General features: G+C 63.8%; 179 protein-coding genes, 1 tRNA gene and 1 pseudogene (1 of these 181 running past the window's edge). 91 read left to right on the top strand and 90 right to left on the bottom strand.

All coding sequences use genetic code 11. The features are described from left to right. Window positions 1–458, top strand: a 458-nt coding sequence (locus O7A70_RS21640) for an exodeoxyribonuclease III (protein WP_337142273.1), incomplete at its 5' end; no start/stop codon positions are given. Between the two features lie 44 nt (window positions 459–502). Here the strand turns inward: O7A70_RS21640 and O7A70_RS21635 are convergent. Both O7A70_RS21635 and O7A70_RS21630 read right to left on the bottom strand, forming a co-directional pair. After that, complete coding sequence (locus O7A70_RS21635) at window positions 503–1,426, bottom strand: DUF1003 domain-containing protein (protein WP_337142272.1); 924 nt, start codon at window positions 1,424–1,426, stop codon at window positions 503–505. A 170-nt stretch (window positions 1,427–1,596) separates the two neighbouring features. Beyond that, complete coding sequence (locus tag O7A70_RS21630; protein WP_337142271.1) at window positions 1,597–2,490, bottom strand: D-alanyl-D-alanine carboxypeptidase family protein; 894 nt, start codon at window positions 2,488–2,490, stop codon at window positions 1,597–1,599. Between the two features lie 254 nt (window positions 2,491–2,744). Between O7A70_RS21630 and O7A70_RS21625 the strand changes: the two genes are divergently transcribed. The 4 genes from O7A70_RS21625 (at window position 2,745) to O7A70_RS21610 (ending at window position 6,989) form a co-directional block, all read left to right on the top strand. Then, window positions 2,745–4,556 carry a methyl-accepting chemotaxis protein gene (locus O7A70_RS21625; RefSeq protein WP_337142270.1) on the top strand — a complete coding sequence of 604 codons (1,812 nt, stop codon included), beginning with the start codon at window positions 2,745–2,747 and terminating at the stop codon, window positions 4,554–4,556. 122 nt (window positions 4,557–4,678) lie between these two features. Then, window positions 4,679–5,776: a hypothetical protein gene (locus tag O7A70_RS21620; RefSeq protein WP_337142269.1), complete on the top strand. Its 1,098-nt coding sequence runs from the start codon at window positions 4,679–4,681 to the stop codon at window positions 5,774–5,776. Between the two features lie 141 nt (window positions 5,777–5,917). Continuing rightward, a complete protein-coding gene (locus tag O7A70_RS21615) occupies window positions 5,918–6,529 on the top strand; it encodes a nucleoside triphosphate hydrolase (protein WP_337133160.1) in 612 nt (203 codons plus the stop codon). Window positions 6,530–6,662: 133 nt separating this feature from the next. Further along, window positions 6,663–6,989 carry a hypothetical protein gene (locus O7A70_RS21610; RefSeq protein ID WP_337142268.1) on the top strand — a complete coding sequence of 109 codons (327 nt, stop codon included), beginning with the start codon at window positions 6,663–6,665 and terminating at the stop codon, window positions 6,987–6,989. Between the two features lie 27 nt (window positions 6,990–7,016). Here O7A70_RS21610 and O7A70_RS21605 read toward each other — a convergent pair whose 3' ends face one another. The 3 genes from O7A70_RS21605 to O7A70_RS21595 form a co-directional block, all read right to left on the bottom strand. Then, a complete protein-coding gene (locus O7A70_RS21605) occupies window positions 7,017–7,721 on the bottom strand; it encodes a glutathione S-transferase family protein (protein WP_337142267.1) in 705 nt (234 codons plus the stop codon). 200 nt (window positions 7,722–7,921) lie between these two features. Then, the gene (locus tag O7A70_RS21600) at window positions 7,922–9,130 is read right to left on the bottom strand and encodes a beta-ketoacyl-[acyl-carrier-protein] synthase family protein (protein ID WP_337142266.1); all 1,209 of its coding nucleotides are present in this window, start codon (window positions 9,128–9,130) and stop codon (window positions 7,922–7,924) included. Between the two features lie 4 nt (window positions 9,131–9,134). Further along, window positions 9,135–9,389 (bottom strand): acyl carrier protein, encoded by a 255-nt coding sequence (locus tag O7A70_RS21595; RefSeq protein ID WP_027145432.1) that lies wholly within the window; start codon window positions 9,387–9,389, stop codon window positions 9,135–9,137. A 196-nt stretch (window positions 9,390–9,585) separates the two neighbouring features. On the opposite strand from O7A70_RS21595, the gene O7A70_RS21590 reads away from it, so the two are divergent. From O7A70_RS21590 to O7A70_RS21570, 5 genes are read left to right on the top strand one after another with little or no spacing between them, the layout of a single operon-like run. After that, window positions 9,586–10,428, top strand: coding sequence for an urease accessory protein UreD (locus tag O7A70_RS21590; protein WP_337142265.1), 843 nt, complete (start codon window positions 9,586–9,588; stop codon window positions 10,426–10,428). Between the two features lie 28 nt (window positions 10,429–10,456). Continuing rightward, window positions 10,457–10,759, top strand: coding sequence for an urease subunit gamma (locus O7A70_RS21585; RefSeq protein WP_337142264.1), 303 nt, complete (start codon window positions 10,457–10,459; stop codon window positions 10,757–10,759). 12 nt (window positions 10,760–10,771) lie between these two features. Then, on the top strand, window positions 10,772–11,026 hold the full coding sequence (locus tag O7A70_RS21580) for a DUF1272 domain-containing protein (protein WP_337142263.1): 255 nt from the start codon (window positions 10,772–10,774) through the stop codon (window positions 11,024–11,026). Between the two features lie 26 nt (window positions 11,027–11,052). After that, a complete protein-coding gene (locus tag O7A70_RS21575) occupies window positions 11,053–11,640 on the top strand; it encodes a HupE/UreJ family protein (protein ID WP_337142261.1) in 588 nt (195 codons plus the stop codon). A 6-nt stretch (window positions 11,641–11,646) separates the two neighbouring features. Then, complete coding sequence (locus O7A70_RS21570) at window positions 11,647–11,952, top strand: urease subunit beta (protein WP_337142259.1); 306 nt, start codon at window positions 11,647–11,649, stop codon at window positions 11,950–11,952. 50 nt (window positions 11,953–12,002) lie between these two features. On the opposite strand, the gene O7A70_RS21565 is transcribed toward O7A70_RS21570, so the two are convergent. Together O7A70_RS21565 and O7A70_RS21560 are read right to left on the bottom strand one after the other, a co-directional pair. Beyond that, on the bottom strand, window positions 12,003–12,497 hold the full coding sequence (locus tag O7A70_RS21565) for a hypothetical protein (protein ID WP_337142257.1): 495 nt from the start codon (window positions 12,495–12,497) through the stop codon (window positions 12,003–12,005). A 114-nt stretch (window positions 12,498–12,611) separates the two neighbouring features. Next, on the bottom strand, window positions 12,612–12,989 hold the full coding sequence (locus tag O7A70_RS21560; RefSeq protein ID WP_337142256.1) for a hypothetical protein: 378 nt from the start codon (window positions 12,987–12,989) through the stop codon (window positions 12,612–12,614). Between the two features lie 167 nt (window positions 12,990–13,156). Here O7A70_RS21560 and ureC point away from each other — a divergent pair, with 167 nt between their 5' ends. The 9 genes from ureC to O7A70_RS21515 all read left to right on the top strand — a co-directional run bounded on the left by ureC (window position 13,157) and on the right by O7A70_RS21515 (window position 19,851). Next, window positions 13,157–14,869 (top strand): urease subunit alpha, encoded by a 1,713-nt coding sequence (gene ureC, locus O7A70_RS21555; RefSeq protein WP_442921198.1) that lies wholly within the window; start codon window positions 13,157–13,159, stop codon window positions 14,867–14,869. A 64-nt stretch (window positions 14,870–14,933) separates the two neighbouring features. Further along, the gene (locus O7A70_RS21550; RefSeq protein WP_337142254.1) at window positions 14,934–15,422 is read left to right on the top strand and encodes a DUF29 domain-containing protein; all 489 of its coding nucleotides are present in this window, start codon (window positions 14,934–14,936) and stop codon (window positions 15,420–15,422) included. 38 nt (window positions 15,423–15,460) lie between these two features. Beyond that, the gene (locus O7A70_RS21545) at window positions 15,461–16,054 is read left to right on the top strand and encodes a hypothetical protein (RefSeq protein ID WP_337142252.1); all 594 of its coding nucleotides are present in this window, start codon (window positions 15,461–15,463) and stop codon (window positions 16,052–16,054) included. A gap of 44 nt (window positions 16,055–16,098) precedes the next feature. Then, window positions 16,099–16,704: a glutathione S-transferase family protein gene (locus O7A70_RS21540; protein ID WP_337142249.1), complete on the top strand. Its 606-nt coding sequence runs from the start codon at window positions 16,099–16,101 to the stop codon at window positions 16,702–16,704. Next, window positions 16,701–17,264, top strand: a complete 564-nt coding sequence (locus tag O7A70_RS21535; protein WP_337142246.1) for an urease accessory protein UreE — start codon at window positions 16,701–16,703, stop codon at window positions 17,262–17,264. The genes O7A70_RS21540 and O7A70_RS21535 overlap by 4 nt, the downstream gene beginning before the upstream one ends. Continuing rightward, entirely contained in the window at window positions 17,257–17,928 is a 672-nt protein-coding gene (locus O7A70_RS21530) for an urease accessory protein UreF (RefSeq protein WP_337142243.1), read from the top strand. The genes O7A70_RS21535 and O7A70_RS21530 overlap by 8 nt, the downstream gene beginning before the upstream one ends. Next, complete coding sequence (locus O7A70_RS21525) at window positions 17,925–18,365, top strand: DUF3995 domain-containing protein (RefSeq protein WP_027145419.1); 441 nt, start codon at window positions 17,925–17,927, stop codon at window positions 18,363–18,365. Before O7A70_RS21530 ends, O7A70_RS21525 begins: the two co-directional genes overlap by 4 nt. Further along, a complete protein-coding gene (gene ureG, locus O7A70_RS21520) occupies window positions 18,362–19,003 on the top strand; it encodes an urease accessory protein UreG (RefSeq protein ID WP_140768391.1) in 642 nt (213 codons plus the stop codon). The genes O7A70_RS21525 and ureG overlap by 4 nt, the downstream gene beginning before the upstream one ends. 80 nt (window positions 19,004–19,083) lie before the next feature. Next, window positions 19,084–19,851 carry a class II aldolase and adducin N-terminal domain-containing protein gene (locus tag O7A70_RS21515; protein WP_337142240.1) on the top strand — a complete coding sequence of 256 codons (768 nt, stop codon included), beginning with the start codon at window positions 19,084–19,086 and terminating at the stop codon, window positions 19,849–19,851. 3 nt (window positions 19,852–19,854) lie between these two features. Here the strand turns inward: O7A70_RS21515 and O7A70_RS21510 are convergent, their stop codons facing one another. Further along, the gene (locus O7A70_RS21510; RefSeq protein ID WP_337142237.1) at window positions 19,855–20,487 is read right to left on the bottom strand and encodes an HAD family hydrolase; all 633 of its coding nucleotides are present in this window, start codon (window positions 20,485–20,487) and stop codon (window positions 19,855–19,857) included. 241 nt (window positions 20,488–20,728) lie between these two features. Between O7A70_RS21510 and O7A70_RS21505 the strand changes: the two genes are divergently transcribed. Beyond that, complete coding sequence (locus tag O7A70_RS21505) at window positions 20,729–21,688, top strand: sugar-binding transcriptional regulator (protein WP_337142234.1); 960 nt, start codon at window positions 20,729–20,731, stop codon at window positions 21,686–21,688. Window positions 21,689–21,711: 23 nt separating this feature from the next. Here O7A70_RS21505 and O7A70_RS21500 read toward each other — a convergent pair whose 3' ends face one another. Continuing rightward, on the bottom strand, window positions 21,712–21,897 hold the full coding sequence (locus O7A70_RS21500) for a hypothetical protein (protein WP_337142284.1): 186 nt from the start codon (window positions 21,895–21,897) through the stop codon (window positions 21,712–21,714). Between the two features lie 110 nt (window positions 21,898–22,007). On the opposite strand from O7A70_RS21500, the gene gcvA (O7A70_RS21495) reads away from it, so the two are divergent. The 9 genes from gcvA (O7A70_RS21495) to O7A70_RS21455 all read left to right on the top strand — a co-directional run bounded on the left by gcvA (O7A70_RS21495) (window position 22,008) and on the right by O7A70_RS21455 (window position 32,237). Beyond that, entirely contained in the window at window positions 22,008–22,913 is a 906-nt protein-coding gene (gene gcvA, locus O7A70_RS21495; protein ID WP_337142232.1) for a transcriptional regulator GcvA, read from the top strand. A gap of 222 nt (window positions 22,914–23,135) precedes the next feature. Further along, the gene (locus O7A70_RS21490; RefSeq protein ID WP_027145412.1) at window positions 23,136–24,446 is read left to right on the top strand and encodes an ABC transporter substrate-binding protein; all 1,311 of its coding nucleotides are present in this window, start codon (window positions 23,136–23,138) and stop codon (window positions 24,444–24,446) included. Between the two features lie 123 nt (window positions 24,447–24,569). Beyond that, entirely contained in the window at window positions 24,570–25,442 is an 873-nt protein-coding gene (locus tag O7A70_RS21485; protein WP_027145411.1) for a carbohydrate ABC transporter permease, read from the top strand. 208 nt (window positions 25,443–25,650) lie between these two features. Beyond that, window positions 25,651–26,475 carry a carbohydrate ABC transporter permease gene (locus O7A70_RS21480; RefSeq protein ID WP_337142229.1) on the top strand — a complete coding sequence of 275 codons (825 nt, stop codon included), beginning with the start codon at window positions 25,651–25,653 and terminating at the stop codon, window positions 26,473–26,475. Window positions 26,476–26,525: 50 nt separating this feature from the next. Beyond that, a complete protein-coding gene (locus tag O7A70_RS21475; protein ID WP_027145409.1) occupies window positions 26,526–27,530 on the top strand; it encodes an ABC transporter ATP-binding protein in 1,005 nt (334 codons plus the stop codon). Window positions 27,531–27,540: 10 nt separating this feature from the next. Then, window positions 27,541–28,311 (top strand): L-iditol 2-dehydrogenase, encoded by a 771-nt coding sequence (locus O7A70_RS21470; protein ID WP_337142227.1) that lies wholly within the window; start codon window positions 27,541–27,543, stop codon window positions 28,309–28,311. 165 nt (window positions 28,312–28,476) lie between these two features. Then, the gene (locus O7A70_RS21465; RefSeq protein WP_337142224.1) at window positions 28,477–29,955 is read left to right on the top strand and encodes a mannitol dehydrogenase family protein; all 1,479 of its coding nucleotides are present in this window, start codon (window positions 28,477–28,479) and stop codon (window positions 29,953–29,955) included. Window positions 29,956–29,970: 15 nt separating this feature from the next. Then, window positions 29,971–30,654: an HAD-IA family hydrolase gene (locus O7A70_RS21460; RefSeq protein ID WP_337142222.1), complete on the top strand. Its 684-nt coding sequence runs from the start codon at window positions 29,971–29,973 to the stop codon at window positions 30,652–30,654. Continuing rightward, a complete protein-coding gene (locus O7A70_RS21455; protein WP_337142220.1) occupies window positions 30,651–32,237 on the top strand; it encodes an FGGY-family carbohydrate kinase in 1,587 nt (528 codons plus the stop codon). Before O7A70_RS21460 ends, O7A70_RS21455 begins: the two co-directional genes overlap by 4 nt. 9 nt (window positions 32,238–32,246) lie before the next feature. On the opposite strand, the gene O7A70_RS21450 is transcribed toward O7A70_RS21455, so the two are convergent. The 6 genes from O7A70_RS21450 to O7A70_RS21425 all read right to left on the bottom strand — a co-directional run bounded on the left by O7A70_RS21450 (window position 32,247) and on the right by O7A70_RS21425 (window position 38,640). Continuing rightward, window positions 32,247–33,332, bottom strand: coding sequence for an ABC transporter ATP-binding protein (locus O7A70_RS21450; RefSeq protein WP_337142217.1), 1,086 nt, complete (start codon window positions 33,330–33,332; stop codon window positions 32,247–32,249). Between the two features lie 2 nt (window positions 33,333–33,334). Then, the gene (locus O7A70_RS21445; protein WP_337142215.1) at window positions 33,335–34,381 is read right to left on the bottom strand and encodes an NAD(P)-dependent alcohol dehydrogenase; all 1,047 of its coding nucleotides are present in this window, start codon (window positions 34,379–34,381) and stop codon (window positions 33,335–33,337) included. Between the two features lie 15 nt (window positions 34,382–34,396). Beyond that, complete coding sequence (locus tag O7A70_RS21440) at window positions 34,397–35,209, bottom strand: carbohydrate ABC transporter permease (RefSeq protein WP_337142212.1); 813 nt, start codon at window positions 35,207–35,209, stop codon at window positions 34,397–34,399. After that, the gene (locus tag O7A70_RS21435; protein ID WP_337142210.1) at window positions 35,206–36,072 is read right to left on the bottom strand and encodes a carbohydrate ABC transporter permease; all 867 of its coding nucleotides are present in this window, start codon (window positions 36,070–36,072) and stop codon (window positions 35,206–35,208) included. The genes O7A70_RS21440 and O7A70_RS21435 overlap by 4 nt, the downstream gene beginning before the upstream one ends. A gap of 137 nt (window positions 36,073–36,209) precedes the next feature. After that, window positions 36,210–37,481, bottom strand: coding sequence for an ABC transporter substrate-binding protein (locus tag O7A70_RS21430; protein ID WP_337142208.1), 1,272 nt, complete (start codon window positions 37,479–37,481; stop codon window positions 36,210–36,212). A gap of 241 nt (window positions 37,482–37,722) precedes the next feature. Next, window positions 37,723–38,640 carry an AraC family transcriptional regulator gene (locus O7A70_RS21425; RefSeq protein ID WP_337142206.1) on the bottom strand — a complete coding sequence of 306 codons (918 nt, stop codon included), beginning with the start codon at window positions 38,638–38,640 and terminating at the stop codon, window positions 37,723–37,725. Window positions 38,641–38,874: 234 nt separating this feature from the next. Here O7A70_RS21425 and O7A70_RS21420 point away from each other — a divergent pair, with 234 nt between their 5' ends. The 3 genes from O7A70_RS21420 to O7A70_RS21410 all read left to right on the top strand — a co-directional run bounded on the left by O7A70_RS21420 (window position 38,875) and on the right by O7A70_RS21410 (window position 40,967). Then, window positions 38,875–40,278, top strand: a complete 1,404-nt coding sequence (locus tag O7A70_RS21420; RefSeq protein WP_337142204.1) for an MATE family efflux transporter — start codon at window positions 38,875–38,877, stop codon at window positions 40,276–40,278. 116 nt (window positions 40,279–40,394) lie between these two features. Continuing rightward, complete coding sequence (locus tag O7A70_RS21415; protein ID WP_027145397.1) at window positions 40,395–40,682, top strand: hypothetical protein; 288 nt, start codon at window positions 40,395–40,397, stop codon at window positions 40,680–40,682. Window positions 40,683–40,781: 99 nt separating this feature from the next. Continuing rightward, on the top strand, window positions 40,782–40,967 hold the full coding sequence (locus tag O7A70_RS21410; protein ID WP_337142202.1) for a hypothetical protein: 186 nt from the start codon (window positions 40,782–40,784) through the stop codon (window positions 40,965–40,967). Window positions 40,968–41,048: 81 nt separating this feature from the next. Here the strand turns inward: O7A70_RS21410 and O7A70_RS21405 are convergent, their stop codons facing one another. The 4 genes from O7A70_RS21405 to speB all read right to left on the bottom strand — a co-directional run bounded on the left by O7A70_RS21405 (window position 41,049) and on the right by speB (window position 44,307). After that, on the bottom strand, window positions 41,049–41,696 hold the full coding sequence (locus O7A70_RS21405; protein ID WP_337142200.1) for an amino acid ABC transporter permease: 648 nt from the start codon (window positions 41,694–41,696) through the stop codon (window positions 41,049–41,051). After that, entirely contained in the window at window positions 41,693–42,349 is a 657-nt protein-coding gene (locus O7A70_RS21400) for an amino acid ABC transporter permease (RefSeq protein ID WP_337142198.1), read from the bottom strand. The genes O7A70_RS21405 and O7A70_RS21400 overlap by 4 nt, the downstream gene beginning before the upstream one ends. A 6-nt stretch (window positions 42,350–42,355) precedes the next feature. Further along, window positions 42,356–43,165 carry a transporter substrate-binding domain-containing protein gene (locus O7A70_RS21395; RefSeq protein ID WP_337142196.1) on the bottom strand — a complete coding sequence of 270 codons (810 nt, stop codon included), beginning with the start codon at window positions 43,163–43,165 and terminating at the stop codon, window positions 42,356–42,358. An 80-nt stretch (window positions 43,166–43,245) separates the two neighbouring features. Further along, window positions 43,246–44,307 (bottom strand): agmatinase, encoded by a 1,062-nt coding sequence (gene speB / locus O7A70_RS21390; RefSeq protein ID WP_337142195.1) that lies wholly within the window; start codon window positions 44,305–44,307, stop codon window positions 43,246–43,248. Window positions 44,308–44,518: 211 nt separating this feature from the next. Between speB and gcvA (O7A70_RS21385) the strand changes: the two genes are divergently transcribed. The 8 genes from gcvA (O7A70_RS21385) to O7A70_RS21350 all read left to right on the top strand — a co-directional run bounded on the left by gcvA (O7A70_RS21385) (window position 44,519) and on the right by O7A70_RS21350 (window position 53,462). After that, window positions 44,519–45,490 carry a transcriptional regulator GcvA gene (gcvA, locus tag O7A70_RS21385; protein WP_337142193.1) on the top strand — a complete coding sequence of 324 codons (972 nt, stop codon included), beginning with the start codon at window positions 44,519–44,521 and terminating at the stop codon, window positions 45,488–45,490. Window positions 45,491–45,609: 119 nt separating this feature from the next. Continuing rightward, window positions 45,610–46,914, top strand: a complete 1,305-nt coding sequence (gene pncB, locus O7A70_RS21380; protein WP_027145391.1) for a nicotinate phosphoribosyltransferase — start codon at window positions 45,610–45,612, stop codon at window positions 46,912–46,914. Window positions 46,915–47,178: 264 nt separating this feature from the next. Next, the gene (locus tag O7A70_RS21375) at window positions 47,179–48,612 is read left to right on the top strand and encodes a hypothetical protein (RefSeq protein WP_337142190.1); all 1,434 of its coding nucleotides are present in this window, start codon (window positions 47,179–47,181) and stop codon (window positions 48,610–48,612) included. A 158-nt stretch (window positions 48,613–48,770) separates the two neighbouring features. Further along, a complete protein-coding gene (locus O7A70_RS21370) occupies window positions 48,771–50,075 on the top strand; it encodes an ABC transporter substrate-binding protein (RefSeq protein WP_337142188.1) in 1,305 nt (434 codons plus the stop codon). A 105-nt stretch (window positions 50,076–50,180) separates the two neighbouring features. Beyond that, complete coding sequence (locus O7A70_RS21365) at window positions 50,181–51,062, top strand: branched-chain amino acid ABC transporter permease (RefSeq protein WP_337142186.1); 882 nt, start codon at window positions 50,181–50,183, stop codon at window positions 51,060–51,062. Continuing rightward, window positions 51,059–52,021, top strand: coding sequence for a branched-chain amino acid ABC transporter permease (locus O7A70_RS21360; RefSeq protein ID WP_337142184.1), 963 nt, complete (start codon window positions 51,059–51,061; stop codon window positions 52,019–52,021). The genes O7A70_RS21365 and O7A70_RS21360 overlap by 4 nt, the downstream gene beginning before the upstream one ends. Further along, window positions 52,018–52,743: an ABC transporter ATP-binding protein gene (locus O7A70_RS21355; protein ID WP_337142182.1), complete on the top strand. Its 726-nt coding sequence runs from the start codon at window positions 52,018–52,020 to the stop codon at window positions 52,741–52,743. The genes O7A70_RS21360 and O7A70_RS21355 overlap by 4 nt, the downstream gene beginning before the upstream one ends. Continuing rightward, complete coding sequence (locus O7A70_RS21350; protein WP_337142179.1) at window positions 52,740–53,462, top strand: ABC transporter ATP-binding protein; 723 nt, start codon at window positions 52,740–52,742, stop codon at window positions 53,460–53,462. Before O7A70_RS21355 ends, O7A70_RS21350 begins: the two co-directional genes overlap by 4 nt. 82 nt (window positions 53,463–53,544) lie before the next feature. On the opposite strand, the gene O7A70_RS21345 is transcribed toward O7A70_RS21350, so the two are convergent. Both O7A70_RS21345 and pncA read right to left on the bottom strand, forming a co-directional pair. Continuing rightward, entirely contained in the window at window positions 53,545–54,963 is a 1,419-nt protein-coding gene (locus O7A70_RS21345; protein ID WP_337142176.1) for a sodium:proton antiporter, read from the bottom strand. 34 nt (window positions 54,964–54,997) lie between these two features. Next, on the bottom strand, window positions 54,998–55,612 hold the full coding sequence (gene pncA, locus O7A70_RS21340) for a bifunctional nicotinamidase/pyrazinamidase (RefSeq protein WP_337142174.1): 615 nt from the start codon (window positions 55,610–55,612) through the stop codon (window positions 54,998–55,000). Between the two features lie 348 nt (window positions 55,613–55,960). On the opposite strand from pncA, the gene O7A70_RS21335 reads away from it, so the two are divergent. From O7A70_RS21335 to O7A70_RS21310, 6 genes are read left to right on the top strand one after another with little or no spacing between them, the layout of a single operon-like run. Beyond that, window positions 55,961–56,815: an FAD binding domain-containing protein gene (locus tag O7A70_RS21335; protein WP_337142172.1), complete on the top strand. Its 855-nt coding sequence runs from the start codon at window positions 55,961–55,963 to the stop codon at window positions 56,813–56,815. Further along, complete coding sequence (locus tag O7A70_RS21330; protein ID WP_337142169.1) at window positions 56,812–59,565, top strand: molybdopterin-dependent oxidoreductase; 2,754 nt, start codon at window positions 56,812–56,814, stop codon at window positions 59,563–59,565. The genes O7A70_RS21335 and O7A70_RS21330 overlap by 4 nt, the downstream gene beginning before the upstream one ends. Continuing rightward, complete coding sequence (locus tag O7A70_RS21325; RefSeq protein WP_337142166.1) at window positions 59,562–61,097, top strand: 6-hydroxynicotinate reductase; 1,536 nt, start codon at window positions 59,562–59,564, stop codon at window positions 61,095–61,097. Before O7A70_RS21330 ends, O7A70_RS21325 begins: the two co-directional genes overlap by 4 nt. Further along, the gene (locus O7A70_RS21320) at window positions 61,097–61,981 is read left to right on the top strand and encodes a UPF0280 family protein (RefSeq protein ID WP_337142164.1); all 885 of its coding nucleotides are present in this window, start codon (window positions 61,097–61,099) and stop codon (window positions 61,979–61,981) included. The genes O7A70_RS21325 and O7A70_RS21320 overlap by 1 nt, the downstream gene beginning before the upstream one ends. Then, window positions 61,974–62,558 (top strand): amino acid synthesis family protein, encoded by a 585-nt coding sequence (locus tag O7A70_RS21315; protein ID WP_337142163.1) that lies wholly within the window; start codon window positions 61,974–61,976, stop codon window positions 62,556–62,558. Before O7A70_RS21320 ends, O7A70_RS21315 begins: the two co-directional genes overlap by 8 nt. Further along, window positions 62,555–63,016 carry a MarR family winged helix-turn-helix transcriptional regulator gene (locus O7A70_RS21310; protein ID WP_337142161.1) on the top strand — a complete coding sequence of 154 codons (462 nt, stop codon included), beginning with the start codon at window positions 62,555–62,557 and terminating at the stop codon, window positions 63,014–63,016. Before O7A70_RS21315 ends, O7A70_RS21310 begins: the two co-directional genes overlap by 4 nt. A gap of 46 nt (window positions 63,017–63,062) precedes the next feature. Here O7A70_RS21310 and O7A70_RS21305 read toward each other — a convergent pair whose 3' ends face one another. From O7A70_RS21305 to O7A70_RS21295, 3 genes are read right to left on the bottom strand one after another with little or no spacing between them, the layout of a single operon-like run. Then, window positions 63,063–64,031: a substrate-binding domain-containing protein gene (locus tag O7A70_RS21305; protein WP_027143800.1), complete on the bottom strand. Its 969-nt coding sequence runs from the start codon at window positions 64,029–64,031 to the stop codon at window positions 63,063–63,065. Continuing rightward, window positions 64,028–65,341, bottom strand: a complete 1,314-nt coding sequence (locus O7A70_RS21300; protein WP_337142159.1) for an ABC transporter permease — start codon at window positions 65,339–65,341, stop codon at window positions 64,028–64,030. The genes O7A70_RS21305 and O7A70_RS21300 overlap by 4 nt, the downstream gene beginning before the upstream one ends. Beyond that, complete coding sequence (locus tag O7A70_RS21295) at window positions 65,338–66,924, bottom strand: sugar ABC transporter ATP-binding protein (protein ID WP_337142157.1); 1,587 nt, start codon at window positions 66,922–66,924, stop codon at window positions 65,338–65,340. The genes O7A70_RS21300 and O7A70_RS21295 overlap by 4 nt, the downstream gene beginning before the upstream one ends. Before the next feature lie 219 nt (window positions 66,925–67,143). Here O7A70_RS21295 and O7A70_RS21290 point away from each other — a divergent pair, with 219 nt between their 5' ends. After that, window positions 67,144–68,163: a LacI family DNA-binding transcriptional regulator gene (locus O7A70_RS21290; protein WP_337142155.1), complete on the top strand. Its 1,020-nt coding sequence runs from the start codon at window positions 67,144–67,146 to the stop codon at window positions 68,161–68,163. Between the two features lie 48 nt (window positions 68,164–68,211). On the opposite strand, the gene O7A70_RS21285 is transcribed toward O7A70_RS21290, so the two are convergent. From O7A70_RS21285 to O7A70_RS21270, 4 genes are all read right to left on the bottom strand, one after another. Further along, window positions 68,212–69,006, bottom strand: a complete 795-nt coding sequence (locus O7A70_RS21285; RefSeq protein ID WP_140715474.1) for an inositol monophosphatase family protein — start codon at window positions 69,004–69,006, stop codon at window positions 68,212–68,214. A gap of 80 nt (window positions 69,007–69,086) precedes the next feature. Then, the gene (locus O7A70_RS21280; protein ID WP_337142154.1) at window positions 69,087–70,088 is read right to left on the bottom strand and encodes an LLM class flavin-dependent oxidoreductase; all 1,002 of its coding nucleotides are present in this window, start codon (window positions 70,086–70,088) and stop codon (window positions 69,087–69,089) included. Beyond that, window positions 70,085–70,918: an arylamine N-acetyltransferase family protein gene (locus O7A70_RS21275; RefSeq protein WP_337142152.1), complete on the bottom strand. Its 834-nt coding sequence runs from the start codon at window positions 70,916–70,918 to the stop codon at window positions 70,085–70,087. Before O7A70_RS21275 ends, O7A70_RS21280 begins: the two co-directional genes overlap by 4 nt. A 69-nt stretch (window positions 70,919–70,987) precedes the next feature. Next, window positions 70,988–72,169 (bottom strand): AI-2E family transporter, encoded by a 1,182-nt coding sequence (locus O7A70_RS21270; RefSeq protein WP_337142150.1) that lies wholly within the window; start codon window positions 72,167–72,169, stop codon window positions 70,988–70,990. 297 nt (window positions 72,170–72,466) lie between these two features. Here O7A70_RS21270 and O7A70_RS21265 point away from each other — a divergent pair, with 297 nt between their 5' ends. Both O7A70_RS21265 and O7A70_RS21260 read left to right on the top strand, forming a co-directional pair. After that, window positions 72,467–73,033: a carboxymuconolactone decarboxylase family protein gene (locus tag O7A70_RS21265; protein ID WP_027143807.1), complete on the top strand. Its 567-nt coding sequence runs from the start codon at window positions 72,467–72,469 to the stop codon at window positions 73,031–73,033. Window positions 73,034–73,157: 124 nt separating this feature from the next. Beyond that, window positions 73,158–73,970: a helix-turn-helix domain-containing protein gene (locus O7A70_RS21260; protein WP_337142149.1), complete on the top strand. Its 813-nt coding sequence runs from the start codon at window positions 73,158–73,160 to the stop codon at window positions 73,968–73,970. A 58-nt stretch (window positions 73,971–74,028) separates the two neighbouring features. Here the strand turns inward: O7A70_RS21260 and O7A70_RS21255 are convergent, their stop codons facing one another. Continuing rightward, entirely contained in the window at window positions 74,029–75,090 is a 1,062-nt protein-coding gene (locus O7A70_RS21255) for an LLM class flavin-dependent oxidoreductase (RefSeq protein WP_337142147.1), read from the bottom strand. A 221-nt stretch (window positions 75,091–75,311) separates the two neighbouring features. Here O7A70_RS21255 and O7A70_RS21250 point away from each other — a divergent pair, with 221 nt between their 5' ends. Beyond that, the gene (locus tag O7A70_RS21250) at window positions 75,312–75,740 is read left to right on the top strand and encodes a DUF6481 family protein (protein WP_027143810.1); all 429 of its coding nucleotides are present in this window, start codon (window positions 75,312–75,314) and stop codon (window positions 75,738–75,740) included. Between the two features lie 142 nt (window positions 75,741–75,882). Here O7A70_RS21250 and sugE read toward each other — a convergent pair whose 3' ends face one another. Next, on the bottom strand, window positions 75,883–76,197 hold the full coding sequence (gene sugE, locus O7A70_RS21245) for a quaternary ammonium compound efflux SMR transporter SugE (protein ID WP_337142145.1): 315 nt from the start codon (window positions 76,195–76,197) through the stop codon (window positions 75,883–75,885). A gap of 201 nt (window positions 76,198–76,398) precedes the next feature. Next, complete coding sequence (locus O7A70_RS21240; RefSeq protein WP_023772267.1) at window positions 76,399–76,524, bottom strand: hypothetical protein; 126 nt, start codon at window positions 76,522–76,524, stop codon at window positions 76,399–76,401. A 211-nt stretch (window positions 76,525–76,735) separates the two neighbouring features. Between O7A70_RS21240 and O7A70_RS21235 the strand changes: the two genes are divergently transcribed. From O7A70_RS21235 to O7A70_RS21225, 3 genes are all read left to right on the top strand, one after another. Beyond that, the gene (locus O7A70_RS21235) at window positions 76,736–77,545 is read left to right on the top strand and encodes a transglutaminase-like domain-containing protein (protein ID WP_337142142.1); all 810 of its coding nucleotides are present in this window, start codon (window positions 76,736–76,738) and stop codon (window positions 77,543–77,545) included. A 119-nt stretch (window positions 77,546–77,664) separates the two neighbouring features. Further along, window positions 77,665–78,618: a cation diffusion facilitator family transporter gene (locus tag O7A70_RS21230; protein ID WP_337142140.1), complete on the top strand. Its 954-nt coding sequence runs from the start codon at window positions 77,665–77,667 to the stop codon at window positions 78,616–78,618. Between the two features lie 123 nt (window positions 78,619–78,741). Continuing rightward, window positions 78,742–79,146: a GFA family protein gene (locus O7A70_RS21225; protein WP_337142139.1), complete on the top strand. Its 405-nt coding sequence runs from the start codon at window positions 78,742–78,744 to the stop codon at window positions 79,144–79,146. A gap of 3 nt (window positions 79,147–79,149) precedes the next feature. On the opposite strand, the gene O7A70_RS21220 is transcribed toward O7A70_RS21225, so the two are convergent. After that, a complete protein-coding gene (locus O7A70_RS21220; RefSeq protein ID WP_337142138.1) occupies window positions 79,150–80,403 on the bottom strand; it encodes a DNA recombination protein RmuC in 1,254 nt (417 codons plus the stop codon). A 103-nt stretch (window positions 80,404–80,506) separates the two neighbouring features. On the opposite strand from O7A70_RS21220, the gene def reads away from it, so the two are divergent. From def to truA, 6 genes are all read left to right on the top strand, one after another. Continuing rightward, window positions 80,507–81,037 carry a peptide deformylase gene (def, locus tag O7A70_RS21215; RefSeq protein WP_027143816.1) on the top strand — a complete coding sequence of 177 codons (531 nt, stop codon included), beginning with the start codon at window positions 80,507–80,509 and terminating at the stop codon, window positions 81,035–81,037. A 74-nt stretch (window positions 81,038–81,111) separates the two neighbouring features. Continuing rightward, window positions 81,112–81,399, top strand: coding sequence for a plasmid stabilization protein (locus O7A70_RS21210; protein ID WP_337142136.1), 288 nt, complete (start codon window positions 81,112–81,114; stop codon window positions 81,397–81,399). Continuing rightward, on the top strand, window positions 81,396–81,821 hold the full coding sequence (locus O7A70_RS21205; protein WP_337142135.1) for a type II toxin-antitoxin system VapC family toxin: 426 nt from the start codon (window positions 81,396–81,398) through the stop codon (window positions 81,819–81,821). Before O7A70_RS21210 ends, O7A70_RS21205 begins: the two co-directional genes overlap by 4 nt. Window positions 81,822–81,861: 40 nt before the next feature. Beyond that, window positions 81,862–82,815 carry a methionyl-tRNA formyltransferase gene (gene fmt, locus O7A70_RS21200; protein ID WP_337142134.1) on the top strand — a complete coding sequence of 318 codons (954 nt, stop codon included), beginning with the start codon at window positions 81,862–81,864 and terminating at the stop codon, window positions 82,813–82,815. Further along, complete coding sequence (locus O7A70_RS21195) at window positions 82,812–83,318, top strand: GNAT family N-acetyltransferase (RefSeq protein WP_337142133.1); 507 nt, start codon at window positions 82,812–82,814, stop codon at window positions 83,316–83,318. Before fmt ends, O7A70_RS21195 begins: the two co-directional genes overlap by 4 nt. A gap of 23 nt (window positions 83,319–83,341) precedes the next feature. Continuing rightward, window positions 83,342–84,091: a tRNA pseudouridine(38-40) synthase TruA gene (gene truA / locus O7A70_RS21190; protein ID WP_337142132.1), complete on the top strand. Its 750-nt coding sequence runs from the start codon at window positions 83,342–83,344 to the stop codon at window positions 84,089–84,091. A 9-nt stretch (window positions 84,092–84,100) separates the two neighbouring features. On the opposite strand, the gene O7A70_RS21185 is transcribed toward truA, so the two are convergent. After that, window positions 84,101–84,733, bottom strand: a complete 633-nt coding sequence (locus O7A70_RS21185) for a transporter (protein WP_337142131.1) — start codon at window positions 84,731–84,733, stop codon at window positions 84,101–84,103. Between the two features lies 1 nt (window position 84,734). Then, window positions 84,735–85,928: a succinyl-diaminopimelate desuccinylase gene (dapE, locus tag O7A70_RS21180; protein WP_337142130.1), complete on the bottom strand. Its 1,194-nt coding sequence runs from the start codon at window positions 85,926–85,928 to the stop codon at window positions 84,735–84,737. 125 nt (window positions 85,929–86,053) lie between these two features. Here dapE and O7A70_RS21175 point away from each other — a divergent pair, with 125 nt between their 5' ends. Then, window positions 86,054–87,091, top strand: a complete 1,038-nt coding sequence (locus O7A70_RS21175) for a 2-dehydropantoate 2-reductase (protein ID WP_337142128.1) — start codon at window positions 86,054–86,056, stop codon at window positions 87,089–87,091. Here the strand turns inward: O7A70_RS21175 and O7A70_RS21170 are convergent. The 4 genes from O7A70_RS21170 to dapD form a co-directional block, all read right to left on the bottom strand. Then, window positions 86,991–87,767: a hypothetical protein gene (locus O7A70_RS21170; protein WP_337142127.1), complete on the bottom strand. Its 777-nt coding sequence runs from the start codon at window positions 87,765–87,767 to the stop codon at window positions 86,991–86,993. The two genes, O7A70_RS21175 and O7A70_RS21170, sit on opposite strands and share 101 nt — an antisense overlap. Window positions 87,768–87,841: 74 nt before the next feature. Next, window positions 87,842–88,225 (bottom strand): DUF805 domain-containing protein, encoded by a 384-nt coding sequence (locus O7A70_RS21165; protein ID WP_027143826.1) that lies wholly within the window; start codon window positions 88,223–88,225, stop codon window positions 87,842–87,844. After that, on the bottom strand, window positions 88,218–88,580 hold the full coding sequence (locus tag O7A70_RS21160) for a DUF805 domain-containing protein (protein WP_027143827.1): 363 nt from the start codon (window positions 88,578–88,580) through the stop codon (window positions 88,218–88,220). Before O7A70_RS21160 ends, O7A70_RS21165 begins: the two co-directional genes overlap by 8 nt. A 72-nt stretch (window positions 88,581–88,652) precedes the next feature. Then, complete coding sequence (gene dapD, locus O7A70_RS21155) at window positions 88,653–89,507, bottom strand: 2,3,4,5-tetrahydropyridine-2,6-dicarboxylate N-succinyltransferase (RefSeq protein WP_337142126.1); 855 nt, start codon at window positions 89,505–89,507, stop codon at window positions 88,653–88,655. A 143-nt stretch (window positions 89,508–89,650) separates the two neighbouring features. On the opposite strand from dapD, the gene O7A70_RS21150 reads away from it, so the two are divergent. Beyond that, entirely contained in the window at window positions 89,651–90,496 is an 846-nt protein-coding gene (locus O7A70_RS21150; RefSeq protein ID WP_027143829.1) for an LOG family protein, read from the top strand. 192 nt (window positions 90,497–90,688) lie between these two features. Here O7A70_RS21150 and O7A70_RS21145 read toward each other — a convergent pair whose 3' ends face one another. Further along, window positions 90,689–91,393: a pyrimidine 5'-nucleotidase gene (locus tag O7A70_RS21145; RefSeq protein WP_027143830.1), complete on the bottom strand. Its 705-nt coding sequence runs from the start codon at window positions 91,391–91,393 to the stop codon at window positions 90,689–90,691. A 161-nt stretch (window positions 91,394–91,554) separates the two neighbouring features. On the opposite strand from O7A70_RS21145, the gene O7A70_RS21140 reads away from it, so the two are divergent. After that, the gene (locus O7A70_RS21140; RefSeq protein ID WP_027143831.1) at window positions 91,555–92,316 is read left to right on the top strand and encodes a GGDEF domain-containing protein; all 762 of its coding nucleotides are present in this window, start codon (window positions 91,555–91,557) and stop codon (window positions 92,314–92,316) included. 225 nt (window positions 92,317–92,541) lie between these two features. Here O7A70_RS21140 and O7A70_RS21135 read toward each other — a convergent pair whose 3' ends face one another. Continuing rightward, window positions 92,542–92,709 (bottom strand): hypothetical protein, encoded by a 168-nt coding sequence (locus O7A70_RS21135; RefSeq protein ID WP_337142123.1) that lies wholly within the window; start codon window positions 92,707–92,709, stop codon window positions 92,542–92,544. A 93-nt stretch (window positions 92,710–92,802) separates the two neighbouring features. Here O7A70_RS21135 and O7A70_RS21130 point away from each other — a divergent pair, with 93 nt between their 5' ends. After that, window positions 92,803–93,315: a MarR family winged helix-turn-helix transcriptional regulator gene (locus tag O7A70_RS21130; protein ID WP_337142121.1), complete on the top strand. Its 513-nt coding sequence runs from the start codon at window positions 92,803–92,805 to the stop codon at window positions 93,313–93,315. Here the strand turns inward: O7A70_RS21130 and O7A70_RS21125 are convergent. From O7A70_RS21125 to O7A70_RS21115, 3 genes are all read right to left on the bottom strand, one after another. Next, window positions 93,312–94,280: an amino acid ABC transporter permease gene (locus O7A70_RS21125; protein WP_337142120.1), complete on the bottom strand. Its 969-nt coding sequence runs from the start codon at window positions 94,278–94,280 to the stop codon at window positions 93,312–93,314. The genes O7A70_RS21130 and O7A70_RS21125 overlap by 4 nt on opposite strands. Then, entirely contained in the window at window positions 94,277–95,581 is a 1,305-nt protein-coding gene (locus O7A70_RS21120; RefSeq protein ID WP_337142283.1) for an NAD(P)/FAD-dependent oxidoreductase, read from the bottom strand. Before O7A70_RS21120 ends, O7A70_RS21125 begins: the two co-directional genes overlap by 4 nt. Window positions 95,582–95,653: 72 nt before the next feature. Continuing rightward, a complete protein-coding gene (locus O7A70_RS21115) occupies window positions 95,654–96,418 on the bottom strand; it encodes a transporter substrate-binding domain-containing protein (protein WP_337142282.1) in 765 nt (254 codons plus the stop codon). Window positions 96,419–96,847: 429 nt separating this feature from the next. On the opposite strand from O7A70_RS21115, the gene O7A70_RS21110 reads away from it, so the two are divergent. Beyond that, a complete protein-coding gene (locus tag O7A70_RS21110) occupies window positions 96,848–97,294 on the top strand; it encodes an Lrp/AsnC family transcriptional regulator (RefSeq protein WP_198028776.1) in 447 nt (148 codons plus the stop codon). Here O7A70_RS21110 and O7A70_RS34210 read toward each other — a convergent pair. Together O7A70_RS34210 and O7A70_RS21105 are read right to left on the bottom strand one after the other, a co-directional pair. Continuing rightward, a pseudogene (locus O7A70_RS34210) lies at window positions 97,282–97,519 on the bottom strand (hypothetical protein); the annotation flags it as partial. The gene O7A70_RS21110 and the pseudogene O7A70_RS34210 sit on opposite strands and share 13 nt — an antisense overlap. Before the next feature lie 24 nt (window positions 97,520–97,543). After that, window positions 97,544–98,176: a TetR/AcrR family transcriptional regulator gene (locus tag O7A70_RS21105; RefSeq protein WP_337142118.1), complete on the bottom strand. Its 633-nt coding sequence runs from the start codon at window positions 98,174–98,176 to the stop codon at window positions 97,544–97,546. 103 nt (window positions 98,177–98,279) lie between these two features. Between O7A70_RS21105 and O7A70_RS21100 the strand changes: the two genes are divergently transcribed. Then, window positions 98,280–98,684, top strand: coding sequence for a VOC family protein (locus O7A70_RS21100; protein ID WP_337142116.1), 405 nt, complete (start codon window positions 98,280–98,282; stop codon window positions 98,682–98,684). A gap of 108 nt (window positions 98,685–98,792) precedes the next feature. Here the strand turns inward: O7A70_RS21100 and phhA are convergent, their stop codons facing one another. Continuing rightward, complete coding sequence (phhA, locus tag O7A70_RS21095) at window positions 98,793–99,629, bottom strand: phenylalanine 4-monooxygenase (RefSeq protein ID WP_337142115.1); 837 nt, start codon at window positions 99,627–99,629, stop codon at window positions 98,793–98,795. Window positions 99,630–99,768: 139 nt separating this feature from the next. Here phhA and O7A70_RS21090 point away from each other — a divergent pair, with 139 nt between their 5' ends. The 3 genes from O7A70_RS21090 to O7A70_RS21080 all read left to right on the top strand — a co-directional run bounded on the left by O7A70_RS21090 (window position 99,769) and on the right by O7A70_RS21080 (window position 102,482). Then, window positions 99,769–100,245 (top strand): Lrp/AsnC family transcriptional regulator, encoded by a 477-nt coding sequence (locus O7A70_RS21090; RefSeq protein WP_027143838.1) that lies wholly within the window; start codon window positions 99,769–99,771, stop codon window positions 100,243–100,245. A gap of 114 nt (window positions 100,246–100,359) precedes the next feature. After that, on the top strand, window positions 100,360–101,946 hold the full coding sequence (gene bchE / locus O7A70_RS21085; protein WP_337142113.1) for a magnesium-protoporphyrin IX monomethyl ester anaerobic oxidative cyclase: 1,587 nt from the start codon (window positions 100,360–100,362) through the stop codon (window positions 101,944–101,946). A 77-nt stretch (window positions 101,947–102,023) separates the two neighbouring features. Beyond that, the gene (locus O7A70_RS21080; protein WP_337142110.1) at window positions 102,024–102,482 is read left to right on the top strand and encodes a RidA family protein; all 459 of its coding nucleotides are present in this window, start codon (window positions 102,024–102,026) and stop codon (window positions 102,480–102,482) included. A 26-nt stretch (window positions 102,483–102,508) separates the two neighbouring features. Here the strand turns inward: O7A70_RS21080 and argB are convergent, their stop codons facing one another. The 3 genes from argB to O7A70_RS21065 all read right to left on the bottom strand — a co-directional run bounded on the left by argB (window position 102,509) and on the right by O7A70_RS21065 (window position 105,598). Further along, window positions 102,509–103,402 carry an acetylglutamate kinase gene (gene argB, locus O7A70_RS21075; RefSeq protein ID WP_027143840.1) on the bottom strand — a complete coding sequence of 298 codons (894 nt, stop codon included), beginning with the start codon at window positions 103,400–103,402 and terminating at the stop codon, window positions 102,509–102,511. A 162-nt stretch (window positions 103,403–103,564) separates the two neighbouring features. Next, window positions 103,565–105,061 carry an amidase gene (locus tag O7A70_RS21070; protein ID WP_337142109.1) on the bottom strand — a complete coding sequence of 499 codons (1,497 nt, stop codon included), beginning with the start codon at window positions 105,059–105,061 and terminating at the stop codon, window positions 103,565–103,567. 105 nt (window positions 105,062–105,166) lie between these two features. Next, window positions 105,167–105,598: an SgcJ/EcaC family oxidoreductase gene (locus O7A70_RS21065; RefSeq protein WP_337142107.1), complete on the bottom strand. Its 432-nt coding sequence runs from the start codon at window positions 105,596–105,598 to the stop codon at window positions 105,167–105,169. Window positions 105,599–105,781: 183 nt separating this feature from the next. Between O7A70_RS21065 and O7A70_RS21060 the strand changes: the two genes are divergently transcribed. The 3 genes from O7A70_RS21060 to msrB all read left to right on the top strand — a co-directional run bounded on the left by O7A70_RS21060 (window position 105,782) and on the right by msrB (window position 107,805). After that, the gene (locus O7A70_RS21060; RefSeq protein ID WP_027143843.1) at window positions 105,782–106,321 is read left to right on the top strand and encodes a sigma-70 family RNA polymerase sigma factor; all 540 of its coding nucleotides are present in this window, start codon (window positions 105,782–105,784) and stop codon (window positions 106,319–106,321) included. Next, on the top strand, window positions 106,318–107,037 hold the full coding sequence (locus O7A70_RS21055; RefSeq protein WP_337142281.1) for an anti-sigma factor: 720 nt from the start codon (window positions 106,318–106,320) through the stop codon (window positions 107,035–107,037). The genes O7A70_RS21060 and O7A70_RS21055 overlap by 4 nt, the downstream gene beginning before the upstream one ends. 264 nt (window positions 107,038–107,301) lie before the next feature. Further along, on the top strand, window positions 107,302–107,805 hold the full coding sequence (msrB, locus tag O7A70_RS21050) for a peptide-methionine (R)-S-oxide reductase MsrB (protein ID WP_337142105.1): 504 nt from the start codon (window positions 107,302–107,304) through the stop codon (window positions 107,803–107,805). A gap of 119 nt (window positions 107,806–107,924) precedes the next feature. On the opposite strand, the gene O7A70_RS21045 is transcribed toward msrB, so the two are convergent. Both O7A70_RS21045 and O7A70_RS21040 read right to left on the bottom strand, forming a co-directional pair. Beyond that, entirely contained in the window at window positions 107,925–109,517 is a 1,593-nt protein-coding gene (locus O7A70_RS21045; protein ID WP_337142103.1) for a DHA2 family efflux MFS transporter permease subunit, read from the bottom strand. A 74-nt stretch (window positions 109,518–109,591) separates the two neighbouring features. Next, window positions 109,592–110,782 (bottom strand): HlyD family secretion protein, encoded by a 1,191-nt coding sequence (locus O7A70_RS21040; protein WP_337142101.1) that lies wholly within the window; start codon window positions 110,780–110,782, stop codon window positions 109,592–109,594. A 127-nt stretch (window positions 110,783–110,909) separates the two neighbouring features. Between O7A70_RS21040 and O7A70_RS21035 the strand changes: the two genes are divergently transcribed. Next, a complete protein-coding gene (locus O7A70_RS21035) occupies window positions 110,910–111,629 on the top strand; it encodes a TetR/AcrR family transcriptional regulator (RefSeq protein WP_337142099.1) in 720 nt (239 codons plus the stop codon). 134 nt (window positions 111,630–111,763) lie between these two features. After that, window positions 111,764–112,576: a tetratricopeptide repeat protein gene (locus O7A70_RS21030; protein ID WP_337142098.1), complete on the top strand. Its 813-nt coding sequence runs from the start codon at window positions 111,764–111,766 to the stop codon at window positions 112,574–112,576. Here the strand turns inward: O7A70_RS21030 and O7A70_RS21025 are convergent. The 9 genes from O7A70_RS21025 to rpmH form a co-directional block, all read right to left on the bottom strand. Next, window positions 112,573–113,274, bottom strand: coding sequence for a hypothetical protein (locus tag O7A70_RS21025; protein ID WP_337142096.1), 702 nt, complete (start codon window positions 113,272–113,274; stop codon window positions 112,573–112,575). The two genes, O7A70_RS21030 and O7A70_RS21025, sit on opposite strands and share 4 nt — an antisense overlap. A 71-nt stretch (window positions 113,275–113,345) precedes the next feature. Then, window positions 113,346–114,005, bottom strand: a complete 660-nt coding sequence (gene yihA / locus O7A70_RS21020) for a ribosome biogenesis GTP-binding protein YihA/YsxC (protein WP_027143852.1) — start codon at window positions 114,003–114,005, stop codon at window positions 113,346–113,348. After that, on the bottom strand, window positions 114,002–114,640 hold the full coding sequence (locus O7A70_RS21015) for a CatB-related O-acetyltransferase (protein WP_337142095.1): 639 nt from the start codon (window positions 114,638–114,640) through the stop codon (window positions 114,002–114,004). Before O7A70_RS21015 ends, yihA begins: the two co-directional genes overlap by 4 nt. Before the next feature lie 352 nt (window positions 114,641–114,992). Beyond that, a complete protein-coding gene (locus tag O7A70_RS21010; RefSeq protein ID WP_337142094.1) occupies window positions 114,993–115,553 on the bottom strand; it encodes a fasciclin domain-containing protein in 561 nt (186 codons plus the stop codon). Window positions 115,554–115,768: 215 nt separating this feature from the next. Beyond that, window positions 115,769–117,739 (bottom strand): protein-L-isoaspartate(D-aspartate) O-methyltransferase, encoded by a 1,971-nt coding sequence (locus O7A70_RS21005; protein ID WP_337142092.1) that lies wholly within the window; start codon window positions 117,737–117,739, stop codon window positions 115,769–115,771. A 56-nt stretch (window positions 117,740–117,795) separates the two neighbouring features. Continuing rightward, entirely contained in the window at window positions 117,796–118,014 is a 219-nt protein-coding gene (locus tag O7A70_RS21000; RefSeq protein ID WP_337142090.1) for a hypothetical protein, read from the bottom strand. A 374-nt stretch (window positions 118,015–118,388) separates the two neighbouring features. Further along, a complete protein-coding gene (yidC, locus tag O7A70_RS20995; RefSeq protein ID WP_337142089.1) occupies window positions 118,389–120,209 on the bottom strand; it encodes a membrane protein insertase YidC in 1,821 nt (606 codons plus the stop codon). Between the two features lie 14 nt (window positions 120,210–120,223). Then, a complete protein-coding gene (rnpA, locus tag O7A70_RS20990; protein WP_027143858.1) occupies window positions 120,224–120,577 on the bottom strand; it encodes a ribonuclease P protein component in 354 nt (117 codons plus the stop codon). Between the two features lie 14 nt (window positions 120,578–120,591). Beyond that, window positions 120,592–120,726, bottom strand: a complete 135-nt coding sequence (rpmH, locus tag O7A70_RS20985; RefSeq protein WP_008833937.1) for a 50S ribosomal protein L34 — start codon at window positions 120,724–120,726, stop codon at window positions 120,592–120,594. Window positions 120,727–121,003: 277 nt separating this feature from the next. Between rpmH and O7A70_RS20980 the strand changes: the two genes are divergently transcribed. Both O7A70_RS20980 and O7A70_RS20975 read left to right on the top strand, forming a co-directional pair. Continuing rightward, entirely contained in the window at window positions 121,004–122,491 is a 1,488-nt protein-coding gene (locus O7A70_RS20980; RefSeq protein WP_337142088.1) for a HAMP domain-containing sensor histidine kinase, read from the top strand. Between the two features lie 251 nt (window positions 122,492–122,742). After that, window positions 122,743–122,819, top strand: a tRNA-Arg gene (locus tag O7A70_RS20975). A 65-nt stretch (window positions 122,820–122,884) separates the two neighbouring features. Here O7A70_RS20975 and O7A70_RS20970 read toward each other — a convergent pair. From O7A70_RS20970 to O7A70_RS20950, 5 genes are all read right to left on the bottom strand, one after another. Beyond that, window positions 122,885–124,543, bottom strand: a complete 1,659-nt coding sequence (locus tag O7A70_RS20970; protein WP_337142087.1) for an FAD-binding dehydrogenase — start codon at window positions 124,541–124,543, stop codon at window positions 122,885–122,887. Between the two features lie 108 nt (window positions 124,544–124,651). Continuing rightward, on the bottom strand, window positions 124,652–125,638 hold the full coding sequence (locus O7A70_RS20965; RefSeq protein ID WP_140508428.1) for a Gfo/Idh/MocA family protein: 987 nt from the start codon (window positions 125,636–125,638) through the stop codon (window positions 124,652–124,654). A gap of 124 nt (window positions 125,639–125,762) precedes the next feature. Further along, window positions 125,763–126,338 carry a YceI family protein gene (locus O7A70_RS20960; protein ID WP_337142084.1) on the bottom strand — a complete coding sequence of 192 codons (576 nt, stop codon included), beginning with the start codon at window positions 126,336–126,338 and terminating at the stop codon, window positions 125,763–125,765. A 69-nt stretch (window positions 126,339–126,407) separates the two neighbouring features. Next, complete coding sequence (locus O7A70_RS20955; RefSeq protein WP_337142081.1) at window positions 126,408–126,977, bottom strand: cytochrome b; 570 nt, start codon at window positions 126,975–126,977, stop codon at window positions 126,408–126,410. 52 nt (window positions 126,978–127,029) lie between these two features. Continuing rightward, complete coding sequence (locus O7A70_RS20950) at window positions 127,030–127,920, bottom strand: LysR family transcriptional regulator (RefSeq protein WP_337104627.1); 891 nt, start codon at window positions 127,918–127,920, stop codon at window positions 127,030–127,032. A 96-nt stretch (window positions 127,921–128,016) separates the two neighbouring features. On the opposite strand from O7A70_RS20950, the gene O7A70_RS20945 reads away from it, so the two are divergent. Beyond that, window positions 128,017–129,012: an aldo/keto reductase gene (locus tag O7A70_RS20945; RefSeq protein ID WP_337142080.1), complete on the top strand. Its 996-nt coding sequence runs from the start codon at window positions 128,017–128,019 to the stop codon at window positions 129,010–129,012. Window positions 129,013–129,244: 232 nt separating this feature from the next. On the opposite strand, the gene O7A70_RS20940 is transcribed toward O7A70_RS20945, so the two are convergent. The 7 genes from O7A70_RS20940 to infC form a co-directional block, all read right to left on the bottom strand. Then, the gene (locus tag O7A70_RS20940) at window positions 129,245–129,847 is read right to left on the bottom strand and encodes a nucleotidyltransferase family protein (RefSeq protein ID WP_337142078.1); all 603 of its coding nucleotides are present in this window, start codon (window positions 129,845–129,847) and stop codon (window positions 129,245–129,247) included. Window positions 129,848–129,893: 46 nt separating this feature from the next. After that, a complete protein-coding gene (gene pheT / locus O7A70_RS20935) occupies window positions 129,894–132,302 on the bottom strand; it encodes a phenylalanine--tRNA ligase subunit beta (protein WP_337142076.1) in 2,409 nt (802 codons plus the stop codon). Window positions 132,303–132,345: 43 nt separating this feature from the next. After that, a complete protein-coding gene (pheS, locus tag O7A70_RS20930) occupies window positions 132,346–133,398 on the bottom strand; it encodes a phenylalanine--tRNA ligase subunit alpha (protein ID WP_337142280.1) in 1,053 nt (350 codons plus the stop codon). 300 nt (window positions 133,399–133,698) lie between these two features. Then, window positions 133,699–134,100, bottom strand: coding sequence for a 50S ribosomal protein L20 (rplT, locus tag O7A70_RS20925; RefSeq protein WP_006201247.1), 402 nt, complete (start codon window positions 134,098–134,100; stop codon window positions 133,699–133,701). A gap of 94 nt (window positions 134,101–134,194) precedes the next feature. Then, entirely contained in the window at window positions 134,195–134,398 is a 204-nt protein-coding gene (gene rpmI / locus O7A70_RS20920) for a 50S ribosomal protein L35 (RefSeq protein ID WP_006201248.1), read from the bottom strand. Between the two features lie 183 nt (window positions 134,399–134,581). Then, on the bottom strand, window positions 134,582–135,208 hold the full coding sequence (locus O7A70_RS20915; RefSeq protein WP_140506875.1) for a methyltransferase family protein: 627 nt from the start codon (window positions 135,206–135,208) through the stop codon (window positions 134,582–134,584). 239 nt (window positions 135,209–135,447) lie between these two features. After that, window positions 135,448–135,984: a translation initiation factor IF-3 gene (gene infC / locus O7A70_RS20910; protein ID WP_010912915.1), complete on the bottom strand. Its 537-nt coding sequence runs from the start codon at window positions 135,982–135,984 to the stop codon at window positions 135,448–135,450. A gap of 217 nt (window positions 135,985–136,201) precedes the next feature. Here infC and O7A70_RS20905 point away from each other — a divergent pair, with 217 nt between their 5' ends. The 4 genes from O7A70_RS20905 (at window position 136,202) to O7A70_RS20890 (ending at window position 139,572) form a co-directional block, all read left to right on the top strand. After that, the gene (locus O7A70_RS20905) at window positions 136,202–136,969 is read left to right on the top strand and encodes an alpha/beta hydrolase (RefSeq protein WP_337142074.1); all 768 of its coding nucleotides are present in this window, start codon (window positions 136,202–136,204) and stop codon (window positions 136,967–136,969) included. Between the two features lie 2 nt (window positions 136,970–136,971). Then, complete coding sequence (locus tag O7A70_RS20900; protein WP_337142279.1) at window positions 136,972–138,156, top strand: benzoate/H(+) symporter BenE family transporter; 1,185 nt, start codon at window positions 136,972–136,974, stop codon at window positions 138,154–138,156. Window positions 138,157–138,231: 75 nt separating this feature from the next. Then, window positions 138,232–138,714 (top strand): DUF2852 domain-containing protein, encoded by a 483-nt coding sequence (locus O7A70_RS20895; RefSeq protein ID WP_027143871.1) that lies wholly within the window; start codon window positions 138,232–138,234, stop codon window positions 138,712–138,714. Window positions 138,715–138,813: 99 nt separating this feature from the next. Further along, window positions 138,814–139,572 carry a M48 family metallopeptidase gene (locus O7A70_RS20890; protein WP_337142073.1) on the top strand — a complete coding sequence of 253 codons (759 nt, stop codon included), beginning with the start codon at window positions 138,814–138,816 and terminating at the stop codon, window positions 139,570–139,572. 32 nt (window positions 139,573–139,604) lie between these two features. Here the strand turns inward: O7A70_RS20890 and O7A70_RS20885 are convergent, their stop codons facing one another. Then, window positions 139,605–139,823: a hypothetical protein gene (locus O7A70_RS20885; protein WP_140506871.1), complete on the bottom strand. Its 219-nt coding sequence runs from the start codon at window positions 139,821–139,823 to the stop codon at window positions 139,605–139,607. A gap of 112 nt (window positions 139,824–139,935) precedes the next feature. Here O7A70_RS20885 and O7A70_RS20880 point away from each other — a divergent pair, with 112 nt between their 5' ends. From O7A70_RS20880 to O7A70_RS20860, 5 genes are all read left to right on the top strand, one after another. Then, window positions 139,936–140,595: a phosphoribosylanthranilate isomerase gene (locus O7A70_RS20880; protein ID WP_337142072.1), complete on the top strand. Its 660-nt coding sequence runs from the start codon at window positions 139,936–139,938 to the stop codon at window positions 140,593–140,595. Window positions 140,596–140,686: 91 nt separating this feature from the next. Further along, window positions 140,687–141,907, top strand: coding sequence for a tryptophan synthase subunit beta (trpB, locus tag O7A70_RS20875; RefSeq protein WP_027143875.1), 1,221 nt, complete (start codon window positions 140,687–140,689; stop codon window positions 141,905–141,907). A gap of 2 nt (window positions 141,908–141,909) precedes the next feature. Beyond that, entirely contained in the window at window positions 141,910–142,749 is an 840-nt protein-coding gene (gene trpA / locus O7A70_RS20870) for a tryptophan synthase subunit alpha (RefSeq protein ID WP_027143876.1), read from the top strand. A gap of 47 nt (window positions 142,750–142,796) precedes the next feature. Continuing rightward, on the top strand, window positions 142,797–143,723 hold the full coding sequence (accD, locus tag O7A70_RS20865) for an acetyl-CoA carboxylase, carboxyltransferase subunit beta (RefSeq protein WP_442921197.1): 927 nt from the start codon (window positions 142,797–142,799) through the stop codon (window positions 143,721–143,723). A 168-nt stretch (window positions 143,724–143,891) separates the two neighbouring features. Further along, the gene (locus tag O7A70_RS20860) at window positions 143,892–145,217 is read left to right on the top strand and encodes a bifunctional folylpolyglutamate synthase/dihydrofolate synthase (RefSeq protein WP_337142071.1); all 1,326 of its coding nucleotides are present in this window, start codon (window positions 143,892–143,894) and stop codon (window positions 145,215–145,217) included. A gap of 87 nt (window positions 145,218–145,304) precedes the next feature. Here the strand turns inward: O7A70_RS20860 and O7A70_RS20855 are convergent, their stop codons facing one another. The 14 genes from O7A70_RS20855 to O7A70_RS20790 form a co-directional block, all read right to left on the bottom strand. After that, the gene (locus tag O7A70_RS20855) at window positions 145,305–145,553 is read right to left on the bottom strand and encodes a plasmid stabilization protein (protein ID WP_337142069.1); all 249 of its coding nucleotides are present in this window, start codon (window positions 145,551–145,553) and stop codon (window positions 145,305–145,307) included. 126 nt (window positions 145,554–145,679) lie between these two features. Beyond that, entirely contained in the window at window positions 145,680–145,961 is a 282-nt protein-coding gene (locus tag O7A70_RS20850; RefSeq protein ID WP_140506860.1) for a cupin domain-containing protein, read from the bottom strand. Window positions 145,962–146,092: 131 nt separating this feature from the next. Further along, a complete protein-coding gene (gene trxA, locus O7A70_RS20845; protein WP_337142067.1) occupies window positions 146,093–146,416 on the bottom strand; it encodes a thioredoxin in 324 nt (107 codons plus the stop codon). Window positions 146,417–146,490: 74 nt separating this feature from the next. After that, on the bottom strand, window positions 146,491–149,997 hold the full coding sequence (addA, locus tag O7A70_RS20840) for a double-strand break repair helicase AddA (protein WP_337142066.1): 3,507 nt from the start codon (window positions 149,995–149,997) through the stop codon (window positions 146,491–146,493). Then, on the bottom strand, window positions 149,994–153,128 hold the full coding sequence (gene addB / locus O7A70_RS20835) for a double-strand break repair protein AddB (RefSeq protein ID WP_337142065.1): 3,135 nt from the start codon (window positions 153,126–153,128) through the stop codon (window positions 149,994–149,996). The genes addA and addB overlap by 4 nt, the downstream gene beginning before the upstream one ends. After that, window positions 153,125–153,853, bottom strand: coding sequence for a nucleotidyltransferase family protein (locus tag O7A70_RS20830; RefSeq protein WP_337142063.1), 729 nt, complete (start codon window positions 153,851–153,853; stop codon window positions 153,125–153,127). The genes addB and O7A70_RS20830 overlap by 4 nt, the downstream gene beginning before the upstream one ends. After that, window positions 153,850–155,361: a tRNA (adenosine(37)-N6)-threonylcarbamoyltransferase complex ATPase subunit type 1 TsaE gene (tsaE, locus tag O7A70_RS20825; RefSeq protein WP_337142062.1), complete on the bottom strand. Its 1,512-nt coding sequence runs from the start codon at window positions 155,359–155,361 to the stop codon at window positions 153,850–153,852. Before tsaE ends, O7A70_RS20830 begins: the two co-directional genes overlap by 4 nt. 8 nt (window positions 155,362–155,369) lie before the next feature. Then, the gene (locus O7A70_RS20820) at window positions 155,370–157,925 is read right to left on the bottom strand and encodes a sensor histidine kinase (protein ID WP_337142061.1); all 2,556 of its coding nucleotides are present in this window, start codon (window positions 157,923–157,925) and stop codon (window positions 155,370–155,372) included. Between the two features lie 188 nt (window positions 157,926–158,113). Continuing rightward, window positions 158,114–159,514: an adenosylhomocysteinase gene (gene ahcY / locus O7A70_RS20815; RefSeq protein WP_337142060.1), complete on the bottom strand. Its 1,401-nt coding sequence runs from the start codon at window positions 159,512–159,514 to the stop codon at window positions 158,114–158,116. Between the two features lie 173 nt (window positions 159,515–159,687). Next, entirely contained in the window at window positions 159,688–159,984 is a 297-nt protein-coding gene (locus O7A70_RS20810; RefSeq protein WP_337142059.1) for an HPr family phosphocarrier protein, read from the bottom strand. Next, window positions 159,981–160,382: a PTS sugar transporter subunit IIA gene (locus tag O7A70_RS20805; protein WP_010912939.1), complete on the bottom strand. Its 402-nt coding sequence runs from the start codon at window positions 160,380–160,382 to the stop codon at window positions 159,981–159,983. The genes O7A70_RS20810 and O7A70_RS20805 overlap by 4 nt, the downstream gene beginning before the upstream one ends. Before the next feature lie 164 nt (window positions 160,383–160,546). Next, a complete protein-coding gene (locus tag O7A70_RS20800) occupies window positions 160,547–161,005 on the bottom strand; it encodes an HPr kinase/phosphorylase (RefSeq protein WP_337142058.1) in 459 nt (152 codons plus the stop codon). A gap of 12 nt (window positions 161,006–161,017) precedes the next feature. After that, a complete protein-coding gene (locus O7A70_RS20795; RefSeq protein WP_140506841.1) occupies window positions 161,018–162,802 on the bottom strand; it encodes a sensor histidine kinase in 1,785 nt (594 codons plus the stop codon). Window positions 162,803–162,885: 83 nt separating this feature from the next. Further along, window positions 162,886–163,587, bottom strand: a complete 702-nt coding sequence (locus O7A70_RS20790; protein WP_010912942.1) for a response regulator transcription factor — start codon at window positions 163,585–163,587, stop codon at window positions 162,886–162,888. Between the two features lie 345 nt (window positions 163,588–163,932). Here O7A70_RS20790 and O7A70_RS20785 point away from each other — a divergent pair, with 345 nt between their 5' ends. After that, on the top strand, window positions 163,933–165,543 hold the full coding sequence (locus tag O7A70_RS20785; protein ID WP_337142057.1) for a phosphoenolpyruvate carboxykinase: 1,611 nt from the start codon (window positions 163,933–163,935) through the stop codon (window positions 165,541–165,543). A gap of 36 nt (window positions 165,544–165,579) precedes the next feature. Here the strand turns inward: O7A70_RS20785 and O7A70_RS20780 are convergent, their stop codons facing one another. Continuing rightward, window positions 165,580–166,407 carry an oxidoreductase gene (locus O7A70_RS20780; RefSeq protein ID WP_337142056.1) on the bottom strand — a complete coding sequence of 276 codons (828 nt, stop codon included), beginning with the start codon at window positions 166,405–166,407 and terminating at the stop codon, window positions 165,580–165,582. 81 nt (window positions 166,408–166,488) lie between these two features. On the opposite strand from O7A70_RS20780, the gene O7A70_RS20775 reads away from it, so the two are divergent. The 5 genes from O7A70_RS20775 (at window position 166,489) to O7A70_RS20755 (ending at window position 170,627) form a co-directional block, all read left to right on the top strand. After that, the gene (locus O7A70_RS20775; RefSeq protein WP_337142055.1) at window positions 166,489–167,424 is read left to right on the top strand and encodes an AraC family transcriptional regulator; all 936 of its coding nucleotides are present in this window, start codon (window positions 166,489–166,491) and stop codon (window positions 167,422–167,424) included. 81 nt (window positions 167,425–167,505) lie between these two features. Next, on the top strand, window positions 167,506–167,943 hold the full coding sequence (gene arfB / locus O7A70_RS20770; protein WP_140506833.1) for an alternative ribosome rescue aminoacyl-tRNA hydrolase ArfB: 438 nt from the start codon (window positions 167,506–167,508) through the stop codon (window positions 167,941–167,943). A gap of 90 nt (window positions 167,944–168,033) precedes the next feature. Further along, window positions 168,034–168,504, top strand: a complete 471-nt coding sequence (gene lysM, locus O7A70_RS20765; RefSeq protein ID WP_224542405.1) for a peptidoglycan-binding protein LysM — start codon at window positions 168,034–168,036, stop codon at window positions 168,502–168,504. 213 nt (window positions 168,505–168,717) lie between these two features. Further along, complete coding sequence (locus O7A70_RS20760) at window positions 168,718–169,347, top strand: alpha-ketoglutarate-dependent dioxygenase AlkB family protein (RefSeq protein ID WP_337142054.1); 630 nt, start codon at window positions 168,718–168,720, stop codon at window positions 169,345–169,347. Window positions 169,348–169,403: 56 nt separating this feature from the next. Then, a complete protein-coding gene (locus O7A70_RS20755) occupies window positions 169,404–170,627 on the top strand; it encodes a glycosyltransferase family 87 protein (protein ID WP_337142052.1) in 1,224 nt (407 codons plus the stop codon). Between the two features lie 18 nt (window positions 170,628–170,645). Here the strand turns inward: O7A70_RS20755 and O7A70_RS20750 are convergent, their stop codons facing one another. Together O7A70_RS20750 and O7A70_RS20745 are read right to left on the bottom strand one after the other, a co-directional pair. Then, entirely contained in the window at window positions 170,646–172,208 is a 1,563-nt protein-coding gene (locus tag O7A70_RS20750; RefSeq protein ID WP_337142049.1) for a hypothetical protein, read from the bottom strand. A 221-nt stretch (window positions 172,209–172,429) separates the two neighbouring features. Then, window positions 172,430–173,499, bottom strand: partial view of a nucleotidyltransferase family protein gene (locus O7A70_RS20745; protein ID WP_337142047.1) — the 3' portion only. Its footprint extends 397 nt past the window's final position; only the last 1,070 of its 1,467 coding nucleotides appear in the window; the start codon falls outside the window, past its right edge — the gene reads right to left on this strand; its stop codon occupies window positions 172,430–172,432.

Below are 173,499 nucleotides of genomic sequence, written 5' to 3'. Positions count from 1 at the left end.
TCTACCTGCCCAACGGCAACCCGGCGCCAGGTCCAAAATTCGACTACAAGCTCCGCTGGTTCGATCGCCTGATCAGCTACGGCCGGCTGCTGGTCACGGACGGCGCTAGCATTCTCTGCGGCGACTATAACGTCGTTCCAACCGCAATCGACGCCGTCGTGCCCCAACGATGGCTAGGGGACGCCGTGTACTTTCCGGAGAGCCGGCAAGCCTACGCCGAAATGCTCGGGAATGGTTGGATCGATGCCGTCCGGCGCATCCACCCCGAGAAGGGCATCTACACCTACTGGAACGTCTCATATCGGGGCGGCTACGATCGAAGCTCCGGCCTCCGAATGGACCATCTGCTCGTGAGCCCTTCCCTTTCGGACAAACTCCGGGATGCCGGCGTGGACGTCGAGTTGCGCGGCTGGGAGAAGCCAAGCGACCATGCGCCAGCTTGGATCGAGCTCGATTGAGTACTAAGGCAATTCCAGGAAAAGTGCGCTGCGCGCCACCACCCTCACTCTCCCGCCGGGCTCTTCACCGGCCGCCGTGCGCGCGTCGCCCGCTTTGCTTTCTTCGCACTCGCCAGCTCATGCATCGCATCGAGCTGCATCTGCTGCATCTCGGCCAGCCGCGTCCATTGGCGTGAGATGAGGTAGTCGAGTTTTTCGTGCAGGTGGCGCACTTCGAGCTCGGCCTTGAGGTTGACGCGGTAGTCGTTGAAGGAGCGCAGGCGGTCCTTCACCTCCTGGCGCTTCTGGCTCATCATGATGATCGGCGCCTGGATGGCGGCGATGCAGGAGAGCAGCAGGTTGAGCAGGATGAAGGGGTAGGGGTCGAAGGCGCCGGTCGTGCCTTCGAACAGGTTGATGCCGATCCACACCAGCAGCACGCTGCCGAACGAGATCAGGAACCACCAGCTGCCGCCAAAGGCGGCCATGCCGTCGGAGACGCGGTCGGCGAACGTCCGGTGCTCCTCGAATTCTTCTTCACTGTTTTCCGAAATCGTGTCTTGCCGGGCGATCGATTCCACCACCTGGCGGTCGAGCTCGGAGAACTCGCCGTGCTCCTGCTGCAGCAGCTCCTCCATGTAGCGCATGCGATAGCGGCCGAGCTCCTCGCGGCTGATGCGTGCGCCCTTGGGCAGGTCCGGGTGGTCTGAATGAATGCGGTCGGCGAGGCTCGGGCGCAGCGTGTCGATGCGCACAAGGTCGCGCTTGCGGAACTTGCGGCCTGAGATCGCCGACGGCTTTTTCTTCGGCTTTAGCCGCGATGCGCCGGGGCCTGATGGTTCGGAGTCCGGCACTTCGGGCGTGTCGAAATGCTCGTCGGAAACCTCGTGCAAATCCTCCTGCGTGGTCGGCGACTCGAAATACTCGCCGCCGCTGTCGTTCTCATTGTCGGCCGACTTCTGCTCGGATGCCTTGGGAACGGTGCTCATGATGGGCTCCTGCTGTCGTGCTTGGTTTAGAATACGCCATGGCGGCGGGGCATATCCACTGTCGGATTTCGCAGCCTATGCCACGTCTTCCGCACGATTGCGTGACAGTCGCAAGACGATAGCCGGCTGCGGGTCTTTTGAATGACGAAGAGATGGGAAGGCCCCTCACCTCACTGCTGTTCGGCGAACATCAGCCTGGTCTTGGTGTCGGCCATGGCGGGCGAGAGGCTGCGCTGGATCAGCGCTTCGACATGGTCGTTGCGCTGGCGGGCGCTGTCGGCGCCCATCACCACCACGATCAGCTGGCGGCCGTCGGCATCGTAGGAGGTGACGATGTTGAAGCCGGAAGCCCTGATGTAGCCGGTCTTGATGCCATTGATGCCGCGCACGCGGCCAAGCATGTCGTTGTGGCCGCGCACCAGCCTGCCGCGGAACATGAAGTCGCTTTCGGAGAAATAGTGGAAATGCTGCGGGAAGCGCCGCTGCAACGACATGCCGAGCACCGCCATGTCGTGCGCGGTCGTCATCTGGCCGTCGTCGGGCAGGCCGGATGCGTTGCGGAAGGTGGTGCTGCTCATGCCGAGTTGGCGCGCCTTGGATGTCATCATGGCGGCGAACTGGTCTTCGGAGCCGCCGAGATATTCGCCCACCGCCACCGCCACGTCATTGGCCGATTTGACGACGATGGCGCGGATGGCGGAATCGACGTCGATCGTCTCGCCGCGCCGGAAACGCATCTTGGTCGGCGGCTGCGAGGCTGCGTGGTCGGAAACCGGGATCTGCGTCTCCTTGGTGACGCGGCCGGTCTCCATTGCCTCGAACAGCAGATAGAGCGTCATCATCTTGGTCAGCGAGGCCGGATAGCGCTGCGCCGTCGAGTTGACCTCGAACAGCTGCTTGCCGCTCCGTCCATCGACGACGATGGCCGCGTATTTCTGCGGCGGCGCCGGCACGGCCAGCACGGAGTCCGGCGGGGTTATGGTCGAGCAGCCGGCAGCCATGGCCGCCAGGGTGAGGACAGCCAGGATTTTCTGGAGGAGCGGAAAGAGACGCGGCAAGGACAAGGGCTGAACTGTTCTGGCGATGCTGTTGCTGAGATAAGGCGAAGCTAACGTAACGCAGCGGATGCGTCCATTTGGTTAATGGCGGTCGGCGCTGGGAATGTCGAGTGCCGGCGGGGCCTGATTTCCTCGCCCCTGCCGAAGGCGAGGAACTCGAGCTCTTCGCCGCCCCGAAATCGCCTGTTTCCTGTCTTTCCTTGCCAAAGCGGCGTTTCCCGTGGGAAGGAGCGTGGCATCTGGGCTTGGGGGCTTGCAAAATGGCTGACATTGGGGCTGGCGCCGCGCCGTCATTAATCAGGGCATCGCTCAGCCGCACCGGCAAATGGGCCGGCAGCATCGCCTTCATCGGCGGCGCCGTTTCCGACATCCTCAATCCGCTGGCGCCGTTCGCCGCCTATATCGCGCTGGTTGCCTCGATCGCGGCCGTCATCATCGCCATTGCCATCGTGCTCAGGTTCGTGCTGGCGGCCAAGGCTCTGCCGGCGCTGGTATTCGCCACAAGTGCGGCGGCGGTTGCCGGCGGCGTCTACGCCGTGCAGAAGGAGACCAATTCGCAGAACGGCGTCATCGCCGGCCTGGTGCCGGCGATCGCGCAACTGCAGCAGTCGGTGGGCATCGTCGCCGAAAAGGTGACGAAGATCGAGCAGACGGTCACGCAAACGCAGAAGATCGTCGAGGAGGTCAAGAAATCGACCGACACGGTTGTCCAGAAAACCGATCAGATCGCGTCCGCCGAGCAGCAGCAAACCGCGCAAGGGGTCGAGACGCAACAGACCGTTGAAGCCGTCAAGCAGACCACGGAAACGATCGCAGCCGGCCAAAAACAGCAAGTGGCCCAGGCCGAAAAGCTGCAGGCGACGACCGAGCAGATCGCCGCCTCGATCGACACAATAGCCAAGGGATTTGCCGCCTTGGCCGCGCAAGGCGGCGCCATCGCCGAGCCGAAGCGGCCGGACGAGTTCTACCACAATGCCCGCGTCTATGAGCTGTCGGGCGACATGCTCAACGCGCGGCGCTCCTACCTCGCTTTTGCCGGCTTCGATGTCGATGCCATCGATCCCTACACGCGCTTTGCCACGCTGCTCAGGGTCCAGGACGGCAAGGCCGGCGCCCGCGAAGTGTTCGGCCAACTGGCCGACAAGGGCAAGGCGTTGTCGATCAAGCTGGTGCATATCATGCAGTTCGACGATGCGCAGCGGCTCGACAAGCTCAGCGCCTTCATATCGGCCAATCCGGACTTCGCGCCGGCCTATTATCTCCAGGCGCAGGAGTTTTCGGAGGATCGGCTGGGCAGCCAGACGCTGGCCGACAAGCGCAGCGAAGCCCAGGCGCTAACCAAATTCGTCGCTCGCGAAAAAGAAGGCGGGCTGCTCAAATATTTCGTCGACCAGACCCAGCTTGCCGACTGGCTGGAGCGCAGCCGCAGCCGGCTGGCGGCCCTTGGCGACGTGCTCGACCCCGCCCGCTTCGCGCCTTCGCTGACGCCGATGCGCTCCAACCAGGGCTGGTCGATGACGATTTCGCTGCCCGAGCCGGCGACCGCGATATCCTGGCGTCTTGGCGGCACCGGCCCCTTCACCGACACCGGCCCGCTGGCGCTCAACGACCAACGCACCGGCAAGCCGATGCCCAATCCGAGCTTTGAATTGCCCGACAGCACGGCGGCAACCACCATCGGGATCAAATATCTCGACATCAGGGGCCGCGAGACCGGCCCGTTCGACATCCGCTTCGATCCGGATGCCGCCCTGCAACAGGGCAACAAGCAGATCCTCGACCAGTTCTGGACGTCGTGGATCGCCTTCGACGCCAGCGGCAATCATGGGCTGGTCTATTTCACGCAGATGCTGTCCTACCGCTGCGCCATCAAGGAGGTGCATTACAGCCTGAACGGCGCCACGCTCGACAAGGCGCTTCCCATGCCGCCCTGCAATGCCAAGGACCCCTACGCCATCCCCAGTGATTTCCAGCCCTATTTCAAGGTTGCCGACAGCGTGAAGTCGATGTCGGTGCAGGTGACCTATACCGACGGGACAAAATCGCCGGTACGGGACTACAAGCGACAATAGGGCTGGCACCTTCGGCGTGTAGGAAGGTAGACGCAAATCTGATGCAAAATGCGCGCCCGCGCGCTTGCGCGGTGCGCCGAACGGGTTCTTCTTGGCACCCGTCAGATTCGGGTGAGAGCGCCATGGATACAGTCACGATCAACGCCAAGGGCATTTCGGTTTCGCTCGACCTCATGGTCGGCCACATCGCCGACATGACAATCGAGAGCGGCGGGCGCCAATTGCGGCCACTGCACCGCGCACCCTGGGTCGACGCAAGCGAGACGCTGCCTCCAGACCTGCCGCAGGGCACCGTCCGGCTCTCTGGCGACTTTCTCTGCGCGCCGTTTTCGCGCAGCGATGTCGAGGAGGCGCCGCTGCATGGCTGGCCGGCCAACAGCGCCTGGGATGTGGTGGACAGCGGCGCCACGGATGGCGGCTGGCGCGCCATCTTCCGCCTGCGGCACAAGGTGATGGGCGCCAGCGTCGACAAGATTCTCACGCTGCGCGACGACCATCCTTTCCTCTATCAGGAACATGTATTTTCCGGCGGATCCGGCGCGATCTCGGTCGCCCATCACCCGATGACGGCGATGAAAGGCGGCGGCAGGCTGGCTTTCTCGCCGAAGCGGTTTGCCGCCACGCCAGCCGATCCGCTGGAGCCGGACCCCGCGCGCGGCCGCTTCATGCTCGCGTATCCGGCGCGGTCGTCCGATCTCGACCATTTTCCTGCTGCCGGCGGCGGTACGCTCGATCTCACGGACTACCGCATGGAGGATCGGCGCGAGGATTTCCTCACCTTGGTCGAGGCCGACCATGGCGGCCCGGGCTGGACAGCACTTGCGCGCCAGGCCGAGGACGATCTGGTGCTGGTGCTCAAGAACCCGGCCGAACTGCCGGTCACCATGCTGTGGTTCAGCAATGGCGGGCGCGACTACGCGCCGTGGAGCGGCCGCCATCTCGGCGTGCTCGGCATCGAGGATGGGCGCACCGCGATAGGCCACGCCGCCTCGCTCGGTGACAACTGGCTGAAGCGCGAGGGCGTGGCGACGGCATTCGCGCTCGGCGAGGGCCGCGGCGTCTCGTTCCGCCATGTCATCGGTGCGTTGGCGCTGTCGGGCGGCGAGCCCCCGCGGGAGATCACCACGGCGGACGGCCGCCTGCGGCTGGCTGGCGCCGCGGCATCGGAGGTCCCGTTCGACAGCGAATTCCTGCGTATCGGCCTGCCAGCGGCAAGCTGAAGGGCAAAGCCGTAAGGGATCAATCGCACTCGCCAGCGCAGACTTCCACGATTGTTCGCTCTAAATCGCGCAAATGGCGATTTGAAATCTCCTGCGACTGCCGACAAGATGCGTCCAAAATCCTGCGGAAGGAGCCAAAAAATGTCCGAAATCGCCCACCTCGCCGCCACCATCTTCAAGCGCGCCGGCAAGGCGAAGCGCTTCATCGTCGCCATTGCCGGACCGCCGGGCGCCGGCAAGTCGACACTATCGGCAAGCCTGCACGACCTTTTGCCGGAAGGCGCGGTGGAAGTCGTGCCCATGGACGGCTTCCACTATGACGACATCGTGCTCAACGCGCGCGGCCTGCGCGCGCGAAAGGGCGCGCCCGAGACGTTCGACTTCGGCGGCTTCGAGACGCTTTTGAAGCGCATCCGCGCCGGCGAGGCCGAGATCGCCATTCCGGTCTTCGACCGCGGCATGGAATTGTCGCGCGCCGCCGCGGCGATCGTCGGTGCCGAGACCAAGTTCATCCTGGTCGAAGGCAATTACCTGCTGCTCGACGAGGAGCCGTGGTCGCGCCTGGCGCCGCTGTTCGATTTCTCGATCTTCGTCGACGTTCCGCGCAATGAGCTCGAACGCCGCCTGATGGAACGCTGGCACGAGCATGGCCGTTCCGAGGCGGATGCACGCGCCTGGATCGCCTCCAACGACATGCCCAACATCGAACGCGTGCTGGCACGGCGCCGGGCGGCCGACCTGGTCATTGGTTAACCCGGGTAATCTCGATTAACCCGGGTTAATCTCGATTAACCTGTTTAATTTTCAGTATTTTTCGGCGGGAACCTTAAGACTTACAAGACGTTATCCCGATCAGGCAATCATGCCAGAAGAGGGATTCCGTCCGATGGCAACCAAGGCAAAAAAGCCCAGGGGCAAGTCAGCCCAACCGAAGGCGCCGCAATCTACGGCCGGAGCCGGCCCGGCGGTCGCCCAACGCTCCAAGGATACAAAGGCCTTCGGCAAGGCGTCGCCGAAAAAAGTCGTGCCAGGTAGCGCGTCGAAAGCGGCCGCCAAGCCAGCCCACGCTAAGAAGCCGGCCGCCAGCGGCGGCTCGAAGGTTCGCGCCGCAGCCAATGTCGCAGCCGGAGCGGTGGTGGCCACGGCGCGGGGTGTGGCGTCTCTTGCCGCCTCCGTGGTCGGCAGGGGCGGACCCAAGGCGAAAGCAAAGTAGGGACGCGCTTCCCCACGGGCCGGAGGTTCAGCTCCGCGCCGGAATGGTCAGGCCCTTCTGCACCGCTGGCCGCGCCAGGCCGCGCTCGAGCCACGCTGCCAGATTGGCGAAATCATCGAAGCCGACCAGATCGCGCGCCTCGTAAAAGCCGATCAGGTTGCGCACCCAGCCGAGCAGCGAGATGTCTGCGATGGTGTAGTCACTGTCCATGATCCATTTGCGGCCCTTCAGCCTGACGTCGAGAACGCCGAGCAGGCGGCGCGATTCGTCGCGGTAACGCTCCAGCGGCCGCTTGTCGGAGATTTCTCGGCCGGCGAATTTGTGGAAGAAACCGACCTGGCCGAACATCGGCCCGATGGCCGCCATCTGGAAGAAGACCCACTGGATGGTCTCGTAGCGCCGCGCTGCATCCGCTGGGATGAGCAGGCCGGTCTTTTCAGCGAGGTAGAGCAGGATCGCACCGGATTCGAATAGGCCGATCGGCTTGCCGTCCGGGCCATTGGGATCGATGATCGCCGGAATCTTGCCGTTGGGATTGAGCGACAGGAATTCAGGCGTCCAGCTCTCGTTCTTGCCGATGTTGATCAGGTGCGGCTCGTAGGGCAGGCCGAGTTCCTCCAGCGCGATCGACACCTTCACTCCGTTCGGCGTCGTTGCCGAATAGAGCTGGATCTGGTCCGGATGCTTGGCCGGCCAACGGGTTGCGATCGGAAAGGCGGACAGGTCGGCCATCGAGAACTCCTGAGGGGGATTTGCGCCAAGCGGCGCGGTGTCGGCGGGTTGGCCAGAATTAGGGCTGCGGCGCGGCCGGATCAATATGCGGCGACGCTTCAGCATGCACGGACGGTCAATCGATCCGAACCGCCCGGGGCAGGTAGTGACCGCCCGGGGCAGGTAGTGAACCGCCCGGGGCACGTAGTAACGGCCCGGGATTAGATGGCCTTGAAGGCCAGCACCGCATTGGTGCCGCCGAAGGCAAAGCCGTTGCTGATGGCGGCGCGCACCTTGCGCTCGCGCGCGACATTCGGCGTCACGTCGAGATCGCAGTCGGGATCGGCCTCGCGGTAATTCGCCGTCGGCGGCACGACGCCTTCGCGGATCGCCATGACGCAGGCGATCATCTCCAGCCCGCCCGAGGCGCCGAGGCAATGCGCGTGCATCGACTTGGTCGAGGACACGGAGAGCGCCCGCGCATGATCGCCGAAGACGCGCTTGATCGCGAGGGTTTCGATCTGGTCGTTGGCCTTGGTGCCTGTGCCGTGCGCGTTGAGGTAATCGACATCCTCGGGATTGAGCCCGGCATCGGCCAGGCAGAAGCGCATAGCGGCTTCCGGCCCCTCGACGGTCGGCGCGACGATATCGGAGGCATCGGCCGAAAGGCCCGCGCCGGCGATCTCGGCCAAAATGGTGGCGCCGCGCGCCATCGCGTGTTCGTAGCTTTCCAGAACCGCCATGCCGGCGCCTTCGCCCAGCACCAGCCCCTGGCGGTCGGCCGAGAACGGCCTGCACGTGTCGGGCGAAAGCACGCGCAGCGCCTCCCAGCCCTTCAGCACGCCCCACACCAGCGGCGCATCGGTGCCGCCGGCCACCATGACGTCGGCGCGGCCGAGCCTGATCTGGTCGACCGCCGAGGCGATGGCATGATTGGCCGACGAACAGGCCGAAGTGACGCCGAACACCGGTCCGCGCAAACCCAGATGCATGCTGACCTGGCCGGCGGCTGCGCCCGGCATGACCCTGGGAACGGTGAAGATGCCGGCGCGATTCTTGCCCTCGATCAGGATGGCGCGATAGTTCTCCTCGACCGTCTCGAACCCGCAGACGCCAACACCGACAATGGTGCCCATCCGATAGGTATTGGCCGCATGCGGGATCAATCCGGACTGTCGCATGGCTTCTTTCGCCGCGATCACCGCCAAGAGGCTGAAGCGATCCATCGACACCAGTTGCTTGCGCTCGATGCCGTGATCCGGCAGCGCTTTGATCTCGCAGCCGGTCTTGACCTTCAGGTCGTGCAGGAAGGGATTGTCGATCGGGCCGATCGCCGACCGGCCGGCCCGCATCTCGGCCCAGATTGCCTGCGCATCGGTGCCCAATCCGCACAGCCCGCCGATGCCGGTAATGACGACGCGCTTCAGCATTCGGTCAGGCTTTTTTCGCGATCAGCGCGCGAACGGCCTCGACCATGTCGCCGACATTCTTCAGATTGCTCCAGGCATCGACCGTGTTCATCTCAATTTCGATGCCATATTGCTCCTCGAGGTCGAAGATGATCTCGGTCAGCTCCAGCGAATGGATGCCGAGCGCCGTCAATTCGGTCGTGGTGGTGATTTCCTCGCCGCCCGGCTCGGCATGGGCCTTGATCTTCTCGATGATGTCCGTTGCCAGCTGGTCAGCCATTCGGTTTCTTCCCCACTTGTCGTTTCCGACGCTGAACAGCGCCTTCTTGTCCTCGATATCAGGTCGCGATCTTCGCCTTCTACCCCCGCCAAGCGTTGCCTGACCGTACCAAGGTGGTTCCCTCTATAGAAACGGAAACGTCATCAAGCAACAAGCTATATGTCGACAAAAGCGCCACAGTGCTTAACCTGACGGCGTGGATACGATCGAAAATACGAAGTTCTCAGGTCAACCGGCCCAGCGCGCGGCGGGCAAGGCGCAGCTTGGTTGCGCCAGCATCGAGGGACGCACGCGGCTGCGGCGCCTCTATCAGGACGGCTCCGCCAAGATAAGGCTGCCGGCCGTTCCAGCCGGCCCGCTGGAGGCCGTCCTGATCAACACCGCCGGCGGGCTGACCGGCGGCGACCGCCTCGGTTGGGATGTCGATGTCGGCGTCGATGCCAGCGCCGCGATAACGACCCAGGCCTGCGAAAAAGTCTATCGCGCCGCATCCGATCATGCCGAAGTGCGGGTCAAGCTGACCGTGGGTGCCAACGGCAGCATCGCCTGGCTGCCGCAGGAAACCATCGTCTTCGACCGCGCCGCCTTTGCCCGTACGTTAGACGTCGAACTTGCCGCAGGGGCCGAGGCGCTGGTGCTGGAAGCGGCCGTCTTCGGCCGCCTGGCCATGGGCGAACGTGCCGCACAGGGCACTTTTCGCGACCGCTGGCGTGTTCGCAGGGAAGGAACCCTCATCCATGCCGAGGATTTCCGCATCGGACCCGATATCGCCGACACCCTGGCCCGTCCGGCGATATCAGGTGGCGCGATCGCCGTGGCTACGCTGCTGCTGGTGTCGCCGCGCGCGGAAGCCTTGCTCGACCCGGTTCGGGAGATCATAGGCGACCGGGGTGGCGCCAGCGTCTGGACCGTGAAGACATCTGGCAAGCTTCTTGCGAGGCTTTACGCCGGGGACGGCTACCACCTGCGCCAGCGGCTGGTCCCGCTCGTCGAATTGCTCAACGGAAGGGCGGGGTTGCCCAAATTATGGTCACTGTGACTGTGTCCGCATCATTTCAGGAAGACGCATGAACCTGACGCCAAGGGAAAAGGACAAGCTGCTGATCGCCATGGCGGCGATCGTGGCGCGCAAGCGGCTCAAGCGCGGCGTCAAGCTCAACCATCCGGAAGCCATCGCGCTGATCACCGATTTCGTCGTCGAAGGCGCCCGCGATGGCCGGCCGGTCGCCGAGCTGATGGAGGCCGGCGCCCATGTCGTCAGCCGCGCGCAGGTGATGGAAGGCATCGCCGAAATGATCCATGACGTGCAGGTGGAAGCGACCTTTCCCGATGGCACCAAGCTGGTGACCGTGCACGAACCGATCCGGTGAGGAGAGAGAAAAATGCTGGAGCTGCGCCCGAACTGCGAATGCTGCGACAAGGATCTGCCGCCGGAAGCGAAGGATGCGTTGATCTGCACCTTCGAGTGCACCTTCTGCGCGGGCTGTGTCGAAAACGTGCTTGGCCGCGTCTGCCCGAACTGCGGCGGCGATTTTACCGCCCGGCCGATCCGTCCCGCCGCGATGCTGAAGAAATATCCGGCTTCGACCAAGCGCGTGCTCAAGGCCGAGGGCTGCGGCTCCCGCAAGGCCGCCTGACACCGCATAACGAAAGGCAAAATAAAATGGTCCCTGTCAAACGCCTGTGCCTCTCGGCGATCCTGCTCGTCGCGGCAGCCATGCCTGCCTACGCCCATGTCGGCATCGGCACGACATCTTCATTCATGGCCGGCTTCACGCATCCACTGTCGGGCCTCGACCACATGACGGTGATGCTCGCTGTTGGCCTTTGGGCGGCCCTCAAGGGCGGCAAGGCGATCTGGGTTTGGCCGGCGGCGTTCGTCGGCGTCATGCTGGCCGGCGGCGCATTTGGCATGCTGCACGTGCCGCTGCCCTTCGTTGAGCCGGGCATACTGGCCTCCGTCGTGGCGCTTGGGCTGCTGGTGGCGCTGGCGGTCGATCTCCCCGTTTCGGCCGGTGTCGCCATCATCGGCCTGTTCGCGCTGTTTCACGGCCATGCCCATGGCACGGAAGTGCCGGAAAATGCCGGCGGCCTCGAATATATGGCCGGCTTTGCCGTTGCCACCGTGCTGCTTCATGCAATCGGCATCGCCGCTGGTCTCGGCGTTGGCATGAGATTCCGTGGTGTGGCTCGCATCGCGGGTGCCGCCTGCGCGGCGATCGGCGTCGGCCTCGCCTTCGGCGTTGTGTGAGGTCCCATGATCCCCGGCGAAATCATTCCCGCCCAAGGCGACATCGAACTCAACAAGGGTCTGCCGACCGTCATCCTGAAAGTGGCCAACGGCGGCGACCGGCCGGTCCAGGTCGGCAGCCACTACCATTTCTACGAAACCAATGAGGCGCTGAAATTCGACCGCGAGCGCGCGCGCGGCATGCGCCTCGACATCGCCGCCGGCACCGCCACGCGCTTCGAACCGGGGCAGGAACGCGACGTCACGCTGGTACCGCTCGGCGGCAAGCGCGAGGTCTATGGATTCCAGCAGAAGGTGATGGGCAAGCTGTGAGGGTGTCGAGCGGCTTCAGGGCAGGCATGAACGCAAGCACTGCGCGCCGCTCAGCCCGACGGCTTGGCGGCCGCATAGATGACGATCTTTCCGGGATCATCGAACTCCACGGCGAGCACATCATCGGCAAGCACGCGCCGCGACTCGATGGCATTGTAGAGCAGGGCGTTGGCCTCGATCTCCTTGCGCAGTTCCGCGACATCGTCCTGATGCTGCCTAACCTTGTTCTCGATGGCCGGCGGCGGGCCGCCCTCGCTGCGCGCCGCGTCGGTCAGGAACACGATATCGACCTTGTCGAGCTTGGACGTCTTGCGCACCGTGCTGATGTTTTCGCGCGTGCGGTCGATCGCCGAATTGACCTTTCCGATCTCAGCGGTCGTCTTGGCCTCTTCCTGGTTGACTTGCGAGCCGACAATCCGGTCGACAGTCTCCGGGCTTTGAAGGCCCTGCGCGTTCAGCGCGGCCTGGGGAACGCTCGCCGCGAGAAACGCTGCCGCGGCAACGGCGTGCAGCCAACGGGCATCGGGCAAGGTGGTGTCGGTCATCGTCCACTTTCGCGGTTTGTTTCGACGCTCAGGAAACGAAACGACTCCGGCCCTGCCACGGTTCCCGTCATGATTCGGCGGACGGACCGGATACCGGCCCGCCACGCCGGGTCCTTAACTCGCTTTCTTGGTGATCAGGGTCAGCGCGCCATTCGGCTCCATGCTGGCCGCGACCACCTGAGCCGAGGTCATTCCCTTGGCCTGGAGAGCGGATTTCACCTTGGGGGTGGCGTCGATCGAACTGCGCAGTTTCTGCAGGCCGGCGTCGCCACGCTGCGCGATCACCTGGTTGACCTGCGTCTGCGTGTCCTTCGGCAACTCGCTGATGTCGACAACGTTGACGCTCTGGATCGCTGGCGCGGCCTGCTGACCGCCAGGGGCGGCTGGAGCCGGCGTGGTCGGAGCGGGCTGTTGCGCGGGCTGCTGCTGGGCACTGGCGGCACCAGCCAGTATCAGGGTGGCGGCGGTTGCAAGAACTATCGTTTTGCGCATGGATTTTCCTTCCATCGATTTGGCAAACGGTCGCTTTGGGGTGGCGTCCCAACCTCAACCGCCAAATGGGATCAGAAGGTGTCGCCCAGCGGGTCATTACGTGACCATTGGATGGCGACAATGTGCAGACGGGCTTCGATCATACCGCATTTCGGGAGCAATCGCTGATGGCCAGACTAACCCGTGCCGCCTACGCCCAGATGTACGGTCCGACCGTTGGCGACAGAGTGCGGCTTGCCGACACCGAGCTGATCATCGAGGTCGAGAAGGATTTCACCATTCATGGCGAGGAGGTGAAATTCGGCGGCGGCAAGGTCATTCGCGACGGCATGGGCCAGAGCCAGGTTTCCCGTGCCCAGGGCGCGGTCGACACCGTCATCACCAACGCGCTGGTGATCGACGCCAGTGCCGGCATCTTCAAGGCCGATGTCGGCCTCAGGGATGGCCGTATCGCCGCAATAGGCAAGGCCGGCAATCCTGATACGCAGGATGGCGTCACTATCGTCATCGGTCCCGGCACCGAAATCATCGCCGGCGAGGGCAAGATACTCACCGCCGGCGGCTTCGACGCGCATATCCACTTCATCTGCCCACAGCAGATCGAGGAAGCGCTGATGTCGGGCATCACCACCATGCTCGGCGGCGGCACCGGCCCGGCGCATGGCACGCTGGCGACCACCTGCACGCCGGGGCCATGGCACATGGCGCGCATGATCCAGTCCTTCGACGCTTTCCCGATGAATATCGGCCTGTCGGGTAAAGGCAACGCCTCGCTGCCCGCCGCACTCGAGGAAATGGTGCTGGGCGGCGCTTGCTCGCTCAAACTGCACGAGGACTGGGGCACGACGCCGGCCGCGATCGACTGCTGCCTGTCGGTCGCCGACGACTACGACGTGCAGGTGATGATCCACACCGACACGCTCAACGAGAGCGGCTTTGTCGAGAACACGGTGGCGGCGATCAAGGGCCGCACCATCCATGCCTTCCACACCGAAGGTGCCGGTGGTGGCCATGCGCCTGACATCATCAAGGTCTGCGGCCTTCCCAACGTCATCCCGTCCTCGACCAACCCGACGCGGCCCTACACCGTCAACACGCTGGCCGAGCATCTCGACATGCTGATGGTCTGCCATCATCTGTCGCCGTCGATCCCCGAGGACATCGCTTTCGCCGAAAGCCGCATCCGCAAGGAGACCATCGCGGCGGAGGACATCCTGCACGACATCGGCGCCTTCTCGATCATCTCCTCCGACAGCCAGGCCATGGGCCGCGTCGGCGAGGTGGCGATCCGGACCTGGCAGACCGCCGACAAGATGAAGCGCCAGCGCGGGTCACTGCCGCAGGAGACCGGCGACAACGACAATTTCCGCGTCCGCCGCTATATCGCCAAATACACGATCAATCCGGCCATCGCCCACGGCCTCTCGAAGGAGATCGGCTCGATCGCGGTCGGCAAACGCGCCGACCTGGTGCTGTGGAACCCGGCCTTCTTCGGCGTCAAGCCGGACATGGTGCTGATCGGCGGCATGATCGCCGCCGCCCCGATGGGCGACCCCAACGCCTCGATCCCGACGCCGCAGCCTATGCACTACCGGCCGATGTTCGGCGCCTATGGCAAAGCCCGGACCAATTCGTCGGTGACCTTCGTTTCGAAGGCCGCGCTCGAATCAGGTTTGCACGGCAGGCTTGGCGTCGACAAGCAGTTCGTCGCCGTCGAGAACACGCGCGGCGGCATCGGCAAGCACTCGATGGTGCTCAACGACGCCACGCCCCATATCGAGGTCGATCCGGAAACCTACGAAGTTCGCGCCGACGGCGAGTTGCTGACCTGCGAACCGGCGACGGTGCTGCCGATGGCACAACGGTATTTTCTGTTTTGAGCGTCACCGGTGCCCGCGCCAAGAAGCCGTTTAAACGCGGCGCGCTTTAGGGCATTATGCGCATATGAACAGGATTGACCGTCTCAGGGCCATGACACCCTATGAAACAGACTACGCCCAGTGGTGCGCCGAGCAGGGTGCGTTGCTGCGCGAGGGTCGTCTCTCCGATCTCGACCGCGAGAACCTTGCCGAGGAGATAGAAAGCTTGGGGAGAAGTGACCGGAGAGAAATTCGCAGCCGGATGCGGGTGTTGATTGCACACCTCCTGAAATGGGAATTCCAGCCGGGCCACAGATGCCACAGCTGGCAATCGTCGATTTCCGAGCAGCGTGTCTGGGTCGAAGGTATCCTCAAGGATAGTCAGAGTCTTCGTCGCTATCCCGCTCAAATCTTCGATCAGTCCTACAAAGACGCGTTGCCCATTGCCATTCAGGAATCCGGCCTGCGGAAATCGCAATTTCCAAGTGAGCCACCGTTCAGTGCCAAGCAGGCGCTCGATGGGAGATTTTGGCCTGGCGGCCCTCTTTCAATGGATGATTTCCTGCGAGACTAGCTGCCTCTTTTTCCCCACCAGCGTTTCTTCCAAGATCCATGGCCACCGAAATAGCCTCCGCCCACGACATCTTCCCGCATATCCGCATCGTCATGGGCATGGTGATCGGGCTAGGCGTCGCCCGCCTGCTGTCGGGGGTGGCGCGCATCGTCCAGCATCCCGGCCAATATCGGCTCTATCCCGTGCATCTGGCCTGGGTCGCCTCGGTGCTGTTGATGCTGGTGCATTTCTGGTGGTGGGAGTTCGACCTCTACGCCATCGAAACGTGGACCTTTGGCAAATACCTTTTTATCATTTTCTACGCCATCACGCTATTCCTGCTGTGCGCGCTGCTGTTTCCGGATTCGATGCTGGACTACACCAGTTACGAGGATTTCTTCTATTCGCGCCGCGCCTGGTTCTTTGGCCTGCTGGCGGGGACCTACCTGCTCGACGTCATCGACACCCTGTTGAAAGGTCCGGAGCATTTCGCCCGCTTCGGCAACGAATATCTGTTCCGCACGCCGGTCTTCGTCGCGCTCTGCATCGCCGCGATCCTGGTGCGCGACCGCCGCTTCCACATCGCCTTCGTCGCGGCCGCGCTCATCTACCAGATATCGTTCATCCTGCGGCTCTTCGACACGATCGTATGACACCTCCCGATGATCTAGTGTTCCGGGGAAAGGCAGGTTCAACGATGTACAAGGCCGTCGGATCGCGCGGATCCCGGGTCAGCCGCGTCCTCTGGATGCTGGAGGAGCTCGGGGAGCCCTATGAATTCATCGAGGTCAAGCTCCGCTCGCCGGAAGCCTATGCGCTCAACCCGTCGGGCAAGGTGCCGATCCTCATCGATGGCGAGCTGACGGTGACGGATTCGGCGGCGATCTGCGTCTATCTCGGCGACAAGCATGCCGACAAAGGCATGGGCGCCAATCTCGGCCTCGCCGGCCGTGCCGAGATGGATTCCTGGATGCATTTTGCCCAGTCGGAGTTCGAAGCGCCGCTGTGGAACAAGCTGCGCCATCGTTTCCTCTTGCCGAAAGAGATTCGGGTCGATGTCGGTCCTGCCGCGGCCTATGACTTCGCCACGGAGGTCAAGGCGCTGGACCGCCGGCTCGGCGACAGGCTGTTCGCGCTGGGCGACCGGTTCTCGGCTGTCGACGTGCTGCTCGGCGACATGGGCGGCTGGGCGCGTGCCGGCCGGTTCCCGATCGACTCCGACCGCGTCAACGCCTATTTCGACCGCGTGTTGTCGCGGCCTGCCCGTGCGCGGGCGCAAGCTAACGGAGGCTCCATGAAATGAAGCTCAACCTCAACACCGACTTCACCAAATTTCCGCGCGCCGTCTCGGTGCTGCCTGCTGGCAGTGTTGGAGCCACGGCACCGTCCGGCCGTGCGATTCTCGCCCATGACGAGCGGCATCTGCGCCGCCGCGCCATCGAACTTGCCGATGGCAGCAAGGTGCTGGTCGACCTGCGCGAACCTGTCGCCCTCAACGATGGCGACCGGCTGGTGCTGGAGGATGGCGGCCATATCGAGATCGTCGCGGCGCCCGAAGAGGTCTATGACATCCGCGCCCGCGACGCCGTGCATCTGACCGAACTCGCCTGGCATATCGGCAACCGCCATCTCGCCGCCGGCATCGAGGCGCACCGCATCCTCATCCTGCGCGACCACGTCATCAAGGCGATGCTGGAGGGGCTCGGCGCCACGGTGCGCGACGTCTCGGAACCGTTCAAGCCGGTCCGCGGCGCCTATTCCGGCGGGCATGGCCACGCCCACGCCGAGGCGCACAGCCATGGCCACGGCGAATCCCATTCGCACAGCCACGCGCATTCGCATCACGATCATCATCATGACTGACCAGCCCTCCGGCATCGCCCTGCTGCGGCTGATGGCATGGCTGTCGCCGGCCTTTCCGGTCGGCGGCTTTGCCTATAGCCATGGCCTTGAGCGCGCGGTGCATGATGGGTTGGTGACCGATGCCGCTGGCCTTGCCGGCTGGCTGGAGACGCTGGTCGAGATGGGCTCGGGCTGGAACGATGCCGTGCTGTTCGCCGAGAGCTGGCGCCGCGCCCGCGAAGGCGGCGATCTGGCCGAAGTCGCAGCACTGGCCGAGGCATTGGCAGGCTCGCGCGAACGTCACACCGAGACCATGCTGCAAGGTGCGGCCTTTCTTAAGGCCGCCGCCGCCTGGCCCAATCCAGTGCTGGAGCGCTTGCCGGCCGAATGCGCCTATTGCGTCGCTGTCGGCACTGTCGCCGGCGGCAACGGCATTGCGCTGCAGGACGCGCTGTCCGCCTTCCTGCAAGCCTTCTTCTCCAACCTCGTCCAGGCCGCGATCCGGCTCGGCGTCATCGGCCAGAACGAGGCCACGACGCTGCTGGCGGGGTTCGAGCCGCTGGCGCTCTCGACCGCCGCCCGCGCGTCCCGCTCGACACCGGACGATCTCGGCGGCTGCGCCTTCGTTTCCGACATCATGGCGATGAAGCACGAAACCCAGTACTCGCGATTGTTCCGCTCATGATCCTCCTCGCCTTCGTCCTCTCATTCGTCCTGCTGCTGATCACGGCACTGCATGTCTATTGGGGCATCGGCGGCATCTGGCCGGGCAGGGATGCGGCGTCCTGCGCCCACGCCGTCGTCGGTTTTCGCGGCGTCGACGAAATGCCGACGCCATTCGCCAGTTTCGCCGTTGCCGCTTGCCTTGGCCTGGCAACGCTGTGGCCGCTGGCGCTCATCGGGTTCTTTGCCTCGCCGTTTCCAAGGGAGGGGCTTGCCGCTACGTCGATGCTGATCGGTCTGGTGTTCCTGGGGCGCGGTATCGCCGGTTTCACGCCCTGGTGGCGCCGGCTGGCACCCGAACAGCCTTTTGCGCGGCTCGATACCAGTCTCTATTCGCCGCTGTGCCTGCTGATCGGGCTCGGCTTCGCGGTTCTTGCCATTATGGAGTTTCCGACATGACACAAGCGAACGGTCCTCTTCGTATCGGCATTGGCGGCCCCGTCGGTTCCGGCAAGACGACGCTCACCGAAAAACTCTGCAAGGCGCTGCGCGACGAGTTTTCCATCGCCGTCGTCACCAATGACATCTACACCCGGGAAGACGCCATGATGTTGGCCCGGCTGCAGGCGCTGCCGGAGGACCGCATCGTCGGCGTCGAGACCGGCGGCTGCCCGCACACCGCCATCCGCGAAGACGCCTCGATCAATTTGCAGGCTATCGCCGAGCTGAACCGCAAATTTCCCGATCTCGACATCATCTTCATCGAATCCGGCGGCGACAACCTTGCCGCCACCTTCTCGCCGGACCTTGCCGACCTGACGCTCTATGTCATCTCGGTCTGTCAGGGCGAAGAGATTCCGAGAAAGGGCGGCCCGGCGATCACGCGTTCCGATTTCCTCATCATCAACAAGAGCGACCTGGCGCCCTATGTGAACGTCAATCTCGACGTCATGGAGAGCGACGCCGGCCGCATGCGCGGCAAGCGGCCGTTCGGCTTCACCGATCTTTCGCGCGGCAAGGGCCTGCAGGAGGTGATCGATTTCATCGTCGAGCACGGCGGACTGCGGACTGTTGGCGCCGCAAGCACGGCGGCATAGCTGGCGGTCTGCACCAAGCGAAAGCGGTTGCGGGCACCAGCGGAGCGCGGCATTCTTGCCGAAACCGGAGGAATTCCAGGATGAGCATTGCCCGCCTGCAGAAGGAAACGCTGACCAACCTGCCCTTCTACGAAGAGCGCGTCGATCTCGCCTGCGCCTTCCGTTGGACGGCGCGGCTCAACATGCATGAGGCGGTGGCCAACCATTTCTCGCTGGCCGTCAACGACGACGGCACCAGATTCCTGATGAACCCGAACCAGGTGCATTTCTCGCGCGTCAAGGCGAGCGACCTGATCGAAATCGACGCCAACGACCCCGGCACGCTTTCAGGGCCGAATGCACCCGACCCGACGGCATGGGGGCTGCACGGAGCCGTCCATCGCAACGTGCCGCACGCGCGCTGCGTCATGCATGTCCATTCGATCCACGCCACCGTGCTGGCTTCGCTTGCAGACTCGACGCTGCCGCCGATCGACCAGAATTCGGCGATGTTCTTCAACCGTCACGTCGTCGACGCGCATTATGGCGGGCTGGCCTTCGAGGAAGAGGGTGAACGCTGCTCGCAGCTTCTCGCCGATCCCAAGGTCAAGGTGATGGTGATGGGCAACCATGGCGTGCTGGTCATTGGCGACACCGTCGCCGATGCTTTCAACCGCATGTTCTATTTCGAGCGTGCCGCCGAGACCTACATCAAGGCGCTGTGGACCGGCCGGCCGCTGCGCACGCTCTCGGATGCGATCGCCGAGAAGGCGGCGAGCGAGATGGACGATTATCCCGGCCAGGCCGAACGCCATCTCGCCGAGTTGAAGGCGATCCTCGACGAGCAGGAGCCGGCGTACCGGAACTGAGGGCTACAGTCCGAGCTGAGCCCTCAGTTCCTCGGCGCTGTTGATGACGACCGCGCCGGGCGGTCCTTCCATCGGCCTTTCAGGCCAGAAGATGGTCTTCATTCCCGCCGCCAGCCCCGCCATGGCGCCCGGCCAGCTGTCGTCGACCGCGACGGCGTGCGCGGGATCGACGTCCGCCAGATAGGCGGCGCGCAGGAAAGGCTCGGCGTGCGGCTTGCCTTCGCGCACGTCGTTGCGGCTGATCGTCTTCATGCCGGGATAAGTCAGCCCCACCATGTGCAGGTTGGCGTCGACGATCATCCGGTCCGAATTGGAGACCACCGCCTGCTGCACACCGAGCGCGCGCAGTTCGTTGAAGACCTCGATCGCGCCTGGGCGCGGCTTCAGCCCCTCGACCAGCGGCAGGTAATGCTCATATTTGTGAACGATCCATTCGTCGAAGGGCAGTTGCAGCCCGAACTCGTCGCGCATCATTTCGTAGACCGGCCAGGCGGCGACGCCCAGCACGCGCTCATGCAGATCGTCAGGCGGCGTGAGGCCGGCATTGCGCATCGCTGCAATGAGGGCTGCCTCGTGCAGCGGTTCGCTGTCGACCAGCGTGCCGTCCATGTCCCAGAAAACCGCCTTCGGTGTCATGCAGCGCTCCTTTTTGCGATCCCTTAAAGGGTTTGCGACGGGAGATAAACCTTTAGCGGCCACAGGACATGCCTTCTGATGAAAACGGAACCCGCCGCGCTTTCTCCAGCCGGATGATAGTGCAGAAAACTCCGCTATATCGGTGTAAGCATTTGCTCTTGAGATTGACAATTGCGCAGGCGGCCATTCCCTGCGAAACTGATATGACCGCCTGATGATCGGCGGTTTCGGGAGGCAGGACGTGAATACCCGGCAGGATGGCGGCACCAACAGGCTGGACGACGCGGCGCGCGCCGGCTGGCTCTACTATGTTGCCGGCAACACACAGGACCAGATCGCCGCCACGCTCGGCATATCGAGGCAGACGGCGCAGCGGCTGGTGTCGCTGGCGGTGTCAGAAGGCCTGATCAAGGTCCGCGTCGATCATCCGATCGCCAACTGCCTGGACCTTGCCGCGCGGCTGAAATCGCGCTTCGCGCTCGACCTTGTCGAGGTGGTGCCGAGTGACCCCAGTTCATCCTCCACGACCATCGGCATCGCCGAAGCGGCTGCCGCCGAGATCGAGCGGCGGCTTCGGTCACCGACACCGATCGTCATGGGCATCGGTACCGGACGCACGCTGAAGGCGGCGATCGAACAATTGCCGCCGATGGAATGCCCGCAGCACAAGGTGGTGTCCTTGACCGGCAACATCTCGCCGGATGGTTCGGCCGCCTTCTACAACGTCATCTTCACCATGGCCGACAGGGTCAAGGCGCGGTCCTTCCCGATGCCGCTGCCGGTCATCGCCTCCTCGCCGCAGGAGCGCGAGATGCTGCTCAACCAGCCAATGATCCAGCCGACGCTGGCGCTAGCCGCCGAGGCCGATGTCACCTTCATCGGCATTGGCGACCTTGGGCCGAAGGCGCCGCTCTACGAGGATGGCTTCATTTCCGAAAGCGAACTGAAAGCCCTGCAGAAGGCCGGCGGCGTCGCCGAAATCGTCGGCTGGGTGTTCGATCGCGAGGGTCGCATGATCGAGGGCATCACCAATGACCGGGTGTCGTCGGCGGCGCTGCCGTCGCGTGAGAAGTCGCTGGTCATTGCGCTTGCCATGGGCGAGCGCAAGCTGCCGGGTATCATGGCGGCCGTGAATCGCCGACTGGTCAATGGCCTCATCACCGACGAGCGGACGGCGGTCGCCCTGCTGGCCGGCATCTGACTCCTGCGATAAAGCCAGCAAGGCTATTTGTGCCGGCCGAAAGGGTCGTTGCCGTCGAGAAAACCGAGGTCGCGCAGCAGATGCGGCGACAGGTCCCTGATATCTAGATGTGCCTTTTTGCTGGTCGCGAACCAGCCGAACCCGTCCACAAGCCACGAAATCCAGCGATGATCGGGAGCGGGAGTGCATTTTTGCTGCGCCATGGTCATGATCGTCAACCTTCGTTATCCTGAACCCGAATGACGGGTTGAGCATCAATGTCGGCCTTGCCGGCCGCCTTTGCCAATCGAACGTCGATAACGACCCATAAGGACGCCTTATGCCTGACCTCAGCGCGCCACAGGTTTCGCAACTCCCGCCGCTGCAGGCGATCCGGGTGTTCGAGGCGGTGGCGCGGCACCTTTCCTTCACCAAGGCCGCTGGTGAACTCGCCATGACGCAAGCGGCGGTCAGCTATCAGATCAAGGTGCTGGAAGAGCGCGTCGGCGCGCCGCTGTTCCTGCGCCGGCCGCGACAGATCGAACTCACGGAAGCCGGCCAACGCCTGGCGCCGGCCGTCAGCGAGGCCTTTGCCATTCTTAGCCAGGCCTATGCCGCCGCGCGCGGCGGCGCGGACGGGCTGTTGTGCGTCACCACGGTGTTGACCTTTGCCTCCAACTGGCTGGCGCACCACCTCGGCGCGTTCCAGATCGCGCACCCGTCGCTTGCCGTGCGGCTCGAGACGTCGAGCCGGCTGACGGATTTCGCCCGCGAGGATGTCGACCTTGCCATCCGTTCGGGCGGTGGCAAATGGCCGGGGCTGGAAGCCCACAAGCTGCTCGATGCCGACTTCACGCCAATGCTGAGCCCGAAGCTCGCGGCGAGCATCGGCGGCATCAACGAACCGGCCGATCTGCTCAAGCTGCCGATCCTCGATCCCAGCGATATCTGGTGGACACAATGGTTCGAGGCCGCCGGCGTGCGCAGCCATGACCTTGCCAAGCGTCCCGGCAGCAGCATGGGCGCGCAGGCCTATGAAGCCAACGCGGCCATATCGGGCCACGGGGTGGCGATCCTGACCAGGGCGCTGTTCAAGGCCGAACTCGCCGATGGCCGGCTGATCCAGCCTTTCGACCTGGTCGGCGACGACGGGCACGCCTACTGGCTGGTCTACCCCGAGGCGCGCCGCAACGTGCCCAAGATCCGCGCCTTCCGCGACTGGCTGCTGGCCGAGATCGCCTGCTGACGGCAGACCGGACAAGAAAACCACATCTCGTTCGAGAGGCTTTTGGCCCGTCGCCCGCATTCCAGGCGGCGGCAATTCGAGCCCTGTCGCCAACCCTCCGTCGCCATTCGCCGGGTCGCGTGCTGCGCTGCAGCATCGAATCCGGCTTGACATAATTCACACCAAGTGAATAATTGCTCACAGCCAAGGCAAATGCTCATCTTGGTTTATGGGAGGAATTTGATGAAACTTCGCACGCTCACCCTGGGCTTGTTGTCCGCCAGCGCGCTTGCGTTCGCCGCACACGCCGAATCCATCACCATCGCCACTGTCAACAATGGCGATATGGTCCGCATGCAGAAGCTGACCGACGACTTCACCAAGGCCAACCCCGACATTCAGCTCAACTGGGTCACGCTCGAAGAGAACGTGCTGCGCGAGCGCGTCACCACCGACATTGCCACCAAGGGCGGCCAGTATGACGTGATGACCATCGGCACATACGAGGTTCCGATCTGGGCCAAGCAGAGCTGGCTCTTGCCGCTCGACAAGCTCGGCGACGACTACGACGCCAAGGACATCATCCCGGCCATCGCCGGCGGCCTCTCGGTCGATGGCAAGCTCTATGCCGCGCCCTTCTACGGCGAAAGCTCCTTCGTCATGTACCGCAAGGACCTGATGGAGAAGGCCGGCCTCAAGATGCCCGACGCGCCGACCTGGGACTTCATCAAGCAGGCCGCCGACAAGATGACCGACCGCGCCAGTGGCGTGAACGGCGTCTGCCTGCGCGGCAAGGCCGGCTGGGGCGAGAACATGGCTTTCCTGACCGCCATGTCGAACTCATTCGGCGCCCGCTGGTTCGACGAGAACTGGAAGCCGCAGTTCGATCAGCCCGAATGGAAGAAGACGCTGCAGTTCTATGTCGACCTGATGAAGGCCGACGGTCCCGAGGGCGCCTCCTCCAACGGCTTCAACGAGAACCTGGCGCTCTTCCAGCAGGGCAAGTGCGGCATGTGGATCGACGCCACCGTGGCGGCGTCCTTCGTCTCCGATCCGAAGAACTCGACCGTCGCCGACAAGGTCGGCTACGCCCTGGCACCCGATAACGGCCTGGGCAAGCGCGGCAACTGGCTATGGGCGTGGTCGCTCGCGATCCCGGCCGGCACGCAGAAGGCCGACGCCGCCGAGAAGTTCGTCTCCTGGGCCACCAGCAAGCACTATGCGGAGCTCGTCGCGTCGAAGGAAGGCTGGGCCAACGTACCTCCGGGCACGCGCTCCTCGCTCTATGCCAATCCCGAGTACCAGAAGGCGGCTCCGTTCGCCAAGATGACGCTGGACTCCATCAACGCCGCCGACCCGACGCATCCGACCGTCAAGCCGGTGCCCTATGTCGGCGTGCAGTTCGTCGCCATCCCCGAGTTCCAGGGCCTTGGCACCACTGTCGGCCAGCTCTTCTCGGCGGCTCTTGCCGGTCAGTCGAGTGTCGACGATGCGCTGAAGCAGGCCCAGGACGCCGCGACCGCGGCGATGACCGAGGGCGGTTATATCAAGTAAGGCTCCTCCCGGTGCCGAATGCCGGCCGACGATCATGACCGGCAACGGCCGCCCGAAACCCAGTTCGGGCGGCCGCCTTCAACGCCTCTGATAATTCAGTTTGATCCTTGAAGGGTGACCGTCATGGCTACTCAGCAGACCCGTTCGCTTGCCCGATTCATGATGGCGCCATCCGTGGTGCTGCTGCTGGTCTGGATGGTTGTTCCGCTCGCTCTCACGCTGTGGTTCTCCTTCCAGCAGTACAATCCGCTTAATCCGATGCGCGATGGCTTCGTCGGCCTCTCGAATTACGCGCTGTTCTATTCCAACCCGGCTTTCCTGCAGTCGATCCTCAACACGCTTGTCCTGGTGGTCAGCGTGCTGCTGATCACGGTGATCGGCGGCATCCTGCTGGCGCTGCTCATCGATCAGCCGATGTGGGGCCAGGGGATCGTGCGCATTCTCGTCATTTCGCCGTTCTTCGTCATGCCGCCGGTGGCAGCGCTGGTTTGGAAGAACATGATCATGCACCCGCAATATGGCGTCTTCGCCGACATAGCCCGCTTCTTCGGGGCGCAACCGATCGACTGGTTCGGGCAGCATCCGATGACGGCGATCATCATCATCGTGGCCTGGCAGTGGCTGCCTTTCGCGACATTGATCCTCCTGACCTCGCTGCAGTCGCTCGACGGCGAGCAGAAGGAGGCCGCCGAGATGGATGGCGCCGGCTTTATCAGCCGCTTCATCTATCTGACGCTGCCGCACATGTCGCGGGCGATTACCGTGGTCATCCTGATCCAGACGATCTTCCTGCTCTCCGTCTATGCCGAGATCCTGGTCACCACCAATGGCGGCCCGGGCTATGCCTCCACCAACCTGCCCTTCCTCGTCTACCAGAAGGCGTTGCTGGAGTTCAAAATCGGACAGGCATCAGCGGGCGGTGTGATCGCCGTCATTCTCGCCAACATCGTCGCCTTCTTCGCCATGCGCGCCGTCGGCAAGAACCTGGACAAGTAAGGGAGGTCAAGATGGCACGTGCGCTGAACCACCCCCACTCCGTCCCGCTGCGCGGGACACCTCTCCCCCTGCCCGGGGGAGAGGAAATGCCTGCATCGAAGCTGCGCCCTTCCTCTACCCCGTCGATCCGGGGAGAGGTGATTTGCGCAGCAAACCGGAGTGGGGGTCGACCCTGCCGCCACCATCGCCGATACGGGAGAACCTGATCATGGCACGCGCAGTCACCACCCAGCACAAGACAATCGCGACCGTCGCCGCCTGGATCGTCGCCCTGCTGATCTTCTTCCCGATCCTTTACACGATCATCACCTCGTTCAAGTCGGAGCAGGAGGCGATCCAGGGCTTCAACCTGGTCCCATCGGGGACCTTCGAAAGCTATGCCGAGGTCCAGGCGCAGAGCGGCTATTTCAAGTTCTTCCTGAACTCGGTGCTGCTCTCCGTCGGCTCGACCATCCTGGCGCTGCTGGTCGCCATTCCGGCGGCTTGGTCGATGGCGTTTTCGCCGACCAAGCGGACCAAGGACATCCTGATGTGGATGCTGTCCACCAAGATGATGCCGGCGGTCGCCGTGCTGTTTCCGATCTACCTGATCTTCCGCAATCTCGGCCTGCTGGACTCGCGCATCGGCCTGATGGTCATGCTGATGCTGATCAACCTGCCGATCGTGGTGTGGATGCTCTACACCTACTTCCGCGAGATCCCCGGCGAGATCCTGGAAGCGGCCCGCATGGACGGCGCGTCGCTGTGGAACGAGATCATCTACGTGCTGACGCCGATGGCGGTGCCGGGCATCGCCTCGACCATGCTGCTCAACATCATCCTGGCCTGGAACGAGGCGTTCTGGACCATCCGGCTGACCACCACGGACGCCGCTCCGCTCACCGCCTTCATCAGCTCTTTCTCCAGCCCGCAAGGCTTGTTCTGGGCCAAGCTTTCGGCGGCCTCGACGCTGGCCATCGCGCCGATCCTGATCATGGGCTGGTTCAGCCAGAAGCAGCTGGTGCGCGGCCTGACCTTTGGTGCGGTGAAGTAACGGAAATTGCCTGAAGCAATCGGCGAAAAATAGCTCTCGGGGAGGAAACCATGGGAAACATCACGCTCAAGAACGTCTCCAAATCCTTTGGATCGACGTCCATCATCCCCGGTCTCGACCTGGTGATCGAGAATGGCGAGTTCGTCGTCTTCGTCGGCCCGTCGGGCTGCGGCAAGTCGACATTGCTGCGGCTGATCGCCGGCCTCGAGGACACCAGCGGCGGCACCATCAACATCGACGGCCGTGACGTCACTGGCGAGGCGCCGGCCAAGCGCAAGCTTGCCATGGTGTTCCAGTCCTATGCGCTTTATCCGCACATGACGGTTGCCAAGAACATCGCCTTTCCGCTGAAGATGGCGGGCGAGGACCAGGCGACCATCGACAGGAAGGTGAAGGACGCGGCGCGCGTGCTGAACCTCACCAACTATCTCGAACGCCGTCCCGGCCAGCTCTCCGGCGGCCAGCGCCAGCGCGTCGCCATCGGCCGCGCCATCGTGCGCCAGCCCTCGGCCTTCTTGTTCGACGAACCGCTGTCCAACCTCGACGCGGCACTGCGCGGCACCATGCGGCTCGAAATCAGCGAACTGCATCATCAGCTCAAGACGACAATGATCTACGTTACTCACGACCAGGTCGAGGCCATGACCATGGCCGACAAGATCGTCGTCTTAAACGCGGGCAACATCGAGCAGGTCGGCTCGCCGATGGAGCTCTACAAGACGCCGCGCAACCTGTTCGTCGCCGGCTTCATCGGCTCGCCGAAGATGAACCTGATCGAGGGTGCGCCGGCTGACAAATACCGCGCCAAGACGATCGGCATCCGGCCCGAACATATGCAGATCTCGACCACGGCGGGCGACTGGAAGGCGACCGTCGGCGTTGCCGAGCATCTGGGCTCCGACACGTTCCTGCATGTCCAGGCCGATGGCGTCGGACCGCTGACGGTGCGCGCCGACGGCGAACTGGCCGTGCATCATGGCGACACGATCTACCTTACACCCGACAAGGCCAAGCTGCATCGCTTCGGCGCTGACGGCAAGGCGATGGCCCAGTGAGGGTGGGGCAGTGAGGCTGAAAGGCAAATCGGCGCTGATCACCGGGTCGGCGCGCGGCATCGGCAGAGCCTTCGCCGAAGCCTATGTGCGCGAAGGCGCCACGGTGGCGATTGCCGATATCAACCTGGAGGCGGCGCGCAAGACCGCGGCTGAAATCGGCGACCACGCCTATGCCGTCAAGCTCGACGTCACCGACCAGGCATCCATCGATGCCGCGGTCAAAGCGGTGGAGGGCAAGACCGGCGGCCTCGACATCCTGATCAACAACGCCGCTCTGTTCGATCTGGCGCCGATCGTGGAGATCTCTCGGGCGAGCTACGATAAGCTTTTCTCCGTCAATGCCGCCGGCACGCTGTTCATGCTGCAGGCAGCCGCCCGCTCGATGATCGCGCGCGGCAAGGGCGGCAGGATCATCAACATGGCGAGCCAGGCCGGGCGTCGCGGCGAGCCGCTGGTCGCGGTCTACTGCGCCACCAAGGCCGCGGTCATCTCGCTGACCCAGTCGGCCGGGCTCGACCTGATCAAGCACCGCATCAACGTCAACGGCATCGCGCCCGGCGTCGTCGACAGCGACATGTGGGACGAGGTCGATGCCCTGTTCGCCAAATACGAGAACCGACCGAAAGGCGAAAAGAAGCGGCTGGTCGGCGAAGGCGTGCCGTATGGCCGCATGGGCAAGCCGGAAGACCTCGCAGGCATGGCCGTGTTTCTCGCCAGTGACGAGGCCGAATACATCGTCGCCCAGACCTACAACGTCGATGGCGGCCAATGGATGAGTTGAAAAGGACGAGTTGAGGGGGAAGGCGCTTCTCTCTTTTCCTCCGGAGAAGGCGCCTCGGGGGCGGATGAGGGGCAGCATACTGGAAAACCAGGTGCGGCCCCTCATCCTCGCCCTCCCGAAGGAGGCGAAACAGTCGGGCTGCAAATCGGCCAAAGGGTAAAGCAGATGACCGTGAAACTCTCTTCCTCGAGCCTAGGCACGCTTCCGTCCAAGGTCGCAGGTCCGAACTATGACCGGTCGGCGTTGAAAGCCGGCATCGTGCATTTCGGTGTCGGCAATTTTCACCGGTCACATCAGGCCGTCTATCTCGACGACCTGTTCGGCCAAGGTATCGGTCATGATTGGGCGCTGGTCGGCGCTGGCGTGTTCGACGGCGAGAAAATCGGCCGCGGTAAGCTCGAAGAGCAGGACTGGCTGACCACCGTGGTCGAGCAGGACGAAGGCCACATGAGTGCCCGCGTCACCGGCGCGATGATCGATTTCCTGATGCCGGGCGACGCCGCCGGCATAATTGACCGGCTTGCCGACCCGGCAATCAAAATCGTATCGCTGACCATCACCGAAGGCGGCTATTTCATCGATCCGGCGTCCGGCGTCTTCAACCCGACCCATCCCGATATCGTCGCCGACGCACAGCCGGGCGCCACACCGAAAACGGTGTTTGGCATCATCCTGGCCGGCCTCGTGCGACGCCGCCAGGATGGCATCGTGCCGTTCACGGTCATGTCCTGCGACAACATTCCCCACAACGGCCATGTCACGTCGGATGGGGTGATCGGTCTCGCCCGCCTGATCGACGAGGACCTGGCGAGCTGGGTCAGCGACCACGTCGCCTTCCCGAACGCCATGGTCGACCGCATCACACCGGCAACCAGCGACCGTGAGCGCAAGATCCTTGCCGATGATTTCGGCCTCGAGGACAATTGGCCGGTGTTCTGCGAGCCGTTCCGGCAATGGGTGCTGGAAGACCATTTCACCGATGGCCGCCCGCCACTGGAAAAGGTCGGCGTGCAGTTCGTCAGGGACGTCGCCCCTTACGAGCTGATGAAGATCCGTATCCTCAATGGCGGCCACGCCACCATCGCCTATCCGGCCGGGCTGATGGACATCCACTTCGTCCATGAGGCGATGCAGGAGCCGCTGGTGCGCGGTTTCCTCGACAAGCTCGAGCATGACGAGATCATCCCGACTGTGCCGCCGGTGCCGGACACGGTTCTGGAAGACTATTACCAGCTCATCGAGAAGCGCTTCTCCAATCCCAAGATCGGCGACACGGTGCGCCGCCTCTGCCTCGACGGCTCCAACCGCCAGCCGAAATTCATCATCCCGACCATCGCCGACCGGCTGAAGGCGGGCAAAGGCGTTGCCGGTCTGGCGCTGGAATCGGCGCTGTGGTGCCGCTACTGCTTCGGCACCACGGACAGCGGGGCGGTCATCGAGCCCAACGACCCGAGCTGGGACCGGCTGCAGGCAACGGCAAAGGCGGCAAAGGACGCGCCCGCCGCCTGGCTTGCGATGGACGATATCTATGGCGATGTCGGCCGCGCCACGGCCTTCGTCGAGGCCTTCGCCCACGCGCTCAACGTGCTCTGGGCCAATGGCGCGCGCGCCACGCTGACGCGCTATCTCGCCGGCAAGCTCTGAGAGCCAGCCGGCATCATGGCGCCTGAACTGGTCATCTTCGACTGCGACGGCGTGCTGGTCGACAGCGAGGCGCTCTCCGTCTCGGCGCTGCTCGGCATGATCGAACTTGCCGGCGGCAGCATCGGCGAGGACGCCGCCTACGAGCATTTCCTCGGCAAGAGCATGAAGAGCGTGCGCGAAATCCTTGGCCGCGACTTCGGCCTGGAGATCACCGATCAGCATCTCACCGCCATGCGCGTCGACCTCATGCGAAAGTTCCGTGAGGAGCTGAAGCCGATCGCCGGCGTCAAGGCGATGCTGCCGAAGCTCGGCCTGCCGTACTGCGTCGCTTCTTCCGGCACGCTGGAACGCATTCGTTACGCGCTCGACGTCACCGGCCTGCTGACGCTGATGGAGCCGCATCTGTTCAGCGCCGCAATGGTTGCCAGGGGCAAGCCGGCACCGGACCTTTTCCTACACGCGGCCGCCGCCATGCGGGCGCAACCGCGAAATTGCCTGGTCATCGAGGACAGCCCGGCCGGCGTCGCGGCCGCGCTCGCGGCGGATATGCGCGTCTTCGCCTTCACCGGTGGCGCACACGCCGGCAATCCGGGATTGAAAGCGCGGCTTGCGTCGACCGAACCGGACTTTATATTCGCTGACATGCTGCAATTGCCCGATTTGATTGCAGGCCTGGGAGCGAGAGTTAGAGCATCTTGACGAAACAGTTTGTCTGCGCGGTCGATGTCGGCACCGGGAGCGCTCGCGCGGGCATTCTCGACGCCAGTGGTACCTTGCTTGGCCGCGCCGAGCGGCCGATAGCCATGAACCAGCCAAAGCCAGATCATGCCGAGCATGATTCACGCGATATCTGGGCCGCCGTCTGCACCGCCGTGCGTGCCGCGCGGGAAAAGGCCGGCGTCGCCGCCGAGCATATTGCCGGTATCTCCTTCGATGCCACCTGTTCGCTGGTCGTGCGTGACAGGCAGGGCGGCCAGCTCAGTGTGTCGACCAGCGGCGACAAGCGCTGGGACACCATTGTCTGGCTCGATCACCGCGCCATCGCCGAAGCCGACGAATGCACCGCGAGCGGCCACGAGGTGCTGAACTACATCGGCGGCGTTATGTCGCCCGAGATGGCGACGCCGAAGCTGATGTGGTTGAAGCGCAATCTGCCGAAGACGTGGAACGAAGCCGGCTATTTATTCGACCTGACCGATTTCCTGACCTGGCAGGCGACGGGCTCGCTGGCCCGCTCGCAATGCACGCTGACAGCGAAGTGGACTTATCTGGCGCACCAGGACACCGCGTGGCAGCGCGATTTCTTCGAACTCGTCGGCCTCGACGATCTTTTTGAACACGGCAATCTGCCGGAACGGGCCAGTCCGGTCGGCGCCGATATCGGTCCGTTGACGGCGCAGGCAGCGGCAGAACTCGGCCTGACCGAGAACTGCCGCGTCGGCGCGGGCGTCATCGATGCCTATGCCGGGGCGCTTGGCGTGCTCGGCGGCTTTGCCGGCGACGACCAGAATATCGGTCGCCATCTGGCGCTGATCGCCGGCACCTCATCCTGCGTCATGGCAATGTCGCCCGACCCGCAGCCTTTCGCCGGTGTCTGGGGCCCTTACTATGGAGCCGCACTGCCGAAGCTGTGGCTGTCGGAGGGTGGCCAGTCGGCGACCGGCGCGCTGCTCGACCACATCATCCGCTGGCACGGCGCCGGCGGCGAGCCGAACGCGGCCATGCATGCCAGGATCGCCGCGCGCGTCGCCGAACTGCGCGCCGCCGAGGGCGAGAGCCTTGCCGACCGGCTGCACGTGCTGCCGGATTTCCACGGCAACCGCTCGCCGCTTGCCGACCCACATGCCGTTGGCGTCGTCAGCGGGCTGACGCTGGATTCGTCCTTCGACAGCCTGTGCAAGCTTTACTGGCGCACCGCCGTCGGCATCGCCCTCGGTGTGCGCCATGTGCTGGAGGCGCTGAACGAGAACGGCTATCTGATCGACACGCTGCATGTCACCGGCGGCCATACCAAGAACCCGCTCTTGATGGAGCTCTACGCCGACGCCACCGGCTGCACGGTGGTCGAGCCGCTGGCCGACGAGGCGGTGCTGCTCGGCACCGGCATGGTGGCGGCGACCGCCGCCGGGCTTTTCCCCGATCTCAACGCCGCCTGCCTTGCCATGCAGCAGGGCGGCAGGACACGCGCCGCCAACCCGGCGGCCGGCGCCCGCTTCGATCGCGACTACCGGATTTTCCTGGAAATGCACCGGCAGCGGCAGATGCTTGACGCGATCCGGTAGGCTTTTGCGCTATTGCCTGCGCAGGGACGCGCCCAATGTCGCGTCGAACAGGTGAATGTCATTCTCCTCGAACGCATAGCGGACGGGGGCATGCAGTACCGGGCAGTCGCGTGCCGGAACCAGCGCGCTGATCTCCTTGCCGCCGGAGCCGAATGTCACCAGCGCGTCATTGCCGTGGAATTCGATGAGATCGGCAGTGCCCTGCAATAGGCCGGGGGCGCCGGCACCGGTCGTCTTCAGGTCCGGAGGCCGAATGCCCAGCACGGCGCGATCGCCCGGCTGGAGATGAAAGCCCGCCCCGTCTATCGAAAACACGGTTCCGGCGCCGGTCAGCGTCCAGCCGTTCCCGGCCCGGCCGACCGTCACATCGACAAAATTCATGTTCGGCGTGCCGATGAAGCCGGCCACGAACATATTGACCGGCCGCCCGTAGATTTCCGCCGGCGAGCCGATCTGCTCGATGATGCCGTCCTTGAGCAGCACGATACGGTCGGCGAGCGTCATCGCCTCCAGCTGGTCGTGCGTGACATAGACGGTGGTGGTCTTCAGCGACTGGTGCAGCCGCGCGATCTCGACGCGCATATGGTTGCGCAATTTGGCGTCGAGATTGGACAACGGCTCATCGAACAGGAACACCTTGGGCGTCTTGATCATGGCCCGCGCGATCGCCACGCGCTGCTGCTGGCCGCCGGAGAGTTCGGCTGGCTTGCGGCCGAGATAGGGTTCGAGCCCTAGCGTCCTCGACACCGCTTCGACCCGCTTGCGGATCTCGGGCGCCGGGACCTTCTGGCGCCGCAGCCCGAAGGCGATGTTGTCGAAAATGCTCATGTGCGGATAGAGCGCGTAGTTCTGGAACACCATGGCGATGCCGCGATCGCCCGGATCGAGGTCGTTGACCACCTTGCCGCCGATCGAGACCTCGCCGCCGCTGATGTCCTCCAGCCCCGCCAGCATCCTCAGCAAGGTGGACTTGCCGCAGCCGGACGGGCCGAGGAACACGACGAATTCGTGCTCCTCGATCGAGAGATTGAGATCGCGGATCACCGTGGTGGCGCCATAGGCCTTGTCGACATGGGAGCAAACGATCGCGGACATCGTCAGCCCTTTTCGCCGGTAAGCAGGATCTGCAGCTTGACGTCCTGCGGGTTGCCTTCGGCCGCTCGTTCGAACGCCTCGATGCTGTCGGCGAAATCATAGGTCCCGGTGATCAGCGGCTTGAGGTCGACCTTGCCGGAGGCGATGAGCTGCAGGGCACGGTCGAAGATGTTGGCATAGCGGAACACCGTCTCGATGCGCACTTCCTTCGAGATCGCCGCCGGCACGTTGAGGGCCACCGGTTCCACCGGCAGCCCGACCAGCACCACCGCGCCGCCTGGCCGCACGACGTCGAACAGATCGGCGAAAGCCTTGGGGCTGCCGCTCGCCTCGAAGACGATGTCGGCACCCCAATTGTCGGTCGCGGCCGCGACGGCATCGACAAGCGACTGCTCGCCGACATTGACCGGCACGATGCCGGCATATTGCGCGGCGATCTTGAGCTTGGGCGCGGAAAAATCGGAAATCAGCACTTTCGAACAACCGCCGGCAAGGGCGGCAAGGGCGATCATGATGCCGATCGGGCCGCAGCCGACGACGACGGCGACATCGCCCGGGACGATGCGGGCGCGGCTAGCCGCCTGCATCCCGATGGCGAAGGGCTCGACCATGGCGCCCTCGGCGAAGGAGACGTTGTCCGGTAGCCTGTAGGTGAAAGCGGCCGGGTGCACGGCATAGGGAGCAAGGATGCCATGCACCGGCGGGGTCGCCCAAAAAGTGACGTCGGGGTCGACATTGTAGATGCCGAGCTTTGTCGCGCGCGACGACAGGTTCGGCACGCCCGGTTCCATGCAGACGCGGTCGCCGACCTTGAGACTCCTGACATTGGCGCCGACCTCGACGATTGTGCCCGCAGCCTCGTGGCCGAGCACCATCGGCGCCCGCACGACATAGCTGCCGATGGCGCCATGCGTGTAATAATGCACGTCGCTGCCGCAGACGCCGACCGTGTGGATGGCTATCCTGACATCGTCGGCTCCGACATCGAGCGGCAACGCGATCTCGCGCAGCGACAATTCACCTTTTTTCTCAAGCACCAAAGCCCGCATCGGGTAGTCCTCACTTCAAGTCTTTTTTTGCCGGAAAACAGAATTCAGGAAGCCGCTGAGCACACCGAGGAACAGCAATGGCGGCAACGACAGGAGCACGACCGAGGCGTTGAGAATGCCCCACGGCACGTTCATGCCTTGCTGGGAGAGTTCGGAGGCGACGATAGGCAAGGTCTTGGCGTTGGAACTCGACAGCATCAGTGCGATCAGGAACTCGTTCCAGACCAGCACGAAGCTGAAGGCGACCGCGCCGATCAGCGAGCGCGCAGCCACCGGCAGCGCGATCCGCCAGAACACCGAATAGGCGCCGTAGCCGTCGACGAAGGCGGCTTCCTCGATCTCCTTCGGCACGCCTTGGAAGGCTGGAATGGCGAGCCACATGATCACCGAGATGGTGAGCAGCGAATAGGTGACGATCAGCGCCGGCAGCGTGTCGTAAAGACCGAGCTGCAGCCAGATCACCATAAGCGGGATCGCCACGGCCACCGGCGGCAGGAAGCGCAACGACAGCACGAAGAACTGGATGTCGCCGGCCCAGCGGTTGGGATAACGCGCCACCGCGTAAGCCCCGGGCAAACCGAGCACGACGCCGATCAGCACGGCTGTGCCACAAGCGACGACCGAATTGTAGAGGCCGGTGATGACGCTGTCGCGGCCAAGGATGTAGCTGATGTTGGCAAGCGTCGGCGTGAACACCAGGCGGGGAACGCGGGTGATGATGTCGACGCTGTTCTTCAGCGAATTGAGCGCTGTCCACAGCAGCGGAAACACCGCTACGAAGCCGGCGAAGGCCAGGACGGCCTTGGCGATGATGCGGCCGGGCCTCATGCCTGCACCCGCTTCCACAGCATGGTGAAGGTGATGACGGTGGCGATCATCATCAGCACGGCCATGGCCGAGGCATAGGAAACCTTGCCGGATTCGATGAAGCCTTGCGAGAAGGCGTACATGTCGAGCGTTTCGGTCGCCACCCCTGGGCCGCCGCGGGTCATCACATAGATCAGGTCGAAGGAGCGCAGCGACTCGATCATCTTGACGAACATCAGGCTGATCAGCGGCGCCTTCAGCATCGGCAAGGTGACATAGGCGTGGATCTGCCAGCGCTTGGCGTGGTCGAGCCGGGCGGCCTCGATCGGCTGCGGCGGCAAGGTCTCCAGCAGCTTCAGCACGATGACGGCGAAGAACAGGCCCCACTGCCAGACATCGACTGAAGCGACGGCGAACAAAGCCGTCGACGGCTTGGACAGCGGGTCGAAGATCAGCCCGCCGGTCAGCAGCCGGTAGGGGTAGGTGGCGATGCCGTAGAGCGGATGATAGGCGAACTTCCATACGAACGCCGCCGACACGCGCGGCAGCAGCACCGGAATGATGAACAGCAGACAGTAGAGGTTGCGCAGGCGCGGCGAGGCCACCTCGAACATCAGCACGCCGAGCCCGATCGCGACGACCATCGTTGCGACGACGGTTACCACCTCCCACTTCACCGACACCCAGACGGCGTTGAGGAAGCGGCGGTCGGAGAACAGGTCGACAAAATTCGAGAACCAGACCCAGGAATAGGCCGTCGAACTCAGCTCGCGGTTCTGCAGGGCGATGATGATCGCGAAGAGCGTCGGCACCATCGACAGGATCAGCAGAATGACCAGTGTCGGCACGGCAAAGGTGACCGGCAGGGATGAACGTCGAGGCATTGGTCTCAGGCCTTGCTGTGTCTCTGATATCTGGACATGGCGGAACCCGCGCGCGGGACAGGGCAGGCCCTCCTGCGACGCACAGGTCCCGGCATTCGCAGGAATGCCGCGAACCGCGCGCCGCAAGAGGGAGGGGCCTATTTCTTCACCAGCTCATTGGCGTAGGCCTCGAGTTCGTTGAGGCTGCCCTTGACGTCGGTGCGTGTGCCGGCAATCAATTCCTCGAGGATGATGCCCCAGCGGTCGCCGAGATCCGGCCAGCGCGGATCCTGCCAGAAGTTCACCGCCGTGACCTTGCCGGTTTCGGCAAGCGCCTGGCCGAGATCGGCGCCGTAGATATCGGCGAACTCCTTGCTGGACAGGATGCTGGTGCGGTTCAGCTCACCGAACTGATGGGCGTCGAGCCGGCGCTTCTCGTTTTCCTTCGAGGTTGCCCAGGCGATGAACAGGCCGGCGCATTTCTTCGAAGCGTCGTCCGCATTGGCCTTCGCCGCGATGGCGAGGCCGTGGCCGTAACCGCCGCCGGGAAGCGGCGAGGGCGGCGGCAGGAAGCCGATCTTGCCGACCACTTGCGAGGTCTTCGGGTCGACCGCCATGCCCGAAAGCGGCGTCGATTCGACGAGGATCGCGACCTGGCCCGACAGGAAGGCGCCGGTCGATTCGTCCCAGCTGCCGGTCTGGGTCCCCGGTGCCGAATCCTTGAACAGCTTCAGATAGGCCTCGGTCGCCTTGACGGCCGCGTCCGAGTTGAAGGCCGGCTTGTCGCCGTCGAACCACTTGCCGCCATAGGCCTTGAAGAACGGCATCCAGCGCCAGACATTGGCGCCCGAGCCGCGCGCGCCGCGCAGCGCGATGCCATACATGCCCTTGTCGGCATTGGTCAGCTTCGGCACGTCGGCGATCAGCTCGTCCAGCGTCTTGGGCGGCTGGATGCCGGCGGCTTCCAGCACGTCCTTGCGATAGACCATCAGGTCGCCGCCGCCGGTCAGCGGTGCGAACCAGACCTTGCCGTCATAGGTGGCAACCTTCTGGCGGCCCGGATCGAAATCGGCATAGTCGTAGTCAGCCGGATAATAATCGGTCAGCGGCACGATCCACTTCGACGAGGCGAAAAGCGCCACATTGGCTTCATCGACATAGTAGACGTTGTAATTGCCGACGGTGGACGCGTCCGCGCGCGACTTGGCGCGGCGGTCGTTTTCGTTCAGATAATCGATCTTGAAGCTCGCGCCGGAGAGCTTCTCGAACTCGGCCTTGGAGTCCTCCAGAAGCGTCAGGCCATCGCGGGGCTGCGCCAGCACCTTGACCGGTGCCGAGCAGACCGGCGCCTGCGCCAGGGCTAGGGTTGAAACGGTAGCGGAAAGCACGAAAGCTGCGCCAAGGCTGGCAGCGAGCCGAACTGGTTTCATGATCTTTTCTCCTCCAGGAATACGTCGCAGGAAACGCAGGTCCTCGGGTTACGCGATCCTCACCATCGCCCGAACGACATGCCACCCATCGCCAAAATGCGCAGTTGCGTTGGGCAGCGCTAGAAGCCCCGTTGCAGCTGACCTGTACTTTTATGCATTGTGCAGCGCAAAAACCGGCGCACCCGTACGAGGCGCGTCACACGAGTATCGATCCGGTCCAAAAGGATGATTCAGGATGCGCTTATGCGCGCATCGCCAGACGCTGCCGCGACAGCTTGCGGTAGGATGACGGCGTCATCTTGTGCTTGCGCAGGAAGGCGCGGTTGAAATTGGAGATGTTCATGTAGCCGACCTGGAAACAGATGTCGGTGATCGGGATATCGGTGTCGGCCAGGAGCTTGCACGCCTGCCACAGCCTGAGCTTGGCAAGATGGTCGCTGAAGGAATTGCCGGTGTTCTTCTGGAAGAAGCGCGAGAACGTGCTTTCGCTCATGCCGGCCAGTTCGGCCACCTCAGGCAGCTTCAGATCTTCGGCGAAATGCTGGAACAAATAGGTCAGCGTGCGCTGGATGATGTCGAGCGAGGCGGCGTCGAGAACCGGCTGGAAGTCTGGCGACGACAACAGCTCATACTCGTCGGTCCTGGCCAGCAGATCGACCAGTTCGAGGAATAGGCAGAACCGGGTCAGCCCATGCACCGTGCCCATCCGCTCCATGAGCGCGGCGCCTTCAAGCGCGGTCCCGCCGTGGAAGACGATGCCGCGCAGCGACCGTTCCAGGAACGGCTCCAGTTCGCGCAGTTCGGGCAGCATGTCAGCCGACCCGCGCAGCCGCTCGGGATCGAATTGCAGCACGATGTCGCGGCCCTCGATCAGCTCATCGGGCCGTACCGCGGTGACCCAGTCATGCGGCAGGCCGCCGCCGACGATGGTGAGGTAGCCCGGCCCGAACTCACCGATATGGTCACCGACGAGGACCACGCCGGAGGATTTCCGCAGCAGATGGATCTCGTACTCCGGGTGGAAGTTCCAGACATTGCGCTCCCAGGGATAGTCGTCCAGCCGCCACAGGAAACTGTCGCTCGCCTCGGTGACGATATGCTCGAAGGAAGGCGCCGTGCGCGGGATTGCTGCCGTGTTCTTTCTGCGTCTGAACGCCATCCTGCCTCCCACAATTCGCCGGTCGCCGATGTCTGATCCGTAGCAGTCCCTGGCCGGCAAGGGAACGAGGCGGCGGTTCCCGCGCAATGCGCTGGCTCAATCTGTTCTGGCGCCTCCTCCCTTGCCTTCATGTCGCGTTTCGTTCAATAGACGGCGCAAACGGCGCCATTTCGTGCCGTTGCTGTGCGGCTTCCGGGCGTGGCCCGACGCGCCGTGTTCTGAAAGAGCAGGACAATGTCTGCGATCGAAGCCGGCGCTCGCGCGCCGGAAAATCTTTGGCGTCGGGAAATCAGGGCGACGCTGGCGCTGGCCTGGCCGATGGTGCTGACCAATCTCGGCCAGACGGCGATGACCGCCACCGACGTCATGATGATGGGGCGCCTCGGCGCGGACACGCTGGCCAGCGGCGCGCTTGGCGCCAACCTCTATTTCATGCCGCTGATCTTCGGCCTCGGCCTGATGCTGGCGACCTCGCCGATGATCGCCACCGAGCTTGGCCGCCGCCGCCATTCCGTGCGCGATCTGCGTCGCACCGTACGTCAGGGCCTGTGGCTGGCGATCCTGATCGCGATCCCGATCTGGCTCGTGCTTTGGCACGGCGAGGCAATTCTGCTGGCCATGGGGCAGGAGCCCGCGCTGGCGCGTCAGGCTGGCATCTATCTGCGCTGGCTGGAGTGGGCGGTGCTGCCTTTCTACGGCTATATCGTGCTGCGTTCGTTCATCTCGGCGCTGGAGCGGCCGGGTTGGGCGCTGATCATCGTTTTCGTCGCCGTCGCCTGCAACGCCTTCTTCAACTGGCTGTTCATGTTCGGCAATCTCGGTGTGCCGGCCATGGGCATCGCCGGCTCCGGTCTTGCCACCTCGCTGTCCAGCACGCTGATGTTCGTCGGCATGGCTGTCGTGGTGATGCTGGAGAAGAAATTCCGGCGCTACCATCTGTTCGGCCGTTTCTGGCGGTCCGACTGGCCGCGCTTCAAGGGCCTGCTGCGGCTCGGATTGCCGATCGCCGGCATCCTTGCCTTCGAGGTGACGATCTTCAACGCGGCAGCCCTGCTGATGGGCCTGATCGACGCGGATTCTCTGGCCGCGCACGCGATCGCCATCCAGATCGCCTCGATCTCCTTCATGGTGCCGCTCGGCCTCAACCAGGCGGTGACGGTGCGGGTCGGGCTCGCGCATGGCGCCGGCAATCCCGAGGGCGTCTCGCGCGCCGGCTGGACCGCCTTCGTCATCGGCGTCTCGTTCATGGCGCTGATGGGACTGGTGATGGTGCTTTGGCCGCATCTCCTGATCAGCGCCTTCATCGACCTCGGCAATCCGGCCAATGCCAGGGTGATCGCGCTTGCCGTTTCGTTCCTGGTCTTTGCCGCCTTGTTCCAGGTCTTCGACGGCGCGCAGGCGGTTGCCGCCGGCATGCTGCGCGGCCTGCACGACACCAAGGTGCCGATGATCTATGCCGCGATCGGCTACTGGGGCGTCGGCCTGCCGCTTGGCGTGCTGCTGGCCTTCCATTTCGGCTTCCACGGCGTCGGCATCTGGATCGGCCTGTCGTCGGGACTGGCCGTGGTGGCGGCCCTGCTTCTGGCCCGCTGGCTACGGCGCGACCGCATCGCGCCGTCGCTGGCGCTCGGGCACTGAACGCATTCCCGGAATAGAATTCCGCCTTTCGACGCAGGCGGGCAACCTTTCCTGCACGATGACGTTTCGAGGGATGATCGTTGCATACGATCGACGTAAATCGTGAGGAGATGAAAGTGACCTTCAAAATGCTCACTATGGGCGCGATGGCGCTCGCAATGATGACTGGCTCGGCGCTGGCTGGATCTGCTGGCGGAACCTCCGCGCTCGACGATCCGGCAAAGATGTCGCCGTTCTTCACGGACGCCGGCATGAAAACACTCAGGTCGGAAGCGGATTTCAAGACCGCATGGATGTCCATGAAGCCAGATGAACAGAAGGCGGTGTTGAAAGACTGCGGCGACACCACGATCAACAAGTCGCATGCGGATTTCTGCGCGATGGCCAAGAAGATGGGTGGCTGAATTTGCGGAAAGGCGGCCGTTTCGCGCCGCCTTTTGGCCACAGACGCCGTTTGAAGGTACCGGTAAGAGCGCCTATGGTGCCTCGAATGGAGGCGGCGAATGGCGTTCACCGTTATTTGGTATGGAAGACAGGGCATCATCGACAAGGTGATCTTTGACGCCGAAAAGGTAGCAAAAGATCACGCAATCTCCGTGTTTCAGACCCGAAGGGGTGACGAGGGGATCATTTGCGTTGAAGTTCGCAAGGACAATGGAACTGTCGTCTTCAGCCATGCTGAAAATTAGGATGGCTACTTACGCTCTAACAGCACACAGCTTCCCAGCTTGCGGTCGCGTCGAGGTTGGTCAAAACAAGATGCTTTCGGTTCAGCGCGTCAATGTCTGCTTCTCCAGCGACCGCGCATATTGCGTCAGCGGAAAGCACATGACGAAGAAGATCAGCGCCACCAGCCCATAGACCTTGAATGGCTCGAAGGTGGCGTTGTTGATGGCATTCGAAGTCCGCACCAATTCCTCGAAGCCGATGATCGAGGTCAGCGCGGTCGATTTGATCAGCTGCACCAGGAAGCCGACCGTCGGCGCGCGGGTGATCGCGAACGCCTGGGGCAGGATGATCAGCCTGAGTTCCTGCAGATAGTGCAGGCCGAGGCTGGCTCCGGCGTCCCATTGACCAAGCGGCAGCGCGTCGACACCGCTGCGCCAGATTTCGGCGAGATAGGCGCTGGCGAAGAAGGTCAGGCCGAGCACCGCCGCGGTCCAGGGTTCGATGCGCAGGCCGAGCATCGGCAGGCCGAAGAACATCAGGAAGAGCTGCATCAGGAGCGGCGTTCCCTGGAACAGGGCGATATAACCGGAGGCAAGGCGCCGGCTCCATTTATTCTTGGCGATCCTCAGGAACAGCACCGCCATTCCGACCAGCGCGCCACCGACGAAGGCGGCCAGCGACAAAAGTACCGTCCAGCGGGCCGCAAGCAGAAGGTTGCGTACGATGTCCCACAGCGTGAACTCGATCATGACACGCCCGCTCCGAGCGCGCGGCGTCCGCCTGACACCAGCAGCCGCCGCAAGCCCATCGACATCAAGAGATAGACCAGCGTCACGACGAAATAGGTCTCGAACGAGCGAAAAGTGCGCGCCTGCAGCATGTCCGCCTCATACGTCAGTTCGCGCACCGCGATCTGCGACACCACGGCGGATTCCAGCATCATGATGACGATCTGGCTGGTCAGCGCGGGATAGATGATCTTGAGCGCCTGCGGCAGCACGATCTTGATGAACACCTGTCGCGGCCTCAGCCCGAGCGCCAGGGCCGCTTCCGTCTGCCCGTTCGGCACCGCGTCGAGCCCGGCGCCGACGATCTCGATCGTGTAGGCCGCCATGTTGAGCGTCATCGCCAGCATGGCGGCCAGGATCGGGTCGAGCCTGATGCCGAGGCTCGGCAGGCCGAAGAAGATGAAGAACAGCTGCACCAGGAACGGCGTGTTGCGCATCACCTCGACATACCAGGCGATGGCCCGGCGCAGCAGCGCGGGGCCGTTTCGCCGTCCCGCGGCACCGAGGATGCTGAGCAGCGTTCCCGCCAGCGTGGTGACGGCGATCAAAAGGATCGTCGTCGCGGCGCCATGCGCTATGTCGCCCACGGCACCTGGAAGCCAGCCGAAGGCCACGGCAACTCAATCCTTGAGGTTGTCGGGGTTGAGCGGCGTCTTCAGCCAGGCCTTCGAGCTTTCGTCCAGCTTGCCGTCCGCCAGCATCTTGGCGACGGCGTCGTTGACCGCCTTCTTGAGGCCGTCCTCATTCTTGTTGAGGCCGATATGCGAGGGCGAGGTCAGAAGCTGGAACTTCTGCTCGGGCTTGAGCACGTCCTGCTTGGCCAGCACCTGCGCGCCGACGTCGTTGCCGACGACCATCAGCTGGGTCTGGCCGGAGATGAAGGCCTGGATCACCGAATTGTAGTTGTCGAAGCGCTTGATGTCGGCCGATGTAGGTGCTGCCTCGGTGAGCGAGGTATCTTCCAGCGTGCCGCGATTGACGGCGATCGACTTGCCGGCGAGGTCTTCCTTGCCTTTGACCGACATCGCCGCCGGGCCGATGACCGCGATGTAGTAGGGCGCGTAGGCGGCGGCGAAGTCGATGACCTGCTCGCGCTCCTTCGAGTAGCCGACGCTCATCAGGATGTCGACGCGACGATCGTTCAAATAGGGGATGCGGTTCTGGCCGGTGACGGCGATCGGATTGAGCTTCACCTTGAGCGTGTCGGCGATGTACTGCGCGACGTCCATGTCATAGCCCTTGAGGCTCATGTCCGCGCTGGCCGAGGAGAAGGGCGGGAAATCTGCGAAGACGCCGACATTGATGGTGCCGGCTTTGGTGATATCGGCCAGCGCGTCAGCCTTGGCCGCCTGTGTGCCAAGGCTGAAACCTGCCGCGCCCAGGATCAGGACGGCGGCGATGGATGATTTGAATGTCGAGCGGATTGTCATTGTCATTCCCCTTCTGGAAGCTTTTTGATTGTTTGGGTCGGCCGCCGGCTCCAGCGCGGCGGCCGCCTTGGCTTTGATCGTCAGGCGCCCTTGCTTGTGACGGCCGGGCTGAACACCATCAGGCTCAGGATCTCGAACAGCACCTGGGCGCCGGCATGCGCGGTGTTGGTGGTCGCGTCATATTGCGGCGCCACCTCGACGACGTCGCCGCCGACGATGTTCAGGCCCTTGAGGCCGCGCAGCAGTTCAAGCACTTCGCGGGTCGTCAGCCCGCCGACTTCCGGCGTGCCCGTGCCCGGCGCGAAGGCCGGGTCGACGCTGTCGATGTCGAAAGACACATAGGTCGGGCCATCGCCGACTATTCTGCGCGCCTTCTCGATGATGGCGGGAATGCCGAGCCCGGTCACCTCCTCGGCATGGACCACTGTCATGCCGGATTCGTAGGTGAACTCCCACAAATATTCAGCCGAGCCGCGGATGCCGATCTGGATGGTGCGCGTCGGATCGAGCACGCCATCGAGCACAGCGTTGCGGAACGGGCCGCCATGGTGGAATTTGGTCAGGTCGAACAGGCCGCTGGTGTCGCAGTGGGCGTCGATGTGGATCAGGCCGACCGGCGCCTTCTTGCCGACCGCCTTCAGGATCGGGTGCGTGATCGAGTGGTCGCCGCCGACCGACAGCGGAATGACACCGGCGTCGACGATCTGGTTGATGCGCCGCTCGATATCCTCATGGCTGGTCTCCAGCCTGTAGCGGCTCTGGAACGGAACGTCGCCGATGTCGGCCACCCTGAGCTCATGCGTCGGCGCGCATTCCAGTACATGGTTGTAGGGGCCGATGCGCTCGATGGCCCGCAATGCGCGCGGCCCGAAGCGCGAGCCCGGCCGGTTGGTGACGCCAAGATCCATCGGCACGCCAATGATTGCCACCTGCAGGTCGCCGAAGTCCGGATTTTCGGCGGCGATTTCACGATAGGGCGCGGTGAGGAAAGTCGGGATGCCGGAATAGGGCGCCAGCCGCGTGCCGCTCTTGGAAAAGATCTTGTCCGCGACCTTGCGGAATTTCGGGTCGAACATCTCGCCGCCATGGCTCTCGCCATATTTGCGACGCAGCGCGTCGAGCTTGCCGCGATCGTATCCCATATCCGCTTCTCCTCAGCCGATGCGGTGTTGCCGGTCGGTGACCCCGCGCGAACCGACCGTCATCCGGCCGGGCCGCTGTCCCGCTGGCTGTCCGCAGATTTCACGTCTTGATGTTGTCTTGGGGCAAAGTGTCCGGCAGCCGCTTTGAAAAAGCAATTGATATTGTTAGGGTGTTTTCTGTGAGAAAATCTCACAATGAAGCCGAGCATCCATGGCCAAGCGCTTGCCACCTCTCAACCCGCTGCGCGCCTTCGAGGCAACGGCGCGCCATGCCTCGTTGACCAAGGCGGCGAGCGAACTGAATGTCACCCATGGCGCCGTCAGCCACCAGATCAAGGCGCTGGAGCAATCGCTTGGCGTCAAGCTTTTCGAACGCGTCGGCCAGCGGGTCAAATTGACCCCGCACGGCGCCGAGCTCTTGCCTGCGGTATCGGTCGCGTTCGACGGCATCGCCGCCGCCACGCAACGGCTGACCCGGCCGGCAAGCAGCGGCGCGCTGTCGGTGTCCTGCGTGCCGGCGCTGCTGCTTTTGTGGATGACGCCGAGGCTGGGCAGCTTCACCGCGCAATATCCCGACATCCAGCTGACGCTCATTCCCTCCAACGATCCCAGGGATATCCGGGCGCCGCATATCGATGTCTGCGTGCACTATGGCGATGGCAGCTGGGCCGATTGCTGGATGCGCAAATGGTCGGGCCTCGAACTGTTTCCCGTGGTCAGCCCGACGCTGATCAACAACCGGCCGATCCGTAGCGTTCGCGACCTCGCCGACCACGTCTTGCTGCATGGTGACGACGGCCGCGAGTGGCACACCTGGCTGGCCGCCGCCGACGCGCTGGACCTCGAGCGCGGCCGGCGCCATCATCTCGGCGATGCGCGCATGACGGCGGAAGCCGCCGTGCACGGCCATGGCGTGGCGTTGGGCGACTCGGTGACGGCAAGCGCGCTGCTCGCCAGGGGCATGCTGGTCGCGCCGTTCAGCCTGTCGGTGCCGGCGGTCGACGACTTCTATGTCGTTTGCCGCAACGAGATGCGGGCGACGCCGATCGTGCAGGTGTTCATGGACTGGCTGTTCGCCGAGAAGGCTGGGGATGACGGCCGCGCCGACGCCCCGGTGGCGGGCCGCCTCGTCACCCGCCGCAAACGTCCCGCGCTCAAGGTGATGGGCGGCAAACCCTCGTAGCCGCACGCAGGACTTTCTTTTTGTCGGGCCAGCCTGAAAGCGGGCAGCGTTTTGGCCAATTCGATGCTATGAGGCCTGTCGCTATTGTGGTGGCAGGGCAGCGAAGGCGGTAACGAGACATGGCCAAGACCGATATTGCGCGGCGCGTCTACAACCACACCTGGAAGCTCGACCCGATCGTGCGCAGCCTGCTCGACACCGACTTCTACAAGCTTTTGATGCTGCAGATGATCTGGGGCATGTATCCCAAGGTCGACGCCACCTTCTCCCTGATCAACCGCACCACCTCGGTGCGGCTCGCCGACGAGATCGACGAGGGCGAATTGCGCGAACAGCTCGACCATGCCCGCACGCTGCGCTTCTCCAAGAAGGAGATGATCTGGCTGGGTGGCAATAATTTCTATGGCCGCAAGCAGATTTTCGATCCGGAATTCCTCGCCTGGCTGGAAGGTTTTCGGCTGCCCGACTATGAGCTTTCCAAGCACGACGGACAATACGAACTAACTTTCTCCGGCCCCTGGATGTACACGACGCTGTGGGAAATCCCGGCGCTCGCCATCATCAACGAACTCCGATCTCGCGCGGCCATGCGGGCCTATGGGCCCTTCGCGCTCGACGTGCTCTACGCCCGCGCCAAGGCCAAGATGTGGGCCAAGACCGAACGGCTGAAGGCGCTGCCCGGCATCCGCATTTCCGACTTCGGAACGCGCCGGCGCCATTCCTTCCTGTGGCAACGCTGGTGCGTGGAGGCGCTGAAGGAAGGCATCGGCGAAGCGTTCACCGGCACCTCAAACGTGCTGCTGGCCATGGACAACGACCTCGAAGCGCTCGGCACCAACGCGCATGAACTGCCGATGGTGTTCGCGGCACTCGCCAATTCGGAAAAAGAGCTGAAGCAGTCGCCCTACAAGGTGCTGCAGGACTGGCAGCGCTACTATGGCGGCAACCTGCTTATCGTGCTGCCCGACGCCTTCGGCACCGCTTCCTTCCTGCGCGACGCGCCGGACTGGGTGGCCGACTGGACGGGCTTTCGCCCCGACAGCGCGCCGCCGATCGAGGGCGGTGAAAAGATCCTGTCCTGGTGGCGCGAGAAGGGCAAGGACCCCAGGCAGAAGCTGCTGATCTTCTCCGATGGGCTCGAGGTGGAAACCATCGAGGAGACCTACCGTCACTTCAAGGGCAAGGTACGCATGTCCTTCGGCTGGGGCACCAATTTGACCAATGATTTCGAAGGCTGCGCGCCGACAGAGACCAAGAGCCTCGACGCCATATCGCTGGTCTGCAAGGTCACCGAGGCCAATGGCCGGCTGGCGGTGAAGCTTTCCGACAATCCAGCCAAGGCGACCGGCGATCTCAAGGAGATCGAGCGGTATTTGAGGATTTTTGGACAGAAGGATCGCGTGGAGCAACTGGTCAAGGTTTGAGGTTGAGGCTCGCGGGGGATGGGAAACCCGGATAGGTCGAGTTCCGTCGCGCCCCCCTCTGTCCTGCCGGACCCGGCCCTCCGCTGTCGCTCCGGGCGTTCGTTGTTCGGAAAGCCAAGCAGTTGGCTTCCCGTCCGCTGCGCGGACCACTCCTTACCCCCCTCTTGGGAGGAGATTGGACTTTATCTCCGCTTTCGCCAATCGCCGACGTTGCACGAAAAGCGCCGACGGCACGGCCAGCCAATTTCCCCCCTCGTGGGGGAGATGTCCGGCAGGACAGAGGGGGGCGCCGTAGAGTGCTTCCGTCTGTCGCTAGCCCTCTTGCTTGCCGCCTTGTGGCTCGTCTCCCCCACTCCCGCCTTCGCCCACGCCTCCGACCGCGGCCACGTCCTGCTTCTCCCCACCGGCTACTACCTCATCGGCGGCGCCTTCGCCGTGGCTGTCAGCTTCCTCGTGCTAGCCCTGCTGCCGGCAAATTGGCTCGGCCTCCTTTGGCGCCGGCGCCTGCCGCTATTCGCCTTCAGCGACAGCGCCCGCGCCATCATCAGCCTGATCTCCTTTGCCGGCTTTGCAATTCTCGTCGCCGCCGGCTTGCTCGGCAGCCGCGATCCCCTCTCCAACCCGCTGCCATTGGTGATCTGGACGCTGCTATGGGCCGGCCTGACCCTGCTGCAAGGCCTGCTCGGCGATCTGTGGTCGTGGCTCAACCCCTGGTGCGGCCCGTGGCGGCTGCTGTCGCGCGGCAGAAGCAATGAAGCGGCCTGGCAACTTCCGCAGTGGCTTGGCTGCTGGCCGGCCGTCGTCCTGTTCTTCGCCTTTGCCTGGTTCGAACTCGTCGACCCGGCGCCCGACGATCCGGCGCGGCTAGCCTTTGCCGCCGGCCTCTATTGGCTGCTCACCTTTATCGCCATGCGGGTGTTCGGCTACGACAAGTGGAGCCGCAGCGGTGAATTCCTCGGCATCTTCTTCTCGATGGTTGCCCGCTTCGCGCCGGTCGAGCGCGGCGACAAAGGCCGTCTTGCGCTGTGCTGGCCGGGCGCCAAGCTGCTCACGGCCGAGCCATTGCCCGCCAGCGGCATCGCCTTCCTGCTGCTTGCTTTGTCCTCGGTCTCCTTCGACGGCCTGTCGAAGACCTTTTTCTGGCTCGGCTTGTTCGGCATCAATCCGCTCGAATTTCCCGGCCGTACGGCGGTGATTGGCAGCGGCAGCCTTGGCCTTGTCCTGGCATTCGTGCTGCTCGCGGGGGTGTTCCTGGTTGCGGTAATCCTCGGTCAGCGCCTTGCCGGCAGCGATAAACCGCTCGCCCAGGCGGCGGGCTTGCTGGTGTGGTCGATCGTGCCGATCGCGCTCGCCTACCATGTCGCGCACTATCTGACGGTGCTGCTGGTCGACGGCCAGTATGCATTGGCCTCCCTGTCCGATCCTTTCGCGCTGGGCTGGAATCTGTTCGGCACCGCCGACATGCAGGTCGAAGCCGGCGTCGTTGCCGGCGCGGGTTCCGCGTGGTGGCTGTGGAATGTCCAGGCCGGCGCCATCATCCTTGGCCACGTGCTCGCGGTACTCGTCGCCCACGGCCTTGCCTGGCGCCTGCATCCGCAGCCTGCCCGCGCCGCGCTCAGCCAGTTTCCGCTCACCGTCTTGATGATCGCCTACACCATTTTCGGTCTCTGGCTGCTTGCCACGCCGACGGTCGGGTGAGACAAGCCATTTCCCATGGGTCATGCCTTGACGGAAAGCTCGCTTGCCAGGCCAAGCCTTTGGTGATTTAGTTTGTACACATGCAATTTTGCATCCTCTTGCCGAGGATGTTCGAGCCGCCCTATCGTTGGTCAAAACGCAAAAACAGGGGAACGAACGTGACTGACAAGAACGGATTTTTCGACCTCTCCAAAACCACACTCACCCGCCGCACCGCGCTGAAGGGGCTCGCCGCCGGTGCCGGCCTCGCCATGGCGCCCGGTTTCGTCCGTTATTCCCAGGCGCAAAGCTCCGCGCCGATCAAGATCGGCTTCCAGTCGCACCGCACCGGTATCGGCGCCGCCTATGGCCGCTGGTACGAGAAGACCACCGCCGCCGCCATCAAGGCGATCAATGCCGCTGGCGGCATCAACGGCCGCCAGGTCGAGGTGATCATCGAGGATGACGGCACGGATCCCGGTCGCGGCGCCGAGGTGGTCGGCAAGTTCGCCACGCAGCACAAGACCGACATCGTCTTCGGCACGCTGTTCTCGCACGTCGTCATCGGCTCGGCTCCGGCCGCCGGCGAAGCCAAGATGCCCTATTTCGTCGTCAGCGAAGGGCATCACGTCGCCTCGACCAAGCTCAACCGCTACGTCTTCCAGCCCGGCATCACCGACGTGAAGAGCCAGATCCAGTCGATGGCGCCGTGGATCGCGGCCAATGCCGGCAAGAAGGTGACGCAGATATTCCCCGATTTCGCCTTCGGCTACGACCATCGCGATTACCTGCCGCCGGCGCTGAAGGCGCAAGGCGCCGAGGTGATCGCGCAGATCGCCATTCCGCCGACGGAGAGTTCCTTCACCAAATACTTCCCGCAGATACCGGCCGAAACCGAGGTGATTTACCACGTCATGGTCGGTCCGGCGGTGCTCACCTTCGTCAAGGAGCTCGGCGAGTTCTACGGTTCGAACCGGCCGCAGCTGTTCGGCTTCATCGATTCGCTCGAAGCCGTCGACATCAACAGCCCCGGCCTCGAATTCCTCGACGGCAGCCATTTCTGGGAAGGCTCGCCGCGCTACGCCCAGCCCGATGACAGCGAAGCGCAGAAAGCCTATCGCGCCGCCGTCGGCATCGACGACAATGGCGCCGCCGTCGGCGACCCCAAGGACGTCTCCACCGCCGCGCACATGTTCGGTTGCTGGGAAACGCTCTACGTCGTCAAGAAGGCGATGGAAGACGCCGGCTACAAGGGACCGGAAGACCGCGCCAAGCTGGTCGAGGCGACCGAAGCGCTGAAGGAATTCGCCGAAGGGCCGGAGCATCCGCAAGGACCAAAAACCTTCAACGGCAAGATCCACCAGTGCTTTGGCATCCAGAACATCTCCAAGGTCGAAGGCGGCAAGCTGAAGGTCGTCCACAAGACCAAGATCGAGGACGGGCTTTACGAAGCCGAAGGGGATTACACGACCCAGGCGCTGTGAGCTTGGTTCTTTAAGCCCAGTGCCCTTCGGCCTACCCCCCTCTGTCCTGCCGGGTCCGGCAGGACAGAGGGGGCGCTTCGCGCCACCCTATCGAGCGTGTAATCAATGCACTTCGGCCCTCACCTCCTCCTCGCCGCCCTCGAAGGCCTCGTCACCTCGGCCGTGCTGGCGCTGACCGCGCTTGGCTTGTCGCTGGTGTTCGGCGTCATGCGTGTCGTCAACGTCGCCCATGGCGAGTTCTTCATGCTGGGCGCCGTGCTTGCCTGGGCGATCACCACGGCAATCGGCGGCCACCCGGCCCTCGGCTTCCTGGCGGCGCTGGTGATTGCGCCGCTGATCGTCGGTGGCATCGCGCTGGTCGCCGAGCGGCTGGTGCTGCGCCGGCTCAATTACAATCCGGAAGCCACCATCGTCGCCACCATCGGCATGCTCTACATCATCCAGCAGCTGGCGCTGACTTTCTATGGTCCCGAGGCGCGACCCGTCGAGCCGCCTTTCAGCTACCGCATCCTTTTGCCGTGGTTCGGCTATTCCGGCTACAAGCTGTCTATTATCGCCGCATCCGCTCTCTTGTTGATCGCGACATGGCTGGTGCTGACGCGCACGAAAATTGGTCTCATCATGCGTGCCACGCAATATGACAGCGAGACGGCGCAGGCCTTCGGCATCCCTGTCGGCCGTGTCTATGGCGGCGTCTTCGCGCTCGGCGCCATGCTGGCGGCGATCGCCGCGGTGCTGATCGTGCCGATCAGCCAGGCGCACTACCTGATGGGGCAGGACCCGCTGCTGCTGTCCTTCATCGTGGTCATCATCGGTGGTCTCGGCTCGCTGCGCGGCACGGTCGTCGCCGCCGTGCTGATCGGCCTGTCCGACGGCATCATCTCGATGTTCTTCTCGCCGACGCTGGCCAAGATCATCGCCACGCTGCTGGTCGCCATGGTGCTGGTGTTCCGGCCGCAAGGCCTGTTCGGGACGGCATCGCGATGAGCGAAGCTTCGCCGGCAAAGGCCTACGCGCTGCACCTCGGCGCGATTGCCCTGCTCTTCGTGCTGAGTTTCCTGCTGCCGGAGTACTATCACGGCCTGCTCGCCCGCATCATGGTGTTGGCGGTCTTCGCCATGGGCTACAACATGCTGTTCGGCTATGTCGGCCTGCTCAGCCTCGGCCATGCCATGTTCTTTGGCGCCGGGCTTTATGGTGCCGGCCTTGCCATCATCCAGCTCGGGTGGAGCGTGCCGGCGGCATTCGCCGCGGGTCTTGGCTGTGGGGCGGTTCTTTCGCTGATCATCGGTCTCCTGGCGCTGCGCACCACGGGCGTCGCCTTCATGATCGTCACCATGATGTTCGCCCAGGTGTTTTATCTCGCCATCCTTTATTTCGCGGCCTGGACCGGGGGCGACCAGGGCATGGTCGTGCCGCAGCCGGCGCGTGTCCTCACTTTCGGCGGAACCTCGCTCGACCTCACCAATCCGACCGTGCGCTACATGAGCGCGCTGGCGCTGTTCTCGCTCGTGCTTCTGATGATGCTCGCCATCGTCCGCTCCCGCTTTGGCCGCGTGCTGGTCGCCATCCGTGAAAACGAAGAGCGCACGAAGATGCTGGGCTACGACACCTTCTCCAACAAGCTCGCAGCCGTCGTCGTCTCCGGCACGATCTGCGCGGCGTCCGGCGCCGCCTACGCGCTGCTGTTCGGCTATGTCGGCTCGAGCTTCGCCTCGGTGCAGTATTCGATCCTGCCGCTGCTGTGGGTCCTGCTCGGAGGTGCTGCCACAACGCTTGGACCGCTGATCGGCACGCTGTTCATGTACTATGTCATCGATGTCACCAGCGGCTACACATCGGCTTATCTGCTGATCGTCGGCATTGCGTTGATCCTGCTGGTGCTGTTCTTCCCGAAGGGCATTCTCGGCAGCATCCGCCAGCGCTGGCTCGGGTGGTTGCCATGACGCCGCTTTTGACCACCAAGGGTCTGTCGCGCAATTTTGGCGGCCTGCGCGCCGTCGACAGCGTCGACTTCACCCTGATGCCCGGAGAAATCCGCGCCGTCATCGGCCCCAACGGCGCGGGCAAGACCACCTTCGTCAGCCTTGTCAGCGGCCGCATCCAGCCCTCTTCGGGGGCGATCCTCTTCGGCGGCGCCGACATCACCGGCCTGCCGGCCTATGTCAGGGTCCGCCAGGGCATCGCCTACACATTCCAGATCACCAGCGTCTTCGCCAACCTCAGCGCCTATGACAATGTCGCGCTGCCGGTGCAGCGCACGCTGAGCGACGGCCGCTCGAAGGGTGCGGTACGCGCCGGCGTCATGTCGGCGCTCGAACGCACCGGGCTGGCCGGCCGCGCCCATATGCCGGCCGGGCAATTGTCCTACGGACATCAGCGATTGCTGGAAGTGGCGATGGGCCTGGCGCTGAAGCCGCGCCTGCTGATCCTCGACGAGCCGACGCAAGGCCTGTCCGACAGCGAGATCGATAATTTCATCGAGCTGGTTCGCGACATCGCCAAGAACGCCACCGTGCTGCTGATCGAGCACAACATGCCGGTCGTCATGCAGCTTGCCGACCGCATCACCGTCTTCAACGCCGGCAGGATCCTGGCCGAGGGCACGCCGGAAGCGATCCGCGACAACGCCGCGGTGCAGGAAGCCTATCTGGGGACCGCCCCATGAGGGAGACGAGCAAGACCGATGCACTGGTGATCTCGGGGCTGGACTGCTTCTATGGCGAGGTCCAGGTGCTCTACGGGCTCGATCTCGTGCTGAACAAGGGCGAGGTGCTGTGCCTGTTCGGCCGCAACGGCGCCGGCAAGACGACGACGCTGAAGGCGATCATGGGCCTGGTTCCAGCGCGTGCCGGCTCGATCAGGCTCGCCGGGCAAGAATTGACCGGCCTGCCGGCGCATGAAGTGCCCAAGGCCGGCGTCGCCTACGTGCCGCAGGGAAGGCGGCTGTTCGCCGAAATGACGGTGGCGGAGAACATCGAGATCGGCCTGATGGCGCGCGGCAAGGGCAAAGCGACGCGCGAGAACGTCCTCGATCTCTTCCCGCTGCTGCGCCAGCGGCTGCGGCAGCGCTCGGGCACCTTGTCCGGCGGCGAGCAGCAGATGCTGGCCATGGCGCGTGCGCTCTGCCTCGGGCCGCAGGTGCTTTTGCTCGACGAGCCGACCGAAGGGTTGATGCCGTCGATGATCGCCAAGATCCGCGAGACGGTGTCGAAGCTGCGCGAGATGGATGTCTCCACCATCCTGGTCGAGCAGCGGGTCGATGCCGTGCTGTCGGTCGCCGATCGGGTTTGCTTCATCGAAAACGGCCGCAACCGCGAGACGGTCGATGTCGAGACCCTGCGCGCCGACCCGTCGGCGGTCAGGCGTTATGTCGGTGTCGGCTGACGGGAGCAATTCCAGGAAAGGTGCGCAGCAGTTTCCGGGAAAAGCGTGTAGCGCTTTCCCTTGGGAATTGCGTCGAATGGATCTAGCCAAAGAACAGAAAACCCGCGATCAAAAAGGTCGGGATCAGCACCAGCCCGGACCACAGCATATACCCGAAGAAGCCCGGCATCTTGACGCCGCGATGCCTGGCAATGGCATAGACCATGAAATTGGGTGCGTTGCCGATATAGGTGTTGGCCCCCATGAACACGGCACCCGCCGAGATCGCGGCAAGCGTCGAGGCGAACTCGGTCATCAGATGCTGAGGGTCGCCGCCCGCCAACTCGAAGAATACCAGATAGGTCGGCGCATTGTCGAGGAAGGACGACAGCGCCCCGGTCAGCCAGAAATAGGCGAGATCGTTTGGCGTGCCTTGCGCCGAGGTGACGAGCGCGACAAGCGGCGCCAGCGCGCCGTCATGGCCGGCCCTCAAAATGGCGATGACCGGAACGATGCAGGTGAAGATGCCGGCGAACAATTTGGCCACTTCCGCGATCGGACCCCAGTTGAAGCCGTTCGCTTCGCGGTGGCTCTTATACGAGAGGGGAAGCGATAGCAGGGCCAGCACGAGGATGATCGCGTCGCGTATCAGGTTCTGCAGCTCGAGGCTGACGCCGAACACGGAAAAGCTCACGCCCGGTTTCCAGGCCGCCGACAGCAGGATGGCGCCGATCACACCGGCCAGCAGCGGAAGGTTGGCCAGGCCGCGCAGGCGCACCTTCGTATCCGGGGTTGGATCCTTGATCTTCGGCGCGCCGGCCTCGCGCCGGTGCAGGATGAGGTCGATCGCCAGGAACGCCGCCAGCACGACGACGCCGACGAACAGCGTCTCCCGGTAGAGATTGTTGGTCGTCCAGAAGAAATCGACGCCGCGCAGGAAGCCGACGAACAGCGGCGGGTCGCCGAGCGGCGTCAGCGAGCCGCCGATGTTGGACACCAGGAAAATGAAGAAGATGACGACATGGGCATTGAAACGCCTGTTGTCGTTGGCGCGCAGGATCGGCCGGATCAGGATCATCGAGGCGCCCGTCGTGCCGATCACCGAGGCAAGCAGCGCCCCGACGATCAGCAGTCCGGCATTGACCAGCGGTGTGCCGTGAATATTGCCGGCAAGCAGGATGCCGCCCGAAATCGTGTAGAGCGCAAACAGCAGGACGATGAACGACATGTATTCGGTGAGCAGCGCGTGCAGCACCGCCTCGGTTGCCGCCGGGGCACCGAAGGCGACCGCGAGCGGCACGATCACCAGCGCCGCCCACAAGGCGGTGATCTTGCCGTAGTGGTGTTCCCAGACATGGTGGAACAGCAGGGGCCCGGTGGCGATCGACAGGAGCAGCCCGGCAAAAGGCAGCGCCCACCAGAGCGACATCGTGGCGCCAGGTAGGCCGTGTTCTTCAGCCGCGAATGCCGATACCGGAAACAGCATCGCGACGGCGATCGCACCGGCCGTCCCGATCGCCATCGGCAAAGATCCCCTTCTGCCCCCCACGGTGCGGTCAGCCGGACGTGTGATCTTCGAGCGTCACGCCGGCATCGCGCATTTTCGCCAGCATTGTCTCGAGCGACCCGTTAAGATCGATGCCACGGCAGGCATCGAGCCTGACCATGGTTCTAAAACCCTGTTTGACCGCATCCAGCGCCGAGAAGGCGACACAGAAATCGGTCGCCAGGCCGACCAGGGTCAGCGTGTCGATGCCGCGCTCCTGGAGATAGCCGGCGAGCCCGGTCGGCGTCGTGTGATCGTTCTCGAAAAAGGCCGAGTAGCTGTCGATGGCAGGGCGATAACCTTTGCGGATGACGAGCTCGGCCTTTGTCCACGCAAGGCCGGAATGGAAATCCGAGCCGAGACTGCCCTGAATGCAATGGTCCGGCCACAGCGTCTGCGGACCATAGGGCATGTCGATGGTCGAAAAAGGCTGCGAACCCGGGTGGCTGGAGGCAAAGCTGGAATGGCCGGCGGGGTGCCAGTCCTGCGTCAGCACGACATGGTCGGTTCGCCGGATCATGTCATTGATCAGCGGCACGATCTCGTCGCCGCCGGCCACCGCCAGCGCGCCGCCCGGGCAAAAATCGTTCTGCAGGTCGATGACAACGAGCGCTTCGTCGGCCATGGGTTTCCTTCCTGTCAGGCTAGGGCTCGGGCTCCGAACGAGGGACCGGGCGAAAGAAAAAGCCGCTGGCGCGACCGGAGGGAGAAACTTGACCAGATGGCGGGCCGCGTCAACCTCCCGCGGCATAACAAATGCGTGGCGACGCCAGCCGGGTGGGCGCCGGCGTAAACTCTGGCTTTGACAATTTCCGCCGTCTTGATATCATTTGCATACGAATGAATTTGCCGGATTGAAACCGGCAAGATATCCCCGAGGGTAAGCGCCTTGGGAGGGCCGGTTTCGGGGAAGGCCCATCTTGTTGGGAAGGCCAATCTTGTTGGGAAGGCCCACCTTATTGAGAAGGAAAGCGTGATCCGTTACGCGAAACCCACCACGGTCGACGAGGCGCTCGCGCTGCTTGGCGAGGGCGCCTGGCGTATCCTTGCGGGCGGCACGGATTTCTATCCGGTGCAAGGCAGCAAGCCGTTTCGCGACAATGTGCTCGATATCAACGGCCTGACGGCGCTGCGCGGCATCGCCGAGACCGGCAGTCACTGGATCATCGGCGCGCGCGCGACCTGGACCGACATCATCCGGCATCCCTTGCCCCCGGCCTTTGACGCGCTGAAACAGGCGGCTCGCGAGGTCGGCTCGGCGCAAATCCAGAACGTTGCCTCGGTCGCCGGCAATCTCTGCAACGCTTCGCCGGCCGCCGACGGCGTGCCGGGGCTGCTCGTGCTCGACGCCGAGGTCGAGCTGGGCTCGGCGACGGCGACGCGCCATCTGCCCTTGTCGGAGTTCATCCTGGGCAACCGCCGTACGGCCTTGCGGCCTGGCGAGATGGTGACGGCCATCCGCGTGCCGAAACCCACCGGCACATCGGCCTTCGTCAAGCTTGGCGCCCGGCGTTATCTCGTCATCTCCATCGCCATGGTGGCGGTGCGTCTGGTTGTCGAGAACGCCACTGTCGCGGATGCGGCCGTCGCCGTCGGCTCCTGTTCCGCCGTTGCCAGGCGGCTTGCCGGTATCGAGGCGGCGTTGCGCGGGCTTCCACTGGACGCCGGGCTTGTTGCCGCGGTCCGGTCGGCGCCGATGGCTGAGCTGTCGCCGATCGCCGATGTGCGCGGCAGCGCCGAATACAGGCTGGACGCGGTGCGCGAGATCATTGCTCGCGCCGTGCTCGAGGCCGCGGGAAAGCCGACAGGCGACGAGGTGGCCGCATGAGCATGGATCGCGCCGATATCGCCTTTGCGGTCAATGGCGCCGCCGTCTCGGTCAACGTGCCGCCGCTGCGCCGGCTGTCCTCGGTGCTGCGCGACGAATTGCGGCTGACGGGAACAAAGGTCGGCTGCGACGCCGGCGACTGCGGCGCCTGCACGGTGCTGGTCGACGGCGATCCTGTCTGCGCCTGCCTGATGCCGGCGGCCTCCGCTGCCGGCACCGCGGTGACGACGGTCGAGGGCCTCGCCAATGGCCGGCTGTCGGTTCTGCAAGCCTCGTTCCTGGCGCATGGCGCCGCACAATGCGGCGTCTGCACGCCGGCACTGCTGGTCGCGGCAACCGCGCTGCTGGACACGAAATCCAGGCCGACCGAGACCGAGGTGCAGGATGCGCTGGGCGGGATCCTCTGCCGCTGCACCGGCTACCGGAAGATCATCGCGGCGGTGATGGAGGCTTCCCTCCAGGCCGCGAGCCTGGATTTCCGTCTGCCTCTGTCCGGCCACGCCATCGGCGCGTCACCGGTCAGGCTCGACGGTGTACCAAAAGTGACCGGGGCCGAGAAATTCGGTGGCGATTCTTTCCCGGCCGATGCGCTTGCCGTGCTGGTGATCCGCTCGCCGCATTATCATGCCGGCTTCGCCTTCGGCGACATCGATGGCTGGGCAAGCCGCCATCCCGGTATTGCGGGCGTCTTCACGGCCGCCGATATCCCGGGCAAGAACTGCTTTGGCGTTATCGGCCCGTTCGCCGACCAGCCGGCGCTGGCCGAGGGCGTTGCTCGGCTTCGCGGCGAGGCGGTCGCCCTGGTCGCCGGCGAGCGCGAGGCGATGCTCGATCTCGATCTGTCGGATTTCCCTGTCCGCTGGACCGAGCTGCCACATGTTCTCCAGCCCTGCGACGCGCAGGCCGCAGGTGCGGCGCTGATCCACGAAAGCCGCCCGGCCAATTTGTTGACCAAGGGCTTCGTCGAACGCGGCGATCCCGAGTCAGCACTTGCCAGTGCGGCCTTCACCGCGAGCGGCACGATCGACACCTCCTATGTCGAGCACGCCTATATCGAACCGGAAGCCGGCTATGCATATCTCGACGGCGACACGCTGGTCGTCGTCGCCTGCACACAGGCGCCCTATATGGACCGCGACGAGACGGCGAAGGTGCTTGGCCTTGCCGTCGACAAAGTGCGCATCGTGCCGACCGCGACCGGCGGCGGCTTTGGCTCCAAGCTCGACGTTTCCCTGCAACCTCTCATCGGCCTCGTGGCGCTGAAGACCGGGCGGGCGGCGGCGCTCGCCTACACCCGCAACGAATCCATGATGTCGACCACCAAGCGCCATCCGGCGCGGATCAAGGCCACCATCGGCGCCGACGCCGACGGCTACGTCACCGGCATGGTCTTCGAAGGCGATTTCAACACCGGTGCCTATGCCAGCTGGGGGCCAACGGTCGCCAACCGCGTGCCGGTGCACGCCTCCGGCCCCTATGCGACGCCGAACTACCGCGCCGAGGGCCGCGCAATCCACACCCATGGCCCGATTGCCGGGGCCTTCCGTGGCTTCGGCGTGCCGCAGGCGACGATCATGCAAGAGACGCTGTATGACGAACTCGCCGGCAAGCTCGGCATGGACCGGCTCGACTTTCGCCTGAAGAACTGTCTTCAGAACGGCTCCGAAACGGTTACCGGGCAGCTTCTGGAGTCTGGTGTCGGCATTGCCGAATGCCTTCAAGCCCTGCGGCCGCATTGGGCGCGGACGACGGCCGATGCGGATGCTTTCAACGGTGCCAGTATCGATAGAAAGCGTGGCGTCGGCATCGCTTCGTGCTGGTATGGCTGCGGCAACACATCGCTGCCCAATCCGTCGACCATCCGGGTCGGCATCGCGGCCGATGGCGCGGTCATCCTGCACCAGGGCGCGGTCGATATCGGCCAGGGCTCCAACACCGTCATCACGCAGATTTGCGCCGACGCGCTCGGCCTGCCTCTGGAAAAATTCCAGTTGAAGAGCGCCGATACGGCGATCAGCCCCGACGCCGGCAAGACTTCGGCCTCGCGACAGACTTTCGTGACCGGCAAGGCGGCCGAGAAGGCAGGCCGCGCCCTGCGCGAAACCATCCTGCGCTTTGCCAATGTCTCGGACAAGGCTTCCCTTCAACTGGATGGCCCGGCGATCGTCATCCGAGAAGGCGAGGCGACGCGCCGTATCGATCTTGCCTCGCTCGAAATGGATGCCGACGGCTTCGTCTTCCGCGCCGAGGAGACCTATGACCCGCCAACGCTGCCGCTCGATGCCAAGGGGCAGGGCAAGCCCTATGCGGTCTATGGCTATGGCTCGCAGATCGCCGAACTCGAGGTCGACCTCAAGCTCGGCACGGTCAGGTTGATCAGGATCATCGCCGCGCATGACGTCGGCAAGGCGATCAATCCGCTGCTGGTCGAGGGCCAGATCGAAGGCGGCATCGCGCAAGGCATAGGCATGGCATTAATGGAGGAATACATACCCGGCCGCACCGAGAACCTGCACGATTATCTCATCCCGACCATTGGCGACGTGCCGCCGATAGAGAGCATCCTTATCGAGGTCCCCGATCCTGAAGGGCCATTCGGCGCCAAGGGCCTGGGCGAGCACGTGCTGATCCCGACGGCGCCGGCGATCCTCAACGCCATCCGTCACGCCACCGGCGTGCTGGTCACCAAGGTGCCGGCAACGCCAAGCCGCATCCTTGCGGCCATCCGCGAGAAGGGGGCACGCGCATGAGTGAGCTTGCCGAGCGCTTCGAAACCCATGATCCCGGCGAGAAGCTGGTGGCGGAGAAGATCCGCTGCGATGCCTGTCCCGTCATGTGCTACATCGCTGACGGCCGCACCGGCGCCTGCGATCGCTATGGCAATGTCGCGGGCCGGATCGTGCGCATGGACCCGCTGACCATCCTGGACCATGCGGCCGAGACCGGCGCTGCCATGGTGCCCTTTGTCGCCGAGGGCGAGCAGTGGGACGGCGAACTGGTCAACACCGGCCGCCGCTTTGTCACGGCAATCGGCGCCGGCACCACCTATCCCGACTACAAGCCCGCTCCCTTCATCGTCAGCCAGGAAGTCGAGGGCGTCGATCTCGTTACCGTGGTCACCGAGGGCATCTTCTCCTATTGCGGCGTCAAGGTGAAGATCGACACCGACCGCCATATCGGACCCGAAACGGCTACTGTGCGGGCCGAGGGTGAGGCGATCGGCCATGTCACAACGGGAGAATACGGCTCGCAGATGCTGTCGCTGGGCGGCGTGCATCATCTGACCGGCGGCTCCAAGGCGGAAGGCCGCGCTACCTGCGACGCGCTGCTCAATCTGTGCAACCGCAAACCGGTGGAACTCAGCATAGACGGCGGCGCCACGGTCGTTGTCGAAGCCGGCAAACCGCCCGTCATCGACGGCAAGCAGGAACATCGCATGCGCGTCGGCTGCGGCTCGGCGACCATCGGCATGTTCGCCACGCAGTGGCGCGGGCTGGTCGACGAGGTGGTGGTGGTCGACGACCACATCACCGGCGTCGTCTCCGAACACCAGGCCGGAAAGGTGCTGGGCTGGCAGGATACCGGCATCAAGATCATCGGCCGCCGCTCGACACCGGGCCGCTATTTCAAGGTCTCCGAGCCAGGATTGGGCTGGGGCGGCACCAGCATTTCCGATCCGCTGTCGATCCTTGGCGAATGGAACGCCAAGAAGGGCGCGCGCCCGGGCCTGTCGCTGCTGATGGTTTCGACCACCGGCGAACAATTCGCCTATTACGAGCTCGACGACGAGCTGAAGCCGGTCGAAAAATCGTTTCCGGAGCGGCTGCGGAAATCGGTCGGCCTGATCGAGGACAATTGCGAGCCGGCCTTGTGCACCGTGCTGTTCATTGGCGGCGCCGGCGGCTCGCTGCGTGCCGGCGTCACCGAAAACCCGGTCAATCTCACCCGCTCCGTGCAAGGCCTGACCACCTACGTCACCGTGGGCGGCGCGCCGGTCTATGTCTGGCCGGGCGGCGGCATCACATTGATGGTCGATGTCACCAGGGTTCCCGAAGGCGCCTTCGGCTATGTGCCGACGCCGGCGCTGGTGGCGCCGATCGAGTTCACCCTGCGTCGCGACGATTACGTCAGGCTCGGCGGCTACGAGGCGGAGATACGCAGCGTCGCGGACATCGTCGCCAAGGGCGGCGAGTATCTCAATCCCCGGCGCGGCACGGGTGCTGCACACCAAAATCCATGGCCGCCACTGGCGCAGTTGCGCCGTGCGGGTGGAGCCGGCTGATGGAAGGCCCGCAAGCGCACTGGCTGCAGGACGGCAAGCGGCTGCATCTCAACCATGGGCCGATCGACCTGATCGTCGAGGCCTTCGGTGAGACTGATGAGTGTCGCGCCGCCTATGCCCAGGCCGTCGCGCGTTTCCAGACGATCCTGATCGAGTTGGTCGAGGAGCTTCCCGAACTGCGCCTTCCTGCATTCTTCTTGGCGCCGCGCGCCTTCGCCGGCCCGACGGCGCGCCGCATGGAAGCAGCCGTCATGCCCCTGGCGGAATGCTTCATCACACCGATGGCCGCCGTTGCCGGATCGGTAGCCGACGAAATGATCGCCGCGCTGCTTGCAGGCCGCAAGCTCGATCGCGCCTATGTCAACAATGGCGGCGACAGTGCCATCCACATCGACAAGGGCCGGTCGATGGGATTGGCGGTCGCCGGCACCGGCAACGGCATGGCCGACCGGATCACGATCCGCGCGGAAGATGGCGTGCGTGGTGTCGCGACAAGCGGCTGGCGTGGCCGCTCCTTCTCGCTTGGCATTGCCGATGCCGTCACCGTGCTCGCGCGAACCAGCGCCGAGGCCGACGCGGCGGCGACGCTCGTCGCCAACGCGGTGGACCTGCCCGGCAATCCCGCCATCAGGCGCATTCCCGCGCGCGACCTGTCGCCCGACAGCGATCTTGGCGCGCGGCTGGTGACACAAGGCGTCGGCACGCTTGCACCTGATGAGGTGGCGCGGGCGCTGGACAATGGCCTTGCCGTCGCCGAAGATTTTCGCCGGCGCGGCCTGATTGCCGCATCGGCGCTGTTTCTTGGCGGGGAAGCCCGTATCAGCGGCTCCGTTGCACTGGCCGCGTCCAACAAGCATGAACCGGAGGAAGTTGCCCATGCCTGAATTTCCGATCCGCAAGATCGCGGTGCTGAGCGAAGAGATCTTTCACGAAGGCGGCCCGGTCGCGGAAGTGCCGCGCCGGCGTGCCGCCGCCATGGCCGTGGTCAGGAATCCGTTCGCGGGGCGCTATGTCGAGGATCTGCAAAGCGCCATGGACGATCTGAAGCCGCTCGGCCTGCTGCTCGCCGACCGGCTGGTCGCAGCACTCGGCGGCGACGTGAAGCAGATCGATGGTTACGGCAAGGGCGCCATCGTCGGCAGCGCGGGCGAACTGGAACATGGTGCGCTGTGGCACGTGCCGGGCGGCTACGCGATGCGCGAGCGGCTGGGTGATGCCAAGGCGATCGTGCCCTCGGCCAAGAAGGTCGGCGCCTTCGGCTCAAAGCTCGACGTGCCGCTCGGCCATATCAACGCCGCCTATGTGCGGAGCCATTTCGACGCCATGGAAGTCGGCATCAGCGATGGCCCGCGTCCTGACGAGATCCTGTTCTGCCTCGCCATGACCTGCGGCCCTCGCGTCCATAACCGCATGGGTGGCCTCGCGGCGGACGACATAAAAGCCTGGGACGGGTTGCGGTGAGCGGCGGGGACAACCTGCTCAAGCTGGTCGAGGCCGAAGAGGCCGACGACCACGACTACCTGCTGCAGGAACAGGTCGGCTTCATCCTGCGCAAGGCGCACCAGCGCCATGTCTCGATCTTCGCCGCCCGTATCGCCGATCTGACGCCGCCGCAATTCGCGGCCCTGGCCAAGCTGCGCGATGTCGGCGAGACCTCGCAGAACCAGCTCGGCACGCTGATCGCCATGGACGCGGCGACGGTGAAGGGCGTCATCGACCGGCTGAAGGCGCGTGGCCTTGTCGAGCTTTCCAGGCATGAAGTCGACAAAAGGCGGCTGCTGGTCAACCTGACGGCCGAGGGCCGCGACGCGATCGAGCGCCTGATCCCGCTTGCAAGGGAGATCACGCAGGAAACGCTGGCGCCGCTCACGGCCAAGGAGGCCGCCACTTTCATGAAGCTGCTGGCGAAGCTGGCGTAGCTTGATTCTGCCGGGCGCCATCAGCGCCCGGCAGAAGAGCTTCGCCTCAGAGGCCGTTGTCCTTCAGCACCTGGGCGGCGTTTTCCTTGGTGATCTTCTCCGTCGGCAAGGTGATGGTCTTTTCCACCTTCTCGCCCTTGAGGAACTTGATCGCCTGGCGCAAGCCTTCGGCACCTGGGGTGACATAGGTGAACGTCGCCGTCAGCTCACCCTTGTTCACCATTTGCACGCCTTCGTTGGGCAGGCCGTCGATGCCGATGAACTTGATGTCCTTCTCGCGGCCGACATCCTTGGCGGCGAGATAGGCGCCGTAGGCCATTGGGTCGTTATGGCCGTAGACGAGATCGATCTTCTCGTTGGTCTTCAGCGCGTTGGCCATCAAATTGTAGGCCTGGTCCTGCTTCCAGTCGCCCGACTGCTGGTCGAGCAGATATTTGATGCCCGGCTCCTTGTCGGTGAATTCATGGAAGCCGTCATGACGGTCATGCGCCGGCTGGGTGCCCATGCCGCCCCAGATCTCGACGACATTGCCTGCTGCCTTGCCCTTGCCGCCGAGCAGTTCGACGGCATATTCACCGGCCGCACGGCCGATCAGCTTGTTGTCACCGCCGACGAACTGCGTGTAGTCCTTGGTGTCGACATTGCGGTCGAGCACGAAGACCGGGATCTTGGCGTCGATCGCCTGCTGCACTACGCCGGTCAGGCCAGCCGATTCCTTCGGCGATACCAGCAGCGCGTCGACCTCCTGGCGGATCAGGTTCTCGACGTCGGCGACCTGCTTCTCGGTCTTGTCCTCGCCATCGGTGATGATCAGCTCGACCTCCGGATGCTTGGCGGCCTCGGCAATGATGTCCTTGTTGAACTGGGCGCGCCAGGGCTCGATGGTGGTCACCTGCGAGAAGCCGATCTTCCATTTCTTGTCCTGGGCGAAGGCATGGCCGGTGGAGAGCAGTGCCGTGGTGGTCAGCAATGCCGCGCCGAGTGCGGCAAGCTTCAGCATGTCACGTCGTTTCATTTCTTGTTTCCTCCGAGATTGAGAGACGGTGTCTCTTGCGACGGCCGTTTTGCGGCGGCCGTTTCCTTGTGCGCCGCTCCAGGCAGGCGCAGATAGGCCAGCAGATCACCGGCATTGCGCTCCTGTACGAGCACGGTGCCGATGATGATCATCCCCTTCAGCACCAGCTGAAGGTTCGAATTGATGTTGTGGAGCTGCAATATGTTGGAGAGCAGCCCGAAGATCAGCACGCCGCAGAAGGTGCCTATCAGGCTGCCGCGTCCACCCATCAGGCTGGTGCCGCCAATGACCACGGCGGCGATTGCGTCGAGCTCCAGCCCGGCGCCGGCGTCGGGCTTGCCTTGTCGGTACTGTGCCACGTAGAGCACCGCGGCAATGCCGGCGAGCAGGCCTGATATGGCGTAGGTGGCGATCTTGACGCGCCCGGCGGCGATGCCGGAAAGCCGGGCTGCCTCCTCATTGCCGCCGATGGCATAGACATAGCGGCCGAACGGCGTGAAGCGCAGCACCGCGCCATAGATGACGATGGCGCCGAGGAAGAACAGGCCGGGCATGGGGATAACGCCGAACACCAGCGAGCGCAGCAGCTCAAAGTCGGCGGTGGCGTTGGAACCGGTATAGACCGGCAGCACGGCATTGTTCTGGCCGGCGGTGAGCCGGGCGATGCCGAGAGCCGTCACCATCATCGCCAGCGTGACGATGAAGGGTTGCAGCCGTCCGCCGACGATGATGAAACCGTTGATGGCGCCGAACAGCAGGCCGACGCAGGGCGCCACCAGCAGCACGCCGAGAACGCCGAATTTGGGTTCGATCTGCGGCAGCAGGTACCAGAGCGAAAGGCAGCACAGGACGACGCCGACGATTGCCGGCGTGACCAGGCCACGAGCGGTGTCCAGCCTGACATCGCGCGCGGCGGCATCCGCGCCGGCGCGGGATTTCTCCAAATTGAGGAAGATGAAGCGCGTGACGACGATGCCGAGGCACAGCGCGACCAGCGCAACGGTCGGCACGCCCAGCACGACGCCGGGCGTCACGCCCGGAACCGTCAGCAGCATGGCGCACACCACCGAGCAGATGGCCATCAGCGAGCCGACGGAAAGGTCGATGCCGCCGGTGATGATCACCGCCGTCATGCCGGTCGCGATCAGCCCGGTGGTCGACACCTGGCGCAGCACGTCGAGCAGATTGCCGTAGGACAGGAAGATGTTGTTGCCCTTGGAACTCACCGGCGAGCCGAGAACGCCAATCAGGAAGATAGCGATCAGGCCCCAATAGAGCTTGGTGCGGGACAGGAGTTTCAGTGCGGTCATGCGGCGGGTCTCGATAGGGTCCGGCGCGGCGCCGCGAGGCGCATGATGGCCTCCTCGCTCGCCGCGTCGCGGGAAAGGATGCCTGTCTGGCGGCCGTCGGCCATCACCAGGATGCGGTCGGAAAGATGCAGCAATTCCGGCAGCTCGGAGCTGATGACGGCGATGGCGAGGCCATCGCGCGCCAGCCGGAAGATGAGGTCGTAGATCTCGCGCTTGGCGCCGACATCGATGCCGCGCGTCGGCTCGTCGAGCAACAGCACCCTTGGCCTCGTCGCCAGCCATTTGCCGATGACGACCTTCTGCTGGTTGCCGCCCGACAGCGTGCCGGCGGGCTGGTCGATATCCCGGCAGCGGATGCCGAGCGCCTTGACCGCCTGCCGCGCCAGCCCCTGTTCGCCGGCCAGCGAACGGATGCCGAAGCGGGCCAGCGCGCCGACCAGCGGCAGCGCCACATTGTCCGATATCGAGGCCTGCAGATGCAGGCCTTGCGTCTTGCGGTCCTCGGTGACCAGCGCGATGCCCAGCCGCCGCGCATCGCGTGGTGAGCGGATATCCACCGGCTGGCCGTCGAGCCTGATCTCGCCGCCGGCACGGCCATCGCTCGCGCCGAAGATCGCTTCCATGATCTCGGTGCGGCCGGAGCCCAGCAGGCCGCCAATGCCCAGAATCTCTCCGGCGGCCAGATCGAAGCTGACGCCGCCGATCACCTGCCGCCAGCCCTGGCGGTCGGGCTTCGACAGCGACAGGTCGCTGACCGAAAGCACGGTCCTGCCGCCGGGATCCCGCTCGTCGTGAGAGGATGCGAGCAGGTCCCGACCGACCATCGCCGAAATGATGGCATTCTCGTCAAGCTCGGCCATCGGCCGTGTCAGCACATGGCGTCCGTCGCGGAAGACGGTGACGCGGCCGGCCAGATGCATGACCTCGTCGATGCGGTGCGAGATGTAGACGATGGCGACACCGCTATCGGCAAGCTGGCCGATGATGCGGAACAGCCGCTGGCATTCGGCCGGCGACAGCGCCGAGGTCGGCTCGTCCATGATCAGCATGCGCGCCGACATCGACAGCGCCTTGGCGATCTCGACCAGCTGCTGTTCGCCGACACGCAAGGCACCGACGCGTGCGTCCGAATCGAGTTCGATGCCGAGCCGCTGCAGGAGGGCGCTTGCCGCGCGGCTGCTCGCCTTGCGGTCGACGATCAGTCCCGCGATCAGCTTCTCGCGGCCGAGAAAGATGTTGTCGGCGACGCTGAGCTCCGGCACCAGGTTGAGTTCCTGGTGGATGATGGCGATGCCCGCGTCCTCGGCATCGCGCACGCCGGCGAAGCTGACCGGCCGGCCGTCGATACTGACCGTGCCTTCGTAGCCGGTATAGACGCCGGACAGGATCTTCATCAGCGTCGACTTGCCGGCGCCGTTCTCGCCCATCAAGGCATGGACTTCGCCGCGCCGCAATTCGAAGCCGACGTCGACCAGGGCGGCGATGCCGCCAAAACTCTTGGAAATATGCTCGGCACTCAGAACGATGTCCGAGCGATCCGACGCCGCACTGCGCGTCGAGGAAAGGGAATTGTTCTGTTCCATGACAATAGCGGCCTCCCTTCCGTCCTCGTCAGCTACGCGAACGCTAATCTAAACGTTTCGATCATGTCAAGCCGATATGGGGGTATCGCAACTTTGATGCATTTCGATTCTTGCCTAAAACGACAAGATTCCGTAGGTATTGGCGGCAAGGGGCGGCGAAACGTTTCGAAAATGACAGCGTCAGGGCGAAAAAAACAGCGCAAATCCACCGCACCCACCATGCTTCACGTGGCTGAAGCGGCGCGTGTCTCGGTCGCCACCGTGTCGGCGCTGATCAACGGCACGGCGACCGTCAGCCCGGAGCTCAGCCAGCGCATCGAGCAGGCGATCCGCGATATCGGCTACAAGCGCAACGCCATCGCCCGCAGCCTGAAGATGGGCACGACGCGCACCATCGGCCTGACCGTTCCGCACATCACCAACCCCTTCTTCACCGATGTCGTCTCGGTCATCCAGCAGGCCTTCGACCGCGCCGGCTACGCCGTCATGCTGTGCTGCACCGACGAGGATTTGAACACTCAGGACGACCAGATCAGGCTGCTGCTCGACCGCATGGTCGACGGGCTGATCGTGGCGCGCGTCGGTGACGGCGCGATCCTCAAGCGGATCGTCGCCGACGCCAATGTGCCGGTCGTGCTGATGGATCGTCTGTGCGAGGGCGTCGACACCGACGCCGTGGTACTCGACAACCAGCGCGCGGTGTTCGACGCCATGAGCTATTTGATCAATCTCGGCCACCGCCGCATTGGTTACATTACCGGCACCTCGGACATTTCACCCATGCATGACCGCATGACCGGATATCGCGAGGCGCTCCAGGCCGCCGGCTTGCCGGTGGCCGAAGAGCTGGTTCGCTCCGGCAATTTCCACGAGATCGACGGCTACAACGCAACCATGCAGCTGCTGTCGCTGCATGACCGGCCAAGCGCGATCTTCTCGGCCAACAACCCGATGGTGATCGGAACCATGAAGGCGATCCGCGACATCGGGCTGTCCTGTCCGGAGGATATTTCGGTAGCCTGCTTCGACGATTTTCCTTGGTCCGACGTGTTCCAGCCTCAACTGACCACGGTGGCGCAGCCGGTGCAGGCGATCGGCGAACAGGCGGCCAATCTGCTGCTCGACCGTCTCGCCGGCAACCGGGATGCGCCACCGCGCAAGCTCGTCCTCAAGGGCCGGCTGATGATCCGCAACTCATGCCGGCCGCTGGGCGCGGTGGTGCACAGCGTGAGTGCCTAAATGCCGAAAGTGTGAAGCGGTTTTCGGATAAGGTCGTGCTGAGATTGATCAGGACGTGAAAACACCAGAACATAGTTCTTGCAGTTTCGAAAAGACGCCCTTGCCGCCCGTGATGACCTGTGTCCCGCTCTGCAGCACCGTCTTCGGATCCGCCTTCAGGATCGTGCCGCCGGCTTCCTCGATCAGCAGCATGCCGGCCACGCAGTCCCACGGGTTCATGTGTTCTTCCACATAGCCGAGCAGCCGCCCCGAGGCGACATAGGCAAGCATCAGCGCGCCGGACGCATTGCGGAAGAAGACGCCGCCCTCGGCCAGGATTTTCTTGATCAGCACGGCGATGTTTTCGGCCTCGGCCCGGTTTGAGAAGCCGGTGCCCACCGAGCCCTCTTCCAGGCTGGCCGCCGCACTTGTCTTGACCGGCCTGCCGTTGACGAAGGCGCCGCCGCCCAGCCTTCCGTGGAAGGTCTCGCCGGTCGACGGCTCGTGGATGACGCCGACGATCGTCTCTCCATCACGGGCGCAGGCGATCACCACGCACCAGGCCGGAATGCCGCGGACGAAATTGGCGGTTCCGTCGATGGGGTCGATCACCCAGACATGGCCTGTCGAGCCGGCGACCGAGGCGTGCTCCTCGCCGACGATGCCGTCTTGCGGATAGTCGGCGGCGATTGCCGCGCGGATGAACAGCTCGACCTCGCGGTCGGCCTGCGAGACCAGGTCCTGATGGCCCTTGCTCTCGATGGTCAGGCTGTCGAGATCGCGGAAATATTTCAGGCCGAGTTCGCCGGCGCGCCGCGCCAGATCAATCGCAAACTGCTCGCGTCTATCGAGATCATGGGGCAAGGCAAGGCTCGCTGTTGCGAAGGATACCCGCATTTAGCAGAGCATCGACGTCGGCAAAAGCGGCTGGCGGCCTATTCGTTTCAGGCGGCCTGTGACAGAGGTTTGTGAGCCTCGGCCAAAATCTCGAAGGAGCGCACGCGGGCGGCGTGATCGAAGATCTGGGCGGTGACCATCAGCTCGTCGGCTCCGGTGCGGCGCACGAAGGCATCGATGCCCTGGCGGACCGTTTCCGGCGAGCCGACGACGGCGCAGGACAGCGCCTGGCCGAGCATGGTTTTGGCCATCGGGTCGAGATCGCGATCATAATTCTCGACGGGCGGCGGCAATCGTCCGGGCCTGCCGGTTCGCAGATTGACGAAGGCCTGCTGCAGCGAGGTGAACAGCAGCCGTGCCTCGGCGTCGGTGGGTGCTGCAAAGACGTTGAGGCCGAGCATGACATGTGGCTTGTCGAGTTGCTCGGACGGCTGGAAGCGCGAGCGGTAGATGTCCAGCGCGTGGTCCAGTTCCGCCGGCGCGAAATGCGAGGCGAAGGCGTAGGGCAGGCCGAGCATGGCGGCGAGCTGCGCGCCGTAGAGGCTCGACCCAAGAATCCAGATCGGCACCGTCTGGCCTTCGCCGGGCACGGCGCGCAGGCGCTGGCCCTCCTCGGCGGGCAGGAAATAGCCCATCAGCTCGACGACATCCTGCGGGAAATTGTCGACGCCGGCCTCGAGGTTGCGGCGCAGCGCCCGCGCCGTGTTCATGTCGGTGCCGGGCGCCCGGCCGAGGCCGAGATCGATCCGGCCGGGAAACAAGGCGGCCAGCGTGCCGAACTGCTCGGCGATCACCAGCGGCGCATGATTGGGCAGCATGATGCCGCCGGCGCCGACGCGAATGGTCTTGGTGCCGCCGGCGACATGGGCGATGACGACAGCCGTTGCGGCACTGGCGATGCCTGGCATGTTGTGGTGCTCGGCCAGCCAGTAGCGCTTGTAGCCGAGCCGCTCGGCGTGGCGAGCGAGATCGAGCGAATTGGCAAGCGAGTGTGAGGCATCGCTGCCTTCGACGATCGGCGACAGGTCGAGAACGGAAAGTTCGGTCATATGCTGGTCTCCACGATCTTCTTCTCGCGCACCCGGACCTCGAAGGCCGTGCGGTCGGGAATGGTGACGCCGAGCTGGCCTTCCAGCGTGTCGGCAAGCTCGGCGGCAGTGGCGATATGCTTCTGCTCGGTGCGGCCATCGATGTGATGGATGGACAGGCGATCGCCGCGCAGCCCGTAGCGCCGGTCGGGCGCGGCGCGCGCCGCCGAAACCGAGGTCAGGAAATGCGATGCCGGATTGGTCGACAGGAAATAATTGGCGATGGAATAGTCGACCTCATATTGCGGCTGCAGGTCGAAGCGATACAGCGAGCGCCAGTCGCCGCCGATGGCGGCCTGCAGGCGGAAGTGATCGCCGGTTTCGGCGATGCGGAACGTTTCGTGCGGGGTCGTCTGTTCGAGGCCAGGCTCGAACAGCAGCGGGGCGGTCAGGGTCAGGCCGCCGAAGCCGACATCGGCTATATAGGTCCGGCCATCGAGCTCGACGCGCAAAAGCATGTGGCTGCGCGCAGTGATCGCGTCCTCGCTCTGACCCCAGAGCACACGCGCGGCAAGGCCGCCGACCTCGAAGCCAAGCGCCTTCAGCGCATGCATGAAGAGGAGATTGTGCTCGAAGCAATAGCCGCCACGCCCGGCAAGGACGATCTTGTCCTGCAGCGATGCGGCGTCCAATCGGACCGGGCGCCCCAGAAACGGATCCATGTTCTCGAAGGGGATTGCCTGCGGATGCAGGAAATGGAGCGTCTTCAGCGTGTCGAGCGAAACATCCCTGGACCCGGCATGGCCGATCCGGGCGAAATAGGCGTCGAGGTTAACGGGAGCGTCGTTCATCGGAAGGGCACCGGGCACTGATCGGGCGGATATAGGCATTCGAACCCGCCGCCGCAAACCGTACGCCGGTTAGCCGGCGGCCGTCCCGTCCTGCTCCTCGGCGTCCTCGTCCATGACCGCCGTATGTTGGGCGGCGAGAAAATTGCCGACATGGCTAAGGCTCTTGAAATGGTCGCAGAACACCTTGACGACGACCAGCAGCGGCACCGCCATCAGCGCGCCGACGAAGCCCCACAGCCATGACCAGAATGCGATGGCTATGAAGATCGCCACGGCGTTGATCTCGAGCCGCCGCCCGACCACCATCGGCGTCACGAACTGACCTTCGATGATGTCACACAACACCAGGAAGGCAGGCGCCAGCAACGCGTAGGCGATCGTGTCGAAGCTGATCAGTGCGATGACCGTAACCAGGACGAACGTGATCATGGCCCCGACATAGGGCAGGAAATTGAGCAGGGCGGCAGCCGCGCCCCAGACCAGCGGATTGGGCATGCCGAGCGCCCACAGGCCGAGGCCGATGACCGTGCCGAGGCCGATGTTGATGGTGGTGACAGTGAGCAGATAGTGCGAAATTTCCCGCTCGACGTCGTAGACGACGCGCAGCGCCCGCTTCTTTTCGGTGAGGCTGGCGAAGGACTGGATGATCTTTTCGTAGAACATCGTGCCCGAGGCGAGCAGGAACAGCGACAACACGAAGATGATGGTCAGGCTTGTCCCGGCCGACAGAATGTTGCTCGCCGCCGATGAGAGGAAGCCCGACTGCGCTACCGCGACCTTTTGCACGCCCGGTTCCTGCGATGTCTCGGTCAGCCCTTCGATCTGGTGCGCAATATCCATGATCCTCTCGACCGGCCGCCGCAGCTGCGCCAAGCGTTCGGTCAGTTGCTGGCCGATGGACGAGGTGTTGTTGATGAGATCGATGACCGGGCCACTGAGCACATAGCCGGCGCTCGCGAAGACGAAGATGGACACAAGCACCAGAAGCGTCGCCGAAATCACTTCGGGAATGCCGCGCTTGCGCAGCAGCCGCACGATCGGCGTCAGTGTCAGCGTCAGCAGGAAGGCCAGCATGACCGGCATGAAGAAGGCACGCGCGAAATAGAGCGCATAGACGGTCATGAACAGGAAGATGCCGATGAGCAGCGAGCGCATCAGGCGCGTATCGGCGCGCGCATCGGCGCGCGTCGCCACACGCGACTCGTCAGCTTCGGCAACGCCTGCGCCCAAAGCGGCGGATTCAGCTTTCATCGTGGTCCCTCGGCGGCACACCACAACTGATGCAATCCGCACACGGAAAACGTCGGCACGGCTTCAAGGTTCCGTTAGCCGGGCAGCGATGGCACGGCCGTCGTTGCGGGGTCCTGCCGCCGATAGCTCAACGGACGGCTCGGCAGCGAGTGTTCCGTATTACATGCCGTGTAATTGAGGCCGGGCACGTGGCGGGCCTAGTACGAGAGCGGGCCTTCGCAATCTTGGGACCGCAAGGCTGGCGCTGCGAGGATATCGCCGCGCGATTACGCCCTACCCTGAAAGAGGACATTCACGATGCAGAGATTTACCCTTCAAACAACCGAGTCGGCGCCGGAGAAATCCAGGCCCGCATTGAAGGCGCTTGAGGAGAGGTTTGGCTTTCTTCCGAACGTCATGGCGACGATGGCCAACAATCCGGTTCTCCTCAACGGTTTCGTCAGCAGCTTCGGCAGTTTTCACGGCGGAAGCTTCGACGAGATCGAGAAGCAGGTGCTGCTGCTGACCAATGCGGTCACCATCAAATGCCCCTGGACCGTCGCCGCGCATTCGACATTCGCCATCGAGGACGGGATTGCCGAAAGCGAAGTCAAGGCGATCCGGGATGGCAGGTTGCCGTCGGACCCGAAATATGCGGCACTCTCGGCGCTGACGAGGGCGCTGATCGAAAACAAGGGAAACGTGAGCGATGCGGACATCGATGCGTTTACTTCGGCGGGCTATTCGAAGGCCCAGATCCTGGAAGTGGTAACCGGTGTCGGCGTCTCCACCATGGCGGCGACCACCACCAACATGGCTGGCACGCCGATCGAGGAACGCTTCCAGCCGCAGGCATGGTCTCCCGCCGCCGCGATGGCGGCCTGACCCGATCGACGGCGCATGGACCGGCCGGTGCCGTGCGCCGTCGAGCAATACTTGATCGCATCGGCGTGTATCGTTCGAGGGACTGCGAGGACAGCGGGTTATGAAGACAAATCCCGGAACGGCCATGACACCCGACCTGGGCACGCTCTTGCGTTACTGGCGCGATGTGCGTGGCAGAAGTCAGCTTGATCTGTCTCTCGATACCGGCATTTCGCAAAGGCAGATCAGTTTCATCGAAAGCGGACGCAGCGTTCCCGGCCGTGAGACCTTGATGGCGATCGCCCGGGCGCTCGAAGTCCCCTTGCGCGAGCGCAACGCCTTGCTTCTGGCGGCAGGCTACGCGCCGATGTTTTCCGAAGGCGCCTGGGATTCCGTGGAAATGAAGAGCGTGACCGATGCCTTGACGCGCATCTTGCGGCAGCATGAACCCTATCCGGCGCTGGTCATGGACCGGTACTGGAATGTGCTGATGACCAACGAAGCCGCGCCGCTCTTCTTCGGCTGTTTTCTCGACATGGCCGCTCGTGAAGGGCCGCGCAACATGCTCCACCTCATGTTCGATCCCGAAGGCATGCGCCCGTTCGTCGCCAATTGGCCTGACGTGGCGCGGAGCCTGTTCGAGCGGGTCTATCGCGAATCCATCGGCCGCGTCGTCGACGAAAAGACCAAGGAGTTGCTGGCGGCGCTGCTCGCCTATCCGGATGTGAACAGTGATTGGAAAAATCCGGTGGCGATCGGCTTCATGCCGGTCATTCCGCTCGGCTTCATCAAGGACGGTCGCCGCCTGAACTATTTTTCGATGGTCACCACGGTGGGTACCCCCCAAACCGTCGCCGCCCAGGAACTGCGCATCGAGTGCATGTTCCCGGCCGACGAAGCGACCGAAATCCATCATGCCGCGATGATGGATACGGCCTCGCACCGGGCAATGCGATAAGCAGGCCTATTCGAGGGCCCATGGAACAAGGCCCTGTCCTTGCGAGGCCCCATTAAGTTCACGCGACAGGCGCCGCCACGGCCGGCGCGGGTTTCGCCGTTTCCTTGCGCACGACCGGCGCCACCTTGGTGCCGTAAAGCTCGATCGCCTTCATGATCTTGGCGTGTGGCATGGTGCCGATCGCCATTTGCAAGAGGAAGCGGTCGTTGCCGAATATCCTGTGCTGGGCGACGATCTTTTCCGCCACCTGCTCCGGATTGCCGACGAACAGGGCACCATTGGGACCACGCGACTGGTCGAAATGCGCGCGCGATGTCGGGCCCCAGCCGCGCTCTCGACCGATGCGGTTCATCACTTCCGCCTGCGGGCCGTAGAAGTCGTCCGCCGCCTGCTCGGTCGTCTCGGCGATGAAGCCATGCACGTTGATGCTGGTGGCCAACCCTGCCGGATCGCTGCCGGCCCGCTTGGCTGCCTCACGGTAGATGTCGAACAGCGGCGCGAAGCGCGCTGGCTCGCCGCCGATGATGGCAAGCGCCAGCGGCAGGCCGAGCGCGCCGGCGCGGGCGGCCGATTGTGGCGTTCCTCCAATGGCGATCCAGACCGGCAGCCTGTCCTGGAAGGGCCTGGGATAGATGCCGCGATCGTTGATCGGCGCGCGCAGATTGCCTGACCAGGTCACCTTCACCTGATCGCGGATGGCGAGCAGCAAGTCGAGCTTTTCGGCGAACAGCTCGTCATAGTCTTCGAGATTGTAGCCGAACAGCGGGAAGGATTCGATGAACGATCCGCGCCCGGCCATGATCTCGGCGCGGCCGCCCGACAACAGGTCTAGCGTGGAAAACTGCTGAAAAACGCGCACCGGATCATCGGAGGACAGGACGGTGACCGCGCTGGTCAGTCTGATGCGCTTCGAACGCTCCGCCGCCGCTGCCAAAGCCACGACCGGCGCCGAGGCGGCATAGTCCGGCCGATGGTGTTCGCCGAGGCCAAAGACATCGAGCCCGACCTGGTCGGCCAGTTCGATCTCCTCGATCAGGTTGCGCAGCCGCTCATGCGGGCCGATGGCGCCGGGACCCGGCACAGGGCTCACATCGGCAAAAGTGTAGAGGCCGAGTTCCATTTGGATGTCATCCCAGTGTGTTGATTGTCGCGCTAGAGGTAGCGACACGCCCGCCACGTCGCCAGAGGGCGGCTGGTGAACAGTGCATGTCGATTTCGGCGGGAAATGCGTCTCCCCGGTGCAACATCCCGGAATTTCATGGCTGGCATGCCGTTTTGGCGCTTGAACTCCCGGTTTTCGCGCGTATGTAAGCGTCGCGAATAGACTTCAAGGAAGTGGACTTGGCTATCTACAGGGAAAAAGACATTTTCGAGCGGCGCAATGCCGCGACCGAGGCAAAGAAGGCGCTTCTGGAGCGCTTCAAGTCAAAGCCGGCAGCAGACGATCCTGCGGTGCTGGCACGACAGGCCGAACGCAAGGCGATCCTTGCGGCCCGGGAGATCCGCGAGGCCGAGAAGGCCAAGCTGAAGCAGGAAAAGCTGGCGCGCGAAGCGGTTGAGAAGGCCGAGCGTGAGGCCGCAGCCGAAGCGGCGCGCATTGCCGCCGAAGAGGCAGCGCAAGCGGATGCCAAGCTTCGGGAAGCTGAAGAGAACGAGCGTATTGCTCGTTTGCTTGCCGATGAAGCCGAGCGCAAGGCAAAGCGCGACGCGCGCTATGCGGCACGCAAGCAGCGCACCGGCAGGACACCTCCCGGCTTTACGGGTCGCTAAGAGCGCACTCGCCGCGACGGATGATGAACAAGGGACGCGCCAAGGCGCGGCCCTTTTCGCGTTTGTCCATGCCGCCCACCGGAAGCCCCTGCATCCCTGGATGTCGGCGCGGACGATACCGTCTGCCGGCGGACAGGGTCGTTCAAGCCGCGAATTTCAGCCCCATGATACCACAGACGATCAACGCGATGCAGCCGAGCCTGACCGCCGTGGTGGGCTCGCCCAGCAGCCAGACGCCGAGCAGCGCCGTGCCGACGGTGCCGATACCGGTCCACACCGCATAGGCGGTGCCGACAGGCAGCGCCTTCAGCGCCAGGCCGAGCAAGGTGAGGCTGACGATCATCGAAGCGACCGTGAGCACGGTCGGGACAAGCCTGGTGAAGCCGTCGGTATATTTGAGGCCGATCGCCCACCCGATTTCGAACAGGCCGGCGAAAAACAGAAAAGTCCAGGACATCGCAACGCTCCATCGGAACATCCAGCCTCTCCGGCCTCGGATGCTCAGTCGACATGGCGGGTCGTCCCGACCGAATTTTTCGGAAAGTGCGAGGTCGTCCCCGCGTCGTCGACATAGGGCTGTCCGAACGCCCGATCAACACGTGCCGGCGGCATTGTCGAATGCCGCCGGTGAAGTCCCGCCCCGTCGGGTTGCGGAGACTTACTTTTCCTTGATCCTCATTGCCTTGACCGGCGGCGCCTTCAGGGCCGGAGCGGCTACAGGCTTCTTGGCGTCTTTCTTTGGTTTGCGGGCTTCCTTGCCTGCCTTCATCGCACCTTTGGCCATGATTCGTTCCTCCTGTTGCGGGAGACGGAGTGAAACAAGACAAACGCCGGACTGCAAGAGGCTAGTGCTTGCTGCCAACGCCGGCAGGCCGCTTTCAACCGGTTTCTAATTTGCTCGTAAACCCCGGCGGTCCATGCCATGGTTGTCTTCGCACTGCAGCATCGACCCGTGCAACGCCGGGTGATCGTCAGGCAGGCCGGTCAGGACGACAATGCGGATCCACATCGGCTGCGAGATGAGCTTCGACTTCCCGCAGGAGACGCCGCTCATCGCAATGCTCAATGTCCATTATTCCCGCGCTTCCGATCTTGAGCGTCCGGATTTCCTGACCTCCAGCCCGCCGGTCCCGATTGAAAGTTATCGCGACAGTTTCGGAAACTGGTGCAACCGGTTCGTCGCCCCGCCCGGGCGTTTCACTTTCGGCACCGATGCGGTGATCCGCGACCCCGGCACATTCGAGATGGGCGAGCCGATGGCGTGGCAGCACGAGGTGCGCGACCTGCCGGCGGAAACGCTCCTGTTCCTGCTGCCCAGCCGGTTTTGCGAAAGCGACCTCTTGGCAAGCGAGGCATGGCGGCTGTTCGGCCATACGCCGCCCGGCATCCTGCGCGTGCAGGCGGTGTGCGATTTCGTCCACAATCACATCGCCTTCGACTACGGCAACGCACGGGTGACGCGCACCGCCGCGGAAGCCTGGCGCGAACGGAGTGGCGTGTGCCGCGATTTCGCGCATCTCGCCGTCACATTCTGCCGGGCACTCAATATCCCGACGCGCTACTGCACAGGCTACATCAGCGACATCGGCATGCCGAAGCCCTGGGCGAGCATGGATTTCTGCGCCTGGATGGAGGTCTACCTCGGCGGCCGCTGGCACGCTTTCGATCCGCGCAACAACGCGCCACGTATCGGCCGCATCCTGATCGCCTCGGGCCGTGACGCGGCGGACGTGCCGCTGACCCATATTTTCGGGCCAGGCATGCTTGCGGGCTTCAAGGTATGGACGGACGAAATCCAGGAATAGCTGGCGTTGTTGCCAGCAGGTTTCGAAGACGTTGAACGACCCGACGATTGGCGCGTTGTGATGGCTGTGCAACTCCGCGGCAGGGCCGCTACATCGTATCTCAAAGAGGATAGACCTGCATGGCAGGGCATGGCGGCTCCAGAACAGTCATCTATGCGGCGCTCGCCGGCAACCTCGCCATAGCGCTGACCAAGTTCGCCGCGGCCTTTTTCACCGGCAGTTCGGCCATGCTGTCGGAAGGCGTGCATTCGCTGGTCGATACCGGTAATGGCGGCCTGCTGCTTTACGGCATGCACCGGGCCGCACGCCCGGCCAGCCCCACGCATCCGCTCGGCCACGGCCGTGAACTCTATTTCTGGAGCTTCATCGTCGCCCTTCTGGTCTTCGCGCTGGGCGCCGGCGTGTCCTTCTACGAGGGCATCATCCACATCATGGCGCCGGAACCGGTCGCCAACGTCAAGGTGAACTACGTCGTTCTCGGCCTGTCCTTCCTGTTCGAAGGCAGTTCCTGGCTGGTGGCGCTGAAGGAATTCCGCAAGCAAAAAGGCAAGCAAGGCTGGCTGGAAGCCGTGCAATCGAGCAAGGACCCGAGCGTCTATACAGTGCTGTTCGAAGACAGCGCGGCCCTTCTCGGCCTGACCGTCGCCTTTGCCGGCATATCGGCGGCGGAGATTTTCGAGATGCCCGAACTCGACGGCGCCGCCTCGATCGGCATCGCGCTCATCCTCGGCGCGACAGCGATCTTCCTGGCGCGTGAAAGCAAGGGCCTGCTCATCGGTGAACCGGCCTCACCCGAGGTGCAGAGGAAGGTGCTGGCGATCGTCCAGCAGGATCCGGCGGTGCAGCGGGCGAACGGTGTGCTGACCGTGCATATGGGACCGGAAGAGATCGTTGCCGCCCTGAGCATCGAATTCGAGGACCATCTGGCGGCGCCGGACATCGAGGCCTGCGTCGAGCGTCTCGAGGCCCGGCTAAGGAAGGAAATGCCTGAGATCACGCGGCTATTCGTCAAGCCGCAGACGTCAGGCACCTGGGAAAAGCGGCGCAAGCTGATCGAATCCGCGTCTGGATAGAGTTTGGCCATGATCCGAAAATCCCCTCTTCCTGATCATGCCTTGGCCTCTGGACCAGCGCCGCGCCGTTGCTTCGCGTCGCCGCGCCGCTAAGATTACCTGATCGATGTTGGAGGAATGACGATGAAGATCGACGGCGGCTGTCATTGTGGTGCCATCACCTATGAGGCGGAGGTCGACCCGGAAAAGACCTCGATCTGCCACTGTACCGATTGCCAACAGCTGACCGGTACGGCCTTTCGCGTCACTGTTCCCGCGCCGGAAGATCACTACCGGATCACCAGGGGCGCGCCGAAAATCTATATCAAGACCGTGGCGAGCGGCGCCAAGCGTGCCCAGGCTTTTTGTGCCGACTGCGGCTCGCATCTTTATGCGACCTCGGTCGGCGACGGTCCGAAGGTCTATGGGATCAGGGTCGGGACCTCGCGGCAGCGCCAGGACCTAGTTCCGAGACACCAGAAATGGCACCGCTCGGCGCTGCACTGGCTTCCGGAATTCGAGGGCATGACGACGGTGGAGGAGCAGTAGCGTTCAGTCGTCGCCTTCGACGACCCTCAGCCTCAGCTGTCCCGTCTTGGAATCGGCCACGCGCGGTGCGGCCTCCACCTTGGCAGCGCCGCCGTGTGGGGCGTCGGGCTCGCCTTCCCCGAATTCCAGCGCCTCGATCTTCTGGCCGCGCTTGGTCACTTTCGAGGTCGAGACGAGGATGTCTTCGATGTCCTTGGCCGACTGGCCGAAATGGCCCTGCAATTTGCGCACCCGCTCGTCGACACGCTGGACGTCTTCCATCAGCCTGATGACTTCGCCCTGGATCAGATGCGCCTGTTCGCGCATGCGGGCATCCTTGAGGATCGCCTGGATGACCTGGATCGACAGCATCAGCAGCGAAGGCGAGACGATGATGACCCGGGCGCGGTGCGCCTTCTGGACAACCGCTTCGAAATTCTCATGGATTTCGGCGAACACCGATTCCGACGGCACGAACATGAAGGCCGTATCCTGCGTCTCGCCCTGGAGCAGGTATTTTTCCGAAATGTCGCGGACATGGACCTCGATGTCGCGGCGAAAGGCCTGGGCCGCGACCTTCTGCAGGTCGGCCCCGTCGGCGGCGCGGATGGCGTTCCAGGCTTCCAGCGGAAATTTGGCATCGATGGCGAGCGACGGCGCGCCGTTCGGCATTTTCACCAGGCAGTCCGGCCGGCTGCCGTTCGACAGCGTCGCCTGGAATTCATAGGCGCCATGCGGCAGGCCGTCGGCGACGATCGCCTCCATGCGTGACTGGCCGAAGGCGCCGCGCGTCTGCTTGTTGGAGAGGATCGCCTGCAACTGCACGACCTGGCCGGCCAAGGACTGGATGTTGCCTTGCGCGGTGTCGATGACTGCCAGCCGCTCCTGCAGCTTCGCCAGGCTCTCATGCGTTGATTTGGTCTGCTCGGTCATGGTCTGGCCGATGCGGCCGGTCATGGCGTCGAGCCGCTGGCCGATCGATTGCGTCAATTCGGCCTGCCGGGCGCCGAACACTTCGGCAATAGCCCCCATGCGGCCCTGCATTTCCGCCTGCGCCTGCAAAATACCAGCCATGCGTGTCTCGGCGTCGCGGGCATGGTCGGCGGCTTCCGCGGCCGCGACCGCGCGCGCCTTGGCCGACCGCCACAGCGCAGCGACGAGCGCCACGAACAAGCCGAGAAACAGCAAGACGCCAAAGGCCAGCGCGTGGCCGAGCGTGATTGTCGAGGCGCCGAGCCGTACGACAGGCTCTGAAAGGATGGTGCTTAGATCATTCATGTGGACAGCATAGCCGATTCGGCAGGCTGGCACAGATCAAAACGTGAACGAGGCTCAGGCCCACCGGTTGACGCCTTTCTTTAGAGGTCTTAGGTGAAACGCCATGCCGATCAAGCCGCTCATCATCCTTCCCGACCCCATCCTGCGCCAGGTTTCCAAGCCGGTGGAGCGCGTCGACGCGCCCTTGCGCAAACTGGCCGACGACATGCTGGCGACCATGTATGACGCACCCGGCATCGGGCTGGCGGCTATCCAGATCGGCGAACCGCTGCGCATGCTGGTGATCGACCTCGCCAAGGAAGACGAAACGCCGGCGCCGCACGTCTTCATCAACCCGGAGATTCTCGAAAGCGCCGACGCGCGGTCCGTCTACGAGGAAGGCTGCCTGTCGATCCCCGATTACTATGCCGAGGTCGAGCGCCCGGCCTCGGTGCGGGTCAAATATCTCGACCGCGACGGCACGCTGCAGGAGATGGAGGCCGAAGGGCTGATGGCGACCTGCCTGCAGCACGAGATCGACCATCTCAACGGCGTGCTGTTCATCGACCACATCTCGAAGCTGAAGCGCGACATGGTGGTGAAGAAGTTCAAGAAGCTCGCCAGGGACAAGGCGCCAGGCAAGCTGGCGGGATAGGCGCACCCGAGCGCAGAATCCATTGAGCAGCGATCCTCGCCGTGATATCATTGATATCAACGTTGGAGAATTGCATGGGCGATATGCTGATCAGGAACGTCCCCGAACCGTTGAAACGCGAAATCGAACAGGCTGCACGAAGCGGCGGTCAGAGCCTATCTGGAAAAGCAATCGATCTGTTACGGAAAGGCATGGTCGCCGAAAAGGAGGCCAAGCCAGAGCCCGGTCTGTCGGCATGGGACAATATACGCTCCGCGTTCGCGACGGAGAACGCGATCGACGACGAATTCGCCGAGATCATGGACAAGATCGAAGCGGATAGAAAACGCGACTTTGGGCGCCCGGCCGAGGATTTCGAGTGATCGTCCTCGACACCAACGTCATTTCCGAAACGAGCAGGACGGCACCCGATGCGAACGTGGTCGAATGGTTTCGCAAACAGAAGTTGCTTGACCTGTACCTGTGCGGCCCTGTCGTCATCGAGCAATCCTTCGGTGCCGAACGATTTCTGAACAAGACCGGCTCCGATCGCCATGTCCGTGCTCTCGATCACCTGATCTCGAAGCAGTTCTCCGGTCGCGTCGTGGAATTTGCTGGTTCTATCCCTCGCCTTGCCGGCAAGCTCCGAGCGACGCGGGAACGGCTCGGGCGCCCAATCAGCCTTGCTGATGCCATGATCGCCGCGATCTGTCTCGCGCATGACGCCACGTTGGCAACCCGCAACGGTCGCGACTTCGACGGGCTTGACCTTAAGCTCGTAAACCCGTTTGAACCGAATGCCTGAGCCGGGTCACGGCAAGGCAGGAACAAGGCCGCAAAAGAAAATGCCCCTTCGCGTCATCTTCATGGGCACGCCGGAGTTTTCGGTGCCGACGCTGCGTGCCATCGCCGAAGCCGGACATGAGATAGCAGCTGTTTATACGCAGCCGCCGCGCGCCGCGGGCCGGCGCGGGCTGGAGTTGACGCCGTCCCCCGTGCAGCGCGAGGCCGATCGGCTGGGTATCGAGGTGCGCACGCCGACATCGTTGAAGGGCGAGGCCGAACAGGGCGCTTTTGCCGCCCTTGGCGCCGATATCGCCGTGGTCGTCGCCTATGGCTTGCTCCTGCCCAAGGCGGTTCTGGAGGCGCCCCGGCTTGGCTGCGTCAACGGCCACGCTTCGCTTTTGCCGCGCTGGCGCGGCGCCGCGCCCATCCAGCGCGCCATCATGTCCGGCGACGCCGAGACCGGCATGATGGTGATGCGCATGGAGGAGGGCCTCGACACCGGTCCGGTGGGATTGGTTGAAAAATGCGCCATCGACCCCGATATGACAGCCGGCGATCTGCATGATCGGTTGATGAGTGTTGGCGCTGCCCTGATGGTGGAAGCGCTGGCACGGCTGGAACAGAACATCCTGGCATTTACCGCGCAAGCGGCCGAAGGGGTGACTTACGCCAGGAAAATCGATAAATCCGAGACGCGCGTGGAGTGGACACGGCCCGCGGCCGAGGTCCACAACCACATTCGTGGCCTGTCGCCCTTTCCTGGCGCCTGGTCCGAGATTGACATTGGCGGCCGCATCGAACGGCTGAAACTGCTTCGCTCGACGCTGTCCGAAGGCCTGTCGGTTTCGGAAGTTTTGGGCGAGTCGGGAGGAATTCTCGATGACCGGCTGACGGTCGCCTGCGGAAAAGGCGCGATCAGGCTGGTCGAAGTTCAACGCGCGGGCGGAAGGCCCGCTGCCGCGTCGGAGTTCCTGCGCGGAGCCAAGATCGAAAAAGGACTGAAATTCTCATGAGCATGATGTCGATACGCGCGGCGACGCCGCGGGACCGCGAGGCCATTCGCCTCGTCGAGGAACACGCTTTCGGCCAGCAGACGGAGGCCGGGCTGGTCGACGCGTTGGTAACCGGCGGTGACGCTGTCGTCGAACTGGTGGCGGAAGAGGACGGCCAGGCCATTGGCCACATCCTGTTTTCGCGGCTGTTCGTGCAGAACGGCGGCAAGAGTTTTGCCGCCGTGGCGCTTGCCCCGCTGGCGGTGGAGCCGTCTTTTCACGGCTCCGGCATCGGCGGCGCGCTGATCCGCGAGGCCCATATCCGGCTCAGGGATGCCGGCGAGACGCTGGCTGTCGTGCTGGGCGATCCGGCCTATTACGGCCGTTTCGGCTATAGCCACGCCCGGGCTGAAAAGTTCGAAAGCGAATATCAAGGCGAAGCGCTGCAGGCGCTGGCCTGGGGCGACGCACCCGAAGCCGGCAGACTGGTCTACGCCTCGGCCTTTACCGCTCTCGCCGCCTAGGCGAGGGCGTATAACCGACCGGCATGCCGCGTTTTCGCCTCGATATCGAATATGACGGCAGCCTGTTTGCCGGCTGGCAGCATCAGGCCGACCAGCCTTCGGTGCAGCAGGCGATCGAGCAGGCGATCGAGAAATTCTGCGGCGAGGCGGTCCGGCTGCGCGCCGCCGGCCGCACCGATGCCGGCGTGCACGCGACCGCGCAGGTGGCGCATGTCGACCTTGCCAAGGCGTGGCCCGACGACAAGGTGCGCGATGCCATCAATGCACACCTGCAGGTGGCCGGCGCGCGCATCGTCATTCTGAAGGCCACGATCGTCACCGACGATTTCGATGCCCGTTTCTCCGCCATCGGCCGGCACTATCTCTACCGCATCCTCAACCGGCGGGCGCCCTCGGCGCTGGAGAAGGGTAAGATATGGTGGGTGCCGAAGCGGCTCGATGCCGCCGCCATGCACGAGGCGGCGAAGCTCCTGCTCGGCCGGCACGACTTCACCACCTTCCGCTCCACCCAGTGCCAGGCCAACAGCCCGGTCAGGACGTTGGAGCGGCTCGATGTGAACCGGACGGGCGACGTGATCGAGGTGAGAGCCTCCGCGCGGTCCTTCCTGCACAACCAGGTGCGCTCCATGGTCGGCTCGCTCAAGCGGGTCGGCGACGGCGGCTGGACATCAGGCGACCTCAAGACCGCGCTCGATGCGCGAGACCGCGCCGCCTGCGGGCAGGTGGCGCCGCCCGATGGACTTTTCCTGATAGGCGTCGATTATCCCGGATAGAACCCGGTTCTATCCCGGATAGAGCCCGGAAAGGCTTTGGGCCCCGACATCGTCCGGCACGCTGATCCCAAGCAGCATCTGCAGCCCGAACAGCGCCAGCAGCGAAGCGATGAACATGCCGACGAAAACGGCGGTGCCGACCGCCGCGCCCCTGCCGATCGTGGCGGTGGTCATGCGCCAGGTCAGCACCATCGACAGGGAAAACAACAGCAGCGACACTAAGCTCGCGACCTGGCTTGTCGACGACAGGAAAAGCCTGATCAGCGCCGATGGCAGCATCAGCCAGGCGGTGATGGCCGAGGCCCAGTTGCTGGCGACGACATAGTGGACGAAGCGCCCGCCGATGCCGGCGCGCGGCGCCACCAAGGCGAGCGCGACCAGCGGCAGCACCCAGGAGCCGATATCGACCGTCGCCAGCCGCACCAGCATGCTGAAGCGGCCGGCGAAGGCATCGGGATCGCTGATCTCGTTGGCGATGCCGACCCAGCCGACGATCAGCGCCGGTGTCGCGACGATGATGGCGAAGAACGAATTCCAGAAGCCGTCGGCCGACAGGTCGAGCAGGCGCAGCCCGTCGACCTTGCCGAGCATCAGCCGCCAGGCGCCGGTCAGCGAAGCTTGGGTTTCGTCCGCGGTAAGCATCTCAGCCCTGTCCGAACCAGTCGTCGATGAAGCGCTGGTAGATCCGCGTCAGCGTTTCCAGATCGGCGATGGCGACGCGCTCGTCGACCATGTGCATGGTCTTGCCGACCAGGCCGAATTCCACCACCGGGCAATAATCCTTGATGAAGCGCGCATCCGATGTGCCGCCGGAGGTGGACAGCGCCGGCGTTTTGCCGACCACCGCCTTGACCGAGCCGCTCAGCGTCTCGACCAGCCTGTCGTCGCGGGTCAGGAAGACATGGCTCGGCCGGTCGCGCCAGACGAGGTCATAGTCGACCGGCGTCTTCTTGCCTGGCCGGTATTTCTTGCGCCCCGCTGCCTGATCGAGGCGGTTGTGGATTTCCGCCTGGACCGTCTCTGCCGTCCAGCTGTCGTTGAAGCGGATGTTGAAGGTGGCGGTGGCCTTGGCAGGAATGACGTTGGTCGCCGGGTTGCCGACATCGATGGAGGTTACCTCCAGATTGGTCGGCTGGAAATCCTGGGTTCCCTTGTCGAAGACGGGATGCAGCAAGGCGTCCACCAGACTCATCAGGCCGCGCACCGGATTGTCGGCAAGCTGCGGATAAGCGGCATGGCCCTGGCGGCCATTGACGGTGATGCTGCCCGACATCGAGCCGCGCCGGCCGATCTTGATCATGTCGCCGAGCGTGTCCGGATTGGTCGGCTCGCCGACGATCGAGGCGTCCCACTTTTCGCCTTTGGACGCGGCCCATTCGAGCAGCTTGACCGTGCCGTTGATGGCCGGACCTTCCTCGTCGCCGGTGATCAGCAGCGACACCGAACCCTTCGGGCCGCCATTTGCCTCGACATGGCGCGCCACAGCGGCGATGAAACAGGCTATGCCGCCCTTCATGTCGACGGCGCCGCGGCCATACATCTCGCCATTGGCGATCTCGGCGGCGAAAGGCGGATGCGTCCAGGCGGCTTCGTCGCCGATGGGCACGACGTCGGTATGGCCCGCGAACATCAGATGCGGGCCGTTGCCGGAGCGCCGTGCATAGAGGTTCTCGATATCAGGCGTGCCGTCCTCGGAGAACACCGGCCGATCGACCAGGAAGCCGAGCGGTTTCAGCATAGCCTCCAGCGCGCTCAGGGCGCCGCCTTCGGCTGGCGTCACCGAGGCACAGCGGATGAGAGAGACGAGGTTTGCGGCGGGGTCAGTCGGCAGCGTCATGGCAAAAGCGATAGTCGAAAGCGAAAGGCCTGTCACTGCCAGACATAGGGCCAAGCCAATGGCCGACGATACCGCCGACATTATGGTTTTCATGTCGTATAGTTCTGGCCGACGCGGAGTAAGAGATGGCAAACGGCGAAAAGAGGATCGTCATTGCCGGCGCCGGCAGCATTGGCTGTTATGCCGGCGGCTGCCTGGCGCTCGCCGGGCGGCGGGTTGTCCTGCTCGCCAGGCCGCGCGTCGAGGCAGCGCTGCGGCAGGGCGGATTGCGCGTCAGCGACCTCGACGGCCGCGATCGCCTGATCGAGCCCGAAGCGCTTGCCGTCACCACCGATCCTGCCGTCGCCTTGCCGGAGGCCGAGGTGATCCTGGTCACCGTCAAGAGCGGCGCGACACAGGATATGGCAGCACTCATCAAGGCCCATGCCCGTCCGGATGCCGTGGTCGTGAGTCTGCAGAACGGCGTCGACAATGCCGACAGGCTGCGCGCGGCGCTTGGCCGGCAAACGGTGCTGGCCGGCATGGTGCCGTTCAATGTCGTGCAATCAGCCGATGGAGAGCTGCCGCTGCACGTCCACCGCGCCAGCGACGGCAAGGTGATGGTCGAAGATGCCGGCCTTGCCGGCCTTCTCGACATCGAAGGCCTCGTGGTCGAAACGCATGGCGACATGAAGGCCGTGCTGTGGGGCAAGCTTCTGATGAACCTGAACAATGCGTTGGTGGCGCTGTCAGGCCTTCCGCTGGCAACCGAACTCGCCGACAGGCGCTGGCGGCTGATCCTCGCCGACCAGATCGACGAGGCGCTGCGGGCCATGAAGGCCTCCGGCGTCGAGCCGGCGCGCATCGCCGGCGTGCGCCCGGCGCTGCTGCCGAGGGTGCTCAGGCTGCCCGACTGGCTGTTCAAATTGCTGGCGCGGCGCATGCTGGCGATCGACCCCGAGGCGCGCTCGTCGATGTGGGACGATCTGCGGCGCGGCCGGCCGACCGAGATCGACGACCTGCAGGGTGCTGTTTTGCGGCTCGCTGAAAAAGCCGGCACGCCGGCGCCGACGGTCCAGCGGATCAGCGCCCTGGTGCGCGCGGCGGAAGCCGAGCGGCTCGGCTCGCCGGACCTGATGCCGGAGAAGGTTGTGGCGCCGCCGGCCGGCCGTCGATCAACGTGATCTTCTGCCAGATTTTGCGCGACAGGTTGGATGCCAGGTTCTCGACGTCGTTGACGCCGTCGATGACGACGGCGTCATTGACGGACTGGGCGAACAGCGCCGCGATCTTGCCGGTGATCGACAGCATTTCGGAGCAATAGTCGAGATAGCGAGCGAGATCCGCGGCATTGGTGATGCGGGCCGGCGAATGCGAGGTCGGTTTGAAACTGGCCGACAGCGCCGCCGGATCCTTGGTCAGCTGATGCATGTCGATGACGTGGATCAGCGAACGCAGGCCGTGCAACTGGCGAAACACCTGCTTGCGCTTGATCCGCTCCTCGGTGCGGATCAGGGCGAGGAAGCCGAGCACGGCGAGGATGATCATGTTGATCGTGGCTTCGATGCCTTGCACCGACTGCACCGCGTCGTCGGCCTGGGAGATGTGAATGAGCGGCAGGATGGTGCCGACGAACAGGAAGATCAGCCCACCGGCGATCACGGCGGCGACAATGATGCCACGCAGCCACCAGATCGGCGCTTCCAGCGCCTTGGCGGCCTTGGCCAGATCGCGCGACAACGACACCAGTTCGGCGGCGACGCCGCGCAACCCGGCGTCCGGGAAACGGTCGGCCACGCGGCCTTCAAGCCGCTCGGCGGTTTCGATGATCAGTTTCGGATCAAGCGTGCGGTAGCGCATGGCGAGATATCCGATCGGCCCCCTTAGAGCGTGATGCCGAAAAGTGTGAAGCGGTTTTCGGACGACGTCATGCTCTATTTCTTTGATTCAGCCGGCTCGTTGGTGCGCCGGCCGTAGCGATTGGGCCCAGGCTGCCCTGGAAACAGGCACAACACAAGGAAGGCGACGATCGAGACGACCGGCACGAACAGGATCAGCGCGGCGATGCCCGGCTTGTCGAGGTCGTGCAGCCGCTTCACCGCCAGCGCGATGTTCGACCACAGCGAGGCGATGAAGGCGATGAAGAAGATGAACGACCACATGTTGCTCTCGGCCGAGCCCTCCGGCACCAGCGTGAAGCGGTACAGCGGGAACGCCTGGATGATGGCGACGAGCAATCCGCCGAGAAAATAGGCCGCGCGGCTGACGCGGCCCGAGGTCTTGAAGAAAAGCCAGTTGAGATCCGATCTTTCAGGCAAGCGGGTCCGATCCATATTGATTGGCACCCCTGGTGCCTTCGAGGATGCCGAGTTCGACCAGCAGCCAGATGCCGCCGATGACGGGTACGAAGCCGATCAGCGTCCACCAGCCCGACTTGTTGCGGTCGTGCCAGCGTTTGGCATAGAGGGCAATCGCGAAATAGATCGATGCCAGCGCGAAGAGGATGCCGATGATGCCGATCTGGGCACCGCTGGCCGTGGTGAAACGCGTGCCGAGGATCGCATCGAGAATGAAAGCAATAACGCCGATAACGATGAATACGCCGATGCCAGCCCAGAACTTGCCCCGGTTGATGCGACCGTCGAAGCTTGTGAGCAGATATTTCCAGTCCATGTCACCCCTCCATGTTGAACCAGCGCGACCGATCGTCGCGCCGGCGGAAGGTGCACCTGCCCGGCTGAAAGATCAATCGCGCAGCAATTCGTTGATCGAGGTCTTGGACCGGGTCCTGGCGTCGACCCGCTTGACGATGACGGCGCAATAGAGGCCTGGGCCCGGTTCGTTGTTTGGAAACGGCTTGCCCGGCATCGATCCGGCGACGACGACGGAATTCGGCGGCACCTCGCCGTAGAAGACCTCACCGGTGGCGCGGTCGACGATCTTGGTCGACTGGCCGATGAAGACGCCCATGCCGAGCACCGAGCCTTCGCGCACGATGCAGCCCTCGACCACTTCGGAACGCGCGCCGATGAAGCAATTGTCCTCGATGATGGTGGGGCCGGCCTGCATCGGCTCCAGCACGCCGCCGATGCCGACGCCGCCCGAAAGGTGGACATTCTTGCCTATCTGGGCACAGGAGCCGACCGAAGCCCAGGTATCGACCATGGTGCCGCTATCGACATAGGCGCCGACATTGACGAAGGACGGCATCAAGACGGCGCCGGGCGCGACATAGGCTGAACGGCGCACGATCGATGACGGCACGGCGCGGAAGCCCGCCTTCTCGAAATCGACGGCGCTCCAGCCGTCGAACTTGGACGCCACCTTGTCCCACCACACGGCCTCGCCGGGGCCGCCCTTGATGATCTCCATCGGATTGAGCCGGAAGGAGAGCAGCACGGCCTTCTTCAGCCACTGGTTGACGAGCCATTTGCCGTCGGCCTGCCGCTCGGCGACGCGGGCGGTGCCGCGGTCGAGCAGGTCGAGTGCCGATTGGATGGCGTCGCGCACCTCGCCGCGGGTCGCGGTCGAAATGGCATCGCGTTCCTCGAAGGCCCTGTCGATGGTCTTTTCGAGGCTCGCCAGATCGGGCTTCGACATGAATTTGCTCCATTACCAAGCTGTTAAGGGGCTGCGCCTTAACCTGTTTAAAAGTCGCGCGGACCCTATGTTAAGGCTCAATGGGGGTCAATCGCGGCTGCGTCACGGGACGACGCAAGTAAAGGAATGGACGGGTGGATTCGATGACTCCCATGGAAAAGGCGGGATGGACGCCGCTGCCGCATTCGGACGAGGATCTGGAGCGGTCGAAAAGCGTGCCGGACACGCCGCAGACGCGGGCCGAAACCTACCGCCTGGCCTGGAACGATCCCGACTTCATGACGCGGCGCGAATTGCGAGCGGTCAGGCTGCAACTGGAACTGCTGAAGCCGGAAATGATCCTGGCCGAGCGCGGCATCCGTTCGACGGTGATCCTGTTCGGCGGCGCGCGCCTGCCCGAACCGGGCGGCGAGGCCTGGGCCGCCAAGAACGAGACGCAGAAGAAGAACCTCGAGGAAAACAGCAAATATTACGAAGAGGCGCGCAAATTCGCCCGCCTCTGCTCGCAGCAGTCGGCCACGTCATATTATCGCGAATATGTCGTGGTGACCGGCGGCGGGCCCGGCGTGATGGAGGCGGGAAACCGCGGCGCCGCCGATGTCGGCGCGCCGTCGATCGGGCTCAACATCGTGCTGCCGCACGAGCAGGCACCGAACCCCTATGTTACGCCGGAGCTCTGCTTCAACTTCCACTATTTTGCCATCCGCAAGATGCACTTCGTCATGCGCGCCAAGGCCGTGGCGGTGTTTCCCGGCGGCTTCGGCACGATGGACGAGTTCTTCGAGACGCTGACGCTGATCCAGACCGGGCGCATGGAGCGCGTGCCGGTGATCCTGTTCGGCAAATCCTTCTGGAAGCGGGCGATCGACCTCGACTTCCTCGCCGAGCAAGGCACCATCAGCCCGGGCGACCAGGACATCATCGATTTCGTCGACACAGCCGACGAAGCCTGGAGCATCATCAGCCGCTTCTACAAGCTAGGGGAATAGGAATTGCGGGAACGGGGAAATGAGGAACTGGGGAAATGAAGAGGAACTGGGGAAATGAGGAATTGACGAAATGAGGGGCATGGTCTTGCGTCCCGACCAATTCCTCAATTCCTCAATTCCTCAATTCCTCAATTCCTCAATTCCTCAATTCCTCAATTCCTCAATTCCTCAATTCCTCAATTCCCCAGTTCCTCACTCCATTACGACTATGGTCGTGAGGAACGTGGCGAGATCGTCGGTGACGAAATCGACGTCATCCTCGTTGGCCGGGTCGCGTTCCCAGATTTCCGAGAAGGTCGGCTCGAAATTGCGCGGCACCACGAGAACCGTGGTCATGCCCAGCGACTTCGGCACGGAAAGGTTGCGGGCGAGATCCTCGAACATCACCGCATTGTGGCCGGTGACGGCGTGCAGTTCTGCGAACTTCTCGTAGGTCTGGCGCGCCGGCTTGGGGTTGAGGCCGGCGGCGACGATATCGAAGATGTCATCGAAATGCTCGAGGATGCCGAGCTGGCGCGCGGTGCGCTCGGCGTGTCTGCGGTCGCCATTGGTGAAGATGAACTTGCGGCCGGGAAGCTGGCGGATGGCGGTGCCGAGAACGGGATCGGGCACCAGCCACGAATAATCGATGTCATGGACCTTCTCGAGGAAGTCGTCGGGATCGATGCCGTGGCGCGTCATCAGCCCGTTCAGCGTCGTGCCGTATTCGCGATACAGCTCCTTTTGCAGCTTGCGCGCCTCCTCGCGCGGCAGCGCCAGCAGTTCCCCGACATAGGCGGTCATCTTGACGTCGATCTGCGAGAACAGATTCGAGTGGTGCGGATAGAGCGTGTTGTCGAGGTCGAATACCCAGTCGGTGACATGGGCGAAGCGGGCGGGGTCGGGAAGCGTGGTCATGCGCTCCTTATGGCATGAAACAGGGATTCTGAAAGGGACTTTATCCACAACTTCTGCGCGTTGAAGTTGCAGAAATAGCCTCACGATTCAAATTTTATGCATCCCGGAAAGATAGCCTTCAGGGCTTGCTGGCACAGAGACAGTCCTGTGGGGAGCCCGCGATGAACAGCATCATTCTCAAAGCCGCCGCCATCGCCTTCGCCTCCGTCGCGGCCTCTCTCCTGCTGACGTTGATCATCGTGCCGGCCATGGGGTTCCCGGTCACCCGCACGATCTGGCTGACATCGACGCTCTGTCCGTTGGTCCTTGCCTGGACGGCATGCGCCGGCACGTTCTGGCAGAGCGACAGGCTGAAGAACGCCCATCGCGAACTTGCCCGTGCCCATGCCCAACTCGCCGCCGCGCACCGCCGCCTGGCGGAAAAGGCGAGCCGCGACGACATGACCGGCATGCTCAACCGGGAGAGCTTCTTTGCCGCGCTGGACGGCTCCCGGCGCAAGTCCGACCGCGGCGCGCTGCTGATCATCGACGCCGATCATTTCAAGACGATCAATGACAATTTTGGCCACCTGACGGGCGACGACGCGCTGCTGTTGATCGCCAGCGCCATCGAGCGCGGCGTGCGCGGCGGCGACGTGCTCGGCCGCATCGGCGGCGAGGAGTTCGGCGCGTTTCTGACCGGAGCCACGGAAGAGGAGGCCAAGCGCGTTGCCGAACGGATCCGCCGCGAGGTCGAACTGATCCGCTTCCGGCCTGTCGATGAACGGACCATCCCGTTGACGGTCAGCATAGGCGGCACCGTCTGCGGCGAGGATGTCAACGTATCGGAGCTGATGCGCGCCGCGGACCGGCGCCTCTACCAGGCCAAGCATGCGGGCCGCAACCTGACGATCCTGGGCACGGATATCTCGGCCGCCGCGTGACTTGATCACGAATGACTGCCGGCCGTCGCAACGAGGCAGGCGGCCAGCAACCTCAATGGTGGGCGCCAGGGTGAGGAACGCACCTTCGCTCGGGCGTCGCGCGATCTTGCCTCGATCAGGCAGGCGCCAACTGTTTGCCGACGAAGGGTGGCGCAAGAGCCTGACCGGCGACGCCGGCGCCAATGATGGCGACCGGCAATGCCTCGGTGGCGGCGACAGCCATCATTACAGGCCGTAGACGGCGATGCGCACCAGTACGGCGGCGGCGGCCAGCGACACCAGCAGGATGCCGACGCCGATGGGCGAGCCCCAGCCATACCATTCCATCGCCAGCTTGGCGTATTTGAACTCTTCCTCATGCGAGAGAGGCGTATGCTGTTGGATCGGGGTCATTTCCACTCCTCGTTGGCGGCCGACCCTTGCCTATCGCAACCCGCGGCCGCATATTGCTATAACAGTCTAAATGTTAGACAGATTGATAGTTAGATGATCGAAACAACTTCGTCAAGCGGAGATCGCACCGAACTGGCCGCCGCGATCGGACTTGCCATCATGCAGTGGCAGGACGCGACGCAGGCCTATGACGAGGCGGTGGGGGCGAGACTCGGCCTCAACATGGCTGAGCGCCATTGCGTTGGTTTGCTCCATGGCGGCCCGCAATCGGCCGGTGCGATCGCGGCCGCGACCGGGCTGACGCCGGCCGCGGTGACGGCGCTGATCGATCGGCTGGAGGCGCGCGGCCTGTTGACGCGCAAGCGCAGCCTCGAGGACAGGCGCAAGGTGGTCATTGAGGCAACGGAGGCAACACGGGAGCTGTCGGCGCGATATTACGGCGCCATCGCGCGGGAAGGCGAGAAGGTCATTGCCACGTTCAGCGACGCCGAGCTTGCCACCATTCGGCGCTTCATCACCGCCGCGCTCGACCTGCAATGCGACCAGCTAGAGAGGTTGAAGGCCGAGGCGCCGCAAGCGCGCCGATTTGAATCGTCAATCGCCTAGCGTTCCGATCGGCCGAAGCGCCGTTCGAGATAGGCCTGGCCGAATTCCAGCGCGATCGACAGGATCCAGTAAATCATCGAGGCGGTGATCAGCATCTCGATGTGGCGGAACTCCGTCTGACCCATCGTGCGGGCGAGATACATGATCTCCCAGACGCCGACGACCGATACCAGCGAGGAATCCTTCAGCATGGCGATGAACTGGTTGCCGGTGGGCGGAATGATGACGCGCATGGCCTGCGGGAGGATGACCAGCGCCATGGTCTGGCCGGGACTCAGGCCGAGCGCCGTTGCGCCTTCGCTTTGGCCGCGCGGAATGCTTTCGATGCCGGCGCGGAATATCTCGGTCATGTAGGCGCCATAACACAGCGACAGCGCCACGATGCCGGCCGGCACCGCGCCGATCACGTAGCCGACCTGCGGCAGGCCGAGATAGATGATGTAGATTTGCATCAGCAACGGCAGGCCGCGAAACAGCGACGTGTAGAAGGTGGCCAGTCCGTAAACGATGCCGTTGCCGGTCAGTTTGGCGATGGCGCCGACAAGCGCGATCAAGGTCGCGATCAGGATCGAGATCGCCGAGATGTAAAGCGTCGTGGTGACGCCCTGGGTGATCAGGAAGCCGACCTTCCTGGCGATGAAGGCAAAGGAGAGGTCGAAGGAATAGAAGAACAGCATCAGCAGCGCGAACAGCTCGATCCAGACGCCGGCGATCTGCTGGCGTCGGGGCAGGAGCAGCAGCAGCTTGCAGTTCACCAGCACCAGGAGCGCGATCAACACGGCCGAGAGCGCGCGCGACAGGGCTGGGTTGGCCTGCAACCAGTCGGATGCAAGCGGCATGAACGAGCCGATCCAGCTCGACTTGATACCCATGGCGTAGAGGGCCGCGGCCAGCAGCGCGGGAAAAAGCGCCGCCGCGGCGTGGCGAACGAGCCCTGGATAGGAGAGCATCAGCCTGCCGATCATGCCGTCACCTTGTCCTTGGCGGTGGCGCGGCGTTCCCGCCACCAGTCCTGCGCCTGCAGTTTCCAGTAGGTGAGCTGCGCGGCGGCCAGGCCGGCGGCTCCGCCGGCCCAGCTCAGTCCGAACGGCGCGAACTGCCGGTACCGGTCCGAAACGCCCAGAATGCCCTCCGCGACAATTTTTCCGGCAATCGCCGTGGTGTTGAGGCCATGGCCACCGAAAGCGGTGCAGTACCAGACGCCTGATCGCAGCTCTCCGATCTGGGGCATCAGGTGCCGGGCGTAGGACATCAGCCCGGACCAGGCCAGCTCGGTCCTGAGGCCGGCAAGCTGCGGGTAGGTGCCGACCATCTCGCGGCGCAACTCGTGCGCCAGCGCGTCGGCGGAAGCGGCGCGCGTGGTGATGCGCCCGCCCCACAAAAGGCGATTGCCGCCCTCGACCAGGCGATAATAGTCGCCGGCCCGCCTGTTGTCGCCGACCGCATCTGTCGTGGCGACGGCTTGCACAATGAGGCGGGGAGCCGCCTCGGAAACCATCACATAGGTCGCGATGGGCAGAAAGGCGCGGTAGAGCTGGCCGAATACCGGGCCGGTATAGCCGCCGGTCGCGAGCACGATCTGGGGTGCCCGAAGCGTGCCCTGTCTGGTGCGAAGCATCTTTTGCGATCCCGAGAGATCGCATTCTACGACCTCCGAGCTTTCATGGATTTTGCCCCCCAGGCGCTCGATCTCGTCGGCCAGGCAACGCAGATAGTTCAGCGGATGGATGTGAAAGGCGTTCGGGTCGCGCAGGCCCTGGTGGTAACGGACGGACTTCAGCACCGCACGGACGTCTTCTCTATCGAGATACTGAAGTTCATAGCCATGGTCGCGGGCGATCTGGTCGGCATAGGCCTTCAGCGCATCGCCGTTGTCATAGCGCAAGACGCTGAGCAGGCCGGCACGCGGCAGGGCGGCCGATATTCCGAGCGTCTCGATGGTGTCGCGCACGAATTCCACGCCTTCGATCGACAGCCGATGCAGGTCGCGCGCCGCCTCTCCGCCGACCCGTGCGGCGATATTGTCGCCGCCGGTGGCGAAGCCGGGCGTGACGAAACCGCCATTGCGGCCCGAAGCGCCGAAACCGACGACATGGGCTTCCAGCACGGCGACGTGCCGTCCGGCGCGCGCCAGCTGCAGCGCTGTCGTCAGCCCGGCCAGTCCGGCGCCGACGACGGCCACGTCACATTGCGCCTCGCCTTGCAGCGGAGGCCTCGTCCTCCGGTCGGTCAGAGTGCGGGCATAATAGGTGTCCGGATAGGCCATCGATGACTTTGCGGTGAGGGGCATGCGTTTGGTGACGCCGCCGGCTGCCGAGGGACAGCCGGCGGAATGACTTTACTTGGCGCTGTAGTCCTTGCCGTACCACTTCGTGGTCAGCGCGGCGAGCGTGCCGTCCGTCTTCATCCCGGTGATGATGCCCGCGACCTTTGCGGCCCAGTCGGGATCCTTCTTCTCGGCGATGACGACGAGCGGCTCGCGGAAAGCGTACTCGCCTTCCAGGATCTTCACGGGATAGCCGTTCTTGATGGCATTCTGCGCCGTCTGCTCCGGGGCGATCACGGCGTTCAGGCGCACGCCGTCGCCAAGCCGCAGGTCATCGAAGGGAAGCATGGAATCCGCATAGGTGCGGATCTCGCCCGGCTCGAGCTTGTATTCGATGGGAGCCAGGCCGGGCGCGTCGATTTCGAGCTTGCGGCGGATGAAATCCTCCGAGGTGGTGGCCGTCTCGACGCCGATGATCTTGCCGTTGAGATCGGCGACCGATTTCGCGCCGCTGTCCTTGTGCAGGACGTAGACATAGGGGCTGTAATAATAGATGCCGACAAAGTCGATCACCTTGGAACGGGCTTTCGTCGGCGTGACAGATCCGACGCCGAGGTCGTAGCGTCCCTGCCAGCGCCCGCCGGTCAGCGTCGCCCAATCGGGCGTTTCGAACGAGACCTCGACGCCAAGCCGCTTGCCGATCTCGCGCGAGACATCGATGTCGAATCCGGCGAGTTCGTTGCTATCGTTGAGAAAGCTCTGTGGTGGCCAGGCCGCGTTGGTGGCGATGACCATCGCCTTTTTCGACGTGACGCGGTCCAGGGTTTCCCCGGCCATGGCCGCCGTTGTGATCGCGAATGTCGCGACGGCAAGAACGGCTAAATCGAATAGCTTTTTCAAAGTTATCCCTCCCTTATGGTTGAAACTGATAGGATGCTTGACGTCGGATCTCAGCGCTTTCAGCCACAGCTTCAACGCGGACCGGTTTCGGTTTGTGCCCACCACAGCCGAAGCTGGTTCCCCTGATGGACCGGCGTTTGTGACCCAGACAGTCAGGTCGCAAAAAGAAGGGTTCTACCCGGCGAAATGCGGGATAATGGCGATCGCGCAGTCATTGCGTGCCTTGAGACGGCAAAGTGCCGGATATGTTCGCTTTGTTCCGTCCACGCCGGCCCGTCTTCCGGATTGTCGCGGGGGCTGTTCAGCCGATAGGATCGCGCGGCGGGTGTGATGGTTGCAGCGCGGATCGAGCGAGAGGATTTGTTTGTGGAATTGACCGAGAAGGATCGTCAGCTGCTCGCGCTGATGCAGAAGAATGCGCGTGAGCCGGTCGCGTCACTGGCGCGTCAGCTCGGCGTATCGCGGACAGCGTTGCAGGAGCGGATCCAGAAGCTGGAGGCCGGCGGCATCATCGAAGGCTATACCGTGCGGCTGACCAAGGCGGCGGCCCAGAACGCCGTCCACTGTTTCACGCTCGCCGCCCTGAACAACAAGAGCTATCCGGACGTCTCCAGAAAGATCAAGGCGATGCCTTCGATCCAGGCGGTCTACGCCATAACCGGCGAATGGGACCTGATCATCCACCTTGCCGCCGAGACGCTCGAGAAGCTGAACCGGGAGGTGAATGCCCTGAATGAAATCGGCGGCGTCATCAAAACCGCTTCCCATGTGGTGATGGAGACGAAGTTCAACCGGACCATCTACGCATTGTAGAAGATGGCGGGATGTCCGGCGGCGGCGACCATTGCCGGTTCGAGCGCCGTCTGGCCCTTTGCGGGGGGCGACGATCGCCTTCGAAATCGCACTCTGGAAGGCATCGCGCAAGGCGTCGAAAGACGGCAGCACGTGATAGGCGCTGGAACTTGTAGATCTCGTAGCGGTGCCAATCACCGTCTCCAGGTCGAACGGCTCATAGTGGGCGTCCTTGCCCTCGACCGCTGCAAACGTCGGCAGGGGACGGGACTATTTCGGCTGGACCCCATAGGCGACAAGAAACGCCTCCACCGAGGCATCCGCGTGCCGTTCAAGTTCGGCCTTGGAGCGCGCATTGCTTCCAGTGAACATAGCTTCATTCATGGGGATCCAAAGAAGCATTCCAAAAAAATGGCTGGCTGCCAGATGGGGGTCACTGGTTTGCATCAGTCCCCGATCGGTGAGCTTTTGAAAGCAGGACGCCATCGAGGCAAGCATGCGCTCAAAACCTTTATCGTACCAGCTGCGGCCAAGCTGCGGCATTCGATCCGCGTTGGCGATGATCAGGCGTCGCAGCTTTAACAACTCTTCATCCATGAGCATCGTTATCAAACGTCGAGCAAGCTGCTGCAGGCCACCCTCCATGAATTTCGCCTCTGAGAGCAGTGTCGTCACGGACTCGATGATATCGTTGACTTGGGTCGCGGTTGATAGAACAACTTCGCCGAAAAGCGTCTCCTTGTCTGTGAAATGCTTGTACACGGTCTGCTTGGAAGCTCCCGCCCTGGTGGCGATTTCCTCCATGCTGGTTCCATCATAGCCCTTGCTGATGAACGCCGCCGTGGCCGCCTGGATGATTTCACGATCCTTGCGTGCCGATCTGGTCTCACCCTTGATTTCCATTGGTGCTCTTCAACCAGTACTAGACGGTACCGTTCCCTCATGATAGTCATCAAACGGTACTGGACTGACTAGTACCTGTCAACGAAGGCAAGGCTTTAGACCGATGACCAAGATGATCTTCATAAACCTGCCGGTGCGCGATCTGCAGGCCGCGACCAACTTCTATCTCGCGATCGGGGGCACGCTGAATCCGCAGTTCTCGAACGACCAGGCCAGCTCGATCATGTTCTCGGACTCCATTGGAGTCATGTTGCTTACGCATCGGCATTACAGCCAGTTCACGGCGCGGCAGATCGGCAACCCCAGGCGTGATAGCCAGATGCTGATAGCGCTCACCACGGACAGCAAGGACGCCGTCAACGCCGTGATCGAGAAGGGCGTGACGGCAGGCGGCCGCGCTGATCCCAATCCAGCGCAGGATCTCGGCTTCATGTTCAACCGCCACATCGAAGACCCCGACGGCAACGTCTGGGAGTTCCTGTGGATGAACCCCGCCACCCTGCAATAGCCTGTCGGGCTCAAAGCGTCTAAAGCGCGTCGCGTCGAAACGGATTCATGCGACGCGCTTTAGGTCTTTGTTTTTTAAGCCATGTCGTATTCCCAAAACCGAAACGGACTAGACCGTCGCCGGGTCGAGCGCCGGCTGGCCCTTGCGGCGCGCGACGATCGCTTCGAAATCCGCGGTCTGGAAGGCATCGCGCAAGGCGTCGAAGGACGGCAGCACGAAATAGGCGCGCTGGAATTTGTCGATCTCGTAGCCGGTGCGCATCACCGTCTCCAGGTCGAACGGCACATGGTGGGCGTCTTTGCTCTCGACCGCGAACTGCAACTCGGTAAACGATGACATCAGCCCGGCGCCAAACGCCTTCAGCGGCTGGCCAGCCTCCTGCATCAGGCCGTATTCGGCTGTGTACCAGTAGAGCCGGGTGATCATCTCGTCGCCGCCGAGCGCGATGATGTCGCCGGCCTTCTTGCCATACATCTGCATGAAGTCGGCGAACACCGGCTGCGACAGCACCGGCACATGGCCGAAGAAGTCATGGAACATGTCCGGCTCGACGATGTAATCGAGTTCCTGCCTGGTGCGCAGCCAGTTGGTGACCGGGAAGCGGCGGTTGGCGAGGTGATCGAAGAAGGGGGCGGCCGGAATGAGGCCGGGCACGGCGACTATTTCCCAGCCGGTCAGCTTGCGCAGCTTGGTGCTGACGTCCTCGAAATCGGGGATGCGATCGAGAAGGCCGAGCTTCTCGACGCCATCTAGATAGGAGTGGTGGGCGAGCTTGCGCGTCAGCTTCGTCTGACGGTCGCACAGCGTGCGCCACACCGCCTGCTCCTCGGCCGAATAGTCATAACCCTGCGCCACGGTAAAATCGGCGCGGCAGACCGAGTAGTCACCACGCAACCCTTGCGCCGCGCAGTCGCGGGCATATTCGGCAACGCTCATCGTCGTCATGGTTTTTCTCCTCGCAAAGCATCAATGGCTAACGTGCTCAGAGGCTAACCGCATTTGCCGAGGCAATTCGGTTTTGATGATGGACCACTCGCCATATTCGGGATAACATTCACTCACAATCCGCATGGGAGGAGTAAAAATGCCTCAATTCGACGATTTCGAGATCAGGATGCTCGATGTCCTGCAACGCGACGGGCGCAAGCCCGTCTCCGAGCTGGCGCAGGAGATCGGCCTCTCCACCACGCCCTGCGCGCGGCGCTTCGAAGCGCTGCAGGAAGCCGGCATCATCAAGGGATTTGCCGCAATGATCAGCCGCCGCGCCGTCGGCCTGATGGTCGAGGTGTTCATCCAGGTGCGCCTCGTCAGCCATAGCGACGGCTCGCCCGAAAGCTTCATCGCCGCGGTGCAGCGCATGGACGAGGTGTCGTCGTGCTGGACGATGACCGGCGACCATGACTTCCTGCTGCATGTCATGGTGCCGTCGGTCGACGAGCTCAACGCCTTCGTCATGCACCGGCTGATGCGGCTCGACGGCGTGCGCGATGTCCACACGCAACTGGTGCTGCAGAACATCAAGGGACCCGGCCACGTGCCGCTCGCGCATCTCAGGCGCTGATGGTGCCGGCCTTCCGCATTTTGCGGAAAAGCTGCACGCAAACTGCTGAAACGGGCCCATCGGGCGGCGCTATCGCCGGCCAGCATGCGCGGACCAACTCCCTGGAGGTCCGCCATGAACATCGTCCTGATCAATCCGCCGCACACAGCCATCGGCAGCCGCGTGCCCGACGATCATTTGCCGCCGCTTGGTCTTCTGGCGATCGGCGGCCCGCTGATCGACGCCGGCCACGAGGTGCGGCTCGTCGATGCCGAGTTCGGGCCGATGCCGCTCGCCTCGGTCGTCGCGGAAGCCCTGAAGGACTGCCCCGACTTCGTCCTGATCGGCCATTCCGGATCGACCTCGGCGCATCCGACCGCCTTGTTGATCGCCGGGATGATCAAGACGCGCGAGCCGGCGACGATCATCCTCTACGGCGGCGTGTTCCCGACCTATCACTGGTGCGACATCCTTGCCGAAACCAGCGTTTTCGACTTCATCGTGCGCGGCGAGGGCGAGGCGACCGTGGTGGCGCTGGTCGAGGCGGTTGAAATGCGCCAGCCGCCGGCAAGCGTTGCCGGCATCGCCTATCGCGACGATCTCAATCGTCCTTTCGCCACGCAAGCGGCGATGACCATCGCCGACCTCGACGCCTACCGCGTCGGCTGGGAACTGATCGACCACCGCAGATACGGTTACTGGGGTGGCAAGCGCGCCGTGGTCATGCAGTTTTCGCGCGGCTGCCCGCATCTGTGCAGCTATTGCGGCCAGCGCGGTTTCTGGACCCGCTGGCGGCATCGCGACCCCGTCAAGTTCGCCAAGGAGATCGCCTGGCTGCACCGCCAGCACGGCGTCGAGCTGATCAACCTCGCCGACGAGAACCCGACCGTCTCGAAGAAGGCCTGGCGCGCTTTCCTGGAGGCCATGATCGCCGAGGACGTGCCGGTGCTGATCGTCGGTTCGACCCGCGCCGACGACATCGTGCGCGACGCCGACATGCTGCACCTTTACCGCAAGGCTGGCGTCATCCGCTGGTTGCTCGGCATGGAGAACACCGACGAGCAGACCTTGCAATTGATCCGCAAAGGCGGCAGCACCTCGTCCGATCGCGAGGCGATACGGCTGCTGCGAAGGCACGGCATCCTGTCGATGGCGACCTGGGTGGCCGGCTTCGAGGATGAGGGGTTCCGCGATCTCTGGCGCGGCTTTCGCCAACTCATCGCTTATGACCCAGATCAGATCCAGGCGCTCTATGTGACGCCGCATCGGTGGACGCCGTTCTTCCGCATCGCGCGCGACCGCAGGGTCATCCAAAGGGACGCCCGCCTGTGGGACTACAAGCACCAGGTGCTGCACATGAGCCGGCTCAAGCCGTGGATGCTGTTCTTTTCGGTCAAGCTGATCGAACTGGCGGTGCAGTCGCGGCCGAAGGCGCTGGCGCGCATCCTGTTCCATCCCGACCCCGAGCAGCGGCATTCGATGCGCTGGTACACAAAAATGGGCCGCCGCGTCTGGTTCCGCGAGGTCTGGGGTTTTCTGGTGACTGACCGCCGGGTGAAAAGCGGCCCGACGCTCGCCGAATTCTGGGGCGCGCCCCAGGACGCCGAGGAGGAATCGATGGTCTTCCAGCGTCCGGCGAAGAGACCTGCAACGGTGCCTGCCGCCGTGCTGCATGTGGCGCCGGAGCAGCGTGCCTTTCGCATCTCGCCGCCGCCGGCCTGACCCGTCCCGCCCTGGCCGTCAGCGGTGCACGCGCTAATTTCTGGCGATCGGACGATGGTGACTGGCAGGAGGAAGCGATGGACCTTGTCACGCATAAGAAGATGAAGGGCGGCCGGCTTATGCCTTGGGGCAAAGGCACCGTCGTGACCGGCGCCAAGGGATATATCTTCCTTGCCGGCAATACGGGCACGGCAGAGAACTATGACCCGTCGAGCGGCGAGGGCGGCGCCGTTGGCGACGCGGCGACGCAATGGCGCTCCATATTGGAGAACATCAAATCGGACCTGGAAGAACTCGGCAGTTCGCTCGAATATCTCCTCAAGATCACACAGTACGTCAAAGGGCCGTTTCCAGACGGCGGCGCGCTGAGCTCGCCCAACTTCCGGCTGGACGTCATGGACGAATTCTTCGCCGAGCACTGCCCGAAGCACTGCAGCTACAACAATCCGCCGCCATCGGAAGTGATCGGGGTTGCAGCACTTGCGCATCCCGATCTCGTCATCGAGATCGTGGCCGTCGCCGCTCTGCCGGACTGAGGACGCCAGGCGCCGAAGGCAAAATATCAGGGCACGATCAGTGTGCCGGCGCCGTGTTCGGTGAAAAGTTCGAGCAGCACCGAATGCGGCGTCTTGCCGTTGAGGATGACGACGCCTTCGACGCCGCGCTCGATGGCCTCGATGCAGGTCTCGACCTTGGGGATCATGCCGCCCGAGACCGTACCATCCTTGATCAGCGCCCTGGCCTCGGCGACCGTCAGCTCGTCGATCAGCTTCTTGTCCTTGTCGAGCACGCCCGGCACGTCGGTGAGGAACAGGAGGCGCGAGGCCTTGCAGGCACCGGCAATGGCGCCGGCGAAAGTGTCGGCGTTGATGTTGTAGGTGTGACCGTCGCGGCCGGGCGCCACCGGCGCCAGCACCGGGATCATTTCGGAGCGTGCCAGAAGGTCGAGCAACGTGCGGTCGACCTCGACCGGTTCGCCGACGAAGCCGAGATCGAGCACACGCTCGATGTTGGAATCGGGGTCGATCATGGTCTTGCGCGCCTTTTCGGCGAACACCATGTTGCCGTCCTTGCCGCACAGGCCAATCGCCCATTCGCCCTCGGCATTGATCAGCGCGACGATCTCCTTGTTGATTGACCCGGCCAGCACCATCTCGACGATCTCGACCGTCTTCTGGTCGGTGACGCGCAGGCCGCCCTCGAATTTGGATTCGATCCCCATCTTGGCCAGCATGGCGCCGATCTGCGGGCCGCCGCCATGGACGACGATCGGGTTGACGCCGGACTGCTTCAACAGCGCGATGTCGCGCGCGAAAGCCTTGCCCAGTTCGAGATCGCCCATGGCATGGCCGCCATATTTCACCACGACCGTCTTGTGCTCATAGCGCTGCATGTAGGGCAGCGCCCGCGACAAGAGGGCGGCCTGCATTTCGGCGGTGGCGGCGACGTCCGTCATCGGCGTGGTTCCCTGGCTTCTGGTTCTATGCATGTCGTTGTCCCAAACCGCTGGGCACTTTTGGGCGACATGCATCAGGTGGAGACGGCGGCGTCTTAGCGGCAATTGACGCGAGCCGCAAATGGCATTGCTGTCATATTCGAGCGGTTCACGATGTCGTCATTATGACGGCACCATCAGCGGCGCCCGCCGCGTCAGCCAGCCCGAGATTTTCTCCATCTGCGCGGCGAGCGACAAAAGCGTTTCCTCGTCACCCGGACGGCCGGCGGCCTGGATGCCGAGCGGCAGGCCGGCGTCCGTGACATGGACGGGGAGCGCGATCGACGGCTGGCCGCTGACATTGTGGATCGCTGGCCAATGCGTGAACCAAAGGCTCTTGTCCATCAGCTGGCCGAACAATGGTTTGATCTTGAGCAAGGAGGTGAGGTGAAGCTTGTCGAGCAGGTTTTCGATCAGTTCATCGGCGCTTTTGGGATCCATGGCACCGCAGGCGAGCGGCGGGTGCGCGATGACAGGCATCAGCACCGCATCGTAGCGCGCGGTCTCCTCGATCAGTTGCCGCGAGGTGGCGTGCAGCCGCTGCAGGCCGGCATAGGTCTGGCCGGCCGAGACCATTTCGCCCAACCGGCCGAGCACCCGCGTGGCGCGCTCGATGTCGCCCGTCACGGAACGGCCGACGCGCAGCGCTTCGGCCCGCAACGAGCCGGCGACGGCGGAGGCGACCGTCGTGCAGAAATCGGCGAAGAAATCACGGCCGATGAAAGGGAGTTCGATATCCTCGACCGAATGGCCGCCTTCACGGGCGAGCGCCACGGCAATGTCGAGCGCCTTGAGCGTCTCGGCCGAAATCGGCAGGCCAAGCGGCGACTTGCGGTACACCGCCAGCCTGAGCTTGCCGGGATCGCGCGCCGCGGCAGCGGCGAATGTGCCCTTTGGCGGCAGCGCGGCATAAGGCGCCAGCGTATCTGGACCATGGGTGAGGTCGAGCAGCAGCGCGCAGTCACGCACCGAACGGGTAACGGCGTGATCGACGACCATGCCGTACCAGCTTTCGCTCACCAGCGGCGACAGCGGAACGCGGCCTCGCGAGGTCTTGAGGCCGACAAGCCCGCTGCAGGCCGACGGCACGCGGATCGAGCCGCCGCCATCCGAGGCGTGCGCCACCGGCACGACGCCGGCGGCGACCAGCGCTGCCGAACCGCCCGACGAGCCGCCGGTGGTGTGGCCGGTATTCCAGGGATTGCGGGTGATGCCGAAGGCTTTGGATTCGGTCATCAGCCGCAGCCCGTGCTCGGGCGACGTCGAGGTGACGATCGGGATCAGCCCGGCCGCGAGATAGCGCTCGGTCATCACCGAGTTGAAATCGGGCACCCAGGCCGGAATGCGGCTGCCGCCATGCGACGGCACCCCTTTGATGGCGATGCCGAGATCCTTGATGGCAAAGGGCACGCCGGCCAGCGGCAATGAACGGTCGATGCTCTTCGCGCGGGTCCGCGCGGACTCATAGAGCGGCTCTGCCGTTGCATTGATTTCGGGGCGGGTGGCCTCGGCACGGGCGATCGCCGCCTCGGTCAACTCGATCGCCGACAGTTCACCCTTGCGCACCAGACCGGCAAGACCGGTTGCGTCTTCTTCCCACAGGATCCGTTCGACCGACATGCGCGCTCCCCCACCTCCGCCAAGCTAGCCAGCGGCGATTCCCTTGGCAATCCAGGCCGATAGTGTCTCAGTTTGGAATTTGAGCGGTGACTCTTTGTAAGACGGCTATCTTCCAGCGTAGGGAGGGGGAGCAATCGCCCCCGGAACGATGTCGGTGTTCTGGGCAACCTTTATCCGCCAACCCGATTGTTCTTCCTTCACAACCAGAAGCAGAATGCCTTCTCGTATGCCGGCGGATGAGCCGTCCGGAGTGGATGCGCCGGTCAGGATCCATGTATAGTGCACTGATGCAAGGCCCGAGGATAATTCAACAACCGACGAGACAACACCCTCCAATCGGCTGTTACGAAACATGGTTTCATGAGTTGCGCGGTGCGCCTGTTCGATCTCGGTGCGGTTCTTCCACCACATGCCCACGACATTGACGAAATTTGCGTCGTCGGCGAACAACGCTGCGAAGTCGTCCATATCATGTCTGTTCCAAGCATCGGCAAAGGCAGTGGCGGCATCCTCAGGTTTGGCGACCACCAATCCCATGACAAATCTCCGTTGCGTCCGCTAAAGCGTAGCATGTCGGGGTCATCGCCTCAAATGCGATCGCCGCCTTTTGAATTTCAAACTGGGACACTGCCCCGAGGCACGTGTGCGGACGCCCAAACTTTAGGGGCGCGGAATATTTCCGTCGTTGCAAATACAACGCTTTTGCCTAATTTGGCGCGCATGACGCCGCAGGACATCACCAAGCTGATCGTCCGGACTTCGATGAAGGATCGGGCCGCATTCGACCTGCTCTACCGGCAGACCAGTGCGAAACTTTTCGGCGTTTGCCTTCGTGTATTGAACGACCGGGGAGATGCGGAAGAAGCGCTGCAGGAAGTCTTCGTCAAGATTTGGACGAAGGCGGACCGTTTTGCTGTCTCCGATCTGAGCCCGATCTCCTGGCTGGTGGCAATCGCGCGCAATCATGCGATCGATCGCATCAGGGCGCGGCGCAAGCCTGCCGTCGATATAGATGCCGCGCTCGAGGTGGCCGATCCGGCGCCGGGACCTGAAGCGATGGCGGTGGCGGGCGATGAATTCGGACGCATCCACCACTGTCTCGATGAATTGGAAACGGACCGGGCGGCGGCCGTCCGCGGTGCTTACCTCAAGGGCGAAAGCTATGCCGAACTGGCGGAACGTCACGGCGTGCCGTTGAATACGATGCGTACCTGGCTGCGCCGCAGCCTGATGAAACTCAGGGAATGTCTGGAAAGATGACGCTGGCAGAGGACAACGGACCGGAACGTGGGGGCGACGACCTGTTCGCCGCCGAATACGTTCTTGGCGTTCTGTCGGCGGAAGAGCGGCAGATAGCATCCAGGCGCATCGATTCCGAAGCCGATTTCGCGCGGCTCGTCGACGGCTGGGAAGTTCGCCTGTCGCTGCTGGCATCAGCCTATCCGGAAATCGAGCCGCCGGCTTCGGCAAAGTCGGCGATCGATCGCCGGCTGTTTTCAGCCACCGACGCCGCGCCCGCCGCGACACCCGCCGGCCTGTGGTCCAGCCTCGCCTTCTGGCGCGGCCTTGCGGCGGCCGCTCTCGCTGCTCTGGCGCTCTACATCGCCGTCCCCTACCTCAACCCACCGGCCGCACCGCAGACGCGCCTTGCCGCCTCGCTTGCGGCCGAGGGCAGCGACGTCAAATATCTGGCCGTCTACGACGCTGCCCGCCACGATGTCGGTCTCTCTCTCGTCTCCGGCGAACGCGCCGCCGGCAAGGACTTCGAACTGTGGATGATCGAGGGCAAGAATGCTCCGGTCTCGATGGGCGTCATCCCGGCCGGCCAGACCGCGCATGTGACCGTTGCCCCGGCGGTGCAGCAGAAACTCGCGCAGGGCGCCGTGCTGGCCGTCAGTCTCGAGCCTGCCGGAGGCTCGCCTACCGGCCAGCCGACCGGACCCGTCGTCGCCGCGGGCGATTTGAAGGGCATCTGACCGACCCCTTCGGACAAGGTTCTGCTCCCGAAGATGTGATCGGGCGAAAGATGTAACAAGGAGCTTGCCGCGGACGAACCCGCTGCAAGAGCCCTCCGTCGATTGCGTCGTCTCGCTCCGCTGATCCGCAATCGACACGAATGCTCCGTGCCGCCCACGGTCAACCGTGTACGGCGCGGAGTCTCGTTTTGGGGGCAACCGTCACCGGCTTTTGACTTTCGGGCGGCGGCATAGTTTGGCAACAGACGACAGGAGGAACTGGTCATGAACCGTCGCGACTTTCTTTTGAGTGGTGCCGCCGCTATCGGCGTCGTCGGGGCCGCGGCAACGATGCTGCGCATGGGCAGCCCGCAGGCCGCACAAGCCGCCGAGAAATTCGAGATCACCAAGACAGACGACGAATGGAAGGCCATCCTGTCGCCGGCCGCCTTCGACGTGCTGCGCAAGGAAGGCACGGAGTATCCGGGCACCAGCCCGCTACTCAACGAACACCGCAAGGGCATCTTCGCCTGTGCCGGCTGCGACCTGCCGGTCTATCCCTCTGAGACGAAATTCGATTCCGGCACTGGCTGGCCGAGCTTCTGGCAGGAGATCGCCAATGGCATCGGCAAGACCGAGGACCGGTCGCTGGGCATGACCCGCACCGAAGTGCATTGCCGCCGCTGCGGCGGCCATCTCGGCCATGTCTTCGACGACGGTCCGGCGCCGACCGGCCTGCGCCACTGTATCAACGGCGTGGCGCTGACCTTCAAGCCGGCGACCGCCTGACGATATCAAGGCAATAAAAAACTCCGGGCTTTTGCGGCCCGGAGTTTTTTGCGTGGTCAGAGCTTTTCGGGCGTGGACTGGAGGAGCTTCCCGAAACCGCTGCCCACTTTTTCTTTGCTTCAGTGCCCGCCGCCGCCACCACCGGGCGCGCCCGGCTTCCTGATCAGCATGGTGAAGAACCCCAGCGTCCCGAACAGTACGGTCAGCAGATAGAACACATCCATGAAGGACAGCAGCGCCGCCTGCTGGTGGACCATGCCCGACAGCTTGGAGATCGCCGCACTTGTGGCATCCAGGCCGGTGGTCTGCTCGAAATTGAGCGTCATGTTCTGCAGCTTGGTCTGCGCGGCGGCACTGCCCCACTGCACGTGCTCGGAGAGCCGGGCATAGTGGAAGGCATTGCGATCGATCAGCACGGTGTTGATGATGGCAAGGCCGACGGCGCCGCCAAGGTTGCGGGTGAGGTTGAACAGTCCGGACGCGTTCTTCAACCGGTCCGGCGGCAAGGTGCCGAGCGCGATATTGTTGATCGGCACCATGCACAGCATCATCGAGCAGCCGCGCAGGATCTGCGGGATGAGCAACTCATAAAAATCCCAGTCGGCGGTCAGATGCGTCATCCACCAGGTGCCGGTGGCGAAGCCGAACAGGCCGATCATCATCATCAGCCGCAGATCCATCTTGCTCGACAGGATGCCCGAGATGGGCGCGGTGAAGAACATGGCCAGACCGCTGACGAACAGCGCTTCGCCGATCATCATCGAATCGTAGCCGCGGATGCGTCCGAGGAAGACCGGGTAGAGATAGGTCAGGCCATAGAGGCCGATGCCGATGACGAAGGAAAACAGCGAGCCGAAGGCGAAATTGATGTTGCTGAAGGCTTTGAGGTCGACGATCGGTTCCTCGGCCGTGAAGACACGCCAGAAAAAGATCGCCGCGCCGATGGTCATGACGATGGCGCAGATGAACACGGCCTGGTCCTGCAGCCAGTCGTTGTTCGGACCCTCCTCGAGCACATACTCCATGCAGCCGAGGAAGGCGGCCATGCCGGCGAGGCCCCACCAGTCGAACTTCGAGAACAGCTTGAGATTGGGCTTGTCGAAATCGATCAGCGACCAGGCCGCGGTCGCGACCAGAATGCCCGGTACGACATTGACCAGGAACAGCCAGTGCCATGAAAAGGCGTGGCTGATATAGCCGCCGACGGTCGGGCCGATGGTCGGCGCCAGCGTCGCCACCAGGCCGATCATCGGCGAGACGATGGCGCGGCGCGAGGGCGGGAAGATGGTGAAGGCCGCCGCAAAGACACTCGGGATCATGCCGCCGCCGATGAAACCCTGCACGGCGCGGTAGACGATCATCTGGTCGATGTTGGTGGCGGTCGCGGCCAGGGCGCTGGCCGCGGTGAAGCCGGCGGCCGCGACGGTGAACAGCACGCGCGTCGACAGCATCCGGCTGAGGAAGCCCGACAGCGGGATCATGACCACCTCGGCGATCAGATAGGCCGTCTGCACCCACGGGATCTCGTCTGAGCTGGCGCTGAGGCCGGCCTGGATCTCGGCCAGCGAGGCCGAGACGATCTGGATGTCCAGGATCGCCATGAACATGCCGAACACCATCGCCAGGAAGGCGATGACGCGTCGGGTCGAGATGGTGTCGGGCGCGGCCGGTATCGCCGGCGGCGATCCTGCGGTGATGGTTGCGGTTGCCATGTCCTGAGCCTCCTTGAGGCAGGCTGGGCGGCTCGGTGCTTCAATCAGCCACCAAGCCGCCCTCCGAAAAGCGATTAGTTACTGGTCGCGGCAGGCGCGGTGCGGCTGTCGACGGCGACGACGACGCTCAAGCCGGCGCGCAGCTTGCCGGCTTTCAGCGCGTCGGCCGGCACCTCGATGCGGACCGGCACACGCTGCACCACCTTGGTGAAGTTGCCGGTCGCGTTTTCCGGCGGCAGCAGCGAGAACACCGCGCCTGACGCCGGCGCCAGCGAGGAGACGGTTCCCTGGATGGGGTGGCCGTCGATGGCGTCGACCGAGATGTTGACCTTTTCGCCTGGCACGAGCCGCGCAAGCTGCGTCTCCTTGAAATTGGCGACGATATAGAGCTTGTCCATAGGCACGACCACGGCGAGCTTCTGGCCGGGGCTGACCAGATCGCCCTGTTCGACGGAGCGGTTGCCGACGACACCGTCATAAGGTGCCTTGAGCACGGTGAAGGAGAGATCGCGCGCGGCCTTGTCGCGGCCGAGCTGCAGCGATGCCAGTGTGCTGGCGGATTCTGCGCGCTGCGCCTCGAGCACGCCGATATTGGCCTGCGCGGCGGCGATCTGCGCATCGGCGCCGACGAGCGCGGCCTTGGCCTGGTCGAGCGCGGTCTGGGCGTCGTCCAGCTGTGCCTGCGTGCCGACATGCGTCTTGACCAGTTGCGCGGCGCGCTGCTGGGCACGGCCGGCATTGTCAGCGGCGGCCTGGTCGGCGACCTTCTGCGCCTGTGCCTGCTGCAGGGAGGCCTGCGCGGCCTTGGTCTGCGCGTCGATGCGGTCGAGCGTCTTGGCCAGCGTGGCGATCTGCGCCTCGGCCTGGGCAACGGCGATCTTGTAATCGCCGGCATCGATCGTCAGCAGCGGATCTCCGGCCTTGACCTGCTGGTTTTCGCTGACCAGGATCTGATCGACATAGCCGGAAATTTTTGGCGAGACGAACGACATGTCGGCCTGGACATAAGCATCGTCAGTCGAGATCATGAAGCGGCCAGTGGTCCAGTAATCATAGCCGTACCAGGCGCCGCCGCTCAAAAGGGCAAGGCCGATGATCGGCAGCAGGAAGGAACGCACCGAGCGCTTCTTCTTGGCCGGAGCTTCAGCCTCCGGCGGCGGTGCGACAGCCGGCTGGACATGCACATCGGGCGCTTCCGTCGCCGGGGCGACCTTGGCATTGGGAAAAGGGCGGACTTCGGCGGTGGCGGGCGTGTTCGAGGACATGACATCTCTCTAATGTTATAATACTGAACCGTTCGGTTCGATCTGGCCGTTGACATAGCGCGTAAAGAGGACCATATCAAGAGGAAATCGAACCGGGTGGTTCGAATTATTTTGAGGTGCGACTTATATGGATGAGACTGTGGGCAACGCCGAGACCGACCCGTGCGAAGACCTGCTGGAAGGTCTGCGCCGCGGCCGGCCGGCGGCTGGACAGGACCCGGTCAAGCGCAGCCAGATCATCGACGGCGCCCGTCGTGTCTTCATTGAAAAGGGCTTCGAGGCCGCCTCGATGAACGACATCACGCGCGAGGCTGGCGTCTCCAAGGGCACCATCTATGTCTATTTCGCCAACAAGGAAGAGCTGTTCGAGGCGCTGATCGAGGAAGAGCGCGGCACCATCTTCAAGAACATGTATGATATGCTCGACCGCGCCGACGACCTGCGCCAGACGCTGATCAAGTTCGGCAAGGTGCTGTCCATGAAGATCACCTCGGCCAGGGTCATCCAGGCGCAGCGTACGGTTATCGGCGCCTCCGACAGGATACCGGACATGGGCGCGCGTTTTTACGAACGCGGGCCCAAGCGGGGCCATGACAAGGTCGTGATATTCCTCAATGCCGCCATCGAACGCGGCCTGCTCGAGATCGAAGATGTCGATCTCGCAGCCTATCAGTTCACCGAATTGTGCCTGGCCGGTCTTTTCCGGCAGTGCATCTTCGCCTACCGCACCAAGGCCCCGCCCCAGGACGAGATCGACCACATCGTCAGGTCGGGCGTCGACATGTTTCTGAAAGCCTACGGCACCCAAAGGCTGGCAGAGGGAGAAAAGACCTTACATTCATCCTGACAGGACTATCCGAAACGGCCGTCCATTTTTTTGCGGAGGCCGGCTTGACCTCAAAGCGCTGAGCGTCAACGTCTGGATCTCGGTAGAACCGATCGTTCCGCGGTTCTCGTTCGCGAGTGTGAAGGCAGATCCGGATGGGCGTTCCGAAGCTCCAGAATGAGATGCGACGCATCGTGGCGGACTTCAACGCCGGTCGCCACGAGCAGGCACGGCTGCTTTGCGAGGAGGCTCTTCGCCAGACGGCGGACGACCCTGCCCTCAACCACCTCATGGCCGCCGTTCTTTTCGCCAAGGGAGAGATATCGGGAGGCCGCGCCCATATTCAGGCAAGTCTGGCGATCCGGCCTGACAACGCATCCGCTCAATTGCTCGCCGGCCGCTTGGCGCGGGCGGCACGGGATTTTGACCATGCGCTGTTCCATTTCTCACGCGCGGCCGAATTGGCGCCTGGTGCCGCTGCGCTCATCGAGCAGGCGCGAACGCTCGATGAGGCAGGCGACCGGACCCAGGCGCTCGAGCTGTGGCGACAGGTGACACTTGCCGATCCCTTGTCGGCGGAGGCGGCAGCGCGCCTGGGCCGCATGCTGTTCGAGGACGGAATGCCCGCCGATGCGGCACCTTTGCTGGAGCGGGCCGTAAAGGGAGACGCGCCTGCATCGGCGTGGTTCGACCTCGCCCTTGTCAGGCAGGATCTGCATGATGATGCGGGGGCAGCGGCCGCCTATCGCAAAGCGCTGGAGATACGCCCCGACAACGCCGAGGCGGCGGTCAATCTGGGGGTAGTGCTTCAGGAAGCGGGCGACATGGACGCCGCGATCGAGGCCTATCGAACGGCCTACGAGCAACGCGCTACAACCTTCGGCATCATCGCGATGGCCCTGACGTCAGCGCCGCACGGCAAGCTTTGGATCGATCGCGAAACGTTGAAGGGCTTGCTTGGAGGTTAGCGGGCGCGCTTTACGCGAAACTGCTTCCGGTAGACGCCGGGTTCGGCAAGAACATCGGCGACGGTTTTTTCATAGGAGGCCTTGCGCACGGCATCGAAGCTTTCGAAGACAAGTTCGGGCGCGGCGCGCGGCACGGGAAAGCATTGCGCAACCGGTGTGCCCTTCGCCAGCACGCCGGAGAAACCCTGGTCGGTCCAAATCGCCGGGAAATTGATGCCGGCGTCCTGGAAGTGATCTGAATCGACGACACCAGTCACCAGGCGGAAAGGAAGATCATCGCGGTTGACCGGATGGGTGGCGAAGAGGGACCAGCCTTCCTCCAGCTCGATCGTCCAGAAACTGTTGAATTTTATGGCCGCCAGCCCATTCGATAACGGTGCGCCGGCGAGCTGTTCAGCGACATGGAAGCTGAGCGGCGAACGCGGGTGGCCCTTCGTTGACGGCTCGGCGATGTCCCACCGCCATTCGAAGGCCCCGTTCTCAACGGTCACGTCGCATGGCAGCAGGATCATGAAGCCATGCGTCATGGCATCGACGAAGGGCGGACACTGTTTTACCGTCCTGATCTCTCGCCCATGGATTTCCGAATAGGCTTTCGGAGGCATCTTGCGGAGCCAGTCGGGCAGGACGCCGCGCGCGGGAACCGGCCGGGGCAGCATTTCGGCAAGCGCGGGATCACAACGAAAAACGATACGCATCCGGTTGCCCTCGAACGGCACTGCGATGTTGACGGATTGCCAGGGCGCGGTCAACGGATCGCGTAGGACGACTAGCCGCCATTGGCCGCAAGCACGATCGCGGCCTGCAATTCCTCGAGGCCTTCGCCTTTTTCGGATGAGGTCGCCAGCACGAACGGAAACGCAGCCGGCCGCTTCTTGATCTTGGCCAGCGTCTCCTCGATCAGCCGCGGCACGCCGGCGGCTTTGATCTTGTCAGTCTTGGTCAGCACGATCTGGTAGGACACCGCCGCCTTGTCGAGCAGCGACAGCACCTCGTCGTCCTTGGCCTTGATGCCGTGGCGGGCATCGATCAGTACGTAGACCCGCTTCAGCGTGACCCGGCCCTTGAGATAATCGAAGACCAGCTTCGTCCACTCGTCGACCTTCTCCTTGGGCGCGGTGGCATAGCCGTAGCCCGGCATGTCGACCAGCGCCATTGGCGGCAGGTCGGCGCCCTCGCCGGAAAACCCGTCCGGCACGAAATAGTTGAGCTCCTGCGTGCGCCCTGGCGTGTTGGAGGTGCGCGCCAGCCCCTTCTGGTTGACCAGCGCATTGATCAGCGACGACTTGCCGACATTGGAGCGGCCGGCAAAGGCGATTTCGGGCGGCCCTTCCGGCGGCAGGAACTTCATGGCCGGCACACCACGGATGAAGATCCACCCGCGCGTGAACAGGTCGGTGCCGATCGCGGTGCTGTTTGGAACGTTCAAGCTGCTGCCTCCAGAAGAGAGATATCGGCGCCCCTGATGGCGTCGAGGTTGCGGCCGACCTTGTCCACCGGCCAATCCCACCATGCCACCGCCAGCAGCCGCCGGATCGTCCTGTCGTCGAAACGCATCTTGACCACTTTCGCCGCGTTGCCGGCGACGATCGCATAGGGCGGCACATCGTGCGTCACCACCGATTTGGCGGCGACGATGGCGCCATGGCCTATTTCCACGCCAGGCAGGATCACCGCCTCCATGCCGATCCAGACATCGCTGCCGACCACCGTGTCGCCGCGCACTTCCTTCGACCAGGTCGCCGGGTCAAACCCGTTTTCCCAGCCATGACCGAAAATGTTGAACGGATAGGTCGAAAAGCCGGACATGGCGTGGTTGGCGCCGTTCATAATGAAACGCGCGCCTTCGGCGATGGCGCAGAATTTGCCGATGATGAGCTTGTCGCCGATGAAGGTATAGTGATGCAGCACGCATTTTTCGGCGAATTTGTCCGGCCCGTCCGGGTCGTCATAATAGGTGAAGTCGCCGATCTCGATATTCGGCACTGTCACCAGCGGTTTCAGGAAGCCGACGCGCGTGTGCATCGGGATCGGGTGCTTGATGCCGGGGTTGGGTCCGTTCATGTGGGTTCGTCCGGGAACTGGCAGACAGCCGCATCCGTGACCGGAGGCGCCTGCTCAAAATAGCGTGATCCGCCCTATAGCACCAATCGGCCGGGGAGCGAGTCTTCCGTGGCGGACAAGCTGATTTGTTGCCGCGGCGGATCACGATCGGGCTGGACAGCACGCTATCGAAACCACTGCCCTGATAGACCTGAACGTTCGACGCTCCGGGCGGCAGCACGAAGGTGTGAGGTACAGGACCCCGGCTTCGCCGATAGGCTTCCCAAGAAACATGGCACCTCGTCATGAGGCGGGGATGGCGGACCGAGAAAGCCCCGACGATCCGCCAACGCCCCCTTTTCGCCGGAAGCCGCTACTTCGGCAACAGAACCTTGTTGACGACGTGGATGACGCCGTTCGACTGGTTTACGTCGGCGATCGTCACCTTCGCCTCGCCGCCGGACTCGTCCATGATGTAGAGCTTGCCTTTCTTGATCTCGGCGGTGAGCGTGTCGCCCGACACGGTCTTCATCTCGTATTTGCCGCCCATCGCCTTGGCCTTCTCCATCATCTCGGCGCCTGAAATCTTGCCGGCCACGACATGTGCGGTCAGCACCTTGGCGAGCTTGTCCTTGTTCTCGGGCTTGAGCAGCGTATCGACGGTGCCCTGGGGCAGTGCCGAGAAGGCTTCGTTGGTCGGTGCAAAGACGGTGAAGGGGCCAGCGCCCTGCAGCGTGTCGACCAGGCCGGCCGCTTTGACGGCGGCGACCAGCGTCGTGTGGTCCTTCGACTTGACCGCGTTCTCGACGATGTTCTTGGTGGCGTACATCGGCGCGCCGCCGACATTCGGGTTCTTGGCATAGGCGGGAGCGGAAATCGCCATGCCGGCGACAAGGGCTGATATGGCGATGGTCCTGAATGTGGGCAAGCGCATGTGGTCTTCCTCCGGGTGAGGGCTGATCGGAATTGATAGCCTTTGGAAACGCACAAGCAGTCACGCCGCGCGAGCGCTTTCAGTTTCGCCGATCACGGGAACGTGAACGGATGCCCGCCCCAGAGAAAAAGCCCGGACGAGCCAGGCGTTTTCGACAGGCCGTGCGGTTGAGGACAGTCTGACCGGCCAATGCACTGGCATCGACTTCCGGACATTCAGATGCCGAACGGAAATGTATCCGGTACCTTGCCGGTGCTGTCGGCCGACATGCTGAGCGGCGTAACAGCGGACGTTCGATCGAACCAGACGAAGGCGTCGAACTGGCGGGAGACGGACGAGTCCATGTAATGGCTGAGCCGTTCGGTCTCCGGCCGGTAGATGACGCCGATATAGCGTTCCGGCCTCGGCGTCGCCAGATCGTCGCCGAGCTGGCCATGGCGCCCAAAATCCAGCAGGAACGATGGTTTGCCGCTGTCGTGACACAGTCGCTCGAAGCTGTTCGGCAGCGAAGGATTCACGTCCTTCACCTCCATCTCACCGTCCCAATCCGAGGCACAGGCGACAGTACCGGTATCTGTTCCGAAACCGATCAGCGCCGTCCGCGCACCGAAGCGTTCCCGGCAGAGCTGGCCGATGTTCAACTCGTCGCGGACGGTACCCATGACGGTATGCCGCGCGTCGCCGATATGCGAGTTATGCGCCCACACCACGGCCTTCGAATCCGGTCCATGCGCTTCGAGAAGCTGATCGAGTGTCTCGAACATGTGCCGATCGCGGAGATTCCAGGTCTCGGCGCCGCCATAATACATTACGCGGTAGTACCGCTCGGCCGATGCGACCAGACGTGCACTCTGTTTGGCGTCGAGGAGAGCGCCGTCGCCTTCGGCCATGGATCGCTCGAACAGATCCATGCACTGTCGCACCACGGCCTCTTCGCAGGTTCTGTAGCCCGACCGCAGCGCCGCGCGCCCGTAGGTGGTGGGCTCGTTCTGCCAGGGCATCAGACAGCCATAGCGCTCGCGCGCTACGGTGGCCGCTTCGGGATCGACCTTGTCCAGGTAGGCAAGCACCGTGGCGATAGAGCCGCTCATATTGTAGAGATCGAGCCCGTAGAAGCCTGCCTTCGCGTGATCGGGCAAGTCCCGATTGTACTCACGGAGCCAGCCGATGAATTCGGACACCTCGGTGTTGCGCCACATCCAGGTCGGGAAGCGCTGGAAGAACGGCTGCGCCTCCGACTGCCGTTCCTCTGCGCGAACATACCGGTTGATCTGTGCTGCATCCGGCCAGTCCGCCTCGACGGCCACGATGGTGAACCCGTGTCGCTGGAGGAGGCGTCGGGTGACAGCCGCGCGGGCACGATAGAATTCCGAAGTGCCGTGGCTGGCTTCCCCGAGCAGGACGACGCGCCGGCTGCCGAACCGGTCGAACATTGCGCCGAAGGCTGGATCGTCGATCGCCGGCAAATCTTCGGCCGCCCGCGCGATTTGCCGCGGTAATGAAGGAGGGCGTACCTCGCGCGCCGACGGCGCGTTTTCCTCGTGCCCGCCATGCTCGCCGATCAGCGGCACGAACATGACACCACCGAGATCCTCCTCCTCGAACTTGTTTGCCGCGATCCGCGTGAGGCGAACGAGGCGCTGCGAGTAAGGGTCCTCACCGACCGGAATGATCAGCCTGCCGCCGATCTCCAACTGCTCCTGCAAGCCGAGGGGAATGGACTTGCCGGCGGCCGCGACGACGATAGCGTCGAAGGGTGCCTTTTCCTGCCAGCCTTTCGTGCCGTCGCCGACTCTGACTTCGATGTTTCGGTAACCGGCGGCATTGAGCCGCCGTTCCGCCTGTTGCGCGAGCGATCGATGCCGCTCGACGGTGAAGACTTGTTCGGCAAGTTCGGCCAGTACGGCTGCCGCGTAGCCCGAGCCGGTGCCGATTTCCAGCACGCGGTCGGTCGCCTCGATCTCGGCCATCTCAGCCATTTTCGCCACGATGAAGGGTTGCGAGATCGTCTGTCCGCTGCCGATCGGCAGCGGGCTGTCCTCATAGGCGAATTCCTCAAAACCCTCGTCGACGAATTGCTCCCGAGCGACCCGGCGCAACGCATTCAGAACCCGCTTGTCATGCACACCGCGGCGCGCGATGTGCGCCTCCACCATCCGATGCCTGGCGTGCTCGAAATCCAGCATGACAGCCTCCAATCAGGGCGATCCTCTGCACGTTCGACGCCGGTCGTGCCAGGCTCCTATTCGTTGGTTCGCCCGGTCTGCCGGGGATTGACCCCGCCTTGCGGCGTGGTGTCGTTATCGACATCCCCCTTGAAAGTATTCTCGCCGTCCAGTTCCTCGTTCTCGTCGAGAAGATTGCCACCCTTGATCGTGCCTCTGGAGGCGCCAATTCCGGGATTCTGCTTCAAATCCTTGTCGGAGGGCTTGCGTGTCTTTGGGTGAATGTTGCTGCTCATCGGAATGCCTCGCTGCAAGTAGCATGATGAGGTCGATCCGCTGCACTGCCTTGAATTTGGATGGGCGCGCCGACCTGATCCTCCCACTGGGAAGCCTTATGCGCGAACTCTTGAACGCAGGATAAGTTCCATGCGGGACAATCCGGCAGCAGCGAGGTGCGGCTGATTTGCCGGCAATGAGGGGAGGCCAGGAGGATGCCGGTTCGGTCCGTGGTCCCTATCGCGTGCCGGACCACGGCATCGCACGCTACATCACTGAAACTAAAAGGCTGAGCCCTGTGGAACACAGGACCCCGCCGTCAAATCCGCCCCTGCCCAAATCGCCCACTTACGGTTCAGTCTACCGGGCGGGCTCTTTTGCCAAAAAGCGCCGGCTATTCCGCCGGAGAGGGTTTCTTGCGGAACAGCGCCACCAGATTGTCCCACAGCTCGATCTTGGCGCCCTGGCGCTTCATGATCACGCCCTGCTGCAGGATCGACAGCGTGTTGTTCCAGGCCCAGTAGATGACCAGACCCGCCGGGAACCCGGCCATCATGAAGGTGAAGATGACGGGCATCCAGGTGAAGATCGCGGCCTGCGTCGGATCCGGCGGCGTCGGGTTCATGCGCATCTGCAGGAACATGGTGACGCCCATGATCAGCGGCCAGACGCCGATCATCAGCATGTGCGGCAGCGTGACTGGCACCAGCCCGAAAAGGTTGAAGATCGATGTCGGATCGGGCGCGGCCAGATCCTGGATCCAGCCGAAGAACGGCGCGTGGCGCATCTCGATGGTGATGTAGAGCACCTTATAGAGCGAGAAGAAGACCGGGATCTGCAGCGCCACCGGCCAGCAGCCGGCGAGCGGATTGATCTTCTCGGTCTTGTACAGCTCCATCATCGCCTGCTGCTGCTTCATCTTGTCATCCGCGTATTTCTCGCGGATCTCGAGCATCTTGGGCTGCACCTTCTTCATGTTCGCCATCGACGCGTAGGACTTGTTGGCGAGCGGGAAGAACAGCGCCTTGACGATGACGGTGGTGGCGAGAATCGCCAGGCCGAAATTGCCGAGGAATTTGTAGAGCGTGTCGATCAGCCAGAACATCGGCTTGGTGATGAAGTGGAACCAGCCCCAGTCGATCAGCAGGTCGAACCGCTTGATGTGGCGGTCTTCGGCATAGGCGTTGATCTTGGCGACTTCCTTGGCACCGGCGAAGACCTCGGTCTCGACGGTCGCTGACTGGCCGGCCTCGACATTGATCGGGTCGGTCAGGAAGTCGGACTGGTAGCGATGGCGGCCGTCCTCGAAATAGGCATAACGCGGCTGGAACGGCTGCTTCTCGGTCGGCACCAGCGTGACGGCCCAGTATTTGTCGGTGATGCCCAGCCAGCCGTCGGTCGACTTGCCGGGCTGGTACTGCTTGTCCTTCTCGACCGACGCGTATTTGTGTTCCTGCAGGCCTTCGGTGCCGGTGAAGCCGATGAGGCCTTCATGCAGCACATAGGTGCTGGCGACGGCCGGCTTGTCGTAGCGCGTGACGCGGCCGTAATTGAACAGCGAAACCGCGCTCGAGCCGGAATTCTGCACCGTGTCCGACACCGTGAACATGTAGTTGACGTCGACGGAGAAGGTGCGCTTGAAGGTCAGGCCCTTGTCATTGGTGTAGGTGAGCGTCACCGGCGTCGACGGGGTCAGCGTCGGATTGCCGTCCACGCTCCACACCGTTTCGGCACCCGGCACCGCGCCGGTCTTGTCGTTGCCGACAAAACCGATCTCGGCGAAATAGCCCGTGGGCAGAGCCTGCGGGTTAAGCAGCTCGATCTCGGGCGAATTCTTGTCGACGGTCTCGGTGTAGTGCTTGAGCTTGAGGTCATCGAGCCGCGCGCCGGTCAAATTGATCGAGCCCTCGAGGCTCGGCGTGTCGATCTTGACGCGCTTGGATGCCGCCAGCGCCTGATCGCGGCCGGCAGCGGTGACGACGTCACCTCCGGGGGCGTTGGGAATGGCGCCCGGGGCGGTAGTGCCTGGGGCCGGCGTCGATGCGCCCGGATTGGCCGCTTCGGCCGCCTTCTTCTGTTCCTCGACGCGCTGCTGCTCGACCTTGGCGGCCTCGCGCTGGGCCTCGCTGCGCGGCAGCACGTAGAAATACTGCCATACCGCCAGGATCAGCACCGACAATGCGATGGTGATGAAGAAGTTCCGGTTGTTTTCCATCGAGAGCCCTTGGCCTATCGTGTTCCGCGAAGTCGGCGGGAGAGTTCGGCCTTCAACTGGCCGAAAGGCGCGCGCAGCGCATCATCGCGCCCGACGATGACATAATCATTGCCGGGCACCATGTCATCTGCCGCATGGACGCGGACGGCCTCTTTCAGCCGCCGCCTGACGCGGTTGCGCACAACAGCGTTGCCGACCTTCTTGGTGACGGTGTAGCCGACGCGCGGCACCCCGCCGTCGCCGCGGTCAAGGACCTCGACGAGGAAAAACCGTCCGCGTCGCTTTTCACCACGACGGACGGCCAGGAATTCCGCGCGGTTCAGAAGCCGCTTGGGATTTTGCCCCACTGGCTTGCCGGTTGCGGGCAACGATCTCGTCTCGCTTAGGCGCTGAGCCGCTTGCGGCCGCGGTTGCGGCGAGCTGCGACGACGCCACGACCACCCTTGGTGGCCATGCGGGCACGGAAGCCGTGCCGGCGTTTGCGGACGAGTTTGGACGGTTGGTAGGTACGCTTCATTTGTTTTAATACCGCGGGGTGCGGCCCTTCTTGATTCTGTCACTTTGTAACAGGAGCTTTGCCGGGCCGGCTTTGGCGCGATCGAAACCGCGCCGGGACGAATGGCCCGAGCGTGAGCGGGCTTATAGAAAGAAGGGTTTTGGAAGTCAATCCGGCGTCGGCGCGCTAAAGACGCACCTCTTTTGGAGCATCTATTTTTCCGACCAAGGGAGAAATTGGCAAAAAAGCCGTAATCGCCTAATCTTGGCTGATCAAGTGATTGTGAAGATCGAGTCGCATGAGCGAAGCCAGCCAAGCAGGGGAAGGGACCGGAACGGCGCCAGCCGCTGTCCGCACGGTACCGCTGTCGCGCGGCCTGTCGACCAAACTGCTGCTGCTCACCATCGTTTTCGTGCTGCTGGCCGAAGTGCTGATCTTCCTGCCCTGGATCGCCAGCTACAGGCTGAGCTGGCTCAAGGAGAGGCTGAGCACGGCCGCCGCCGTGTCGATCGTGCTGGTGCAGGGCGATTCTACCTCGCTGTCGCGAACGGCCCAGAATGATGTGCTGATGGCCATCGGCGCCAAGGCGATCGCGGTGCGCGACGGCGGCGTTTCGCGGCTTCTGGTGGTGGCCGACATGCCGCCGCAGGTCGACGAGCACATCGATCTCGCCAGCGTCGGCATGGTCAAGGGCATGACCGGCGCGCTGGACACGCTGTTTTTCGGCGGCGACAGGATGCTGCGCGTTTTCGGACCGGTCGGCGACAGCGACAAGGAGTTCGAGCTGATCATGCCGGACTATTCCCTGCGCAAGGCCATGCTCATCTACTCGCGCAACGTCGCCTTCGTCTCGCTCCTGATCTCGCTGTTCACGGCCATGCTGGTCTATGCCGCGATCGACCTGATCATGATCGGCCCGATCCGCACCATGACGCGCTCGATGCTGTCCTTCTCCGAGGCTCCCGATGACCCCGGGCGGATCATTCACCCCGCCGACCGCGCCGACGAGATCGGCGTGGCCGAGCGCGAACTGTCGCAGATGCAGGAGCGGCTGCAAAGGATGCTGGTCGAGCAGAAGCATCTTGCCGACCTCGGCTTGGCGGTATCGAAGATCAACCATGACATGCGCAACATCCTGGCCTCGGCCCAGCTGATGTCGGACCGCCTGCGCCAGGTCAAGGATCCGACCGTGCAGGCCTTCGCGCCAAAACTGTTGCGCGCGCTCGACCGCGCCGTCTCTTATTCGGAGGGCGTGCTTCATTACGGCCGCACGCAGGAGCCGCCGCCTTCGCGCCGCAGGGTGAGGCTGCGCCAACTGGTCGAGGACGTGCACGGCCTGCTCGACATCGAGGAGGGCATCGAGTTCATCAACGCCGTCGAGGTGGCTTTTGAGGTGGATGCCGATTCCGACCAGCTCTTCCGGGTGCTCACCAATCTTTGCCGCAACTCGGTGCAGGCGATGGCGGCCGACACCGAAAGCGCCGTGGTGCGGCGGTTGGCGGTCTCGGCCGAGCGCATGGGCAGTGTCAGCCGCATCGCCGTCACCGACACAGGTCCCGGCCTGCCGCCGAAGGCGCGCGAAAACCTGTTCGCGGCCTTTCGCGGCTCGGCGCGCAGCGGCGGCACCGGCCTTGGCCTTGCGATCGCGCACGAACTGATCCGGGCGCATGGCGGCACGGTGGAATTGGTCGAATCGATCGGCGGGCGCACCACATTCGCCGTCACCATCCCCGACCAGCCGGTGCGGCTCGACCAGGCCCGTGGTGGCCTGCGCCGCCCGGCCTGAGGGTTTCGTGCCGTGCCTTCCCCCGTCGCTCTCCCCAACCGTTCCCCGATCGTCCGCTGTCTGGATTTAGGCCGGCCCCACAGCGGCTCGAAGTGCCGGGATCGGCGCCGGCATCGCCGCGTGACAGGCTTGCGACAAAACTTTTGCCGGATCGGCTTGCTTTTCGTAAATTCAGTCGTTAGGGAACTGCACACATTCGCGGCCGGTCTTTCGGACCGGATCGCGGGGCCGTCGAAAACATGGCCTGATGCGCGCCCGTAGCTCAGCTGGATAGAGCACCAGACTACGAATCTGGGGGTCAGGAGTTCGAATCTCTTCGGGCGCGCCAAAACTTTCCTAGACTGCAGTTCGTCGATGGCAACGGCTCGGCCGAGCGGGCAAGCCGCTGCCGCTTCACCCCACCGAGCGTGCCGCCGCCCGGCCGGCGCCACGGCCCGAGAAAATACAGCCACCCAGGAACGTGCCTTCGAGCGCCGCATAACCATGCACGCCGCCGCCGCCGAAACCAGCGGCTTCGCCGACGGCATAGAGGCCCGGCACCGGCTGGCCGTCGGGTCCGAGCACGCGGCTGTCGAGATCGGTCTGCAGGCCGCCCAGCGTCTTGCGGGTCAGGATGTTGAGACGCACCGCGATCAGCGGTCCGTTCGCGGGGTCGAGCATCTTGTGCGGCTTTGCCGTGCGGATCAGCCGGTCGCCGAGATAGGCCCGCGCCCCGCGCAGCGCGGTGATCTGCATGTCCTTGGAGAACGGATTGTCGAGCTGCCTGTCGCGGGCGCGGATTTCGCGCTCGACCCCTGCTACATCGAGCAGCGGTTCGCCGCCGGCCAGCGCGTTCATGCGAGCGACCAGCTTTGGCAATTCGGCCTCGACGATGAAATCCTCGCCCTTTTCCATGAACGCCTTGACGGGGCCGGGGATGCCCGACGTGGCGCGGCCGAGCACCTGGCGCCAGCTTTTTCCCGTCAGATCGGGGTTCTGTTCGGAACCCGACAGCGCGAACTCCTTCTGGATGATTTTCTTCGTCAGGATGAACCAGGAATAGTCGAAGCCGGTGCTCATGATGTGGCTGAGCGTGCCCAGCGTGTCGAAGCCGGGATAGAGCGGCACCGGCAGGCGTTTCCCACGCGCATCGAGCCACAGCGAGGACGGGCCGGGCAGGATGCGGATCGCGTGATCGGTCCAGATCGGCGCCCAATTCTTGATACCCTCGACATAGTGCCACATCCGGTCGCGGTTGATGATCGAGCCGCCGGCCTGTTCAGATATGGCCAGCATGCGCCCATCGACATGGTCCGGCACGCCGGTGATCATGCGCTTCGGCGCGTTGCCCAGCCGCTTGGGCCAGTTTTCCCGCACCAGTTGATGATTGCCACCAATGCCGCCGGAGGCGACGATTACGGCTTGGGCATGAAGCTCAAAATCGCCTGACACCTCGCGCGAGCTCTTGTGGCCACGCTCGGCACTGCTCGGCTGCAGGATATCGCCCTGTACCCCGGTCACGGCTGCCCCCGTCCGCGTCAGCGCATTGACACGATGGCGAAACCTGAAGTCGACCAATCCACGCTTTTGCGCCTCGCGCACGCGCTGCACGAAAGGGTCGAGCACGCCGGGGCCGGTCCCCCAGGTGACGTGGAAGCGCGGCACCGAATTGCCGTGGCCGATGGCATTGCCGCCGCCGCGTTCGGCCCAGCCGACGACTGGAAAGAACTTCAGGCCGCGCTCGATCAGCCAGGAGCGCTTCTCGCCGGCGGCAAAGCCGACATAGGCCTCCGCCCATTTGCGCGGCCAGTGGTCTTCCGGCCGGTCGAAAGCGGCGGTGCCCATCCAGTCCTCGAGCGCCAGATCATGGGAGTCGCGGATGCGCATGCGCCGCTGCTCCGGTGAATCGACGAGGAAAAGCCCGCCGAACGACCAGAACGCCTGACCGCCCAGCGATTGCTCCGGCTCCTGGTCGACGATGATGATTTTCTTGCCGGCCTCGGCAAGCTCGGCGGCGGCAACCAAGCCGGCAAGGCCGGCGCCGATAATGATCACATCCGCGTTGTCAGCCATTTTTCCTCCGGTTAACCGGCTAAGCAAGCAATTCCAGGAAAAGTGTGAGGCGGTTTTCCCGGGAAAAGCGCGTAGCGCTTTCCCTAGGGAATTGCGTCAAACAATGGCTCAGACGGTCTCCCAGCCGCCTGTGTCTCCGGCGCGGAAGATGGCGTCGATGACTTTCTGGTTGAGCACGGATTCTTCGAGTGTGAAGACCCGCTCCTTGCCGCCAAGTGCTGCCCGCGCGAAGGTCTCGACCTCGAGCCTGTATTGCTGCGTGCCGGGGAAGCGGAACACCTGCGCCTCGGTGTGGTTCTGATTGTGCAGTTCGACGCGGTGATGGTCGTAGAGCCCGGCATTGAAGGGCGAGAACACTTCAATGAACCCTTTCTCGCCGTGGAACACCATCACCTGGCGTGCCGCCATCTGGGTCGACAGATAGAAGGACAGTTCGAAATCGCCGAAATCGGCGCGGATCGAGGAATAGATATCGGTTCCGAATGTCTTGTCGCGCTCGATCGTCGCCTGCACGCGCAACGGCTCCTTGCCGGTCGAAAAGCGCGTCGACACGGTCGGGTAGACGCCGATATCGGGCAGCGCGCCGCCGCCGAGATCAAGCTTGTTGCGCATGTTGTTGGGGTCGACATTATAGTAGGAGAAAGCGCCCTGCACATGACGCAGCCGGCCGATGGCGCCGCTGGCGATGAGATCACGCACCTTGATCCATTGCGGATGATAGATGACCATGAAGGCTTCGCAGACCAGCACCTTCCTGGCGTCGCGCAGCTTGATCAGCGGCGCGATGTCCTTGGCGTCGAGCGCCAGCGGTTTTTCGACCAGTACATGCTTGCCGGCTTCGATGGCTTTGGCCGTCCATTCGACGTGCTGCGAGGTCGGCAGCGGGATATAGACGCCGTCGACCTCGTCGGAAGCGAGCAACTCCTCATAGGAGCCGAAGGCGTGGCGCGCGCCGAAGCGGTCGCCCAATGCCTTGGCCTTCGACAGGTCGCGGCTGGCGATCGCCGAGAGCACGCCGTTTTCCGCCCCGACGATCGCCGGCAACAATTGCTCCCGGCCGATCTTGGCCGTCGACAACACACCCCATCGGAACATCACGCTTCTCCATGTCGATTTTACCGGCCACGAGGTTTGCCCGAAATCGCTGGAAAAGCCAATGCGGATGCTCTGTTCCTCGCGCCACGAAAGTGGGCGAGGAAACCAGGTACCGCAGCCGCGCTTAGCCCCTTTTCCCCGTCAGCGTCATGTCGAAATCGACGACGTTGGAATAGAGCGGCGTGCCGACATCCATGCCGTAGCGCGAGCGCAGCACCTTGCCGGTGACGTGGAATTTTATCGAGCCGCCCTTCAACCCGTCGAGCTCGGCGGTGAATTTTTCCGAAAACGTCTTGCCGCGCGCCGTCAGCCGGCCGGCGACGAGCGCCGTCGTGTCGCCGGTGCGGGTCACGCTGGTCGAGCGGAACTGGATTTCGGGGCTGTTGGCCGCGTCGAACACCGCGTCGGAACGCAGGAAGGCATCGATGCGGCCCTGGCCGGTCCCGACACTTTCGGGATAGATGGTGAGGTCGACCTTGGAGCGACCGACATCCTTGTTGTCGATGCGGATCGTGCCCTTGAAACGGGCAAAGGCGCCGTCGAAGCCGCCGCCGCCGGCCTTGCCGATGGTGAAGCGGATCGCGGAACCAGCCTGGCTGATCGTATAGTTGCCGGCAGCATCGCTAAGCACGACTGCCGCATGGACTGGCATGGCAAGGCAGGCGGCGGCGGCCGCCAATCCGAGGATTCGCGCACGCATTGGGTTGTTCCTTGTTAGGAGGCAACGCTCTCTGGCGTCCTCACCTCACAAACGAGACCAACGCCCGTTCTATTCCCCGGCTGACGAAGGCGTGATCATGCGCGTGAGCACGCTGTCGCGCAGCAGGAAATGGTGGCGCAGGGCCGCGCAGACATGCAGCGCAACAAGCCCGAAGCCGGCGTAGGCGAGATACCAGTGCGCCGACGCCCAAAAACTTTCAGCGGCGTCGGATTCGGGCAGCGGCAGGTTGGGCATGACGAACAGATTGAACGGCATGCTGGGAATTTCCAGCGTCGAAACCGACACCAGCGCCCATCCGGACAGAGGCAGGGCGAGCTGGAATACATAGAGCGCCAGATGTGCCAGCGGTGCCGTACGCCGTTCCAGGATGCCGACTGAAGGCGGCAAGGGCGGTGTCGCATCGCCGAGCCGCCAGGCGATACGCAGGATGACGAGGCCAAGCAGCAGAAAGCCCAGGGATTTGTGCAGCTGGATCAATTCGAAGGCCGTGCGTTGGCTTTGGGTCCTGACCATGACGAAGCCGAGTATGAACTGGCCGATGAAGATAATCCCGATCAGCCAGTGGAGGACGATGGTTGCCCAGCCATAGCGGGTCGCGGTGTTGGTGATGGTCTGCATGGGAGGCGAACGAATGCCAGGCTGGGTTTCTTCCACCCTTGGGGAGGGTGGACTACCCGCTCACCTTGAAGAAGTCGACGAAAGCCCTCAGCGCCGGCCGCATTTGCCGGCGGCTCGGATAGTAGACGAAGAAACCGTCGAAGGACGGGCACCAGTCCTCCAGGACGCGGATCAGCCGGCCGTCGGCAAGCGGCGCGCGGACATACTCCTCGAAGACGAAGGCAAGGCCGGCGCCGTCGACGGCGGCCTGAGCGATCAGATGGTCCTCGTCGAGGATCAGCGGTCCTTGCACCGCGATCTCGACCTCTTCGCCGTCCTTCTCGAACTCCCAGCGGTAGAGGACACCGCTGGAGAAGCGGAAGCGGATGCAGCGATGGTCGGCAAGATCGCGTGGATGGCGCGGCTTGGGGCTTGTCTCGAAATAGGATGGCGCGCCCACCACGGCGCCACGAATGTCCGGCCCGATGCGCACCGCGATCATGTCGCGCTGCAGGCTTTCGCCGAGCCGCACACCCGCATCGAAACCGCCTTCCACCACGTCGGTGAAGCGATCCTCGATGACGATCTCCAGCACGATGTCGGGATAGGCTGACGCAAAGGCGCTGAGCCGCGGCGTCAGCACCAGATGCGCTGACGTGCGTGGCACGCTGAGCCGCAGGTTTCCGGCAGGCCGGTCGCGCGCCTCGACGGCTGTCTCCAGCGCCAGGTCGATCTCGGAAAGCGCCGGGCGCAATCGCTCCAGCAGCTGCGCGCCTTCCTCGGTCGGAGCGACACTGCGCGTGCTGCGCGCCAAAAGGCGCACGCCAAGCCGTGCTTCCAGGCTGGAGACCGCGTGACTCACCGCCGAAGGCGCGATAGCCAGTTCCCTGGCCGCACCGCGAAAACTGCCGCATTGGGCAACGGTTGCCAGCACCGCAAGCTGCGAGAGATGTGCTCGGTTCATTGATCTATTTCTTGGAACGACCCGTACGAAGAAGAGCCGATTATCGAACGGACTGCAAGCCGCTATGTCTGCCGCATCACAACAAGGAGATGCGTGATGAAAACTCGCAAGCTAGGAACTGAACTCGAAGTCTTCCCGGTCGGCCTTGGCTGCATGGGGATGAGCTTTGCCTACGGCGGCCAACCAGAAGCCGAGGCGATCGCCACCTTGCACCGCGCCGTCGAGATCGGTGTCAACTTCTTCGACACGGCGGAAGTCTACGGACCCTACGAGAACGAGATCCTGCTCGGCAAGGCGCTGAAATCGGTTCGCGGCAAGGTGACGATCGCGACCAAATTCGGTTTCAAGATCCTGGAGGAAGGCACCGGCATGGATCGCATGGCCGGTGTCGACAGCCGTCCCGAGCACGTCAAGGCTGTTGCCGAGGCCTCGCTGAAGCGGCTCGGCACCGATGTCATCGACCTCTACTACCAGCACCGTGTCGACCCGAACGTGCCGATCGAGGATACGGTCGGCGCCATGGCCGAGCTGGTGCGCGAGGGCAAGGTGCGGGCGCTTGGCCTGTCGGAGGCAAGTGCGGCCACCATCCGACGGGCACACTCGGTGCACCCGATCGCGGCGGTGCAGAGCGAATATTCGCTGTGGAGCCGCGACCCGGAAGACGATGTCTTTGCCGTCTGCCGCGAACTCGGCATCGGCTTCGTGCCCTACAGCCCGCTCGGCCGCGGCCTGCTCACGGGCACGATCGCCAAGCCGGAGACCCTGAGCGACGACGATTGGCGCCGTGGCCTGCCGCGCTTCCAGGTCGACGCCATGGCCGCCAATGCCAAGGTGATCGCCACGCTGGATAAGATGGCGGCCGAAAAAGGCGTGACTTCGGCGCAGCTGGCGTTGGCCTGGGTGCTGCACCAGGGCGACTTTATTGTTCCTATCCCAGGTGCCCGAAAAATCTGCCATCTGGAGCAGAACACCGCGGCGGCCGGAATTGAGCTGAGCGCGGCCGAGGTGGCATCGATCGGCGATGCGCTGTCGCCCGACAAGGTGATGGGCAAGCGCTATACCGAGGAGCTGCTGGCGCTGGTGAATGGGTAGATAGATAGGCGCGAGGCGCCCCTTTTGCTGATATAGGCGCGAGGCGCCCCCCTCTGTCCTGCCGGACATCTCCCCCTCAAGGGGGGAGATTGGATATTACCTCGGCTTTCGCCAATCGCCGGCGTCGAAAGAAGGCTGAGACCGCCAAGCGGCTGATCTCCCCCCTTGAGGGGGAGATGCCCGGCAGGGCAGAGGGGGGCGCTGTCCCGCCGACATTCAAAATTTCCGCCACTCACCACGGCACCACCCTAATCTCCGGCCAGTTCTCCTTTGCCCGCTTGCCCTTCGTCTCATGCGTCCGCCGGTTATCCATCACCCGGTTCGGTGTGATGCGAAACGAGAAGAGATCGTCGAGCCCGAACGGCGCCACGAGTTCCAATTGCCCATCGGCATCGAAACGCACCCCGACCGCATGCGTCTTCGAGGCGAAATAGCTGACGGATTCACTGGCACTCGTATAGCGCGGGCAGGGTTGCCCGAACTTCTGTGGATACCACAGATGCACGCGGGCCTGGTTGCGCACTTCGACCGGCAGCGGCAGTCCCTCGAAATGCGCCGCCGCCCTGCGGATCACGCCGTCCTCTGCCTCGTAGGACAGGTCGGAGTCATCGAAATAGAACAGGTCGACATCCCTGATGCCATAGCCAGACGGCTTGCCTGTCAGATGGTTCCAGATGCTGTTGTAGAGCGCGCCGGAAACCACCAGCCAATCCGGCAAGGCAAGGTCGCGCACTCGCGCCAGCGTTTCACCCAGCAGCGGATCAGCCGCGACGATGTCGAGAAACGCCGCACGTTGTGCTTCAAAAGGAAACCCGGAATACGCGAGATGGTCCATCGCCCTTTGGAGGGCGATTCGCCACCTGCCCGCAATCCTGAATTCTCTATGCCCTGAGCACGCCGCCCGTCTGCTTGCCGACATTGTCGACGATGCGCCTGGCCAGCGCCTCGAAATCCTCGTCGGTCAGCGTCTTTTCGACCGGCTGGATCGACACTTCGATGGCGATCGACTTCTTGCCCTCGCCGAGCGACGCGCCTTCGAAGATGTCGAAGACCGAGACAGCCGTGATCAGCTTCTTGTCGGCGGCAAGTGCGGCGCGCACCAGCGTGCCGGCCTCGACGGCTCTGTCGACGACGAAGGCGAAATCGCGTTTCACCGCTTGGAAAGCGGACAAATCCAGTCTGGGCTTGGTCTTCGTCGGCTTGGCCTTCGGCTCGGGCACGGCATCGACGAATACTTCGAAGCCGCATAGCGGTCCGGAGACATCAAGCCCTTCCAGCGTCTTCGGATGGAACTCGCCGAACATGCCGAGCACGGTCTTGGGACCGAGCTTGATCGTGCCCGAACGGCCGGGGTGATACCAGGCCGGGCCGCCCGCCTCGATCTGCAGCCGGTCGACCGGCGCGCCGCAGGCTTCGAGGGCGGCGATGGCATCGGCCTTGGCGTCGAACACGCCGACCGGACCGGAATTGCCGGCCCAGCTGCGGCCTGAGCCGTCGAGCTTGGCCGTGCCGCGTCGCACGCCGGCGGCGACGCGTCGCTGCTGGTCGGCGCCATCGCCTTCATAGGTGCCCGACACCTCGAACAAGGCAACGTCGCCGATGCCCTTGTCGGCATTGCGCTGCGCGGCCGAAATCAGCCCTGGCAGGAGCGAGGGCCGCATGTCGGACATGTCGGCTGCGATCGGGTTGGCAAGCTTCAGCGCCGTCTGGCCGCCGCCGAACAACTCGGCGTGCCTGGCGGGAATGAACGACCAGGTAACGGCCTCCATCATGCCGCGCACGGCAAGCGAACGCTTGGCGGCACGGGTGCGGATCTGCAGCGTCGTCAGGATCTTGCCGTTGACCACGTCATGCGCGCCGAGCGGCTGCGGCGCGATATTGTCGACGCCATGGATGCGCATGACCTCCTCGACCAGGTCGGCCTTGCCGTCGACATCGGGACGCCAGGAGGGCACGGTCACGTCGACGACGTCGCCCGATCCCTGCGCGTGGAAGCCGAGACGCGACAGGATGTCGAGGCTCTCCGCCTTCGGCACCTCGATGCCGGTCAGCCGCTTCACTTCCGACAAGGGAAGGGAAACGATCTTCGGCTGATGTCCGGCATAGCCGGCCACCTCGGTCTCCGTCGGGGTGCCGCCGCAGAAGTCGATCACCAGCTTCGTCGCCAACTCGATACCCGGCACCATGAATTCGGGATCGACACCGCGCTCGAAACGGTAACGCGCGTCGGTGATGATGCCGAGCGTGCGGCCGGTGCGGGCCGTGGTGATCGGGTCCCAAAGGGCGGATTCGATCAGCACGTCCGTCGTGGTCTCGTCACAGCCGGAATGCTCGCCGCCCATGATGCCGGCAATGGATTCGACGCCATTGTCGTCCGCGATCACGCACATCTCCGGCGTCAGCGTATATTCGCGCCCGTCGAGCGCCTGCACCGTTTCGCCATCCTTGGCGCGGCGCACGACCAGATTGCCCGCGACCTTGGCGGCATCGAAGACATGCAACGGCCGGCCGCGGTCGAAGGTGACGTAATTGGTGATGTCGACCAGCGCGCTGATCGGCCTCAGCCCAATGGCGATCAGCCGCTGCTGCAGCCATTTCGGCGAGGGGCCGTTCTTGACGCCCCTGACCAGCCTGAGTGCGAAGCCGGGGCAAAGCTCCGGTGCTACGATGGTCACCTTGACCGGACACATGCCGCTGCCGACATGCGGCATGATCGCGCCGCCGACGAGGCGGCCGAGTCCGCTCGCCGCCAAATCCCGGGCGATGCCGTAGACGCTGGTGGCATCGGGCCGGTTCGGCGTCAAATTGATCTCGATGACCGGATCGTCGAGATGCGCGTAAGCGGCAAAGCTGGTGCCGACCGGCGCATCCTCTGGCAGGTCGATAATGCCATTGTGTTCGTCCGACAGTTCCAGCTCGCGCTCGGAGCACATCATGCCATGGCTTTCGACGCCCCTGATCTTGCCGACCGTCAGCGTCACGTCGATGCCGGGCACATAGGCGCCTGGCGCGGCGAAGGCGCCGATCAGGCCGGCGCGGGCATTCGGCGCGCCGCACACCACTTGCACCGGCGGCTTGCCGTCGCCGGCATCGACGGTCAGCACCCGCAGCCGGTCGGCATCGGGATGCTGCACCGCCGTCAGCACCTTGGCGATGACGAAGGGCTTCAGGCCCGCCTTGTCGTCGACATGCTCGACCTCGAGGCCGATCGAGGTCAGCCGCTCGACGATCTCGGCCAGCGTGGCGTCGGTCTCGAGATGATCCTTGAGCCAGGAGAGGGTGAATTTCATTGGACTGTTCCGTAATAGCTGGCAGCAGGAGTCTTCAGGACCGTCACGCGCTCAGGCCCCCGAACAGCGTCGGCATGTCGAGCGGCCGGAAGCCGTAATGCGATAGCCAGCGCACATCCGCGTCGAAGAAGGCGCGCAGGTCCGGCATGCCGTATTTCAGCATGGCGATGCGGTCGATGCCCATGCCCCAGGCAAAGCCCTGGTACTCGTCTGGATCGAGCCCGCCGGCCCTGAGCACATTGGGATGCACCATGCCGCAGCCGAGGATCTCCATCCAGTCGGAGCCTTCGCCGAAGCGCACTTCGCCTGGCCGCGAGCGGTCGCACTGGATGTCGACCTCGAGGCTCGGCTCGGTGAACGGGAAGAAGGACGGCCGGAAGCGCATCTTGACCTGCGGCACTTCGAAGAAGGCCTTGCAGAACTCTTCCAGCACCCACTTCATGTTGGCGACGTTGGCCGACTTGTCGATCACCAGCCCCTCGACCTGATGAAACATAGGCGAATGGGTGGCGTCGGAATCCTGGCGGTAGGTCTTGCCGGGAATGACGATGCGGATCGGCGGCTTCTGCTTCTCCATGGTGCGGATCTGCACCGGCGAGGTGTGGGTGCGCAACAGCTTGCGCTCGCCCTTCTCGTCCGGCTGGAAGAAGAAGGTGTCGTGCATCTCGCGCGCTGGATGGCCTTCCGGGAAATTCAGCGCGGTGAAATTATAGTAGTCGGTCTCGATGTCAGGACCTTCGGCGATGGCGAAGCCGAGATCGCCGAAGATCGCCGCGATCTCGTCGATGACCTGGCTGATCGGATGGATGCGGCCGCGCTCGGCCGGCGACTGCCGCACCGGTAGCGTCACGTCGACCTTTTCGGCGGCAAGCCGTGCGGCGATCGCCACGTCTTTCAACTCCGCCTTGCGCAAAGCAAGCGCATCGGTGACGCGGTTCTTTAGGCCATTGATCGCCGGGCCCTTCACCTGCCGTTCCTCGGCGCTCATCGCGCCAAGCGTCTTCAGCATTTCGGAGACCGAACCCTTCTTGCCAAGCGCCGAGACACGCACGGCCTCGATCGACGCCTCGTCGGCGGCCGAGGCGATGTCAGCCATCAGGGAATTTTCGAGTGCATCAAGGCCAATGGTTGCGTCGTTCACGATCAAGCTCGCTGCGTTGGAAATCGCTCTGGACGTGAAAGTCACGTTTGGAGTGAAAGTTCAGGCATAAGAAAAACCCGCGCCAGCCGTGCCAGCGCGGGTTCCCCAAATCAAGTGTCGAAAGTGCTTGGGAAGCGCTGGGCTCGGAGCCCGATCCCGAAAAGTTGCAGACTTTTCGGAAAAGATCGCGCTCCTCGCTAATTTCCCTGGAGCATGATGTTGTCCAAAAAGTCAGAAACTTTTTGGCATCATGCTCTAGGCGACAGCGCTCTCAAAAGCATTCGGCGTGGTGTTCTTCAGATATTCGAGCGCGACCTTGGCCTTGGCGACCAGGGCGGCGAAAGCCTGCGGCTCGTGGATGGCCATGTCGGACAGGATCTTGCGATCGATCTCGATGCCGGCCTTGTTCAAACCGTCGATGAAGCGGCCATAGGTCAGGCCATGCTCGTGGGTCGCGGCGTTGATGCGCTGGATCCACAGCGCGCGGAACGAGCGCTTTCGGTTCTTGCGGTCGCGATAGGCGTACTGCAGCGACTTTTCCACCGCCTGCTTGGCGATGCGGATGGTGTTCTTGCGGCGGCCGTAGAAGCCTTTCGCGGCTTTCAGGACCTTCTTGTGCTTGGCGTGCGAGGTGACGCCTCTTTTTACGCGTGCCATGTCATGATCTCCTTAAAAGCAATTCCAGAAAAAGTGCCTTGCGGTTTTCCGTTCGGAATTGCGTAAAACAAATGCGTGTCCGGACCGAAATGCCTTAGAGGCCGTTCGGAAGAAAATTCTTGATGACCTTCTTGCCATCCGGTTCAGCCAGAACCATCGTGCCGCGGGCATTTCGAATGAACTTGTTGGAACGCTTGATCATGCCGTGACGCTTGCCGGCCGCAGCCGACAGGACTTTACCCGTACCTGTGATCTTGAACCGCTTCTTGGCGGCCGATTTGGTCTTCATCTTGGGCATTTTGCTACTCCGTAATGTTGGCGCACGATCGCGCTTCTTGTTCGCTTCAGGCCGACCAAAGCCCGAAAAGCAAATGAAACCGCCACGGCATGCCCTGCCGGGCGGTTTTCTTGGAACGGCGGTGCTATAGATCAAAGATGGCGCGGGCGCAACACCTCAGGCCGTGCGACGCGCTGTCCCCGGTCAGGGCAGCCTGAACCACACCGGCAGCATGCCCGACAACTGCGCGCCGTCGATCAGTTCGAAAGCCGGCAGCGCGATCAGGAACACCAGTCCGTCGAGCAGGGTGGTCAACAGCAGGCGCGGCTTGAAGCTGCCGGTGTCGCCTTCCTGATAGAGCGAGAGCTTGGGGAAGAAGCGCGGCACGCGCGCCAGATAGTCGGCATACGGCGCGCCGAGCGCCTCCTTGAGGAATTTCTCCTCGCGCAGGATGACGATATGGAAGGCACCAGCGCACAGAACCGCGAAAAGGATGATGCCGGAGAACGAGCCGATCTGCGCGCCGACGCCGGCGGCGGCCACGGTCGAGAACACGTAAAGCGGGTTGCGGGTGATGGAATAGGGGCCGCCTGTGACCACTTCGGAGGATTTGCGCCCGCCTATATAGAGCGTCGCCCAGAGGCGCCCGACGATGCCGAGGAAAATCAACAGCACGCCGAACATCTCGATCGATTCGTGCACCGGCGTGTCCGGCGGGAACGTCGATTGGCCGAACAGCAGTGCCAGAAACAGCACCGCGACGAGCACGGCAAGCACCAGCCGGCGCATCTGCTGGTAGTTGCCCAGCCCGTGTTTGTATTCTGTGTCCAAGTTTGGGTTCCGATCGTCGAGGAGCTTAGCCGGCGATCGCAGCTCTAGCCAGGAATAGGCGTCCCGCCGGTCGTCGGGACGCCCTGTAGCACAATTCAGGCGGATTTTAGCGCGATGACTAGACCTGACGTCATCGTGATCCAAGCGGGTTCCGCAAAAGCGTTCACGGTTTGCGGTGAGAACCCGCGACAACCATGGAAACTATGCAGACGACGCGTTGCGAAGCGTGCGGAGCCTGCTTAGCGCGGCGCCAGCACCATCATCATCTGGCGGCCTTCGAGCTTCGGCTCGGCTTCCACCTTGGCGATGGTCGCCACCTCCTCGCGCACCTTGTTCAGGAGCTGCATGCCGAGTTCCATATGCGCCATCTCGCGGCCGCGGAAGCGCAGCGTCAGCTTGACCTTGTCGCCTTCCTCGAAGAAGCGGCGGACCGCCTTCATCTTGGTCTCGTAGTCATGGCTGTCGATGTTCGGGCGCATCTTGATCTCCTTGATCTCGATGACCTTCTGGTTCTTGCGCGCCTCGGCCGCCTTCTTCTGGTTGGCGTATTTCAATTTGCCGAGATCGAGGATTTTTACAACGGGCGGCACCGCGTTGGGCGATATTTCAACCAGATCGAGCCCGGCCTCTTCGGCGAGCAGCAATGCGTCGTTGATGGAAACATCGCCGCGGTTCTGGCCTTCGGCGTCGATAAGCTGGACCCGGGGAACCCGGATATCGCGGTTGGAGCGCGGCCCATCCTTGGTCGGCGCCGCTGCTTTGAAAGGTCTGCGAATGGTCGTGGTCTCCTTGGCCGTTTCGTTCGGGGTTCGTACAAATCTGTGTGGACGCGCCAATGTGGGAAGCGCGCGGCGCAAGTCAATAGCACAGCGTTCTCAAGAAATCACCTGATCACGAGCCTGTGCCAAGCAAAGAAACATCGCGAGCACTTTCCGCCTTGCCTTCGGCCGTGCCAAAAGCAGGCATGAAAAAAATCAGGACCGCCCCACAGCCATGACCGCCGCTCCGATCTTTCTCGATGTTGATGGATCCGATATCGCCGTGCGCCATTCGGCGGGCTCGACGCCCGGCATCGTCTGGCTCGGCGGCTACAAGTCGGACATGTTGGGCACGAAGGCCGAGACGCTGTCGGACTGGGCGGCACGAGAAGGCCGCGCCTTCCTGCGGCACGACTATTCGGGCCATGGCGAATCCGGCGGCGCTTTCGCCGACGGCACGATTTCGGCATGGCTTGCGCAAAGCCTTGCGGTTTTCCGGAATTTTGCCAGGGGCGATCAGGTCCTGGTCGGCTCGTCCATGGGTGCCTGGATCGCCCTGCGCATGGTGCAGGAATTGCGCAAGGCGGGCGACGCAAGCGTGGTCGGCATGGTGCTGCTGGCACCGGCGCCGGATTTTACGAGTGAATTGGTCGAACCGGTGCTGACCAAGGCGCAGAAGCGCGACCTCGCCAAAAAGGGCTACTTCGCGGAGCCGTCGGACTATTCCGCGGAACCCTACATCTACACGAGCGCCCTGATCGAGGATGGCCGCCATAACCGGGTGATGACCGGGCCTATCGACACGCATTGCCCGGTTCACATCTTGCAGGGGCTGGCCGATGCGGACGTGCCGTCGAGCCACGCCTTGAGGCTGGTCAGCCTGCTGCCGGCCGACGATGTCACGCTGTCGCTGATTCCTGACGGCGACCATCGCCTGTCGCGGCCGCAAGATCTCGACATGCTGGTGCGGGCCGTCGGTGACATGGCCGGACGGGGCAAATGACCATGCGCCTGTCCATCCCGGTCTCCGCCTTCGTCGCGGCCATCGTCGGCTTTGGCGGCACGCTGGCCATCGTCATCGCCGCCGCCAAGGCGGTCGGCGCGACGCAGGTTGAGACGGCAAGCGGTGTGACGGCGATCTGTCTGGCCATGACGGTCGAGTGCCTGTGGCTGTCATGGCGCACGAAAATGCCTGTCATCACCGCCTGGTCGACGCCGGGCCTGGCACTGGTCGCCGCCTCGAGTGGCTTTTCGATGGGCGAGGCCGTCGGCGCCTATATCATCGCCGGCGTCCTGCTGGTCACGACCGGCCTGTTTGGGCCGCTGACCCGGCTGATATCGAGAATACCGGCTTCGGTCGCTTCCGGCATGCTGGCCGGCATCGTCGTCACCTTCGCCATCAATGCCATGAAAGCCATTCCGGCGGACCCTTGGCTCATCCTGCCGCTGATCGCCGCATTCTTTGTCATCCGGCTGTTCAATCCGGCGCTATCGGTACTGGCGGTGCTGGTTGGCGGTGGCCTTGCCGCCTTCCTTACCGGCCGTGTCGGCGGCTTGCCCGCGCCCGAACTGTCGACACTGACGTTCATTGCTCCCCATTTCACCGCCAAGGCCATTATCGGCCTGGCTCTGCCGCTCTATCTCGTCACCATGGCCTCGCAGAACCTTTCCGGCCTCGCTGTGCTGCGCGCCGCCGGCTACCACCCCGAGCCCGGCCCGCTGATCGGTGTCACCGGCCTGTTTTCGCTCTTGTCGGCGCCATTCGGGGCCGCAACCACCAATCTGGCGGCGATCTCGGCTGCGATATGCACCGGGCCGGACGTCCATCCCGATCCGGCCGAGCGCTGGAAGACCGGCCCGTTCTATGCGCTCGCCTATCTGATCTTCGCGATTTTCGGCGCCTCGCTGGTGGCGATCTTCGCGGTCCTGCCGCAGAGCCTGATCGTGCTGGTGGCGGGTCTCGCGCTGATGGCCTCGCTCGCCAATGCGCTGGCGATCGCGCTTAGGGATGAGGGTGACCGGATGGCAGCCACCGTCACCTTCGTCGTCACCGCCTCCGGGCTGACGCTGTTCGGCGTCGGTGCGGCATTTTGGGGCCTGATCGCCGGCTTGGCCGTGCTTTTCCTCGATATGCTCAAAAAGGGGCAATCATTTCAGAAGCTTGTCCGGTTTTGGCCGACATTGTCTTGAATCGCCGTTTTCGCCTTCCCATTTCGATTCCACGCAGCCGGTTCTGGCTGTCTCCAACCGAAGGAATGGGAGAAAATGAACACATCTGCATTGATCCGCCCGGCCTGGACGCCGGCGACCATCGCGTTGATGGTGATCGGCTTCATGGTGTTCTGGCCGCTCGGCTTCGCCATGCTCGCCTACATCATCTGGGGCGACCGGCTTGAGGGCTTCAAGCGTGACGTCAACCGCGCGACCGACGGCATCTTCGCCGGCTGCCGCCGTGGTTCCGACAAGGCCGCACGCTGGGGCAACGGCTCCGCCCGCACCGGCAACGTCGCTTTCGACGACTGGCGCGAAAAGGAGCTTGAGCGCCTGAACGAAGAGCGCCGCAAGCTCGACGAGATGCTGACGCAGTTCGACGAGTATGCCCGCGAGTTGCGCCGCGCCAAGGATCAGGACGAGTTCGACCGGTTCATGGCCAACCGCAACAAGTCGACCGCGCCGACCAAGACCGATCCGGGCACCGGAACGACCCCCACCAAGCGTGGCAAAGGCTCGAACCTGCTCGACGACTGAGGCCAGGCGACAGGGCCAAGGTGTAATGACGGCGTCGCGCGAGCGGCGCCGTTTCTTTTTTGTTCTATTCGTTTTCCTCGAATCGCGTATCGTCCCGCCATGACCATCGGGTTCTTCCGCAATCTGACGAAGCCCAAACCCACGCCTGCCGTGGAGCGGGAATACTGTGTCGCCGGCCGCACCCTGCCGCTCAAGATCGTCGAGAGCGCCAGGGCAAAGCGCCTGACGCTGCGTATCGATTCCGGCGGTCAGGGCCTGCGCATCACCGTGCCGCCGGGCCTGCGCCGCGGCGAGGTGGACAGGTTCCTCGACCGCCATCAGGACTGGCTGGAGCAGCGGCTGGCCAAGGTGCCGACGCGGCCGCAGGTGCGGCCCGGCATCAAGATCCCGGTGCGCGGCGTGCCGCACCGCATCGTCCACGAGCCGTCAAGGCGCGGCACCGTAACCATATCGCGCGACGAGCGCGGCCCGCTGATGATCGTGCATGGCGAGCGCATTCATCTGCCGCGCCGCATCGCCGATTTCTTGAAGCGCGAGGCCAAGAAGGAGATCGAGAAGCTGGTCGTCAGGCACACCGAGGCGCTCGGCAAGCGCGCCAAGGCGATCCGCTACAAGGACACCTCCAGCCGCTGGGGCTCCTGCACCTCCGAAGGCAATCTGTCCTTCTCCTGGCGCATCATGATGGCGCCGCACCCGGTCATCAACTACCTCGTTGCGCATGAAGTGGCGCATCTCAAGGAGATGAACCACGGGCCGAAATTCTGGAAATTGTGCGAAAAGCTCTGCCCCGACACCGAGCGCTGCAAGGACTGGCTGAAGCGCAATGGGGGCGCCCTGCAGGCGATCGTTTTCGAGTAGGGGTTGGGGGAACGGCGACGCATCGAAAGTCGCTAGTCGTCATTCGCCGCATTCAACTCCTCCGGCCGCAATCCCTCTTCGCCATGATGGGGCCAGGGCAAAAAGTTGCGGTCGAAGGCGTCTCCGCCGAAATAATCCAGCGCTCGATGCGCCTCGGCGCCGTTGAACGCGGCCTTGTCCATCAGATGCGCGATGACCTCGCGCGCCTGCGCGATCTTCTGCTTCAGTTCGGCAACGGTCTGGTCGGCCATGGCTGTGCTCCCGCCTTGCATGCTCTCCATCCATAGGTAGCGCCTTTCACCTTGCCGGCAAACAGCATGCTTTTTCTCGACTCTTGGCGCTTTTCGTGCCAATTCCCGCGCCATGGCGCTCGACATCAAGATCTGCGGTTTGAAAACCGACCAGGCAATGGCCGCGGCCCTGGCCGGCGGCGCCAGCCATGTCGGCTTCATTTTCTTTCCGAAAAGCCCGCGTTACGTCGAGCCCGTCGAAGCCGGTCGCCTGCGGGAAGCGGCGCGCGGCAAGGCCTTGGCGGTTGCCGTCACCGTCGATGCCAGCGACGCCGTCCTCGATGAAATCGTGGAAAAGATGCAGCCCGACATGCTGCAACTGCATGGCTCCGAAACCCCCGAGCGGGTTGCCGAACTGAAAGCCCGCCATGGGCTGCCGCTGATGAAGGCGTTGCCGCTCAGCGAGGCTGCCGATCTCGACCGGATAAAGCCATTCGTCGGCGTTGCCGACCGCTTCCTGTTCGATGCCAAGCCGCCGAAGGGCTCCGAGCTGCCGGGCGGCAACGGCGTCGCCTTCGACTGGCGCATTCTCGCCGGCCTTGACGCCGGGATCGATTACATGCTTTCCGGTGGGCTCAACGCCGCCAACATCGGCGATGCCCTTCGGCTTGCCAATCCGCCCGCAATAGACATTTCGTCGGGCGTGGAAAGTGTGCCGGGCGTCAAGGATCCGGCGCTGATCGAACAGTTTTTCCGGGCCGTCAGGGCCGCGCGCGACGACCGCGCTGCCTGAACAAAATTTCGAACCCTGAGCATGTCCCGGAAAAGTGGGAACCGGTTTTCCGACAGGGACATGCTCAAAGTACAGATCTAGGAGATCGGCGATGAACAAGCCGGCGACACCCAATTCCTTCCGCACCGGGCCCGACGAACAGGGCATGTTCGGCATTTTCGGCGGTCGTTTCGTCGCCGAAACGCTGATGCCGCTGATCCTCGACCTGGAGAAGAACTGGAACGAGGTCAAGAACGATCCGGATTTCAGGGCTGAGCTGACCGACCTGTCGACCCACTATGCCGGGCGGCCCTCGAAGCTCTATTTCGCCGAAGGCCTGACAAAGCATCTTGGCGGCGCGAAAGTCTATTTCAAGCGCGAGGATTTGAACCACACCGGCTCGCACAAGATCAACAATTGCCTCGGCCAGATCCTGCTGGCCAAGCGCATGGGCAAGAAGCGCATCATCGCCGAGACCGGCGCCGGCCAGCATGGCGTGGCGTCCGCGACCGTCGCCGCCCGCTTCGGCTTTCCCTGTGTCGTCTATATGGGCGCGACCGACGTTGCCCGGCAAAGCCCCAACGTCTTCCGCATGAAGCTGCTGGGCGCCGAAGTGCGGCCAGTCACCGCTGGCCACGGCACGCTGAAGGACGCCATGAACGAAGCCCTTCGTGACTGGGTGACCAATGTCGAGGACACCTATTACCTGATCGGCACCGCCGCTGGTCCGCACCCCTATCCGGAGCTGGTGCGCGACTTCCAGTCGGTGATCGGTACCGAGGCCCGCGCGCAGATTCTCGAACAGGAGGGACGGCTGCCCGACACCATCATCGCCGCTGTCGGCGGCGGCTCCAACGCCATCGGCATGTTCCATCCCTTCCTCGATGACAAGGACGTTCGCATCATCGGCATCGAAGCGGGCGGGCGCGGCCTCGACGGCATCGAGCATTGCGCTTCGATGAATGCCGGCTCTCCCGGTGTGCTGCATGGCAACCGCACCTATCTCCTGCAGAACGCCGACGGCCAGATCATGGACGGCCATTCGATTTCGGCCGGCCTCGATTATCCCGGCGTCGGTCCGGAGCATTCGTGGCTGCGCGACTCGGGCCGTGTCGAGTATGTGCCTATCCTCGACGACGAGGCGCTTGAAGCCTTCAAGCTGACGACGCGCGTCGAAGGCATCATCCCGGCGCTGGAATCGGCGCACGCCATCGCCCATGCCGTCAAGATCGTACCCGCCATGGACAAGGACCAGATCGTCATCGTCAACCTGTCCGGCCGTGGCGACAAGGACGTGCACACGGTGGCCTCGATGCTGGGCATGGAGATCTGATCATGGCAACCCGCATCGACCGCCGCATGGCAAAGCTCAGGAACGAAGGCCGTCCGGCGCTCGTCACCTATTTCATGGGTGGCGACCCCGACTATGCAACCTCGCTGTCGATCATGAAGGCGCTGCCGGGCGCCGGCTCGGACGTCATCGAGCTCGGCATGCCGTTTTCCGACCCGATGGCCGACGGCCCGGCGATTCAGGCCGCCGGCCTCAGGGCGCTGAAAGGCGGCCAGACGCTGGTCAAGACGCTGAAGATGGCGTCGGACTTCCGCGCCGGCGACGATGAAACGCCGATCGTGCTGATGGGCTACTACAATCCGATCTACATCTACGGCGTCGACCGCTTCCTGAAGGATGCGATTGCCAGCGGCATTGACGGGCTGATCGTCGTCGACCTGCCGCCGGAGATGGACGAGGAACTCTGCATCCCGGCGTTGAAGGCCGGCATCAACTTCATTCGGCTGGCGACGCCGACCACCGACGACAAGCGCCTGCCCAAGGTGCTGCAGAACACGTCCGGCTTCGTCTACTACGTGTCGATGACCGGTATCACCGGCTCGGCGCTTGCCGACACAGGCAAGGTCGCCACGGCGGTCCAGCGTATCAAGGGTCACACCAACCTGCCGGTCTGCGTCGGTTTCGGTGTCAAGACCGCCGAACAGGCGCGCGTCATCGGCGCCAACGCCGACGGCGTGGTCGTCGGCACGGCGATCGTCAATGCGGTTGCCAATGTGCTGGGGCCGAAGGGCGAAAAGACCGCTGATCCGGCCGAGGCGGTCGCAACGCTGGTCAGCGGCCTTGCGCAAGGCGTGCGCTCGGCCCGCCTTGCTGCTGCCGAATAGTCTTCCTACTCTCTTCCCAACTCTTCGTCAGGACAGGAGCCGAAGCGATGAACTGGATCACCAATTACGTTCGCCCGAAGATCAACTCGATGCTCGGCCGGCGTACCGACATGCCCGAGAATCTCTGGATCAAGGATCCCGAGACCGGCGAGATGGTGTTCCACAAGGACCTGGAATCCAACCAGTTCGTCATCCCGTCCTCCGGCCATCACATGAAGATCTCGGCCAAGGAGCGGCTGAAATTCTTCTTTGATGACGGCAAGTACGAGACCCTGGACAATCCCAAGGTCATGCAGGATCCGCTGAAGTTCCGCGACGAGAAACGCTATGTCGACCGGCTGAAGGACGCCAAGGCCAAGACCGGCCTGGAAGACGCCATTATCAATGCGCTGGGGACCGTCGAGGGCCTGCCAGTCGTGGTGACGGTGCAGGATTTCGCTTTCATGGGCGGCTCGCTCGGCATGGCGGCGGGTGATGCCATCGTGCATGGCTTCGAGGTCGCCTTGCAGCGCAAGCGACCGCTGATCCTGTTCGCCGCTTCCGGTGGCGCCCGCATGCAGGAAGGTATCCTGTCGCTGATGCAGCTGCCGCGCACCACGGTCGGCGTCGACCGGCTGAAGGAAGCCGGCCTTCCCTACGTTGTCGTGCTGACCAACCCGACCACCGGCGGCGTCACCGCCTCCTACGCCATGCTGGGCGATGTGCACATCGCCGAGCCAGGAGCGTTGATCGGTTTTGCCGGTCCGCGCGTCATCGAGCAGACCATCCGCGAGAAATTGCCGGACGGCTTCCAACGCTCCGAGTATCTGATGGAGCACGGCATGGTAGACATGGTGGTGTCCAGGCTGGAAATGCGCCAGACGATCGCGCGGCTTTTGAAAATGCTGCTCAAGATGCCCGAGGAGCAAAAGCCGCTGGAACCGGAAATCATGCCGCCGGCCGCGCTTGCCGCCGAAGTCCGGCCGCAAGCTTGACGCTACAATGGCCGGCCGCGACACCGGCCTGACGTGAGACTGGCCTGACGCGACATTGGCCGCCGCGGACAGCGATTGCGCAGCATCCGTGGCGCGCTGTAGCCTTTTGATAGCCGTGGTCATTGCGGGAGCGATTCTGGCTCTCGGGCCATGCGCCGGGATTGTGCCATGACGACGCTTGCCGCCGACCGCGAAATCGAAGCCCTGATGGCGCTTCACCCGAAAGGCTTTGACCTTTCGCTCGACCGCATCACGCGGCTCCTGGAGCGGCTGGGCAATCCGCAGGACCTGCTGCCGCCGGTCATCCACATCGCCGGCACCAACGGCAAGGGTTCCTGCGCCGCCTTCTCACGGGCGCTGCTGGAAGCTTCCGGCCGGCTCATCCATGTCCACACCTCGCCGCATCTGGTCAGCTGGCACGAGCGCTACAGGCTTGCGGCCGAGGGCGGCGGCAGGCTGGTCGACGATGACATCTTCGCCGAGGCCATTGCCCGCGTCGCCAAGGCCAATGCAGGCCAGAAGATCACCGTCTTCGAGATCCTCACCGCCGTCACCTTCGTCCTGTTTTCGGAACATCCGGCCGATGCCGCCATCATCGAGGTCGGTCTTGGCGGCCGCTTCGATGCCACCAATGTCATCGCGCGGCCGGCCGTGTCGGTGATCATGCCGGTGTCGATGGACCATGAGGCCTATCTCGGCGACCGTGTCGAGTTGATCGCCGCCGAAAAGGCCGGCATCATGAAACGCGGCTGCCCGGTGGTCATCGGCGCGCAGGAAAGCGAGACCGCGCTGCAGACGCTGATCGACACCGCGGAGCGGCTGGAATGTCCGACCCTGGTCTATGGCCAGGATTTTCTGGCTTTCGAGGAAAACGGCCGCATGGTCTACCAGGACGATGATGGCCTGATGGACCTGCCATCACCGCGTCTGCTCGGTCGCCACCAATTTGCGAATGCGGCGGCGGCGATCGCCGCGGTCAAGGCCGCCGGTTTCGAGATCAGCCACCGCGCCGCCGAGAAGGCGATGACCAACGTCGCCTGGCCGGGCCGTATGCAGAAGCTGGTGCAGGGCCGGCTAGCGGAACTTGCGCCGAAGGGCGCCGACATCTGGCTCGACGGCGGCCACAATCCGGGTGCCGGCGTGGTCGTCGCCGAAGCGCTGGCCGAGCAGGAGGAAAAGAACCCGCGCCCACTGTTCCTCATCTCGGGCATGATCAACACCAAGGACCAGAGCGGCTATTTCCGCGCCTTCAAGGGCCTGGTCAAGCATGTCTACACGGTGCCGGTGAGCCAGAGCGACGCCGGCGTGCCAAACGACGAACTGGCCATCCGCGCCACGGAAGCCGGGCTGACAGCCGAACCGGTAAACTCCGTCGCCAGCGCCCTGATGCTGCTGCGCGACACCTGGGACGGCCCGACGCCGCGCATTCTGATCGGGGGGTCGCTTTATCTCGCAGGCGCGGTCCTGGCCGAAAACGGCACGCCGCCTACCTGAGGGGGCTACAGTTTCGACGCCTGCAGCGGAAATGTCTACTTCAGCCACATACCTTGGTCCTCGATCCGCTTCAGGTATCGACGAAAATCAAAGCTCAACTCCGGGATGAACCTGGCGACCTTCGCGAATAACTTTCGCCAGATCGATGTCGACGCCACTGCTTGCGGTCAGGCTGGCGTGGAAGGTGGAGGCAGGTTCGCGGCCAGCTTCCCGAATCTCGTAGAATTCAAGCGCGCGTTCGACCACTTCGGCTATCGAACGATTTTCACGACGAGCTAGCCTATGAGCCAGGTCGCGTGCCTTTGCACTGCGGACTGAGAGCTGTGATTTGCCCATTTTTAACTCCCTTTTGGAAGAAACATACGCCGATCGTTTCTGCCATCAAGATGGAGGTGATGGCCCGCCTTCACACAACCGACTGAGTGAATGGACTTCCAGCGCGGCAATCAGTGGCCAAGGCCTTTACTTCAGCTCGATCTCGATAAAAGCGTACTCGCCCTCGTTGGCGCTGATGACGTCGTGTTCGACGCCCTCCTTGCGGAAGTAGGGGGAACCTTTCTTCATTTCGGCGAAGGTTTCGCCGTCCTTGGTCACCAGCTTCAGCTTGCCGTCCATCAGCGGGACCACGACATAGTCGTGGCCGTGGCGATGCCAGCCGGTATTGTCGCCCGGCTGGAAGCGGTATTCGGTGACGATGACACGCTCATTGTCGATGAAGACTGTGGCCTTGGCGGATCCGGTCATTTCTCTCTCCTGCTTCTGCTGCCAACAGAAGACATGGAGAGCCCCGACGTGAGTGCCAGGGCGGCGCACCGATGGCGCCAACAAAAAGCCCGGCGCGATGGCCGGGCTTGATATCCGAAATTCGGAATGGATCAGGTGAGATTGCCATTGACCCAGTGCGACAGCGCGGTCTTGGGCGCGGCGCCAACCTTGATGTCGGCCACTTCGCCGCCCTTGAAGATCATCAGCGTCGGGATCGAGCGCACGCCAAACTGGGCGGCAAGCTCGGGATTCTCGTCGATGTTCAGCTTGGCGATCTTGACCTTGGCGCCGAGTTCAGCGGCGATGTCCTCAAGCGCCGGTGCGATCATCTTGCAGGGGCCGCACCACTCCGCCCAGAAATCAACCACGACCGGTACCTGGGCATTGAGCACATCGGCCTGGAAATTGTTCTTGTCGACCTTGACGGTGGTCATGCGGAAATCCTTTCGAAATTTTTTGCCGCACCAAATGTGGTGGTTGTCGCGCCCTTCTTCAAGCAGTTCTTGTGTCACGCTCCCGTGAGTCGGGCAAGGGCGTCGTCCATGGCCCGGGCCGGCAGGTCGATCAGCCTTGGCGCTTCGGTGAACAGCAGGGCCGCCTTGACCTCCCGCCCGGGATAAAGCGGCTGCAGCAGGGCGCGATACAGCGCGAGTTGGAGCAGGTAGGCCGGCGGGACTTCGGCCAGGGAAGCGGGTGCGGGCCTGTTGGTCTTGTAGTCGACGATCGAAACCGTATCCGCTGTCACCGCCAACCGGTCGATCTTGCCGGAGATGGAGCGGATTTTGCCCTTGACCTCAAGGCTGCCCATGATCGCGACCTCGGCACGTGACGACGGCGCGAACAGTTGACCGAGGCCGGGCTCGGCAAGGATGGCCACGACCGATGCCAGGGCTTTTTGGCGCTCGGCTTGCGGCCACGCCGCACCCGTTCGCGAGAGGTAACGCTCTGCCGCACTTTGGCGGTCGCTCTCGGCAATGCCGGGCAACATCTGCAGCAGTTTGTGGAGGGCGAGCCCGCGCAGCACGGCAAAACCCGGCTCGGCATCGACATCCAGCACCGGCGAGGCCTTGTCGACCACCGCTTCCTTGCCTTCCTCAATCAGCGCCGAGGCGCCCGACGGCGACAATGGACGCGGTAGGTCCTCGAAAGGCGGCAAGGGCCGGAACAAGGTCGCCGGCAACGGACCGAACGCATCGACCTGCCGCGCCTGCTCGCCCAGGCTTGGCGTAACCGGCGGCAGTTTGGTGACGTGAAAACGGTAGACAGGCTCGCCGCCGGCCGGATGCGGACGCTGTTCGCTTTCGGGCGCGCCGCTCAGCGCCCGGCTGACGATCGAATGCCAGGTGCCGCTGTTCGGCGCCCGCTTGCCGTGATAGCCGCAGACGATCAACCGGTCCTCGGCGCGCGTCATGCCGACATAGAGCAGCCGGCGGTACTCGTCGTCGGCGAGTTCGCGGGCGCGAGCGGCGGCCGTTTTCGAAAAGCCGTTGGCGACGTCGCTCGCCGAACGCCAGAGATAGCCCTTACCGTCCCAATGTCGACCCGAGCCGTCGAAAGGCATCAGGCGCGGCAAATGCTGGTCGCTGAACGGGGCGGAACCGCCGTCGACCAGGAACACAACCGGCGCCTCCAGGCCCTTGGCCGCGTGCACGGTCATCACCCTGACCTCGTCACGGGTCTGGTCCATCTCGCGTTTGATCTCGGGGCCGGCGTTTTCCAGCGTCGACAGGAAGGCTTCCAGCCCGGGCAGGCCGGTCCGCTCCTCGGCAAGGCAGAAGCTCAGGAACTCGTCGAGGATATCGCCGGCTTCCGGCCCGAGCCGCGCGATCATCTTGCGGCGCACGCCATCGCGCGCCAGCAGGGCGGCATAGAACTCGAACACTGGCTTGAAGGCGGCCTCGTCAGCCCAGGCGTCGAGTTGCGCAACGATCGCCGCTAGCGCTTCGCTTTCGCCGGCATGCTGGCGCAGCGATACCGCCAGCGACACGCCGGGCGGCCTCTGTGCGGCGAGCGTGAACAGCGTCTCCTCCGTCAGGTCGAAGACCGGACTGCGCAGCAGAGCGGCGAGCGACAGGTCGTCCTGCGGCTGGATCAGCAGATGGCCGAGCGCGATCAGGTCCTTGACCGCGATATGTCCGGGCAGGCTCAGCCGGTCGGCGCCGGCAACCGGAATGTCGCGCCGCTTGAGCGCGCGGGTCAGCGCGTGGACGAAGCTGTCGCGCTTGCGCACCAGCACCAGCACGTCGCCCGGCCGCAGCCGCTTGCCACGGCCCTCGATGATTTCGCCCTTGCCGATCCAGCCGGCGATGGTGGCCGCGACATTCTCGGCGACGCGCACCGCCGGTGCATGGGCATGGTCGATGGCTTGCGCCCAGTCATCGGGCTCGTCGACGGCCTCGGCGCCGATCGACGGCCAGACCTCGACATAGCCCGGCGCATCGCTGCGGATCGCCTTGTGGCTCAGCGGATCGGGGTCGTGGCTGATGCCGCGCCGCACGATTGGATCGGCAAAGACGCGGTCGACGGCGGCCAGCACATCGTCCGTGGAGCGGAACGACCAGGTCAGCTTGAGGTCGGCGAAGGACGCCTCGGCGTCGCGCACCCGTCCGGCGAACAACAACCGGCTGTCGGCGAACGAGTCGGGTGCCGCGCCCTGGAAGGAGTAGATCGACTGCTTCTCGTCGCCGACGGCGAAGACCGTGCGGTGGACCCGGTCGCGAGCGCCAAAGCCGGCAAAGAATTCTTCCGCCAGCCGCTTCACCACCTTCCATTGATCCGGGCTGGTGTCCTGCGCCTCGTCGAGCAGGATGTGATCGATGCCCTGATCGAGCTTGTACTGCACCCAAGGGCCGGCATCGGGCCGCGCCAAGAGGTTTACCGTGCGGGTGATCAGGTCGTTGAAGTCGAGAAAGCCGCGGCTGCGTTTCAACACTTCGTAGCGCGCGATCAGCCAGTCGGCGATGGTGAGCGCCGCGCGTGTGCCTTCCAGCATCCGGAACAGCGCCAGCCGGTCGGCGGTCTCCATGATGGCGCTGGCCGCCGAGAGATAGCGCTCGGCGAGATCTGGCAGCCGGTCGGTCAACGCCTTCTTGAAGGCGTTTGCCGGATCGTAAGGGGCGCCATCGGTCTTGAGGAAGGCTCTTGCCAGCAACTGCAGCCGGCGAACGGGGTCGCTCTCGGCGAAGGCTAGGCGCGCATAAGGCAGGATGTTGTTTAGCGCCGATCTGGCGTCGGTGGCTTCGGCGGCCCGGACAAAGCCGGCAAAATAGTCCGGCAGGAAGCCAGGCAGCGGCCATACAGATGCCGCTATGCCTTCGGCGGCCTGGCCGGGCTGGAAATGAAATTCATCGAACAAGGGCTGGAAGCCGTCACGCCCGACGGCATCGAGGAAATGGCGCAACCCGTCGCGCTTGCGCACAATTTCACCAAGCAACGCGTCGAGACCGGCCTCGCCCCCACGTTCCAGCACGGTGGCGAAAGCCTCGGCCAAATTCCTGTCGCCGGCGGCGGAGATCATCTCGCGGCGCGCGGCGGCAAAAAGCGAGGCCTCCATCTGGCTGTCAAGCATTTCGAAATGGGCGGGAATATTGGCTTCCAGCGGGAACTGATGCAGCACGGATTCGCAGAAAGCGTGGATCGTCTGGATTTTCAGCCCGCCAGGCGTCTCCAGGGCCTCGGCGAACAGGCGGCGGGCTCTGCGCATGGTGTCGCGATCGGGCCGGCGTCCCTCCAACGCCTCGACTTTGGACGCCAGGTCGGCGTCACTGAGCGTCGTCCACTCCGACAGCGTCGAAAAAACCCGGTTCGACATGTTGGCGGCCGCGGCGCGCGTATAGGTCAGGCACAGTATCTTCGACGGGTCGGTGCCGTTGAGCAGCAGCCGGATGACACGCTGGGCAAGCACATGGGTCTTGCCTGATCCCGCATTGGCCGACACCCAGGCGGAATTGCCGGGATCGGCGGCGCGCGCCTGGCTCGAAGCGGTATCGGTCGGGATCGGATAGGCTTTCTTCATGCCTCCCCTCCCTCATCCCCGGCGTCTCCGCCGGCGGACCATTCGAGCACGCGGGCGAGATGGTCGTAGTCGCCATCGGTTTCGCCTTCGCGAAACGGCAGCGCGCGCGACCGATAGCCGGTCGCCGGGTCGGCATAGTGGATCAGCAGTTTCTCCAGCCGCGCCCAGGCTTCCTCGGCGAGATCGGCCGCGGTGCGTGGCTGGCGGTTGTGTTCGAGTATGGATTCCTCGAACACCTCGCCATTCGGCTTCAGCCTGATGAAGGCCAGTTGCGACGGCTCGCGCGCGCCCAGGTCCTTGAACGCGCCACGCCTGAGCAGTGCGCCCTCCAGCGCCAGCTGAGGCGCCAGCAGCGTATGCGCCTGCGCCTTGGAAGGCGAAGAGCCGGTCTTGTAGTCCAGAATGTCCGCCATGCCGCCTGCCAGCAGATCGACACGGTCGGCATAGCCGGACAGCGTCACGCCGGACTGTCCGACGACGGTCTTGCCGGCGCGCTCCTCGGCATGCCGCTGGACCACCGCGTCGGCGCGCGTGCGCTCCCATTCGATGATGTTGGCGGCGAGCTTTTCGAAACGCGGCCACCACACCGCCTCGACATCGGCTGGAAGCGCTGCCTCGGCGAAACAGGCGCGGCCGGCGGCGATGAGCCCGGCCAGCGCGTCCGGCGCGCGCGGGTCCGCCACCTCGGACGAGAAGAGATGCAGGATGGCGTGAAAAAGCGTGCCGCGCTCGGCCGCACCCGGATCGCGGATGAGCGGATCGAGCGGCATCAGGCCGAGGACCCTTCGGGCATAGACGGCGTAGGGGTCGCGGCGCAGCGTCTCGATCTCGGTGACGGAGAAATGCGTTGGACGCACCGACAGCGGCGGCTTCGGCAGCGGCCGTGGCGCGAAATCCCGCTTCGGCCCTGTGTCGAGCGCGCGTGCCCAGGCAAGCAGCTCATCGCCGCGCCGGCGCAGTGCTGCCGCCTGGTCGTTGCCGATGAAGGTGACCAGCCGCTGCAACCAGCGCGAAGGCACCGCGGGTGCGTCGCCGGCACGCGCCGAGCGCGCCAGCACCACGTGTCTCGCGCTCATGGCCATCTGGAAATCATGCGCGGCGAGGCCGATGCGCCGCTCCGGCGGCTCGAGATCGATGCCGGTCTTCATCAGCCGCGACATGAAGCGGTCGCTCTCCGGCTTGCGCGGCCAGACCCCTTCGTTGAGCCCGCCGATGACCAGCGTATCGACATCCTGCAGCCGGGCTTCCAAGGCGCCCCAGATGGCGATGTTCCTGTCGGTGCCTTGCGCCGGCTTGACGGTCTCGGGCGCGATCAGCGCCTCCAACACATCGGGCCATTCGCTCGCCGCGAACGACAGCGATGCCGAAGCCGCGACCAGCCCGCGCAGCAGTTCGGCGAGCTTTTCGCCGGCGTCGCCGGCGTAAAGTTCGCCAAGGCCGCCATCAGCGGAACGGCCGAGATTCTCCAGGGCAACGACGCTGGCTTCGACCAGCGCGGCAAGGTCGGCTTCCGCCTGGCCGCGAAAGGCCGAAAGCGACGCCAGCGCTTGCTTGAGACGCCCAAGCAAATTCCGCGCGCCTTCGATGGAGCGCACGGTCAGGCGGGCAAACCAGAAGGGCGGTCGGCTGTCACCGCCGAGCCCGGTGAGGCGGGCCTCGAAAAGGTCCGGCAGCGAAGCGATGTCGGGGCGGCCGGTACCGCCGCGCAGCGCCACCAGCTCGACCAGTTCCGCCGCGTGGCGCACTTCAGCGCGTTCCAAGCCAAGGCCAAGCAAGGGATGCTTGAGCAGCGACAACAGGCCGACCGGATCGCCCGGCCGGAACACCGCTTCGTGCGCCAGCCTGAGGAGGCTGGCTGCCGGGGTGTTGGAAAGCGGCGTGCCGCCGGAATCGTCTGCAACGACACCGAAGCGCTTGAGCTCGACGCTGACGCGGCGTGCCAGCGCGCGGTCACCGGTGACGAGCGCCGCTCTCTGGCCCGGTGCTTCGACCGCACGCTTGAGCGCGACGGCGATGGCGACGGCCTCATCGCGCTCGCTTGCTGCTTCGAGCAGCGTCACGTCGGCGAAGGCGCCGGCAATATCGGACGCCGAAAACCCGTTTCGCGTCTCGGCCCACAATTCGGTGGTCTCGGCCGGCCGCAGCGCCTCGCCGACAAGGGCCGCGCGGAGCCCAAGCTTTGGCTCGGCCGCACCGATCTCCTCGACATCGCCGCGCAGCACGCCGATCTTGCCGATCAGCTTCGCCAGGCCGTATTGCGGATGGCCAAGCACGGCTGGACGCGCGCCGGGTGCGACGAGCGCCTGGAAGGAGGCTTCGTCCAGCATCTGGTCGAGCCCGGGCAGCACGATGGCGCCGCCGGAGAGGCCGGCAATGGTCGCAAGCAGCTCGGCCGTGGCGGGGATAGAGCCGGTGGACCCTGCGGCTATGACCGGCCCTGCAGGCGGATTGCGCCCCAGCCGCGCCGCTTCGGCACGGATCAGGGCGCTGCGATGCGCGGCCGGGTTGGAGCGGTCGCTCTCTTCGAGGAATCTCGGCCAGGCATCGGTGACGATGCCGAGGAATTCGAGCGTCACCTGCCACCATCCGGCAAGGTTCCCGCTCACCAGGCCACCGAGTTTGGCCCAGTCGGTGCCTTCCGTCTCGATCTCGTCCATCAGCCCGGCCAGATCGCGCGCCAGCCAGATCGCGTCGGCGGTGGAGGCCGGGACGACGATCTCCTCGGCGAAGAGGGCCGCGACATGGGCGGGCAACCGGCGTTTCCACGCCCGCACCAGCGGCGTCAGCAGTAACAGCCGCTCGGTGGCGGCGATCGGTGGCGCGAGATCGATTGCCGCGGTTGGCTCGGCATCGAACGCGGCCTCATCCTCGTCGAATTCGCCGAGCGGGCGGATCACCGGCAGGATCGTCGAACCGCCGCCGCCTCGCGCCTTCAGGCTGTCGACGAAGACGCCGCGCAAGGCACGTGCGGCGCGGCGCGTCGGCACATAGATGGTGACGTCGGCCAGGGCGAGCGGGTCGCCTTCGAAACGAAACCCGGGGACAAGACGGCCGTCAAGCAGCGCCTCGGCCAGCGTCGGCAGAAACGGCGCTCCGGAGGGAATGGAGAAAACGCGGCTTGAGCCGCTCATTGCGATCCGATGAGTGCACCGGCCGCCGCGTCTTCGGCGAGCGGAATGGCATCGGGCGTGCCGACGGTTATCCAGTGGCCATGCATCGGCATGCCGAACAGGCGGCCGCCGGCAATCGCCTTGTCGAAATAGGCATTGATCGAATGCGGTTCGGCTGGTGCGTCCTTGAACAGGCGCGGGTGGATGATCGCCGCGCCGGCATAGATCAGGCCGGCAGGATCGCCTTTTGAACGCCGCAGGGCGCCATCCGGCGCCACCAGGAAATCGGTGCTGCCACAGTGACCCGTCGCCTGATGGAGATCCGCCAGCATCAGCAGAATATCCATTTTCGCGGCGTCCCATGCAAGGGCAAGCCGCCCGAGATTGAGCGGGCCGTGGTCGATCCAGAATGTATCGGCGTTGAGGATGTAGAACGGCTCCCGGCCGAGCTCCGGCAGCGCCTTGACGATGCCGCCGGCGGAATCGAGCAGCCGGTCGCTCTCATCAGAAATGACGATGCGCGGCGCGCGGCGAGCGGCGACATGGGCGACGATCTGTTCGGGAAGATAATGAACATTGACCACCGCCTTGCCGACGCCGGCCGCAGCCAGGCTGTCTAGGCCCCAGTCGAGCAGCGTCTTGCCGGCGATCCGGACCAGAGGTTTGGGCATGGTGTCGGTAATCGGCCGCATGCGCTTGCCGAGCCCGGCGGCAAGAACGATGGCGGTCTCCGGTCTTGTTGTCACAGCGCTCGTTCCTCCAGCAGCCCGTGCGCGCTGTAGAAATCCCGCAGGTCGGCGAGCGCGGGATGCGACAGCGCCCGCCTGAGATAGTCGCGGATGCGCGGCAGGTGCTTGAGATAATAGGGTTTGCCGTCGCGTTTTTCGAGACGCACGAAAATGCCCAGAATCTTGGAATTGCGCTGCGCGGCCATGATTGCATAGGCTTCGAGGAAGCCTGCTTCATCGAAGTCGCCCGCTGCATGACGCGCCGCGACATAGGCATCGCGCGTCCGCTTCTCGATCTCGAGTGCCATGGTGACGCGGGCGTCCATGGCGAGCGAGGCGACGTCATAGGCCGAAGGCCCGATCAGCGCGTCCTGGACGTCGACGATGCCGAGCCGGTCGAGGCCGGACCGTTCGCCGCGCCAGATGATGTTGGGCGAGTGGAAGTCGCGCAGCATCAGCGTGTATTCGCTGCCTTGCAGCCGGTCGAGAAGCGCGTTCCATGTCTTGTGGTAGCCGGAACGCAGCGCGTCGCTCGCCGGGCCGCCCGATATCGCCGGCACGTACCAGTCGATCAGCAGGTCCGCCTCGATCAGCATGGCGTCGCGATCGAAGGGCGGCACGTCATGAACGACGCCTGGAGCCGCCTCCATCCGGTGAGGCCAGGCCTTGCCGTGCATCATGGCGAGCAGTTCGGCTGCCGCCTCGTAACGTTCGGCGACCGGCTCGCCATTGCCGTCGAGAAAGCCTTCCGAGCCTAGATGCTCGAGCAGCAGGAAACCCTGGTCGAGATCCTGCGCGTCGATCCTGGGCACCGCGACGCCGGCGGCCAGCAGCGCACGGTCGATGGCGACGAAGGCGGACACCGACTGCGCGGTGTGGGCGATCACCGCATAGGGTTTGCCGTCGCGCACGGGAGGGCCGAGCACCAGCCGCGGCGAGTTCATCAGCACGCGCGGCGCCTCGCCGGCGAGCGATACGATCTCGTAGGAGCGGGCCGAGGCATCGCCGATGAAATACCGGCGCCGCGCTTCCCCCCATCCGGCGCTCTCCAGAAAACCGCGCATGGCCAGTGAGCGTGCGACACGGTCGAAGGTCGCGCCATGCCCCGACAGTCGGGCCAGCCGGCCCTCGCCATGCTGGACGAGTTCGATCAGCACCGTCGTCTTGGGCAGGTAGCCGTCAGCCCGTTCCGGCCATTCGATAAGGGCTGCACCTTGCGCCAGCGCCTCCTCGAAGCCGAGTTCGTCCAGCTCGGCCGCCGACGACAGGCGGTAGAGATCGAAATGATGGACCGGGATGCGCGTGTCGTAGCTCTGCACCAGCGTGAAGGTCGGGCTCGGCACTTCGAGACCGGCATCGTCGGCCAGCGTCCGGATGAGCGCTCTTGCCAGCGTCGACTTGCCGGCGCCGAGATCGCCCTTGAGCGCCAGCACGTCGCCCACGCGCAGAGCCAGCGAAAGATCCTCACCCAGCCGCGCTGTCTGGGTCTCGTCGGCGAGCAAACGCTCCAGCACCGGTTCCGTCATCGAGCGCGCTACTCGGCCGCTGCGCGGATACCCGGCATGTCGGGAAAGGTGCAGATGACGGTCGTGCCCTTATCCCTGCCGGTTTCGATGCGAACGGCGCCGCCATGCAGTTCGACAAAGCTCTTGACGATCGACAGGCCGAGGCCGGCGCCGCGCCGGCGGCCGCCATTGGCGCGCGGCTCGAAGCGGCGGAACACCGAATCGAGCACGTCGGGCGGCATGCCGGGCCCGTCGTCGTGAACCGAGAACTCGACTCCGTCCGCCAGCTGGCGGCATGCCAGCCGGATGGTGCTGGCCTCCGGCGCGTAATTGGCGGCGTTGCTCAGCAGATTGTAGAGGATCTGGCGGATGCGGGTTTCGTCGCCATGGAAGGTCTTTGGCGCGGCGGCGGCGTCGACCGCGAGCCGGATCGAATGCTCCTCCAGCCGGTCGGCGACAAGCTCGGCGGCGGCCGCGATGGTGCGGTCGACATGCACTTCGGAAATATCGAGCTGCATGATGCCGGCATCGACCGTCGCCAGGTCGAGTATGTCGTTGACGATGGTCAGCAGCACCGATGAGGACGAGCCGACATGCTCGACATATTCGCGCTGCTTCTGCGTCAGCGGGCCGGTCGCCGGCAGCGACAGCAACTCGGTGAAGCCGATGATGTTGGTCAGCGGCGACCGCAGTTCATAGGACACATGCTGGACGAATTCGTTCTTGAGCTGGTCTGATTTCTCGAGCGCCTCGTTCCTGTCCTTGAGCGCGCGCTCGATGTGGACGCTGTCGGTGACGTCGACGAAGGTCATCATCACTTGCCCGTTGGGCAGCGGAATCACGGCGTAACGCAGCACGGTGCCGTTGTTGAGCTCGGTCTGGCCGTGGCGGTCGCGGCGCTCGTCGTCGAAGCCGGTGATGGCGGCGACGAAGCCGGGCCAGGGGCTCTCGACCGCTTGCCGATCGGACAGCTCGCGTATGGCCGATACGTGCACATTGGGCTTGGCGGCTTCCGCGTCCAATCCCCACAGCGTGGCAAAGGCCGGGTTCGACAGCCGCAGCCGGCCGTCGGGGCCGAACACCGCGACGCCTTCGGCGAGGTTGTCGAGCGTTTCGCCCTGGACCCGAACCGCGGTGCGGTAGCGGCTTTCGAGATCCATCTTCTCGGTCAGGTTCTCGAACACCCAGGTGACGCCGCCCTTGGGTTGCGGGTTGGCGACGACACGGATCGTCTTGCCATCCGGCAGGTGCCACCAGTGTTCCTGCGATTCGACCGCACGATAGGCGCTGAGCAGGCCTTCCTTCCAGCGGCGCCACTCCGGCTGTTCGGCGATCTTGCCCTCGCTGCGCAGCCGGTCGAGCAAAAGGGCGTTGTCGGGCGCGCTGTGCAGGAAGCCGCTATCGAGCCCCCACAGCTTTTGGAAAGCCTGGTTGAAGAAGCGCAGCTTCTCGTCGGTGTCGAAGATGGCGACAGCGGTGTTGAGCTGGTCGAGCGTATCGGCGTGGCTGCGCACGGTCCGCTCATATTCGCCACGGATAGCCTCGATGGCGCTGGTGTCGCAGGCAAGGCCGGCCGAACCGTCGGCGCCGGCAAAATCGGTCACGGCGAACACGCGGCGGTCGCCTTCGATCACCGTCGAAAGCGACTGCTCGAAGACCGGATGCGATTTGTGCTGCGTGGCGATGGCTTCGCGCGCCTGGCCGCCGAGGAATTCCTTGGCGTCACGCACGGCGGCTTCCGCGCTCTCGGCTTCGACCGCGTCGGCATAGGCCCGGTTGACCCATTTCAGGCGGCCATGCTCGTCACGCAGCCATGCCGGCATCTTCAGCGCCTCGAGCAGCCCGATCATCGTGTCATGGTCGGTGGCCAGCCGCTGGTTGTCGATCTTGAGCCGGGCCTGGCTGCGCTGCGTCTCGGAAAGCGAGACAAACCGCACCAGCACATGGGCCGCGCTCTTGCGGCCATGCACTTCCAGTGGAGCGCCGGCCTGGGATTCGATCACCAGGTCGAACGGCCTGCCTTTTTCGCGCAAACCCGCCACGGCATGTTCGAGTGCCGCCGCCGAACGCGGCATCAGCCAGCGGCCAAAGGCGAGGAACGCGGCCCGGTCCTCCGGCGCACCGCTTTCGGTCGGCAATGTGCCGATGAGTTCGGGTTTCTTGTTTTCCGAGGCCCAGACGACCACACGCTGGTCGCGCAGATTGAGCAGCGCTTCCGAACGCCGCAACGCCGCGCTGACATCGGCGACGCGGCTTCTCAGCTCGACATTCTCCGCCGAGGTACGCGCCCGTTCGCGGATGAGAACGATGGCCGACAGGAATGCCGTACCCGTCACGCCGACGAACACCGCCAGCTGTACGACCTCGATGGTGCTGATCGAAAGACTGGCCACGGCGGCGCCGGCGGTCTGGGCATGCGCGACCGCGCTCGCCAAGGGGCAGGCGAGAGCGGAGCCGGCAAGGAACAATCCCACACGGGCGCGCCATGAAAGGCGCTCGCCTCGCGGGGCGCAGCCCATGGTCCTCGACTCGTCATGGCCGCCGGAAACGGCCTTTCCCGCCTGAAGCGGGTTATCCCCCGGCATGTCTTGGTCCTCTTCGCCGCCTGAATGCAAGACCGCCCTGATGCGTTCGCCGGTCCTCGTCCCCGGACCCGCGAATCACAACAATAGCGCCTGCCGGAATCGGCGTGAAGAATCATTCGGTGCAAAAATAAAGCCGGGCGAAAAGTCAATCGCCCGGCGTCAATATCTAGTGGTAAATCTGGATTTGGTTAATAGCGGTAGTGTTCCGGCTTGAACGGACCCTGCGGTGTGACGCCGATATAGGCTGCCTGCTCGCCCGATAGTTCGGTCAGGCGGGCGCCGAGCTTGTCGAGATGCAGGCGCGCGACCTTCTCGTCGAGATGCTTGGGCAGCACATAGACCTGGTTCTGGTACTGCTCACCCTTGGTGAACAGCTCGATCTGGGCCAGCACCTGGTTGGTGAAAGAGGCCGACATGACGAAGCTCGGATGGCCGGTCGCGTTGCCGAGATTGAGCAGGCGGCCTTCCGACAGGAGGATCATCCGCTTGCCGTCCGGGAAGGTGATCATGTCGACCTGCGGCTTGACATTGGTCCACTTCAGATTGCGCAGCGACGCGACCTGGATCTCGTTGTCGAAATGGCCGATGTTGCCGACGATCACCATGTCCTTCATCGAACGCATGTGGTCGAGGGTGACGACATCCTTGTTGCCGGTGGTGGTGATGACGATGTCGGCGGTCGGTGCCGCATCTTCCAGCGTGACCACTTCAAAGCCGTCCATAGCCGCCTGCAGCGCACAGATCGGATCGACCTCGGTGACCTTGACGCGGGCGCCCGCGCCCTTGAGCGAGGCCGACGAGCCCTTGCCGACGTCGCCATAACCGCAGACGACCGCTACCTTGCCGGCCATCATCGTGTCGGTGCCGCGACGGATGCCGTCGACCAGCGATTCCTTGCAGCCATATTTGTTGTCGAACTTCGACTTGGTGACCGAGTCGTTGACGTTGATGGCCGGGAAGGGCAGCAGGCCCTTCTTCTGCAACTGGTAGAGCCGGTTGACGCCGGTCGTCGTCTCTTCAGTGACGCCGCGGATCGCCGCTTTCTGTTTGGCGAAGAAGCCCGGCGAAGCCTTCAGGCGCTTCTTGACCTGGGCGTAGAAGTATTCCTCTTCCTCGCTCTGCGGATTGGACAGCACGTCCTCGCCGGCCTCGGCGCGGGCGCCGATCAGGATGTACATGGTGGCGTCGCCGCCATCGTCGAGGATCATGTTGGAGAGGCCGCCATCGGCCCACTGGAAGATCCTGTCAGTGTAGTCCCAGTACTGCTCGAGGCTCTCGCCCTTGACGGCGAAGACGGGAATGCCGGCCTCGGCGATGGCCGCGGCGGCGTGGTCCTGGGTCGAGAAGATGTTGCAGGAAGCCCAGCGGATGTCGGCGCCGAGTTCCTTCAGGGTCTCGATCAGCACCGCCGTCTGGATGGTCATGTGCAGCGAGCCGGTGATGCGCGCGCCCTTGAGCGGCTTCTTGGCGCCGAATTCCTCGCGGCAGGCCATAAGGCCCGGCATTTCGGTTTCGGCGATATCGAGTTCCTTGCGGCCCCAGCCGGCAAGCGAGATGTCGGCGACCACATAGTCCTTGCTACCCGTCATGGCAGTGCTCCGATGCGAATTGTTATGCGTGCGAATTGTTAGCGGATGCGCCCGTGCCGGAAGACATTTTCAAGGGCGCGAATTGCCGGCCTGACTAGCAGATCAGGCTTCGTCCGACAATGGGATATAAAGAAATCTTTATTCGTGCATGTCCTGAAGGGCTGACTTCGAGGTCAGTACTCCTCGCCGAAACGGGAGGCGACAAGCTGCTCCAGCGCATCCATGACTTCGAGCGCCTCCGGGCCGCTGGCGGTGACGCGGATCGAGTATCCCGGGCTGGCTGCCAGCATCATCAGGCCCATGATCGAGGTGCCGCCGACCTTGACGCCGTCCTTCTCGACATGGACCGATGCGTTGAAGCCGGTGGCAAGCTGGACGAATTTCGCCGAAGCGCGCGCATGCAGGCCGCGCTGGTTGACGATCGGAAACTCCCGGACGATCTGGTCCTTGTCAGGCGACAGCGTGCTCATTTGCTGCTCAAAAGCTGGCTGGCGACGTTGATGTATTTGCGGCCCGCGGCCTGCGCTTCGTCGAGCGCCGCCGCCATGTTATCGCCCTTGCGGATCGACGACAGCTTGATCAGCATCGGCAGGTTCATGCCGGCGATCACCTCGGTGCGGCCGGACTCCATCACCGAGATTGCAAGGTTGGATGGCGTGCCGCCGAACATGTCGGTCAACACGATCACACCTGCCCCCGTATCGACACGGGCGACCGCATCGACGATGTCGCGGCGACGCTGCTCCATATCGTCGTCGGCACCGATCGCCACGGTTTCGAAATTGTCTTGTGGCCCGACGACATGTTCGACGGCATGTCTGAACTCGGTGGCCAGTTGACCGTGCGTTACAAGCACGAGTCCGATCATTCTTTGGTGGCTCCCGTCATCGCCGCTTCACAGGCGCATTTTATGCTCGCCAGCCAATCCAGGCGGCGGGAGCGCTATCTTGTCGACGCGAGGCCCGTTGACAAGCCCAAAATTGCGCCGGCCCATGCCATTTTGACGCATTGCAGCAAAAAACCCAGGGCGGATCATAGAAAAGGCGCGATCGACAGCCGCGCCATCACGGCGGCCAAGGCGGCGGCGACATTGCGCTCGGCCAGATCGATGCGCGCCACCGCGCAGCCGGCGATCTTGTCGCTGGCGTCCTCCTGGAAGCGTGCGATTTCGACGGCCGGCAGCAGCCGCACATGCAGGTCGACGACGCAGGCCAGCTCGAATGGCAGGGGTCGTGGCCCAAGCCCTGGAACTTCGGCCAGGCCCTCGATGGTGGCGGGCGCACGGCACACCAGCCGCCCCGCATGGGCTTCGACGAAGAGCTGATCGTCGCCGACGAGCCGCGAGAACAATCCGCGCCGCAGGCAATGGTCGATCAGCGTCAGTGCCAGCGTTGTCTTGCCCGACCCGGGTGAGCCGGTGATGAGAATGCCGCGCTCGCCCATCAGCAGTGCCGTCGCATGAATGTTCTCAGGCCGCACGGCGCATTCCATAACGATCGGCGATCATCCCTCGGCCGGCAGCGTCACGACGAAGCGCGCGCCCTTGATCTCGCCGGGCTTGGTGCCGGGAATGTTTTCGGCGGTCAGCGTGCCGCCATGGGCCTCGACGATCTGCCTGGAGATCGACAGGCCAAGGCCCGAGTTCTGGCCGAACGCCTCGCCGGCGGGCCGGTCGGTATAGAAGCGTTCGAAGATGCGGTCGATGTTGTCGGCGCGGATGCCGGGACCATTGTCGTCGACGGTCAGGATGTTGAACTTGCCGGCGCGCGCCAGCGACAGGCTGATGTGGCCATGGTCCTCCGGCACGAAGGAGCGGGCGTTCTCGATCAGGTTGGTGATGACCTGGCCGATGCGCAGATCATGGCCGACGACGACATAGCCCTTGGCGCCCTGCGGCAGCTTGGCGACCTTGAGCTCGATCTCGACCGCCTTCTTGTTGCGCGTCGTTTCACGCGAAACAGCGACGAGGTCGGTGACGAATTTCTTCAAGTCGACGGTTCCCGCGTCCTCGCGCGCCAGTTCGGCGTCGAGGCGGGAGGCATCGGAAATGTCGGTGATGAGGCGGTCCAGCCGTTTGACGTCATGCTGGATGATCTCCATCAGACGCGCGCGTGAGGTGTCGTTTTTCGCCAGGGGCAATGTCTCGACGGCGCTGCGCAACGACGTCAGCGGGTTCTTCAGCTCATGCGAAACATCGGCGGCGAAACTCTCGATCGCCTCGATGCGCGCATAGAGCGCGTTGGTCATGTCGCGTACGGCGATCGACAGATTGCCGATCTCGTCCTGGCGGTCGGAAAAGTCGGGGATTTCCTCGCGGCTCTTGACACCGCGCCTGACCCGCACGGCAGCGGCGGACAGCCGGCGCAGCGGGTTGGCGATGGTGGAGGCCAGGAGCATCGACAAGATGGCCGTGACCAGCGCCGCGATGCCGAAGACGCGCAGGATCGCCTTGCGTTCCGCCGCGACGATCTTGTCGATATCGCCGCCTTCGGTCGACAGCATCAGCACACCGAGAACCGCGCGAAAACGCTGGATCGGCACCGCCACCGAGACGATCTGCTCGCCCTGTTCCGAGACGCGCACGATGGTCGACGGACTGCCGGTCAGCGCCTTCACCACTTCCGGGAAGGCAGCGCCATTGCCGCCCGGCTGCTCGTGATAGACCGGCAGGTCGGTGTTGCGGAAGAAGTCGAAGATGAACTTCTGGATGCGCTCGACAAGGTCCGGCTCTTCCTCGTCCACCGGCGGCAGGTCGTAGCGCAGGATCTGGCCGCGGGAATAGAGATGGCGCGAATCGAGCAGCAGGTTGGCGTCGCGGTCATAGATGCGGGCGCGGGTGCGGGTCGGCGAGATCAGTCGGCGCAGCACCGGCGCCACGCGCTCGGGATTGATCGGAAAATCGAGGTTGTCGAGCTGGTCCGAGCCAGGCCCCAGGCTTTCGCCGGCCTGCAGTTCGAGCAGCTTTTCCGGGTCGATGCTGATCGAGTCCGTCTCGACCGTCGCCGACGCCGCGATCGCCCCGGCGATGATCTCGCCTTGCGTCATCAGGCTTTCGACGCGCGCGTCGATCAGCCCGTCGCGGAAGGTGTTGAGATAGAGGATGCCGGTGACGAGCACCGCCAGGCCGGCAAGGTTGAGGAAGAGGATGCGCCGCGTCAGGCTGGAAAAGATGTGGTGGCCGAGGAACCGGCGCATCGGCACCGTGATTTTCGACACGAAGGAAGGCATGATGCGCGACGGCCGCCTGGCGGCGCCCGTCGGCCTGCTTCGCTGTGCTTCCACTGCCATCGAATAGCAGCTCCCGCTAGTCCCAGGTTTGAAGTATGTCGCAGCCCCAAGATGGGGGCCGCTTTTGCTCGACATACATCAAATTACGCTTCGCGGAACCGATATCCGACTCCGTAAAGGGTTTCGATCATCTCGAAGTCGTCGTCGACAGCCTTGAACTTCTTGCGCAGCCGCTTGATGTGGCTGTCGATCGTGCGGTCATCGACATAGACCTGCTCATCATAGGCCGAATCCATCAGCGCATCACGGCTTTTTACCACACCGGGACGTTGCGCCAGCGAGTGCAGGATCAGGAACTCGGTGACGGTGAGCGTCACCGGTTCGCCCTTCCAGGTGCAGGTATGGCGTTCCTGGTCCATGACGAGCTGGCCGCGCTCGAGCGAGCGGGCCTGCTGGCTCGGCGCTTTTGCCGCGGCCTCGCGGGCGCTGGCCCGCCGCAATACGGCGCGCACCCGCTCGACAAGCAGGCGCTGCGAGAACGGTTTGCGGATGAAGTCGTCGGCGCCCATCTTGAGACCGAACAATTCATCGATCTCGTCGTCCTTGGAGGTCAGGAAGATCACCGGCAGGTCGGATTTCTGGCGCATCCGGCGCAGAAGCTCCATGCCGTCCATGCGCGGCATCTTGATGTCGAGGATGGCGAGATTCGGCGGCCGGGCCGCCAGGCCTTCCAGCGCGGACGCACCATCCGTATAGGTCTCGACACGATATCCCTCGGATTCGAGGGCGATCGACACCGACGTCAGAATGTTGCGGTCGTCATCGACAAGCGCGATTGTTGCCATTTCAAGCGGCTCCCTCATGAGCTGTCCCTTCTGTCGTAAGAGAAGGGGCTTTTGCAGGACAAATTAGGTACAAAATGTGGCATAGGCCTTGTCCGCTGTCACGAGCGGCGTGCCGGCGGCCACAATTCTACCTCGACACGGATTGGACGAACGAGCACCGCCAATCCTTTGGGCAACCACCGAACTTTTTGCATATATAAACGATTTAAACAACTTTCAAAATATTTAAATCGATTAAATATTTGATATCATTTGCCTTTTCTGGTTCTGACCATCTAGCCTGCTTAGTAGGTGTGCCGGAAATATGCCGGCAAAGATGCGGCAAATCTTGAGAAGGGTCACCAAATGTCGGAATTCGGCAAACGCAATCCTGCCTGCGCGATCGATCGTATCGGTCTGAAGACTTCCGGCATGGTGCGCTACAATTTCGGCGCGGCCGCCCTTTACGAGGAGTCGATCCGGCGCGGTGAAGCCCGGCTGACCGCGCATGGCGCGCTTGTCGCCGAGACCGGCCAGCACACCGGTCGTTCTCCCAAGGACAAGTTCGTCGTTCGCGACGGCGCCACCGAACCGCAAGTCTGGTGGGACAACAACAAGGCGATCTCGCCGGCCCAATTCGACGTTTTGCTCGCCGATTTCCAGGCCCACGCCGCGGACAAGGACCTTTACGTGCAGGATCTGGTTGGCGGCGCCGACGCCGAGCTCAAGCTGCCCACCAGGGTGATCACCGAATTTGCCTGGCACTCGCTGTTCATCCGCAACCTGCTCATCCGTCCCGACGCAGCCGAACTCGAACAGTTCGTGCCCGGGATGACCATCATCGACCTGCCGTCCTTCCGCGCCGATCCCGCCCGTCACGGCAGCCGCACCGAAACGGTGATCGCCGTCGACCTGACGCGCAAGATCGTGCTCATCGGCGGCACCTCCTACGCCGGCGAGATGAAGAAGTCGGTATTCACCATGCTCAACTACCTCCTGCCGGAGAAGGGCGTGATGCCGATGCACTGCTCGGCCAATGAGGGACCGGCCGGCGACGCCGCCATCTTCTTCGGCCTGTCGGGCACCGGCAAGACCACGCTGTCGGCCGATCCGTCGCGCACTTTGATCGGCGACGACGAACATGGCTGGGGTCCGCATGGTATCTTCAATTTCGAAGGCGGCTGCTACGCCAAGACCATCAAGCTGTCGGCGGAAGCCGAGCCGGAGATCTTCGCCACCACGCAGCGCTTCGGCACGGTGCTGGAAAACGTCGTGCTCGATGCCGACGCCGTGCCGGACTTCAATGACGGCCGGCTCACCGAAAACACACGCTGCGCCTATCCGCTCGACTTCATCCCCAATGCCTCGAAGACCGGACGCGCCAACCACCCGAAGAACATCATCATGCTGACCGCCGACGCTTTCGGCGTGATGCCGCCGATCGCGCGGCTGACGCCGGCGCAGGCGATGTATCATTTCCTCTCCGGCTACACGGCCAAGGTGGCCGGCACCGAAAAGGGCGTGACCGAGCCCGAAGCGACCTTCTCGACCTGTTTCGGCGCGCCGTTCATGCCGCGCCATCCCTCGGAATACGGCAACCTTCTGCGCGTGCTGATCGCGCGCCATGGCGCCGATTGCTGGCTGGTCAACACCGGCTGGACCGGCGGCGCCCACGGCACCGGCAAGCGCATGCCGATCAAGGCGACGCGCGCCTTGCTCGCCGCCGCCCTCGACGGCTCGCTGAAGGCAGGCGCGTTCCGCACAGATGCCAACTTCGGCTTCGAGGTGCCGGTGGCGGTGCCTGGCGTCGACAGCGCCATTCTCGATCCGCGCTCCACCTGGATCGACAAGGCTGCCTACGACCGGCAGGCGGCAAGGCTGGTCGGCATGTTCGCCGTCAACTTCGAGAAATTTGAACCGCATGTCGATGCAACCGTCATGGGCGCGGCGCCCCGCATGCAGGAAGCCGCCGAATAGGCGCCGGGCAGAACATCGATGTCGGACCGCATGCCGTCAGCCGTCGGTCGAGACGGTGACGGATTTCCACACCTCCATTTCCTGCTGGAGGCGTTCGATTCTGTCCGACACGAGCTTGAGGGCATCGCTGCCAAGCAGAAGCTGCGGCGGCGGGTCACTGGATTCGACCAGGCCTAGAACGGCGGCTGCCAGTTTGTCGGGGTCACCGAGTTGCTTGCCGCTCTTTACCTGTCGCGCCTCACGTATCGGATCAAAAAGTGCGTCATAGTCGGTGATTGATCTCTCTGTGCGGACCATTGACCGTCCAGCCCAATCCGTCCGGAAGGATCCGGGGCAGACCGCGGTCACGCGGACGCCGAACGGGGCCATTTCCGAACGCATCACTTCCGATATGCCTTGGAGCGCAAACTTGCTGCCGCAATAGTAAGCGATGCCCGGCATGGTAATCATGCCGCCCATCGACGTGACATTGACGATGAATCCACGACGTCGCTCGCGAAACCGGGGGAGGAAGGCCTTGGCGACGGCGACAGCGCCGAAGACATTCACGTCGAACTGACGCCGCATCTCTTCGATCGGCGACTCTTCAAGCACTCCCTCGTGGCCGTAGCCGGCATTGTTGATCAGCACGTCAATCGGTCCATGTTCGTTCTCCGCCTGCCTGACGACGTCGGGTATGATGTCGAATTCCGTTACGTCGCACAGTACCGGTCGAGCTGCGGGGAGAACGTCGGCGAGCGCTGCGCGTGATGTCTCCGAGCGAACGGCGCCAATCACCTTATGGCCGATCTGGATAGCGGCAGAAGCTATGGCCAAGCCGAAGCCGGAATTCGCGCCGGTGATAAAGAAGGTTTTCTGTGACATGACCCGCAAGCTTTCCTTGATTGGTGATGGATTGACAAATATTATGAGGAAACCAGCGTTTCGATCGCGGATTCTCTGAATTTGTTGCCAAATCCTATTCCCGCCAAACATGAACGATCCAGGCGAGACGAGCTGGTCGAGTTGGCCGGAGCTCTGGCCCCTCGTCACGGCTACAATCCGACCGCGTTCAACCGCGTCCGCATACTCCGGACGGAAGCCGTGCTTCACGACGTCCCGGTCCTCTATAAGCCAGGCGCGGTGTTCGTATTACAGGGGAGCAAGCAGGGCATTCTCGAAAGGGAAATCTACCTCTACGACGAGGAACATTATCTGGCGGTTTCGGTACCCGTTCCATTCCGCATGAAATCGACGGCCAGTCCGGAGCGGCCATTGCTTGCGGTCTATGTTGAGTTCGATATGCAGATGGCAGCCGAGCTCGCCATGCAAGCGCAGATGCATGCTCAACCGGCGAGCGGCAGACCGCGAGGTCTCGTGTCAAGCAGGATGGGCCCCGAAATGGAGGATGTCCTGCTGCGCCTCCTTGTGGCGCTTCGCAGTCCCGTTGAAGCTCTCGTCCTTGGTGACGGCATTCTGCGCGAACTGCATTACCGGGTGCTGGTCGGCCCGCAGGGCGGTGCCATGATCGCGGCACTGCAGCAGAAAGGCACGTCCGGAAGGATCATCCAGAGCCTGGCCTGGTTGCGACAGAACTACAGTTCTGAAATTTCGATCGGCGATTTGGCAAAGGACGTGGGCATGAGCGTTCCTTCCTACCATGTCCATTTCAAGAGCCTGACCGGCAACAGTCCAATGCAGTACGTGAAAGCGGTACGGCTCCACGAAGCACGATTGATGATTGCACGCCAGAACAAGACGATCGCAGAGGTCGCGGCTTCGGTGGGCTACGCGAGCCCGTCTCAATTCAGCCGCGACTTCAAACGGCATTTCGGGCGCACGGCATCGGAAGAGACGAAATGGGTTCGTCGCCATCTTGGCGAACTCGCCTGGGCATCGTGATCAGGATCGTCATATTTGAGTTAGTGGCTGGGCTTTCGATCGGGCCTTTTCTTTTTCGGTCCGCCGCGCCATGACTGCGGCATGCCGATCGACGACGACATCATCATATCGGGCGAAGCCGTGATCCACCCGGGCGACCTGCACGAGGATTTCATCCGCTCGTCCGGTCCCGGCGGCCAGAACGTCAACAAGGTGGCGACGGCGGTGCAGCTTCGCTTCGACGCGCAGAACGCGGAGGGCCTGTCGGAGCGCGTGCGCGAGCGGACCATAAAACTTGCCGGCCAGCGCGCCACCAAGGACGGTGTCATCGTCATCGAAGCCGGGCGCTTCCGAACCCAGGAACAGAACCGCGCCGATGCGCGGGCGAGGCTCACGGCACTGGTCGCCAAGGCCGCCGAACCACCGCCGCCGCCGCGCAAGAAGACACGGCCGTCGAAAGGCGCGGTCGAGCGACGGCTGAAGAGCAAGGCGGGACGCGGCACGATCAAGAAGCTGCGCGGCCGGGTGGAGAACGATTAAGCACCACACCAGGCGCGTGTACAAAGCGGCTTCCCATTTCGCACCGCAGATGCGAGGTTTCCCCATTGCCACAGCAAGGGAGACCTAGAGATGGGTATGTTCGATTTCGTCAAGAGCGTCGGCAAGAAGCTCGGCATCGGCGGCGACGAGGAAGCCGCGCCTACCGCCGACACGCTCAAGAAAGAGCTCGATTCACACAAGCTCGGTACCGATGGCGTGCAGGTCGTCGTTCAGGGCGATACGGCGGTGCTGAAGGGGGTGGTCAAGGACCAGTCGATCTTCGAAAAGGCGGTCATTGCCGTCGGCAACACACTGGGCGTCTCCAAGGTGCAGGCTGACGAGTTGCAGGTCGCGCCGGCTTCCGGCACGGCGGCCCCTGCCAAGGAGCCGACCTTCTACACCGTCCAGAAGGGCGACAATCTCTGGAAGATCGCCGAAAAGAGCTATGGCAAGGGCCAGGGTGCCAAGAACACGGTCATCTTCGAGGCCAACAAGCCGATGCTGACCCATCCCGACAAGATCTATCCGGGCCAGGTCCTGCGTATTCCCGAGCTTGGCTGAGCCACAGGGCAGAAATCAGTGCGCCGTGCGTCCGAAAGGCCGCGCGGCGTTGCATTACCCGCAGCGCTTCGTCTTTATTCGTCAACCGCCATTGGCGAATGGAAAGACGAATTCGGCGCGCGGCATCTGGCAAAAACCACGACGGCTTTCGGGTCGCCGTTTTCGTCCGCTGGTGGCATGCTGGGCTCCGAACCATTCACATGAGCCAAATCCATGCTCGTTCTGCCCAAGGGCGTACGCCACATGCCGGCCCATCTGTCCCGCGCCGTCCAGGAGGCGCTGGTCGAGGAGGTGAGGAGCATCGTCCAGCAAGCGCCGCTGTTCGTGCCGGCCATGCCGCGGACCGGCAAGGAGATGAGCGTGCGCATGACCAATTGCGGTCCGCTCGGCTGGGTCACCGACAAGGAACGCGGCTATCGCTACCAGCCGACGCATCCGCTGACCGGAGAGCCTTGGCCGCCTATTCCCGACAGCCTGCTCGACCTGTGGCGGCAGGTGTCGGGTTATCCGAATCCGCCGGAGGCCTGCCTGGTCAATTTCTACACGCCTGATGCGAAGATGGGCCTGCATCAGGATCGCGACGAGGCCGATTTCTCGGCACCAGTCGTCTCTGTCTCGCTGGGCGACGATTGCCTGTTCAGGGTCGGCCAGACAACGCGCGATGGTGCCACCAAATCGTTCAGGCTGAAAAGCGGCGATGTCGTCGTGCTTGGCGGCGAGGGTCGCCTTGTCTTCCATGGCGTCGACCGCATCTACCCTTCGACCTCGGCGCTGCTCAAAAACGGCGGCAGGATCAATCTGACGCTGCGGCGGGTGACCAAGCCCGATGAGGCCTCCAAATAAGCCGATCTTAACGCGCGTCCCCTATCAAGACTGCCAGGGTCTTGGAAAACAGCGCAATGGCACCAGTCAACCAGACTGCCCCCTTCCGATCCGATATCCGTTTCGCGGCACTTGTGCTGTGCACCGGAATCCTGATCGGGCTGCGTTATCACCTGGGATTGTGGACATCCGACGAGCGCGGCTTGTCCGTGGTCAGCCACGGAATGCCCTATTGGGACTTCACAAACCTGTGGGCGGGCGGACGCATGGCGCTCGACGGGCATGTCGCGTTCCTGTTCGATATGGACAGCTATCGCGCAACCCTGCGGCGGATGTTTTCGCCAGACCTTCCCAACCAGGAGTGGAGCTACCCGCCCAGCATCCTGATTTTCGGCGCGCCGCTTGCGCTGCTGCCGATATTTCCCGCCTATCTCGTCTGGACCTTGGGCACGGTCTTTTGTCTCTGGCTGGCCCTCCGGCCGCTGCAACTGGGCAAGGCTGCCGAAGCAGCCGTCCTCTTTTGTCCGGCCGTGCTGATCAACGCGGCCTTCGGCCAGAACGGCGCCCTGACGACGGCCTTGCTCATCGGCGGATTGGCGGTGGTGCCGAAGCGGCCGGTCCTGGCAGGGCTGCTCTTCGGCCTGCTGACGGTAAAACCGCATCTCGGCATACTGCTGCCGTTCTGCTTGCTGGCGAACGGCAACTGGCGCGCCATTGTTGCCGCCGCGCTGTCGTCGTCGGCCCTCTTCGTCCTGACCGGCCTGCTGCTGGGCTCCGAGGTCTGGACGCTGTTCTGGACCGAGACCCGTCCCCTGATGACGGCGATTCTCGAGGCTCCCTACCCGCAGCCCTATCAGTCGAATGCGGCGACCATGTTCTTCCTGGCTCGTGCGTCCGGTCTGGGACTGACCGCGGCCTATGCGCTGCAAGCCATTGCGACGGTCGCGGCGATCGCAACGGCGATCTGGATCTGGTTGCCATGGCGGCGGGTCGAGTATCGCGAACGGGTCGTGCTCACCGCCGTGCTGGCAACGCTGGCGACGCCTTACGGCTACAGCTACGACACGATCGGCCTAGCCGTTGCCGTCGCCTATCTGTTCTCGACGCGCAACGCCATGCCAAGGATTTTTCTGGCGCTGATCTGGCTATACCCGACTATCGCGCATCTGGTGAACAATGCCGGGCTCGGCATCGGCGTGCTGGTACCGCTGTTCTTGTCGGCATGGATGCTTGCCGACATAATGGCCCGCGAGCGCGGGCCCACGGTTGGCGGCACGCCAGGCATCGACATGCCGACGTAGGACGCTTGGTTGCGATAACTATTGGCGAGCTTTGACGTCGGCGCGGATGAGCAGGGTCACCGACCCGTTCTGAAGCAGTGGGCGGTAATCCGCCAAGCTCTTGGCGACTGCGATGTCGTCCCTCAAAGGTATTGGCGCACGCGGCTCCGCCGTCCCGTCGTCGACCACAATGTCGGGCCGTTTCGCGGCAAGTTCGGCGGCGATCGCCGCGGTATATTGCTGGCGCAAGGTCTCCAGATCCAGCCGTTGGGCAGGGTCCTGCACCAACCGGATGAGGATCTCGGCATCACTGACCATCCAGGCGGAGGGGTTGCGTGCCACGACACGGGCGCCAGTCATCCGGGCGAGCGGATTGCCGGCCTGCAGCCGCGAGCCGATCGACATGAAGGTTGGATGGTCGATTACGCGGCTGACGGCGACCGCCGCGGCGTCGAGACCGCCGCGTGGCTGAGTGAATGCCAGACCTTGTTGCGCCACGACCAATTTCACGATCGAAAACAGCCCAAGCGCGGCCCCAAACATGGCCGGCAGGGGCAGGCTTCGCAATGGTTTCAACCTGATAGACTGCAGCATCAATGCCAGGACCCCGACTGTCAGGAACGGCAGCGCCTGATACGTCCACCCCTTGCCCATGATAACGAAGGCAGGGACATAGGCCGCCCCCGCCAAAAGCAGTATTTGCGCATCGCGATGAGGCCGACCGGGATAAGCCATCACCAGTGTGGCCCCTGCCATGGCCGCGAACATAGGGATAGGCCATAGCATCAACATGTCCATGACCGGCATCCGCATCGGCAAATAGACCTGACGCAACAAGGGCAGCACCTCGGCGAAGAAAGGCTGCATGAAAACAGCAAGTGCGATCAGATAGCCAACGGTCAGAATACCACCGACCACGCTCTCGGTCGTAAAAAGAGGACGCAGCGAGCGCCGCTGTAGCGCAATCACAAGGGCCGGCAGCGCCAGAGCCAGCACGCTGTAGGGTGGTTTGATCATCACGAAGATACCGGCGCCGACACCGGCAACGATCCGTTCGGCGATGCCGCCGGCACGAAAATCCGCCGTTCGATCACGTGCCGAAAGCAACGCCAGCCACGGCAGCAAGGCGATCACGGCAATTTGCTCGCGCTGGCCGAAATCCGGCGGAAACAGGAACAGCACGACAAACACCGCCGCCGGAATGATCCAGACGCACCGCTTCAGAACCTCGTCGGTCCGTGCAAGAATGCGAGCCGAAAAGCAGACGGAAGCAGCCGCGAGTGCCGCCACGCCCACACTCACCCAAAATTCCGCCGACAGCCCGGTCAGGCGTTCCATGGCGAGGAAAGGCAGATAGAGCCAGGTTGAAAAAGGTGGATTGCCCTCGGCGATATCGACGTAAAGGCGTTCGCCGTTGAGGACACGGTCGCCAACCGTCAGCAGCCAGGACACGTCGACATTGCTCGGCACCACGAAGAGCGAGACGACGACCGCATAGATGGCGATCAACAGCGTTGCGACAACCGGCCCGACAAGTCGAAATACAGCCTTGCTGGATTTCAAGCTTGCCAGCTTGCCCTGAGCAACGAGCGGCGCATTCATGCAAATGGCTTTCATCACCAGAACAACCAGTATCGGTAAGTTTCTAGCAGCCAGCAGTTAAGGGCGTTCTAACCTGGCGGTTTAACGCCACTTGACCGCTACAGATTGCACGGCGCGTCGCTATCGGCCTGGATGCTTGCCGGGATCAGGGCCGCGAACGCGGGAACCGGCTGCAGGCGCGCCAGACATCATAGTCATAGCGAACAGATGCCGCTTTCGTCTCAGCGCAGCGGCGAAAAGGCCGCCGAGACCAGATGGAAAGGCAATGCGCCATAGGCGGCGACCGTCGCCTGATCATCCCACTGGCGGAATTGCCGCGATGGCCGCGCCTCCAGCGTCAAGGCCTGCTGCCGGCCGTCGACTATAACCTTGCCGCGAAAGCGCAGCACCCTTTCCCCACCGGACCGGCTGATGGCCATGGCACGCAGCCGGGCGACGTGGTCGTCATCCCGGTTGATCTCCATTTCGATGCGGCGCCGGACCGGCGGAACGCTGATCCTGACCGTAATGTCCAGCATCATCTCTCCCACCGCCGGCGGGCAAGGTATGGTCTGCGAGAAGACCAGGGGCGACGGTCCCTCTGGCTCGCCGCGCCATGCTTTGCCGCGCCATGCCCTGGCGGGCGGCTCCTGCCGCAGCCGGCCGCTCTTGCGTCTCAGCCGCAACTGCTTGGCAAAACCACGCGACAGCCAGGCCAGCCTGCCGAAATCGGTTCGCGGCTTGGCCTGCAGCACCGCCGACCAGCGCGAAAGGCCGCTGCGGTCGGCCATGTCAAGCGCGCGCGCCAGCACCCTGTCCGGCACCGCCACGCCAATATCGAGCGCGAGGTAGGAGAGCGCCACCGCCGCGGCCACGGCAAGGCCACGCCTGGCGACAACGTCGAGGAACACGTCCCAGTCGACATCGCCGGCGCGAATGGCCACCGCGCAATCGACCAGCCAGTCGCTGTGCGTGTGGGCGTCGAGCCCGCCATGCGCGATGGCGAGCGCGATGCGGTCCGCAGGCGACGGCACCAGCACGCCGACGCCGCTGAATTCGGCCGCCGCCGCTCGCCGCCAGATCGCCTGGTCGTCCTCGTCACTTTGCTGCGAACCGTCATAGGCAAGCTGGTGCAGGTCGATGTCGCCGTAATTGCCCTTGAAGAAGTTCATCGAGCGCAGCGACGCCAGTCTTGTCCTCAGATATTGCGGGCTCACCCCGGTGGCGATCTGCCAGTCGCGGTCGCGCAGCACGTCGAACGCCGCCGGCATGTCCTGCGGTCGCACCAATATGTCGATGTCGTGCGCCACCC

Origin of the sequence: Mesorhizobium sp. Cs1299R1N1, assembly GCF_037179655.1 — a bacterium.
GTDB classification, from domain to species: Bacteria; Pseudomonadota; Alphaproteobacteria; order Rhizobiales; family Rhizobiaceae; genus Mesorhizobium; species Mesorhizobium salmacidum.
This window is presented reverse-complemented; position numbering and strand designations above follow the sequence as displayed.

Bases quoted from the DNA above. Each gene is read 5' to 3' on its own strand.
- truA (WP_337142132.1), top strand. From the start codon at position 83,342: ATGCCGCGTTTTCGCCTCGATATCGAATATGACGGCAGCCTGTTTGCC.
- O7A70_RS21120 (WP_337142283.1), bottom strand. From the start codon at position 95,581: ATGGCCTATCCGGACACCTATTATGCCCGCACTCTGACCGACCGGAGG.
- O7A70_RS20960 (WP_337142084.1), bottom strand. From the start codon at position 126,338: ATGCGTGCGCGAATCCTCGGATTGGCGGCCGCCGCCGCCTGCCTTGCC.
- O7A70_RS21425 (WP_337142206.1), bottom strand. From the start codon at position 38,640: ATGGCGTTCAGACGCAGAAAGAACACGGCAGCAATCCCGCGCACGGCG.
- rpmI (WP_006201248.1), bottom strand. From the start codon at position 134,398: ATGCCCAAGATGAAGACCAAATCGGCCGCCAAGAAGCGGTTCAAGATC.
- O7A70_RS21065 (WP_337142107.1), bottom strand. From the start codon at position 105,598: ATGGGATTGGTGGTCGCCAAACCTGAGGATGCCGCCACTGCCTTTGCC.
- O7A70_RS20905 (WP_337142074.1), top strand. From the start codon at position 136,202: ATGACCGCCGCTCCGATCTTTCTCGATGTTGATGGATCCGATATCGCC.
- O7A70_RS21315 (WP_337142163.1), top strand. From the start codon at position 61,974: ATGCCTGAATTTCCGATCCGCAAGATCGCGGTGCTGAGCGAAGAGATC.
- O7A70_RS21545 (WP_337142252.1), top strand. From the start codon at position 15,461: ATGGCCACCGAAATAGCCTCCGCCCACGACATCTTCCCGCATATCCGC.
- O7A70_RS21300 (WP_337142159.1), bottom strand. From the start codon at position 65,341: ATGACCGCACTGAAACTCCTGTCCCGCACCAAGCTCTATTGGGGCCTG.
- O7A70_RS21475 (WP_027145409.1), top strand. From the start codon at position 26,526: ATGGGAAACATCACGCTCAAGAACGTCTCCAAATCCTTTGGATCGACG.
- O7A70_RS20790 (WP_010912942.1), bottom strand. From the start codon at position 163,587: ATGGCAACAATCGCGCTTGTCGATGACGACCGCAACATTCTGACGTCG.
- rpmH (WP_008833937.1), bottom strand. From the start codon at position 120,726: ATGAAGCGTACCTACCAACCGTCCAAACTCGTCCGCAAACGCCGGCAC.
- O7A70_RS20970 (WP_337142087.1), bottom strand. From the start codon at position 124,543: ATGGCTGACAACGCGGATGTGATCATTATCGGCGCCGGCCTTGCCGGC.
- O7A70_RS21365 (WP_337142186.1), top strand. From the start codon at position 50,181: ATGCACTTCGGCCCTCACCTCCTCCTCGCCGCCCTCGAAGGCCTCGTC.
- O7A70_RS21625 (WP_337142270.1), top strand. From the start codon at position 2,745: ATGGCTGACATTGGGGCTGGCGCCGCGCCGTCATTAATCAGGGCATCG.
- rplT (WP_006201247.1), bottom strand. From the start codon at position 134,100: ATGGCACGCGTAAAAAGAGGCGTCACCTCGCACGCCAAGCACAAGAAG.
- O7A70_RS21480 (WP_337142229.1), top strand. From the start codon at position 25,651: ATGGCACGCGCAGTCACCACCCAGCACAAGACAATCGCGACCGTCGCC.
- O7A70_RS21330 (WP_337142169.1), top strand. From the start codon at position 56,812: ATGAGCATGGATCGCGCCGATATCGCCTTTGCGGTCAATGGCGCCGCC.
- O7A70_RS21030 (WP_337142098.1), top strand. From the start codon at position 111,764: ATGGGCGTTCCGAAGCTCCAGAATGAGATGCGACGCATCGTGGCGGAC.
- O7A70_RS21240 (WP_023772267.1), bottom strand. From the start codon at position 76,524: ATGGCCAAAGGTGCGATGAAGGCAGGCAAGGAAGCCCGCAAACCAAAG.
- O7A70_RS21610 (WP_337142268.1), top strand. From the start codon at position 6,663: ATGGCAACCAAGGCAAAAAAGCCCAGGGGCAAGTCAGCCCAACCGAAG.
- O7A70_RS21230 (WP_337142140.1), top strand. From the start codon at position 77,665: ATGGCAGGGCATGGCGGCTCCAGAACAGTCATCTATGCGGCGCTCGCC.
- O7A70_RS21515 (WP_337142240.1), top strand. From the start codon at position 19,084: ATGAGCATTGCCCGCCTGCAGAAGGAAACGCTGACCAACCTGCCCTTC.
- O7A70_RS20880 (WP_337142072.1), top strand. From the start codon at position 139,936: ATGGCGCTCGACATCAAGATCTGCGGTTTGAAAACCGACCAGGCAATG.
- O7A70_RS21130 (WP_337142121.1), top strand. From the start codon at position 92,803: ATGATCGAAACAACTTCGTCAAGCGGAGATCGCACCGAACTGGCCGCC.
- O7A70_RS21045 (WP_337142103.1), bottom strand. From the start codon at position 109,517: ATGGCAACCGCAACCATCACCGCAGGATCGCCGCCGGCGATACCGGCC.
- O7A70_RS21220 (WP_337142138.1), bottom strand. From the start codon at position 80,403: ATGAATGATCTAAGCACCATCCTTTCAGAGCCTGTCGTACGGCTCGGC.
- pheS (WP_337142280.1), bottom strand. From the start codon at position 133,398: ATGGCTGACATCGCCTCGGCCGCCGACGAGGCGTCGATCGAGGCCGTG.
- O7A70_RS21350 (WP_337142179.1), top strand. From the start codon at position 52,740: ATGAGGGAGACGAGCAAGACCGATGCACTGGTGATCTCGGGGCTGGAC.
- O7A70_RS20945 (WP_337142080.1), top strand. From the start codon at position 128,017: ATGAAAACTCGCAAGCTAGGAACTGAACTCGAAGTCTTCCCGGTCGGC.
- gcvA (WP_337142193.1), top strand. From the start codon at position 44,519: ATGGCCAAGCGCTTGCCACCTCTCAACCCGCTGCGCGCCTTCGAGGCA.
- O7A70_RS21375 (WP_337142190.1), top strand. From the start codon at position 47,179: ATGTCCGGCAGGACAGAGGGGGGCGCCGTAGAGTGCTTCCGTCTGTCG.
- O7A70_RS21445 (WP_337142215.1), bottom strand. From the start codon at position 34,381: ATGCGGGCTTTGGTGCTTGAGAAAAAAGGTGAATTGTCGCTGCGCGAG.
- O7A70_RS21420 (WP_337142204.1), top strand. From the start codon at position 38,875: ATGTCTGCGATCGAAGCCGGCGCTCGCGCGCCGGAAAATCTTTGGCGT.
- O7A70_RS21280 (WP_337142154.1), bottom strand. From the start codon at position 70,088: ATGACCGAACTTTCCGTTCTCGACCTGTCGCCGATCGTCGAAGGCAGC.
- O7A70_RS21490 (WP_027145412.1), top strand. From the start codon at position 23,136: ATGAAACTTCGCACGCTCACCCTGGGCTTGTTGTCCGCCAGCGCGCTT.
- O7A70_RS21040 (WP_337142101.1), bottom strand. From the start codon at position 110,782: ATGTCCTCGAACACGCCCGCCACCGCCGAAGTCCGCCCTTTTCCCAAT.
- lysM (WP_224542405.1), top strand. From the start codon at position 168,034: ATGGGTATGTTCGATTTCGTCAAGAGCGTCGGCAAGAAGCTCGGCATC.
- O7A70_RS21615 (WP_337133160.1), top strand. From the start codon at position 5,918: ATGTCCGAAATCGCCCACCTCGCCGCCACCATCTTCAAGCGCGCCGGC.
- O7A70_RS21405 (WP_337142200.1), bottom strand. From the start codon at position 41,696: ATGATCGAGTTCACGCTGTGGGACATCGTACGCAACCTTCTGCTTGCG.
- O7A70_RS21115 (WP_337142282.1), bottom strand. From the start codon at position 96,418: ATGGCCGGGGAAACCCTGGACCGCGTCACGTCGAAAAAGGCGATGGTC.
- O7A70_RS20965 (WP_140508428.1), bottom strand. From the start codon at position 125,638: ATGTTCCGATGGGGTGTGTTGTCGACGGCCAAGATCGGCCGGGAGCAA.
- O7A70_RS21105 (WP_337142118.1), bottom strand. From the start codon at position 98,176: ATGGAAATCAAGGGTGAGACCAGATCGGCACGCAAGGATCGTGAAATC.
- O7A70_RS21305 (WP_027143800.1), bottom strand. From the start codon at position 64,031: ATGAAACGACGTGACATGCTGAAGCTTGCCGCACTCGGCGCGGCATTG.
- O7A70_RS21485 (WP_027145411.1), top strand. From the start codon at position 24,570: ATGGCTACTCAGCAGACCCGTTCGCTTGCCCGATTCATGATGGCGCCA.
- ureC (WP_442921198.1), top strand. From the start codon at position 13,157: ATGGCCAGACTAACCCGTGCCGCCTACGCCCAGATGTACGGTCCGACC.
- addA (WP_337142066.1), bottom strand. From the start codon at position 149,997: ATGAAGAAAGCCTATCCGATCCCGACCGATACCGCTTCGAGCCAGGCG.
- O7A70_RS21140 (WP_027143831.1), top strand. From the start codon at position 91,555: ATGAACAGCATCATTCTCAAAGCCGCCGCCATCGCCTTCGCCTCCGTC.
- O7A70_RS20780 (WP_337142056.1), bottom strand. From the start codon at position 166,407: ATGTCACAGAAAACCTTCTTTATCACCGGCGCGAATTCCGGCTTCGGC.
- dapE (WP_337142130.1), bottom strand. From the start codon at position 85,928: ATGACGCTGCCGACTGACCCCGCCGCAAACCTCGTCTCTCTCATCCGC.
- phhA (WP_337142115.1), bottom strand. From the start codon at position 99,629: ATGACGACGATGAGCGTTGCCGAATATGCCCGCGACTGCGCGGCGCAA.
- O7A70_RS21260 (WP_337142149.1), top strand. From the start codon at position 73,158: ATGACACCCGACCTGGGCACGCTCTTGCGTTACTGGCGCGATGTGCGT.
- O7A70_RS20940 (WP_337142078.1), bottom strand. From the start codon at position 129,847: ATGGACCATCTCGCGTATTCCGGGTTTCCTTTTGAAGCACAACGTGCG.
- O7A70_RS21010 (WP_337142094.1), bottom strand. From the start codon at position 115,553: ATGCGCTTGCCCACATTCAGGACCATCGCCATATCAGCCCTTGTCGCC.
- O7A70_RS20860 (WP_337142071.1), top strand. From the start codon at position 143,892: ATGACGACGCTTGCCGCCGACCGCGAAATCGAAGCCCTGATGGCGCTT.
- O7A70_RS21570 (WP_337142259.1), top strand. From the start codon at position 11,647: ATGATCCCCGGCGAAATCATTCCCGCCCAAGGCGACATCGAACTCAAC.
- pheT (WP_337142076.1), bottom strand. From the start codon at position 132,302: ATGAAATTCACCCTCTCCTGGCTCAAGGATCATCTCGAGACCGACGCC.
- O7A70_RS21070 (WP_337142109.1), bottom strand. From the start codon at position 105,061: ATGTCGGTCGAACGGATCCTGTGGGAAGAAGACGCAACCGGTCTTGCC.
- O7A70_RS21005 (WP_337142092.1), bottom strand. From the start codon at position 117,739: ATGCTGGATTTCGAGCACGCCAGGCATCGGATGGTGGAGGCGCACATC.
- O7A70_RS20800 (WP_337142058.1), bottom strand. From the start codon at position 161,005: ATGGAATGCGCCGTGCGGCCTGAGAACATTCATGCGACGGCACTGCTG.
- O7A70_RS21100 (WP_337142116.1), top strand. From the start codon at position 98,280: ATGACCAAGATGATCTTCATAAACCTGCCGGTGCGCGATCTGCAGGCC.
- O7A70_RS21060 (WP_027143843.1), top strand. From the start codon at position 105,782: ATGACGCCGCAGGACATCACCAAGCTGATCGTCCGGACTTCGATGAAG.
- trpA (WP_027143876.1), top strand. From the start codon at position 141,910: ATGGCAACCCGCATCGACCGCCGCATGGCAAAGCTCAGGAACGAAGGC.
- O7A70_RS21210 (WP_337142136.1), top strand. From the start codon at position 81,112: ATGGGCGATATGCTGATCAGGAACGTCCCCGAACCGTTGAAACGCGAA.
- O7A70_RS21025 (WP_337142096.1), bottom strand. From the start codon at position 113,274: ATGCGTATCGTTTTTCGTTGTGATCCCGCGCTTGCCGAAATGCTGCCC.
- O7A70_RS20890 (WP_337142073.1), top strand. From the start codon at position 138,814: ATGACCATCGGGTTCTTCCGCAATCTGACGAAGCCCAAACCCACGCCT.
- O7A70_RS21270 (WP_337142150.1), bottom strand. From the start codon at position 72,169: ATGAAAGCTGAATCCGCCGCTTTGGGCGCAGGCGTTGCCGAAGCTGAC.
- O7A70_RS21565 (WP_337142257.1), bottom strand. From the start codon at position 12,497: ATGACCGACACCACCTTGCCCGATGCCCGTTGGCTGCACGCCGTTGCC.
- msrB (WP_337142105.1), top strand. From the start codon at position 107,302: ATGAACCGTCGCGACTTTCTTTTGAGTGGTGCCGCCGCTATCGGCGTC.
- O7A70_RS21080 (WP_337142110.1), top strand. From the start codon at position 102,024: ATGGACCTTGTCACGCATAAGAAGATGAAGGGCGGCCGGCTTATGCCT.
- arfB (WP_140506833.1), top strand. From the start codon at position 167,506: ATGCCGATCGACGACGACATCATCATATCGGGCGAAGCCGTGATCCAC.
- O7A70_RS20785 (WP_337142057.1), top strand. From the start codon at position 163,933: ATGTCGGAATTCGGCAAACGCAATCCTGCCTGCGCGATCGATCGTATC.
- addB (WP_337142065.1), bottom strand. From the start codon at position 153,128: ATGAGCGGCTCAAGCCGCGTTTTCTCCATTCCCTCCGGAGCGCCGTTT.
- O7A70_RS21235 (WP_337142142.1), top strand. From the start codon at position 76,736: ATGCGGATCCACATCGGCTGCGAGATGAGCTTCGACTTCCCGCAGGAG.
- O7A70_RS21255 (WP_337142147.1), bottom strand. From the start codon at position 75,090: ATGGAACTCGGCCTCTACACTTTTGCCGATGTGAGCCCTGTGCCGGGT.
- O7A70_RS21440 (WP_337142212.1), bottom strand. From the start codon at position 35,209: ATGAGGCCCGGCCGCATCATCGCCAAGGCCGTCCTGGCCTTCGCCGGC.
- gcvA (WP_337142232.1), top strand. From the start codon at position 22,008: ATGCCTGACCTCAGCGCGCCACAGGTTTCGCAACTCCCGCCGCTGCAG.
- O7A70_RS21535 (WP_337142246.1), top strand. From the start codon at position 16,701: ATGAAGCTCAACCTCAACACCGACTTCACCAAATTTCCGCGCGCCGTC.
- O7A70_RS21360 (WP_337142184.1), top strand. From the start codon at position 51,059: ATGAGCGAAGCTTCGCCGGCAAAGGCCTACGCGCTGCACCTCGGCGCG.
- O7A70_RS21135 (WP_337142123.1), bottom strand. From the start codon at position 92,709: ATGACCCCGATCCAACAGCATACGCCTCTCTCGCATGAGGAAGAGTTC.
- O7A70_RS21460 (WP_337142222.1), top strand. From the start codon at position 29,971: ATGGCGCCTGAACTGGTCATCTTCGACTGCGACGGCGTGCTGGTCGAC.
- O7A70_RS21185 (WP_337142131.1), bottom strand. From the start codon at position 84,733: ATGCTTACCGCGGACGAAACCCAAGCTTCGCTGACCGGCGCCTGGCGG.
- O7A70_RS21450 (WP_337142217.1), bottom strand. From the start codon at position 33,332: ATGTCCGCGATCGTTTGCTCCCATGTCGACAAGGCCTATGGCGCCACC.
- O7A70_RS20850 (WP_140506860.1), bottom strand. From the start codon at position 145,961: ATGACCGGATCCGCCAAGGCCACAGTCTTCATCGACAATGAGCGTGTC.
- fmt (WP_337142134.1), top strand. From the start codon at position 81,862: ATGCCCCTTCGCGTCATCTTCATGGGCACGCCGGAGTTTTCGGTGCCG.
- O7A70_RS20805 (WP_010912939.1), bottom strand. From the start codon at position 160,382: ATGATCGGACTCGTGCTTGTAACGCACGGTCAACTGGCCACCGAGTTC.
- O7A70_RS21055 (WP_337142281.1), top strand. From the start codon at position 106,318: ATGACGCTGGCAGAGGACAACGGACCGGAACGTGGGGGCGACGACCTG.
- O7A70_RS20795 (WP_140506841.1), bottom strand. From the start codon at position 162,802: ATGGCAGTGGAAGCACAGCGAAGCAGGCCGACGGGCGCCGCCAGGCGG.
- O7A70_RS21540 (WP_337142249.1), top strand. From the start codon at position 16,099: ATGTACAAGGCCGTCGGATCGCGCGGATCCCGGGTCAGCCGCGTCCTC.
- trpB (WP_027143875.1), top strand. From the start codon at position 140,687: ATGAACAAGCCGGCGACACCCAATTCCTTCCGCACCGGGCCCGACGAA.
- O7A70_RS20895 (WP_027143871.1), top strand. From the start codon at position 138,232: ATGAACACATCTGCATTGATCCGCCCGGCCTGGACGCCGGCGACCATC.
- pncB (WP_027145391.1), top strand. From the start codon at position 45,610: ATGGCCAAGACCGATATTGCGCGGCGCGTCTACAACCACACCTGGAAG.
- O7A70_RS20760 (WP_337142054.1), top strand. From the start codon at position 168,718: ATGCTCGTTCTGCCCAAGGGCGTACGCCACATGCCGGCCCATCTGTCC.
- O7A70_RS21465 (WP_337142224.1), top strand. From the start codon at position 28,477: ATGACCGTGAAACTCTCTTCCTCGAGCCTAGGCACGCTTCCGTCCAAG.
- O7A70_RS21035 (WP_337142099.1), top strand. From the start codon at position 110,910: ATGGATGAGACTGTGGGCAACGCCGAGACCGACCCGTGCGAAGACCTG.
- O7A70_RS20755 (WP_337142052.1), top strand. From the start codon at position 169,404: ATGGCACCAGTCAACCAGACTGCCCCCTTCCGATCCGATATCCGTTTC.
- dapD (WP_337142126.1), bottom strand. From the start codon at position 89,507: ATGTCGAAGCCCGATCTGGCGAGCCTCGAAAAGACCATCGACAGGGCC.
- O7A70_RS21595 (WP_027145432.1), bottom strand. From the start codon at position 9,389: ATGGCTGACCAGCTGGCAACGGACATCATCGAGAAGATCAAGGCCCAT.
- O7A70_RS20810 (WP_337142059.1), bottom strand. From the start codon at position 159,984: ATGAGCACGCTGTCGCCTGACAAGGACCAGATCGTCCGGGAGTTTCCG.
- bchE (WP_337142113.1), top strand. From the start codon at position 100,360: ATGAACATCGTCCTGATCAATCCGCCGCACACAGCCATCGGCAGCCGC.
- O7A70_RS21500 (WP_337142284.1), bottom strand. From the start codon at position 21,897: ATGACCATGGCGCAGCAAAAATGCACTCCCGCTCCCGATCATCGCTGG.
- O7A70_RS20955 (WP_337142081.1), bottom strand. From the start codon at position 126,977: ATGCAGACCATCACCAACACCGCGACCCGCTATGGCTGGGCAACCATC.
- O7A70_RS21355 (WP_337142182.1), top strand. From the start codon at position 52,018: ATGACGCCGCTTTTGACCACCAAGGGTCTGTCGCGCAATTTTGGCGGC.
- O7A70_RS21195 (WP_337142133.1), top strand. From the start codon at position 82,812: ATGAGCATGATGTCGATACGCGCGGCGACGCCGCGGGACCGCGAGGCC.
- O7A70_RS21225 (WP_337142139.1), top strand. From the start codon at position 78,742: ATGAAGATCGACGGCGGCTGTCATTGTGGTGCCATCACCTATGAGGCG.
- O7A70_RS21605 (WP_337142267.1), bottom strand. From the start codon at position 7,721: ATGGCCGACCTGTCCGCCTTTCCGATCGCAACCCGTTGGCCGGCCAAG.
- O7A70_RS21530 (WP_337142243.1), top strand. From the start codon at position 17,257: ATGACTGACCAGCCCTCCGGCATCGCCCTGCTGCGGCTGATGGCATGG.
- yidC (WP_337142089.1), bottom strand. From the start codon at position 120,209: ATGGAAAACAACCGGAACTTCTTCATCACCATCGCATTGTCGGTGCTG.
- def (WP_027143816.1), top strand. From the start codon at position 80,507: ATGCCGATCAAGCCGCTCATCATCCTTCCCGACCCCATCCTGCGCCAG.
- sugE (WP_337142145.1), bottom strand. From the start codon at position 76,197: ATGTCCTGGACTTTTCTGTTTTTCGCCGGCCTGTTCGAAATCGGGTGG.
- O7A70_RS21290 (WP_337142155.1), top strand. From the start codon at position 67,144: ATGCTTCACGTGGCTGAAGCGGCGCGTGTCTCGGTCGCCACCGTGTCG.
- O7A70_RS21295 (WP_337142157.1), bottom strand. From the start codon at position 66,924: ATGGAACAGAACAATTCCCTTTCCTCGACGCGCAGTGCGGCGTCGGAT.
- trxA (WP_337142067.1), bottom strand. From the start codon at position 146,416: ATGACCACCGTCAAGGTCGACAAGAACAATTTCCAGGCCGATGTGCTC.
- O7A70_RS21325 (WP_337142166.1), top strand. From the start codon at position 59,562: ATGAGTGAGCTTGCCGAGCGCTTCGAAACCCATGATCCCGGCGAGAAG.
- O7A70_RS21145 (WP_027143830.1), bottom strand. From the start codon at position 91,393: ATGACCACGCTTCCCGACCCCGCCCGCTTCGCCCATGTCACCGACTGG.
- O7A70_RS21125 (WP_337142120.1), bottom strand. From the start codon at position 94,280: ATGATCGGCAGGCTGATGCTCTCCTATCCAGGGCTCGTTCGCCACGCC.
- O7A70_RS21575 (WP_337142261.1), top strand. From the start codon at position 11,053: ATGGTCCCTGTCAAACGCCTGTGCCTCTCGGCGATCCTGCTCGTCGCG.
- O7A70_RS21175 (WP_337142128.1), top strand. From the start codon at position 86,054: ATGGCAAACGGCGAAAAGAGGATCGTCATTGCCGGCGCCGGCAGCATT.
- O7A70_RS21395 (WP_337142196.1), bottom strand. From the start codon at position 43,165: ATGACAATCCGCTCGACATTCAAATCATCCATCGCCGCCGTCCTGATC.
- O7A70_RS21345 (WP_337142176.1), bottom strand. From the start codon at position 54,963: ATGGCGATCGGGACGGCCGGTGCGATCGCCGTCGCGATGCTGTTTCCG.
- ureG (WP_140768391.1), top strand. From the start codon at position 18,362: ATGACACAAGCGAACGGTCCTCTTCGTATCGGCATTGGCGGCCCCGTC.
- O7A70_RS21160 (WP_027143827.1), bottom strand. From the start codon at position 88,580: ATGGACTGGAAATATCTGCTCACAAGCTTCGACGGTCGCATCAACCGG.
- O7A70_RS21170 (WP_337142127.1), bottom strand. From the start codon at position 87,767: ATGCGCTACCGCACGCTTGATCCGAAACTGATCATCGAAACCGCCGAG.
- O7A70_RS21320 (WP_337142164.1), top strand. From the start codon at position 61,097: ATGGAAGGCCCGCAAGCGCACTGGCTGCAGGACGGCAAGCGGCTGCAT.
- O7A70_RS21410 (WP_337142202.1), top strand. From the start codon at position 40,782: ATGGCGTTCACCGTTATTTGGTATGGAAGACAGGGCATCATCGACAAG.
- O7A70_RS21550 (WP_337142254.1), top strand. From the start codon at position 14,934: ATGAACAGGATTGACCGTCTCAGGGCCATGACACCCTATGAAACAGAC.
- speB (WP_337142195.1), bottom strand. From the start codon at position 44,307: ATGGGATACGATCGCGGCAAGCTCGACGCGCTGCGTCGCAAATATGGC.
- O7A70_RS20885 (WP_140506871.1), bottom strand. From the start codon at position 139,823: ATGGCCGACCAGACCGTTGCCGAACTGAAGCAGAAGATCGCGCAGGCG.
- accD (WP_442921197.1), top strand. From the start codon at position 142,797: ATGAACTGGATCACCAATTACGTTCGCCCGAAGATCAACTCGATGCTC.
- O7A70_RS21265 (WP_027143807.1), top strand. From the start codon at position 72,467: ATGCAGAGATTTACCCTTCAAACAACCGAGTCGGCGCCGGAGAAATCC.
- O7A70_RS20900 (WP_337142279.1), top strand. From the start codon at position 136,972: ATGCGCCTGTCCATCCCGGTCTCCGCCTTCGTCGCGGCCATCGTCGGC.
- ahcY (WP_337142060.1), bottom strand. From the start codon at position 159,514: ATGACGGGTAGCAAGGACTATGTGGTCGCCGACATCTCGCTTGCCGGC.
- O7A70_RS21620 (WP_337142269.1), top strand. From the start codon at position 4,679: ATGGATACAGTCACGATCAACGCCAAGGGCATTTCGGTTTCGCTCGAC.
- O7A70_RS21560 (WP_337142256.1), bottom strand. From the start codon at position 12,989: ATGCGCAAAACGATAGTTCTTGCAACCGCCGCCACCCTGATACTGGCT.
- O7A70_RS20855 (WP_337142069.1), bottom strand. From the start codon at position 145,553: ATGGGCAAATCACAGCTCTCAGTCCGCAGTGCAAAGGCACGCGACCTG.
- O7A70_RS21510 (WP_337142237.1), bottom strand. From the start codon at position 20,487: ATGACACCGAAGGCGGTTTTCTGGGACATGGACGGCACGCTGGTCGAC.
- O7A70_RS20750 (WP_337142049.1), bottom strand. From the start codon at position 172,208: ATGAATGCGCCGCTCGTTGCTCAGGGCAAGCTGGCAAGCTTGAAATCC.
- tsaE (WP_337142062.1), bottom strand. From the start codon at position 155,361: ATGACGGAACCGGTGCTGGAGCGTTTGCTCGCCGACGAGACCCAGACA.
- O7A70_RS21525 (WP_027145419.1), top strand. From the start codon at position 17,925: ATGATCCTCCTCGCCTTCGTCCTCTCATTCGTCCTGCTGCTGATCACG.
- argB (WP_027143840.1), bottom strand. From the start codon at position 103,402: ATGACGGACGTCGCCGCCACCGCCGAAATGCAGGCCGCCCTCTTGTCG.
- O7A70_RS21015 (WP_337142095.1), bottom strand. From the start codon at position 114,640: ATGAACGGACCCAACCCCGGCATCAAGCACCCGATCCCGATGCACACG.
- pncA (WP_337142174.1), bottom strand. From the start codon at position 55,612: ATGGCCGACGAAGCGCTCGTTGTCATCGACCTGCAGAACGATTTTTGC.
- O7A70_RS21635 (WP_337142272.1), bottom strand. From the start codon at position 1,426: ATGAGCACCGTTCCCAAGGCATCCGAGCAGAAGTCGGCCGACAATGAG.
- O7A70_RS20980 (WP_337142088.1), top strand. From the start codon at position 121,004: ATGAGCGAAGCCAGCCAAGCAGGGGAAGGGACCGGAACGGCGCCAGCC.
- O7A70_RS21150 (WP_027143829.1), top strand. From the start codon at position 89,651: ATGACTCCCATGGAAAAGGCGGGATGGACGCCGCTGCCGCATTCGGAC.
- O7A70_RS21000 (WP_337142090.1), bottom strand. From the start codon at position 118,014: ATGAGCAGCAACATTCACCCAAAGACACGCAAGCCCTCCGACAAGGAT.
- O7A70_RS21435 (WP_337142210.1), bottom strand. From the start codon at position 36,072: ATGCCTCGACGTTCATCCCTGCCGGTCACCTTTGCCGTGCCGACACTG.
- O7A70_RS21580 (WP_337142263.1), top strand. From the start codon at position 10,772: ATGCTGGAGCTGCGCCCGAACTGCGAATGCTGCGACAAGGATCTGCCG.
- O7A70_RS21275 (WP_337142152.1), bottom strand. From the start codon at position 70,918: ATGAACGACGCTCCCGTTAACCTCGACGCCTATTTCGCCCGGATCGGC.
- O7A70_RS21585 (WP_337142264.1), top strand. From the start codon at position 10,457: ATGAACCTGACGCCAAGGGAAAAGGACAAGCTGCTGATCGCCATGGCG.
- O7A70_RS20820 (WP_337142061.1), bottom strand. From the start codon at position 157,925: ATGCCGGGGGATAACCCGCTTCAGGCGGGAAAGGCCGTTTCCGGCGGC.
- O7A70_RS21600 (WP_337142266.1), bottom strand. From the start codon at position 9,130: ATGCTGAAGCGCGTCGTCATTACCGGCATCGGCGGGCTGTGCGGATTG.
- O7A70_RS20950 (WP_337104627.1), bottom strand. From the start codon at position 127,920: ATGAACCGAGCACATCTCTCGCAGCTTGCGGTGCTGGCAACCGTTGCC.
- O7A70_RS21090 (WP_027143838.1), top strand. From the start codon at position 99,769: ATGCCTCAATTCGACGATTTCGAGATCAGGATGCTCGATGTCCTGCAA.
- O7A70_RS21430 (WP_337142208.1), bottom strand. From the start codon at position 37,481: ATGAAACCAGTTCGGCTCGCTGCCAGCCTTGGCGCAGCTTTCGTGCTT.